Raw genomic sequence first — 230,686 nt, 5'->3', positions numbered from 1 at the left:
ACATCGCGTGCGCCATCATCAGGCGTCGTTCGTCATTGCCAAGCTGAAGACCGAGAACGCCATCAAAACTGCCACGAATGGCTAATCTCAATGTCATCGCCATGCAGGACATAGCGGCCACGAACCACAAGATCAGACCCGCCAGGCCAAGACCTGAATGATTTGGATCGGCGCTTATCAGCAGGGAAAACGTCACGCCCATGATCAACGCTTTGATGAGATAGGCTGGCAGGACCGGCATCCACGACGCAGCAGCAAATCGCCAGCTATATTGAGCAGCCTGCAGGATTGGCAGTTTCGCGCCGTTCGACATATTCCAAAACCCTTTCGTTAGACTACGCGTCTAGGACGATTTCGCGGAAATTCCAAGAAATTGAATGGATCCTGAAAGCTCCAAATCAACCTCATTCTGTGAAAATCGCGCGCAAGGAGAGGTGGCCATGCTCAAAGCCATATTCGCGTTTTCACTTATGTCCGTTTTCATACCGTTTTTCCTGAGTCTGGCGCTGTCGGTTTGGAAGAAGGGCATGGCGGCATTTCACTGGACGCCGGGCATGATGAAAAGCGGTGCTTCGAATATTGCGCTGGGCTTTCTGAATGTCCTGGTCGCGCCCTCTGTGTATCTCCTCAACGATCTGGTGCGTGATGGCTATGAAGCCCTTTCCATCCCGCATATTCCGGTCTCTTTCTGGAGCTCATATCCTTTCTGGCTGATCCTGCTTATCAGCCTGATCGGCAAGGATTTTGCCGATTACTGGAACCACCGACTTTTGCACAAACCGGGTTTCTGGATCATTCATGCCGTGCATCATTCCGATCCGGACATGAATCACACAACCTCACTGCGCGTCCATATTCTGGAGTCTGTCGTGATGGTTGGCTCCTATACAGTGATCCTGAGCTGGATGGGATTGCCGCCAGCCGCTGCTGCGGGTCTGGAAATTGCGCGCTCACTCTATAATCGCTTCGTTCATGTTGATGTCGACATTCATCTTGGACCGTTGTCGAAGGTGATCGCCACGCCGCGATTTCATCAATGGCACCATGCCGACAAGCCTGTGGCATACGGCAAAAACCTCGCCAACATCTTTAGCTTCTGGGACGTGCTGTTTGGCACCTACTATGTTCCAGGGCCGTGCAAGGAGCCGCTGGGCTTCGAGGGATCGCCAAATCACAATCTGCCGAAACTCTTTTTCTGGCCGCTGATTGAAACGGTTCGATTTGGCAAATCGATCTTCGTGCGACCCGAGACACGTGCAGCGGACATCTGACCGCTTGACGCTTGCGCAAGTTTACCCAATTTAGCGCAATGAGTATCGAACCTATCCATATTGTCGGCGGCGGCATGGCCGGATCTGAAGCAGCCTGGCAGGCTGCCAATCTCGGCGTACCCGTCATTCTTCACGAAATGCGCGGCGTCAAAGGCACCCATGCGCATAAAACCGATCATCTCGCAGAGCTTGTCTGCTCCAACTCCTTCCGGTCTGACGATCATGAAGGGAATGCTGTTGGCGTGCTTCATGAAGAAATGCGTCGCCTGAATGGTCTGATCATCACGACGGCTGCCGATCACCAGGTGCCGGCCGGATCTGCGCTGGCCGTTGACCGCGATGGATTTTCCGCTGCCATCACGAAGAAACTGGAATCGCACCCGAACATTACGATTGTCCGGGAAGAGGTAGAGACCATTCCGCCGGAAGACTGGTCATCGGTCATTATTGCGACGGGCCCCCTCACCTCTGAGGCGCTTGCCCATGCGATTGGCGAGCTGACCGGCGAAGAGGATCTGGCCTTTTTTGACGCCATTGCCCCGATCGTGCAGCTCGACAGCGTCGACATGACGAAAGCGTGGCGCCAGTCCCGCTATGACAAGCCGGGACCTCATGGCGACACAGCGGCCTATATCAACTGCCCCATGGATGAAGACCAGTATAATGCCTTCATCGATGCCCTGCTCGCTGGTGACAAAACCGAATTCAAGGATTGGGAAAAAGACACGCCGTATTTCGAAGGCTGTCTTCCGATTGAGGTCATGGCCGAACGTGGCCGCGAGACGCTGCGCTATGGCCCGATGAAACCCATCGGCCTGACGAATGCGCACCAGCCGGACGTTAAAGCCCATGCGGTTGTGCAACTTCGTCAGGATAACGCGCTCGGTACGCTGTGGAATATGGTCGGTTTTCAGACCAAGCTGAAATACGGCGCCCAGACGGAAATCTTCCGAATGATTCCCGGCCTTGAGAACGCGGTCTTCTCACGCCTTGGCGGCATTCACCGGAACACCTTCATCAACTCGCCGAAACTGATCGACAATCAGTTGCGCCTGAAAAAGATGCCGCGCCTGCGCTTTGCTGGTCAGGTCACCGGTGTCGAAGGATATGTTGAGAGCGCCTCCATGGGCTTGCTGGCGGGACGCTTTGCTGCGGCTGAGCGTCTTGGCAAGGACCTCACGCCGCCTCCGCCCACGACGGCGCTTGGGGCTCTGCTCACGCATATTACCGGCGGACACCTGGAAGCCGGCGGCACCTTCCAGCCGATGAACGTCAATTTCGGGCTGTTCCCGCCTGCGGAAAACGTGCCGAACAAGGACGAGAACGGAAAGCGCATTCGCGGCAAAGAAAAAGGGCGCGCCCGCAAGCGTGTCATGGCGCAACGCGCACTTGCCGATATTAAGGCGTGGAAAGCGGCGACCGAAGCCGAAACCGTCTAAGCCCAGCGCCTCAGGCGGGATTGCAAGCGCTTCTCGCCACCCAGAAAAGATCGCCAGATGCGCCAGCGTTTGGCGATCGGGGCCGGGTTTTTCTTCTCCAGCCAGAATGGCAGCAGATCAAAGAGACTGACCCAGGCCCATTCTTCGTCCTCCAGCGACGACGTTCGATCCGCCAGCTCATTTACGGCATCGGTGAGCGGTTCACCGGAGACCTTCTGATTGGCCAGCTGAAAGACGCGGCCGCAAACCGTGCTGACGGACGAAGATGCACCGCCCCGAGGTCTGTCATCCATAAGCGCGCCAAACAGGTTTTCCGCGTAACGTGTTTCCTGTTTGCCAAGATGATCGTCATAGGCATCCAGCAAGCGCAGAACATGCGCCGCGTCGTCTGCGTTTTCCTTGAGCAGATATCCAAGCGCCTCACCGGCCATGGACTTTTGCGGCGCTTCGCCAGCTTTCAATCGCTCGATTTCATCTCGCCACCACTGAAGCCTGATCTGGCCGATCATCTCTTCATTCACACTGGTGACAATTCGATAAAACTCACCATCCAGACAAAGAATGCATAAGGCTCGCCGTCTGCGCGCAACTGGCAGGAACCTCGTCCCCAGCCAAAGCGTTTCGTGGTTACGTTTCACAAAAGTCTCTAATCTTTTGAAGAAATCTGGACTTTCATGCTTGGTCTCGGGCATGACGATCACAATATCCTGTTTGCGTCCCGGTGACGTGACTGCCGGTTTTTATAAGGAGGACCTATTCCATGGCTTTTGATCTTCCAAGCCTTCCATATGAGCGCAACGCGCTTGCCCCACATATTTCAGAGGAAACACTGAATTTCCACTATGGCAAACACCATCAGGCGTATGTCACCAATCTGAACAAGCTTATTGAAGGGTCTGACCTTGAGGGTAAATCCCTTGAAGAGATCATTTCAATCGCTGCAGCTGATTCGTCCAAAGCTGGCGTTTTCAACAACGCCGCTCAGGTCTGGAACCACACATTCTATTGGCATTCCATGAAGGCTGATGGCGGCGGTGCGCCAACGGGCAAAGTTGCCGAAATGATCGACCGTGACTTCGGTTCTTACGACAAGTTCAAAGAAGCTTTCTCAACAGCTGGCGCGACACAGTTCGGTTCTGGCTGGGCCTGGCTCGTCCTGAACGGCGGCAAACTGGAAGTTCGCAAAACGCCGAACGCTGAGACACCCCTCACGGAAGATGGTGTGATACCGCTTCTGACAATGGACGTCTGGGAACACGCTTACTATCTGGATTATCAGAATGCGCGTCCAAAATACATCGAGACATTCCTCGACGAGCTGGTGAACTGGGACTTTGCGAACCAGAACCTTGCTGACGCATAAAATCAAAATCTGATTTCAAGCATAGAAAAACCCGGGCACTGCCCGGGTTTTTTGTGTCCATCAATCTGGTTTAGCTGAACGACTTCTCGGCGTCCTGCTGATCTGCCTTCCGGTCCCGTTTGAGACCGGTGTGAAGCAGAAGCGCGGACGCGACGAAGATCGACGAATACGTACCAACGATAATGCCCCAGATGAGAGCGAAGGAGAAACCACGCAGAACTTCGCCGCCAAGCGTATAGATCGAGATCAAAGCCAGAAGCGTCGTGCCTGACGTCAGAACCGTACGCGACAACGTCCGGTTCAGAGACATGTTGATCAGGTCCTTCAGAGGCATCTTCTTGTATTTGCGAAGTTCCTCACGCACGCGGTCATACACAACAACCGTGTCGTTCATCGAATAACCGATAATCGTCAGAAGCGCCGCAATCGTCGTCAGATTGAAGTCGATCTGCAACAGCGAGAACACGCCAATGGTCAGGATAATATCGTGAACCAGCGCAAGGACCGCGCCGATCGAGAACTGAAGTTCGAACCGGAACCAGATATAAACGAGCATGAATGCCAGAGCGACGATGAGCGCCGTCAAACCGGCACGCAAGAGCTCGTGAGAAACCTTCGGTCCGACGTTCTCCTTGCGCAGAACTTCCCAGGCCGGATTCTCAAGATCGTCCTGCGGAAAGACTTCCTGCAGTGTGGCGACCACGAGGTCGGCTTCGCTTGAGACAACTGGCGCCTCACCTTCCTCGGACGTGCTGGCACTCACGCCATCATCACTCGTCGCGGCGCGGATGACAAAGATTTCCTGCGCGTTGGCGCCTGTGCCGGTCGCCGAGGTGACCTGCAAATCCTTAAGGTTCAGATCTGTCAGAGATGACCGGATATCTTCGGTTTCCACACCTTCCGGCGCAGAAATCTCAACAAGCGTACCGCCCGCAAAGTCGATACCGAAATTGAGGCCCCGCATCGGAATCAATGCGAGTGACAGGATGATCGCCAGACCGGAAATCGCAAACGCGATCATCCGGACCGACATGAAATCGATATTGGTCTCGATCGGAAGACGTTTCATCAACATGTGTGCGACCTCCTAAATCGGCAGCTTTTTCGGGCGTGTGCCACGAAGCCAGAGAACAGTGAACCAACGGGTCACAACGAATGCGGTGAACACGGATGTGAAAATACCAATCGCGAGCGTCACAGCGAAGCCTTTCACAGGCCCCGAACCGAGCGTATAGAGAACGGCTGCGGCCAGAAGTGTCGTGATGTTCGCATCCAGAATGGTCGACAGAGCCTGTTGATAGCCAATGTCGACGGCACTCATCGGTGATCGCCCGTTTCGCGCTTCCTCACGGATCCGTTCAAACACGAGCACGTTCGCATCGACCGCCATACCAATGGTCAGAATGATGCCTGCGATACCTGGAAGTGTGAGCGTCGCCCCGAGCCCTGACAGAGCCCCGAGAATGAGAATGATATTGACCACGAGCGAACCGACGGCAAAGCCGCCAAACGAGCCGTAAGCAATGATCATGAAGATTGCGACCAGGGCCAGACCGATAATAGAAGCAAGCGCACCTGCTTCAATCGAATCCTGACCAAGGGACGGACCGACCTGACGCTCTTCAACGACAACAATATCTGCCGGGAGAGCACCGGCCTGAACGATCGTTGCCAGATCACGGGCCTCTTCCATGCTGAACTGGCCGGTGATGCGCGCAGTACCACCTGGGATCGGCTCCTGAATACGCGGCGCCGACCGCGAGACACCATCGAGAATAATGGCAAAGCGGCGTCCGACATTCTCACCCGTAGCGCGGAAGAACTGCGTTGCGCCACGCACATTCAGGCTGAAGCTGACGGCGGGGTTGTTGCTCTCATCAAAGATCTGAGATGCGCTTTTGACCTGATCACCTTCGATAATCGGATCAGCAACGATCAGAAGCGTTTCGCCATCCGTGGATGAGACAAGTTCGTATCCGTCCTGCGTCCGACCGGTTTCCATGGCAGCCCGGAGCCGCGATGGGTTTTCATCAACGAGGTTCAGGGTCAGAACGCCCGGCTGCTGGATCAGAGCCTTCAGGCGTGACGGATCTTTCTCGCCTGGCGCTTCAACGATGATCCGGCTCTCGCCCTGCGGCTGAACCGAAATTTCGCCAAGGCCGTCCGGGTCGAGACGCGGACCAAGCTTTGCGACAGTCTGCTGAACAGCGTCGCGTTTGATTTCGTCGCTTTTCTGATCCGTGAAGGAGACTTCGATCTCACCGGTGTTCAATACCCGTGTGTTGAGGCCAGAGGCACCAATCTGACCGCCCATGGACGCCCGATTGAGCTCGCGCATGATGTTCAGCGCGGCATCTGTCTTTGACGAGTCACGCGGACGGAAGCGCAGAGCCGGCTTGCTGATCTCAATATTGGAGACCGCCACACCATTGCTGGAAAGACGCTGGCGGACACGTGTCTCCAGCGATTCAAGCTCTGTTGTGAAGGAGCGTGTCGGGTCCGACTGAATGGCTGACAACATATTGTCTGTCAGCGTCACTTCAATCGCCTGTCCGGCGCGGCGTGCGACGCGAATGCCGTCAACAACAACCGAAGTGTCATCCACGAGTGGCTGAAGCGCCGCAATCGCTTGCTGGACGGCTTCATCACTGCCGAGATCCACATGGACCGCTGCCGGGTGAACGCGAAGATCACTATAGGTGATGCGGTCAGCACCGCGCGTCGCGTTCAACTGTTTCTGGGCTTCGCGTTCGATATCGCTCAGCTGCTTCAGAACCGATCTCTGGTGGTCGACGTCGAGAAGCAGATAGACACCACCCCTCAGGTCCAGACCCAGATTGACTTGCGAACTCGGCAGGAAACCCGGAATGGCTTCCCGTTGTCTTTCATTGAGCGCATTCGGCAAGGCCAGTAACGCGCCGATCAGGGTGACGCCAAGAATGAGCGCCACCTTCCAGGTCGGAAACTGAAGCATAGGTTAGCTTAACCTTTTTTGTCGTTGGTGTTCGCTGGTGTGGTGTCCTTGTTGAAAAGGTCCACGACCATTGAGCGAACGATGCGAACTTCGGTGTCACCGAGGTTGATGCGCATTTCTTTTTCGTCGACTTTGACGACTTTACCAATCAGGCCGCCCGACGTGATGATCATGTCGTTCTTCTTGATGTTGGCAATCATTTCCTGATGCTTTTTGCGCTGCTGCTGCTGCGGACGGATCAGGAGAAAATACATGATCAGCGCCATCGCGCCGAAAGGCAGAATAATGCCGGTGAGAAGGTTAGAACCGCCCGCCGCTGCGGTCAGTGTCGGTATAGAATCAAGCATATGTTCCGTCCGTTGGGAAATGTGATTTCAGATCGCGGAGCTATACTTGGGCGCGCACCAATTTGCAAACAACCCTCACACTTTAGTTTCAGAGTTGTTTTGCAACGCCCGCAATCAAATGAAGGAAGTTTGATGGCATGAGTGTCTCAGATGCCATACTCCCGCTGGGTGTTTTCGTGAACCGCAACACGCGCTGATCTTCATTCGTACCGATTGGCACCAGAATGATGCCCCCGGGCTTGACCTGTTCGGACCATGCTTCCGGCAAATCCTCAAGCGCACAGGTCGAGATAATGCGATCAAATGGCGCAGCCTGCGGCCAGCCATCAAAGCCGTCCGAGCAGTGAGATGTGATGTTGGCAAGGCCCAGATCATCAAACCGTTTCTGCGCCTGTGTGCTCAGTGTTCGAAAGCGATCGAGCGTGTTCACGCGGCGAGACAGACGCGATAGTAACGCTGTCATGTAACCACTGCCCGTGCCGATCTCCAGAACATTCATGGTGCGTGATGTTCCAAGCTTCAACGCGTCGATCATCGCAACGGCGAGCGGCGGTGGGGACGCAATCTGACCACAGGGAATCGGAAGCGCCACATCCTCATAGGCAAACTCAGCGAGGTCGGGTGCCAGAAACGGCTCGCGCGGGAGAGCTTCAACAGCGTTGAGCAGCGCAGGTTCCGTTACGCCCCATTGGCGCAGCGCCAGGATCAGCTTAGCGACCCGGTATGGATCCTTCTCATACGAACCGCTCGCCAATCACCTACTCCCAAACCCCGGATAATGCGCCTCTCATCGACTCTAATGTGCGATCATGGGTCAGGTCTACATGCAATGGGCTGATCGACACCTTCCCGTCATAGATCGCCTTCAAATCGGTCCCCTCTGCAGGCTGAGAGAGTTTTCCGCGATAGCCGATCCAGAAATAGGTATCGCCGCGCAGATCTATCCGGCGCTCTGCCCGAATGATGTTTTCATCGCGAAAACCCTGGCGCGTGATCTCGACACCTTTGACCGCTTCAGGTGCGCGGTCCGGGAAGTTCACATTGATCACGACATCATCTGGCCATTCGGTTTCAAGCAAGGGCTTGAGCACCTTTGGTCCCCACTGGCGTGCGGTTTCCCATGGCAGCGACCCATCATGCTGAAAGTTTCGCGACTGGCTGAGCGCAACGGAGCGCACGCCATGCTGCATGCCACACATCGCGCCGGCAATGGTGCCGGAATAGGTCGTGTCTTCAGCGATATTCTGACCGCGATTCACCCCTGAGAGGACGAGATCTGGTTTCTTGCCTTCAACGAGCTCAAGCAGGCCTATCAGCACGCAGTCTGTCGGTGTGCCCTGAACGGCGAACTTCTGAGGCTCGACCTGACGAACACGAACCGGGTCCGTCAGCGTGACGGCGCGGGACTTGCCCGATTGTTCGACTTCAGGCGCGACAATCCAGACATCATCAGAAAGCTCACGCGCGATCTCCTCGAGCACGCGCAGGCCTTCTGCATGGATGCCGTCATCATTGGTGAGCAGGATACGCATCAGTTCGCTGATTCGATCTTCGTCACGCCGCCCATATATGGCACCAGCACGTCAGGCACGGTGATGCTGCCGTCTTCGTTCTGATAGTTCTCGACAACGGCGACGAGCGTGCGGCCAACAGCGAGACCAGAGCCGTTCAGCGTGTGAACGAATTCCGGCTTCTTCTCTCCGGCACGGCGGAAACGGGCATTCATGCGACGCGCCTGGAAGTCTCCGCAGGTCGAGCAGGAAGAAATCTCACGATAGGTGTTCTGGCTCGGCAGCCAGACCTCGATGTCGTAAGTGCGACGCGCGCCAAAGCCCATATCGCCGGTGCAGAGTTTCACGACGCGGTAAGCAAGCCCGAGTTTCTGCAACACGCCCTCAGCGCAGCCCGTCATACGCTCGAGCTCTGCATCGGACTCTTCCGGCTTGGTGATGGAAACCATCTCAACCTTGTTGAACTGGTGAAGCCGGATCATGCCCTTGGTGTCGCGCCCTGCACTGCCGGCTTCGGAACGGAAGCAAGGCGTGTGAGCCGTGAAACGGAGCGGCAAAGCTTCGTCAGCCACAATCTGCTCGCGGACCAGATTGGTGACGGACACCTCAGCCGTCGGGATGAGATAATGGCCAGACGTCGTCTTGAAGAGATCTTCTTCAAACTTCGGAAGCTGGCCTGTTCCTTCGAGCGCCTTGTCCTGAACCAGCAAAGGCGGGCTCACTTCCAGATACCCGTTCTCAAGGGTTTGCGTATCCAGCATGAAGGCAGACAATGCGCGTTCGAGACGTGCCATTTGCCCCTTGAGCGCGACAAAGCGCGAACCCGACATAGAAACCGCGGCTTCAAAGTCCATTTGCGGTCCGGCATCACCAGCGCTGAGCGCCTCGCCGACAGCATCGTGAGATTTTGGCTCAAAGGTGAAGCTCGGCGCCTCGCCCCACTGACGCACCTCGACATTGTCGTCTTCGCTCTCGCCGAGCGGAACATCCTCATATGGAAGGTTCGGAAGCGACAGGAGGATGTCATCGCGGCGTTTTTGCGCGTTGGCTTCTTCATCTCCAACCGTTTCGATGACCTTTTTGGCATCAGCCACGGCCTTCATCAGACGCTCAGCTTCGGCTTCGTCACCGCTCGCCTTCGCCTTGCCGATCAGCTTGGAAGACTGATTGCGCGTTGTTTCCGCATCCTGCTTTTTCGCGACGGCTGCACGCACATCCGCGTCATAAGACAGAATGACGTCCGACCAGGATCCACCAGACTCCGGCAGTGGATAAGAGCGTCGCTTGAGCGCCTCATCGAAAGCTTTCGGGTTCTCACGAATGAATCGGATGTCATGCATAACTTAGCACCTGAACTGTTGGTCAGCTGCTGCTTAACGATATGCGGCGTTGACGTCTACTCTTCGCCTTCGCGTTCCGCGTCTTCACGTTCGCGAGCACGTTCAATCATGACAACGCACCAGATCGAAATTTCGTAGAGGATCATCACCGGAACGGCCAGCATGACCTGCGAGATGATGTCTGGCGGCGTGAAGAAGGCAGCAAACGCAAGGATGGCGACGGCCGCATATTTGCGACCTGTACGAAGCGTTCCGGCAGAGACCAGCCCTGCCTTGCCCAGCAAGCTCACAACGACAGGAAGCTGGAAGGAAAGCCCGAAGGCCAGCATGAGTGCCATCACGAGCGACAGATATTCTGACACGCGGATCTGCGATTCAATCGCCGCGACACCGTCTCTTGCTTCCTGCTCGAAGCTCAAAGCGAATTGAGAAATCAGCGGCAGCATCACGATATAGACGAAGACCGCACCGGTCACGAAAAGCGCTGGCGCTGAAATCAGAAACGGAAGAAACGCCCGGCGTTCATTCTTGTAGAGCCCTGGGGCAACGAAGGAATACACCTGCCAGGCGATCGCAGGAAAGGCGACGAAAATGCCCGCAAAAAGCGCGAGCTTTAACTGCGCGAAAAAGACCTCGAGCGGGCCGGTATAGATAAGGCGGAAGGTTGCATCGCCGCGTTCAATCTCAGCGACCCGAACGAGCGGTGTCAGAAGGAGATTGTAGAGTGGCTCTGCAAACACGAAGCAAAGGATCGTACCGCCAGCCAATGCCAGCAGCGACCAGATCAGACGGCTTCGGAGTTCATACAAATGCTGAAGCAGCGGCGCGGTTGAGTTCTCAACCTCCTGCTCATCATCAGCTTCGATTTTACGTGTCACCTTTGGTCTCACTCATCACCGAAGCATTGATGTCTTTCTCGGCGTCTTTCAGATCCGACATCGCCTTGTCCAGCTGATTGTCTTTTTTCAGGGACTCGATTTCAGACCGCAATTCATCCAATTCGGCCTGCCGGGCGATGTCATCAAAAGCGCCGCGGAATTCATTTGCCATTTTCTTGGCCTGACCAACCCATTGGCCAAGTTTGCGCATCATCATTGGCAGGTCTTTCGGACCAACAACAATGAGTGCAGCAATCCCCAGCAAGAGGAGCTCAGATAATCCAAACTGTGGCAGCATCTAACTAACGAATGCTCAGCTTGCTTTGTCTTTTTCAGGAGTCACGTCGATTGGCTCGGGCTTTTTCTTCTGATCCTCGTCGTCATCCTTGAGACCTGTGCGGAAGCTCTTAATGCCTTTCGCCATGTCACCCATGATCGAGGAAATCTTGCCGCGACCGCCAAACAGCAAAAGCGCGATGAGCGCGACAAGCGCTAATTGCATCCAACCTGGGGCCATTACTCAAATCTCCTAGTCGATACTCTTACAATAGGCCCGATACCCTATCGACTCAATGCGGGCTAGTCGTCTGATCGATTATCTTCTGCAAGAAAATCTGTATGGAAGGATGCATTTTCATCAGTTTCATCACCAACGAACGGTTCTTCATCATCTGCATCTGAATCAGACGGTTTCGGCATTTCGAAATTCGCAGGCAAAGCACTATCGAGCAGACCCGCCGCCATGAACTCTGATTTGCCTGGCAGAACATCCAGACTTTCGAGGCCAAAATGCTCAAGAAATTCGGACGTCGTGCCGTAGGTCACGGGACGACCAGGCGTTTTGCGACGCCCCCGATGTCTGACCCATCCACATTCCAGAAGAATGTCCAGCGTGCCTTTCGACACCGCAACGCCGCGAACGTCTTCGATCTCTGCCCGGGTGACGGGCTGACAATAGGCAATGATCGCCATGGTTTCGAGCGCGGCTGGTGACAGTTTGCGGTCTTCTTCGCGGTATTCCGTAAAAAGGTGTCGCAGGTCCGGTGCCGTCTGGAAGCGCCACCGCCCGCCCACCTCAACGAGATTCACACCGCGGCGATTATACGCCTCTTTCAGTGTCATCAGGATGATTGATGCGTCGATGCCATCCGGCAGAACACGCGACACTTCTTCAGCAGAAACCGGTTCGCCAGCTGCAAAGAGCACCGCCTCCGCACGTCGCAATGCATCGGCTTCGACTTCCAGCTGTATGGGCGCCCTCGCCTGCTGTGGCTCATCAATCTCGGCAACATCGTTATCGGATTTAGAAGGCGTCTTTTTTTCATTCGCCTTATAGGCAAAGCTCATCTGCTTCACAGCAGAACGGATCGCCTCGAGGCGTTCTTCTTCGGATTTAGACGACATGGCTTTCTTCTGTGACTTCGTCCATCCGTCTCACCATGACTGGCGCGCCATAACTGTCCTGCCGCAAGTCGATACGATGCGCTTTCGTCATATCAAGAGATGCTGCGAAGAGACTGGCAAGACGAGACTTTCTGGGAGCAACCTTATCATCCTCGGCGCTTCTTTTTGTGTCACTGATATCGTTCAGTGAGCGCCAGTCATCGAGCTCGGGGAGCGCTTTTTCAATCACTTCACGCGCACTTTCGAGCGGCAACACATATTGTTTGACGACTTCGTGTGGTTTTTCGCGCTTGTTGCGGTCCTGAATTTTCGCAAACGCAGCCATGAGATCAATCATGCGCGTGTTGTATTGAGCACGTTTGATGACAACCGGTCGTTCTGGCAGGCCGCGTTCGAAAACATCACGTCCCAGAACATCGCTTTCCATGAGGTCCGCCGCGGCCTGACGCATGGCCTCCAGCCTTTGCAGACGAAATGCCAGACGCGCCGCGAGATCGTCCGCCGATTCTTCGTCGTCGCTTTCCGCCTTCTCTGGCTTCGGCAAAAGGAGACGCGACTTCAGATAGGCCAGCCAGGCCGCCATCAATAGATAGTCAGCTGCCAGGTCGATACGCTTCTTACGCGCATCCTGAATAAATCCGAGATATTGTTCAGCGAGTTCAAGAACTGAAATACGGCGCAAATCGACTTTCTGGCGCCGCGCGAGCGCCAGCAGTAGATGTAGCGGCCCTTCGAAACCATCCAGATCTACGAGAAACGCATCTTTCTGATCGATATCGAAGTTGGCCCCTAACGAATCTGGTGAATTCACCAAACCGTCAGCCATACACGTCCGTCCTTGCTAGACGTATCAACGCATCATAGTTGCGACGCGCATCCACATCGTCCAGTTCAATCGCTTGCTGAGCCGAAGCTTCCGCCTGTACAGCTCTTTCAAGCGCCACACCCTCGAGAGGAAAAGCTGCGGTCGCAACTTCTGTCATCTCGCTGAGGATTTCCTTCGGGTCTGTCAGAAAGCCGGAACAGTGTAAGGCCACGTCGCAGCCTGCTTCCAGAGCACGCTCTGTTCGGCTCGCCAGCGAGCCCCCGAGCGCTTTCATGCCGAGATCATCACTCATTAACAAACCATCAAAGCCGATTCGCGCACGAATGACATCGTCAATCACGATATTCGACGTTGTGGCTGGCTCCAGCCGGTCGATTTCTGGGTATAAGATATGCGCCGTCATCGCCATCGGCGCGCTTCGGACAAAATGAAAAGCCGAAAAGTCCGCTTCCAGCTCTTCACGATCACTCTCGACGATTGGCAGCGCCTCGTGACTATCGACCTTCGCACGTCCATGACCTGGAATATGCTTGATGACACCGGCAACGCCTGCATCGCTCAAGCCTTTCAAAGCCTGCTCTGCAAACATTCCGACGATTTCCGGACTGCCGGAAAATGCCCGATCACCGATGATATCGTGCGCGCCCGGTATGGTGAGATCGACCACCGGAGAACAGTCCGCGTGAATGCCGAGTGTGGAAAGCTCCCGCCCCATCAGAAAGTGGCCGAGATAGCATGCCTGAAGAGCCTCAGCCGGGTGTTTCTCGTGAAGACGCCCATAGAGCGCAACCGGTGGAAAAACTGGCCACTCCGGCGCTTTCAGGCGCGCGACGCGGCCGCCTTCCTGATCGATAAAGATCAGACACGGGCGTTCAAGCGTTTTCCATATCTGATCGACGAGCTTGCGAATCTGCGTCTTTGAAACACAGCTCCGCCCCATCAAAATGACCGCCCAGGGGTGCTGATCGCGAAAAAGGCCTGCCTCTTCCGGGCTGAGTTCGGGACCAGCAACGCTGAGAATACAGGCCTTCATCTTGTTACCTTGTGGCTACGATACAGCTTTGACCGCGCGATTTGAGCGCGTTGCAAAAGGTTTCAGCATCCGCCCGCGTCGCAAAGGCAGCAGCGCGCAGTCGATAGAAAATGCCCTTCGCGCCCAAATCTGCTCGCTGAATATCCATGACCGCGCCTCCGAAAAGATCAGAATGCGCTTCAACGAGCTGTGACCAGGCTTTTTCAGCGGTCGGCATATCCCGAAGTGCCATGATCTGGACGAGATACTGACCGGACTGATCGAACGCACCATTATTGCTCTGATCGGGGATCAGCGTCGGTTCAACCGGTTGGCGTACCGCTTCCGGCGTTGGCTCTGGCGTCGGCGTATAGACGGGCGCCGGAGCTGGAGCGGGTGTCGGCGTCGCTGTTGGCGTCGGTGTCGGATATGGCGTTGGAGTGGTCACCGGTGTTGGTGTCGCGTTCGGTGTTGCACCGCCGCCACCTGGACGAATGTCGCGCGGGCCATCGCCAATCACCTGTTCGGACTCCGTGCGCGTCGACGCCAGCATTTCCTGAGGCTCACGCTCGCGATTATCGACCGAGTCGAACAACCGCTTTTCCTTGTTCGGGGTTTCAACGCCGCCGCTCTCGTCAGGCTTGCGTTTGTAAGGTTCAGCGTCGGCGCGAATGATCGGCGTGTCGCTTGCGTCTTTCTTCACGCCGGACTGATAGGCATTCCAGACGACCGTACCGAAAACGAGCACAACACCGACCGCCAGACCGACAACGAGCAATCCACGACCGCTGCTCTCATCATCCCTGGCGTCAAATCCACGATACTCATCACCGAACGCGGAATAAGTTGACCGCTCGCGTGGTGCATCATCTCGTGAAAACTCATCAGACATAGTGCGAATCCTTTCGTTCGCATTAACGCTATCATAACAAGAATTAACGACGCGCTAACACTTCATCACATCATGGCATCCAGATTGAAGAGGCGGCGATGTTCCTCGATCGCGAAATTGTCGGTCATGCCGGCAACGTAATCGCAGACCACACGCGCCCTTTCATCCCGGGTCACCTGCATTGCCTTACCGTTCCAAGGTGGCGGCAAAGTGTCAGGCTCGTCCAAAAAGAGATGAAAAAGGTCTTTCAGGATACGCTTGGCCTGACTGCGTTTGCGATTAACCTTATAATGGCGATACATGCGCTCCATAAGGAAAATTCGCAGCTCTTTCTGCTCTTTTTCCAGTGCGTCGGAAAACGCTACGAGCGGTAATTTCAGGTCACGCACCTCTTCAACCGAGCGCGGACGGAGATCTTTAGCACGCTTGCTTGTCTCTTTGGTCAGATCCTCAATCCAGATACCGATGAGACGACGAATGGCTTCTGCGATGACGCGGTCTTCATCCAGCAGCGGATAATCTTTCTGGACCTGACGGAATACGCGCCCGACCATCGGCACATCACAGATCTCATCAATCGTGAACAGCCGCGCAGAGAGCCCATCATCAATGTCGTGATTGTTATAGGCGATGTCATCTGCGAGCGCTGCGACCTGTGCTTCAGGTCCTGCAAATTTATCGAGCTGGAGCTCCTGCAGATACGGGAAATCGCGAAATCCCGGCGCGAGGTCTTCATAGGTCTTGCCGTTCTTCAGAAGCGGCCCATTGTGCTTGACCAGACCTTCCAGCGTTTCGAAACACAGGTTCAGACCATCGAATGTCGGGTAACGCTGTTCCAGCATGGTGACCACACGCAACGTCTGCGCATTGTGATCAAAGCCTTCGAAATCCTGCATGCATTCATCAAGTTCGTCTTCGCCTGCATGCCCGAATGGCGGATGGCCCAGATCATGCGCAAGCGCCAGAGCCTCTGACAAATCTTCATCCAGCCCGAGCGTGCGGGCGACGGAACGCGCAATCTGAGCGACTTCGAGCGAGTGGGTCAGACGTGTTCGGAAGTGATCGCCCTCATGCGCCACGAAAACCTGCGTCTTCATCTTCAGACGTCGAAACGCGCTCGCATGAATGATCCGGTCCCTGTCCCTTTGAAAGGCCGTCCGGGTCTTGGATGGCGGTTCTGTAAAGAAACGCCCCTTGCTTCTTGATGGTTCGCTCGCATATTCGACGCGAGAAGGTATCAGTTCCTGCATTAAGCTGGTCTCTTTTCGAAACGGCGTTTGGCACCTATCTAGGAGATGAACGCCAAGAAGGACGAAATTATGGAAACGCCAGTCACAATGTCCGCGAGTGCTGCACGACGCATTAATGCGATTCTTGCCGATCAAAATGGCGCTGATTTTCTGCGCGTATCGGTCGAAGGCGGCGGCTGCTCCGGATTTTCCTACAAGTTCGACTTTGGAAAATCCGTTGATGAGGATGATCTGCTCGTCGAACGGGATGGAGCCAAGGTTGCAATCGATGCCATGAGTTTGCCATTTCTCGAAGGTTCGGAGATCGACTTCGTAGATGAACTCATTGGTGCTGCCTTTAAAATTCACAATCCGAACGCGACAGCCTCATGTGGATGCGGGACCAGCTTCTCCGTCTGATACGCTCTTGCTCCGCCTCCCATATCTGCCTAACAACAGAGGAAAATGGGAGGCACGTCTATGAACGTAACGGAAGCAGTCAATCAACGCATGTCGACAAGAGCTTATCTGGACAAAGCCGTCCCGAAAGCGCTTTTGGAAGAGCTTCTGACTACGGCGCAGCGTTCGCCTTCCGGCGGGAACGTTCAGCCCTGGCGCACAATTGTTCTGACTGGCGATGCGCTTCAGAACATGATCGACACGGCGCAAGGCGTTCTCGCCAAAAACCCGGCCGGTGAACCAACAGACCGCCCCATCTATCCTGACAATCTTTGGGAACCCTATCGCTCACGGCGGTTTGGCGTTGGCGAGGCGATGTATAAAGCGCTCGAAATTCCTCGCGAAGACAAGATGGCGCGCCTGAACTGGTTCTCGAATAATTTTCGGTTCTTCGGAGCGCCAGTCGCTCTGATGTTTGTGATTGATGAGCGCATGGGCCACGGCCAGTGGGCGCATACCGGCATGTATATGCAGACGGTGGCTCTGCTTGCCGAAGAAGCTGGCCTGGGCAGTTGCTTCCAGGAATGCTGGGGCATTCTCCGGACCACGCTCAAAGCGCACCTCGGACTGGGCGAAACGGAAATGCTTTATTGCGGAATGGCTCTTGGCTATCCGGACAAATCACACCCAGTTAACTCCATGCGCGCGGACCGCGCACCTCTTTCTGAAGTCGTTGAATTCCGGGATTAGATCATGAAAATCGCAAGTTGGAACGTGAACTCCATCAAGGCACGGCTTGAAACCGTCATGGAGGTTCTGAAATCCATCGATTGCGATGTGATCTGTCTTCAGGAAATCAAATGCGAGACAGACGGATTTCCCTATCTCGAGATTGAAGATCTCGGATATTCCGTCGAAGCGCTTGGCCAGAAGTCTTACAATGGCGTGGCAATTCTGTCCCGGCTTCCCATCGAGGATGTTCAGCGCGGATTGCCTGGCAATGAAGACGATGAGCAGGCTCGCTATATCGAGGCAACAATTGGCGGCGACACGCCCTTTCGGGTCGCCTCAATTTACCTGCCGAATGGCAATCCATTTCCAGGCGAAAAGTTTGAATACAAGCTCAATTGGATGACGCATTTGCGGGCACGCGCAAAGGAGCTTCTGGCCTGGGAAATGCCTGTGGTTCTGGCCGGCGACTACAATGTCATTCCAACCGATGACGATTGCTGGGACCCGGCTGTCTGGGCCGATGATGCGCTTGCCCAGCCAGAAAGTCGTGCAGCGCTACGCGCCATTCAGAACCTCGGCTACACAGAGGCCTATGACTGCCTTGATGGCCGCAGCCATCAGTATACGTTCTGGGATTATCAGAAAGGTGCCTGGCAGAAGGACCATGGCATCCGGATTGACCATTTGCTCCTGAGCCCGGAAACGGCCGATCTTGCCAGCTCGGTCGAGATCTACAAATCAGCACGCGGCCTGACCAAACCATCAGACCACGTGCCCATCATTGGTACATTCGAAGAAGGTTGAGGCTTAGCGTTTCATGTAGGCCGAACAGGCGCTGTTAAACGCGCGCTGGGCCTTATTGAATGCGTCTGAACGTTGCATCAGGTCATCATTTTTCTTCGCCACGCGCGCCTTCAGTGTCTGAAATTCCTCACCGAGCGCTGATGCACGCGCTGCGGTTTCAGCATCACCCAGGCCCGATTCTTCCTTAGCGGCCGCATAGTCGTCACCAACATGTTCGGCCTGCTCTGCGAGCTTCTGAAGCGCTACGTAGTCTTTCTGAAGCGCTTGTCCCTCTTTGTTCAGATCACGTTGACGTTCAACGCATTCTGAGGCCGTCGCAGCCGAAGCTGCAGCGGGAAGCACAGAACCACCAATCGCGACGCCAGCAATGACAAGAAAAAGGGACTTACGCATAGAGAACTTCCTTTCGTTGGCGATCTTTATGCCAGTCTGTCCATGACCCCAGTATGAATGAAATATGCCGATTTGGGGATCTTTGCCCCATTTTCGAGTTGCGCTTATTTGCCGAGCTCATCGATGAGATGGAAGACACGGGCAAAATCCTCGAGCAACTCCCCTACTCTGTTCGGGTCATCAAGAGATTTCATCATGCTGCCTGGTTCGAACAGATCGCCGCCTTCAGCCGCGACGTAAATCCGGTCTTCATGGAACGCACAACGAAGTTTCTGGCTCTTGAATGCGGCCTCAAGTTCGACAAGCGCCTGCATGACGTCAGGGGTCAGCAGATAGCGGGATTCCACCTGATCTGTCGTGTAGACTTCCCACACTTTCTCGAACACCGGATCTTCCAGTTTTGCGCGGGACCATTTTGAGCCCATAGCGCCAAGGGCATTGAAAAGACCAGAATCGCGCGAGACTTTCGTTGTTCCGTGAAATGTCTTCGGCGAATTGATGATCCAGCACTGACCGTGGAACACCGTCACCCACTTGGTCTGAGTATTGCCTCGACTGTCCCGCGTCGTTCGTCTCTGCTCAAGATGAGCTTCGAAAAACTCAAAGCCATTTCCGTTGCGCTCGCCAATGATCTCATCTTCCAGATGCTTTCGATCCCATCTCGGAACGAGATCAAGACCTCGCGCAGCATCGAGATGTGTGCTGGCTGCGGGCGATGCCAGCTCATTATAGGTCAGCCCAAACCGCTGAGCGATGGGCTGGACCATAATCTGCTTGGCTTGCCGACCTATCGCCCGGACACCGGAATACCCCCAGTTCCCTAAGCCGAACCCCGCCATTGCCCCGATTGCGATCGGAAAGATACTCCGGAAAAAGTAGAATCCACCCAGCGCGATCAACCCGCCAATGATGAGACCGGCAGCAATAATCATGCGCGCCTTTCGCCAGGCGGCCTGGCGGTCCGCTTCCTTTTCCTTCAGCGCGGGTTCGATGTCTGTCTGGTAGATGTGCGAAAAGTCGGAAAACTCATCCGGTAGTTTCGCCAACCGGTCATATAGTCCGGCCAGTTTGTCTGTCTGTTCAGATGTCAATTTTGTCCCCAATCAACTCCATTGCCTGCGACCCAGTTCGCAAGCAGGTGCGCTCCTTCCCCCACAGAAGAAGCGCCATTCTACGATCGATCAGCAGGCATACGAAAACATGCAGAAGCAGGCCTGATCGGCAAACCTAGTCTGTCATTTGCTCGAAGCTTTGCAGCGCGTTGGCAAACTTCGTTCTCTTTTCCTGATACTCTGCCAGTCGGCTACGCTGCTCGACCACAACATCTTCCGGCGCTTTCGCGATGAAGTTCTGGTTCGACAGCTTTTTCTCGATGATCGAGATTTCCTTGTCGATTTTCCCGATCTCCTTGGCCAGACGAGACTTTTCCGATTCGATATCAAGCGCGTCGCTCACCACCAGCGCGGCTCGTGTGTCACGGTGTACCATCTGAACAGCGCCCTGAGGGACGGCTGCTTCGAAAGCGATCGTTTCAAGACGGGCGAGACGTTCAATCAAAGGCGCATAACGTTGCGTGCGCTGGATGATTTCGGCATCTGCTTCCACGAGGGCGAGACGGAGTTTAGCGCCTGCCGGCACATTCAGATCGCCGCGGAGGCCCCTGATTTCCGTGATGAATTCAATAACCCAGTCGACTTCTTCACGCGCGCTTTCATTGATCAGTCCGGCGCTGAACACAGGCCAGTTCGCAAGCATCAGAAAGTCTTCGCGTCCCGGACCGAATTCTGCGAGTTGATCCCAGAGCTCTTCGGTGATGAACGGCATGAACGGATGCAGGACCTTCAGCGTTTCATCCAGCACCCAGGCAGCTGTCTGACGGGTTTCAGATTTCGCAGCTTCATCATCGCCGTTCAGTAGCGGTTTGATCAGCTCGACATACCAGTCACAGAAAGTGTTCCAGATAAATCTGTAACAGGACATGGACGCATCGTTGAAACGATAGCCTTCCAAACCTTCCGTCACTTTGGCTGTCATCTCAGCGAGTTCGCCAACGATCCACTGATTGATTGGTTGCTTGAGCTGCGCAGGGTCGAATTTTTCCGGTTCCCACAGCGTGCACTCATTCATTTGACAGAAACGCGCCGCATTCCAGAGCTTGGTGCCGAAATTGCGGTAACCAACGATGCGGTCAATGGACAAACGAATATCGCGTCCCTGTGCCGCTTGTGAGGCCAGCGTAAACCTCAAGGCATCCGCACCGCAGGCCGGAATGCCCTCAGGAAACTGGTTTTTCGTCTTCTGCTCAATTTGCTTGAGCTTGTTCTTGTCGGTCGTTCGCGTGTCGCGAAGTCGCTTGTCGATCAGTGTCTGAAGTTCACATCCGTCAATGATGTCGAGCGGGTCGAGCACATTGCCCTCGGACTTTGACATTTTCTTCCCGTTCTCATCAAGGACGAGTGCGTGGATGTAGATGTCGTGAAACGGGATTTCCTTCATGAAGTGAAGCCCGAACATCATCATGCGGGCGACCCAGAAGAAAATGATATCAAACGCAGTGATCAGGACGGCGCCTGGATAGAACAGGCTGACCTCTTTTGTGCCTTCCGGCCAGCCAAGCGTCGAGAATGGCCAGAGCGCAGAGGAAAACCATGTATCGAGAACATCCTCGTCCTGCGTCAGCTCGACTTTCTTGCCATACTTTTTGAAAGCCTGCTTCTGAGCCGCTTCTTCGTTCTCAGCGACGAAGATCTCGCCGTCTTTCGTGTACCAGGCAGGAATGCGGTGTCCCCACCAAAGCTGGCGCGAAATACACCATGGCTCGATGTTATCCAGCCACTGGAAATAGGTCTTCGACCAGTTTTCCGGAACGAATGACGTATCGCCTTTGCGAACCGCTTCGATGGCGGGTTGAGCAAGCGTCTTCGCGTCCACATACCATTGGTCCGTCAGCATCGGTTCGATCACGACGCCAGACCGGTCGCCAAAGGGCTGCATGATCTTCTTGTTCTCGACGAAGGGAACCGAGTTGCCCTCCTTATCGGTCGTCATGACCGCGAGACCTTCCGCCGTGATGGCTTCAACGATCTTCTTGCGGCATTCATAACGATCAAGACCGCGATACTCATCGGGAACCAAGTTCACATGCGAGACATCAGCAGCACTGCCGGCTGGCGAATCGAAGCGGCTCTCACCCGCTGTCTCATGGAACATCTGAATCCAGAGGTCAGCGCGTTCCTGCGCTTCTTTTGCTGATTCTGCGTAGGATGCCCCATCCGTTCGCATATGGGCCGTCTCGTCGAGCAGCGCATATAGCGGGATGCTGTTACGTTTGGCGACGCCATAGTCATTGAAGTCATGCGCGCCCGTGATTTTGACCGCACCGGACCCGAAATCCTTATCCGGATATTCGTCCGTAATGATCGGAATCAGACGGCGTGTTTCTTTTGGTCCGACGGGAATTTCACAGAGCTTTCCAACGATCGGCGCATAGCGTTCGTCCGTCGGGTGAACCGCAACCGCGCCATCGCCCAGCATCGTCTCAGGCCGGGTCGTCGCGATCGAGATGTAGTCGCGCTCTTCCTCGAAGATGACATTGCCGTCTTCATCCTTCTCGACATAGGTGTAGGTTTCCCCACCCGCGAGCGGATATTTGAAGTGCCACATATGGCCGTCGACTTCCTTGTTCTCGACTTCGAGATCGGAAATCGCTGTCTGGAAATGCGGATCCCAGTTCACAAGCCGTTTGTCGCGGTAGATCAGGTCTTCGTTGAACAGCTCGATAAAGGTTTTCAGGACAGCCTTGGAAAGCCCCTCATCCATAGTGAAGCGTTCGCGTGACCAGTCACAGGAGGACCCAAGGCGCTTGTCCTGTTCCAGAATCTTGCCACCGGATTCCGCTTTCCACTCCCAGACTTTATCGACGAAGGCTTCACGCCCCATGGAGCGTCGATCCTGATTGCCTTCCGCAGCCAGCTTTCGTTCAACGACCATTTGCGTGGCGATACCGGCATGGTCGGTTCCAGGCTGCCAAAGCACCTTTTTCCCGCGCATGCGCTCAAAGCGGATCAGAACATCCTGAAGCGTGTGATTCAGTGCGTGCCCCATATGCAGCACACCCGTCACGTTAGGCGGCGGGATCACGATGCAATACGGATCGCCATCGCTTTCCATGTCTGGCTTGAAAGCGCCCGCTGCCTCCCATTTTTTATAAATGCGTTCTTCGGCTTCGGTCGGATTGAAATGTTGTTCGATCATGGGGTCCACATAAAAGAAAAGCGCGCCAGTCCTAGCGCGCTCATTCCGATAAATCGAGTGTCTGAGAGAAGATTAGCGTGCCATTCGGCTGATACGTTTCACTTCTTCTTCCACTTTGGCTTCAACGATGCCTGGCAGGTTCTCGTTCAGCCACTCTTTCAGCATCGGGCGCAGCATCTCGCGAACGAGATCTTCGAGACTGTTATTGCTGCCCATGGACATGGTGCCCATCAGGCGGCCAAGCGCACCAGCAGCTGAGCCAACCACTTCATCTTCAAGAAGTTTGTCATCGTCTGCTTCGACCGGCTTTTTCGGCTTCGGAGGCTCGGGCGCCTCAAAAATCGGTTCTGGTTCCGGTTCTGGCTCTGGTTCCGGCTCGGGTTCAGGTTCGAATGCGACGACATCATCGCCTTCAAAGTCGTCATTCGTGTCGACTTCGTCGAAGCTGATTTCTTCTTCCATAGGTTCCAGCTCAAGAACATCATCATCATCGATGTCCTCAACAGCCGGCTCCGCAGCTGCGCTCTCGTTTGCAGGCTCGTCGTCTTCGGAAATGATTTTTCGAATCGACGCCAGAATTTCTTCCATTGTCGGTTCTTGCTGAGCTTCGTCGGCTGCCATTTATCCAATGCCCCAATTCTGAGAGTGCGTTCCAGATGAAAATCCGAATCGCAAAACGGATTCGAGAATATAATTACATCATTTTCTGCTTTGGATAATCAAAGGTTAATCGGAAGTTTCCGAAGCGCCCAATTCACCAAGAAAAGCAAGAATTTGACTTCGGGCCATGTAAACATTTTTCCGCGCTTCTATCAAACGCAGTTCAGCATCAAGCAAGTCCTGCTCCTGATCGAGAAAATCAAGAACGGTGCGTAAGCCCACACCGACTTCAATCTCTGCGCCCTCTAAAGCCGTTCTGGCGGCTTCCACCTCTTTCTCGGCCGCCGCTACGGCGCGATTTGCGGCAATCTCCTGCGCCCAGACAGATGAAAGCTGAGCAATGAGCGCATTTTCTGCCGCGCGCGTCCGCATGCGCGCCTTTTGCAACTCCAGGCCCGCCTGACGTTCATCAGATAGCAAACGACCGTTTGAATAGAGCGAGCGACTGACGCGAAGTCCTATGGTCGCTCCTGTGTCACGAAAATCATTGTCCCAACGCCCATCCTGAACCGTCGCCGTGCCGAAAGCTTCAAGCTTTGTCTGCCTCTGACTTCTGGCTGCGCGTTTTGCCTGCTCCTGAACCCGCTCCAGACTTCTCAGCTGGCGCAGGCCTGGATTTTTCAGCCTCAGAAGCGCGAAAGCCTGATCAAGGGATGCCGGAATTTCCAGACTCTCTGTTGGCGTGACCGGTAGCTGTACTTCCATACCGGTCAATTCTGCATACCGACTTTGAGCCGCATCATATTCTGCCTGAGCTAGCGCGAGCCCTGCAATCGCAGCCTGATAGCGCGCCTGAGACAGAGCGACATCGGTTCTGGTCAGCACGCCGACCTCGAAACGTTCCTCGCTCGCCGCATACTGTTGCGACAAGCGTTCTGTATTGCGTTCGCGGATACGAACCTGTTGCGATGCGCGCGAAAGCTCCAAATGCGCTTCGATCGCGTTCGCGAGCACTTCCTGCTTTTTCGATTCGAAAGCCGCTTTCGCTGCCTCCAGATAGAATTCGGCCTGTGCCTGAGATGCTGGAATTTCACCCGATGTATAAAGTGGGTAGGTCGCATCCAACTGCGCCTGGGACACCAGAGTTTCGCCGAGATCGAAACTAAACGCCCTGTTCGAGTCCTGCGATTGTGCGAACACAGCGCCGCCCAGAGACACCGACAATCCCTTCAGCGCTTGCGCTGACAGGTTCTGCTCTTCCGCCAAGGCAATCTCAAGCCGGGCCTCTTCGAGTTCCGGATGATAGGAGATGGCTGATGATATTGTATCATCGAGTGTCTGAGCAAAACTGGAAACCGCGAAACAGCTCGTCGCGAAAAGGCAAATCAGAGACACCACACGCATGCTATCATCCTCCTGATGAGGATGATTTTGCACACATCGATCACAAAGTGAACAGCGTTCACTCCGATTGCGATAAAATTCGTTTTAGAAAACGAAATCGCGCTCGCGCTTTATTTCCGGAAGGGCTGGCGGCACGCATTCAAATGCGTTGCGGAATGAAACCGCCTGCTCGGTCGCCGTGTAGATCCGCGCATGCGCTGCGTCAGGTGTCCCGACGACCACGCCCAGACGTCCACCCGGTTTCAATTGCTTGAGCCAGGCATCCGGAACATACTCCACCAGACCGTTTACCAGAATGGCATCATATGGACCTTCGGCAGCGTAACCATCTTCCAGCTTACCGGAGACGAACGCAACGCGGTCATACCCGAGACTGGAAAGCAACTCGCCCGACGCTTCGCTAACGTCTTCATCCACTTCCAGCGCGATGACCGTATCGACCAGCGCATTCATCAGCGCCGCCGTGTACCCCTCACCTGCACCAATCACCAACGCCAGGTCACTGGATTTCAGAGCCATCGCCTGAAGCAGTTTCGAAAGATCGCGAGACAACCAGAAAGCCCGGCCTTCAACGGTCGGCAACTCAAGCTCTGAATAAGCAACCGATTGCTTGGCCTTTGGCACAAACGCTTCTCTGGGAATTGTCGCGAACGCGTCAATAACAGCTTTGTCAGTCACATCGTTCGGGCGGATCTGACAGTCCACCATCTTCTTTCGCGCTATTTCAAAATCCACGGGATCAGACTCACTCATTGTTGGCGTGTGCGCCTATTAGCATAGTGACCGTCTCGAGCAATATCATTGCTAAAAAGTCGGAATGGCTTCTTCTAACATGAGAATTCCAATTATCGGTCAATCAATTGCAAAAATTCATTGACCTGAGCCCGTTTCTTGATCAGAAAGCGCCTCTCTGGAAAGGCCCTGTGGCGGAGTGGTGACGCAGCGGATTGCAAATCCGTGTACCCCGGTTCGATTCCGGGCGGGGCCTCCAACCTTCCCAATCGCAATTCAACGAATTCCGCTAAGAATTGGGTTACCTTTGTTTACACCTCATTAACGGAATCGTGTGATTCATAATCGGGTCTTCTCCTTAGAAGACACCCCACCATCACCCAACGCCTCGGCGGGAGTTCGCTCCCGCCATTTTTTTTGGAAAAATTGCATTTTCCCATTTGACGACAAGAATGCGGCTCGCTATACCGCCGCTTCCAAGTGATCCGCGATAGCTCAGTTGGTAGAGCAGGCGACTGTTAATCGCCCGGTCGTAGGTTCGAGTCCTACTCGCGGAGCCACCATCCCCACCCGATTTCCACCGAAATGATGTACCGATGTTTTGCACCAGCGAGCAAAACTTGTTCGGTTCAATTTTCTCAAGGCACTTGTAAGCAAATTACCGCGAAAGGCAGCTTGCTTCCCGCCCCATGTTTGCTACGACCCTCTGATGAGTATTGTGCAATTTAGGGGGCATGAGTGAAACATCTAACGCACTTGGACCGGCTTGAAGCCGAAAGCATGCATATCATGAGGGAGGTGGTCGCCGACGCAGAGCGACCTGTCATGCTGTATTCTGTGGGGAAAGACAGCGCGGTTATGCTCCATCTTGCGATGAAGGCGTTTTATCCGAGCAAGCCTCCATTCCCCCTTCTGCATGTCGATACGACATGGAAGTTTCGCGAAATGATCGAGTTCCGTGATCGGCGTGCGTCCGAAACGGGCCTTGATCTGCTGGTTCATGTCAATCCGGAAGGTGTCGAGCAAAACGTTGGTCCGTTTTCTCATGGTTCGGCTGTTCACACCGACATCATGAAAACACAAGCGCTGAAACAGGCGCTGGAAAAGTACAAATTCGACGTGGCATTTGGTGGGGCCCGCCGCGACGAAGAAAAGTCCCGTGCGAAAGAACGTATCTGCTCTTTCCGTACGGCTCAGCACCGCTGGGATCCGAAGAACCAACGTCCGGAACTCTGGAATCTCTACAACACGCGTATCTCAAAAGGTGAGAGCATTCGTGTGTTTCCACTCTCGAACTGGACCGAGCTGGATATCTGGCAGTACATCCGTCGCGAGAGCATTGAAATCGTTCCGCTCTATTATTCCGCCAAGCGCCCCGTCGTTGAATGGGAAGGCGCTCAGATCATGGTCGATGACGACCGGATGCCGGAAGAACTTCGCAAGACCGCTGTCGAAAAATCCGTTCGCTTCCGTACGCTCGGTTGCTACCCGCTGACCGGCGCAGTCGAAAGTGAAGCCACCAGCTTGGAAGACATTATCCAGGAAATGCTTCTGACCAAATCGTCAGAGCGTCAGGGCCGCGTCATTGACCGCGATCAGGCCGCCTCGATGGAAAAGAAAAAAGAAGAAGGATACTTCTAAGATGTCCCACCAATCTGATCTCATCGAAAGCGACATCACGGCATATCTTGAAGCACACGAGAACAAGTCTCTGCTTCGATTCATCACATGTGGCTCAGTCGACGACGGAAAATCCACCCTGATTGGCCGGATGCTGTACGACTCGAAAATGATTTTCGAAGACCAGCTGGATGCGCTTGAAGCCGATTCGAAACGCGTTGGTACGCAGGGTGAAAACATCGATTTCGCGCTTCTGGTCGATGGTCTGGCTGCGGAACGTGAACAAGGCATCACGATCGACGTTGCCTACCGCTTCTTCTCAACGGATAAGCGGAAATTCATCGTTGCAGACACGCCAGGTCACGTTCAATACACGCGAAATATGGCAACTGGCGCCTCGACCGCGGACCTTGCCATCCTTCTGATCGATGCGCGTCGCGGCGTTCTGGAACAGACACGACGTCACGCCTTCATTGCTTCATCTCTCGGCATCAAGAAGCTTGTTCTTGCCATCAACAAGATGGATCTCAAGGATTACGACCAAGGTGTCTTTGAGGATATCGAAGCTGAGTTTATCGACTTCGCTGAGGAACTTGCGAACGGCATTGAAATTCAGGCCATTCCGATGTCGGCGCTTGAGGGCACCAACATTACGACCAAGTCTGACAAGACGCCATGGTATACCGGCCCATCTCTCATGGAATACCTGGAAACGGTTCCAGTTGATGATCAGCGCCTGAACTCGCCCTTCAGACTTCCGGTTCAATACGTCAATCGACCGAATCTCGACTTCCGCGGCTTCTCTGGTCAGATCCCTTCCGGTGTTGTTCGCGTTGGAGATCGTATCAAGACGCTCCCAAGCGCCAAGGAAACGACCGTTACGCGCATCCTGTCAGGCGACAAGGATGTCGACGAAGCCGTTGCCGGTGAGTCGGTTACGATCTGTTTTGCTGACGAGGTCGACACCTCTCGCGGCGACCTCATCTGCACGGCTGACAGCCCTGCAGAAGTCGCAGACCAGTTCCAGGCTCGTATCTTCTGGATGTCAGAAGAGAAGCTGCTACCGGGACGTCGCTACCTGATGAAAATCGGGTCAAAAATGGTAACGGCGCAGATCAATGAGGCGAAATACAAGATCGACATGAGCGATCTGGACGACCGCCCAGCCAAAGATCTGTCCCTGAACGAAGTTGGCGTCTGCACGCTAAGCCTCGACCAGGCTGTTCCATTCGATCCTTATGCAGAGATCCGCGAAACGGGTGGCTTCATCCTCATCGACCGACTGACGAATAACACCGTCGGCATGGGCCTGATTGACTTCGCTCTGCGACGCGCAGGCAACATTCACTGGCAGTCCATTGATGTAAACAAAGCGGCTCACGCCTCTCAGAAAGGTCAAAAGCCGGCCGTTCTGTGGTTTACCGGGCTTTCTGGTTCAGGAAAGTCGACCATTGCGAATGCGCTCCAGAAGCGTCTCTTCTCGATTGATCGTCACACCTATCTTCTCGATGGTGACAATGTCCGTCATGGCCTGAACAGAGACCTTGGCTTCACTGACGCTGACCGTGTGGAAAATATCCGCCGTGTCGCAGAAGTATCCCGCCTGATGGTCGATGCTGGCCTCATCACGCTCGTTTCATTCATCTCGCCGTTCAAGTCAGAACGCCGGATGGCTCGAAACATGCTTGAAGAGAACGAGTTCGTTGAGATTTACGTAAACACGCCACTCGATGTCGCTGAAAAACGCGACGTTAAAGGTCTGTACAAGAAGGCCCGCGCCGGAGAGATCAAGAACTTCACTGGGATCGACAGCCCTTATGAAGCGCCGGATCAGCCGGAAATCTCGATTGATACAACCTCCCTCACCGCCGATGAAGCTGCCGAGCAGATTCTCGATTGGCTGAAGGAAAAAGGCTATCTCGACGTCTAAGCGTCGAGTTCACCTGAAAAGAAAAAGCCGCAAACAGATGTTTGCGGCTTTTTTGTTAGCGTGAAAACGAACCTGTGAACGTCTTTAAGCAGGCTGAGAAAATCGTTCGCGTAACTCTGCTTTCAGTATTTTGCCATTCGCGTTTCGAGGCAGAGGCTCCGACTGAAATTCCACACGAACCGGAATTTTAAACCCTGCCAGATGCTCCTTCAGAAACGCCTGAAGCGGCTCAAGTGTAAGTGTTGAGCCATCCTTCACCTGAACGACTGCGCCGACTTCCTCGCCGAGGACTTTGTGCGGAATACCGACAACAGCCGCATCCGTAATGTCCGGATGGTCGTAAAGTGCGGACTCGACTTCAATGCAGTAAATGTTCTCACCGCCGCGGATGAGCATGTCCTTCGCGCGGTCAACAAGATACAGGAATCCATCTTCGTCGATTCGAGCCAGGTCGCCCGTTACAACCCAACCATCCTTGAACGTTTCAGCGGTCGATTCCGGCCGATTCCAGTAACATTTCGCGTTGGAAGGGCTCTTGCACCACAGTTCGCCAATCTCGTTCGGTGGTAGCGTCTTGCCGTCCGTATCGACAACTTTCAGCTCAACCGCAGGCGCTGGCGCACCCGCGCTATCTGGACGGTTTACGTAGTCTTCAGCCAAGTTCAGCGTTGCCGTAGCGCATGTCTCTGTCATGCCCCAGCCATTGCCTGCCACTGCATCCTTGAAGCGACGCTTGATCGTTGCGACCAGCTCTGGCGCAGATGGCGCGCCGCCATAGGAAACAGCCTCAATAGATGAGAGATCGTATTTGTCCCGATCCGGGTGTTCGAGCACCTGCCAGGCGATCGCGGGAACACCGCCAAATGCGGTGATTTTCTCGCGCTCGATAATCCCCAGCGCTTCCGTGGCATCCCATTTATACATGGTGACGATCTTGTTGCCTGTAATGAAGCACGGCGACAGGATCGCGAATGACCCCGTCGCATGAAAGAGCGGAATAGACACCAAAGTCGCTTTTTGGGGATCTTCCGGATTTGGCTCCGGCGGTGTTTCACCACGACGCAATAGCGCACGCACCTGATTGGCCATGCTGTTGAACATATTCGCAATAATCGCGCGATGTGTCGCCAGGATCCCTTTTGGTTTCCCCGTCGTTCCCGACGAGTACATGATCGTCGCCTCATCCTCTGGCTTCAGATCAATCTCTGGAGCATCGACCAGTTCGAGACTTTCCCACTGGGGTGCTGCCCCAATGAACTGCTCCATCGAATGAACGCGATCGTCTGCGTAGTTCCCCTCGCCTCTTGCGACGATCACCTGCTCCAGATTCGGCAGGTTCTGCCAATGCGGCGCTATGCGCGAGAAAATTTCGTCGTCGACGATTGCGACTTTCGCGCCGGAATCGCTCAAACCATATTCAAGCTCTTCACCCGTCCACCAGGAGTTCAGCGGCGTCGCGATGTATCCGCTGATCAGGCACGCCCAGAATCCAACGGACCATTGCGGATAATTCCGCATGGAAATTGCGACACGGTCACCCTGGCGCAAACCGAACTGTGTTTTCAGAACTTCAGCCAGCTTCCGTACGGCTTTCCGATGCGCCGCGAAAGACACACGTTCATCCTGAAAAACCATCAGGGTCTTGTCTGCAAAGCCAGTAGACCCTGCTTCAAAGAGGTCACGCAGACTTGCCGGGGCGTTTTTGTAAACGTTCACCGGACTGCCGTGTATGGAGAGCTCTTCCATTTCGAAGACAGCGCCGGGAGCTGTGAGCAGCGCATTCGCTTGCTCAATACTCATGACCGGCCAGTTATCAGGCAAGCTTGAAACAGGTTCCGTTCGCAATTCTTCCTCCCAGATATTTCTTTAAGTTATATCTAGGAGTTGCCTTGCTGAGGCCGAGAAATCAAGCCTAAAGATAGTTACCTATACTAACCGGCCACCGCCGGAAGTTCCTTTACGTCACCTCTACCCAAAGCTGCAATGGCGGTCGCAGCGATCTGTTTCGCATTCAGACCCGCCGTATCGTACATCAGCTGCGGTTTGTCATGATCCTGGAAGGTGTCCGGAAGCGTCATGGTTCTGACTTTCAGACCGTTATCCAGCAAGCCATGTTGGGCCATGTGCTGAAGCGTGAATCCACCAAAGCCGCCAACAGCGCCTTCTTCGATGGTCACCAGCACTTCATGCTCTTTCGACAAGTGCTTGATGAGGTCATGATCGAGCGGTTTGGCGAAACGGGCATCCGCAACGGTTGTCGAGAGGCCCTGCGCCTGAAGCATTTCAGCGGCTTTGAGAACCTCCTGCAGTCTGGTGCCATACGACAACAAAGCAATCGATGTACCCTGTTGAATGACGCGGCCACGACCGATTTCCAATGGCTGGAGCACGTCCGGCATTTCGACGCCCACGCCCTCGCCTCTCGGATACCGGAAAGCAGATGGCCGATCATCAATCTCGAGTGAGGTGAGCACCATACGGGCAAGTTCCGCCTCATCGCTTGCAGCCATGCAAACCATATCAGGCAGATTGCCCATAAATGCGATGTCAAAGCTGCCTGCGTGCGTGGCACCATCGGCGCCAACAAGACCCGCGCGGTCAATCGCAAAACGTACGGGTAGCTTCTGAATAGCGACGTCATGAACGACCTGATCATAGGCGCGCTGCAGGAAGGTCGAATATATCGCTGTGAAAGGCTTGAAGCCATCCGCTGCCATACCTGCTGCGAATGTCACAGCATGCTGTTCGGCAATGCCGACATCGAAAGACCGCTCCGGGAACCGTTCAGCAAAGGTCGAAACGCCTGTACCTGATGGCATCGCAGCGGTGATGGCGACGATCTTTTCGTCCTTCTCCCCCAATTCCGTCAGGGTCTTACCAAAGACACTGGTATAGCTCGGAGCGTTGGCTTTCGCTTTCTTTTGCTCACCGGTTACGACGTTGAAATTCGAAACGCCATGATACTTGTCTGACGCATTCTCGGCCGGCGCATAGCCTTTGCCCTTCTGCGTCACCGCATGGATGAGAACCGGGCCGTCCATCGTGTCGCGAACATTCTCAAGGATCGAAACGAGCGACTTCACATCATGCCCGTCAATTGGGCCGACATAGTAAAATCCCAGTTCCTCGAACATGGTGCCGCCCATGGCAAAGCCACGCGCATATTCCTCGGCTTTGCGAACCGGCTTTTCCAGCCCCATCGGTTTGACGACATTTTTCGCAAGCTTACGCAGAGAGCGATATGGCTTTCCTGACACCAGCTTCGACAGATAGTTGCTCATGGCACCGACAGGGGGCGCAATGGACATGTCATTGTCGTTCAGGATCACGATGAGGCGTTTGTTCAGAGCGCCCGCATTGTTCATGGCTTCATACGCCATGCCAGCGGACATGGCCCCATCGCCAATCACGCAGATCACATTGTCTTTTCGACCATCAAGGTCAGCAGCGACGGCAAAGCCAAGCCCAGCAGAAATCGATGTCGAAGCATGCGCCGCACCAAACGGATCATACTCACTTTCGGATCGCTTCGTGAAACCCGAGAGACCTCCCCCCTGGCGCAGCGTACGAATACGGTCTCGTCGCCCCGTCAGAATTTTATGAGGATAGCATTGGTGACCGACATCGAAGATGAGCTTGTCTTGCGGCGTATCAAACACGCTGTGAATCGCGACTGTGAGTTCGACGACCCCCAGTCCTGCACCTAAGTGCCCACCCGTTTGAGAGACAGCGTCGATCGTTTCTGTTCGCAGTTCGCTACAAATTGCGATCAGTTCTTCGGGCGTCTTGTTTTTCAGGTCTGCAGGTGAATGCACCTGATCCAAAAGAGGCGTTTTAGGCATAACAGGTCCAGAATATTCGTGTCTGTTTTGTGTCAGTGACGGCGCTGTAGCACAAAATCAACGGATTGCAGCAAGAGATGGGCACGATTGCGGAAAATTGCGAGATGTTCTTTCGCTTGCTCTGCGAGCATTTCCACACGTTGCCGCGCGCCATCCTTTCCAAGAAGTGTGACGAAGTTTGCTTTGCCGGCATCAGCGTCCTTGCCGACACCCTTTCCGAGTTCCGCCTCATTGCCTTCAACATCCAGAAGGTCATCAGCAATCTGATAGGCCAGCCCAAGGTCATGCGTGAAACCTGTGACAGCACTTCGCTGCTGATCACTCGCACCGCCCAGAATACATGCGGCCTCGCCCGCATACGCAATGAGCGCACCCGTTTTCAGACGCTGCATGCGCGTGATCGAATTGAGATCCTGGCGCACATCTCCCGCAAGCATGTCGATCATCTGACCGCCGACCATGCCCTGAGCGCCAGACGCCCTGGATAGTTTCTCGATCAGTTTGCAGCGTACTGAGCCATCCTGATGGGTATCCGGATGAGACAAAATCTCGAACGCAAGCGTCAGCAGTGCATCACCGGCAAGAACAGCCGTCGCCTCATCAAATCGCTTGTGAACCGTCGGCTGACCGCGCCTCAGATCGTCGTCATCCATACACGGCAGATCATCGTGAATCAGCGAGTATGTGTGAATGCACTCCAGCGCCGCTGCCGTTCGAAGCAGAGATTTCTCCGGCGCACCGAACAATTCGCCAAATGCGATCACAAAGAAGGGCCTCAGGCGCTTTCCAGTGGCAAGCGAGGCATAACGCATGGCACGCATCAGCTGCGCTTCCGGCCCCTCCGCAGGGGGTATCAACCGGTCGAGTGCGACGGTTACCCGGTCTGCGACCTCATTTAAATAGGTCGGAAAGTCAGCAGCGTTCTGATCGTTCATGCCTCGACATCAGCCGCTGTGGTTTCAACATCACCATTCTGCTTCAGTACGATCTGTTCGATCTTGAGTTTCGCATTCTGAAGCTTGTTCTGACAATGGAGTTTCAGCGCCGCGCCGCGCTCATAAATCTTGATGGATTCCTCGAGCGCGACATCGCCGCGTTCCAATTGTTCCACAATGCCTTCAAGCTCTTTCAGAGCGTCTTCAAAGCTGAGTGGAGAAACGTCAGTTTCGCTGGCCATGCATGTCTCCTTCACATCGACCATAGGGGTGGTTCGTCATGAACTCAATGCGAGGATTCGAAACGTTTGACGTTATTTCACACGTTCATAAACGCGGTAAGACCAATAGCTGTCACCGCCATCAATCCGGCATCGCCAGCCACGTGCGCGCAGGCGTGGGCGAAGCATGCGATTGAACCATCCATGCGCTGCCAGATAGACTTTGCCTTCTTCGGCGCGCTTGATCAGATAATCAGCGGCCGCATCAGCACGAGCCTCTGCGTCACGAATGCCTTCACCATCCAGCTTGTGTCCGCGTAACCAAGCGGCACGCGCCAGAATGTTCCATGTTTTGGGCAGGAACTTCACACCATCCCAGCGCGGTGGCGGCAAATTGGCTTCATAGAACATTTCTGACTGTTCGATGGTCGCCCATGGCGCCGCCAGTGTTGCCGTTTCAAACGCCCGGGGACGCGAAGACGACAGAACCACGTCGCTGTCTTTGACGATTTCCTTCAACGCTTCAGGCGCGGCTTGTCCCTCGGCAAGGCTGCCGATTTCATATCGCGCCCACCAGTCTTTATAGGCACGCCAGTCAAGACGCGGCCCCGCATTGCGGTCCAGTGCAGGTTTGCCATGACGGGAAACAATGATCGGGCCAGGACGCTCGCCATCTTTTTCCGAGATTTGCAAAACTTCCTGCAAGTGATCTGAATCCGTCTGACCGGACTTTGAATCGGTCACACGCCCCTCCCGAAAAAACGATACAAGACATCCCTGTTAACGGTGGCGCGCTGGCCCCGCAAGAGTTTGCCAGAGTGATATTACTAATCAGAAGCAGTTGTCGTGGAATTCGTCTCGCTGACTGCTGGGCTTCGGAGCTGTTTCGCTGCGCCAAACATTCCTGACATTCGTCCTGAAAACGATGTCTCGACCGTTCGAATCATTGCGTAGCGCCGGCGCACTTTCCCTGCGAGGTGTGAAACTTTCGGGACATGCGCATCTTCAAGCCAACGCCAAGCATCTTCTCCGATCTTCGAAATCGATAGACCTGACGTCGTATCGCGAAGCACACCTCGCACGACCTGCATCTGATAGCTTGAATAGTATTTTTTGTAGTGACCGGCAGAAACACCGAGATCCAGTTCCTGATACCCACGGTGAGCGGCCGCCCGAATGATCTCATCCAGAATGAGATAACCGGGAGCATAAGCTTTGAACTCGTCATCATAGACCGGGATCCAGCCGTGAAGCACGTGATCGCTGGCAAGGTTGAACTCGCCTGCAACCAAACGTCCATTGAAGACCAGCGTGTGCAACACGCCATGACACTCGGGAATCCCGTCGCGCCAAAGCGTTTTCATCATATTCTGAACCCAGTCCGGTGCCAGAACATCGTGACGACCGGTCTCCTGATACTGTTGGCGTTTCCAAGAGATCACGGACTGCCAATGTTCCTCTGACCTATCGTCAAACTGGAACTCGGTCTGACCGACTTCGCGTTCAAACTTTCGAACAAGCCGGCGCATTTTCTTCGCATGCTTGGGATAGAGCGCAGCCTGCTCATCAAAGAACGCATCAGCACCTTTGCTAAGATCGCAGATATACGCGCCGTCACGTTCGATCTCTGTGTCAAAGAAGCGCCGTTTCGGGTCATATAGGGTCGTGAAACGAACCGAGCTTAGTCCAACCGCAGCGAGGACCGATTCAAGATCGCCCGCCCAGTCCGGACTTAAAATCGGACCATGATAATCTGAAAAAGGCGCCCCGACAGGATCTGCGCTATGCCCCGTTTTCTGGAGCGGCCAGATAAACTCTAGTTGTTCGCCGCGCCCGTGAAGCAGAACCCATATGTCGTTCCGCACGGTTGAAACGGTCTGTGTAAAAAATGGATGGAAAAACGGGCTCTCATATCCCGGCTGAGCCGAAATCAGAGACTTCCAGACCGATAAGTCTGACGTCGTCAGTTCCTGAAACCGAACTAGCTTGCAGAACATGTGTCCCTCCTTCACCGGAGGGACCATGTCAGAAACCTTCAAATTGAAGCTTAATTCAGACTACAAACTTTTCCAGACCCGGCCCTTTGGGCAGCCTGTTTCGTAGCGCCCACAGAAATTCAGCGTGAACAGGACGATCTCAGCGCGGCCGATCAGGTTCTCATACGGCACGTATCCAATCGTCGGTTCTTCATACGCAGAACGCGGCGGACAGCCAGCCTGGTCAATCACACCCTGGCTGTTTTCCAGACAGTGTCCGATCAACTCCCGGGAATCGGCTGAATTATCGCGGTTGTCACCCATGAAGAAATAGTGACCTTCCGGGACTTCAAAGACCGGCGTGCTGCGATTTGGCCGGCTCAGAATATCATGCACAAGATAGGACTTGCCGTTCGGCATGGTTTCGACCAGCTCGTCTGATTGCGTACGAATATTCTGGCGCGCTTCTGCATAGACCACGCGCCGCATGGGTTCCTGAGGCAAAACCTCACCGTTCAGGAAGATACGGTTGTCGCGCACCTCAATTCGGTCGCCTGGCAGGCCGATGAGGCGCTTGATCATGACGCGATCCAGATGAGGGTGTTTGAAGACGATCACATCACCACGCTCTGGCTGGCTGCCGAAAACGCGCCCATCGCCGAGCGGCAGATATTTGCCGAGGCCCAGCGGCACCGAGTGCTTGGAGTACCCATAAGCGAATTTGGAAACCGCCACGCGATCGCCGACCTGAAGCGTCGGCACCATGCTCTCACTAGGAATCGAGCGAAGTTCGAATGCGACGAAATATACAACGAACCAAATCGGCAAAAAAATCGCGATCGTGACCAGCAATTCCTTCACTTCATGGAGCAGTTTATCTGCACCAGATTTGTGTTCGGACTCAGATTTACTCATTTCAATTTTACCGCAGTACCATAAACAAGAATTTCGGATGTTCCTTGGAGGATCATCGCCGTCGAAAAACGGACATTGACCACTGCGTCGGCACCGAGGCTTTTGGCATGGTCGAGCATTCGGTCCTGAGCCTGCTCTCGCGACTCTGCCATCAGCTTGGTATATTCAGACACCTCACCACCTACGATGGCCCGTAAACCGGCAATCAGGTCACGGCCGACAAATCGCGCGCGCACGACGTTTCCCCGAGCGATTCCGAGTATCTCGGATATTTCACGGCCCGGTATGGTTTCAGTGGTCGATGTGATCAAAATTCAGCGCTCCACATTCTTGGAGTAATAATCGTCTTCCTCGTTACTTAGACGATCAATAATCACTTTGGCGAGCAGAATTCCCATTCCGATAAACGCAAAGACGGGAATCAGAATCAAAGCCGCAAAGAAGACACCCCGGAGCGACATTCCGAGATTAAACAACATGAGAAGTCCGACGAGACTGCAAAAGGCGACACCAAAGATCGCAACGCCCCGAAAGGCGAAGCCGATCTTCTCGAGAATTGAGAGGTCCTGCATAAATTCGGAATCACTTCTCTGCTTCAGGCATTCACAGCCTCATACATCACATAACCATCTTCTGTGACGATTCGCTTAGCCTCTCCCCGCTCAATCAGGCAGTTGAGATGCGCAATGCTCTCTCCCGTCGCAAGTGAGTAGCTTTCGCGCTCAATTTTTCGTCCGAATATCGTCGGGAAAAGATCGATCACGCGATGTGGATTTCGAATTTTTTGCTTCAGACGCTTCAGCACGACCTCGTGACCACGCACGAGATGATCGAGACGCTTGTGAGCGCCTTTGAAAGGCAGATTGTGGGCTGGAAGAACCAGCACGTCTTCAGGCAACTCGGCCTTCAGCTTCAGACAGGAGTTGATCCAATCACTGAGCGGATCAGCTTCCGGCTCTGTCGGGAAGACGGACACATTCGATGAAATCCGCGGCAAAAGCTGATCACCTGAAATGAAGAGGTTTTGCTCAGCATTGAAAAGACAGACATGCTCCGGGCAATGCCCCTCACCTGTGAGCACCCGCCAGGATGAGCCGCCAATATCGATCTCATCACCATCACGCAGTCGGATATAGGCATCCGGCAAACGAGACGTCGCCCGACCAAAGCCACCGAAACGCTTCTTGTAGGTTTCAATGGCCTCATTGTCCCAACCAGCATCCTCATAAAACTTGATGCCAGCCTGCGGCGCTTCGCGACCTGTGTCAGCGACCAGCATTCGACAGCTCGTATATTCCAGACGCGACATATAAAGCGGACAGTCAAATTTCCGCGTGATCCAACCTGCCAGACCAACATGGTCCGGATGCATGTGCGTGACGATCACCCGTTTTACGGGCAAACCGTCGAGACATTCTTCAAAGATCTTTCGCCAGTGATTGCGCGCATCCTCTGTCGCCATGCCCGTATCGACAATGGTCCAGCCATCGCCATCGCGAAGCAGCCAGAGATTGATCCACTCCAGTGAAATCGGCAGCGGCATCCGCACCCAGAAAACGCCGTCCACGATCTTCTTGACCGTTCCCGGCGTCGGCGCTTCTGATTCGTCAAATGGATAATCTAAATTTGGTCGTCGCGGTTTGGTAATCTGGCCATCATTGGTCAGTTCAGTCACGTTTGTCATTGTTTTCCAGACTTAACTTGCCTCAAACAGAGCCAGCACCTCCTCAGCTGTAAAATCGACCTCCCCGATCAGAGCTGCTGACTTCCCTCTGGCCAAGGGTAGAACATTTTCAGCATAAAAGCCCAGTACCGGCGTAAGTTTCTTTCCGTGAGCCCCTTTTCGCCCCCGCTTCAATTCCGCTGAAAGCAGGTAGTGCCCACCAAGCACGTCTCCGAACAGCGCAAGGTAAGGTGTCGCTGCAGACAAGGCTTCTGACTTATTCGTTTTCAGCTTCTCCATCATCCACTCGGTAGCGGCCTCAAGCGCTTCTGTTGCATCTCGCAAACGGTCTGCAGCCTTGACCACGACCGGTTGATTGCTCTGGCGTCCGTCTTCGACACTGCTGTGAATTTCATCGAGAAGTTCCCGGATACCTGCGCCGTTTGCGAGCGAGAGCTTGCGTCCAACCAGATCTGCAGCCTGAATGCCGTTCGTCCCTTCATAGATCGGCGTAATCCGAACGTCCTTGAACAGCTGTGCGCCGAGCGTTTCACTCATAAAGCCCATACCGCCATGTATCTGGACACCGACAGATGTTGCTTCGACGGCAGCGTCCGTTGACCAGGCTTTTGCGATTGGCGTTAGTATATCCTCGCGCAGCTTGTAGGCCGCTTTCTTTTCGGGATCTGTTTCAGACACGCTCAGATCGCCAGCCATCGCGCACGCGTAACAGATATGGCGCGAGGCCATTGCTTTTGCTTTGATCTCGAGCAGGTTGCGGCGCACATCTGCATGATAGAGGATCGGCGCGGCGCCTTCCCCTTTCCAATCTGCAGAAGCGCCCTGCTTGCGCTCTTTGGCGTAGGATAGCGCGGCCTGATAAGCTGCCTCACTCGCGCCGACACCCTGAAGGCCAACATTCAATCTCGCCGCGTTCATCATGGTGAACATACAAGCCAGGCCCCGGTTTTCTTCGCCAACGAGCCATCCGGTCGCATTCTGATATTCCATGACGCAGGTTGGAGAGGCGTGAATGCCAATTTTCTTTTCCAGACCTATGCATTTCACGCCATTTCGATCACCGGGATTACCCTCTGCGTCCGGCAGGAATTTTGGCACCACGAAGAGCGAAATACCTTTCGATCCCTTTGGCGCACCTTCCAGGCGCGCAAGCACGAGATGCACGATATTTTCAGCGCAGTCATGCTCACCCCAGGTGATGTAAATTTTCTGTCCCGAAATCGCGTAAGTGCCATCCTCATTCGGCACGGCTTTCGTGGTGAGCGCACCGACGTCAGAACCCGCCTGAGGCTCTGTCAGGTTCATTGTTCCGGTCCACTGCCCCGAAATCAGCTTTTCAAGATAAGTCTGCTTGAGATCTTCGCTGCCATGCGCGAGCAAGGCTTCGATGGCGCCCTGGGAGAGTATCGGACAAAGCCCGAAACTCAGATTTGCAGAATGCACCATTTCCGTGACCGCCAGCGCAAGTGTGCGCGGCATGGACTGACCGCCCCAGCTTTCCGGAAAGCTTAGCCCGATCCAGCCACCGTCACGATACGTTTCGAAAGCAGATGCAAAGGAATCGGGCAACACAACCCGGTTCCCCTTGAGCACCGCACCGACCTGATCGCCGAGGCTATTAATCGGCGCGAGCACTTCAGACGCCAGTTTCCCGGCTTCCTCAAGAACCGGTTTCAGAAGCTCGTCATCGTAGTTTTCGAAGCCAGCACGACCCGCAAGCGATCCAATATCAACACCATTCTCAAGACAGTCGAGAATTTCCTCAATCGGAGCCTGATAAGTCATGCGGTACGTCCTTCACTTCAACTACTGATCGGCCTGCTGAACCAGTTGTGACTGGAGCTTTTCTTATTTCCCGGTAAATCCGTTCAAGGGCCAAGCGGTCTAACAAACTTGCATCGTGATTTACTACATGTCTGTCTATTTTCCAGTCGACGCGACAAGTGTTCGCGTAACGATCACAGGCATGAAGCGTAACCGATGCAAGGCCGTACCTTCACGCTCTAACTGACAAAGGAATACACCATGATGAAAGTCGCGATCCTATCAAGTCTGACCGCCAGTCTGGCACTGATGGTGCCCTCTGTTGTGAGCGCCTCAGCACAGGAAGCCCCGGCTACAGAGACCGGCCCGTTCGGCGCCGCGCCTTCAGGCACTTATACGCTCGATCCAACACATGCTTTTCTGACATTCAAAGTCGGACATAGCGCAGGGCTGTCACGCTATATGGGGGTTTTCACCGAATATGACGCGACGATCGAGCTCGATGCGAATGAACCGGAAGCCTCTACCGTCGAGGTGACGATCCGGCCCGAGAGCCTCTTTGTAAATTATCCAAAGGATTACAAAGCATCGCATCCGGATACCGGTTTTGAAACCTGGACCGAAGACCTCACCATGAGTGACTTGTGGCTGAACGCAGACGAATTTCCAACGATCAGCTTCGTGTCGACATCCATAGACGTACTGGATGACGCGACCGGCAAAATCACTGGCGATCTGACATTCCTTGGTGTCACCAAACCCATAACCCTGGACGTGACATTCCGCGGCGCTCAGGAATCCCGCTATACGGATGGTTACAATATTGGTTTCGACGCGAAGACGACTATCAAGCGTTCGGATTTTGGAAATGACAGCTACATTCCGATCATCGGTGACGAAGTCAAAATCGAGTTTAGTGGCGAATTCGGCCCGGCTGAATAGTCAGCCGCGTTTTTCCGGTTGCAATTGGGTTTGGCTGATGTCTAGCAGATCATCACTATGACGATGTCAGCCAATCTTTCATCGGCGCTTTCAGCGCTCCGCGCCGGCAAACTGGTCGGTATGCCAACCGAAACCGTTTACGGACTGGCGGGTGATGCGACCAACCCCAAAGCGGTTGCTGCGATTTACGCCCTCAAACAGCGCCCAAGCTTCAATCCCTTGATCGCCCATATCGCGTCGATCGAGATGGCGCAGGATCAGGCGCGTTTTTCACCGACTGCATTAAAACTTTCCCGCGCTTTCTGGCCGGGCCCCATGACACTCGTGCTCCCCGTTTCTGATACAAATACCGTTTGTGACCTCGCACGGGCCGGACTGGAGACTCAGGCTCTGCGCTGGCCGCGACATGAGCTCGCTCAGCAGCTGATTTCCGACTTCGGCAAACCCATTGTGGCGCCATCTGCCAACAAATCCGGCAAGGTTAGCCCAACGCAGCCAGAACATGTCAGAGAAGAATTTGGCGATGAGCTCCCGATCATTCTGGACGGTGGTCCATCCGTATTGGGATTGGAATCCACCGTCCTTTTTGTCGAGGATGACAAGGTCACACTGTTGCGTCCCGGTTCGCTCGCGCGTCGTGACATAGAAGCGCTTGTCGGTCCAATCCAGTCAGCGCTCCATGATGATACCGCGCCTAAGTCTCCGGGTATGTTGTCGCGCCACTACGCCCCCAAGGCTAAACTCAGGCTCAACGCTGCAAGCCCGGAAGCAGACGAAACCTATCTCGGTTTTGGCCGTTCCTTTGACCATGGACCTCATTCACTTTCCAGAAGCGGCGATCTTCAGGAAGCCGCATCAAACCTATATGCAATGCTCCGCGATCTCGACGAAATCAGTGACAAGATTGCCATTGCACCCATCCCCGATGAAGGCCTCGGCGAGGCCATAAACGATCGGCTGAAACGCGCCAGCCTCTGACACACAAGACCAGCGAGTTCCTTATGGACGACATGCCCTCTCAATCCTCACCCCTCAATCAGGACCTGATCCAATCACTGAAAGACCTGCTGGGTGAAAAAGGGTGGACGGATGATCAGGAGATCATCTCGCCGCACACCTCCGATTGGCGAGGCAATTTCGTGGGCCATTCGGATTTCATGGTCAGTCCATCGACGACGGAAGAAGTCTCCGAAGTCATGAAGCTCTGCCATCGCTATGGTCAGCCTGTGTGCCCGCAAGGCGGCAATACCGGACTGGTCAATGGCGGGATCGCATATGGTGAGATCGTTCTCTCAATGGCTCGGATGAACAATGTCCGATCCATCGATACGTTCAACAACTCACTGGTTGCCGAGGCAGGATGTATTCTCGCAAACGTCCACACGGCAGCCGATGAGCAGGATCGGTATTTTCCACTTTCCCTCGGAAGTCAGGGAAGCTGCACCATTGGCGGCCTTATCTCGACGAATGCCGGCGGCGTTGCAGTCCTTCGATACGGCATGATGCGGGACCTGCTGCTGGGCATGGAAGTTGTCACGGCGAATGGTGAGATCTGGTCTGCGCTCAGAGGTCTGCGCAAGGACAATACAGGTTATGACCTCAAACACCTGTTCTGCGGCGCAGAAGGTACGCTGGGGATTGTGACCGCTGCAACGCTGAAGCTGTTCCCAAAGCCGAAGACCGCAACGGCCTGGCTGACGCTCGAGACACCGCAAAAAGCGGTCGAACTTCTGTCACTCGTGCGCAAGCATGCAGGGGACAGCGTCACAGGCTTCGAAATACTGCCGAAGGTCGGCGTTGAACTCGCAGCCCGAGAAATCGATGCCGTTCGTGATCCGCTTCCGAATGAAGCGCCATGGCGCATCCTGCTGGAGGTTTCTCTCGCTTCAGAGGACCATGCGCAGGACGTTCTGCAAACCGTGCTGGAAAAAGCGCTGGAGGACAGCCTTATTACAGATGGTGTTGTGGCGGCTTCCCTCTCTCAGGCGGAGATGTTCTGGCATGTTCGGGAGAGTTTGCCCCTTGTGAAGCGCGGCTTTCTGACGTCGGTCAATCACGACATCTCTGTCCCGGTCTCAAAGGTCCCGCAATTCCTCGAAACAACCGAAGCGGCCATGAAAGAGATGGTCCCAGACGTCGAGATTTTTGCCTTCGGACACCTTGGGGATGGAAACATTCACTATGGCGTTGCAGAACGCACTGACGCAGAGAATCCGACCGTCAAGGCAAAGAGCCTCGACATCACGTTTAAGGTCCATCAGATCGTGACGGATCTTGGCGGTTCAATTTCGGCTGAACACGGCGTCGGCCTTCTGAAGCGTGATGAGCTTCCGGATCATAAATCAGAGACTGAACTGAATATGATGCGTTCGATCAAGAAAGCACTCGATCCGGAAAACCTCATGAATCCGGGCCGCGTTATTTCTGTTCGATAGGACATACAGGTTTCCATACGAATCGCGCCAGACATCCAGTTCGGATCTCAAGGCGTACATATCTGCGCCAGCCAAAAAGTCAGAACAGGTCAGACCGTTGCTTATCCTGCTATCGCCCGCGAAGAATCTTGATTTCGAACCAGCCCCACAGAATTTGTCGAAAACGTCACCTCGCCTATCGGGTGAGACAGAGCTGCTTCTGAAGCGGACGAAGTCGCTCTCCCGCAGTGACCTGCGTTCTTTGATGAAGCTTTCCGAAAACCTTGCCGACCTGAACTATGAGCGGTTTCAGGCCCTGTCTGACGGCCTTCCGGACAGCGAAGCCAAGCAAGCCATTCTTGCATTTAACGGTGACGTCTACCGAGGTCTCGATGCAGGAACGCTTCAGGACAACGACCTGAACTGGGCTCAAACACATCTGCGCCTTCTGTCAGGACTATACGGCGTCCTCCGCCCAATGGACTCTATTCATCCTTATCGGCTTGAAATGGGAACACGCCTCGATACGGATCGCGGCGCCACACTCTATGATTTCTGGGGCGACCGGATTTCAAAACAGCTCAACGAAGATATGACGGAAGCTGAAGGACCGATCCTGAACCTTGCGTCGAAAGAGTATTTTGGTGCCGTGAACAAGAAAGCTCTGAAATCGAGCGTGATCGATGTCGACTTCAGAGAAGTCACCGACAAGGGCTCCAAGATCATCAGTTTTTACGCGAAATATGCACGTGGCCTGATGGCGCGCTGGGTGATCGAAAACCGCATCACGGATGCTTCCGACCTTAAGACGTTCGACATCGACGGCTATGGCTATCAGGCGGATCAGAGCTCCGCCGGCAAGCTTGTATTTTCTCGCCCGAAACCAGAACCGAAGTCATAATTCGCTCAGACCTGTTGTGCATTGCAGCAATCGGCGTAAACGTGTCGCCTTTGAAACGTAACATCGATTTGGGTCTTTATGAGTTTAAAGCCGATCAGTCTCGCGCTTCAGGGCGGCGGCGCACATGGCGCATTCACCTGGGGTGTTCTGGATTACCTCCTCGAACACAGCGATCTTGATATCAAAGCGATCACAGCGACGTCCGCTGGCGCCATGAACGCTGTCGCGCTTGTTTCCGGATATCTGAATGGTGGACGTGATGGTGCCAGAGCACTTCTTGAAGCATTCTGGCGAGATATGTCTGATCGCAGCGCGCCGCTCTCTGCCGCCTCTGCCGTTGCACCGGCTTTTGGTCCTTTCACGCCCTTCGCAATGTTCCAGGCGCTGACCAACATTGCCAGCCCGTATGATCTCAATCCGTTTGACTATAATCCGCTGCAACAATCGCTGCGAAAGCTGATCGATTTCGATCAGCTGCGCGCAGAAACAGAGATTGATCTGTTCATTGCGTCCACCAATGTCGAAACGGGCAAGGCACGTATTTTCAAAACTCATGAGATCGACGAGAAAGCCATCCTGTCTTCCGCCTGCCTGCCGCAGGTGTTCAAGGCCGTCGAAGTGGATGGCACGCCGCTATGGGATGGCGGCTACGTGGGAAACCCGGCCCTTTTCCCGTTGTTCTACGCTGACGTCCCGCGCGACATGCTGATTGTGCATATCAATCCGCTGGTTCGCAAAGGCACGCCGAAAACGGCCAGCGCCATCCTTGATCGCCTGAACGAAATCACCTTCAACGCCTCGCTGATCTCTGAATTGCGGTCCATCGCCTTCGTCCAGAAGCTGTTGGATGAGAACTGGCTGGCCGATCGTATCCAGTCAAAATACCGCAAGCTGTTCATCCATGCGATCCGCGCAGACATAGAACTCTGCGAGCTCTCCATCGAAACGAAGTATGATACCAGCTGGCGCTTCCTGAAGGATTTGCGAGATCGTGGCCGCCAGGCCGCAGAGGTCTGGAACGATCATCATATCGGAAAAGTCGGACGCGAGTCGTCCGTGGATATCCGCAAGGAATTTCTGGAAGACGATTAGTCTTCAACCGCGGAGGCGTCGACCGTTCCGTGTTTGAAGATCGAGACCCGCGTCTCCCCATAGGTACGCATGTCCAGAAGCGTCCAGTTTTCAGGCTCCGGTGTTTCGTCCAGCGCCGTCTCGATCACCGCGACAGCATTCTCTGTCAGCCATCCGCCACGCTCAAGCTGGTTCAGGGCTGGCTGAACTAACTCCTGACCATAGGGCGGATCCAGAAAAACCAGACTGAAGGGTTCGCCCACGCCCGTTGGTTTCGGCCCAAGATCGGTTGCTGAGCGTCGATGAATTCGCGTGATTCCGAACAGCTGCAGCGTTTCGATATTGCTGCGGATGATACCGCGCGCGCCAGCAGCGATCTCAACAAAGAGGCAAAAGCTTGCGCCGCGCGAAATTGCTTCCAGACCGAGTGCGCCTGATCCTGCGAACAGGTCAATGACGCGGGCACCTTCAATGTCCGGCAGATCCGCATTGTGCGCGAGCAGATTGAACAAGGCTTCGCGAACACGGTCCGTCGTTGGCCGCGTGTTGCGCCCTTCCGGCGCTTCAATCTGGCGCCCCTTAAACCGACCTGCAACAATTCTCACGAAACGCTCTCCTCAGAAGTCTTTATGACCGTTGTCCTGCGATGATCCGGACAGAATAGCAATTCTCCATTTTACCTTCGTGCCGCTCAAGACTATCAGAACTGAATGGATATGCCTGACCGACATTTTCTGGAACGTGCGCTGGAACTCGCACGGCGCGGCGCTGAAGCTGGTGAAGTACCCGTTGGCGCTGTGATTGTATCACCGGAAACTGGTGAAGTTATTGCAGAAGCGCATAACGCACCGATATCAGGCCATGACCCAACCGCTCACGCAGAGATCCTCGCGCTACGCAAGGCGGCAGAGAAACTGAACAATTACAGGCTTTTTGGCCTGGATCTATATGTGACACTCGAACCATGCGCCATGTGTGCAGGCGCCATCGCAAACGCTCGCATCCGACGAGTGATCTTCTGTGCGGAGGATGAGAAAGGCGGTGCGGTCATCAATGGCGTCAAATTCTTTGATCAGCCAACCTGCCATTGGCACCCGGAAATCACCCGAGGTGAGCTGGCGGATGAAAGCGCTGAACTCCTTCGGGATTTCTTTCGCGCCAGGCGAAAAAAGAAGTCTGACGAATCAGATGAGCAGCTCAGCTAGCCAATCCTTGTAACCTTCGGCACGTGCGCGAAAACGCTCCCTCGCCTCTTCCGGTGTTCGACAAATGAACTTCACTTTGGCGCCGGGTCTCAGCTGCCCCAGTTGAAAACGATCGGATCGAATAACCTGCAACACATGAGGATACCCGCCTGTTGCCTGTGAGTCCGCAAGCAGGACAAAGGGCTGACCATCCGGCGGTAACTGGACGGTGCCAGGGAATACAGCTGCACTCTGAAGTCGCTCGGCGTTAGAGAGTTCAAGCACTCCATCTTCCAATTGGACGCCCATACGGCTCGAGCGCTGCCCGACCGTGAATTCCTGTTGGAAGATGTCCTGACCGGGACCGAGCATGTCAAAATCGGGGCCCGGACATACCTGAAGCAGAAACAGATCGTTGAAAAGCGGTCGAAGCGCCTGCGGTGTTTCCACTTCATCCGGCAAACGATGATGTCTGATCTGGATTTCATCCCCATCCTGCAACGCCCGACCATCAAGACCGCCAAACTTTGCCGGCAAATAGGTCGACTTTGAGCCGAGAAATTCGTTAGCGACGACGTCTCCAGCCAAGGCCAGATAGGTGCGGCATCCATTCAGCGCAGGCCCGATATCCAGAATATCCCCGGCTTCCGCCAGATAGGTTTCATGCATGTGCACAGGCACATTGTTGAGGCGTGCCTTTACGTCTGCACCAGTGAGCGCAAATCCGATATCCTCCGAGAAGACAAGCTTTCCGCCGGTCAGCGTAAACTCCAAAGCCACAGCGCTCTCCGGGTTTCCAACCAGTCGATTGGCGAGCGACATGGAAAGCCGATCTGCAGGCCCGGCCGCTGGTACGCCGAAATGGCGGTTTCCGCGGCGCTCTCCCGCCTGCAGGGTCGTCTGCATTCCCGCTTTCAGAAACTTGAGGCTCATGACTGTGCCACCGCTTTCAGTTTCACCCGGCTACCCGGTTTCAACGCGAACGGCGTTTCCCATGAGGTATCAAAAAGCGGCGTCTGGATTTTGCCTATGATCGGCCAGCCTCCAGGTCCTGCCAAGGCATAGGTTCCGCACATTCCGGCTGCGAGGCCCAAAGATCCTGCTTTCACCGATTGCCTTGGCGTATCCAGCCTCGGAACATGCAAATGTTCCGGCACGCCGCTCATATACGCAAAACCCGGTGTAAATCCCAGCATCTCGACGCGCAGCTCAGCAGCGCACAAATCCTCTATGATCTTGTCTTTGGACAGGTCCAGCGTGTTCGCGACAAGATCAAGGTCGGGCGCGACGTCTCCACTGAACACCGCTTCAAGCTCTATGATCTCGGCAGATGCTTCTTCATGATCGGATGCGCTTTGAGTTGCCTGTCCAATCAGAGCCTGCACATCGGCAAGACTTAACTGCAACGGGTCAAACTGAAGCGTGATCGTGTCCATACCATCGACCACCTCCTCAAACTGATCAGTCGAACGAAGCGCTCGTCCAACGGCCCGCATCGTTGCGCGATCAGCACCAGAAAGTCTGATCAGATCATCGGCCATTTCGAAAAATTGAAGCTCGGGGTCCAACACGTCAGGCATATGCTTTTACCTCTATTCCCTGATCGATCAGATGCGCCTTCACTGTACGGGCGATTTCAGCCGCGCCGCTTGTGTCCCCATGCAGGCAAAGCGTTTGCACGGGGAGTGAAATTCGCTTCCCGGCGAGCGTATTGACCTCGCCGCTCCTGGCGAGTGCCATCGCCTGGTCCGTCATCAGCGAGACGTCTTTGTGAACAGCGCCCGGCAAGGACCGCGACACGAGAGAGCCATCCGCTTCATAGGCCCTGTCGACGAAGCCTTCCGCCAGAAAACGAAGACCATGTTTTTCAGCTTCTGTTTCCAGTTTCGAATTCGGCGGTCCGAACAGGACAGAAATTCCGGTTTCAGTCAGCACATCACAGATGCATTCTGAGAGCGGCTGAGATTTCGCCGCTTCATTATAAAGCGCGCCATGCGGCTTCATGTGCCGCACGGAAACCCCCTCAGCGGCCGCCAGTGTTTGAAGTGCCCTGACCTGATCTGTTAGACTTTGCTTCAGCTCGCTGAGTGGCATCTCCATCGCTCGCCGCCCAAAACCTTCTTTGTCCGGATAGGATGGGTGCGCACCGACCAGAATACCGCCGTCTCTGGCGAGGCGCAGGGTGGCAGCCATCGATACGTCGTCGCCTGCATGCCCGCCGCAGGCAATATTGCAGGACGTGACCGTTTTCAGTATTTCGGCGTCTAGCGCTCGCCCCGCATCACCTTCCAATTCGCCTATGTCTGAATTCAGATCGATCTGAGGCATTATGGCCAAACTCCAATCGCGCGCAAAATCAGCCTTACACCAAGAAACAAGGTCACCAGAACCACCAACGTTCCAAAGATATTGGAGAGACGCCCGTTTACATGCGCTCCAAGCAGGTCTTTGCGGTTCATCGCGTACAAGAGTGCGCAGGCGATAATCGGTAACAGAATGCCGTTCGCAATCTGAGCAATCAAAATCACATTGACGGGCTTTTGATTGCTGAAGACAGCAACGCCGGTTCCAATCAGCAAGATCACTAGGGCCGTCGTTCGATAGATGAGATCATGCGCGCGCCCCTCATGCCGATTGAGGATTTCGGTCAGCGCATATCCCGTTGCCATGGGAGCTGTAATGGACGAGGTCAGTCCGGCGGCGAATAATCCGATACCCACCAGATACTTCGCGAACTCGCCATAAGTCGGCTCGATCGCTGCCGCCATGTCCGTCGCGCTGGATATCTCCGCCGATTGACCAAACAGGCTGGCTGCTGCCGTGGACAAAACGAGAATCGAGATCAGACCGCCCAGGCCGATTGAGAGCCCGGTATCTGCCACAGCAGTGGCAACGGTCTCTTCGTCTGATTCCTTCCAGCGCTTGCGAGCCGCTGCCGCATGCAGAAACAGATTATAGGGCACAATGGTCGTTCCGATCAGTGCAATCGCCGTCAGAAGCCCGCCTTCCGGAACACTCGGAATTAGGCTTGACAGCATGGACCCGATATCCGGTCGCACAAGGATCGCGCTAACGGTAAAGGACAGCGCCATGATCATAACGAGCCCTATCAGGAGCTTTTCGACGATCTTGTATCCGCCCAGAAGCAGCACAGCAGCGGCCAGCAAAGACAGGACAAGAACGATATTCTTGGTCTGTGAGGGGCCGTTATCGCCGATGATGGCATCAATGCCGAGTGCGCCTCCGGTGAGGTTTCCGGCCTCATATGCGGCGTTCCCCAAGCCCAGAGCAGCAAGAATCAGAACGGCCAGAACACCTTTCAAAACCGGATTACCTGCTGTGCGCATCAATGCTTCGCCGAGGCCCAGTCGCGCACCGACGCCCAGTCTTGCAGCCATACTTTGCAGTATGATCGTCGCGAATGTGGCGAACACCAGCGTCCAGATCAGGGCAAAACCGAAACTGGCGCCCGCAACCGTGCATGCCGTAACCGTGCCGGGACCGATAAAAGCAGCAGCGACAAGCGCGCCGGGGCCAATGGAAAGCTTCATTGTCGTCCTCATGATGAACTTCGGAGCAACCCTATGACCGGCCACCCATTCGGACAACCGAAAGCATCCGCTTTCCACCCGACGCCAATGCTCCAGAACGAAAAAAGGGCGACGCGGATTGGCGTCGCCCTTCGTAATGTTTCTATCATATCACCTACTCTGCGGGGACCACGGCACTCTTTGAATGATCGCCCTTTTCCAGGTGAAACGTTTCCCGCTTTGTCCCTGTCACGAGATATAGAACGAACCGTTTCACATCTGCACCGATGCCATAGAGCGACGGCACCAGGAACAAGGTGACGAAAAGCGCAAACAGCACACCGAAAGACAGGCCGATACCGATCGGCACGAGCCATTGTGCCTGAATGGATGTTTCCGTCATGAGTGGCAACAAGCCTACAAAGGTCGTCAGAGACGTCAGCAGAATTGGACGGAACCGACGCGTGCCAGCCTCCACCATGGCTTCCATACCGGAATAGCCTTTCTCCCGCAGTTTATGGACATAGTCGATCAGGACAAGGTTATCGTTCACGGCGACGCCTGCAGCCGCAACGATCCCAAGGAATGAGAACAAGCCAAGTGATTGTCCCATCGCGAAGTGACCGAATATGCCGCCCGTTATACAGAACGGAATTGCAGCCAGCAGGATCAGGAACGGCTCTGAGTAGCGTCGGAAAGCAACCGCCACGAGGAAGTAGGCAACGCCGATCGCGATCATCAGCAACATCATGATCTCGCTGACGAGTTGTGCTTCGCCTTCGGCGCGACCAATACTGCCACGCGTGATGTTCGGGTGTGCTTTATCAAACTCCTCGAAATAGCCGTCATTGAGCGCGCTGCGGATTTCACCAATGCGGTCCGTTGCGACTTCTGCGCTGATGACAATTGCGCGTTGACGCTCGCGGCGACGGATCTGCGAAATACCCTTTCCGAAACTCAGGTCAGCAACAGCTGAGAGCGGCACTTCACGACCGTCCGCAGTCTTGATCCGGATCGTGTTGAGGAAGTCGATGCTCTGACGTTCTTCAAGTGGATAGCGAACAAACACCCGCACATCCTCTCCGTCGCGCGGCAAACGCTGCACTTCTTCACCGAAGAAGCCCTGACGCACCTGACGGTTCACTTCCGCTTTCGTAATACCCAGCGCTTCGGCGCCCGGTTTGAGTTCGAACTGGATCTCGTCAGCCGCGCTCTGGCTATCGTTCACCACGTTGTAGACGCCCTCAAAGCTACGAAGCTTGCTCATCAGATCGTTTGCAGCAAGGTTCAGATCCTCAAGGCTCTGTGAGTTCAGAACATACTCAAGTGGTGGGCCGTTGCCGCCGCCCTGATAAGACACTTCAATCGCCTCTGCATCCGGAACGTCACCAATGAGTTCACGCAGACGGTCAGCGGTTTCAGCAGCCGTCAGCGTCCGATCTTCCGGCTGTACCAGCTTCACGAGTGCAAGTACCTGACTGTCGCGAGACCGAGTGTACCAGTTCTCGATCAGCTTGCCTTCGCCGTTTGTGCTGTCATTGATCTCTGCTTCGAGTGTCTTTTCAGCAATCTGAATCTGCTCGAGCACTTCAAGCGTTCGCGCATATGGCGTGCCTTCCGGCAAATCGACCGTAATCGCAATCTGATCGGACTCGCCCTCAGGGAAGAACTCCGTACGCACCAGATTGTTCGTGACCAGACCAAAGCTCAGGATCATCATGCAGACAAAGCCGAGCGCCGTCAGATACCGGTGACGCAGAACGAATTCCAGCGTCGGTCGGTACAGGTTACGTGCAAACCAGACGATGCTGTTCGCCAGCGAAGACTGGAATTTGGTAATCGGATTCGTCGGATTCACCGGTTTCAGGTGCGCCAGGTGCGCTGGCAGGATGAGAAGCGATTCCACAAGAGAGAAAACCAGCGCCAGGATCACCACGAGTGAAATGGAGCGTGTGAACTCGCTTGTCGGCCCGGACAGGAACATCCATGGCGCGAAGAAGATCATGGTCGTCAGAACCGCAAAGATGACCGGCTTGATGACTGAAATCGTGCCATTGATGGAAGCTTCCAGCCCCTGCTCACCTTCTTCCGTTCGCGCGTGTATCGCTTCGCCGACGATAATGGCGTCGTCTACAATGACGCCGATGACCAGCAGGAATGCGAAGGTGGAGATCATGTTGAACGACACATCGTTCATCGGCAGAAGCGCCAGGCCACCCGCAAAGGCAATTGCGATACCACCACACACCCAAAGCGCGATCGTCGGACGCAGGAACAGCAGAAGCGTGATCATGACGAGCACGAGACCCGTAATGAAGTTCTCACCAATCGTCTGCATACGGCCCGTATAGTCCTCGGCCATATCGTTCCAAAGTGTCAGAGACATGCCTTCCGGCACATCCGCTGCAATGCGGTCGAGATAGCCACGGACATTTTCGGACATCTTCACAACATCCATATCCGGACCACTCATGATCTGCACGAGGATCGCGCGCTGACCATTCACCGTCGCCATCAGATCGACCTGCTCAAAGCCGTCTATCACGTCAGCAATGTCGCCGACGCGAATAACCGCGCCGTTTGGCATTTGCTTGACGATGATATTTTCAAACTCTTCGCGGGTATCAGCCTGAGCACGTGTACCGAGCTGAACTGCCCCGCCATCGGATTTCACCGTACCGGCCGATGAGTTGATAGACGTCGCGCGCACAGCCGTTGCGACTTCAGAGAGTGTCATGCCGTAGCGACGCAGTGTTTCTTCCGAAACCTCAATAGAGATTTCCTCGCCACGAACACCGAAAAGTTCTGCAGACGGTACATAGCCGAGCTGCGACACATCACGGCGTATCTTTTCAGAATAGCGCTTCAGTTCCTTTTCGGTGACCGTTTCATCGCCCATGACAGCGATCCGGATCATTTCATTCTGGCTGCTCCAGAGACGGATCTGTGGCGGCTCCGCAGCTGCCGGAAATGTACTGATGGAGTCGATTTCGCGCTTAATGTCCTGGAGAAAGTCATTCTTGTCGCGATCAAGGTCGCCACGGACAGAAATGATACCGACACTTTCCTGCGAAACAGACCAAAGTTCATCAATGCCTTCAATGCGACTGACGGCTTCTTCCATGCGCACCACAAGCTGTTCCTCGACATCCTGCGGCGAAGCACCAAGCCATGTAATGGAGACCTGCGCACCCGGGATTTCGACATAAGGTTCGATTTCCCGCTCCATGCTGAAATAGGCCACCAGACCACCGATGAGGATGGCAACCATGAGCAGATTGGCTGCAACTGCGTTGCTCGCCCACCATTTGATGAAACCCTTCATGGCCTACTCCTGCAGCTGCGTGTTGGCGGCGGATGCAACAACGGCGCCCTGTCCGCGACGCGCGTCGGCCTCATCGACGGGCTGAACTTTCATCCCTGTCGCCGGACTTTTCACCGGTGAGGTCACAACCGTTTCGCCAGCTTGCAGACCTTCCGTAATGACCGCTTCTGTCCGATCAGATGAGGCAACGCCGACCTGACGGATTTCAAGCGTATCGACATCAGAAACGACATAGACCTTGTCTTTGCCACGCAACGCTGTTCGGGGGATGGTGACCGCATTCTCGATAGGTCGACCATCAATCTCGGCTGAGACGTAAAGACCGTTAGCAAGCGGTGTCCCGTCCGATGCGCCCGCTCCGTATGGGTCTTTGACCTCTGCATAGGCGAAAAGCACGCGGGTATCCGGATCGAAGCGAGAGTCGGTTCTGGTGATACGCCCCTTCCAGTCATAAGAACGGCCAGCGACAACTGCAGACAGAACAACCTCCGGGCCAGGTTTCGATGCATTGGCCTCAAAGCCAATACCAAGATCCAACGCAGCGAGGTCGGCGTCTGTCAGTGCGAGCGGCACTTCAACGACGTCGCTGGAGTAAATCGAGCCGAGCATACCGCCGGGCGTGATATAGGCACCAACATCCACAGATTTTGCCTTTACCCGACCGGTGAAAGGCGCGCGGATTTTGGTGCGCTCCAGCGCGAGTTCCGCTTCGGAGAGCGCGGCAATCGTCGAAGCAAGTCTCGCTTCTGCTTCTGCGACCTGTGGCTCACGCAATGCAAGGTCGGACACCTGATCAATACCAAGTTCCTGCGCGTTCAGTTTCGCAATGTCGGCCTCAGACTGTTCGCGCTTCAGAGTGGTGCGCGCCTGAGCGACATTCGCGCGGGCCTGAACCACACGGAGTTCATATTCTTTCGGATCAATCCGGACCAGAACGTCGCCTCTGGAGAACGACCCTCCGGTCAGGAAGGCAGGCGAAACGTAAGAGATCCGACCACTGACTTCTGAAGCCAGATTGACTTCCGATCTCGCCATAACCTCGCCCTGGGAGCGAACCTTCAGTTTGACCTCTTCCGCTTTGGCGGTGGTGGTCAGAACCGGTAACGCTTCAACCACGTCTTCTTTTTCTTCCGGACGAGGCGCTGCGGCGTTCATGCCGACAAGACCTGCGCCGGTTACACCAATGATCGCCACTCCGACGCTGAGCACCAGAAAACGTTTCAGCCATAATCCTTTTTTCGAACCATTCTCTGGCGCCAGTCTGACGTCCGACATCTTTCTTTCCCTCTGTCTTGTGCGAAGGCACAGCCATTTTGAGGGTATCCCTAACTCAGAACTTATTGTTTTTCAATAATGCTTTCTCGTTTTTCATTATTTTTTGATTGTTTTTCAGTGTTTCCTCGTCGTTCTGCGATATATGCGAAACTCCTAAATAGCCCCACCACTACAGGTTATTTCCTTGCAAAAGCGCCCCCGAAGCCCACGTTTGATGTTCAAGTTCAAAAAGCGTGTCAGTCCCGTTTTCCGGGCCTCACACCTGTCACTCCGTTTTCTGAAAGTTCTGAATATGCGTCTGCATCTCTCCACATGGCCCGATATCGAAGCGTACTTGCAGAAGAGCAAAACCATTGTGATTCCCATCGGGTCTACGGAACAACACGGACCAAATGGGCTGGTTGGGACCGATGCCCTTTGTCCGGAGATCATCGCCGAAGCAGCTGCCAAGCAACGAACGTTTCTGATCGGACCGACGTTTTCCGTTGGTGTCGCTCAGCACCATCTGGGCTTTCCCGGCAGCATGACGCTTCGACCGACCACAGTCATCGCAACCATGAAGGATTGGACGGATTCCCTGACCCGGCATGGCTTTGAGCGGATTTTCTGGCTCAATGGTCACGGCGGCAACACCGCGACCATCCAGGCGGCGTTTGCAGAGATTTATGCTGAACGCAGCCTGCGTCAGGCTGGCCATAATGAGAATATGGACCTCAGGCTAAAAGCCGTGAACTGGTGGGAGCTACCCGGTGTGATGAGTGTTTGCACCCAACAATTTCCGTCCGGCGACGGCATGCATGCAACAGCATCCGAAGTCGCCGTGACCTATGCCGCCTATCCCGATCAGGTTCGTAACGTAGAGATGTCGCCCCGGATTGCTCCAGTCGGTCGGTTCCGGGATGCAGACCATTATCGCAAAACGTTCCCGGATGGCCGCATCGGGTCTGATCCTTCACAGGCAACGCCTGAGAAAGGCCAGATCATTATTGATGCTGCGGCGAAGTCGCTTTGCCATCAACTTGATCTCTTTGAGGGCGAAACGGAGTAAACTCAGCTATAATGCATGAGGATATCATCGATGGCGCGTTCCAGATCTTTCAGACTGGTCATATGCGTCATCGTCGTACAGTGGGGCTGATAGCGGAGCATTTCGCTATCACCGGTCCCCCAAAGCGCCTTGCCTTCGGGTGACAGCCAGACGAGACGTTTCGCGCGCGATGTCGCTTCTTCAAACAGGTCCAGCCTCGGATCACCATAGTTGGACCGTCCATCGCCCAGAACAATGATTGTACTCCGGCGGTCGATCAGGGACCAGTGATTGACCTTCATATCGGACAAAGCCTGACCGTAATCGGTCGATCCCCAGCCTGCTTCCGTCATGATCCGTTGCATGGCGTTCTCAAAGCCCGCCAGATCCGTATCGAGGTATGAACCGACATCCTTTAGCCGCGCCGAAAATGCGAAGGTGTAAATGTCTGGCACCACATCTTTCAGGCAATAGAGGAACAGCAGAAGAAAGCGCACATGTCTGGCCACAGAGCCGGACACATCGCAGATCAGGATCAGCTTAGGTCGATCTTTTTTGGTCTCACGCCAGGCAATATCGAATGGCACACCGTCGCGTCCGGCATTGCGCCGCAATGTCTTACGAATATCGAGTTGGCCGCGATTCTTTTTCTTTCTCCGCCGCGAATGCTTGGTCGCAAGGCGCTTGGCGAGCTTTTGCACCAACGGCTTCATGCGTTCGATATCGGAGCGATCCATATCGTTGATACGTTTTTCGGAGAGGTATTCCTCGCGAAACCGCTGGGTCTCACTGGCACCGAAAATATCGAATTGCTGCTGCACATAGGCTTGCGCTCTCCGCGTCATATCGCGGCGCGCGTCAATCATCTGCTGTGCCTCACCCTCTCGTTCGCCCGAAGTATCTTTCAAGGCATCGAGGAGCTGTTTCTCCATTCGCTCAACACCCATCTCCTTGAGCATTTTCTGCGCGTAGAAAGACACCTGTGTGGAAAAACGAATATCCTGAACGCTGGCCGCGTCTGCGGCACGCTCCATGGCGACAGCGATCTCGGATTCGTCTCCGGACTGGGCGAGATCCAGGAGATCTTTTGGACCGGCATCCTCGCTGGCGTCTGAATTCGCCTCACCGTCGTCGGACTGTTCATCCTCGCTCGTCGTTTCAGGCGTGTTCGACTTTCTCGAAAAAAACAGGTCGAACAGGCGATCATAAGTGCCCTTTTCGCCTTCCGATTTTGCCAGCACATGACGCAATGACGTCTTCAGCATTGAGCGGTCATTGTAACCGACCAGTTTCAGTGTCTGAACAGCATCGAGTGTTTCCGCCGTCGAGACATTCACGTCAGCGGAGCGAAGCGCGCGAACAAAGTCTGTGACCGTTCGCTCTACGCTCATGTGAAACTCGGATATCCGGACGGCAGACGCGACTCATCCGTGCTACTCGCAGCTTTTCGCGCCATGGAGCCAATGCTGTTCGCCGTCGCATCGATATCGCTCTCATATTTGAGGAGCACATTCAGCGTGCGACGAACCAGCTTTTCATCAAGACTATCGGCATGCAGAAGGAGAAGCGTACGCGCCCAGTCCACCGTTTCCGAAATGGACGGACGTTTGCGCAAATCCATCTCACGCAATTCGTGGACAAAGGTCACGAGCTGTTTCAGCAGATCATCGGAAATGTCTGGCACACGCGCTTTGACGATTTCACGCTCGCGGTTCACATCCGGAAAGCCGATGAAGAGGTGAAGACAACGTCTCTTGAGCGCGTCACCAAGGTCACGCACATTGTTTGACGTGAGAATGACGATCGGCGGCACATCCGCACGGATGGTGCCAAGTTCCGGGACCGTCACCTGATAGTCAGACAGAACCTCAAGCAAAAATGCCTCAAATTCCTCGTCCGACTTGTCGATCTCGTCGATCAGCAGGATGGAACCGGCCTTTTGTTCCATCGCGCGCAATAGCGGGCGCGGTTCCAGAAAGTCATGCGAGAAGAAGAGGTCTTCGAAGGTCGCAAGCTTGCCTGTCAGCTGCGCGATTGTGCCAGCCTCCCCGACGACTTCGTTGAGCCTGTCCTTGAGTATCTGTGTGTAAAGGAGCTGCTTGCCGTATTTCCACTCATAGAGAGACTTGCTCTCATCGAGCCCCTCATAACATTGCAGGCGTTCCAGCGGCACATCCAGCATGCGGGCGAGCGATTGCGCCAGTTCGGTCTTGCCGACACCAGCAGGCCCTTCGATGAGGACGGGTTTGCGGAGATGTACAGCGAGATAAATGGCCGTCGAAATATCTTCAGATGAGATATAACCGACAGATTCCAGACCGGTCGACACCGCTTCTACAGAAGCAAGCGAACCATAGTGCTCGGCAATGCGATCAGGCGTTTGAGTCATGCTCTAAGGGGTAAGCGGTCTGCGAGCATGCGGCAAGCGATGCCGTAGCGAGAGCTGACTATATTTTCCGCTCTCGCTACACTGAGCCCTTACTGATGCTTGCTGAGTTCGGCCTTTTTCAGCTTCTTCGCCAGCGACCATTTGTGGACCTCGGTCGGGCCATCATAGATGCGGAAAGCGCGCACCTCACGGAACAGCTGTTCCACAATCGTGTCACGAGACACACCCATGCCGCCCATCGCCTGAACGCAGCGGTCAGCCACCCGGAACAGGGCCTCAGACACGGCAACCTTGGTCATGGAGCTTTCGACATTTCCGTTCTCGCCGCGATCGAGCGCTTCGGCGCACCAGTCGATCATCAGCTCTGATTGTTTCAGATCGATCTGGTTTTCCGCCAGCATGAAGCCAACACCCTCATGGTCGATCAGCAGCTTGCCGAACGCCTGGCGCTTGCACGCATATTCTGTCGCGATTTCATGAGCGCGGGTCGCAACGCCGTGCCAGCGCATGCAGTGTGACAGCCGCGCCGGCGCCAGACGAATTTGCGCATAACGAAAGCCCTCGCCCGGATTTCCAAGCATCTGAGATGCTGGCACGCGCAGATTGTCGATCGTCACTTCGGCGTGGCCACCCGGCATGGAGCTGTCGATGGTATCGAGCAGGCGGTCAATCTTGATGGCCGGATCCGGCAGATCGACCAGGAACATGGTCGCGCCTTCTTCAGATTTGGCCATGATGATACCGACCTTCGCACCATCTGCGCCTGTGATGAAGGTCTTCTTGCCGTTGATGATCCAGTGATTGCCATCCTGAACGCAGGTTGTCTGCATCATGCCAGGGTCTGATCCGGCACCGCCATCCATGGCTGGCTCCGTCATGAAGAAGGCAGAACGCGCTTCTCCTGAAACCAGCGGATCAAGGAACTGAACGCGCTGCTCGTCATTTGCGACCTTACCGATCAGGAACATATTGCCTTCATCAGGGGCCGCTGTGTTGCAGGCAACAGGCCCCAGAGGTGAAAGGCCGGTCTTTTTCAGAACGTAAGCGGTTTCCAACTGGGTCAGATGGTCATGACCGTTTGGGATATGAGGTGTCATCACACCCGCTTCCCGAGCCTTCGCACGCAGCTCACGCACGAGATCATCGGATGGTCCGTGATCTTCAAGACGCGGGTCTTTCTCGTAAGGCGCAACAATGTCGCGGACAAAACGTTCGACTCGCTCGCCAATCTCTCTGGCGCGTTCTGAAATCTCAGCCATGGACCACCCTTCCTGTTTTTCTCATCCTGCAATGAAAACTCCGGGGAGGAATAGCAAGCCATATCGTTGCGTCACCCTGTCAGGAAAAACAGGCACCGGGCTGGGCTTTCAACCGCAGAAAATGATTCCAGTTTTAGACAATCAAATGGAAAGCTGTCGCGATTTACGGCCTCAAACATTCGAAAAGTGAAATTTTTGTCTGTTTCTTGGTTGGCTATCCTAACGTTACCGGTTGATCGTTTTGTACTTCTGTCGAACAAGTCTTCGTCATAGAACACAATGTTCGTAAGCCATGTCTTGGGAGAGTTAGTATGCCAGAAGCTTATATTATTGATGCGTGCCGCACACCACGTGGCATTGGTAAGGTCGGAAAAGGGTCTCTTGCCCACCTCCACCCGCAGCATCTTGGCGCCACAGTTCTGAAAGCGCTGAAAGAGCGCAACAACATCAACACGGCTGAAGTCGACGACATCATCTGGGGCACGTCGAGCCAGCGCGGCAAGCAAGGCGGCGACCTCGGACGCATGTCTGCGCTTCTGGCAGGATACGACCTCAAGGCTTCCGGTATCACGGTCGACCGCTTCTGCGGCTCCGGCATCTCGGTTGTGAACATGGCTGCTGCGTCAATCATGTCTGGCATGGAAGACATGGTCATTGCAGGCGGCTGCGAGATGATGTCCTACACATCTTCCAGCGCTGACCCGAACAAGCTGCCTCTTATGGATGCGGACAACCCGGCTCTGCGTGAACTGCACCCGCAGTCCAACCAGGGCGTTTGCGCCGATGCAATCGCAACGATCGAAGGCATCAGCCGCGAAGCAACAGAAGAGCTCGCACTCGAAAGCCAGAAGCGTGCAGCGCGCGCCATCGAGGAAGGTCGTTTCGACAAGTCACTCGTGCCGGTCTACAACGAAGACGGTTCTGTTGCGCTCGACAAGGAAGAGTTCCCACGTCCGCAAACAACCAAGGAAGGCCTTGCTGGCCTCAAAGCAGCCTTCACCATGCTGGCTGACATTCCTGTAGACGATCAGGGCAACACCTATCGCAAGCTGATCAACAAGAAGTATCCTGACGTGGAAATCGAGCACATCCACCACGCTGGTAACTCTTCTGGCGTTGTCGACGGTTCCGGCGCTGTTCTTCTGGCGTCTCCTGAGTACGCGGAAAAGCAAGGCTGGAAGCCACGTGCGAAAATCGTCGCAATGGCTAACATGGGCGACTGCCCGACACTGATGCTCAACGCACCCGTTCCTGCTGCGAAGAAAGTGCTCGAGAAAGCAGGCCTGAAAAAAGAAGACATCGACGTCTGGGAAATCAACGAAGCGTTTGCTGTCGTTGCTGAGAAATTCATCCGTGACCTCGATCTTCCACGCGAGAAGGTCAACATCAATGGCGGCGCTATGGCACTCGGTCACCCAATCGGTGCGACCGGCTCCATGCTCATCGGTACCGTTCTTGACGAACTGGAGCGCAGCGGCGGCAAATACGGTCTCGTGACCATGTGTGCTGCTGGCGGCATGGCTCCTGCGATCATCATCGAACGCATGTAATCCATTCGACGACGGTTCGATCGGAAAGAAAAAGCCGCGCTCTCTGGCGCGGCTTTTTTTGTATCAACCCATCAGAGCGGCGATCAGCTTTGGCCCCTTTGTGTTCATGGCCCGCTCAAAGGCCTCATCAAAAGCTTCGGCCGTCGACACCGCCTCGGCATGAACGCCCTGCGCAGACGCAATCGCGACCCAATCGATTTCAGGCGTCCCGAGATTCAGCATGCTTTGTGCAGCTGGTCCCGGATTACCCGCCCCGGTTCTCTGAAGCTCGATATTCAGAATGCGATAGGAATGGTTCACGAACACGATGGTTGTGACATCGAGGTTTTCCCGCGCCATCGTCCACAGCGACTGGACCGTGTACATGCCTGCACCATCACCTGTCAGACAGATCGTCTTCGCATCAGGTTTTGCTACGGATGCGCCAATCGCCAGCGGCATGCCCTGACCAATTGCACCACCGGTCAGCATCATCAGCTCATGAGGCTCCGCTCCCATCGTGGCAAGGAACACCGGAAGACTTGCTGTCACGCCATCATCCGAGATCAAGCCGCCTGACGGCATGTGGCGATTGATTGACTGACCAACAGTCTTTGGCGTCACAGGTCCATCAGGACAATCCGGCGCCTTGCGTTCCATCACCGGCGCAGATCCTTTGGCTCCCAGTTTGTCCGCCAGCAATCTTAGCGTTTCGGCGCTGTCGCTTTCCGGACCGCCCATCAGGAACAACTCACACCCCTCAGGCACAAGAACACTCGGCTTGTCCGGATAGGCAAAAAACGCCACCGGCATCTGCGTGCCTGCGACGAGCATCAGATCCGCACCGTCCAGATCGGCCATGGCGCCTTCTGCAAAATACTGCATTCGGGCGGGTGCAAACCGTCCCGCTCCGCGCGCTTGCTTCCAGATGAAGGTGTCGGTCATGACGCGAACGCCTGCCGCTTCGAGACGTGCTGCCTGCGATAGTCCCGCCTCTGACAATGCCGTCCCACTGATCAGAATCATCGGCTTTTCTGCCGACGTCACTTTCTGAGCCGCTTCTGCAACGATATCTTCGCTCGCAGGCTGTTTCGTGGGCAAGGGTCGCTGGTCACCTTTCTGAGCGCCCTCATTCCAGGCGCTGTCTGCTGGCAGGATCAGGCTGATGGGGCCGCCCTTTCCGGACTGACTTGCCCGAAAGGCTTCTTCCGCGAGCGTGCCTGCCTTCGACACATCATCGACAGACTTCACCCAGATTGAGTTCGGACCGACGAGGCCAAGGATGTTGGACGTGAGAGGCGCGTCGTAACGAACGTGATAGGTCGCATGATCACCGATCACATTGATCATCGGCGTGTGTGCACGCTTGGCGTTATGGATGTTGGCGCCGCCATTCATATAGCCCGCCCCAAGGTGCAAAAGCGTCATGGCCGGAACTCCCGACACACGAGCGTAACCATCCGCCGCACCGGTCGCGACGCCTTCGAACAGACAAAGCACAGAGCGGACGCGCGGCTCATTATCAAGCGCTGTCACGAGATGCATTTCGGAGGTGCCCGGATTGGCAAAACAGGCTTTTACGCCGCAATCGGCGAGTGTTTGAACAAGCGCATCTGCGCCAGTCATGACGGTTTCAGACATTGACCGCAGTCTCCTTCAGTCCTGCTTCGTGTTTAAATTTCGATGATGGCCGCATCAGGGGTGTCGGCATAAAGACGTGACACATCCCTGGCACGTAAATCGCGAGCCCTGGCCTGATTGATATACCCCTTTTCCGTGATCTCTCCGGCCTCTGGATCCGGCTGATCGAGCTGGATGAGGCAACGGCGGATTCGAGACGCTGGATTGGCGTGCTTCTCATTATAGCTCGCGAGACCCGTGCGGATCGCATCTCGCACACGCTCATCCTGCACCAGACCTTCCAATGGCAGATTTGAATTGATCAGACGCTGGCAGAACTTTTCGTTCAGAAAGGCGAGGATTCCGACATAATTTTCGTTCAAGCCACAGATGACCGCATCCGACATCGCGCCGTTCACCGCAGAGACCGCTGCAACCCGGACCGCGCCAGCCGAAACCCAGCTTCCATTTGCGAGTTTGAATTCTTCCGCGATACGCCCATCAAAAGCCAGACCGGATGCCGGTGATCCCGGCTCGACCATTCGAACCGCATCACCCAGTTTGTAAAAGCCTTCTTCATCGAAGGCTTCTTGCGTCTTTTCAGGATTGCGAAAGTAGCCGGGCGTGATGTTCGGGCCTTTGACACGGCACTCATATTTCTGCCCAACGGGCGCGAGTTTCATGGTGCACCCCGGCAGTGGCAGGCCGATCAATCCCATGACGGAGTTTGGCCAATGCACATTCGCCGTTGTTGGCGCAGTCTCCGTCGAACCATAACCCGCAGACAGGGAAATCCGTTCACCTGTCGTCGCGATGGCGACTTTCTGGATCCGCTCATACAGGTCCTGCCCCATGGCGGCGCCGCCATACGCCATCACGAACAGACGCTGAAAGAAGGTCTTCGCGAGATCTGGGTCATTTTCGATCTCAGTCGCAATGGCAGCCCAGGCCGCTGGAACGGTTGTGTGCTGCGTTGGTGAAATCTCTTTCAGATTCCTGATCATTTCCGGCAATCGGGCCGGTGTCGGAGCGCCCCAATCGATGTAGAGCGTACCGCCCCAATCGGTCATTGAGTGCAAGATGGAATTTGCGCCATAGGTGTGGCTCCAGGGCAGGAAATTGACCATCACCTGCGGGCCTTGCGACAGTTCTTCAAGCCTGTCGACGTCCCAGATCGAGCGGATCATTTTCACCATGGATGATATCATGCCATGCGTGTTGATCACCGCCTTTGGCTCTCCGGTCGAACCTGACGTCAGCATGAATTTCGCAATGGTTTCCGGCCCCAGACGATCATAGGCAAGGTCGACGCGGTAGTCAGGATCCTGTTCCAATGCCCCAAGCGATACACTCGACGAAACGTCTGGCTTGTTCCGATTGAAAATGACGGTCCGGCCGCCAATCTTCATGCCGTCCAGTCCGCGCTGGTACTCCTGCCCATCGTCCACATAGACAAGCTTTGGCTGGATCAACGCATCAATATAGTTCAGCCGCTGAAAATCCTCGCTCAGCAAAGCATAAGCAGGCGTGACCGGCACGACCGGACTACCAGCCCACATGGCGGCGTATTTGACCAAAGCGTGTTCGATGGAATTGCGAGACAGAATCATCAGCGGCGCATCAGGACCGGCCCCGAGCCCCAACAATCCCTGGGCTAGTCGCCTGATACGCTTCAACGCTTCGCCGTATGTGAGTTCCTGCCAGCCATCCGCATTCTCACGGCGCTGGGCCAGCCAAATTCTGTCAGGCGCGGTTCCAGCCCAGTAAACGATAGGCGCCAGCATATGCGGCGCGGCAGGACGCAAAGGCTGGCCATTCTGCAGAATGATTGCCCCATCATCGCGCTCTTCCACTTTCAGCATTTGGCGCAGGTACGGGACCTCACGAAACGGGATTTCTTCGCCAGTTTGCTGTTCAATCGAGCCGGTTACCATGTTCACTCCCCGACGCCTGTCTTGCAGACGTTCATTATTTTGGTTCTGTATAGGGTGAGCATAGGGGGTTGAGGGAATTGGTACAATCGAAACGGATCAGCTTGATTGCGATTCTTGCCCTTGCGTCAGCTTGCTCTGCTGGTGCACCGGAAAACCTCTGCGAAGGAAATGACCGCTGCCTGACGGGATCGCCGAGAGTGGTGAGACCAGTCGATGGCGATACGTTTGAAGTTGATCGCTATCGTGTGCGACTGATCGGCTGGGATAGCCCTGAAACCGATCCGCATGCCGGCTGTCAGGCGGAACATGATCTCGGCGTGCGGGTTGTCGATGAAGTCCGCAATCTGTTTCAGCAAGCCGACCAGGTTCAGGTGCTTATCAGAGGCCGGGACCAATATGGTCGCGCGCGCGCTCACATATATCTTGACGGAGAGCATGTGGGCTATTTGCTGTCACGCAAAGGCCTCGCCAAAGCCTGGAATGAAGATCGCGGTGATGCCCAACCCAACTGGTGCAATTAGCCGCCCTAACCGTGCGGCGCCCCATCATGCGGCAGTTTCACGATCTCTCCGCAGTGTTTGCAGTGAACAGCGTCTGGCTCATGTCGCATCAGACCGCAACGTTCACATTCAGCTTTCACTTTGGATGGCCGGACGAGCGCCTGAACGAGGCGCAGAAACAGCGATATTCCAAGCACCATGATGAACATGGAGAGAATCTTGCCGAAGGCGCCCTCGAGCACGAGATCCCCATAGCCTGTGGTCGTCAGGCTCGCGATCGTGAAATACATGGCATCCAGATAGGTATCGATGCCGTTGTCCTTGGTGACTTGCGATGAATAGACCAGCGCGGTCATGATCAGAATGAACACGGCGAGATTGACCACACGGTCGATCACCTCTGCATTCTGACGCAGATAGGACGAAATATTCTTCATGCGCCGCAGGAAGGTGAAAGCTCTCACCAGTCGGATCGCGCGCAAGATCCGCAAGAATGCCAGATTGTTGAAGAACATTGGCAGGATGAGAGACACCAGCACGACAATGTCAGCCAAGTTCAGCGGGTTCAGCAGGAACCGGTATCGCGGCCGCGCAATCCAAAGACGCGCGATAAAATCCAACGCGATGAAGAGCGCGATCGACAAGTCCAGAATGTAGTAAGACTGACTATGTTCCTGGAACGGAGCCCACAGGAAAAAGGCGACCGATGCGGCATCGAGTGCAAGCAAGGCCCACCTGAAAAGATATGGCCCCGTACCAAACCCCTCATAGAGCCAGAAAAGATAACGCTCTACCCCCTTGCGCTGCGCCATGCTCAGGCTGCTTCTGGCTGCAGGGTCTCAAGGAAACGAACCGGCTTGCCACCGCCCTTCTGAACAATCTCACCGTCGCGCATGACAAAGTTACCGCGGACAATCGTGCCAACCGGCCAACCGGTTGCCTGCATGTCGTGGAACGGCGTCCAGCCAGATTTGGTGGCAGACCAGTCATCAGTGATGGTTTCGGTGCGGTGCAGATCAACGATCGTGAAGTCGGCGTCATAGCCTTCCGCGATACGGCCTTTGCCGGAAATGCCGAAAATGCGTTGCGGACCTGCACTCGTCAGCTCGACAAAGCGTTGCAGAGAGAGATGTCCATTGTTCACATGGGTGAGCATGACCGGGACCAGCGTCTGAACGCCTGGCATGCCCGACGGACTGGCCGGGTAAGGACGAGCTTTCTCTTCAAGAGTGTGCGGCGCGTGGTCTGAACCGAGCACATCGACAATACCGGCGTTGAGGGCACGCCAGAGCGCATCCACATGGTCCTGTTCGCGGATGGGCGGGTTCATCTGAGCGCGGCCCTTGAGAATTTCATAGGCGAATGGCGCGATCAGGGTCAGGTGCTGAGGTGTTACTTCGACACTGGCGACATCCTTTGCTTTCGCAAGGATTTCCATTTCCTGTTCGGTTGTAATGTGAAGCACATGGATGCGCTTACCTGTTTTGCGCGCCAGACGGATCAGACGCTCCGTCGATTGGATAGCGGCCTGCGGGTCACGCACGACCGGGTGGCTTGTCCAGTCACCTTCCACCGCGAGATGGCGCCGGTCAGCGAGGCGATACTCGTCTTCAGAGTGAAACGCCGCGCGACGCTTGATGGATTTCAGAACCGCTTCGACGCCTTCATCATCCTGCACCAGCAGATCACCCGTCGAAGCTCCCATGAAGACCTTGATGCCGCAACACCCCGGCATAGACTCCATCTCTGCCAGAAGGTGTGTGTTGTCATGTGTGGCGCCCGCGTAGAAAGCGTGATCGACATCCATACGGCCTGCGGCGCGGTTTAGCTTGTCCTGCAGCATTTCCGGCGTGATCGTCGAAGGATTGGTGTTCGGCATTTCGAACACGCATGTCACACCGCCAAGAGCAGCAGACCGTGCACCCGTTTCAAGGTCTTCCTTGTACTCCAGACCCGGCTCTCGAAAGTGCACCTGGCTGTCGATGACGCCAGGCAGAATATGCAGCCCCTTTGCATTGTAGGATTCGCCGATCTGATCGTGCGTGATCGAACCGATATGTACGATCTTACCGTCCTTCACCCCGATATCCGTTTGGGTCGTTCCGCCGGGTGTGACGACAAAACCATTCTTGAGGACGAGGTCATACATTTCGCAGTCTCCGAATCTTCTGCAAAGCGGGTAAATGAGACAGATTGAGACTTGCCCTGAACGCGTGACAGGATCAATCCCCCCGGCTGGAACGATCTGCCATATGAATTTGCAGAATCGCACCTATCTTGGAGCCATGATGACAGAAACACTTCCGCTCTCTCACCGCTCCGTTGCACGTATCACTGGCTCTGAAACCATCAGCTTTCTGAACCGGATTGTCACTTGTCGACTGGATGATCTGGCCGTTGGAGAGGCACGTTTCGGCGCTCTACTGACGCCGCAGGGGAAAATCCTCTCTGACCTGTATTTCTTGCGCACAGAAGACGCGCTTTGGATGGATGCGCCGGAAAGCGTGGCAGCAGACACCTTCAAGCGATTGACCATGCTGAAGCTGCGCGCCGATGTGCAGATCGAGGCCATGACGGATCTTGGCGTCTTTCTCGTGCCGAAGAGCGCTGGTCCCGAAAGCCTGAATGCGCCGCAAGCAAGTTCGCCCGACCCAAGGCTGGGGGCTGAATTCCTGAGGGTGATCGCTGAACGCTCAGACGCAGCCGCACCAACGCAGGAAGCAGCCTATGCTGAACTGCGTATCGAACGCGTCCTGCCGGAATGTGGTCTGGACTATGGTCCAAGCGACGTCTTCCCAAGCGATGTAAATCTCGATGTCACGCATGGTGTCGATTTCAAGAAGGGCTGCTTCATCGGCCAGGAAGTTGCCAGCCGCATGAAGCGAAAAACCGAAGTTCGCAAACGCACCTGCAAGATCGCCTCGGATCATCCGTTCTCGACCGACCTCACAGAGATCAAGGCAGGCGAATCCACCGTCGGCTCCATCCTCACATGGAACGGGCAACATGGACTGGCGCTGGTGCGAATGGATCGGCTTGCCACGGCTGCAGAACGGGGTGATGATCCAACTCTGGATGGTATGCAGATTTCCTGCACCCTTCCCGACTACGTTCCCAATTGAATCAAAAGGCCTGAAAAATGTCAGCGGTTTCCGTTCTCCCCTGCGCCTGGGCGCCCGCTGACGATGCGGTTTATCGAGCCTATCATGACGAGGAATGGGGCGTTCCGGAGTATGATTCCCGCGCGCTCTGGGAGAAGCTACAGCTGGACGGGTTTCAGGCGGGTTTGTCGTGGCGGACAATCCTCTACAAGCGTGACAATTTTCGCGAAGAGTTCGAAAACTTTCAGCCCGAAAAGATTGCCCTCTGGACGGAAGATCGCATTGAGAAAGCGCTTCAGAACCCCGGAATCATTCGATCGAGATCAAAGATCAATGCGCTCGTCGGAAATGCCAAGGCCTATCTGGCTTTCGAGCAATCCGGTGAAAATTTTTCTGACTGGCTCTGGGCTTATGTGAATGGCAATCCCATCATCGGAAATCACGCCGTTTTTCAGGATGCACCAACCAAGACAGAAATCTCCGACCGCCTTTCGAAAGACCTGAAAAAGCGCGGCTTTAAATTCTGCGGCCCGACCATTGTCTACGCCTTCATGCAGGCCGTCGGTATGGTAAACGATCACGAACTGTCCTGCCCGCGCTTTCTGGAAGTCCAGCATCACACCAGATAGTTGAGTTTTTCATTCTGGCTCGACGAGGCTGGAAACTACCCCTAACTTGCAGAATCAAAGATATATGCACACAGGGATCGTAGTCGTGCCAACGCCAGTTATTTCCGCAACCGGATTGTGGACCCCTCCGAACAGCATCTCCAATGAAGAACTCGTCGAGAGCTTCAATGCGTGGTCGGACAAATGGAATTCTGAACATGCTGCCGAAATTGAATCTGGCAGTGTCGAACCGAAGCCGAAGTCATCTGTCGAATTCATCGAAAAAGCATCCGGCATCAAATCCCGCTATGTGATCGACAAGGAAGGCGTTCTGGACCCGGACATTATGTGCCCGCGTATTCCGGAACGGCCAAATGAGGAAATTTCGGTTCTCGCAGAAATGGCCGTGAAGGCTGCTAAACAAGCGCTCGAAACGGCTGGCCGTGACCCTTCCGAGGTTGGCGCCGTGCTTTGTGCGGCTTCGAACATGCAACGCGCATATCCGGCAATGGCTGTTGAGATTCAACAGGCGCTTGGCATTCCCGGCTTCGCCTTCGACATGAACGTCGCCTGCTCATCAGCGACATTTGGTATTCAGACGGCTGCAGATTTCGTTCGATCCGGTAGCGTCAAATCCGTCCTGATGGTGAACCCGGAAATCTGTTCCGGTCACCTCAACTTCCGTGATCGCGACAGTCACTTCATCTTCGGTGATGTGGCAACTGCAGTTCTGGTCGAAGATGTTGATATCGCGCCGGCTGACCACTGGAAAATCCTTGGAACGAGCCTGAAAACTCAGTTCTCCAACAATATCCGTAACAATTTTGGTTTTCTGAATCGTGCAGCTCCGGAAGGGATCGGCGCCGAAGACAAACTCTTTGTTCAGGAAGGCCGCAAAGTCTTCAAGGAAGTCGTTCCTATGGTCGCCACGATGATCCAGAGCGAGATGGACCGCCTCAACCTGGTGTCCGAAGACCTCAAGCGCCTCTGGCTTCATCAGGCCAATGCCAACATGAACCGTCTGATTGCCGCCAAAGTACTCGGCCACGAAGCAACACCGGAAGAGAGCCCAACCGTACTGGACACATATGCAAACACGTCCTCGGCGGGTTCAATCATCGCGTTCCACAAGAACAAGGATGACTTCACCGCCGGAGACAAAGGCCTGATCTGTTCGTTCGGGGCGGGCTATTCAGCCGGCACAGTATTCGTCGAACGCGTGGCAGCCTGATCGATCTCGATCAGATCGGATTGGTGGCGTTTCCTAAAGGTCAGAACGCCATCATCCAGCTTTCCGAAGCGCAGCGCGAACAAGTCCTTCGCGTAGTCCTGGTTCAGCTTCCACGGTTTGTCGCTCGCCTGCCGCGGAAATTTATCAATCGAGCGCTGCACATAACCTGACGAAAAATCGAGCCAGGGCTCCAGTTCAAGATCATCGCGCGACTGTTTCGGAACTGCAAAATCGGTTCCCGTGCGATCCATGTGTTTGAGTATGCGGCACATATACTCGCTGGAAAGATCTGCCTTCAGCGTCCAGCTGGCGTTTGTATAACCAAAGACTGCGGCAAGGTTCGGCACGTCCGAGTACATGATGCCCTTATAGTTCAACAGCGTATTCGGCTGGACCTGCTTTCCATCGACCTCGAGCGCAATCTTTCCCAGAAACACGAGATCAAGCCCGGTGGCAGTAACGATGATATCTGCATCCAGATGTTCACCTGATTTCAGTTGAATACCGCTTTCGTCAAAACGCTCAATCTGGTCCGTCACCACGCTGGATTTGCCTGATTTGATCGACTCGAACAGATCGGCATCCGGAACGAGGCAAACACGCTGATCCCAGGGATTGTAGGTCGGTGTAAAATGCTTTTCCACGTCATAGTCCGGCCCAAGATGCTCACGCACCATACCAACCATGCGTTCCTTCACTTTTTCCGGCCGCGACCGGGCAAGTTTGTAGAAGAAGCGTTGTACCAGCACATTCTTCCAGCGCGTGAGTGTATAAGCGAGCTTTGACGGGAGAAATTTGCGCAGATTGTTTGCGACGGTATCTGTCGCCGGTCGTGAAACGACATAGGTTGGCGAACGCTGCAACATGGTCACATGGCCCGCCTGTTTCGCCATTTCCGGCACGAGCGTTACAGCGGTTGCGCCGGACCCGATGATGACGACCTTCTTGCCTGAATATTCCAGGTTTTCCGGCCAGGCCTGCGGATGAATGACCTCGCCCTTGAAAGAAGCCTCCCCTTCAAAGTCCGGTTTATAGCCACCTTCATAATTATAATAGCCGGAGCACATCATCAGAAACTGGCAGGACTGCTCAACCAACTCGCCAGTTTGGGTGTTTCTGGCTGTCACATTCCATCGCGCGTCATCACTGCTCCACGATGCATTTATGACCTGATGATCATAGCGGATGTTTTGGCTGATTCCGTTCTCGTCTGCCGTTTCCTCGATATAGGCCCGTATGGATGGACCATCAGCAATTGCCTTTGCTGCCTCCCAGGGTTTGAAGGCATATCCAAGCGTATGCATGTCGGAATCAGACCGGATGCCGGGATAGCGAAACAAATCCCAGGTACCGCCCATTGCAGAGCGCCCTTCAAAAATACGATATGATTTTGACGGGCATTTCTGCTGCAGATGATAAGCTGCGCCAATGCCAGATAGCCCAGCTCCAACAATCAGAACATCAACATGTTCTGTCTCAATCGCTCTTTCCATGAAGAGCACCTCCCGCACGTGTATCGTTGTTATTTGCCGTAGCGTAACATCGATACACGCTTCGCGCTAGGAAGCTATCACCATATGATTGGAGAGGCTTAGATCAGGCCCGCCAGTGGAGAGCTCGGGTCAGCATACCGCTTTTTCGGCATCCGACCGGCCAGATAGGATTGACGTCCTGCGATCACCGCATGCTTCATCGCACTGGCCATAAGGACAGGGTCTTTTGCTTCAGCGATTGCTGTGTTCATCAGGACACCGTCACAGCCGAGCTCCATAGCGACTGCGGCATCCGATGCCGTGCCCACGCCCGCATCCACAATGACCGGCACACGCGTCTGCTCAACAATCAATCGGATGTTCACAGGGTTCATAATGCCCAGCCCCGACCCGATGAGCGAACCAAGCGGCATGATCGCACAGCAGCCCGCATCTTCGAGCTTTTTGGCGTAAACCGGATCATCCGAACAATACACCATGACCTGAAACCCCTCTTTGATGAGGAGTTCGGCGGCTCGAAGCGTTTCCGGCATATTTGGATAGAGCGTCTTCTGATCTGAAAGCACTTCGAGCTTTACCAGATCCCAGCCACCTGCCTCTCGCGCCAGACGCAAGGTGCGGATCGCATCTTCTGCTGTGAAGCAGCCCGCTGTGTTTGGGAGAAAGGTATAGTCCTTAGGCGACACATGGTCTGTCAGCCGAGGTTGAGACGCATCGGTCAGGTTCACTCGGCGAATTGCCACCGTGACCATGTCAACGCCCGCAGCAACGGCCGCTTCGGCGTTCTGCTCGTATGTTTTATACTTACCCGTGCCAATAATGAGGCGCGAATTGAAGGTGCGCCCTGCAATAACAAGCTGATCGGAATTTTGGACTGTGTCGAGGGCCATTAACCGCCTCCTACGAATTCGACGATCTCCAGGGAATCACCTTCCTGCAGAAGGGTGTCGCCATGGAGTGATTTTGGCACAATTTCCAGATTGCGCTCGACTGCAACCCCTTTTGGGTTGAGTTCAAGCTCAGTTACCAGTTGGAGAACACTCATTCCCGGCTTGACCTCGCGCGCTTCGCCGTTCAGCCTAATTTTCACGTGTACCCGCCTTTCGAAACCTGTCATTCGTCTGGGCTTAAGAGATAAGTTTGTGATCGGACAAGACCAAAATGACCAGACGTGTTTTCTGCATAAATGGCCCCAATCTCAATCTGCTCGGCCAGCGCGAGCCCGAGATTTACGGACATCAGACGCTCGACGATATCGGAGCCCTGCTTCTTAAGGAAGCTCAGGTATTCGATATTGGTGTTGAAATGCTGCAATCCAACCATGAGGGCCAAATTGTTGACTGGCTTCAACAGGCGCGTACTGAAGCATCCGGCGTCATTCTGAATGCAGCCGCCTACACACACACCTCTGTCGCCATTCATGATGCGCTAAAGGCGCTCGACATCCCGGTGATTGAAGTGCATTTGTCCAACCCGGCAGCGCGTGATGCGTTCAGATCAGTGAATTATATCAGCCCCGTTGTGAAGGGCTCGATTGCAGGACTGGGATCGGTTGGGTATGTGCTTGCGCTGAAAGCCTTGGCGCAACTGATTCCTTCGACTTGAAAGGCAAATAACAATGGCAAAAGAAAATCAGGCTGTTGATCCAGGTCTCGTACGTGAGCTTGCAGCCATTCTCAGGGAGGCTGATCTCGGCGAAATCGAGGTCGAACACGGCGAACTGAAAATCCGCGTCAGCAAACCTGTCGCGCCTGTTCACGCTGCGCCTGCTCCGGTTGCTTACGCACCACCGCCTGCCGCGCCTGCGGCTCCGGCACCAAGCGCTCCAGCTGCTGCGGCTCCGGCATCTGACTCGGCGGTTTCTGCTGCGGCTGATGAATCCATCATCACCTCGCCAATGGTCGGCACCTTCTACCGTTCGCCATCACCAGACGCTTCACCGTTCATCGACAAAGGCTCGTCGGTCTCTGACGCATCCGTCGTCTGCATCATCGAAGCGATGAAAGTGATGAACGAAATCAAGGCTGAAGTCTCCGGCACAATTACCGAAATTCTGGTTCAGGACGCTGAAGCCGTTGAGTTCGGCCAGCCATTGTTCAAAGTGAAACGCGGATAAGGCAGGCCACTCATGTTCGACAAGGTTCTTATCGCCAATCGCGGCGAGATCGCGCTCCGTATTCACCGCGCCTGCAAGGAAATGGGCCTTTCGACCGTCGCTATTCACTCGACAGCCGACACAGATGCCATGCATGTGCGTCTGGCTGACGAAAGCGTCTGCATCGGCCCGCCATCAGCATCGGAAAGCTATCTGAAGTCTGCAGCCATCATGGCAGCGGCCGAAGTCACAGGCGCTGGCGCCATCCACCCTGGTTACGGCTTTCTGTCCGAGAATGCGCGCTTTGCGGAAATGGTGGCAGCACATGGACTGACCTTTATCGGTCCAAATGCAGACCATATTCGCCTCATGGGCGACAAGATCGCGGCGAAAGCGGCTATGATCGACGTTGGTGTGCCCGTGGTTCCCGGGTCGGATGGCGGCGTTGCAACAGCAGATGAAGCCCTCAAGATTGCTGGCGAAATGGGCTACCCCGTGCTCGTCAAAGCCGCATCCGGTGGCGGTGGCCGCGGCATGAAAGTCGCCCGCAATGCGGATGAAATGGCCAAAGCCTTCAACACCGCACGCACGGAAGCGAAAGCGGCGTTCGGCGATGATGCCGTCTACATTGAGAAATATCTCGAAAAGCCACGCCACATCGAAATCCAGGTCATTGCGGACAGTCATGGCAATGTTGTCCACCTTGGCGAGCGCGATTGCTCTTTGCAGCGTCGTCACCAGAAGGTCTTCGAAGAAGCGCCATCACCGACCATTACGCCTGCGCAGCGCGCTGAAATCGGTGACACGGTGGTCAAGGCAATCAAGAAGCTTGGCTATCTTGGTGTGGGTACAATCGAATTCCTGTACGAAAACGGCGAGTTCTACTTCATCGAAATGAACACCCGTCTGCAGGTCGAACACCCAGTCACGGAAATGATCACGCGGATCGACCTGGTGAAAGAGCAGATCCGCATCGCGCAGGGTTACGAGCTGTCTTTCAAACAGGAAGATGTGCCCTTCATTGGCCACGCGATTGAATGCCGCATCAATGCCGAGCACCCGGAAACCTTCATGCCGTCTCCCGGCCTGATACAGGAGTTTCATGCACCGGGCGGTCTGGGCGTGCGCCTCGATTCCGCAGCCTATGCCGGCTACAAGATCCCGCCGAACTATGACAGCCTCATCGGCAAGCTCATCGTACATGGCGTGGACCGTGAAGAATGTCTGTTGCGCCTGAAACGCGCCCTCGGTGAAATGGTGGTGTCTGGCATCGAAACCACACTTCCTTTGCATCAGCGACTGGTTGACGCCGAAGGTGTCAAATCTGGTGAATATGACATTCACTGGCTCGAACGCTTCCTTGCCAATTCGGAGTCATGAGGCCGGAGTTCGACGCTGAAGATCTGTTGAACTGCTACCGTCAGGGTATTTTTCCCATGGCGGAAGACAAAGACGATCCGGATCTGTTTCTGGTGGACCCCGAAATTCGCGGGGTCCTGCCACTGGAAGGATTTCACATTCCCCGGAAACTTCGGAAGGTGATCCGGTCCGAGCCGTTCGAGATTCGAACGGACACCGCATTCTCCCGCGTGATGGAGGCTTGCGCCGCATCCACAAAGGACCGGCCTTCAACCTGGATCAACTCCACCATTCTGAACCTCTACAGCGATTTGTATCGTCTGGGCTACGCACACTCCGTGGAATGCTGGCAGGAGAATAAACTGGTCGGTGGGCTTTACGGCGTAGCGGTCAATGGCGCCTTCTTTGGCGAAAGCATGTTCTCACGCGTGACGAACGCCTCGAAGGTCGCGCTTGTGTATCTGGTTGATCGATTGATTTACGGCGGATATCGCCTGCTGGACGCGCAATTCTACAATCCGCATCTGGAACAGTTCGGCATCATCGAAATGCCAAGACGTGACTTCCACCACCTGCTCTATCAGGCCCTCAGACGTCACGCCTCATTCGGCGCCTACGACTCGCTGTCCTCAGAGGAAAGATCCGGCGCTTCCGTTGTGCAGCGGATCACCCAGACGTCATAGATCGGATGCTCCAGAGCATGGATGCCCGGCGATGACGCGAACATCCATCCATGAAAGACCCGCTTGTCCTTGTCGATATCTTCGGAAAGTTCGCTCGGGTCTGCAATCGAGAAGCCATAGTCCTCGATTTCCAGATACGCGACGGATTCAGGCGCTTCTGTTGGCGGCGACTGGTGACAGGCTCGAACAGTGACCCGAAGCCCGCCAAACAAGGCAGACGCGCCAGATGAAACCGTAAAGTCTGTTGAACGCCCGGTTATCTTGTCGAGACCTCGCAGAACAACAGCAGGCTGCTGTTCATAGTCGAATGCCGCGTCGTCTTCATCTTCATCGTCGGGTTCAGCTTCACGCTCAGGCGCGCCTTCTCCGGTGTAGTTTGGCGCGAAGAGCGGTCGAAGCCGGCTGTTGGCGCTGTTCTCTTCCTCGTCTTCCAGCATAGGCTGGCCATCCAGCTCGGGAGGCGCCTCTTCCGTCGGGACTTCCTGAGGAATCGGCTCTTCATATTGAGCCAGGGCCGGCAGACCAAACGCGCCGGCCAAGCCTGACACGACTGCAAAAACGCTTACACGAAGAGAACGACGCACAGATTTACTCACTCGAATCAGAACCGCTTCCCTGCCCGCCTGCAAAGCTTGCAAACAGTGTCAGAATATCGACGCTACCGCGGGTGTAGATAATCTCGCCGGAACCGTCCTGAGGAATCGTCTCAAAACCGCCGCCTGGTTCGATTGAAATAAACGCACCGCCAAGCAAGCCATCAGAGGTCACCTTGGCATCGGCATCGTCACGCAGTTCGACATCATCGCGGACAGACAGCGTCAGCACAGCTTCGGCGCGCTCAGGATCGATGCTGACATTCGTCACGCGACCCACTTTAACGCCGGCCATGCGAACGTCCGTGCCGCTATCCACGCCAACAACAGAATTGAAGCGGGCCGTAACACTGTAAGTCCCGGACTGACCACTTGATTCGGTCGTGCTCATCGCGAAAGCAAGGAATGCGCCTGCTGCGACGATCACAACAAGGCCAAGAATGGTTTCAAATACTGAGTTACGCATCCGGTGACCAGGCCTCATAGTCGCTGTCCGCTTCGCGGCGCTGCCCACCATTCACCAGACTGCCCTTCGGACGATACGCATAAATCGTACCTGTCAGGTTTGGCGTATGGTCTGTTTCAAAGGATTTTCGGGCCAGAGGCGCTTTGGTCGGCGGCTCATCATAAGTGTAGTGCAGCCAGCCATGCCAGTCCGCTGGCACCTTGGAAGGTTCCGCGAGCCCTTTATACAGGACATAGCGGCGATGACGGCCTTCATAACTCGGTTTTCTGTCTTCGAAATAACGATTGCCGTAATCGTCTTCGCCGATGAAATCTGAACGGCGCTTGACGTCAAACAGTGTGTTCACGGTCCAGCCGCTCCACCAGGTGAAAATCTTGTCCAACACGCGAGTCTGTATCCCTTTGCAATGTGGCGCGAATATGATCGGAACTAGGCTTAAGGTCTAGACTCTCTTTTGTCACGTTGTCGGTGATCTACTGTGATAATTTCGCATTTTTCTTGGATCTTTGAGCGGTTTGCTATTGGCATTTCAAACCGACCTCTGCTATCGACGCTCTTTCCGGAGAGGTGGCCGAGTGGCTGAAGGCGCTCCCCTGCTAAGGGAGTATACGTTAACGCGTATCGAGGGTTCGAATCCCTTCCTCTCCGCCAGAATTCTTCAGCAACGCATTGTTATATATAATGATTATGCGTTGCCGACAGGTCGCATCCCACATTTCATCCCACAATAGGAACACATTAGTCGGTGGATATAGCTGCCAACCAAGGCAACGCGACTTGAGAAACAACGAAGGTATCGCCGTTGTTTTCTTGCTTCCAGACCACTGCGAGGACGGTTTCGCATTCCCCCGGCATTACGATGATTCGCGGTTCTTCACGGAAATCGCCCTCCCACACCGTTTTCTCTGATGCAAAGTCCAGGGATCGTTGGAGAAATTCATTGAACGCCCGAACACTTTCGGCACCCTGAGTTACAGAGTCCGCATCCTTCATCAGCAAGCCACGATACTCTTCAGCAGTCGGCATCGTCTGCCATCCGAAATCTAGTGGCACTATTGAGTAGGCGTAGAGCGGTTTCGTGGCTGTCATTTCCATTCCCATATATTTGACAGAGGGACCCAAAGCCCCCCCTAGCGTTCGAAAAGAAGGCCCTGCACCTGGTGTGAGATATACAGGACCGATTTTTTGAGGACCTATGCCTCGTTCTTCTGAAGCTCTTCGTAGAGGTTACCGGGTCCGAGGAGAATTTCCTTCAGTTCGTCTTGAATGCGCTGTGACGACAGAGCTTGACTACTCATAGTCTGGTGTGCGTCCAGCGCCTCTATGATTGCATCCATCAGGGCTCGGTTCAGAGTGGGCGATGAGGCAAACTGTGTCTTGGAATTGTTGCGAGCCTGCGTCCGCAGTTCTTCTGACTCAAGCAGTTTCCCCTTGATCACGTCATTCACGTAAACGAGCTGGTCGCCTTCTGTGAGGTCGCCTTCGAACAGGTCGTTCACCCGATTCAGGATTTCGCTCAGCAGCGCCTTCTGCTTGTCCTGTACGGCACCGCTGCCTGTCTCGCCGAGTGGCTTCAGACCGCCTGCTTCGCCATCACCTAGAGGCAGTGCGCCTTCACCGAGATTGCGAAGCCGGTGGTGTGTCAGCTTCAGCTGTGACGTGTCCAGTTTCTCGCGTTCCCGTCCGAACTCCAGAAGCCTGACTAGGCACTTGTAGAAGAGGAAGCGTTTCTCGATCTCGGTGCTGCCGTAGTCAAAAATCTGAGACAGAAACGTGTAGGCGCGAATGAAGGCCTGCACGTCTGACTTGAACAGCCATAGAGCGTCCATCTCGTCCTTGGCTGCCGTGTCTTCTTCATTGCGCTCTAAGGCGCTCGCGCGGCGCTTCTTCGCGTCATTGAACTTACGGACCAGTCGGTCAGCCACCGGGAAGATGGCGGCTGTTAGCTCGCCCTGTGTCGAACGAGGGTTGGTCAGGACCTTCACCACCCGATCCACTTCGAACGTGTCATAGTAGCCTTGCCCGTCCAGCTTGGCGCGCAGATCGAAAATGATGTTGGGGTCGCTGGTCGCTTCCAATGATGCCGTTTCATAATAGGTCTGGAACGCCTCCAGAACCGCGTCAGAGCTGTTCACGAAATCGAGGACATAGGTGGTGTCCTTTTTGATCCCGTCCTTCTCATAGGCCCTGTTGAGGCGTGAGAGCGTCTGCACAGCCTGAATGCCTGCAAGGCGGCGGTCGACATACATGGCGCACAGAAGCGGCTGGTCGAAGCCTGTCTGGTATTTGTTTGCGACAAGCAGGATATGGAACTCGTCAGTGCCAAAGGCTTCGGCAAGGTTCCGCCCGCGAAGGTTAGGGTTCATCAGGTCGCTTGGCTCTGTAAACGGTTCAGGCCCGCTCTCAGGGTCTTTCACTTCACCGGAGAAGGCAACGAGCGTACCGAGCCCATAACCCTTTTCGGCGATGTACTTGTCGATGGCGAGCTTCCAGCGAACGACTTCCTTACGGCTTGCCGTCACAACCATAGCCTTGGCGCGTCCTCCAAGCAGATGTTCGACGTTCTCACGGAAGTGTTCGACGACGATCTTCACCTTCTGAGAGATGTTGTAAGGGTGCAGGCGTATCCAGCCCATAATTCCCTTCATGGCCTCGTCGCGGTCAACTTCCTTCTCGTCATACTCCTTGCCGTCATGAGCAAGCTTAAAGGCGAGCTTGTAAGGCGTGTAATTCTTCAGAACGTCGAGGATGAAACCTTCTTCAATCGCCTGCCGCATGGAATAGACGTGGAAGGCTTCAGGGAGGTTGTCCGGGCCCGCTGGTCGGCTCGGGTCCGGCAAGCGTCCGAACAGCTCCATTGTCTTCGCCTTGGGCGTAGCGGTGAAGGCGATATAGGTGATGCCGGTGTCGTCGGCCCGTGCTGCCATCTGCGCGGCGAGCAGCGTTTCACTATCGATCTCTCCACCGTCTGACAGGGCTTCAATCTCGTCGGCGGACAACAGCTCCTTCAGCTTGCCTGCGGCTTCGCCAGTCTGCGAGCTGTGCGCCTCATCCGCGATCACGGCAAAGGACTTGCCCTGCGTCGCGGCGAGTTCCCGTACCTGCTGCATGGCGAAGGGGAAGGTCTGAATGGTGCAGACAATGATCTTCTTGTCCGCCGCCAGCGCATCAGCCAATTGCCCGCTCTTGGAGCCCCGCTCATGCGAAATCGTCTCCACAACGCCCTTGGTGCGCTGAAACTGGAAAATCGCGTCCTGCAGCTGACCGTCGATCACACGGCGGTCTGAAACGACGATGACGGCGGAGAAGAGTTTGTTGTCGTTCGCGTCGTGCAGCTCAGAGAGGAAATGCGCGGACCAGGCAATCGAGTTCGTCTTGCCGGAGCCTGCTGAGTGCTGGATCAGGTATTTGCCGCCAACACCTTCTTCAACAATGGCTGACTGCAGTTTCCTAGTGACATCAAGCTGGTGAAAGCGCGGGAAGAAATTGGCAGTGATCCGCCCTTTTTCATCCTTCTTGCTGACCATGTACCGCCCGAGAATATCAAGCCAGCTATCACGCTGCAGCACCTCTTCCCAGAAATAGCTGGTGGGGTAGCCCATTGGCGGAATGGCGTTTCCTGCGCCGCCCTCACTGCCCTGATTGAAGGGCAGGAAGCGTGTGTCAGGCCCGGCAAGCTTGGTCGTCATTCGCACTTCACTATTGCTGACGGCAAAGTGGACGAGCGCGCCCGATGGGAATGACAAGAGCGGCTCCAGCCGTCCGCCCTTTACCCGTGGCAAACGGTCAAACCGGTATTGATCGACCGCATCTTCAATGGATTGGGTGAAGTCGGTCTTCAGCTCCAGCGTTGCCACGGGCACGCCGTTCAGGAAGAGGCCGAGATCAATGCAGAGTTCACTGTCCAGCGCATAGCGCAGCTGTCTGAGCACTCTTAGGCGGTTCGCGCCATACTTTGCCATCAGGTCAGGGTTCAGCCCCGATGTTGGCTTGAACTGAGCAAGCCGGATTTTGCCGCGTACGCCCAGCAGCTCGATGCCGTCCCGGATGACCTCCAGCGTGCCGCGCTCGTCGAGCGACTTGCGCAGCCGGTCGAGCAGCTGATTTTCTGCCGCCGCGCCATGTGTCTCGGTCAGCTGTTCCCATGCGGTGGGCTGGCTGTCCTTTACCCACTGGACGAGGTCAGGCGCGTAAAGCGCGCGTTCCCGGTCATAATCCTTGCTGGCCTGCGGTGTCGGGTCATACAGCCAGCCATGTGCCGCCAGATGCGCGCAAATCTCATCTTCGAGATTGTATTCCTCGTGAAGCCCGCGTGCTCTCATGCCGGTATCGCCTCGTCTTCTGGAAGTTCGACCTCGCTGCGCACATCAATCTTGCCGGTAACGGCTGCGGAGATCAGCGCAGCTCGGCGTTCTTTGAGTAGTGAGATTGACCAAGTACTCTCGTTCTCAAGTGCATCAAACTGGATTAGTTTGGCGTCTACGTCGCGAGCAATGGCAATTTGTTCGGTCTCAGGTGGAACCGCAATCGTGAAGGCTTTAAACTCGTCCTGAGACAGGTTTTGCATACTTGAACTTGTGCCCGCACAGGCTAACCGCACTTCAGTCCGATATGAAGCTGAGCGCGTCCATAAGTGAGCGAATTCAGGAACCAATCCATGAAATTCGACCTTCCATAGGCGGTCAGGCAAAAATACATTGTCGACTGTCAAGGTGGCTAAACCAGCCGCCCCGACAAGGTCTGGGGTGTTCATACGGCTTACGATCAAAGCGCCTGCCGTAACCGGGCAAGAAACGCGCTCATATTCTTCGGGTACGACCTTCTTGTTCTGAGTTACATCGAATGTTCCGGAATACACGCAGCTCGTCTTTAGCACTGCAATCTCGTCATTCGAAGCAGGTTCATCGGAGGAGTTAACGCTCGTTCCTGAACTGATAGACTGCACCCGGCGTCCGAGCCTCTGTACTTCCCAATGCGCGGGAATGTCGCCAAGCCATTCAATGCCTGAGGGTTTCATGGGCGCGTTCGAGTCTAGCCCTTTGGTGACGGCGTGAGAAATGACGGCCTGCCGTTTTTCGTTGAGCAGCCGGATAAGGTCTTCCTGCGACGCAATCAGCTCATCAATGTTCGCCGTCTCACGATCCAGAAAGCGGGCAATGGCTTTTTGTTCGCTCTGAGGAGGTAAAGGCAGATCAACTTGCACAAAATTGGAATACCGGAGCGCTTGTCCATCACGAACCAAGTTGGACGTGGATTGAAGCGCCTGAATGTAAGTTTTGCTCTTGAACAGGTATTTGTAGAAGCTCGGAAATGCCATTTCTGTGGGCTTAATGGCAACGTACGCCGAGCTGACGGAGCCGGTATTATCCGAATACTCAAGTCCGCCTTGGAAGCTGCGCATACTGATCACGAAGTCGCCCGCTTCCACGTGCTTCAGGATTTCGTGGTTGTTCACCACTTGCATGACCTTCATGCCTTCCAGCGCTTCATAATCTACCTGATAGATGACACCATACTTCTGAGAAGCGGTCATTTGCCGGTCGTCTGGACGAGCGCGCTCGTTTCGATGATCGAACAGGCGTTTGCTTCGCCATACTGACCAAGTGTGCGGTATATCGCCAAGCCAGTTCACCCCGGAAGGCTGCATCGTGGGATACGAGCGAAAACTCACGATCCCGCTCCTTCGCCTGCAACAGATCGGATCACGCGAGCGGCTGACCAAAGGTCAGTGATGAAAAAGCTGATCAGGTCCATATCCAGCTTGAATGAGCACGGGCCGAACAGGTCATGATTGGGCTTTGAGGTCGCGTAATTGGCAGCGAAATATTCCTTGTGCGGGATATCTGAGAGGTCGCGAAGTGGCACGCTCCGACGCTCGACGAACAAATTCACCTTGGACTTCAGATCAGGCTCCAGACCTAACAACGTGCCGTTGGCGGTGATGTAGCGCTCCATGTGCTTATTGTGGCCGTCTGCTGAAGGCTCCAGATTAGGGTGTGCGGCAATCATCGCCCTGATGGCTGCTTTAAGCTCGTCATTCGTCATGCGCTCAGCTCCTTCAACATGTTCTGAATGCGCGCGGTGACGGCGGAGAGGTCGCTGTCGATTTCCTCCAGCGGGCGCGGAGGCTCAAACACATAGAAATGCCGGTTGAACGGGATTTCATAACCGGTCTTTGTCTTGCTATCGTCGATCCAGGCATCCGGCACATGAGGCAGAACCTCACGCTTGAAATAGGTGTCAATGTCGTCAGTCAGCGGGACATTTTCAGTGTCGCGAAGGCTCGGGTCTGGCTTGGGCTTGCCTTTATCCTTGCCGCGTTCATTGCGCTCAATATTGCCGTGCTCGTCGGTAAGTGGGCGCTCTACCGTGATGGTCTGATAGCCAAAGGACTCGTTCGTGAAGATGCGTGAGAGCGGCGCAAGTTTGAGCTTGCCGCCCACTGGTGGCTCAGGCGCTTTCTCGGTGGCCGTTACAACATGGCGCGAGACTTCCTTGCCGTCTGCATCCAGAATAGTAGCAAGCTCAGCTTCATCGAAGCCACCGAACAGGCGTGTCAGGTCTTCGATGTGGGTCTCGTTCAGCTCTTTCCGTTTTGCGCCGAGTGACTTCACCGGCTTCTGCCAGAAGGACGAACCATCAATCAGTTGCACCTTGCCTTTGCGGTGGGCGGGCTTCCGGTTGGTCAGTACCCAGATATAGGTCGAAATGCCGGTGTTGAAGAACATGTCTGTCGGCAGCGCGATGATGGCTTCGACGAGGTCATTTTCCAGAAGGTGACGGCGGATTTCACTCTCTCCGCTGCCTGCCGCCCCTGTGAACATGGGGGAGCCATTAAGAACAATGCCAAAGCGGCAGCCGCCTTCTGTCTCGTGCCGCATTTTTGACAGCATATGCATGAGGAAGAGCAGCGAGCCATCCGACACACGCGGCAGGCCCGGACCAAAGCGACCATTGAAGCCTTTTTCCTTGTGCTCTTTCTGGACTTCCTTCTGCACCTTCTTCCAGTCAACGCCGAAAGGTGGGTTTGCCAGCATGTAGTCAAACGTCTTGCTCGGGTGGCCGTCATTGGACAGTGTGTTGCCGAAGGCGATGTTCGTGACGTCCTGCCCCTTGATCAGCATGTCTGCCTTACAGATGGCGTAGGATTCAGGGTTCAGTTCCTGCCCGCTCATGACCAGCTGAGCGGCCTTGTTGTGTTCGGCTAGGTATTCATCGGCGGTGGACAGCATGCCGCCCGTGCCCGCTGTTGGGTCATATATGGTGCGGATCACGCCGTCCTTGCTGAGCACGTCTTCATCCTCAACGAAGATCAGATTGACCATAAGGCGGATGACTTCGCGCGGCGTGAAGTGGTCGCCTGCGGTTTCGTTAGAGGCTTCGGCGAACTTCCGGATCAGTTCTTCGAAGATGTAGCCCATCTGCTGATTGGTGACGCTGGACGGGTGAAGGTTCACCTTGGCGAACTTCTCGGTGACGAGGAACAGAAGCTCTGACCGTTGCAGGCGATCTATCTGGTTCTCGAAGTCGAACTTCTCGAAGATGTCTGCGACTTCCGGCGAGAAGGCTTCGATATAGGCTGACAGGTTCGTGGCGAGGTTGCCGGGATCGTCCGTCAGCTTCTGCATGTCCATGATGGACTTGTTGTAGAAAGACTGCCGGGAGGCGCGTTTCAGGAAGGGTTCCGGGTTCAGGCCTGCTGCGGTGCGGGCTTCAAGTTCCTTGAGGATCGCGTCCTTCGTCGGTGCCAGAACGCAGTCAAGGCGGCGTAGAACGGTGAACGGCAGAATGACCTTGCCATAGTCTGCGGGTTTATAGTCCCCGCGCAGAAGTTCTGCCACAGACCAGATAAGCGCCGAAAGCGATTGTTGATTCACCCGTTTTCCCCGAACAGTTGCCCAATTGTGAAGCTATATCGATTAGGGAGATACGGTAAACCGGCTGTTAAGAATTCGAACAGGGAGGGGGCAAAAGGAGCCTGAGCTGTTGATCTGTATTGTCTTCATTGGATTCCTAAATCTTGAAAAAATAGATAACAACCGGGGCACCATCCCCTCAATCGAAAGGATGGAAGAAATGAAGCCAATGCAGAAAGGGCGGCATGTCTGTCGCCCCCTCTCTTTGTCACTGGTGATAGTTACTGAAGGTCATAACCGAATTCAGTCTTAAGTACCGTTCTCAGCTGGCTGAGCGGAGGAATGACGCACCGCGTTGTTTTCATTTCGTCGTCAGGCTCGTCCTCTTCGTCAACCAGTGATGCCGAGTGGAAGCGAATGATCGAAGAACTTGCGAGACAGTCTTCGCCAAGGATCATCTTCATCCCGTCCCAGAAGTCGCGCCCCTTCCCTCCACGCAAATCCTGATTGCGCTGAAAAGCTGCAGCCATGTGCGAACGGGCGACGGTCGTTTCTTCATTCTCGGACAGATGGTAGAGGAAATAGTTCATGTCGCTATCCCGTCCTTCAATCCGCCCAAGCTCCAAGGCATTGATGAGCGCGTTCTGTGCCGGTGTCAGAGTTTCAAGGCGCTGCTGAGCCAGGGCATGAGTTTTCGGAGGCAATCGCAGATTGGACCACCTCGGAGAAGATGGTGCGCGGTTTGCAAGCTCAAACATCATGGCCTCCAGCCCGCCGCGTTCCATCTGCTCATCGATAGCAGCGAAATAACTGGCGTCGTTCTTCCGATGTTCCGCCACCTTCAGGATGAAATAGCGGCGACTGTCTCCATCGGAATCCACCGGTGCCACCCACTTTTCGTTCGAGGTGAAGATGAGCCGTGTGTAGTTGCTCATCTCTACAGCATCCTTACCCTTCTGCTCGATCATCTGGGTATCGGACGTGATCAGATGCTTAAGCGCGCTCGCAGCCTGCTTGTCGCCAGCCCAGAAACCTTCCTCGACAGCCATCAGCAGCTTGCCACTCATGTGGTGATTGAAACTGCCAACAAGGTGCTTCGTCTGGTTGATGGTGACGGAGTATGGGTCAACCAGGCGGGTGAGCCAATCGACGAACTTGGACTTACCAGTCCCCTTTCCGCCAATCAGTGCAACTGCTGAACCGGACTTGCGCCCAGGCTCCTGAACAAGCTGAGCCATCCAATCCATAAGCCAGGCAAAGTGCTCGTCGTTCCCGCTGCAGATGTTATCCAGAATGTGCGACTTGAACAGCCCCCATTCTCCTTCTACGGACTCTACGGAATATCCGGTCCATTCATTCAGCATATTGGAGTTGGCCTTGGACTCATCGGGCTCAAACTCGATACCGTCATAGCGTTCGCAATGCCGGGAATTCACGAAATACTTCGAAATGAAATTCGTCTTCCGGGTCCCGTCTTTCTCATACTCATAAGAGAACTGAGAGAGGTAATCGTGAAAGGCGGAGAGTGTCATGATCTCCATGTCTATTTTCCTCCGGCGGGCTTTTTCGCCATCACCATGTGCTTGCCAATTTTTACCATGCAGAAATGCTCTCCGAGCAATGCTGCCATTTCCTCGGGCTCCTCTTTCAGGCGCAGCTCTGCCATCAGGGGAAGAGCCCGCTTCGGAACATAAGCGTGGCGGGAACGAACAAAGGCTCTCGCTTTTTCGAGCTGCTCGGAGAGATAGCCATCAGTGGCATATCTCGTCTTGTTGCGCTCATTCTCGCAATCAGCATCGAGGATCAAAGGCATCGCAGTGTTAACGAACGTATCCGCCTCCGCGTTTGCGCCGAATTTCGTGAAGTAACGGCACATCGCAGTGTAAATGACGTTGTCAAACCCGCAGCCGTCGGGACCATCTCCCAGCTGGCTTTCCAACAAACTGGACCAGCTACCAGCAGCAAGCTGTCCCGCAGGTTTCCGCTGAACCTTATCGGCAGAACAGGTTGCCGAACTCGGGTCTGAGGACGGCTCACCCTCAGCGATCAGCTCCAAAAGCCAATCAGGAGCCTCTGCAATACCAACTTCTCCCGGACCACGCCCATGCTTAAATACATAGTAATTTCCACGAGGATGAAGGCTGCCCGCAGTAACAGCCAGCCCACCCTCACCACGAATATCGATCTTGGGTGCGATTTTGGAAGCGCTGTTCGGGACCTTCACGCCTTTGGGAGCACGCAAAATGATGTGCGAGCCACCCGATCCGGTTTCGATCTCGAGAGTTTCAGGCATATCTCCATGCTCGTGCAGCAGCTTTTCATAGGAATCAGCACCCTCAACTCCATCCAGATCAACGATGATAATGTTCGCCTGCCCGCCTGTTGCGATGGCAATGTTCTGACGCCCCTTGTGATTGAGAAACCACTTTCGTATTTCGATCTGATCGGTGGATGTATACTGCTGCCAACCACCCCGCTTGGGATGCTTGCCAGGAGAGGCACACGGCTCAAAAGGCGTACCTAACGCTTTGCTCTCTTTGAGTTCGCGATACTTGCAGCTACATCCGGCTTTCGTATCAACTCCCCATACAGGAAGGACCGGCACCTCCAGATCGGCAAGCCAGGCAGCATATCCGAGCGCTACTTCATTATGAGCTTTGATTGATGATGACGCACCGTCTGCCCCATTTCTGGCGACACTCTGAAAGCTGATGGGCAAATCTTCAAACAGTGCTAACTGCTGCATCTCAATTGCCTTATTCTCGTAGTTTACCCCACTACGAAGGGGGTTGGTTTTTTTAGACATGCCTTTCTGCGGCTACGCCGCTGCTGATTGTTGATGAAAAAACGTCAGCTACCCCTACGCGGCTACGCTCGAACCATGCGAGCAGGTCAGCAAAGGGATAGCGAACGGCACGACCGAACTTCATATAGCTCGGACCGCTGCCATCGTATCTCATTTTTTCGAGGAACTGCGTCGAGACATTCGTTATCTCGGCGGCTTCGCGAGTTGTGAGCATCTTGGGAATCGCGTGCTCAGCGCGGACATTCAACGGCATTAACGGATAACCTCCTTTCTAGCCGTTTCGAGGTCGATCACCATTGATCGACAGCCATATAATCCTACAATCTCTTACGCTTGTCCAATTTCAGCGCAAAGTTGGCAGGTTTTTCCATATCTGTCTGTTTCTTATACTGTTTTTGAAGTGACGAAGCTGCTCCAGCTGCACATCATTTCCATTCTTCGGTCAAAAAGATCGGACCGGGCGTAAGCTTTGATCACTGCATTTCCTTTTGAATGCGCTAAACAAGCTTCTGCAATATCTCCATTGCCCTGCAGGTACTCATCCACCCAATCACGAAATGACGATCTGAAACCGTGCACAGTCATTGTGGGGGTGGTTTTCGACTGCAGGTACTTGCACATAGTGGCGTCCGACATTGGCCTACCTCGCCTCATTCCCGGAAACACCAAGTTTTCATCCAACCCACGCTGCAAATCCAAGATGCGCCCCATCTCGGCAGTAATCGGAACTCTGTGCTCCTTACGCATTTTTGTGCGCTCAGCAGGTATCGTCCAAACATTGTCATTTATTTCTGACCAAAGCGCATGGCGCACTTCCCCAGATCGAGCCGCACTAAGAATTACGAACCTCAGCGCTGAAGCAGAAAACGCATCACTGTTCGTTAGCTGTTTATAAAATTCAGGAACGTCGCTCCATGGCATGGCATCAAAGTGCTTCCGCTGACTTCGAAGCCGTGGCAGCGTTTCTTTCAGCCCTAAGCAAGGATTGGCTTTCTCCCTATAACCTTTCGCGACAGCCCAATTAAAAATTTTGGAGCATCTTTGAAGCGTGCGATTGGCAGTTTCGTGCTTAGTTGACCAGATAGGTTCAATACATTTGCGCACAGCCGCAGAGTCGATCTCATCCAAGGGCTCACTACCAATAACCGGAAAACAGTAGGTCTTAAGAGTATTTCGCCACTGTTGCCTGTGCTTAGGATTGTCCCAAGAAGACTCTTGCTCTTCGATAAACTCCAACGCGCCCTGTTCAAAAGTAGGAATTCCTTTCGATTTCCGTCTTTCAGCAATGGGATCACCGCCGTTGCGTGCGATCTCAATTATTTCATCCCGCTTTTTTCGAGCTTCCGCTAGCGTAACGTATTTCAGACTTCCTATTCCGATGTCCCGACGAGCACGTCTGACGGTAGTTCTTACAACCCAATTTTTGGTGTTGGTTTCATGCACCACAAGCGTCAATCCACCGCCGTCATAGTATTTTCCCGGCGCGAGGTCTGATTTAACGAACTTTACATTCAGCTTATTGATTTGGCGCGCCATAATATCCCACATTTTTACCCACAATAGGTGGGATAAGATCATGGTATCGTATATAGCTCAGTGGGAGATGCGCGTCTATTGTCTCTGTTTTTATTACATAATATGAGACATCATACGACATCATAGGCCTGTCTTCTACGGACTTCCTCTCCGCCACCGCACATTGCCCAGTTATCATGAGCCACTGACTGCACGACTGATGGCCCGACCCAGAACGCGCGGGCTGACCGGCTTTGTGAGAAAGTAATTTGCCCCTTCCATCGTCATCTGCATGCGACTGCGTCGGTCACGTTTGTGAGAAAAGAAAATTACGGGCGTATTCCGGTCGATACCACAAGAGCCGTTGCGGATCGCATTCAGGAGATCTGGGCCCGAAATGGCGCCCATGTGCCAATCGGTGATCAACAGATCCGGCTGCACCTCTGACAACCGATTGAGTGCCTCCAATCCAGAATTCGCGACCTCCACGTCTTCTGCACCAATGGCGAGCAAGGTTTCCCGCTCGACCCCCAGAACGTGTGCGTCATCATCAATCAGCAAAATTCTGAGATGCGCGAGACCTGCCTGATCCTCAGGAATTTCTTCGGCGGGTAACGACAAGCTTTCATCGAGCAGGTTTGAGTCGATCAAACGCGAATCCTGAGGGCTCGGGCGCGGGACCTCTGCCACAAATTCCACGATGCTCTCAATGACGTCAGATATTGCGCCAATACTCTCCCGGCCCTTCCGCAACAGAGCTCTGGCAAGACGCTCCTCCAGGCGTGTCAGTCGTTGAGCAATTACGCGAAACCCCAGACAATGGGCAGACCCCGCCATGCGGTGCAGCTCTGACTGCAGTTCCCTGGCAAATTTTCGCGTATTGTCAGGACTGATTTGCGCGCAGCGAACCATTTGCATGATATTCTGCGTCTGATTTGGAAAGTCGTCGCAATAAGATGAGATGATCCGGACCACACCCTGAGTGTGTTGAGTACTCATTTCGAAACTCCAGGATTCTGGCTATCAGTGTTTTGATCAGGAAAGCGCACCAAGTCGCTTGTTGATCTGATATTTTTTCTCCAGGATGCCGAGCAGCACTCCAATGATCGCATCCGGCAGGACCGGCTTGCGTATCAGCTTGTTCACCCCGAAACGGTTGGCCTCCATCATATCCTGTCGGCTCCGCATGGACGTAAAGAACACAATCGGCGTGTCAGGATCGAGCTCTGTTTTACCGCGCCGGATTTGCTTTAGCAGGGACAATCCACTTACCGGCTGCATCATCCAGTCTGTGATAATGAAAGTCGGCTTGAAGGTTTCAATCGCCTCCAGGACTTCACTGCCCGATTCAGCCAGCAACAGATCCTCAACACCCATCTCACTGAGACTGCTCCCAATCAATTCTCGAAGATGAGGGTCATCATCTGCAAACAGGAACCGTTCGCGAGCAAGCATGCGGCTCTGTGCATTCTTTTGATCCGTATAGGCTTCAAGGTGCGTTTCCGCTTCCACCAATTCATCGAGCGCGCGCGAGCGCTGAAGCAATTTCGAGTTACGTGGACGTACATCGTTTCCGCTCAATGCGATCGTTGAGAGTTTTGGCAGCGCTCCCTTCAGATATGCACCGACATCACCATCGGGGTCATTCAGGCCACAGAGCACTTCAGCATCGAGCGCCTCAAACTCTCTCCCCAGAGCTCTGAATCCCATGCAGTACGCCGTACCGGACATCCGGTGCAGCTCATTGTGAAGCCGCTCCAGAGTGCCAAAGGAGGACGCATCACCCGCCGACAACCCTGCATTGATTTCTGAAATCAGATCGGAAATCTGAACTGAAATATCATCGCAATACCGGGACACAACGTCCAACATAGCGGCATTTTCGTTCATCATTTTTGCTATCCCCATCAGTTGATGACCAGCGACAATAACGATATCAAGTTAATTAACGAAAAAGGTAAAATCTAAAATGAATAAACACAAGCAATAACCCCTAAACTACTTTCTCGTTAAATTTACCTCCCTTTTCCATAATTTATGGCTGTCGAACATTCATTTATCACACCTTTATGTTCATTTTCCGGAAAGGTTTTAAAATTTGCGATTAACAAATCTGTATTACACGTCACAATGGTTAATCCATGAATGTGGAGATCGGTGTACGAATGGAGAAAAGCTTCAGCCAGTCCCTAAGGGGTAAAATTATTGCGCTATCTCTCGTTGTTGCACTGATCGCATCAGGCGCAATCTTCATCGCTTTTGACAGCAGCACGAAAGCAGAAAGACTGGCAAATGAGCGAAGACAGGACGCCCTCTCTGCAGAGTCTGACATCATTGCCATTCGGCTCCGGGAAGCTTTCGCCGGCATGTCCAATGACCTTGAGATACTGGCAACGGCAGCCAGGCTGGAATTCAACAACCAGTCTTCGGGAAATGAACACGAAGACCACTCGCACACAAAACTACAAGAGCTGTTCGCCACGCTTCTACAAACTCGGCCGAAATACACTCAGATCCGCCTGATTGAGTTGGATGAGACAGGTAAGGAGCTTGTTCGGGTCAACCGGACTGCAAATGGAACAGAAACGGTTCCCAGAGCGGAGCTTCAGGAGAAGGGGAATGAACCCTATATGTCTCTCGCGAGACGCCTGCCCGCTGAAAGCTCAGCCCTTTCGCGCGTCACGCTGAATAGAGAACATGGTGAAGTTGACGCCAAGGAGACCCCGACCGTCCGCGCGCTTTTTCGCCTGAGCGTACCTGATGACACAGTCATTGTGATCAATGCGGACTATCGCGCGATTCTTCGTTCTTCTTTCGAAGACCACCCTCCTAAGTTTGACACTTTTATCGTCAATAGCGCCGGTGATACCGCGATATTCTGGTCGAAGACGAAAACCTTCAGCTTCACCTTCGCCGAAGATACCGATCCTGAAGTGGCAAACTTTCTGGTCGCCGCGCAGCAAAGCGATGACGATTTCGAAATACTTCGACAAGATGTTCTGAACAATCTCGATGTGCCGGAGTTTGCGACCGCAAACGACTTCACACTCGATATGTTTATGCGTTCACGCGCCGGAGATCAGACCCACGGAATTTTGCAAACCGAACTAAGCAACGCCGTACTGGCGCTTCTGATTATAACGGTATGTTTTGCGCTGGCCTGCCTGTTCGCAATCCGCCTGACGGCTCCTCTTCGACGCATGAAAAAGTCTCTTCAGCAACTCTCTCCCGAGGAATGGAGTTCAGGGGACACCATCCTTCAGCACGATCGCAATGACGAACTCGGCGAACTTGCCCAAACTTTCAACGCGCTGCTTTTCAAGCTGAGAAGCGACCAGGCTCGACTGCGCAATATTATCGATAACACAGTGGATGGCCTCATCGTCATCAATAGCCGCGGCATAATCGAGACCTTTAATCCCGCCTGTGAGGAGATTTTTGGTTATAAGGCCGAGGAGGTTCTTGGCCGCAACGTTGCCATTCTGATGCCAGACGGTGACCGACAGAGGCACCAGCAATACCTTCGCGACTATCAGGAAACCGGCAACGCCAAGATAATCGGAATCGGGCGAGAAGTCCGCGCCCTTACGAAATCCGGAGAAGAAATTACCATTGATTTGTCGCTGAGCGAAATCACGCAACAGAAAGAGCGCTCCTATTGCGGCATCATTCGTGACCTCACAGAGACCATCAAAACGCGAGAAGAATTGCGCCACCAGAAGCAGACACTCGAGTTCGCGCTCGAAAGTGGTGACTTAGGGCTATGGGACTGGAACGTCCTGGAGGGCCGGGTCGACTATTCTGAACAATCCGCCCGCATGATCGGCCTCAAACGGTCCGACCTTAAAAAGGATTTCTCGACCTGGGAAACCTATACGCATCCCAAGGATCTGATGCGCTCCAGCGTTCACATGAACCAGTTCACGGCCGGATTGACTGATAAATACAAGATGGAAGTTCGCATGCGCCACAAATCCGGAAAATGGATCTGGGTTCAGGCGAAGGGAAAAATATTTGAGCGAGACTCCAAAGGCATTCCCACCCGGATCGTCGGCGTGCACCAGGACATTACCGAACGAAAACGCTCGGAAATGGAAATCCTGGAACAAAACAGGCAGCTTGCGCTGGCTGAAAACGTCGCGAAGATGGGGCATTGGACACTGCGACTGAGTACGGGAGAAGTCGAGTGGTCCGACGGCATTTATGACATGCATGGATTACCGGAACTCGAATATCGCCCCAAGGACGGCACGATCACCGAATTCTGCTTCCCCGATGACTGCGAATACGTGGAACGCCAGACGAAAATTGCGATCGAGTCTGAAGAACCATTTGAATTTGAATTTCGGATTCAGACAAGAGATCAAGCCATTCGATATGTCCGGGCGAAAGGAGACTTTTTCAGGAATGAAAACGGCTCTAACCGAACAATGGCTTTTGGCATTCTTCAGGACATCACGGATGCCAAGATTGTCGCCCAGATGAAAAGTGAGTTCGTCTCAACGGTGAATCATGAAATTCGCACACCGCTCACTTCTATCTTCGGATCTCTGGATCTCCTGAAAAATCTGAGCTCAGGACAACTCGACGACAGATGCGAACGACTTATCACGCTCGCCTATGACGGTTGCGGACGTTTGAACAATCTCGTCGATGACATTCTTGATCTCGAGAAAATTGAGTCTGGCAAGATTGAATACCTTTATGAAATCGTAGACTTTGATGGCCTGGTCGAACACGTCGTCCAGCGACATGAAGCCCTTTCGGTGCGCTATGATGTAGATTTCAAACTCCAGACATTCACAGACAATGTGGCGGTAAATGTTGATCAGAACCGGTTCGCCCAGGCGCTCGCGAACCTGATGTCGAATGCTGCCAAATTCTCCCCCACGGGCGGACAGGTCGCCATTCGTACCGACCTGATCTCCGAGGCTTTTGTCCGCGTTTCCGTGATGGATAACGGCCCGGGAATTCCAGACAGTTTCCGGCATCGCATTTTCGAGAAATTCGCTCAGGCAGACGGCTCCAGCAAACGGACAGCGTCTGGTACCGGCCTCGGTCTCAGCATCACAAAATCCATCATTGAAGCGTTTGGCGGCCAGGTGAGCTTCGAAACAAGCGCCAAGACCGGAACAACATTCCATTTGGATATTCCTGTCGCCGAACGCGCAAGAAAAGCCGGGTAACCGCAAAGCAGAATAGCCACAGGGAATGGGCACATAAGGAGGAACCAGAATGGCGAAACAACTGAAACGGATCCTGTATCTCGAAGACGACGAACATATTTCGGAAATCGCGCAGCTTTCGCTTGGTCTTAATCCGGAGCTGGAGGTACGACACTGCGAACGTGGTGCAGATGCCATCGCGAAGTTTTCCGACTTTCGGCCAGACCTTCTGCTCTTCGATGTCATGCTTCCCGACATGGATGGCGTTGAGACCCTGGCAGAAATCCGCAAACTTCCTGGCGGTGAAGATACCCCTGTTATTTTCATGACCGCAAAAGCACAGACGCATGAACAATCCCAGTACCTCGGCAATGGCGCGCTCTCTGTGATCGTAAAACCTTTCGACGCATTCAACCTTCCCAATCAACTCAACGATATCTGGGAAAAGAATGATGCGCCGGCCCATCAGAACTGAGTGCTCCAATGGATATGCGTGTCATGATGAAGGCGGTCGACCCACAGGAAATAGTCTACCGATACTGGGATAATCTGCCTGCCGAAATGCGGAAGATCGCAGAACTACTGGACCATGCTATTTCGGCAAATAGTCAGTCCGAACGCTCCCTTTCCGAACTACATGCAGAAATCCACCGTATGAGCGGCGCGGCGTTATGCATGGGGTATCAGCATATCGGTCGTAAGCTGGGAAAAATGGAGACGATGCTGGATGACTTACGGTCATCAGAGCAGAACAACGCCAGCAGAAAACTGAAATCCATCACCGAGCTGTTTGCGTCCGTTGCACGCATCCGTCAGCAAACATCGCCGCTCAACTCATCTCTCTTGTCTGCAAACCCGGCCAAGCCAGCGGTCGACTCCCTGCTTCAGAAGCTTTCCTCGACAGCCAAGGACAGACAAGAGACCCTTGCCGATCAACGCATTCTGTTTGCGGATGATGACCTGTCTACGCGTATGCTGATGCGAGAAATTCTGGTTTCACTGGGAATCCCGAACGTTGCCACCGTTGCCAGCGGCACTGAGTTGCTGGACCTTTCTCGTCAGTTCCAACCGAGCATCATCATATCAGACTGGTATATGGAGCCATTAAACGGACTTGAGCTTCTCAAGATCATCCGAAATGGTGAAACCCGCATTCCGAGTGATATCCGTATTGTGTTCCTGACCTCAAAGAATACGCTTGGCCATCTTCAGGAAGCCGCTGATGCCGGAGTCAGTCACTTCCTCGTCAAACCCTTCTCCACACGTCAGGTTCAAGTCGCGCTCACAACTGTTCTGACCCAGCAGCGCTCTGATGAGTTGCCCGATATACTCGATTGATCACGGCAATTTCAAAGTTTAACTGCCCACCTGAGCAAAAAGACGTCACACCGCGATGCAGCGCAACGTTCGGCACATCAGCTTAAGGATCAGATTTTTGCAAACCTGCTCCAGAATTTCGGCTGCCTGAGCCGTTCTAATTTAAATGGACCGCGGGAGGGGCATGTCTGAGGATGTTGACACAGAAGTTCGACAAGGAACGCGCAATGTTCTCAAGCTCAACAAGCTCCATAGGCTTCTGGATATACCCATTTGCGTGATTCTCATAACAGATCTGGATGTCGCCATCATTGTCTGAACTTGAGAACATGAAGACCGGAATGGCTTTCAGCCGCCAGTCCGCTTTCATCGCAATCAGAACGTCAAAACCGTTCATTCCGGGCATATTGATGTCGAGTAAACACACCTGAGGGCGTGGCGCATCCGCGTGCTCGCCCTGCCTCAAAAGGAAGTCTAGCGCCTGCTTTCCACCGGAACACGCATGAATGGTCAACTCGTCAGACACGTTTTTAAAAACCATTTTCAGCAAACGGCGATCGGCAGGGTTATCGTCGACAATCAAAACATCCATCACTTTTCTCCCTATGCGGCTTCAGCTAGTGGACTTTCAAAAAATCAGTTTCCTCGATTGGTCACAGCTCTTTGTCCGACGGCTCGTCAATCGGCCTATGTCAGCCGTACGGGCTTTTAAGTGGATGAAGCGTCGCCATTACACGGACCGGCTTCGGCTAAATATCCTCACGCTCTTTTTTGTCGCTCTCCAACATGTTCGCTTTCGGCTGAAGTATCATCGTGCGCTGTATCCACCTTCCATCATACCCCTCAGCCCGATTTCCTATTCAAACATGCAGGCATTCCGAGTTCAGTGTATTCTGATGTTATTTCTAAATGTGTTCAACCCTTGCTTTTATTTATTTTTTCCGAGCCGTAAATTAATTCGTTTTGTTTCTAATTTTATGTCTGTGTTTGATCAGCAGCCAGACGCGTCATTCATGCGCAGAACTCATAAGTGACTTCACTTCTGCATCAATTGTTTCTGGCGCCTCAAGGGTCACATCCGAAGAGAAGGACCGGATGCTCGCTCGATCAATATCGCCAAGCCTCCTCCCCCACCCCGGCGATGAAGCTGAACAGTCCGGTCCTCACCCAACAGCCGGCGTAGCGACGCCGAAAAGAAAGGATGAACCGCATGTTACTCGAAGAGACCTATACACTTTCCAATGACGTCAAAATTCCGAAGATCGCTCTTGGCACCTGGATGATTGACGATGACAAAGTCGCAAATGCCGTGATTGAGGCCGTCAAACTGGGCTATCGTCACATTGATACTGCGCAGGCTTATGGCAATGAGCGCGGCGTAGGCGACGGCATTCGCAATTGCGGCCGGGCGCGGGAAGACATCTTCCTGACGACCAAGCTCGAAGCAGACATCAAGAACTACGATGACGCCAAAGCTGCCATTCAAGGATCTCTCGATAAACTCGCACTCGACTATATCGACCTGATGATCATCCACAGCCCTCAGCCATGGGCGCAATTCAACACCGACGATCGCTTCTTCGAAGGCAACCTGGAAGCTTGGAAAGCGCTGGAAGAATACTATGACGCCGGAAAAATCCGCGCCATCGGCGTTTCAAACTTCCAGAAGGAAGACCTGGACAACCTGCTCGACAACGCAGCGACAAAACCAATGGTCAATCAGATCCTTGCGCATGTCAGTAACACGCCATTTGATCTGATCGACTATGCTCAGGACAAAGGCCTTGTCGTGGAAGCCTATTCCCCGATCGGTCACGGCAAAATTCTCGACAATCCGCAGATCAAGGCGATCGCAGAGAAATACGGTGTCAGCGTCCCTCAACTCTGCATCCGATACACGCTGCAACTCGGCTTGCTGCCGCTTCCGAAAACAGCAAATCCGGATCACATGAAAAGCAATGCTGATGTCGATTTCGAAATCTCCGAAGCTGACATGGATACGCTGAAAAATATCGATCCGATCGAGGATTATGGCGATGCGAGCGCCTTCCCGGTATTCGCAAAATAAGACAGTTTTCGGGAGTGCACTCCGTTCCATTCCGAAATCAAAAAAAGCCCGCAGTTTCGACTGCGGGCTTTCTTTGTTCTGGAAACAGCGTGATTAGAGGAACTGTCCATTATCGACCTGGATGACCTGGCCGGTCACGGCACGCCCCATTTCTGATGCGAGATAAAGCGCAGCATATGCCTGATCAATCGGCTGTGTCGAAGGCACGGAGGTGTTTGTATACTTGTCGGAAAACTCCAACATCTCACCACCACCTTCCTGTTCACCCGCAGCCCATGCACGAGCAGCGTCGGTATCGGTTACGCCAGGTGCAATCGCATTGCACCGAATATTGGTGCCCGAAAGCCGCATAGCGATGTTCAGGGTCATGGTGTTGATACCGCCCTTGGTGGATGTGTAGGCGACGCCGCAAATCGGTGTCGTGCCATTCACGGACGACACGTTGATAATCCGACCCTCATTACGAGGCATCATGTGCTTCACGGCTTCACGGCAAAAGCGGAATGGACCAGCCAGATTGATCTGCAAGATCTCGTTGAAATGTTCTGTCGATGTTTTTTCGATGGCGTACATTTCGCCGACACCAGCATTGTTGACCATGATATCCACCTGACCGAAGGTTTCTATCGCTTTCTCAAACACACGCTCGGGCGCATCCGGGTCAGCATTGTCGCCGACAATGCCAATAACGCGCTGACCGTCTTTCGACATCTCCGCCACGGCCTGATCAATTTCTTCCTGATCGCGCGCCGTGATCACGACGTTCGCGCCTTCCTGAAGATAGAGCTCTGCGATGGCGCGTCCGATACCCTTGGTGGCGCCCGTAACAATGGCCGTCTGGCCTTCAAGCATTTTCGCTTTCATTTCTGATCCTCTTTCAAAATTAGATACAGCTGTCTCGTCATGCGCAGAGCGCATGCCGAACGACTGGTTGGTGGTGAAAACTCGGAGCGATGCTCCGTCTTATGCTAGCGAGGTTTTACCTGCACGGTGGCGCCTCTCGCTCGATCTGAAATCATGGGAGTCAGATAGCTGCTGTCCGCATATTTGCTCTTGTAGACCTCATCGATCCTATCGTTCAGAGCGTCACTCACCATGGGCTCGAAGGTGACATCAAACGTTTCGCCGGTAAGCTCAATCTGCCCTTCTTTCTGTGAAACGGCAGCCTGATACCAACTGGATCCCTGACCACTAAACGCACGGATGAACAGCCCACCGTCTGTGACCACTGACCAGATATAAGTCGGTGTGCCAGGCGTTTTGCCATCCGCCCGGTATGGGGCGACGTGAAAGTCATTTGCCTCCGCAAATGCGGTGAGTTGTTCGTCTGACCAAGTCAATGTGAACCTCCCAAATCCAGATATCCATCTTCCGAGGCACGGATCGCCACGGAACTCTGCAGGAGATATGGGACGGACTGCTGTCAGAGATTAGCGGCTATGAAAGCATCGTTAGCATGAACGAAATTCATCAATCTGGACGGAACCTAAACGATCATCGCGTTATTACAGCAGAGCTGAATTTCAGAGCCGATCTCAATCGGCAATTCTGATCCTGCACATGCCGGCACCGCAATGGAGAAAGTCTGATCACCAATGGTTAGGTTCAGTCCTACGCCAGCCGTCCCTGACATCACATCGGCACCTTGGACGAGCGCACGCACATTAACACCCCAGCCAAACACTTTGGCATCGGGGCAAACCAGCATTATCTCAGCGCGCGGAAGCATGAGACGTACGTCAGATCCCTGCGGCGCAATGCTGCTTGCTACATCAAGGTACTGGCCATTTATGAGAAGCCTGCTGCTGCCAGCCTGCATATCATGATGGATCAACTCCGCATCCAACACGATATATCCAGAGGGTTCATGTCCGTCCCCCGACTGAGTGAGAACCTCACCGGTGTCGCCGGAGACAACAGAACCATTCTCCTTGAAAACGACCGTCTCTTCACACAGCGCGACAAGATCGCGAACATCATGCGAAACAAGAATGAAGCGTTGCGCGCGCGAACGCGTCAGTTTTCGCACCAGCTCAATAGCGCGCACACGATTGACCGCATCCATTCCCACAAAGGGCTCGTCCAGCAAGATGAGACGACTTTCTGATATCAAGGCACAGGCGAGCGCCACACGCTGCTTCTCACCACCCGACAATTGGCCCGGTCGTTGATCAAAGAGATGCTCGAGTTTCAGCTCCTCTTCAATGAGCGCCCGGTCGGTAGAAAAGACGGAGGACCGTCCCGCGCCGCGCGCTGCAAAATTGAGGTTCTGCTCGACCGTCAGATGCGGCATGAGACGCCCATCCTGAAACACTCTGGCGACACGCCTCTTATGCTGAGCCAGATTGCAGTTTTGATCTGAATCGAACCAGATCGCCTGTCCGGATTTGATCTGCCCCCGCTCCGGGTGTTTTACACCTGATATGAAGTCAAGCAGGGTTGTTTTGCCGACACCGTTCGCACCGAACAGGCCGGTGCCTCGCGCAGCGAATGCCAGGTCGAAATCAAATTGGCTCTGCGGAAGCCTGTGGGAGACCTCAACACGCAATATCGCTTCACGCCCCGACATATTGCCCCCTCCGCCGGTTCAGAAGAAACACCAGAAACAGGATCGTGAAAGATAGTCCCAACAGAATGAGCGACAGCATATTTGCCTGTCCGTAGGATGTCGCTTCGACATGCTCATAGATGGCTATGGACACAACCCGGGTTTCCCCCGGAATGTTTCCACCGACCATGAGGACCACACCAAACTCACCAATCGTGTGCGCAAACGTCAGCACACAGGCCGTCAGGACGCTGCGCCACGCGACCGGAATGGCGACGGTGAAAAATGCCTTCAACGGCCGCACACCATAGCTATACGCAAGCTGCATCGGCTTTCTGGCATCACGTTCAAAACCCGTCTGAAGCGGCTGGATCATGAAAGGCAAGGAATAGAAAAAGGACGCGATTACCAGCCCCCAGAATGAGAAGCTCAGGCTCTCCCCTGTGACGGTGACCCAGATCCTTCCAACTGGAGACTCAGGGTTCAGCAGGATCAGAATGTAGAACCCTATGACGGTCGGCGGCAGCACCAATGGCAGAGCCACCACCGCTTCAATGACAGGCTTGATCGGGGTCTGCGTCCGGGCGAGCCACCACGCGAGTGGGAACCCAGCAGCCAGCAACATGAGCGTCGTCGCGAATGCGAGTTGGAGTGTCAGCAGAAGCGCGAAGACGTCGTCACTTGCCACGAGGCTTGTATCCAAAGCTTTCAATGGTTGCCTGCGCCCGGTCCGAAGCCAGGAACGACATGAAGGCTTCTGCTGCAGCGTTGCCCTCACCTCTTTTCAAAAGAACCGCGTCCTGGAGGATAGGCGCATAGAGTTCAGCAGGGACAGTCCAATAATGTCCTCGTGCCGGCGCGTCGGCAGAAATGATTTGGGACAAGGCGACAAACCCAATGTCGGCATTCTTCGTATCGACGAGGATAAATGCCTGAGCGACGTTTTCACCGGTTACGATCTTTGAACGCAGCGCGTCGTCCAGATTTGCTGCTTTCAGGGTTTCCATCGCAGCGCGCCCATATGGTGCAAGCCTTGAGTTCGCCAGCGCAATGTGGTGGACGTCGTCGCTCAGAAGCCGGTCGATATCGAAGCTATCAGCGGCACTCGATTCCCATAGCGCGAGTATCCCTGTCGCATACGTAAAGGCAGCATTTCCCGATGCGTATCCTGCCTCAACGAGCTTTTGCGGCCTTTCCTGATCGGCTGCCAGAAACGCGTCAAACGGTGCGCCATGCGTGATCTGCGCATAGAGTTTCCCAGTTGAGCCGATGACAATGCGTACCGTATGTCCGCTCTCTTCCTCAAAGGTCTCAGCGAGCGCCTCAACTGGTGCTTTGAAGTTTGCGGCGACAGCTATCGTCGCGGTTTCCGCGCCTGCAGATATCCCCAAAAGCCCCAATAGAGCGGAAGCAATGGCGTAAACACTCAAAACAGTTCCCCCGTCAGAAGAACGGATACCTGATCGCCCGACGAAACAGCAGTTGCTTCAACCGGGCGGCGGATCAGGGCATTTGATTTTGCCAAAACGCTGATGTTTCCACTGTCTTGAGAAGCGAAAGGCTCGACGACCAGAGTGCCATGATCGTCAATCCACGCCAAAGCTCGCATCAGATGTTCGCGGCGCCCGTTTGCTTTCAGGTCGACACGGCACAAAGCATTGCGTTCCTGCAGTGGTTTTGTCCCCGACAGGAATGGCAGAAACAACTGTGCGCAGACGAAAGATGAGGCAGGGTTTCCGGGCAATCCAAGTACAACCTGCGTACCTCTCTTAGCCAACCAGGTTGGCTTCCCCGGACGCACAGCCACACCAGAGAACTGGATACCGAAACCAGCATCCGTAAAGCATGGCCGCATCAGATCATGATCTCCGACGGATGCACCACCTACAGTCAGGATGAGGTCGGCACTGTCGGAAAGCTCTTCAATCGCCCTGGAAATGTCCGTTCTGGAATCGCTGACAAACCTTGTCGCCACGACGTCACAACCATGCGAGCGAAGCAGCCCGCTCAAGCCATATGAATTCGACTCGGGGATAGCGCCCGGTGTCAGATCCTGCCCCGGTGACTGGAGTTCGTTGCCATTCATCAGAATAGCTGCGCGCAAAGGCGCATAAACCTCAAGGTTTCCAACATTGGCTGCCGCAATCAGAGACAACGCTGCCGGGGTCAACAAAGCACCCTCACCTATCAGCTCATCATTCCGAGCAAAGTCACTGCCCTTGCGCCGCACAAATTCTGCGTCCGCATACCCGAGCTCGGTGATGATCTGATCGCCTGATCGTGTGACATCTTCCTGAATGACAATATGATCGCTCCCTTCAGGAAGCGGCGCGCCGGTAAAAATCCGCATACACTCGCCAGCAGAAATCGCTTTGTCCGGCATTTGTCCGGCGGCAACTTCGCCAATCACCTTTAGCTTTGCATTCGCATCAACAACGTCCGCCAGTCTGACGGCATACCCATCCATTGCTGACAGATTTGAAAAAGGTCGATCCACGTCCGCAAATACGGGTTTGGCCAGGATGCGCCCTGCCGCATCTTCCAGCGCAATCTCGACAGCGGTTTTGAGCAGTTCGTGTTCGGCGGCAATTTTCTGCGCTTCTTCGAGTGAAATCAGCGTCATGTTCGATCCTGACGCTTATAGTCACCGGACTTACCACCGGTTTTCTCATCGAGCTGTATGGCCGTGATCACCATAGACTTATCGACCGCTTTCAACATGTCGTACAATGTCAGACAAGCAACACTAACAGCCGTCAGTGCCTCCATCTCCACGCCGGTTTTGCCCTGCGTTTTCACAAGAGCCTCAACCTTGTAGCCTGACCTGTCAGCCATTGGCTGAATATCCATTTCACATCCGTTGATTGGCAAAGGATGGCACAGCGGAATAAGGTCCGAGGTGCGTTTGGTGCCCATGATGCCGGCAAGTCGCGCGACCATCAGTGCATTGCCTTTTTTATTGTTTGGGTCCTGAGCCAGATCAAACGCGTCCGCAGACATCAGGACGGCACCTGACGCAACCGCAATGCGTTGCGTTTCGGACTTCCCGGACACATCCACCATATGCGGATGCCCGTCCTCGTCGAAATGGGTCAATTTCGACATGACTATTTCTCCCCAAGTCGAGGCATGATCTCAACAAAGTTGCAGGGTTTGTGCCGGCTATCCAGCTGAGATGAAATGACCTTATCCCAGCCATCTTTGACCGCGCCATTCGATCCCGGGAGACAGAAGACAAACGTTTCTTTTGCCAGCCCAGCCAGAGCGCGCGACTGCAATGTCGACAGGCCGACGCTTTCAAAGCTCACCATGTGGAAGATGACTGAAAAACCATCAATCACCTTGGTAAGGAGTGGACGAACCGCTTCCGGCGTTACATCTCGTCCCGTCAGCCCTGTTCCGCCTGTCGTAATGATGACGTCGATTTCGGGTGTATCGATCCAGGCCTGTACGCGCGCGCGTACTGCGCTGATATCATCTTTGACGATGGCACGATCAGCCAGCTTATGTCCCGCTGCTTCAATACGCTCTGCAAGCAACTGGCCAGAGGTATCGGTCTCCAGAGTACGCGTATCGCTGACCGTCATCACCGCGATGCGAACGGGTTGGAAAGTCAGATTTTCATTTATGCCGGCCATACGCGCCCCCTCATCCCGTCAGGTCCACCGTTTTTGATCTTCATAGTCTTCCCGTCTGGGTTCGATCCAGTTCGCGCCATCAGACGTGATTTCCTTTTTCCAGAACACAGCCTCAGTCTTGAGATAGTCCATGACAAAGTCAGCCGCCTCAAACGCAGCGCGCCGGCGCTTTGACGCCGCCGCTACGAAGACAATCGCTTCGCCCGACAGAATGCGTCCAATGCGATGACGAACCCGCAGACCTGTGAGCGGCCAACGTTTCATAGCCCGATCAAGTGCCGCCTGAATTCCGTTCTCCGTAAGGGGCGAATATGCCTGAAGCTCCAATGCTATCACATTGGATTCCTTCGTATTTGGCCGAACATATCCTGAAAACGACACCACACCACCTGCGCCATCCATGTCGGCCTCGAAAGCCGATAGCTCATCCCCTGGATGGAACAATTCAGACGATATCCGTATCATCAACCGCCACCGACTGGCGGCAGAAAAGCAACTTCATCTGCATTCGACAAATCAGCATTTTCCTGAGTGATCTGCGCATTTATCGCAATCCGGTTTATCGACAGCAAAAGCTCGCCATCGGTCTGAAACTCGCTGTCGAGCCATTCGCGTAAGCTTTGGGTATCTCTAACATGATGAGGAAGATCCAACTCTCGTTCATCAAACCCAATGAGTTCGCTCAAACGTCCAAAGAACAGAATTCTCGCCATACCTACCCCCCGGTCACCGACATATGACGCGCAACGGCTTCCTCTCGCTGGCCTCTGCCGATCTCAAAATCATGACCTTCGGGTTTGCGAAGCATTGCTTTATCCAAAGCCAGATTGAGCGCTTCGAACGGATCGTCTGAACTGCGAAGCGCAGCGCGCAGGTCGACATGATCTTCCTGCCCAAGGCACATATAGATGCGTCCAGTACAGGTCACACGCACACGATTGCATCCTGCGCAAAAGTTATTCGTCAAAGGTGTGATGAAGCCGAGACGACCTCCAGTTTCACGAATTCGGACATAACGCGCCGGCCCGCCAAGCGCATCGCGCGGTATCTCATCTTCCAGCGTCCAGATCTCTTCAAGGCGGTCACGTATGTCGGTCAGAGGCACATACTGATCAAAACGGCTTTCTCCGGTTTCACCCATCGGCATCACTTCGATCAGCGTAACCTCGATACCGCGCGAATGCGCCCATTGCACAAGCTCCGGGACCTCAAGATCATTACGTCCCTTCATCACCACCATATTCAGCTTCACGGATAAACCTGCTTGCTGAGCCGCAAGAATGCCCTTCATCACCGTGCCAAGCTGGTCGCGACGCGAAATGGTTCGAAACGTCTGCGGATTGATTGAATCCAATGAGATATTCACCCGGCGCACACCGCAATCATACAGTTGGCTTGCATACCGATCGAGCAGTGTTGCATTGGTCGTCAATGTCAGCTCATCCAGTCCCATTGCGCGCAATGTCGACAGTCGCTCGAACAGGGACATGATATCTTTGCGCACCAAAGGCTCACCGCCGGTGATCCGGATTTTATGAACGCCGCGCGCAACGAAGGCACGCGCGACCGTAAAGAGTTCTGTTTCCGACAACACCTCGGATTTCGGCAGAAAGCTCATCTTCTCGGACATGCAGTAAGTGCACCGCAAGTCACAGCGGTCCGTCACCGAAAGTCTAAGATATGAGATCCGTCGGCCAAACTGGTCCGTCAATCCGGAAAAATTCGCGTGAGAACCATCAGCCAATGAGATTTGCCTCCATGTCTTTCAGGTCGTCTCTGGTATCGATATCAGCCAATTCAGAGCCTGTTGCCTCAACCAGAACCCGGCTCGCAAACGCATTGATGACCTGCTTGGCGCCCTGGTCTCCCGATAGCGTCTGTAATGCCCCGAAACATGCTTCAGAAAACAATGCTGGAGGGCTGCTAACGCCCCGACAAACGGAGATGGCGACATCAGCCCCTGCATCAAAAGCGGCTTTGAGTTTATATATATGCTCAGTCGTTACAAACGGCATGTCTGCAAGAAGAACCAGAACACTGGTCACGCCCTTGGCGTTAACAGCCGCAGTGCCGCCCCTCGCCAGAGCATAGCCCTGACCTCGATCGGGCGCATCATTCGAAACAGTTTCGAAGCCCAGTCGAGCAGCTGCCTCACGACGCCATGATTGATCCTCGCCAATGACGGTGAGTTTTTTAGCAAACGTCATGTCGGAAACACATTCAGCTGCGCGTTCCAACACAGGTTTGCCCTGGATGTCAGCCTGCAGCTTGTCACCGCCTTCAAATCGTGTGCTGAGGCCGCTTGCGAGCAGAATACATGCAGTGGTCTCAAACATGGCGCACCAATCCGGCATATTCGGATATGATTTCAGACAGCGCTGATATGGCAAGCATAGACGCATCACGCATGGACGGCACAAGACCTATGGGCCCCTTCAATCGCTCTAAGTCCTCTGCGCTGACGCCAGCCTCCCGAAGCCGCTCTTTGCGCGCTGCTTGCGTTCTGCGACTTCCAACGGCACCAACGAAGAAACAAGGTCCTGACAGAGCATGGATCAGGAGATGATCCTCCCAATCAGGACCATGAAACATCAAAACGAAAGCCGTATAGCAGTCATCCTGCCAGGATGGCACATGGCCAGAAGACGCCAGCTTGTAAGTCGCAATATCAGCAAGACTACCAGCAACCTCAATATCTGCCTCATCAACCAGATGCAGGGACACCCCGACACCACTTGCTTGCGCGAGCCTTGCGAGAGCAAGTGCATCTGCGCCGCGTCCCGCTATCCGGAGTCTCAGTTTCGGATGGTACTGGAAGACATGACAAATATCGTCTTGATCCGAGGGCTCCAGCACGAGCCCACCCGTGTCGGAAATGCCAAGATGGCAGCTCTCACGCGCATTATCCAAGCGAGCGACAACTTGTTCCAGAACCTGCCGATCTACATCCGGCAAAATGGTCAATTCGATTGCGCCGCCGCATGGCAATGGCAGATCAATAAAAGGAGATCCCTTCCCGTAACGCACTGTCTTGGGCTGATTGGACTTGAGCGCCGATTGCGCCTGCAGCCTGACATCCGCATCAATACAGCCGCCGGAGACGTATCCATAACTCTCGCCGGTGTCCGTAATCGCCATTGCCGCTCCCACCGCGCGTACCGCTCCACCTTCAGTTTCTGTGACGAAAGCGAGCGCCACCCGCTGCCCCTTCTTGCGCAAGGACAGCACATCCCGGAAAATATCCGAAATGTGCTCATGGTAGCTATCTGATGATGCAAGCGTGCGGGTGTCGAATGACATCAAATCTGCGGAAGCTCCGCGAGATATTTGTCGAGCGTGATCGGATAGTCGCGAATGCGAACACCAGTTGCGTTGTAAACTGCATTCGCAACGGCCGCACTGACACCGCACAAACCAAGTTCGCCGACGCCTTTCGCTTGAAGAGGTCCGGAAATCGGGTCCTTGCCTTCGATGAAAATGACGTCCTGTTCCGGGATATCCATGTGAACCGGAACCTCATATCCAGCCAGATCGTGATTGGCAAAGAAGCCGAAGCGCGTATCCGGGATGAGGTCTTCCATGATCGCGGCACCAACGCCCATGGTCATGCCACCAATCACCTGACTGCGTGCTGAAAGGGGATTGAGAATGCGTCCTGCATCACAGGCCGCCAGCATACGTCGAACACGGATTTCACCGGTCGCGACATGAACAGCGGCTTCGACAAAGTGCCCCGCGAAGGTGGACACAATGTAGTTCTGGCGGAATTCACCGACTTCCATTTTGTCTTCGACCACCAGCTCAGAGCCAGCTGCCAGACGTCCAAGCGGCATGTGCGTATTCGCAAAGAACACTTTGCCATCTTCAAAGCGAACGTCCTCGACTTTCTCATCAAGCCGTTCAGCGATTGTTTTCTGAAGCTTCAGACAGGCGGCGTAGACGCCAGCCGTAGAGCTTGCTGCGCCCCACTGACCGCCCGACCCGGCTGACACAGGATGGTTGGAATCGCCAAGATCAACATCGACCATATCAAGCGGAAGCCCCATGACCTCTGCCGCAGTCTGAGCGATGATAGTATAAGACCCCGTCCCGATATCCGTCATATCGGTTTCAACGACTAAGCGGCCATTGCTTTGAAGACGAATGCGCGCCCCTGAATCCATGATTGGCGCACCACGGTAGCCGCCTGCCATGCCGTGACCGATCAGCCATTGGCCGTCTCGCAGGCTGCCTGGCGTCTTGTTGCGGTCAGCCCAGCCAAAGCGATCTGCACCCGTCCGAAGACACTCGACAAAGTTTCGCTGAGAAAATTTCTTCGACGGTTCAGCAGGATCGACCTGAATGTCGTTCTTGATACGAAACTCAACGGGGTCCATCCCCAGCTTTTCCGCCATCTCATCCATGGCGATCTCAAGCGCCATCAGACCGGATGTTTCTCCGGGCGCGCGCATGGCGTTACCTTCGGGAAGGAACACTTCTGCCAGGTCGTGCAACACAAGACGGTTCTCGCCTGCATAGAACTTTTCCGTTTGCGCCGTGCACCCTTCAGGGCTGCCACCCGGCAAATTGCCGGATTTACCCTTGTGATAAATGGCTGTGATCGTGCCATCACGACGCGCACCGATCTTGATATCCTGGATCGTTGCAGGACGGTGCGTGGTGTTGTTCGCCACATAAGGCCTCGGCAACATGATTTTGACGGGTTTTCCGACCTTTTTTGCGGCCAGCGCAGCAAGCACACCATCAGCGCGCAAGAACAATTTCGCGCCAAAGCCGCCGCCCAGAAACGGGGAATCGACCCGAATATTTTCCACGGGCATGTCGAGGGTCGTCGCCAGAGCAACGACATTCCACTGGATCATCTGGTTTGACGTCCAGAGCGTCAGCTTCTCGCCATCCCATTTAGCAATGCTCGCATGAGCTTCCATCATGGCATGGCTGTGCGCCGGCGTGGAATATGTCTCGTCCAGCTTAACCTCAGCTTCGGCGAAGGCCGAATCGAAGTCACCTACACGCTGCTTTTCACTTGTCGCATCTGCTGGCAGATTCTTCAGAGCCTCTGACAAATCGTAGACGACGTTTTCCGGGCTATAGTTCACCTTCACAAGGTGCGCTGCAGCCCGCGCTTGCTCGAAGGTCTTCGCGACCACGATCGCGATGGCCTGGTGGTAATGGGTGACCTTGGCACCACCAAACAGTGGAGCCGTGTTCCAGTTTGATGTCGGGAGCTGATCCATGTCGAGGGTCGAAACATGCCCGACATAGCCCGGCGCTTTTTTAGCCTCCGAAAAATCCATGCCCGTGATCGTCCCACGCGCGACACCTGAAAAGACGGGGTAGCCAACCAGTTGGCCGGAAGCCACTTCGTGGCGCTCATATGCGTAAGGAGCATACCCTGTGGTCTTCAGCGGACCATCAATGCGCGGCGTAGATTTCCCGATCAGATCGACATCTTTGACGAAGTCGCCTTCTACAGCTTGATCAAATTTCATGGGGATTACTCCTTCGCCTGACTGAGGAGACCGGCCAGCGTTCGTTCCGCCAGCATGACCTTAAATTCGTTTTCTTCTGTCGGCTTTGCGCTTTTCAGCAATTCACCCATGACCGCAGCAGCGCCTTGCGGCAGTAGCGCGTCGGCAGCGCTCGAACGCCATGGCTTAGGTGCAACCCCGCCAAGCGCGACACGTCCCGTGCCATCAGGCTGCAGAACGAGGGCAACAGACACCAATGCAAACGCATAAGATGCCCGGTCGCGGACCTTATGGTAGAAATGCATGCCCCCAGGGGGCGGCGGCAGAGCCACACCGGTGATCAATTCGCCCGGCTTCAGCACGGTCTCAATATGCGGTGTGTCACCCGGAAGCTTGTGAAACTCTTCCAGTGGGATCTGGCGAACGTCACCTTCTGTATCAATTGTTTCCACAAACGCATCCAGCGCACGCAAACCGACCGCCATATCGCTTGGGTGTGTTGCAATGCAGTTTTCGCTACCACCAATGACAGCGAGCGACCGGGTAAAGCCGCCAATCGCCGAACAGCCGCTGCCTGGGGCACGTTTGTTACACGCCATATTCGTGTCGTAGAAATACGGGCAGCGGGTACGTTGCAGCAGATTGCCCGCCGTCGTCGCCTTATTGCGCAACTGGCCAGACGCCCCAGCCAGCAACGCTCTCGACAAAACGCCGTAATCCTTGCGAATGCGGGGATGTGCCGCGAGATCCGTGTTGGAAACAAGAGCGCCAATGCGCACGCCACCATTCTCCAGATCGGTGACTTTGTGCAGATCGAGGTCATTCACATCAATCAGGTGTGCTGGCGTCTCGATCTCATTCTTCATCAGGTCGAGTAGATTCGTACCGCCTGCGATGAATTTTGCGTTCTCTACGGATGCGGCGACCTTTGCCGCTTCTTCAGGAGATTTGGCTTTTGAGTACTGAAAGGCCTTCATGCTGAACGCTCCGAAACTTCTTGAATGGCAGACAGAATGTTGGAGTAAGCGCCACATCGACAGATATTGCCGCTCATACGCTCCTTGATCTCATCCGCTGTTGCCTCAATCCTGCCGTTCAGGTCGTCTGTGACATGGCTTGGAATGCCCGCCTTGATCTCTTCAAGGACTGCCTTTGCCGAACAGATTTGTCCGGGCGTGCAATAGCCACACTGATAGCCATCATACTTGATGAAGGCTTCCTGCATCGGGTCCAGCTTGTCCGGCGTACCAATCCCTTCAATTGTCTGAATTTCGTCGCCGTCATGCATCACAGCGAGAGACAGGCAGGAGTTGATCCGTTTGCCATTTACGAGCGCCGTACAGGCACCGCACTGACCATGGTCACATCCCTTCTTCGTACCGGTAAACTTCAGACCTTCACGAAGCGCATCAAGAAGTGTGACGCGGTTATCAACCACCATTTCCAGTTTGCGCCCGTTCACGGTCATTGACACCGCAGAGCTGGTTTCGAGATCCATCTGGTCTTTCAGTTCCTCAACGATTTCCTCAGAAGACGCTGTCGAGTTCAGGCCCAGTGCGACGGCCGTCGATGCGCCAACGACTATGACGTTTCGCCTGGAGAGGGGTAAGAGTTCTTCTGGCTTCATCGTCATGTCCTCCGTTCGGGTGCTTGAAATCGATACGCTCATTCCGGCGCTGCATTAACAATAGTGCGAAAGCGTACGCGCATCATGGGGTGTAGGCGGGATGAACTTATGCCTCCTACTCATAAGTTCATCTTTGCCTGAAGGTTCCATCATTTCGGAAATAATTTCGTCCACGCCGAAAGAGCGTTGCGGGAGATCTTTTTTCTCAACAATTACAGATAATTGCTCGAAAGCGTCATAAGCCGGGATATCGGCGTAAAGGCCACTATGCGACAGCGCATTTCACACCAAAACGGGACCGAAAACTTCCGTTCAAAAACTTGTGAACGCCTTCACTCTCGACTCTCCGGTCGGATCCGCATGCGCCTCAACCATAAGCTCTTCGTCGTCCGCCTCCGGATTGAAGATGGATCGACGCGGCAGCGAATCGCGCCTCGAAACAGGCAGGAAAGTGTCCTCACAAACTTTTTCAAAATCAGCTGATTTCTTCATTGACGCATTTTTGCGAGATCGCTATACACCGCGCTCCAATCCAGCGTGCTCAAGTGGCGGAATTGGTAGACGCGCACGGTTCAGGTCCGTGTGGGGCAACCCGTGGAGGTTCGAGTCCTCTCTTGAGCACCAATCCTCCCCGCACTTTCACGCAATGATACACTGACGAGCGAAGCCGCTTGGCGCGAACGACGCTCACCTCTCTGGCGTGTTTGGCCACTGCAGTTGCCTGACAGTTTCCCGTCAACTGATGCGTGATCAGCGAAAAACTGCCGTGCCAGCCCTTACCTTCCCTAATGGCACGGATTGACGACACCCGCCCCCGACCGATTAAGTCAGGTAAATTACCGATAGTCCGGATCAACCGGGCAAACAGGTTTGACGGGAGGCAAACATGAATCTGGATTTCTCAGATGATCAGAAACAATTGCAGGAACAGGTCAGGCGATACCTGACCGAAAAATGCCCAACTTCAAAGGTTCGCGAGGTCCTTGAATCTGACACAACCTATGCGGCGGACGTCTATAAAGGGCTGGCTGAACTGGGCGCGCTGAGCGTCGCCATTCCGGAAGAGTATGGCGGGGTTGGACTGAGCCATCTTGAGCTCTGCCTGGTCGCAGAAGAGATCGGCCGCGCCATGGCGCCGGTTCCCGCCGCCTCTTCCATATACCTTGCTGCAGAATTCCTGCTGGAAGCCGGAAGTGAAGCACAAAAGTCCAAATGGCTTCCAGCTCTGGCCTCCGGCGAAAGCGTTGGCTGTTTTGCCTATGCCGAAGGCCTGGGTGAGATGTCTGATGACAAGATCTCTGCCACCGTTTCAGACGGTAAGCTCAGCGGCACGAAACTACCTGTCGCAGATGGAAGCATTGCGGACTTCGCCGTTGTTGCAGCAAAATCCAACGGTAAAACGTCACTCTTCCTGGTCGACCTGTCGGCGGATGGGGTATCGCGGACGGTCGTTGAAACCGTCGATCCGACCAAGAACTATGCCGAGCTGAGTTTTCAGAACGCGCCTGCCGAAGCGCTCGTTGCGGAAGGCGATGGCTGGCACATCCTGACGACTGTCATGGACCGCGCGGCGGTGCTTCTGGCATTCGAGCAACTTGGCGGGGCCGATCGGGCCCTGGAGATGGGACGCGACTACGCGCTTGAACGCATGGCGTTTGGCCGTCCCATCGGTTCGTTCCAGGCTATCAAGCACATGCTGGCCGATATGTACGTTTCGGCGACGCTTGCACGGTCAAACTGCTATTATGCGGCATGGGCGCTTTCGACCCGTTCAGAAGAACTTCCCGTGGCCGCAGCAACAGCGCGCGTTTCAGCGACAAATGCGTTTCAACACTGCGCAAAAAACAACATTCAGGTTCATGGCGGCATGGGCTTCACCTGGGAATTCGACTGCCATCTCTATTATCGGCGCTCGAATGCTCTCGCCCTTGTGCTTGGTTCGCTTTCCAGCTGGGAACGTGAACTCATCGTCCGCATGAGCGAGCAAGATCTCACAGACGCAGCCTGAAGAAAGGACCGAAATCATGGATTTCAACGATTCCCCACAAGAGGCCGCGTTTCGCAAAGAAGTGCGCGCCTGGATTGACGCCAATGCGCCAAAACATCTCGAACCGGAACTGAAGCGGGCAAGCTTTGGCTCATCCGGACTGACAAGCGAAGACCCGATCAAAGCCGCGAAAGCTTGGCAAAAGAAGAAAGCCGATGCCGGCTGGGCCTGCCTTCACTGGCCTAAAGAGTATGGCGGCGGCGCACGGACGCCGATGGAACGCGTCATCTGGAACCAGGAAGAAGGCGTCTATTCGACCCTTTCTGGCCCATTCACCATTGGCCATGGCATGTGTGGTCCGACCGTTATGGCCTGGGCAAGCGAAGAGCAGAAGCGCGAACTCCTGCCGCCGCTTGCAAATGGCGAGGAAATCTGGTGCCAGCTCTTCTCGGAACCGGCCAGCGGCTCAGACCTTGCCGGGCTACGCACGCGTGCCGTTCCGGCCGAAGATGGCTCAGGTGACTGGATCATCAATGGACAAAAGATCTGGACGAGCGGCGCGCACAATTCCGATTGGGGCCTGCTGATCGCCCGGACGGACCCGAACGTGCCAAAGCACAAGGGTCTGACCATGTTCTTCCTCTCGATGAAGTCACCTGGGGTGGAAGTTCGTCCGATCAAACAAGCCAATGGCGCATCTGAATTCAACGAGGTCTATTTCACCGACGTTCGCATTCCTGCCGCCCAGCGGCTCGGCGATGTTGGACAGGGTTGGGCCGTCTCCCTGACAACCCTGATGAATGAACGCCTGTCCATTGGCTCAGGCATGTCGACTGGCTTCCCGGAACTGTTCGACTATTGCGCCAAAGTCGAAGTCGATGGCAAACCAGCGATCAGGGATCGTGGTGTCCAATCCCGGCTGGCGCAGTATGCGGTACGCCAGTCCGGCCTCAAATATACCGCGATGCGGTCCCTGACGGCCTTGTCGAAAGGCGAAATGCCGGGCCCTGAGAATTCCATAGGAAAACTTGTTGCCGGCGCGACCATGCAGGACATCGCCATGTATGCACTTGATCTGCAGGGTCAGGCAGGTGTGCTCCGAAAGGGTGAGAATTCGGAGAATGGTCGCTTCCAGTCGATTTTGCTGCGCTCACCCGCGACACGAATCGAAGGCGGCTCAGACGAAATCCTGCGCAATATTATCGGTGAGCGCGTGCTGGGACTTCCGGGTGATATCCGGGTTGATAAGGACGTTGCTTTCAAGGACATCCCGACCAGTGGGCGTTCTAAATCGTGATTTTTTTCCTGAGGCGGCCGATAGTCGGCCGTCTCACGCGTTTGCGTCAGGTTGCGGATTTGGTTTACCAGCCAGTTCAAAGCGCAGCTTGAGATAAGCGCGAGCCTTTTCCCAGTCCCGACGCACCGTGCGCGATGTCACGCCCAGGAGATCAGCTGTCTCTTCTTCCGTGTATCCTGCGAAAAACCGGCAATCGATAACTTTGACAAGTCTCGGGGATTCGACTGCCAGATCTTCCAGACTGGCATTTACATCCAACATGCGGTCGAGTTGTGCTGAGGTGTGATCGTCAGCTGGATCAACATCATCCAGCGACTCCGGCTTCACGCCGCCGCCACGCTTCGCGGCGAGCCGAGTGCGCGCGTGGCTGACCAGCGTGTGACGCAATGCGAGCGCGATCGATGCCAGAAAATGATCTTTCTCACGCCATTCATGATCCTGTTTCAGTTTCATATACGCATCGTGAAGCAGATCGCCGGTCAGATAGGTGTCATGCGTCATCCGACGGCGCCGAATTTGCCGCGCCAGTCGCAGAAGTTCATCATAGTGCTTCTCAAACAGAAAACTGGCGGAAAGACAGTCCTCTTCTTCCCAAATCGCTCTGTCTGACAGAAATGAACCATCCATGATCGCCCAACACCCTCCTCACACGCTCAGCTAGCGCGAATTAGCCCCGGAAAACAATGTTGTTGTGCAGACTAATACATGAACATGCGATGACTAGCCGCAAATGCAGGCTCAATTAGCGTGTCATGTTTTAGGCTTGTGTCGCGTGGACTCCATAACGAACCGACTTCGACGACCAAACGTTTCAAGCAGGAGACCCGCCATGAAGACTCAAAAAATGATTTGCCTGTCTGCCTTTGCCCTCATGACCGCTGCATGTGGAGAAAACCAGACTTCAAATCAAAGCACAGCGACGGAATCAGATGCGCCAGCATCACAAGCCGCCACATCGACAGAAACGCGGAATTTTCAGGATCTCACAAGCATAAAAGCCACGATGTGGGGTAGCTGCTACATGTCTACAGCCGATCGAAGCGTCTGGTATGTCCAGAAGGCGGAACCCCTGGAGGTGTCGATCGATTTCAGTGATCTCAAGACCGACATGACCACCGACTTTGCCGACAAAGTTCAGAAAAACTTCGGCGATGAAGTCGGTGATACAGGAACGCTTCCTAGCTGCTTTCTGGATAGCACCAAGCAAGCCGTTGAAGCGAAAGTCTCTCGCTATGTGGAAATGGCTCGCCAGCCTGGCCAGCCAATTCGCACAATAGACTAGCCCAACCTAGAAGCGTTTGGTTGCACTAATGGCGATCAGGTCGGCTTCGCCCGTATAGTCGCCATAGACACGATCATTGAAGCGACCGGTGGCATCAAAGGTCGTTTCACCGATTTCGATGCGGTTGTACGCCAGATCGAACGTCCAGTTTTCGACGGGTGTCCAGCTCGTGCCAACTGCGTAAATCTGACGATCATGATCGGGGATACGTGCAGAGCGGTGGTCCGGTTGAACCGGCGTTTCGTCATAAGCAAAGCCTGCACGGATGGTCCAGGAATCAGTCAGATCATAATCTGCGCCGATGCTGTAGCGACCTGCATCTTCGTAACGAAGCGGCTCAACGGAATCGGGCTGTGCATTATTCGTGAATTGAACGCGCAGCTCTTCCAGCGAAGACCATTCCATCCAGATTGCATCTGCATAAATTGTCGCTTTTGGCGTCACTTTCCAGCTGGCACCGATTTCCCACGCGGCTGGTAGATCGAGATATGCTTTTGCTGGCGTATCCATGAATGCGCCAGTGGCTGTCAGGAATTGCGCCTGAGCGGGAACCTCGAAATCTGCATCGCCTGTGAGTTTGTGATCGACACCTGAACGGTAGTGGAAACCGAACTTCCACGCATTGTTTGGCGTGTAAGTCATGCCGAGGTTCCACCCGATCGACCAATCTTCGCCTTCAATTGTTGATCGCCCATCAGCCGTCTGAGGCAGCACGCCAAGCGCAGAACACTGAGCCGGTCCGACCTGGCTGAAGCAAACTGTGCCGAAATCAATCCCACTCGACAGCTCAGCTTCAACATACTGAATGCTGACACCGCCACCGAACGAGAATTGATCGTTCAGTTTGTATGCGAGACTTGGGTTGATATTGATGGTTTTCAGATCGGAATCGATAGCCTGATAGCGCCCGGACCAGTCGTCTTCATAAGCTGTTGCCAGACCGAAAGGTGCTGTCACCGAAATGCCGAGCCACCACTTTTCAGCAATCGGGAAAACACCATGAGCATACGGCACATATGCGTCTTCGATGATGCCACTTGTATCTCCGCCCAGCGGCTGCCCAATGGCGTCAGTAGATCCAAGGTCTGTGTAGGTCGCGTCACCCAGAATCGCGCTGACGCCGACCGAAACAGCCTTGCCATCGAAATCCGTCATAAGCGCCGGATTACCGAAAGCCGCCGCCGGGTCTTCTGTCTGAACAACGCGTCCTGAGTTCGCGCGCCCCAGATCCGAGCTCGTGTATTCGTTGATTGCAAAGCTATCTGCCGAAGCAACACCGGCGCCCAATACTACGGAAATCAGCGCGGTGGAGGTCAAAAGTCTTATCATAAATTCCTCGCCTTAAAATATGACTTGGGTGATCAAACGTGATTGTCTGAAAACAGTTCCAATAAGAAAGTCTTCTTTCTGGAACTGCGGGCGCCTCCCATGCGTTAATTTGATAAAGACTGCAAGAAGCGATTTTTTATGAGCAATCCACTTAAAACCTTCCGTAGTTCCGTTCTCACAAAACCTTTGATGAACTGGTATAAGGGCGTTTTACCGCCGCTATCCGATACCGAGGCTCAGGCGCTAGAGGCTGGTGACGTCTGGTGGGAAGCCGAACTTATGAGCGGCAAACCTGACTGGTCAAAGTTCAGTGACTTTCAGCAGCAACCGTTCTCACAGGCGGAACAATCTTTCATAAAAGGGCCCGTCGCTGAATTCTGCAGCATGCTCGATAACTTCGAAATCGAACACGAAAAACTGGATCTCCCCGAAGAGGCATGGGCCTTTCTGAAGGCCAACAAATTCTTCGGGATGATTATTCCCGAAGACTATGAGGGTCTCGGTTTCTCAGCTTCCGCACACTCGGAAGTCGTTAAGCGCATTGCGACCTGTAACGTCTCAGCGGCCGTGACCGTCATGGTGCCAAACTCTCTCGGACCGGGCGAGCTGCTCATGTTGTACGGAACGAGTGAACAAAAATCCCATTACTTGCCACGCCTTGCCCGCGGTGAAGAGATTCCGTGCTTTGCGCTCACAGGCGTTGAAGCCGGCTCGGATGCCTCGGCAATGACAGCTACCGGCATTGTCTCTGAAGGTGAGTGGAACGGCGAGAAGACGCTCGGCATCCGTCTCAATTGGGAGAAGCGCTACACCACGCTCGGACCAGTCGCAACGCTGATCGGCCTGGCATTCAAACTTCATGATCCCGATCATTTGCTTGGTGATGAAGACGATCTCGGTATCACCGTCGGACTGGTGCCAACCGACCTTCCAGGCGTGAAAATCGGTGATCGTCACTTACCGACGGGTCTTGCTTTCCAGAATGGGCCGAGCTGGGGCGAGGATGTATTCATCCCGATGGATCAGATTCTAGGCGGTAAGGAGCAGATTGGCCAGGGCTGGAAAATGCTGATGGGCGCCCTCGCCGCTGGCCGAGGGATATCTCTGCCTTCTCTCTCGACGGCGGCGGCTCAGGTGTCTGCGAAGACAACAGGCGCCTATGCGCGTGTCCGCGAGCAATTCGGAATACCGATCGGCAAATTTGAGGGTGTGCAGGAAAAACTCGCGCCAATCGCTGCAAATGCTTACCAGCTGGAAGCGGCGCGTCGTTTCATGACGATGGGGCTGGACCTTGGTCACCACCCGGGTGTGGCCTCTGCGATCATGAAATATCACGCGACGGAACGCATGCGTGAAACCATCAACGACGCCATGGATATCCATGGAGGCAAAGGTATTTGTGTCGGTCCGGACAACTATCTCGAAGCCCCCTACAGAGCGATCCCAATCGGCATCACCGTCGAAGGTGCAAATATTCTGACACGTAGCCTGATCATTTTCGGTCAGGGTGCTATCCGCTGTCACCCCTACATCCTCGAAGAAATGAAAGCTGTTTCGCTCGACGATGAAGACGAAGCTCTGAAGACGTTCGATGATCTGCTCTGGAAGCATGTGGGTCACGACGTCGCAAACGCATTTCGTAGTTGGTGGCACGGGCTAACACGCGGCCGCTTTGCGCATGCCCCTGATGACAAGCCGCTCGAAGAGCACTATTACCGTGAATTGTCGCAATTCAGCGCACATCTTGCGATCGCTTCGGAAATTTCTCTTGGCATTCTCGGCGGCGCCCTGAAATTCAAGGAAAGCATTTCCGCTCGCCTCGGCGATGTGCTGGCTGAACTGTTCCTGCTGAGCGCCGCTCTGAAACGGTTTGAAGAGGACGGCACACCGGAAGAAGACCGCCCTTATCTGGACTATCTTTTTGCTGAAGGGACCGCGCGGATGCAGCGAGACCTTGCTGCTGTCGCAGACAATTTCCCGAACAGCTTCTTTGGCTGGCTGATCAAGACACTCACGCAGACAGGTGGCTCACCACGCAAGGGAGCCTCAGACCGACTGATGGCCAAGGTTGCCAAACTCGCTCAGACGCCTGGCGCAAGCCGAAGCCGTCTTGCAACAGGCGTTTTTGAAGGTGATCCGAATGGTCCTATCTGTGCACTCGAAAAAGCGCTCAAGCTTTCCGTCGCGATCCAGCCCCTTCGCGACCGGCTCAAAGAATCACAGACGACGGACACGAAATCTGCACTCGAACAGGAGCTGATTTCGCTCGAGGAGTATGATCGATTGACCGATTGGCAGGCAGCCGTACGGCGCGTCATCGAAGTAAACTCGTTTGATCCCGATCTTTTACGCGGAGACGTCGAAGCTGAGACAAGTTCGATCAAGGAAGGCGTGGCGTCCGCTTGAATTAGCATATATGTGAACAATCACCCCTCCGTGTTGTCGAAGACGTGCTGAGCGACCATCGTTACGGGTCACACGCTCGCTCTGGCGCTCACGTGGGTCTATTTGAGCACTGTGTTTTAGAGGATTACCTGCGTTTCCATGTCAGATTCAGAGACCATATTTCCAAATCTTGAGTCACGTTACGCATCCGCGCGGAGCTGCGCCAAAGCCATTGTCCACGCCGTCGGCAAGGATATCCGCCTCGCCCTGCCCCTCGGTATCGGCAAGGCGAATCTTCTGACCAATGCGCTCTATGATATGGCGAAAGAAGATCCTTCGATCTCGCTGAAAATCTACACCGCGCTGTCCATTGTGCGCCCCACTCCATCGGCAGGCCTGGAGCGCGATTTTGGTGGACCACTGATCGACAAGCTCTTCGGTGACTATCCGGGCCTCACCTACGCTATTGATCGTGGCAAAGGCCAGTTGCCGCCAAATGTCGAAGTCGAAGAGTTCTTCCTTGCGACCGGCACGCTTTTGTCCAACGAGTATGCGCAGCGCCATTACAACAGCGTGAACTACACTCACGCCATGCGCCGAATTATCTCCTGCAATGTGAACGTGCTTGGCCAGATGATTGCCGAGCGTGATGGGCGCTACAGCCTGTCCTGCAACTCTGACCTGACCCTCGACATGATCCCCTATATGCGCCAGCACGTGCCGCGAGATCAGTTCATCGTCGTCGGCGAAGTGAACCCAAACCTCCCTTTCATGCCAAATGATGCAGAGGTCCCTGCTGAAACATTCGACGTATTCCTCGATTGCGACGGCTATGACCTACCCGGCCCACCAGCTTCCCGCGTCGATACCACCAGCTATGCCATCGGCCTGCGCGCTGCGACCCTGGTGAAGGACGCCGGCACGCTACAGATCGGAATTGGTTCACTCGGTGATGGCGCCGCAGAAGCCATCCGGCTTCGTCATCAGAACACCGAAGAATTCCGCAAAGCCATCACCGCTTTGCCCGGCGAAAAGGGGCCTGTCGAGATTGGCGGCACAGACAAGTTTGAAACCGGGCTTTACGGCTGCACTGAAATGTTCACTCAGGGTATGTTTGAGCTTCTGCTCTCCGGTCTCTTCACTCGAGAGGTTTATCCAGATCGCCCTGTCACGCTGGATGGCGGCTTCTTCCTCGGCCCACAGAACTTCTACAAAAAACTGCATGCCTCATCTAATGACATCCTTTCCCGCATCAACATGACGAGCGTTGGAGACATCAACGCGCTCTATGGCCGCGAGGACGAAAAACGCGCGCAAAGGCAGCATGCACGCTTTATCAACATTGCGATGAAAGTGACGGTTCTCGGCGCTGTGATTTCTGACGCGCTGGAAGACGAACGCGTGGTCAGCGGAGTTGGCGGCCAGTATAATTTCGTCTCCCAGGCGCATGAGCTCGACGGTGGCCGATCCGTCATCTTGCTCAAATCGACCCGTGAGAGCGGTGGTAAAGTCGAATCCAACATTGTCTGGAACTATGGCCACACGACCGTCCCACGCCATTTGCGCGATATCGTCATCACAGAATATGGCATCGCTGACCTGCGTGGCCAGACCGATGAGGAATGCGTCAAACGCATGCTGGCGATCTCTGACAGCAGGTTTCTTGATCAGCTGGCTGAAGACGCCAAGGCTTCAAAGAAACTCCGCAAGGATTTCCAGATTCCAGACGACTGGCGCCACAACACACCCGAGATGATCGAGACATCACTGGCACCTTTCCAGAACGTGCTACCCGCCTTTCCGTTCGGAACAGAGATGGACGTCCTGGAACAAAATCTCGCTCTGGCTTTGCCGCATCTGAAGGAGAAAATGGCTTCAGGTGAACGCTTCGGTTTCGCCCTCAAGGCGATCTTCGGCGCCAATCCGGATCGGTATCAGGACCATATGGAGCGGATCAAACTCGACAAACCGAACGGCCTGAAAGACAAGATCATGGCAAAGCTTGTCGCTCAGGCGCTCGACGATGTTCTTTAAGCGGCATACGCCGCTTTCAGGGCTTTCTTGTCCGGCTTTCCCACAGCCGTCTGTGGAATGGCATCAATGAAGACAATGTTTTTCGGTGCCTGAACAGGACCTTTGTGTTCCCGCACGAGTGCGATCAGCTCAGAAGCCTCCACACGCGCTCCCGGACGCAGAACAACAGCTGCCTGAACAGCTTCGCCCCATTTTTCATCCGGCACACCGAAGACAGACACCTGCGCCACGGATGGATGTTGAGCGATGACATTTTCGACTTCAGACGGGAACACATTGAAACCACCGGTGACAATCATATCCTTTTTGCGATCAACGATCCGATAGAAACCATCCGGGTCTTTCAGCGCAACGTCACCTGTATGCAGCCAGCCTCCTGAAAACGTCTGCTTGTTCAGCTCATCACGGTTCAGATACCCATCCATAACCAGTGGCCCGCGAACACAGATTTCCCCTGGCTCACCATCCGGCACGGGTTGATCGTCATCATCCAGCAGTGCCACATTCAACCATGGCGTCGGACGACCGCATGACGCCAGCCTCTCCAAATTATTCGGATCGTGCTCAGACCGGCGAAGTGTCATCACGGTCATGGGTGCTTCGGCCTGACCATAAAACTGGAAGAACACCGGACCGATCCGCTCAATCCCTTCTTTCAAGCGCACAGGCGACATGAGCGAGGCACCGTAGAAGATCGTTTCCAGACTCGAGAGATCGTATTTGTCGAAATCCGGATGATCGAGAATGGCGTAGATCATGGTTGGCACGAGCATGGTGCAGGTGATCTTGTGTTCCTGAATAACGCGCATCACCTCGGCCGGATCAAAGCTCGTCATAACAACCATGGTGCCGCTTTTCAGAACGGTCGGACCAAACAGACTACCGCCCGCATGGCTGAGAGGAACCACAGCCAGCATGCGCGGCTCAGTCGGCCACTCCCAGTCCGTCATCATGATTTGCGACGCCATCGCGCCCACTCGCGGTGAGCCGGGTATCGCCTTAGGCGTTCCCGTGGTGCCACCGGAGTAAGAAAGCCGCGTAATCGCGTTATCCGGCAGCTCTGGAGCCGTCAGAGGCCCAGGTGTTTTGGCCTCAGCCTGCTTCAGGAGATCCTCACCGAGTTTGCCATCACCAAGCGACAGGATCGACTTCAAACGGTTCGTTCGCTGCTGGAGTTCTTCAACGCGCTTGGCGAACTTGGATGGGTCATAGATCAGAAAATCGACCTCACCGTCTTCAATCGCAAACAAATGGTCATCCGCTGACCCCATAGGATGCATCGCGACCAGGCAGCCGCCTGCAAAACCAAGCGCATTGTGCAGGAGAAGCACTTCGATCGAATTGCCCGCCAGCAAGGCAACACGCGCACCACCTTTGACGCCAGCTTCCTGAAGCGCCTGCGTCAACTGGCTGATCTTCATAATGATATCACCGCCCGTCCAGCTGCGGCCACCAACCAGCTCAACAATCGGCTTGTTCCAGTCTCTCACCAAAGCGTTCATGACCGGCGAGACGGGATATTCGGACGGATGAAGAAAGGTTTCTGCGTTGCTCATCACAAGGGTCCTGTTCTCAAATCTGGAAAATCAAAGGCGTGCGCCGGGGGCGAATGGGCCACCCAGATCCAGCGCGGTTGCAATAATTGAGTGATGCATTTCAGTCGTCGCTTCGGCGACCATCTTGGCGCGAGCATCCCGCATGTATCGGTTCACACCTGTCGAGTTCATAATGCCACTGCCACCCCACATCTGCAGCAGCTGGCTCGTACACTCGAAGGCCGTATCGCAGATATACGCCTTACAGGCGCTGCCCATCGGAAGCGTCATCGTACCCGCCTCATGCTGGGCTGTGGAGCTGTAGAGCAATGCCCGGCAGGCTTCGATTTTGGTAAAAATCTGCGCCATACGGTCTGTGATCGGAGACAAACGAAGCATGGACTCGCCATAGAGTTCACGCTGTTTGATATACTCCATCGTCAGATCGAACAGGCCTTCCATACAGCCGAGTGATGTCGCTGCGTGGCCCATAAAGCTCACTTGATTTGCTGGGCCGTGATCCGGACCTCCGGACAGAATATTCCCAAGAATATCATCTGCCGAAATCGACACATTATTGAAGGCGATCGGTCCGGTATTCGTGCCGCGCCAGCCCAGCTTGTCTTCATATTTCTGAATGTCGAAACCTTCGTCTTCTGCTTCAACGATGACGCAGCCATATCCCTGCTGACCGTCTTTTTCGGTCCGGCACATCACCAGATAGGTTTTCGCGTGCCCCTGCGTGCAGAACAGTTTATGACCGTTTAGCCGATACCCGTTTCCGTCTTCGGTCAAACGCGTCTGGTGAAAGCCAATATTTGCTGCTCCGGAAGGTTCCGTCTGCGAATAAGCCATAACCCGTTCACCACTGGCAGACGCAGGAAGCAGTCGCTTCTTCTGTTCTTCATTGCCCAATAAGCGAACCGTTTCCGGGCAGAGGATCATCTCGACCGACAGCACACCGGCGAAGGCGGGACTGGCTTTTGCAATTTCCTCCAGGATCAGGCACGCCGTCGTCAGCCCTGCATCTATCCCGCCATATTCCTCAGGAATAAAGACGCCAAGAAAACCAAGCTCTCCACAACGTTTGATGACCCATTCCGGTGTTTCTTCTGTCAGATCGATGTCATTGGCGATGGGCATGAGTTCGTTCTTCGCGAACTTCGCGGCCACATCACGCATCATCATCTGGTCTTCGTTCAGACCATGCATGCGTTTTCCTCCCGATATATCCGGCGGCGCTCTTCTGGCGCCTTATCCGGCTTGTTCGATTTCCTTTAATGTCTGCAAAAAGGCTTCTGTGAAAGGTGGATAGTTATTCTGCCCCGTTGCACGTCCCATCGCCACGGCCGCAGCGAAAGCCTGATTGCCTTCATCCATAAAGGCCGGCAGCACATAAAGATCGTCTCGTTCGATCGCCTGAAAAACAATTTCAGCGAGCTCGTCGGCAGGAAGCCCTGCGTCGACACCGGCCTGCATAACGGTTTCCAGTGCCTTCAGGATGTTATTCGATTTGCGATTCCCGACTTCCTTCTGAAGGGCATTCGGTGTGGTCTTCTCAGGAGACATGATCCCTGACTGAGACATTCCTGGCATGACAATGGTCACACCGATATTCTCGGCGCCCTGCGCCTGGAGATCCAGGTAAAGCGCCTCGGTTAGACCGACCACGGCGTGCTTCGTCATTGAGTAGGTACAGAAGCCCGGATTTACGGTTATACCGGCGCCGGAAGATACCGTAATCACATGGCACGGATCGTTCTGCTTCAGCATGAGTGGCACGAACGATCTGATACCATTGAAGACGGACCTCTGGTTCACACCGATCACCCAGTCATATTCCTCCTCGGAGGTCTCCCAGGTCAGGCCAGAGGCAAAGATCCCGGCGTTATTGAACAGCATATTGACCTTGCCGAAGTGCTCAATCGTGGCGTCCGCCAGCGCCTGCAGCTCCTCACCTTTCGACACATCAACGCGAAAGGTCATGACATCACCACCGCCGGAAAGTTCCGCTTCTGCTGCCTCCAATGCGTCTTCGCGGATGTCGGCAATCACCAGCTTGGCGCCTCGCGCCTGCGCAGCTTTCGCAAGGGCAAACCCAAGACCACTTGCACCGCCCGTAACAACGGCGACGCTGTCTTTGAAATCCTTCATGGGCCTACACCTTTTCCAGAATGTGGATCGCGCAGGCTGTTCCCATTCCCGGGCCGCCGCCGACAACATGCGTCAGCCCCATGCGCGCACCTTCGACCTGACGGTCACCGGCACGGCCACGCAAATGTGTCGAAATCTCATAGATGTTCGCAATCCCAGTCGCACCGAGCGGATGCCCCTTTGAAAGCAAACCACCGGACACATTCACAGGAATACGTCCGCCAAGCTGGGTTTCACCATCATTGATCAGACGCCCGGCTTCGCCATCCTTGCAGATGCCGAGATTTTCATAGTGCACGATCTCAGCCGTTGCGAAGCAGTCATGCAGCTCAATCAGATTGATATCGTCTGGCCCCACACCGGCCCGCTCATAGGCGGATGCTGCCGCAACGCGCGTCGCAGCACTGAAATCCGGCATCGCCATCTGACGTTCCTGAAACGGGTTTGAGCTCATTTCAGACGCGCGGACACGAACGGCACGATCGGTAAGACCGAGCTCTTTCATTTTCTTTTCGGAAATCAGAACAGCGGCCGCAGACCCGTCGACATTGACAGAACACATCAGTTTGGTGTTCGGCCAGGCGATCATTTCTGCAGACATGACTTCCTGCAGCGGTGTCTCCTTCCGGTACATCGACTTCTCATTCATCGTCGAATGCCAGTGGTTCTTCACGGAAACCCGCGCAAACTGATCAAAGGTCGTGCCGTATTTGCGAGCGTGCTCCATCCCGACGTGGCTAAACATGGCTGGCATGGTGCCCGAGCCGATCAGACCTTCGGGTGACGGTCCTCCTGCGCCTCCGCCGAGCAGGCCTTTACCCATCTGCTCAACACCGACAGCAAGTACGATGTCATAGACACCGGCTTTTACGGCCATCCAGGCATCGCGAAACGCCGTCGCGCCGGTTGCGCAGGCATTTGCAACATTGGTCACGGGGATGCCGGTCTGGCCAATTTCAGCAAGCATTCGCTGACCAACCATCCCGTTTGCCTGGCCAAGGTTTCCGCAATACAGAGCTTGCATGTCCTTAATGCTCAGGCCCGCATCGTCGAGCGCCATGAGCGCGGCTTCAGCGGCAAGCCCCGGCACAGTTCGGTCCGGATATCGACCGAACCGGATCATATCAATTCCTGCAATATAGACGTCTGACATGTCGGGTCTCCTTACGCGTTGAGCGGCGCAAACGCGTAGGTGAGATACGCGGTATCGGGCTTGTTGATGGGGGTCTCTTCCCGGAAGACGAGCTTCACCGGCAGATCAAATGGAATTTTGGCCTCGTCAGGCTCAACGCCGTGCAACGTTCCTTTCAGGTGTGAGCCGTCATCCATATCGACGATGACGTCGACAAAGGGTGTTTTTACGCCTGGAAAAGACCGATGGACGATGGTGTAAACATACAGCTTGCCGGTCTCAGCGACGTGAACAGGCTCCATCTGGTCGCGTGCCGTGCAGTTCGCACATACGCTTCTTTCGCCGATATAGACATGGCCACAGGATGTACATTTCGAGCCCACGATGAAAGGCGTTCCGCTGTCATCTCTTTGGACAAACGGCGCAATTGGCGGTGCGAGTTCTGCTGTTGTCATGCTGAGTGTCCTTATTCTGCAGCGTCAGGCATTGCGGCGATCATCGCCTCATGAAGCGGCAGTATGGCCGTCTCATCCCAGGAAATGCGCTGACCAACGGTAATACCGCCATCTACGACCTGGTGTGTTCCCGTCACGAACTTGGAGTCGTCGCTTGCGAAATAGAGCGCGGCCGATGCAATGTCTTCCGGCTGACCGGCCATACGCATGGGCTGCATCTTGCCGGCTGCTTCGGTCAGTCGGCCTGTCATCTGGTCTGCGACCGGACGCGACAGACCTGCCGTCACGCCAAAAATCGGCGTGACGATCACACCGGGACAGATCGCATTGACGCGGATATTGTGCCTTGCGAGATCTGCAGCACCGAGCTTGCTCAGATGGATCACACCGGCCTTGGCCACGCCATAAGCGAGCCCCCACCCAGCCTCGAGACCTGCAATCGATGCCGTATTGATGATCGAGCCACCACCGCGCTCTGCCATCAGCGGCGCGGCATGCTTCATCCCCAGCATAGGTGCGCGGAGCAACAGGTTCATGGCGAAGTCCCAATCATCTTCGGGCATATCCATCACGCCTGCAGGCGTTCCGCCCGCGCCAGCATTGTTGAACAGGATATCCAGTCCGCCAAATTCTGACTTGGCCGCGGACACAGCTGCTGCAATCGCATCCTCGTGCGTTACATCGCAATTGCGATAGATTGCCTTGTTTGCAAAACGCTTTTCGAGGCTCTGACCTTTCTCATCCTGCACATCTGCGATGACGACCTGCGCGCCTTCTGCGATGAAGCGCTCGACGGTCGCCAGGCCGATCCCGGAACACCCTCCGGTGATGAGTGCGACCTTGTTCTCCAGTCTTCCCGACATGTTTTCCTCCCATCGGAGGGCCGGTTCTATGCCAGCCTCTCCGCAAGTCTTCTCAACTTCGCTCTAGAGCTGGCGGACCAGATAAGCTGCCTCATGGATCGCGTTGCCGTAGGAACGCGGCATGCGTGCATCACCGATCACCTGAACCGGCACCTTCTTACCACGCAGCGCGTCAGCAAGATCATTGTTCGGTGCACGTCCCGGACAGATGACGATATTGTCCGCTTCGATGGTCTCTTCGCCGCCATCACTGTCCTGGAAGGTCGCCTTGCCATCTTTCAGAGAGGTCAGCAGCCGGTTACCTTCAAAGGTCACACCATAGATCGGCATCAATGCCATGATAGCCCATACCCGCGAGCCAATATAATTGGCCGGCACATATTGTGGCAGGACATCGAGAAGGCGTACCTCCTTGCCGCCGATCTTCAGATCGACGGCAAGTTCGGCTCCCTCTCCTGCTCCCCACACGAGAACTTTTTGACCGAGTTCCGGCGCATTTTTACGGGCCATGGCCTCATCAATCGTACAGGCAAAGCTGGACGCAAGCGCATCTTCAAGACCCTCAATCTGCGGCATGGCAGGCTTTCCGCCCGTTGCCAGCACCACCACATCAGGCTTTTCTGCGAGAATTGTGTCGACATCCGCCTCGACGCCCAGCTTCGCTTCAACACCCCATTTCTCCATCATCTTGCGATGATAGTTCGGCTGGTTGCGTAGCATTTCCATATTCGGCAGGTTCTTATAATTACCTGCCCAGTCCATGGCGCCGCCCAGCGAGTCAGACTTCTCCAGCACGACAACGTCATGCCCGATCTCCTTGGCGGTGATGGCATACTCCATGCCGCCTGAGCCGCCGCCGACAACGACCACCTTTTTCGGACGGTTCGTCGGGATAATCCGATACTCATCATCGCGGCCAAACACTGGGTTCTGCGCAGAGCCTGCCCAGCCTTTACCAAAGATATTGCCCTGAAGCAGCGAAGCCCCGGTATGCGTCGACAAGCGAATCTCGTCTTCGCGCCCTTCCATCATCTTGTTCGGGAAGTCGGGATCATCCAGCGACAGACGACACACGCCAGCAAAGTCCGCACCGGCCTCGTCCACCATTGTGCGCAGATGGTCCGGAGTGATGAGATTGGCAGACCCGATCAGTGGCATATCAATGCCCTTCTCGACCAACAGTTTGCGCAATGTCTGAATGTTGTCCTTGTTCACCACTTTCGGCGTGTAGAAACTCGGACCGATGAACTCATTCGAAGAGATATCCTGACGACGGCTTTCCGCCATCAGCATGGAGCCGAAGGTGCAATCGAGCACCGAAATGCCCAGCGCATGCAGACGCGGCGCATAATGCTCGGCGAAATACTCAATATCGAACCCGCCCTTTAGGTTCTCATCCACACACAGACGCGGAATGATCGGATAGTCCTTGCCACAAAGCTCTTGCGTGCGCTGGATGATCTCCTCGATCATCAGGAACCGGTCCGCATATTTATCTGTCCGCCCCTGATTGGACAGCAAAGACAGGTTCGCATGCGGCAGAGAGCCATGACAGAAGTGGAAAGAGAGGAAGTCGAAACCTGCCTCTTTCGACCGACGCGCAGCCTGGGCATAGGCTTCGACAATGTTCTCATACTCTTCGGTCGGAATGACCCCGGGCTTCGGGTTGCCAATAATGTATTTGTCGCTCGGCCCCCAGGAAACGGTATCGGGAATCCATCCCTTCCCGTCCTTCAGTGGCACTGTCGTGCCGAGGCCGGGGATCAGACCGCCATAGAAAAGCTGAATACCCGCGAGCGAGTCATTGTTCTTGATCTCTGAAACCGTGTCACGAAACTCAATGACATAATCTTCGTCATACAGCCCAAGCATGCGTTCGTTGATCAGGCCGTCGCGGCGCACGCAGGTCGCACCGACAATCGTGGCTGCATATCCCCCACGCGCAATCGCGCCATAAGCAGCCGCCAGACGGCGAGTCGCATACCCTTGCGGATCTGACATGTTCAGAGTCGTTGGAACGTGAATGATGCGATTCTTGAATCGCAAACCTTTCGCCTCGAAAGGTTCGAACAGCTGGCTCAAATTTTCCTCCCTCGCGCACTTTTTTTACGATCTTTGTCGCAATTTTTGCATTTTGTGCGTGTTAAGTCGTCTGACTTAGGTGTATCTGCTTTCAAATGAAAGTCAATCAGCTCCATTCGCTTCCAGAAGAAGAAGCTGGCCCACGCTTGCAACTTAAGCGGGTCGCACGAAAACTCATTGCAGAACGCGGCGTTCATGATGTCAGCGTACGTGAAATTGCGCTCGCGGCAGACCAGCGTAACCTTGGCGTTGTAGCATATTATTTCGGGACTAAGGACAAGCTCGTTGCTGACATCCTGATTGATGGCGCAGCCCGGATCGAAGCGCGTCGCCAGGTTTATCTTGATGCGATGGAAGCGGAAGGTGGCCCGAAAACGCTGACGGATGCAGTGAAAGCGATCGTTTTGCCAAGTGCGAGCTTTGCTGACGATGATGAAATTTACGGTAACTATTTCAACCGCTTCATCCTACAAGTCTCATATTACAAGAGCGGCTTCATTGATGAAACACTCGATGGTCGCTGGAACACCGGCTATCAGCGTTGTCTCACGCACTTCAGGCGTCTCATGCCGCATCTGACCCAGGCGGAACAAAGCCGACGGTATGTTTTCTTCGCATCCTATATCGGCCTGTTGCTCGCACAACGCGAATCGATGCGCGCCGATGACACCAAGTCTCACCCGACCTGGACCTCCAACGAAACACTGCTCGATATCGTGCAGACCGCTACGGCTCTGCTTGATGCGCCAATCCTAAAAGACGATCAAGCCTGACGCTTCAGCTCACACCTGAAAAGCGCACATCGAGCCCATTCACTTCGGCGCGAATCCCATAAATCTCTTCGAGACGCTGTTCTGTCAGCGTCTCTTGCGGCGTTCCATCTGCAACGATCTCACCGCTCTGCATCCAGATCATACGATCAGCATAACGCGCAGCCAGTGCGATGTCGTGCAGAACCACCAAAACGCCTCCTCCACGACGCACATAGTCCTTGAACAGATCCATCACACGGAACTGATGACGCGGATCGAGACCAGCAACCGGTTCATCTGCGATCAGAAGCGGCGTTTCAGCAGCAAAAGCCCGAGCGAGGTGGACACGCGCCAGTTCTCCGCCGGACAGCGTATTTGTCTGCCTGTCCGCCAGATGCTGAATGTCGCACGCTTCCATGGCTTGCATAACCGCCTGCTCTTCGCGTTCAGAGAGGCGACCAAGTGCCGTGCCAAAAGCAAAACGTCCAAGGGTCACAACATCGCGTACGCGGTTCGGCCAGGCCAATGGCCGCGTCTGGGGCAGATAGGAAACCCGCTTTGCACGCTGAAGAGATGAGAGTTTTCGGCTCTGCTGATCGCCGAGCTCAGCTGTCCCACCATCCGTCCGAATAAGGCCGAGGCTCGCCCGCAAAAGACTCGTCTTACCCGCTCCATTTGGTCCGAGCAGGACGATTAGTTCACCAGGACGCAGGGTATAACTCGCACCTTTGACAAGATGGCAGCCCTCGACCGGAACAGACAAATTGTTCACACGCAAATCAGTCACGGGAACCTCGTCTCTGAACAGCAATCCATACAAAGGCTGGCGCACCAATCAGTGCAGCAACCACGCCCAGTTTCAGTTCATTATTGGTCGGCAGCAAGCGAACGCCTATGTCTGCAACGACCAGGATAAAACCCGCCAACAGCGCAGATGGAATCAGCGAACGCGCCGGATCATGGTGCACGAACGGCCGTATAAAGTGGGGTGCTACAATACCGACAAACCCAATCGCACCTGCTAGCGCTACCGATCCTCCAGTCGCCAGTCCTGCGCCAATCACAACGAAAATTCTCTGCTGCGTCAGATTCAGCCCGATGCCGCTTGCAGCCTCTTCGCCAAGCGTCAACGCCGAAAGCCCACGCCGGCTGAAGAACAGAATGCCCATACCCGCTGCTATAAACGGCACGGAAAATCCGATTTCACGAAAACTCCGGTTCGCGACAGATCCCATCATCCAATTGATCATATCGGATAATGTGAAAGGGTTCGGAGCCAGATTCATGATGAGGCTCATTGCGGCGCCAGCGAAACTGGAAATACCAACCCCCACCAAAATCAGCGTCACAACGGACTGGGTTCGAACTGCAGCAATGGCGAGAACAGCTGTGGCGATCAAGGCCCCCAGAATCGCCGATACAGGAAGCATCCATGCGCTGATCCCGACAAGGCCGTAATAGATAACAAAGGTCGCGCCAAAGGTCGCACTCGCTGACACACCCAGCACGCCCGGTTCAGCAAGAGGGTTGCGCAAAAGCCCCTGAAGCGCGGCGCCCGATATGCCGAGCGCGGCGCCAACCAGGAATGCGGACAAAGCCCGCGGCAGGCGAATTTGCCAGATTACGATTTGATCACCATTGGCCCCCACGCCTAACAGCGCAGGCAGTACGCGATCGACAGGCATGGATGTCGAACCAAGTAAGCACGCAAGGAAAATCGCAATCAGACTGGCGAAAACAAGAACCGGAACAAGCAGATAGTCAGTTTTCATGGCTCTGCGCCCTCAGCCAACGCTTCAATCGCATCCAACAGGAACCAGCCCCCGCAGACTGTCCACTCACCACGAAGCGAAATGATATTCGAGTGCTCCAATTGATCGCGGGCGACCGGATGGAACGTCGCGCTCCACGAGTTCATGTGCGATCGTTTTTCATTAAAGAAGGCAGCGGCCACAACATCTGGCCGCTCGAATGCGAGTTTCTCAAGCGGAATGGCATGCCAGCCCGAGGTCTCTTCAAAATTGGAATAGCCCGCTGACGTCATCAATTCGCTTACAAGAGATCCAGGCCCGGTCGTGACACCCGCAGGCGTCATATACATAGCGGTTTGCCCCGCCCCGGAGGCCTTCAACGCATTCAGCCGTGAACGCATATCGGCCGTTACCTCGCGTCCTTTTTCGGCGGCGCCGAGTTCACCGGCAACGCGCTCGATATTGTCCATTACGCTCTCCAGAGTCGGTGTCCAACCCAACTCGACGACCGGAATACCGGCACGTTCGAAAAAGGTGCTGGCATTGGGGCCACCGCCATACGAGCGCACGATGAGATCGGGCTTCAAAATGAGCACATCCTCAGCAAGCGGGCGAACACTTGGCAGCCCCTCGGCAGAGTCCCGCATATAGGAGAACGTTGATTCCGCATCCGGCGACACAGCGAGAATACGGGACCGGTCAACGAATTTCAGAACATATTGGTCAGCGCAGTAATCCAGACTGACGACCCGCATGGGTTCGACCGGCTCACTGACATTAACTTCAGTAGCAGGACTGCAGCACGCTGCTGCTAAACCCAGAAAAAGGATCGCCAGTCTCATAATATGCAGCTCTAGTAACGCAGTCTCACGCCAACCGAGCCAGAAATGCCCGGCGTGCCATAACCGAGAATTTGCTGATATTCTTCATCGGTCAGGTTCTCGATCCGGCCATACAGCTCAATACTATCATTCACCGCGTAACGGCCCGTGACATCGAGGCGCGTCCAGCTATCAAGCGTCGTGCCATTGGTATTGGCTTCCTCGCCGTTATAGCGAACGTGAAGAGCACCGGACCAAGGACCTTCAGGATCGAATGCAGCGGTCAGATTTGCCGTCGACTCTGGCAAACGTGTCAGCTCATTGCCATCACCATCCTCTGCATCGATATAGGCATAGTTCGCTGTGAGATTCAGCCAGTCTGTGGCCTGAAACGCACCTGTAATCTCAACGCCCTGCGACTCGACATACGCAATGTTCGCGTAACCCGCCGAATAATCGAAATCGATCTGGTTTTCGGTTTCCTGATCAAAATACGTCACGCCGATTTGTGCGCGGCCATCATTCGAACGCCACTCCACGCCGACATCAAATGCTTCAGACGTCTCCGGCTGCAAATCCGCATTAGGTTCAGTCAGGCCACAGAAGGTGCAAATATATGTCAGCTGGTAAATGGTTGGCGCCTTGAAGCCCTGCCCCCAGCTTGCGCGTAGCAGTACATTATCCGTTGCCCGCCAGGCGGCTGCGACGCGGCCGGTCGTCTCCGAACCGAAATCATCGTCATCATCCATACGAAGTCCGCCGGTCAGCGTAAGCGACTCAACCGGCTTGAACTCGTAGAGTGCAAACAAGCTGTCGAGCGCACGATCATCACCGTTTGCGCTCGTCTCTTCCCGCTCAGCACCAAAGGCCAGCGTGTTCATCTCATTGATGTTCAGCGTGCCCTGATAACGATAGAGCTGGCGGTCACCTTCTGCGAGATAGCTGGAAACGCCATCAGTGAAATTCTCACGTTCCAGATCGGAATAACCGAACAGGAAGCGGTTCTCCAGACGCCCATCGAAAGCCGTCAGGTCGAGCGCGATATTGGCTGCAAGCGACTCGTTTTCGGTACGCTCATCACCATCAGAAACGCTACCCTGTGCGCCGCCATCATAGCTGTCATATTCTGACTCGGCATTGGTCCACAGAATGCTTGTTGAGAGACGTGCATTTTCTCCAAGATTCAGACCACCTTTGCCGGAGATCGTCAGATTGTCATAGCCGTCCTGCTCGTCATTGCCATTGGCTTCATCAGCCTTCGAAATGCCGTTGCTTGTTGTCCCGGTCACTGCGAGGCGGAAGTCACCTAAATCATTCGCATTGCCGACAGAACCACCTGCGCGCACGGTATTGAAAGAGCCGACCTCTGCGAAAGCCGATCCACCCAGGTCCTGCTCCGGCTTCTTGGTTGTGATCGACACGACGCCACCAATGGCATCTGTGCCCCACAGTGTAGACTGAGGGCCTTTGAGCACTTCAATGCGCTCAATATTTTCCGGGTCGAGATAAGCGAATTCATAACCACCGGATGCCTGGGACGGATCATTGACCGGCACGCCATCTATCAGGACCAGCGTCTGACCGCTCGCATTACCGCGAATGCGGACGCTAGCGGTTCCGCCCATGCTGCCATTCTGGTTGACAGTGACACCTGGCGCGAGCGCAAGAGCATCGATCGCAAAATCAAATCCCAGAAGCTCAAGATCATCTGCAGTGATGATGGAGACGCTGGAACCGATTTCGGTCTCGGTCTGATTCAGGCGTGAACCTTCGACATTGACCGTATCGAGACGGGTTTCGCTGAGATCTGCTGGCGCAGCATTTGCGACCTGTCCAAGCGCAAGCGCGGCAACGCCGCAAAGCAGTACATTTGTACGCATACAAGTTTTCCTAATGCACCACCGCCCGTGAAGAGTGCATCTCATAACGACATATCTGACCTCACCCCGAAAACGGGGTGCGGGCGGCCAGGCCTTGCTGGATTGTCGCTACAGAGGAAAGGCGCGGACCCGCGCTGCTTCTTTCCCGCCCGCTGAGACTTTCCCGGTCTCCGGACGAACGACGCGATGGCAGGTCTCCTGACTTGCTGATCAGCGCTTGCGAGCCGCCTTCCCGGAAACGTTTTCCAGTGGCTATGTGGCCGCAAGCTCCCAGCTTACAGTTGCGGGAACAGTGCCGGATTCACACCGGCTTCCCTCTTAGCCTCCCAAAAGAGAGGCACCATCTGCGGCGGGTTTTGTTTTAAGTTGGAAGTGAAGTCAACTGCGCAGTATTCGGATCAAGTCCGATGGCGCGTCTGCGTCAGGACCCGAAATACCGTCCAGGGCGATGATTGATGGCAATGATCAGATTGAGAACGATCGCACCCAGAACCGAATAAAAAAGGTTTTCCAGCGGCACCACAAACGCGCCAGCCAACAGGATGAACAAATCGGTGACCAGCTGAAAAATCCCTGCATTCATGATCTTCTTGTCCTGCAGGAACTGAGAAAGAATGCTGACACCACCAATCCCGGCACGGTGTCGAAACAGAGCAATCATTCCCATGCCGAGAAGCGCACCGCCAAAAATGGCCGAGAATGCAGGATGGACAAATTCCAGGGAGATCCAGTCTTTCGCAAAAGTTGGAAAGATGGAGACGAGAGTTACCGCAACCACCGTCTTCAGCGTGAACTGCCAGCCCATCCGCATCACAGCGAGAATGTAAAATGGCGCATTCAGTACAAAGAAGTACTGGCCGAAGGTGAAAGGCGTTGCATAGGACAAAACGAGAGAGGCACCCGATACGCCGCCCGTCAGAACTTTTGCCTCAGAAAAAACGATGACGCCCATCCCAATCAGCAGCGCACCGACCAGCAGCGCGACGACATCTTCATACCATTTATGTTTGACGGATTGGGACATGACAGCTCTCCTCGAGAGCCGCACACCTATGCCCTAAAGTCGCAAATCAAAAGACCTGACTTGCGACTTTCTGAGTTTACGTAGCGAAAGATATCAGAATAGTCACTTTGCGAGCACATATTTACCCACAAGCGACCTGTGATCACGTTTAGCTTTCTGTCATTTCGTCTGCAGCAGATGTTAGACTGTGTGACAGAGACGCTGCAAGAAACTGGTCGAGATCACCGTCCAGCACGCCTTGCGTATCGGATGTTTCAACATTCGTTCGAAGGTCTTTCACCATCTGATATGGCTGCAGAACATACGAGCGGATCTGATGCCCCCAGCCGATCTCCGACTTGGTGCTCTCCAAAGCATCTGCAGCTTCGCGTTTCTTCTGAAGCTCCATTTCATAAATCCGCGCGCGCAGCATTTCCCAGGCTGTCGCACGGTTCTGGTGCTGGGAGCGACCATTCTGACATGCCACAACGATCCCGGTTGGTTCGTGCGTCAGTCGAACAGCAGAGTCCGTTTTGTTGACGTGCTGACCACCCGCCCCGCTTGAACGGTACGTGTCAGTACGAACGTCCTTCTCCTCGATCTCCACCTCAATGGACTCATCAATCACAGGATAGACCCACACACTGGCAAAGCTGGTATGGCGGCGAGCATTTGAGTCAAACGGTGAAATCCGGACGAGCCGGTGAACGCCAGATTCGCTTTTCAGCCAGCCATATGCGTTTTCACCCTTAATCTGTAAGGTCGCCGATTTGATACCAGCCTCATCCCCAGCATGCTCTTCGACTTCGTCGACTTTCATCCCATGGGCATTGGCGTATCGGACGTACATGCGTCGCAGCATGCCAGCCCAGTCCTGGCTCTCGGTACCGCCCGCGCCTGCGTGAATTTCAATATAGCAGTCATTGGAGTCAGCTTCGCCTGAAAGAAGTGCTTCGAGTTCAGCCCGATCAGCACGTTCTGCAGCGTCCTTCAGAAGATCGAGAACTTCACTCGCGACGCTTTCATCGCCTTCTTCCTGCCCGAGCTCATAAAGCTCTTCAGCATCAGCGACATCGCTTTCAAGGCTTGTAATCGCTTCAATCTGATCATTGAGCTTCTGACGCTCGCGCATCAGCTTTTGTGCCTCCTGAGCGTCATCCCAGAAATCGGGGCGCTCAGACATCGCTGTCAGCTCATCGAATCTTTTTTGTGCACGATCCCAGTCAAAGACGCCTCCTCAGCAGTTCCACAGACTGCTTGATGCGTGCTGACAAGTCATCCATTTCAGGCGTCATGCCTGTCCTCCAATATGAGTATCTGGTGAGCCGGACTGTCTAAGAAGTTTTGAGGGCCTAGTAAACGCCGTCTTCGAAATCGTTGCCAGCATTCGGAGGCGTATACGGCTGCTGTTGCTCATTGCCGCTATCACCATATCCCTGAACCGGTCCGAAGTTGTCGAGATCGAGATCAGATGCCCCATCATCATTGCCCGAGCTTACACCGCCGCCATAAAGATCGAATCCACCTTCATAGAAGGCATCGGAATAACCTGGCTCCGACCCTTTCCGGAATGCTTCCCGGATAACGCTTGAGGTTCCAGCGCCTGGCAGTTCCCCGGTTCTGGCGTCGATATTGACAAAACGAACGCCACTCGGAGCCCGCAGTGGGACGAGTTCACGTCCTTTGAGTGCATCTTCCATAAAGTCCGCGAAGATGGGCGCAGCAACGCGACCGCCCGACTCCCCGCCACCAAGCGTTTTCGGCTCGTCAAAGCCTACATAAATGCCGACAACAAGGTCAGGCGAGAACCCCATGAACCAAGCATCATTATAATCATTGGTTGTACCGGTTTTTCCGCCGAGCGTGTGCTTACAGATTTCCGGAACACCTTCGACGTCACCGGCCTGTGGTCCGCCAGGCGGACAGTCACGACGAATGCCGGCAGCTGTGCCGCGCTCCACAACACCCTGAAGAATGTAGGCAATCTGAAACGCAACGATCGGATCAATGACCTGTTCGCGATTATCTGCGAGCACAGGAGGTGCCTGACCTTCATATTCCGCTTCACAGGCTTCGCACTCGCGGCTGTCCGATTTGAAAATCGTGTCGCCATTGCGATCTTGCACACGGTCAAACAGGGTCGGAGTTACCTTCTTTCCGCCATTGACCAGCAAGGCGTAAGATTTGGCCATGTCGAAAACGGTGACCTCGCCTGCTCCCAAAGACATGGAGAGATACGGATCAAGGTGATCGTAAAGGCCGATACGCTCTGAGAACTCAGCGACGTGTTCCATACCGATGTCATTGGCGAGACGTACGGTCATAGCGTTTCTGGATTTCTCCAGACCCAGCCGCATCGTACTCATGCCGTAGAAACGACCGCTCGTGTAGTTGGTCGGCGCATAACACTGATCACTGACACGAGAATAATCGCACTGAATGAACGGCGCATCGAGAATTTTGCTTGCAGGCGTGTAGGCTGGTTGTCCCGAACGCGGATACCCGAGCTCAAGTGCTGAGGCATAGACAAGCGGCTTAAAGGACGATCCCGGCTGGCGTTTCGCCTGCGTGGTTCGGTTAAACTGACTTTTCCAGAAAGAATACCCTCCAGCCATGGCAAGGATCCGACCCGTATGCGGGTCAAGCGCAAGCAACGCGCCCTCGACCAATGGAATTTGTCCCAGACGGGCCTCGCCGACAGGTCGGTTCTCAAGCGCAGCTTCTTCCTCGGAAATCATCTCCGGGTCAGCTGCTTCACCTCCTTCGCCCTGAAGGCCCGTCACCGTCTCCTGCGATTCGACCGGGTCGCCTGCCGGGTTGGTTTCTTCGGAGCCTTCGGGAGAAACAATTTCCCGCTCCACGCCAACCATCACGACATCACCGCGAGACAACCCGCGTGAACCATTAGACGTACGATATGTGCGCGACCACGTGACATCATCTGAGGCGAGATCGATCTCGTAGCCATCCGTCAGCAACAAGCGCACGGCAGAATCGGATGCCGAAAGCACCAGTGCGGCTTCACGCGTGCCATAGCCACCCGGAAGTTCAACCGCATTCAGTTTTTCAAGTTGCTCGTCACCCGGTTCGATCTGGGTCAGTGGACCACGAAAACCTTTGCGACGATCATACGTTTCAAGCCCAGCGCGCAAGGCATCCTGCGCGGCAATCTGCAGACGGGTGTCGAGTGTGGAGCGAATGGAAAGACCGTCTTCTTTAAGCTCGTCTTCCCCGACAAGTTCAATCAGGTCCCGGCGCAGCTCTTCGACAAAATACGTTGCGGCCGCATACTCAGCCCCCTTCAGACGCGAGCGGGTTTCAAGTGGAGCTTCCTGAGCTTCGCGCGCTTCAGCATTTGTAATGAAGCCATTCTTGGCCATACGCCCAAGAACCCAGTTACGACGAATGCGTGAACGTTCAGCTTTCCGGAACGGATTCACATCACCCGGACGCTGAGCCATCGCAGCCAGCACAGCAGCTTCCTCAAGAGAGAGATCCGGGAGAGACTTGTTGAAATAGTTCAGGGCTGCCGAAGCGACCCCATAAGAGCTCCCGCCGAGATAAATTTCGTTGAGATACAGCTCAGCAATTTCCGCTTTGGTGAAAGCTTTTTCCATACGCTTGGCGAGAATTGCCTCTCTTACCTTGCGTTCCAGCTTTTGGGAGGAGTCCGCCAGCAACATGTTCTTTGCGACCTGCTGCGTAATGGTCGAACCACCTTGCAAATTGCCATCCACGCCGCGCAAAATGTCTCGCACATTGCGAATGCCCGCACGCATCATACCGAAATAGTCGAGCCCACTATGGCTGAAGAAGTTCTTGTCTTCAGCTGAGACAAACGCCTGAATCACATGTTCCGGAATACCATCATACGGAATGTAAACGCGGTGCTCACTCGCGAACTCTGCAATCAGCCGTCCATCACCTGCGTGAACGCGCGATGTTACTTCCGGTTTGTATTCCGCGAGCGTATCGACCGACGGCAAATTCCGGGACTGCGACTGAACATAGCCCATCACAACAAATGTTGCGGCCATGCCCAGAACGCCTATAGCTACGAGCAGCCATCGAAAAATCGAGCCTGTAAAAAAGCCGGAGAGTGCGCTCCCTGTCTTTGCAAGCGCAGAAGAATTGTTCGAAGGCGTATTTGTCATCTGGTCTCACACTGTTGCCGTAGGCATTTCATCGCGAATTCGCTTCGAAGTACGACGATTCTAAGGCCGAGTTGGTTCCATTCGCAGAAAAGCCATACTTAACGCTATCTGTCCATGAACCAGATGCAAATGACATTCGGTCCATGAAACGCGGACAAAAAACAGTGAATCCAACGCGCCACCAAGACCTTCTGAATTAGTTAACTGAAGCAACACGCAAATTTCGCTCACCCCGATAGCGTTCTCTGAAAAATCATCCTAATGAGCCTTCTTCAGTTGACGCACCCGTTCAAGGTGTTCCATTCAGCGAACAAACTTCGGGAATCTTTGATCTGCTTCCTAATCGCCTAACGACGTAATTTGTTCAGAGGTCGTGAATCAAAAATGCAATCAGCTTTTAAAGATCTCTGGCTTGGCCTTACTCGATGGCGGCTTTGGACTCTACTGGCATTTGAGAACTTGAAGGCAAACTACCATCGGACTTACCTCGGGCCGGTTTGGGTTGTCGTTGGCTTCATGGCGTTTGTCGGCGTAAAGCTTTTTATTTTTTCAAGACTTAGTCCAGCCGATGGAAATTACTTCGCAGCCCACCTCTTACTTGGTTTCGGAATTTGGACCCTTATTGCCGGGTGTATCAGCAGCGGCGCAGCAACACTCATAAATGCAAAAGGTTGGATAATGGGCATTAAATCCCCATATAGCCTTTTCGTCTTACAGGCGATTTTTGGTCAGATGCTGAACTTCGTCATTCTTTTGATCGTTATTTTTCCGGTCGCGTACTATCTGCGTCCATACTCGGTGGCAGACGCCCTTTGGGCTTTCGGCGGAATTTTCGTGAACTTTTTCTCCCTTTTCTGGGTCATGCTCTTTTTAGCAATCGTATGCGTATTTGCCCGGGATCTGGTTCAAGTTGTGTCGACAATTATGCGTATCTCTTTTTTTATCACACCAATCGTGTGGATACCCTCCGACCTTGGTAGTCGTTCATTCATAGCCAACTGGGTACCATTCACCCATTATATCGCGATATTCCGGGCTCCTCTAATGGGAGAAAGAGCATCCCTCCTTAATTGGAGTATCGTCGGAGGGATTACCCTCAGCTTCTTGATCTTGTCGATCGTCGCATTCACCATCTTCCGTAAACGTATACCGGCTCACCTGTAGGCTTTATCAGTATGCCAAAAATTCTAGCTAAAGATATGTGCGTGAAACTTTCCGGAAGACGCATTTTTGGATCCGAAACGATCCTATCGAACGTAAATTTCGAGATAAAAGATGGTGACCGACTAGCTCTGATAGGACCGAACGGTGCTGGTAAGTCGACCTTGATGCAGACACTTGCGGGTATTCTTGAGCCATCATCAGGTATGCTTGAGATCGAAGGCGAGATAAACGCTCTATTCAATGTAGGTCTGGGCACTCGCAAGGAAAGTACTGGCCGCCGCAACATGCTTCTTCGCAACATGGTACAAGGGCGTTCCTACAAAGAAGTCAAAGACAAATTGCCCGAAATGATCGATTTCGCTGACATTGGTGAGTATATTGATCGACCAATGGAAATTTATTCACAAGGCATGGCAATGCGTTGTGTGTTTGCTGCCGCGACCGCATTTGATCCCGACATATTGCTCATGGATGAATGGCTAGGAGCGGGAGATGCTGGCTTCCGGGAAAAGAGTGCCAAACGCATGGAAGAATTGGTTGAGAAATCCGGAATGCTAGTACTCGCAACACACCACCAAAGGCTATCCAGGGATATGTGCAATCTTGGCCTATACTTGAAAAAAGGCAACGTTGCATTTTTTGGCGACGTTGGCGAAGCTTGGGATCGATACATAGAAGAAGGCCTTCGTAAAGAAGACTGACCGCAATGCGATCGACATCGATATATGACATCTAGAAGACTGGCTAGTATCGCGCGCCGAGCCTGCGTTGCTCTTCGAAATAGATATCAATTGCGGATTTAACCGCGCCCATGGATTTCTCAATGCCATCGCCAGATGTCAGTCGGGTTTCATCTTTGGAATTGGTCAGAAAGCCAAGCTCAAGCAGAACTGCCGGAACGTTCGGAGACAAAAGAACGTAGAAGTTCGCACGACGGTGCGTGTTTCGAACGACAGGGCCTGCTTTTGCCATTTGAGGAATCAGGACTTCTGCGAACTCTGCCGAATAGTTCTGCGTTTCGCGCGTCATCAGATCGACAAGGATGTCCTCAACATCTTTCTCAGACAGATCAACCTCAAGCGGTACGTTCCATTCCTCGCGCTCACGCATGTTGCGCAAGCGTTCATCAGCTGACGGCGCCAGCGTATAAACGGAAGCCCCCGTGACAGAATGATTGCCAGCAGAGTCCGCATGCAAAGAGATAAAGAGATCGGCATCCGCTTCGCGTGCAATCGCGATACGATCAGCGTGATCAACATATTCATCGCCCTCACGCGTCAGAATGACGACATACTGTCCTGAATCGACCAGAGCATCTCTAAGAGACAATGCAGCCTTGAGCACAACATCTTTCTCGAACGTGCCCTTTGAACCGATCGCTCCCGGGTCTTTGCCTCCATGTCCGGCATCAATCACGACAACTGGTAGATTTGCTCGAAGCACCGGATCTGAAAGCGCCGGCACAGGCTTCGAAGGTGCAACAGGCGTGAAATCAGCCTTTTCGATGACCTCCCCGACCGTTTCGACAGACCGCATCGTCGCAGGCTGTTCCACTGATGCACTAACGCCGATCGGAGCAGGACGCAGTCGGCTGAACGTCTCCAGGTCGGTTTTTCGAAAATCGAGTACAAGTTTGTACGGTTCAGACGCCGCTTTAGGCGACATCGTAAAAGCACTCTCAAGCAGAAGCGGCTCATCAAGATCGAGCACAAGTCGAGACTTTGTTTTCGAATTCTGCGCATAGCGATAGCGTTGAATACCGCCCACACCCTGCCCCTCGCCCGACGAATCAGTTGCGCTTGGCAGGTCCCAGGACAGGTGTTCAAAGTCGATCACATAACGCAATCCGCCATTCACGAGCGCAAACTGGGAGTAATCGAGGTCTTTGCTGGCATCGATGACCAGACGCGTCGTTTGTGCGCCATCATAGCCAATCTGAATATTCGTAATCGCTGCGCCTGACGCGGCACGTGCTTGAACCGGCGCCAATACACCGATCAATGCGACCAAAAACGCAGACAGAAACGAGAATTTCGCCAGTTTCATTGTGCTCATCACCTCAACTCAACGAATCACAATTAGGCAGATCAGGGTTAACATGGCATTTACGTGTATTAACACTGAGCAAAAATTGTTGCCCTATTCTTTTCTCTTTATTTTTCGACGAATATTAGGCAGTGTAGAGACATTGTGGCCCACCGTGCCACACATGAATACGAATTCAACCGGGGCGGACAGGTATAAACAGTACGCTGCCGCTGCTTCGAAAGACGAGTTTGGGACGTTTATTCTGATGGCTTCGCAATCCATACATACATGGACACCGCCTCAGTCCGTTCTCCAAACCACTCCACACAACAATTATCACCACCTGGCTGACCGCGGGCAATCGAGGATGATTGCGCGGAAAAACAGCCGGTGCATCAGGAATAGCTTGAATGACAAAAATGATGTTGATCGACGCGGTTCACCCGGAGGAAGTCCGGGTTGCCGTGGTCAACAAGGGGCAAGTCGAAGACTTTGATTTCGAAAGCGCCAAAAAGAAACAACTCAGAGGAAATATATATCTCGCCAAAATCACTCGCGTAGAGCCATCTTTGCAGGCCGCCTTCGTAGATTTTGGTGGCAACCGACATGGCTTCCTCGCCTTCAGCGAGATTCACCCGGATTATTACCAGCTTCCTCAGGCTGATCGCGAAGCTCTGCTGGCGGAACAAAGTTCGTCTTCAGACGACGATTTTGCAGATGATATTGATGAGGACGACGAAGACGGCCGTCCCGCGCCAAAGTCATCCCAGCAGAAGCGTTACAAGATCCAGGAAGTCATCCGCCGTCGCCAGATCATGCTGGTACAGGTGGTAAAAGAAGAGCGCGGCAATAAAGGCGCAGCTCTGACAACCTATCTCTCACTGGCAGGCCGCTATTGTGTCCTGATGCCAAACACACCTCGTGGCGGCGGCATCTCGCGCAAAATCACAAATGCTGCGGACCGCAAGCGATTGAAGACAATCGTTAGCGAACTCAATGTTCCGGAAGGCATGGGACTGATCGTTCGCACGGCTGGCGCGAAACGTACCAAAACAGAGATCAAGCGAGATTTTGAGTATCTGATCCGCCTCTGGAGCAAGATCAGAGAGCTCACGCTATCATCCGTCGCACCTTGCATGATCAACGAAGAAGCAGGACTCGTTCATCGAGCACTGCGGGATCTTTATGACAAGGACATCGACCAGGTTCTGGTCGATGGTGAGCCAGCCTATCGCGAGGCCAAGGACCTGGCAAAAATGCTGATGCCAAGCCACTCAAAGAGGGTCCAGCAACATAAAACCGGCGCGCCACTCTTCGCAGATTATCGCGTTGAACCACAACTTGATACGATCTTCAGTCCTGTCGTGAACCTGAAGTCAGGTGGTTATATCGTCATTCACCAGACCGAAGCACTCGTCGCAATCGACGTAAACTCCGGTAAAGCGACACGCGAACGCAATATTGAGCAGACCGCCCTTCGCACCAATCTCGAAGCTGCTGAAGAAGCATGCCGTCAGATGCGTTTGCGCGATCTCGCCGGCCTGATTGTTATCGACTTCATCGATATGGAGGAGAACAAGAACAATCGCGCCATCGAACGCAAAATGAAGGACTGCCTCAAGTTCGACCGAGCACGCGTTCAGAACAGCAAGATCAGCATGTTTGGTCTGATGGAAATATCTCGTCAGCGCCGACGCGCAGGCGTGCTCGATTCCAGCTCAGACCCGTGTGATCATTGCAATGGTACAGGCCATATCCGCTCGATTGAGTCATCGGCACTGCAATTGCTGCGCGCGCTGGAAAACCGTTGTGCTGGTCTTACCAGCGGCTCTGTCGAGGCGCAGGCACCGACGGATGTCGTACTCTTCCTTCTGAACGAGAAGCGGCAGGCTATCGCAGATCTTGAAAATCGCACGTCGATGCTGGTTCAGATCTCTGCGCGCAATGACCTTCGCAATGGCGAATTCGAAATTCGCGTAGAGGATGAAACCGGCAAGGTTCTTGATCCGCCGAAGCCGAAGCCGATTCCACAATTGCCTGTCATTGAAATTGACGAGCCTGAGGAAGATGAAGAAATCGAAGCGATCGAGGACGAGGAAGAACCCGTCAAAGAACGACGCTCTTCAGGTCGCCGACGCCGCTCATCACGCAAGGACAAGAAATCCGACAATCTGAAAGTCCTTGAAGATCCGACACAGGATTCGGATGACAGTGACAACGATAATGACGGACCAATGTCTTTCGAGACGTCTGAAAATTCGGATGACGAGGAAGAAGGCTCCAACCGCAAGCGCCGCCGTCGCGGACGTCGTGGCGGCCGACGCAGACGTCGCGATAACAATGAGCCAAACATCATCGAACTCGTTGATGACCAAAAAACCGAGGATGGAAGCGCGTTCATGGACGGCGCGGCCTCCAACGTGATCGAACTCGTCGACGGTATAACGATTGAGGCCACGGCGATCGTTGTTGAAGCCTCGGAAGAAAAAGAAGCGGTCGCTGAAAGCAACACGGATGACAGTGAAAACACTGCCCCAGAGACCGTCAGCGAACCGGAAACAGTCGCCACTGAAGTCGAAAGTACAGTAGCGGTTGAAGCCGAGTCTCAATCTTCCGAGTTGCCACCTGAAACAGAAGCGGCCGGCGCATCTGAAGTACCAGATGCTGTTTCAACAGAGCCAACTCAGGAAGTGACAGGCCCTGACGCTGTTTCCACAGATACAGAAGATGTGGCAGCAGCTACCGATACAGCAGAAACCAATGCTACCGAAGAAGAGGTCATTGAACTTCCGGAGACGGAGAAGCCAAAAACCATCCGACGCGGCTGGTGGCAGAAGAAAAGCGCCGGCTAATCTCTCCAAGATTTAACGTCGATGTGTTCGGGGCGATGCAGTGGATGTCTCGCCCCGAATTTGATTTTGTGGTTAGGTGACGCCGGGCGGTCGTATTGGAGTCGTTTGTGGTGCTGAACCCTTTAACTCGCATATTTTCATTACTGACTTTGGGCATTCTGAGCTTGGCTACGCCAGCGTTTTCTCAGGGCCTGATCCGCGATGCCGAAATCGAAGGTATTTTGCGCGACTTCACCTACCCAATTCTGGAATCCGCAAACCTGCGCCCCGAAGACGTCGGCATTTACATCGTCAATGATGACTCTCTGAACGCCTTTGTCGCAAACGGGCAGCGTATCCACCTTCACACCGGCCTGATCATGGCTGCGGAAACGCCAGGTCAGCTGATTGGCGTCATTGCCCACGAAACGGGTCATATTGAAGGCGGGCACGGCGTGCGACGGATCGAAGACATCAAGAATGCCTCACGTCCTGCATTCCTGTCGATCGGCCTGGGCATTCTGGCCATTGCCGCTGGCGCGGGAGATGCTGGCGCAGCGCTAATCGCAAGCTCCTCGCAATTCGCCTATCTGAACTTTGCAACACACACACGTGTGCAGGAAGCGTCGGCTGATCAGGCTGCCCTTCGTTACATGGCCGCCACAGGGCGCTCCCCTGCCGGATTGCTAGAGTTTTTTGAAAACTTTCGAGAAGAGCAACTCTACAGCAATGCGGAGCGCTATCGTTACTTCCAGACGCACCCTTTGGCGTCGGACCGCATCGAAGCTCTACGCCGGGGCGCCGAGCGTACTGGCCTGATGGACAAGCCGGATTCTGAGGAAGAAATCTACAAGCTGCAGATCATGAAGGCCAAGCTGATTGGTTTTCTGTCTTATCCTCAGCAAGTCGCCGCGCGATATCCGGAAAGTGATACCTCTGTCCCTGCCCGCTACGCACGTGCCATCTCCGCCTTTCGCAACAGCTTTACATCCACCGCGCTGGAGCAAACCGAAAGCCTTATCGCCGATGAGCCGGAGAACCCGTTTTTCCATGAGCTGCTGGGACAGATATACTATGAAAGCGGCGATATTGCAGCGTCGATCGAACCGAACCGTAAGGCGTTGGAACTTGCTCCGAAAGAGCCGCTCCTGATGATCAATCTCGCCATCTCGCTAACCGCGGAAGGTGGAGAAGAAAACTGGAAGGAAGCGGCGGACCTCCTGACGGTTGCAACGTCCAGAGAGCCTGAAAACGCGTTTGCCTGGTATGAGCTATCGATTGTGCGCGAAAAACAGGGACGGCGCGCCGAAGCTCAGCTTGCGACGGCAGAACAGGCTTTCCATTATGGCGACTGCCGCCGAGCCATGAATTTCTCGGTGCGTGCAGAACGTGAGCTTGATCCGTCAAGCCTGGCGCACCGCCGGGCGTCTGATATATCCAAAATCTGCGCTGCCAATATTGAAGGCGAGCGGCGCTAATCGAACATCACCTCGAAATACAGGATGGGGAATACGTGAAGATGCAGTCTAAGTACGGCGCAATTGCTGGCATTTGCCTTGGTATGATGAGCCTGACGGCATGTGGGGAGAGCACGAGCACACCTGCAGACAACGTGCCTGAGACAGCGCAATCTCGCGAAGACATTGAGAAGATTGTCCGTGCGTACATCCTTGAAAATCCTGAGATCATCATGGAAGCAATGGATGTGCTTGCAGAACGCCGTACGCTTGACATCGCTGCCGATCTGGCAGCCGATGAGCGCGCATTCTCCTATGGCCCGGAAGACGCTGCCGTTACCATCATTGAATACTTCGATTATCGCTGCACATATTGCAAACGTTCGCTAGACTGGGTGATGGAGCAAGCTGAACCAGACAGCGGCGATGTACGCATCATCTTCAAGGAATTCCCAATTCTATCTGAACAATCCCGACGTGCAGCGCTTGCAGCGGTCGCGGCAGCCGAACAGGGAAAGTATATGGAATTGCATCAGGCGCTGATGCGTTCGCCAGAAGCGCTGACGGATGAAAAGATTGATGAGATCGCTGAAGGCGTGGGCCTGAACCTGACCAAACTTCACAAGGTCATGGAAGACCCGAAAACCATGGAGTATTTGCAGACCGTTCGGGAAGAAGCCATTCAATACGGCGCTGAGGCCACCCCTTCTTTCTTCATCAATGGTGAGCTGATTCAAGGCTACGACCGAGCAAAGCTCGAAGAACGCATGGACGCGCTTTTGAACTGACGTTTACCGTAAGAATGAAAAACTCTCTTCTCAACGGCCCGATACACTATGAAATTTCGTAGTTTTTTGGTCGATTGGCTTAAATGTTTTTCAGCCATAATGTGTGACCAACTAACGAAGTTATCGCGCTTACAATTTTCAGTTTTTAATTGTAAGACCGACTAATTTTTCGGGACAGGTGTGGGATGGGAACTAAAATTCTTCCAATCATTTTGTGTGGCGGATCGGGGACACGTTTGTGGCCACTATCGCGAACATATGCTCCCAAACAACTGCAGTCGCTGACTAATGAAAAGTCGCTACTTGCAAACACGGTCCTTCGCCTGCAATCCGGCCCTGACTGTCTTGCTCCTGTTTTGATTTGTGGTCGAAGTTATGTAGATGAAATCGAAAACCAGCTGGAGCACGAAGGTGCCGTTGTTTCCACGCTGATCACTGAACCTAAAGGTCGGGATACAGCTGCGGCAGCAGCTATTGCTGCGCATTGGGGAGCCAAGTTTCAAGCAACTCACCCTACTGACGACGTTATCCTGCTATTATTGCCCTCCGACCATCACATATCAAATATCGCTGCATTTCATGCCGCAATCGGAGACGCCGCTAAGGCAGCGATGTGTGGATATATTTCCACAATTGGAATAACACCTCACGCGCCCGAAACAGGTTTCGGATATATAAATCGTGCAGCTGAACCAATAGCGGGGCTCGCAAGCTATCCGGTAATTCAATTTGTAGAAAAACCAGACAAAGTCTCTGCACATGGGTATCTTCGAAGTGGGGACTATCTATGGAACGCAGGCATGTTCGCTTTTCGTCCAAATGTGTTTCTGGACGAGCTCCTAAATCAATCGCCAGAGATTGCCAGACGTGCAGAAAGCGCGTTCCGTGATGCGGATTTGAGTGAGCGTCCTGGACGCTGCAGCCGCCTCAATCTCAAATCGACAAGTTTTCTGAAGATTCCATCTCTGTCCGTTGATTACGCGGTCATGGAGAAAACGAAAAAAGCGTGTGTTTTACCTGCCGAATTTGGCTGGAACGATGTTGGCAGCTGGGCCGCTGCTCATGAAATTGCCGAAACTGATGAAAAAGGAAACGCACTTGTTGGCGACGTAATCGCGATGGATAGTCGAAACTCTTTCATCAAATCACACAACAAACTGATTGCGGCAGTAGATGTCGACGATCTCATCGTTGTAGACACTCAAAATGCCATTCTTGTTTGCCCGAAAACAAGCTCTCAGAAAGTTAAGAACCTGCATGCGCAACTAAGTGCGATGAACCATCCATCAGCTTACCATTCCGGAGTTGGCACACGCGCACACCGTAAAGTGGTAGAAGAAAAAGTCAGAAGCTGGTTATTCGACACAGCTCTTCCTTTCTGGGGCGAAACTGGCATTGATCGAATAAATGGCGGCTCATATGAAGCGGTAGATTTTTTCGGAAAACCGTTGGAAGATCTCAACAAGAGAACTCTGGTTCAAGCGCGTCAAACTTATGTATTTGCTCACAGCTTTGTGCTAGGTCACCGCCAATCTAAAGAATCGATGGCGGAACCATTGGAGTTTCTGATACGATACGGCCAACAGTCACCCGGTCGTTTCGCTCACAAATTGACACCTGAAGGCCAAGTTTTCGATTCGAAGTTTGATACTTATGATCATGCATTTATTTTGTTCGCATTGGCTTGGGCATACCAAGTTACCGGCGAGCCATCGCTTCTAAAAACAGCAGAAGATACTATGGAGTTCATCCTAACCGACCTGCGCCACCCGCACGGAGGTTTTCGTGAAGATTTATCGTCAACGAACGGGCTTCGCCGCGCAAACCCTCATATGCATTTGTTCGAAGCTGCGCTTGCCTGGATGGAACTGCACGAGCACGAGCGCATGTCCGAACTGGCCAAAGAACTCTATGACCTGTTCCATACGAAGTTCTGGAAATCCGGGTTGTTACGAGAGTTTTTCCTTGATGACCTCTCGCTCCCAACACAAACAGATGACCCTGTTAGACTTGCTATCGAACCAGGCCATTTTTACGAGTGGGCTTACCTCTTGAACGAGTACGAAAAGCTTACAGGCCGGACGAGCCTCGCTCCCGCAGTTCTCGAGGCATTTGCTGATCGTTACGGCCACGATAGAACTAATGGCCTTGTTGTCGATCACACTAAGATCAACGGTGAACATTTCACCCCCACATCAAGTCGACTATGGCCCCAAACAGAATTTGTTCGGCTGAAAATATCTCACAATGATCCTCGCGAGGAAGCTGAAGCTCTTTCTGCTATCGAAACCTTTATGAGCAAGTTCTTTACGTTCAATGGAAGCATGCCGGGCTATTGGCGCGACAAAGTCTCATCGAACGGCGTTAACCTTGTTGATCGGTCACCAGCAAGCAGTTTTTATCATATATTGGGTTGTTTCGAACCGATTCTGAAATAAGAAGGACATCCATTGTCCGTTCGAGTAGATCAATGCAAACTGCCCTTAAGCGTCTGAAAGCTGCTGCAGACCTATCCCCAGAGTTGATCAAACTGGAAGAAGACCAGCAGTCAAAAGACCTCTGGGTGATATTTTCTCATGTCGATGTTCCTGTTGGAAAATTTGCTCAGACCCGCGTATTTGAAAGATTGGACGGAAATAAACTTTTCCTGAACTGCCGCCACAACGCTTGGTACACAAACGGTATAGATGGTTTTTCGAGCGACATCGGAGACACAATCTATCGCTTGAAAGAGCTCGTTCAGCCATACAATACATGCTTTGTTGGCCACTCGATGGGTGCTTACTTGTCGCTACTTTGCGGAAACATCATCCCTAACACGCGTTTTATCGCCACAAGTCCAGAACTCCACCTGCACCTCCCAGGTTCCCGAGCTGATCGAAATGGAGTCAACATCGATAGCAAATGGGCTAGCGTCGCCACCCTTTCTGAAGAATTCCACAACCACCCTAACGGTCAGATCTATATGGGAACGTATGATCCCATCGACGCATACTTCACGTCACGTAAGGAAATGATATCAAACATGGGAGACGTTTACGAAGTCCCCCACCATCACGGGGTAACGGAATATTTTACGTCCGCCGGAATTTATCTCGACATTCTGATTGGCAAAAAGGAAGTGCTGAATTCCCTTCTAGCTCGACGGTTTCTACTCCCCCCAAACGCGCTCGGCCCGATTGACGCCTACGAACATTTTTATAAAACCTTTTTGCTACTTTCCGAAGATATCTCTAGGGAAGACGTTCTGAATTCGATCTCAAGCTTCGAAGATTGGCTGCATCCAGGCTGGCAAGAGGTCCGGGCAAAGCTTTATCGTAAGATTAGTGATCGACTTTCAAGCTTGAAGTCGGCTGAAACGGCCTACTTTCAGCAACCAAATCTTGAGCAATTTATTGGAACTTATGCTACATCTTGCGCTGACAATCGCGATTATCTGCGGTTCAAAAGGTTACAGCACAGTATCCCTCCAAACCTCCAACGTCATCGAATTGTCGATCGCTTAGCGGAAATCGAAACCAAATTTCCCAACAAGCAAGAAATTATAAATAGTTTTCCACTCCAAAATTTTCCAAATACAGCGGATGTTCTAAATAATTTGGAACCGCCTCGAAAACCGTTAAATATAGATGCCATTTTGGAAGCAAAACGACACATGGAATGGCAAACGATATTAGAGTTGGTTCCGACTAACTATGAGTTCAGGCGCTCAAACTCAGACCACAATGTTGCTGTTGCGCTATTGCGAGCTCTATTGGCGGTTGGGGAAACAGGTGCCATTTTCCGTCACAGCGTAAACTTTTTTTTCCTCTTTCCGAATTCAGAGAGAATCGCGGCCAACGTGTTAACCGCTGCTATCCAGTTAAATTCGAACATATTGATTTCAGTGTTTCTGAATTTTCGCTTTCCTCACAAAACAATGAACAAGTTATGCGGCCGGCTACTCAAACAACTTCCGAACGTCTCTGACCATCTTCTCGCTGCAGATTGCACCCTTTTCTTTTTGACCAATGCAGAGCCCGCAAATAAGCAGCGTGTATTTCTTCATCAGACTTTGCTAAAAAAAGGTATGATGCGGAGCGTTTGCCAAGTCATAATTGAGAAACGACTCACCCGCTCTATCCCAAACAAAAACGTTCTAGCATTCGTCAGGCTATTTCTCGCGAGCGGATACCGAAATTCTGCGATCAGCTGGTTGCACAATAATGCTGAGTATTTCGATCACTCTGCGAAGTCTCAAGCTATGGCGATCATTTCACGCGGAATGCTAAAAAGCTCTTCCACTTCCCCTCCTCTCGCGCTTGATAGCTGACTGATGGCAACATATTTGAACAAAGACCTATGCTTTGGCCTCATAGACGTGCCATTTTCCGGTGCCTCGCAGGCCCTGAATTCAATGTATTCGGTTTTCCCGGACTTTAAACAACGGCGGAACGATGCCGCTTCCCTCCCAATACCCGTACACGCGAGCATTACAGATCTACATCGTGTGATAGGAAGCGCAATTTTTGATTATTTTTTGGTCGCTTTTGTCCGCAATACCTTCGAACTTCTATTAGTTCGGTATAATTTCGTAAAATCCAATCCTCGGCACCCTGATCACGAGCGATGTCTTCTTTACACTTTTGAAGACTACGTTTTTGCAGAAGGCCAAACAGTACGGATACGAGAACAGCATCCGATGGTTTTATCTGAAACAAGCGGGGTTACTTTAATCGCCAATTCCCGTTGTTTTTCGAATGTCTTAAGGGAAATTTTAACTGAATTAGGGGCACCTCCGGAAATTTTCATACCTCGCCCCCCTGAACTCTGCATCAGTTATCGTGAATATTATTCCGAAACAATGCGTGAACATGTCAGCAAGGTGTATGCTGAAGACATTAAAAAATTCGGCTTCGAATTCGACTAAGACGGGCTGACTGACCTCTGTCACTTCCGCCAGTATTTTGATAGCACTCATCAGTGGAGAATTTGCAAGGGAGCAGAGAGTCGTGAGTATCGAGCAAAGAAGCTACCTGTTTGCCAGTGTTGATGCCCCTCCAAGGGTTGGAGGCGTGGCAAATCTCGCTACCAATATCGCCAATACATTTACAGACGCGTATGCTTCTAAAGCTGTATTTGTCGGACCGTCAGGAACTTATTTCAACCAACAGATCTACTTCGACCTAATAGAAGACTTCAACTCAGATATACGATTGCGCGACGGCACCCGCAGCGCCGCTGAGGAAGCTAGAATTGAGGATTTCTTTTCTCGAATCATAGACGGTTATACTGTCAACGAGGTCATGCTGTTCCACCCCTTTTACTATGCGATTGGCGCTATTCGCGCAGCACGAAAGCGCAATATTCGATCCAGCCTATATCTGCACGGCACCGAAGTGACGAGTCAGGTGCCGGCCGTATTCACAAAAAAGGAACTGGATTCTTCCGACACAGATTTCGCCCCCAACTCGTTAGCCTCGAAACTCCTTTCTGCGACGCGTTCTGCAGATATCTTGTTCACCAACAGTCATTTTTCTAAGTCTCTCGTCAATCGACTAGCCCCAAGTAAGCCAATTTACGTATCCGGTTGCGGCATTGAAGAAACTGTCCTCAAAAAAGAGACCGAACAAAATCCCAATTATGCCCCCATCAGGAAAACTTTTTTTCGAGAACGCACCGGCCTTGCTGAACGCTTGACGTTTGTCAGCGTCGGACGCCATGTCCCACACAAACGAACCGAAGCTGGAATTCACTTGATGAGCGAAATTCCAGATGCTCAGTTAGTTGTGATTGGGGATGGACCCAAAACGAATGAGCTGAAACAGCTTGCGGCTGAGCTAGCTGTAGCTGATCGGATAATTTTTGTTGGCGCTATCAGTGAAGAAGAAAAATGGAATTATTTGCGAGCTGCAGATGTTGGCATCCTGTCATCAACCTTCGATCAAACCACAGGCGGCTATGAGGGATTTGGAATCGTCATGCTGGAATATGCTGCTGCCGGATGTGTCGTTTTAACGCCCGGAACTGAGGGCATGCATGATTTCGCCATTCGATATAAAGGAGCGCTCATCGGCCTTTCATCACTTGAAAATGATGCTCTGAAGCAGGATGCATCCATGCTTTCAGATTTCTTTTCAGACCTAGATCGCGTGAATTACCAAGTGAATCATGCCCGAGAAGTGATTGCCCAAAGGTATACTTGGAAGAAAGTCACTGAAGTCATGCACGAAATAATGACAACAAAATGATGGCTGAATTGATAGAAATTTCTGAAGATATCGCGGCTAAAATTAAAGACCGTAGTATCCTGGTGCTTTCAGACGCTTATCCACCTTACAACACCGGTGGCGCTGAAGTGAGCCTTCACGCCGTTCTGGCGAAATTTCCAGCCAGTATACGAAGAAAGATTCTGGTCTGCACATTCGCTGGACAGGTCGGAGAGCCATTAATCACCGACATTCTGGGTATCAACGTCGTTCACTTACCTGAACCTGCGCCTTGGCCCTACCTTACTGTCACCCGCTCCAAGTCAGATTTTCAACAAAAACGAAGCAGCTTTCTTTTAGGTGCAAACTGGTACGAACGCCTGATCCGAAAGAAAGAAGCATTCACTGCGCCAAATTCCGCGCGAATCAAAGCTGTTCTAAATCATACCCTCGACAATCCTTCAGGTGGCATCATTACAGACGAATTCATCGACTTTAGAGATTCAAGGGTACGCACGATTCGCTCCCTCGCTTCTCATATGAAAGCCCATGATTTGTTATTCGCAGACAATACCCGGTCTATTTTGCTCGGCGCTGTTTTGCAGAGTGAGTTTTCGTTTCGTGATTCTGTCGCCGTTGTACGAGATAACCGCTTCCATTGTGAGCGCCCGACTCAAAGTCGAATTGTGGCTGGCAAGATCTGTACGACATGCGATTTTCAATGCGCACGCGAAGACGCACCTAACGCTATTAACGCTCGAAAAGCAAATCTCCAATATACACGCAACAAACGTCGAGCAAGCTTAAAGAGCTACAACAAGGTAGTTGTGACAAGCTTCGAGCTAGAGCGACACATCTCTCCACTACTTGGAACAAATCAGCAATTAGAGCGAATACCGAACACATACGGCGATGCTCTTCAGATTGATAACTTAATAGAATGCACGGGGCAGAAGCCGACAAAGAACTTGATTATAATCGGAATGCTAAACGAGAACAAAGGTCAGCTCGCTTTCATAAAGGCTGCTAAGACTTGGCTAAAACAACGCCCGGACGTTCGCCTTATCCTCTGCGGTAAAGGGGATCGCATTGAGAGACAAATTCGTAAGTTCGCTGACGAACACGGACTCTCTAGACAGATAAAACCGATTGGTTTCCGGTCTCGTGAATCTATTTTTGAAGAGATAAGGCGTGCCACACTCGTTCTAGCACCGACTGTATGGCCTGAACCATTTGGTCGAGTGCCCCTCGAAGCTGGCCTTGCTCGCCGTGCGATCGTTGCCTTCGGCGTTGGCGGCCTAAACGAGAGTATTACGCACGGTATTACAGGCTACCTCGCACCTCCAGGTGACTATACTGCGTTTCTGGATTATGCGGATGAACTTCTAAAAGACGGCTGCAAACGCCTCAAGATGGAAAAACGGGCACACAGTTTTGTTTCCGCGCGATACAACGCAGAAGAGATTACTGAGCGTTACTTCAAACTTGCATTTGATCATCTGATAAACGACAACGAGCAGTCATCATAGAGCCTGCAAGAGCGCTTTTTTACTCTTTCTTACACCATTCAAGTAACTTCCTTGGAAACGATGATTTAGGAATGTTTGTTCAACTAAATCTCGATTCATCCGTTGCAAAATATGGCACCGTATTTTACGAAAAGATGCGTATGAATACCGGTGGGGGTGGTAAAAATGACAACAGAACAATTGCTTCAAACTGATCGAAGCTCACCAGAATCCAAAACATCTCGAGACTTCATTCGTGACGTCTTCGCACTGCTTCTCGGACGTATCCCACCTGAAAATATCATCGAAGAGCGGCTGTCTCAGTCAAATTTCGAGGTCGCGAAGCGTTGCATTACAGCGCCAGAGTTTTCAGAGAAAGCGCTCGCTCGGTATCTGACACGAGAGTTCGAAAAGAAGCAGGCTTCTTCAATCACTTTTGAAGCATCGTTTATCAATCTTGCAGTGCAAACTTTACTTCAGCAAGAGTATATAAAAAGCGTACCGTCAAATCACGACGAGACATTAAGCTGGCTCGATGCATTCGAGTTATTTCTCTATACGCTTCACATTAATTCCCCGACATTCTTAGCGGAAGAAACTCCAGATCATGAGAATATACGACTGTATTTTCAGTCATTGGATATTCGAGAAAAAGTCGATCGTTACGTTGCCTCAGGTGATTTCGTCCGGGCATATTTAGCAAGCAGCCGAGCTGTCAAAGCAGGGCTTCGCTCTCTTCTAGAACGTCAGTTTTTATCCGCAATTCTGCTGGGCGTGAATTTTCATACATTGTACAAATTACGCGATCCAGCTCATACTGCTATAGGCAAACACCTAGAATACTTGTTCAGTGAACAATTTTCCGAGAAAGACTACGGCTCTGAACCTGCCATAACAGCACTTTCTAGCGAAATCGTTTCTTTCTTTCTTCTTCCAGATACATTTAAGAACGCGTTGCTTTCAGTACGCTCATCATCTGATTTTCCAATTACTACGGCAGTGACATCGTTAATTGAGGAAACAAATGAGAATATTCAAAAACCTATCACGCTAATTGATCAGTCGGAAAAGGGGCGACTATGCATTCTTAGTCGAAATAAGGAAAAATCGATTGATCAGTCCCTTATTTCGTTAGATCGAGAAGTAATACATCATCGTTACGATACCCCTGAAGAGCTTGAGCAACTTCCCGAAGAACCGGGGGAATTGAAAATTTTATTGAATGAAGTCCAGGGCGATGAGTTACAATTTTCGCCTCTCGAGCTCGATATTGTAGATGTTCTTTGTGACTGGAATCCGGCCGTTCAATTTAGAGCGGAGAATGAAATTTATGAAATCCGTGGGTTTGATTTTGAAACTATTGAAATCTCCGGGCCAGCAACAGACCCTATCGCCGTCGCAACTAAAAAGTCCAAAGATGATTTTGAATATATTCACTTACGTGATTCACTTACATCTACACAAAACGATTATCTTAATGAATTAGACTCCACTACTTTGCTTGTTCGCACTCAATCGAGAGAGCAGAAGTACCAAGAGCAAGAAGCACCACAAGAAGCACCACAAGAAGCACTAGGGGCAATAACTGTTCTGAATATCGACCTCCGAACCAACAAGGAAACGGACCATCCGCAAGTAAGGTCAACTCATTACTGCACTCTGGGGACATTGCCTGTTCTTAATTTTGTCTATTTAGATATAGAGAATGGGAACTCGTGCGAAGATGTATTGAAAATGATCAACAGGCATCAACTCGATGCCGGTACTCCCGTCCTACTTTTAACGGATGATTTCCAATACGCTCCCGACTACGCTGAGGCACTTACACTCCAGTTCCTACGATTTGGCGGCATGCAGCCCCTTTCACTTAGGCGGTTGGAATTTAACACTGATGCTAAACTAGAGCTTCGCTCATCTACTTCTATTAGAGATAGCTTTGCTAGCCCTTTGAGTTGCTCGATAGCTCCGTTGCATATAGTGTTAGAAGCGCTTCAAGCGCAGAGCGAGATTCCGGTTTCAGATACATTACTCATTTCGAAGAATGGCCAGATCACATGGAGCAACCCTGCTGACATTCTCATTGGAGACGGGTTGCCTTTAATTGATCGAATAATCGTTGAGCCATACTCACTCCAGAGAATTCACTCCGCACGCAACAACTCTATCCGTGAACTACGAAACAGCGATCGGGTAGCAGGCTTACTTGCTACTTCGCTTGCTCACCGATCTGCCGACAAAGCACGTTTGGTGCTATTGAACCAATTGGTAGATGCCACTTCGGCAGACGGTAACGACTTAAAAGAGAAAATCGAAGCTGTTCTTAAGGACGAGCAGATTGATAAATTTAGCGAACTCATGAATTACGGACACGGTGAACAAGTTTGCGAGTTTGTGGTTTCTTGTTTCAGAAGCCCCGAAGTATTGACCGTATTGTCCCTCACTGCCTTCTCTAATTTGATCAACTTAGTTCAAGCCGCCGCTCTTCAGCAAGTCATTAGTAATATAGCGAAAGTTCATGCTTGGCAGATTGTCAGCAAAGAACCGAGAAAGATCACATCACTTTATACGCTTTTTGCCTCGGGACTTACGCAGGAGGATTTTTATTCAGTCTGTTCGGCGTCGATTGTTAGAGCATTCGAAGGTCGCTTAAATACAAGGCGTTGTATCCGTCTTTTGGACGTCTTTACGCGTTTTGCGTCTCCAGAAGTAGTAAAACTAACAGCACTGCTTATAGATGAAATGGCGCCGGATTTTTTGAAGAAGAATGAGAATACTCATATGCTCCTTGGCCGCGCACTGTTGGGAAATTATACAGAACTCGTCTTTCCGAACAGTGGCGTTGACTTGGAAGCTCTAGCTAAAGCGGTTTCACCGAAATCCAAAGTTATTGAAGCTGTAGCCTGCGGTGACCGAGAGCAATTACTACGACTACTTAGGGGCTACTCAGAAAGCGGAACACCCCTTAGAGATCTGATTGAATGGTTACGTCCATATACATTTGAAGTATCTCAGCTTAATATCACAGCTGTTGATTGGCGGTACAATATCTATTCATCGGCTCCGAACGTCATGAGAATGGCCTGCATCCTTCGTGACAAAAACGTTATAACGTATCTGCTGCCGGAGATTGACGATCCCGAACTTCAGGTCATTGCAAATGCAGCAATAGGAAACCTGGATGAGCTCAATTCTTATTATGCTAAGAATGCCAAAAATCTTGGATTATCGTCGTTATCTTTCAAAGGAGAGAACAATGTTGAGTTGTTTCGACATTTTTCATCACAGGCAACAGGTACCCGCCTAGACACCCCGTCTGGATCCCCACTTGTATCAGTAGTGATGACCGTCTTTGATCCTGATTTAGACTTACTAGATTTGGCTATCCAGTCCGTTCTGAATCAGACAGTCGAAGATATAGAATTATTTTTAATTGACGATTTGTCCGAACCTGGAATTGGGTCGAAAATTGCAGATTTAGCAAGTATCGACGCCAGAATCAGATATTTCGCATTTCCATCCAACTGTGGACCCTATGTAGGTCGAAACTTTGCGATTGATCGAGCGAAAGGCAAGTTTATAGCAATTCAAGATGGTGACGATTATTCACATCCTCAGCGGCTCGAAAAACAGTTAAGCTTGTTCGATCAGTATAAATTCCTTCAGGGCTGTGCAAGCAATCATATTCGGTTTGATGCCAATGCTTTGCCGCAAATGGAACATGGGTTTTCATTGCTTGGCGATGGCACGATGTCTTCAGTCTTTCGCAGGACAGTTTTTGACGAGATTGGTGGCTTTATCCCGTCCCGCTCTCGAGGAGATGTAGAGTTTCGTGAACGCTTAAAGGGGGTCTACGGACCCGCAGCTTTTTATCAAATCTCCGAGCCACTAATCTTTTGCAATTCAACACCCTCAACGTTATCTCACACTATCAACCGCCAAAAGCGTGAGCATTTACAAGAGCTTCGTGTAAATCTAAGTCGGCGCTCTTGGGATTATACTCAAGATATACCGACACCGCTCCACGATCTTGCAATACCTTTCGGATTGCGTGCTAAAACAAACTAATCTGACTGAAAAGCGATAACGACAGATGGACCATTCACTTCACGTTGACGTTTGCCTTACATCAATTTCCTCACGGATTGCGGAAGTTCACAAAACAATTTCAACAATTTTGTCGCAAGACTATCCAAGCTTCAACGTTTATCTATATCTTTCCGACGAGCCGTTCTTGCTTGATAAAGGTGTCTCGAAGTCGCTACCCGAAAGCCTTCAAAGGCTCATTCGTGCCGATAAAAGATTTCAGGTTAGATTTGTGCCGAATTGGGGGCCATACCGAAAGGCTATACCCTATCTGATGGAACATCAGCAGCAACACAGAGTTTTCGTGACAGCTGATGATGATACTATTTATCCATCCCATTGGCTTTCCGGATTAGTCGAGCAATATAAAATTCATCGGTGCATCATCTGCTATCGCGGACACGCCATTCAAACTAGCGGTAAATCGTTCATGCCATACCGGCGATGGATGACAAGCGGTATCCGTCAGAATCCGGATATCTATATTGTTCCGACTGGAAAAGATGGAGTTCTATACGATACGACCCTCCTCCATCCTCGGATTATAGACGTGAATACGGCTCTAAAGGTAGCACCAACGGCTGATGATTTGTGGTTCAAATGGCATTCTGCGGCTGTTGGCACGTCAACCTTTATCATCAATTCGGATTATTCGACAGGTACTTTTGACGGCACCGACTTTGAAGAGAGTTTGTATCAACGTTTCAACAAAGGAGGAAAAAACGATGATACACTTGTAAGTTTATCTAAATATAGCCGGGATAGTTTAAAGTTCGACATGCTTACACTTAGTTCTGTTTAGTTAGCGGACTCGCAGGTTTTCTAAGCTCCACCGCTTCAGCAACCGCCTTGAAATGATTTGCCAATTGAACCGTTCGTGCAGCGTTTGTTGTGCGTGTTTAACCTGCTTTTTGATCTGATCATCCCCGCGTTCCACTGATTTCAATGCATCTAAAAGTTCAGTCTTGTTGATTGGATCAATCAATTGTCCGGATTCTCCGTATTGGAGAGCGAATGGTAGCCCCCCCGTTTGAGCCGCAATGACGGGAATATTACATGCCATCGCTTCCAAAGCCGCAATGCCGAACCCCTCTACATCACCATTTTTCATTGGCAATGATAACAAACAGAACACGTCTAGAGCATTCAAAAGTTCCCTTTTTTTGCTTTCGCTCGCTTGTCCTACAAATCGCACGCGCTTTATTACGCCGTGCGACTCTGCAAGCGACTTTAAGTTTTTTCGTTCGGGGCCGTCGCCAATTAAGAGCAAAAAGCCGTTCGGAACTTCTTCTAAGATCTCGACAAGAGAACGGAAGTTTTTCGAAAGCACTAGTCGACCTACCGAGCCGATCAGTAGCGCTTCCGTAGGAATGCCCAGCTCAAATCGTATTGATTCAGCTGAGTTTTTACGAGGCACAGAAATCTCATTCTCCGGCAAACCGCAGCCGATCACATGAATACTCTCACCCGAACGCCCGGTCTTATGCACGAGACTTTTGGTAAACGGTGAATTCACCAGAACTTCGTCAGCCCTGTGCAGTGTTCTCATCGTTTCCCATTCAATCGACGGCAACTCACGGGATACTTGCTTTTGTAAAAAGCTCCATAGCGCCCGGCAGGTTAGGTGATGTTTAAGTTCAGACCCGTGAATCACCAGAGAAAGCGGTGTCTTTGTTTCCAGTGATAAATGTGACAAAACCTGTCCGTAGCCATGGATATGAAATGCCAAAAAGCGATCATAATTGGTCTCATCACCCAAGGTTTGAAACATGCTGGATATCCGAGGGGCCTCACGCTCCCTGAACTCCCGCCCCTCAAATATACCCCCCTGAAAACCGACATCCGAAATGAGCTGGTAGTGGCGAGGCCACTTTTCCAAGTCGTCGCCTGCGCATGGCGCGACTAATGTCACTTCAGCGCCAGCACATTGTAATGCGTTACAAAGATGATGTGTCATCAGAGACACGCCCCCAAGATGAGGCAGGTAATCCACTGATGCCGCAAGAATGCGAATTGCTCCATCTCCCGCTGACGTTTACCGCTTCCGGACTCGAGCAAACTTATATTCTGTAATTACCGCGAAATATACTTCCAGGCTGCATATGTTCGTCCCAAGCTGTTTCCAGTTGACTGAGCCTCTGACGAATAGCTTCAGGTTGCCCACCATAGCCATTATCAGCCACATTCATCATTGCTGAAACCACATCCTCCACCTCCACGTCAGCCCACTCCGCTCCAGAGCTCGCGTATTTCCCGTATACATCGTCTGTTGATTTCACGGGTATCAATTTGTGAGGCAGGCTTCCTTGTCCGGCGTCGCACATATAGTCCATGTTTCCAGACCAACCAGTTCCAATAATCGGTCGATTTAGCCAGGCAGATTCAGCCAGCCCCAGTCCGAACCCTTCGGATCTGTGTGTGGACACGACGCAGTCGACCTTATTCCAAAGTTCCTGATAGTTAGATTCGCCAAGCGTCCAATTTAGCCATCGAACGTTACTCATTCCAGCCAACTGCTCTCGAATTTTCACTTCATGGCATTCTTTCAGGTTTCTGGTTTTAAGAATCAATTCGAATTCACTGCTATCCCTAAAAGCAATCCGAAACGCCTCCAGTGCTGTAAGAATGTTTTTACGAGAAAAACTCGAGTTTCCATCCATCTGAATAAAAAATGTTCTTGCCTTTTTTACATCGCGCTCATCCACTCTTCTAACGGTACGACCGAGCGAAACAGGATGCGTTAGTAAGCTTGTCTGCACACCTTTTGTTGCAAGAGAGTCCTGCACGAACTTACTTGGCACGAGCACATCATCAAACATATCAGACATTGAGCTCCAGCCCTTCGGAAAAACGTCCAGCTCCCAAGCCCAGTAGCTTAACCACATTCCGCGTGGCGTTTTTCTCGGATCAACAGAGAGCAGAAATGCCAACACTTCCGGCGGGTTCGCATGAATAATCCATCCATAATCCTCAGGCGCGTCTATAGATTTTGCAAAATAGGGACGCGTATTCATCACGTTCCGAATATTGTGCCGAATAACTTTGAAGCCTAGCATTTCGAGTTTCGTGGCGGTTAGTTCAGCTGACCGTGCCAAACCGAATTCATCTCGAAAAAAGCCGGAAACAACAAATCCTTCAGGCCAATACTTTTTTTCTCGTCCCCGGCTCAAAGACTGGTGACGCCAGCGTGCTAGAGTAAGCAACGCCTCATACACAGCGCGTTTAATCAAGATCAAATGACTCTACTCAACTCAAAATAATAGTTTTGCCGTGCAGGAGTACACGGTTAATGTAAAGTGAAATAATGACATTCGCTGTGATCCCCCTTCTCATCCCAGCTAATGAGACCGAAATCCGACTTCGATTACAAACGTTTTTTTGAATTTAGGCCGTTAAAGCAGAGACGCCCACATTCATGGTTCTCTCGCATCCAAGATATGCTTAGCCGCAAATCGTGTACGCAAATCTCGCACCACTCTATCCATTTCACAGAGAGGCACGATACGAAAACATAAAAACTCATTAGTTTCGCCAGAAATAGAAGTTGCGAATGTTCAGTTGCGAGTAGGCTTAGAACCTCTTACTCAATGAAAGCGTCGTGCCTGATGGGATGAAAGGTTGGACACATCTGATGTCTTTAAACCTCGTTGCATCGTACAGCGTAATAAACCGGGCGGGAGTGATTAAATGACCGAACTTGAAATCAACGCTCAGGCCAAGCGCCTGAACGCATCTTCACTGAAAGCTCTTGCAGAACAGAGAAGTGACTCAATCTACAGCGCAGGCCCGTGGACATTGAATGCGTCGCGTCAATTTCTCGATTCTGAAGCAGAACAGGCACTTCTGAGTTTCGCGAAAAGCCAGAACATCGAAGGCGCGATTTCCGCGCTTTTTGCTGGTGAGCACGTAAATGCGTCCGAAGATCGGCCCGCCACGCACTGGGCTCTACGCGCAAACCCGTCAGACAATCCCGATGTCGAAGCGCTTCGTGTCACGCTGGACCCGGCACTTGAATATGCCGAAAAAGTGCGTTCGGACGGTAAGTTCAAAACCGTCCTACACCTTGGCATTGGTGGATCGGACTTTGGGCCGCGCCTGTTGCACGATGCCTGCAAGGACGATTACCCAAATGAGATTGATGTAAGGTTCGCGGCCAATGTCGATCCTCTCGACCTTGATCGTGCGCTTAGTGGGTTAGATCCTCACACCACGCTGGTTGTGGGCGTTTCAAAATCCTTCTCATCAGAAGAGACCATCTACAATCTGGAACGCGTTCGTGACTGGATGAGTGAGCATGTCGGACGTGAATGGCCCGAACATTTTGCTCTTGTGACGGCTTCTCCAGATAAGGCAAAAGCCTGGCTGGGGCGCGACAGCGACCGCCTGTTCGATATGCCGATCAGTGTCGGAGGGCGTTTTTCGCTTTGGTCAAACGGTAGCCTCGCCTGCATGATTGCCTTCGGGAAAAGCTGGTTTGAAGAATTTCTGGCGGGTGCGCGAGAAATGGATGAGCACGTCCAAACCGCTGCCCTGACAGACAATCTCGCACTGAAACTCGCCCTGATCGATTATTGGAATATGACCATTCGAAACGTCGAATCCGGCATTGTTCTGGCTTATTCGAACGCCTTACGCATGCTGCCGACATATCTGCAGCAATTGGAACTGGAATCGAATGGGAAGAGCGTTCAACCCGATGGCTCGTCCATCCCCGCAAAATCCATCTCAGGCCTGTGGGGCGGCGAAGGCACGATCGGGCAGCACTCCTACCACCAATGGCTGCACCAAGGGACATGCAATGTTGCGGTGGAATTCATCGTTGCACTAAATCCGGACCGGGAACCCAATGGAACCCGCGCGCTCATCGCTCACGCACTTGCTCAGGCCGAAGTGCTTGCGAATGGTCGAAGCGAAGAGGAAATTGCCGCGGAAGAGCCAGACCTCGATCCGATCATCCGAAAGCAGAAGGTCATGCCAGGTGGCAAGCCATCATTGATCCTGGCATGTAAGGCGTTCAATGCGCATGCGCTTGGCGCTCTGATCGCACTCTACGAGCACCGCACATTTCTGGCTGGCCGCCTCTGGGGGGTAAACAGTTTTGACCAGTGGGGCGTCGAACGCGGCAAGGTTCAGGCAGCCAAAATCAAGAAAGCGCTCGCTGGTGAATCCGAAACTGATGACCCGATTACCGCTCAGCTTGTGGACTTTTTCCGCAAATGACGTAGAGCGGACCCGAGAACACATTCAACTTCAATAGCGGGTAACATCATGCAGTTTTTTGTCGACACCGCCGATGTCGCGGCCATTCGCGAACTCGACGAACTGGGTCTTCTTGACGGGGTTACAACAAACCCTTCGCTTATCGCCAAATCCGGCCGAAAGAATGAAAACGTTATCGAAGAGATTTGCTCTTTCGTAACGGGCCCGGTTTCTGCAGAAGTTCTGGCAACCGATTTCAAAGGCATGCTGAGCGAAGGCAAGGAACTTGCAAAGATTGCGCCGAACGTTGCCGTCAAAGTACCGCTCACCTGGGACGGCCTGCGCGCCTGTAAAGTCCTGTCGTCCGAAGGCACGATGGTCAATGTCACACTTTGCTTTAGTGCCAATCAGGCCCTGCTCGCAGCGAAGGCTGGCGCAACGTTCATCTCTCCCTTCATCGGACGACTGGATGACCTCGCGCTCGACGGGATGGAACTGATCCGCGACATTCGTCTGATCTACGACAACTATGACGACCTCAACACGCAAATTCTGGCGGCATCAATTCGCGGCCCGAACCACGTGAAGGATTCAGCCCTGGCAGGCGCTGATGTTGCAACCGTGCCGCCAAACGTCCTGAAGGCGCTGGTCAATCACCCACTTACGGATAAAGGGCTCGAAGCCTTTCTCGCCGACGCTGCGAAAGCCAAAGGCTGATCGCTCGTTCAATGAGACAACGATCAAAGGCGCTGCCCCGGTCAGCGCCTTTTTTGTACCGCCGAGCCATGTGCAGACACCTTGAAGATGTTCCAGGTCAGAGCGCGGCAAAGTGTGGCGATACTGATTTTACGATTCTTACGCAGAGCTTTTCGCTCGCGTCGAAATGACAAAGCGTCTGCCCAGCCCGCCTTGGTACCTCTCCAGACGTATCGACTATACGGTTTGCCAAAATGTTTTAGGATCAGAAAGGCTGTCAGACCAAGATGTGCCGGTAAGGTCAGCGCCAAGAGCGCAGCCGGCATGTTTCCGACATATGTCCAGACCCGGTTTCGTGACCCGTGAAAAACGGAAAACTCGCTCTCTTCTCCAGCCAGTCCGCCGCCTTTGTGATGTATGATCGCATCTGGAAGGAACAGACAGTGCTCTCCATCCAAACGCAGTCGGAAAGAAAGATCGACATCTTCGACATAACAAAAATAGCGCTCATCAAAGCCATCATGCTTCAGGAAGACATCCTTGCGGTAGATGGCGCCAGCACCGCAGGGGCCAAAACACTCGCCGACAAAGTCCGGCTTGCTTGAAACCGGCTTAAGATAGCCGCCACGCCACGGAAATCCATAAGCCGAATACCCGTCGCCAACACCATCAAGCAGCCCTTTCTCTTCCATACGCAGCTGCGTTGAAGCGAACATCGCTGTCTCCGGATATTTCGCAATGGCATCGTGGAGCACCTGAAGCCAGTCTGGCTCTGCCACGGCATCTGCATTCAAGAGCACAATCCATTTGCCGTTCGCGCGTCGCGCAGCAACATTGTTGCCTTCTGCAAATCCGGAATTGCGCCTCATCATGATAACCTGAGATGAAATCAGTTCTGACAGATCGAGTGTTTCCATCGATCCATCATGAGAATCATTATCCACGATCCAGGTTTCAAAGCGCGTGAAGGTCTGCCCGACAAGCGAGTTTACGCACTGCTGCAAATACGCGCCGGCATTGTAATTGACGATGATGACGGAAAAAAACGGTTCTTCCAGCAAGATACTCCCCTCTTCCCCTGCCCTCTACGCGATGCTTCTACGACCGGTCCAGCTACGGTCTTACATATTCCATCGGCTTGCTTAGGCCGATCTTAGCTGAATCATGTTTAACAGCGATAAAGACTCACCTTCAGGTTAAGGCACCATGACATATCTGGAAGCATTGCACGCCGCCGTAATTGCCAGCATTCGGGAAAATGGCCCCATGCTGGGTAAAGAACTCGTCGAGCATCATCCGGACAAGAATTATCTGCAGCTCTGGCAAGCCTGCTTCACCTGTGACGAGATCATGATCTCGCACTTTTCACGCTACTATCTTCGCTACGATATCACGCGGGAAGATTCGATCCGGCTGAGCCCGTCAATCCTGCGCGACTTCCTGTCCTTCACACTGTTCTCCCTGCCAGGGCAACGCGAGCAAGTCATCGATCGACAGGTTCTGTTGTCCAATCACCACCGCGTGGTCAGCATGGAGAAAACTCAGATTGCGCGAAACATTCTGCGTCAGATCATGCGCAAGATTCCCCGCGAGGAACATCACCTGCTCTGCGCTTTTCTGGCCGGTGACATTGCCTATTTCCTTGCCCACCGCGAACCACGCGAGGTCGCTGCAATCGGGGAAATGGTGAACGGATCCGACATCGACATCATCATTGTCGAAGACGGTCTCAGCGAAGAATCCATCCAGCTGATCGATCAGGAGATGATGTCCTTCAAGAACTATTATCTCCGCCATCCGGACTATCGTGAAGAGGTCGACTATATCTGCAAGAGCAAAGAGACGATGTTCGACCAGCTCGCTTATCAGAATATTGATCAGAAGATTGCCAGCAAGATTGCCTATGAAGCGATTTCGCTCGCGGGCTCCGTCGAAATTTTCTCGCAGATCAAGAACCAGGTCGACGCGGCCGGCACGAAGGATCTTATTGAGCGTGACTTTCTATACGGCCTCGATAACCGCAAGAAAGCCATGCGAACGCTTCTTTCAACGGATGCACAATCGATTGATGCCGACACCGAGTCTTTGTTCTTCTTCTCGCAGGAGCGCGTGGAATTCAAATAGGCGGCCCAGCGCCTAGGAGACACCAATCTTCAACAAGTCGTGCATGTGAATGAAGCCAACGGGTTTGTTGTCCGCATCAGTGACGAAGATCTGTGTCAGCTTTTTCGACCCGCTTGTCATTTGGCGCAGAACATCTGCTGCCAACACATCGGCAGCAATGGTCACCGGGCTTTTCGTCATGATCTCATCAACAGATTTGCTCGGCAAATCGGCTGAAAGATGACGACGTAGATCACCATCCGTGATGATACCAATCAGCGCACCCTGAGACGACACAATGCCCATACAACCGAACCCCTTGCGGCTTAACTCCGCGACAGCATCGGGAACGCTGGTGCCCGTCTCAACCAGCGGCATCTCATCACCTGAATGCATGAGCTCCTTCGCGCTTGTCAGCGCAGCGCCCAGTGATCCACCCGGATGATAGCGCTTGAAGTCTTCTGCCGTGAAACCACGTTTTTCGATCAGTGCAACCGCGAGCGCGTCACCAAGCGCCATCATCAGGGTTGTGGACGTTGTGGGTGCTCGTGTTTCACCACAGGCTTCAGCAGCATTCGGAACCAGCAAGAGATAGTCTGACGCACGACCGAGGGCACTATCAGCCTCCATCGTCATGCCAATCAAGGGCACAGAAAAACGGCGACAATAGGCAATCAGGTCTGACAATTCCTTTGTCTCACCTGATTTCGATAGTGCCAGCACGGCATCATCTGTCGAGATCATGCCGAGATCGCCATGACTGGCTTCTGCCGGGTGAACAAAATAAGCCTGCGTACCGGTCGACGCCAGCGTTGCAGCAATCTTGCGGGCGACGTGCCCCGATTTGCCGACACCCGCACATGCCAGGCGCCCCTTCGTCCTGGAGAGACATTCGACAACCCGGATCGCCTCATCGCCCAGCGACTCTTCCAGAGCCGTCATACCGTCTATCTCAACAGCGATGGTACGTTTGAGTGCGGAAAGAATGCGGTCTGCTGCTTCGCTCATGGCTTAATCCTTGATCACTCCCGGAAATACCAAAGCAGCACTCCGACAGATCAGATATCGTTTGGCGCGACGTTCCAGAGTCGCGGATGAATTACGCCATCATCAACATCAGCCAAGCAAAAATGCCCTGTTTTGACCTTAGGTGACGGCGCAGTTTGATCGCCGTCATATAGTGCGGTGTGGAAGAAACGCAAATTGCCATTCGACGTAATGAGCAGAACACAGGACGCACTCTGGTATTCAGACAAAACATCGCTCAGAACACCCTCAGCGTTTGCTCTGAGAGTCTGCTCGTCCGGAGCCCAGTCCGCGCCGGCCGGACGAATGGTTCGCTCTCTCCAGTCGTCAATCACCTCAGCGCCGAAGAGCGCTTCAACTTCATCGTCTGACTTGCCGCCCCAGCTGCCATAGTCAATTTCCTTGAGGCGCTCATCAATCCGGATTCCTCCCTCGAAACCGAGGTCCTGAGAGATAATCTCTGCACCAACTTTGGTTCTGAGAAGCGGACCGGCTATGATTGCGTCCGGCTTCAGTTTCATACGCTTGATGGCCGCCGCCATGTCGTGCGCCTGCTGCAGGCCTTTCTCGACGAGCGGGTAGTCTTCCTTCGCACCGACCCAGACCGGCGTATCACCGGGGCCGAAAGTATTGCCATGCCTTGCAAGTATCAGTTTCATGTTTCCCCCTCACCGGATTTGTCATCCAGATAATCGAGAAGTCTCTGATAGGTCTCGCGCCGCCCGACATCCACCCAGCGATCCGAAATCGGCAGTGCCGCAATATGCGCCCCCTGACCGATCAGCCTTTGAATAAAGTCCGGCATGTCGATGACTTCAGCATGTGCCATCGCGTTCAGCACTTGCGGAGACAACACATACATGCCCGCACTGATCGTAACAGATTGCGTCGGCTTTTCCTCAACCCGGCTAACCCGCTGAGTATCACTATAAACAACCCCATACGGAACCTGGAAAGCAGCTTCTCGCGTGCACATGGTCAAGGCCGCGCTCGATGCCTTATGCGCATCAATGACTTTTCGATAATCCAGATCGGTAATGAGATCTGCGTTTGCAACAATGATCGGCTCTTCCGGGACAGGATCGAGCAATGATAGCCCGCCAGCAGTGCCCAGCGCTTCAGGCTCATCAATGTAACCTATCTCGACGCCCCATTTGGAACCATCGCCAAAATGGGCCTTCAGCTGATCGGCCATATGACGCACAGATAGTTTGAAGCGTGCAAACCCCTGCTGGATCATCTGGCACATGATGTGCTCCAGCATTGGGTGATCTGCGATTGGCAAAAGCGGTTTGGGTACATCCTTCGTCAACGGCATCATGCGCCGTCCAAAACCGCCAGCCATCAGAACCACGAGCTCACTGCGCGCAGGCCCCGTCAGTCTTGTGGATGCCGTTTTGGAAAGAATGTCTTCAATGTCCAGTTGCTCTCCCTGAATCCGATAGGACATGGCTGGAGACTGACTCAGCATGGACGAAACCTTCCGGGAAACCATTTGCATTCAACGTCGTTCTGAAGCGGTGCGCAGAACTTCGCAAGAGGCGTGCGCAGGAAAAGCGTCGCAGTGTCCAATCCTGACTTTCTGTGCCAAGAAGATCAGCAGTTCGACGACAGGATGTAAGAGCCGATGATTGTTTGCCCGGATCAAATTGCCACCGATCGCGACATTTCCCTTTTTGCAGATGACATGCGTCGGCACGAAAAAGAACTACAGCAGGCACTTCATAAAGCGCGCGTATGCGTGATTGGTGGTGCTGGCTCAATCGGATCGGCGACCGTCAATGAACTTGCCAGATACCCGTTGGACGAACTCGTTATCATTGACCAGAATGAAAACGCGCTGGCGAATTTGACGCGCACATTCCGGTCTGCGCCGGAACCGCCTATACCACGGGCCCTGACAACCCTGCCTTTCGACTATGCGTCGGAACTCGGACGACTGTATTTTCAGGACCATCCACCGTTTGACTTCATTCTGAACTTCGCCGCCCTGAAGCATGTAAGAACGGAAAAAGATGCAATTTCAGCGCTCGCCCTGATTGATGCCAACGTGCTCAAGCAAGCGCGATTTTTATCATGGATCGCAGATATCAGTCCCACGGCTGACTATTTCACCGTATCGACAGATAAAGCAGCCAATCCTGTTTCCTTCATGGGAGCCACAAAGCGGCTAATGGAACACGTGGTGTTCAATTCCAAAGCGTCCGAAAAACTGACGGGCCGCAAAGTGTCTGCACGTTTTGCCAATGTGGCTTACTCAAATGGCTCGCTGCTTGAAAGTTTCGCTGATCGAATGCGTCAGCGAGTTCCACTGGCCGCCCCCATCGGGATCAGCCGCTACTTCATCAGTATGCAGGAAGCTGGCGAACTCTGCCTGCTTGCCGCCATTCTGGGAGAATCAGAGCGCATATTGATTCCTCGGCTCGCGCCCGAGGAACACCTCATTCCAGTCGAAGAAATTGCCAGACGCTTTCTCTCGGCAAATGGGTATGATGCCGACGTTTTCACGCTAGAAGAAGAAAATGATGCAAAAGCGAGTGTGAATGCGCTCGCCGAACAAGGCAAATGGCCGCTAATTCTCACGCCCGCTGATACCGCGGGTGAAAAGCCATATGAGGAATTTGCAGGCGACGGAGAAACTCCGGAGCTCAGCAAGTTTCACGCCTTGCTGCGCATTCCCTATCAATCCGGTTTGACCGCATCGGAGGTCGAGGCGAGTCTCGAGCACTTCACCGACTGGATGGCGGGGCGCTCTGCGGATCAGCTGTCACTCGATGCTCTGAAGCAACAAATCGCAGACCTGGAGCCACGCTTTGCCGACGCGCATATTTCATCGGCAAAGCGTTTGGACGATCGAATCTAGCCGTTAAAGCTACGGATCGCTTCGATAACCCTATCCTGATCTGCTTCGGAAAGATAAGGATGCATTGGCAGCGCCAGGACCGTCGCCGCCTTTGCCTCTGTCACGGGCAATCCGCCAGGTCCCTGTCCGAAGTCTGCATAGGCTCCATTCACATGCATAGGGACAGGATAATACACAGCGGTCGGGACATCCTGTCCTCGCAGATGCGCCTGCAAACCGTCGCGGTTCTCGTGTTCGATCACATATTGCGCCCAGGTCGAAATCACGCCTCCCATGACCTGCGGAACGGCTTTCACAACACCGCTCAGGCCTTCCGCGTAGCGGTCAGCAACCTTGTTGCGCAGCTCAATCTCTTCAGCAAAAATATTGAGCTTCTCAATCAGAATTGCCGCCTGGATCGTGTCGAGACGTGAGTTCAGACCGATGCGCATATTGAAATATTTCGGGTCGTGCTCAAAGCTTACCCCCTTCAGATCCGAAGGGGTCACCTTGCCGTGCACACGCACGCTATCGATGAGCTCAGCCTGCTGATCATCATTTGTCAGAACCGCGCCGCCATCGCCATAACAGCCAAGAGGTTTGGCAGGGAAAAAGCTCGTCGTCGCAACATCTGCAAAGTCTGACGGGTGTTTACCGTTCAGGGTCGTACCGAACCCTTGCGCACTATCGGCAATGAGCTTCAGACCATACCTGTCCGCGATTTCGCGAATTTTCGGGTAATCTGCACTCTGTCCGAACAAGTCGACAGCGATGATCACTTTTGGCGTCAGACGACCTTCTGCCTGAACGGCCTGAATTGCTTTCTCGAGATGATCCGGATCCATATTGAACGTGTCCGGCAGGATATCGACGAAGACAGGTTCCGCGCCAACCCACGGCACAACTTCAGCTGTCGCGCAAAATGTGAAGCTCGGACAGAAAACGGCATCACCTGCACCAACACCCCAGGCCATGAGAGGCAGGGCCAGAGCGTCCGTTCCGTTCCCGCACCCAAGCGCATGCTTTGCATTTGAAAATTCTGCAAGACTTGCTTCAAAGCTGCGGACTTCCGGTCCCATCACATACATGCCGTGCGTGAGCACGTTGGAAATCGCCTCGTTTACCTGAGTTTCGATCCGCTTACGCTGAGCTTGAAGGTCAATGAACTGCATCAAACAGGCTCCTTGATTGATTTGTGCGTGCTCTATCGCGTTCGAACGCCCTGCGCCACGCACAAAGCATTCCGAAACATTTCAAACAAAGCGCACTGGGATACCTAACCGTTCCGATAGTCGCGGAACCATTCAACAAACTTCGGCAGCCCCACTTCCAGAGGCGTGGATGCCTGAAAGCCGAAATCGTTCTGAATCGCGGAAATGTCAGCGCAGGTGTCCTTCACGTCGCCAGCCTGCATCGGAAGGAAGTCTTTCTGGGCCTCGATGCCAAGCGCATCTTCAATCGTCTCAATCATCTTCATGAGCTGGATCGGACGGTTGTTGCCAATGTTATAGAGCTTGTGCGGCGGTTGCCCGGGCGTGAAATCCACCTGCTGGGTGATGGTTGCCATCAGGCCTGCAATGATATCGTCAATATAGGTAAAGTCCCGGCGCATTTTGCCATGGTTGAACACCTGGATCGGCTCGCCCTTGAGGATTTTATCTGCAAAAATCCAATAGGCCATGTCCGGGCGTCCCCACGCGCCATAAACGGTGAAGAATCGCAGACCGATCTGCGGAATATCGAACAGGGACGAATAGCTCGCGCTCAGAAGCTCATCAGCGGCTTTCGTGGCTGCATACAGCGATTTGGGCTGACTGATGCGAACATCTTCATGGAATGGCGGGTTGTGCTCATCACCATAGACCGAGCTGGATGACGCATAGACGATCCGCTGCAGCTTCGGGGCATGCCGGCAGAATTCCAGCATAGACACCTGCCCCACGAGGTTTGACTGCACATAATCGAATGGATTCACAAGCGAATTACGCACACCGGCCTGAGCAGCAAGATGAACGAACACATCAACGTCTTTGCGATCTGGCAGCGCCGCGAGCGCGCCATATTCAGCGATATCCACCAGATAGAAACGGAAATTCTTGTGAGCCTCGAGCCGGTCGAGCCGCGCCTGCTTCAACGACGTCGCATAATATGTGTTCAGATTGTCGATGCCGACAACTTCATACCCTTCAGAGAGCAGTTTTTCACACAGGTGGTAACCGATGAAACCTGCCGCTCCGGTAACGATACACTTCATGCTGTCAGCTAACTCCGAACCTTCGTTCAAATATAAAGCGCTTTCCCTAACCAATCGATAGCCGGGCTCAAAGCGTCTTTGCTAATATGCTCAAAAGCATAGTCGCAGTCATAACAGACAACAAAAAAGCTGACTATTTTGAGCGAATAAAAATCAGGAAGAAAGCAGTTCGCCAAGCAGGTCAATATGATGGCTAAGGCCTGGCAGGGGCAGAGAGACTCGAACTCCCGACCCTCGGTTTTGGAGACCGATGCTCTACCAACTGAGCTATACCCCTAAGGCCAGAAGGGAGCTGTTAGTCTGAAATGATCGACGGTGCAAGACTCTAAGGTCAGGAATTATACTTTTTACCCGATCACACTGAAGCCCCCGCGATGAAATCATGAATGCAAGCGCCTTGCCGCATTCAGCGCTCACTCAAGAGAAAGCTGCCAGGCTCATTTCATGATGAAGCATATCATAAAGACCGGAGCGGTTTCTGCAGCGTTGGCTGCAGCCACTCTCCTCACCCCAACAGCGCTTGCAGACACGAGCCTGAAGGAAACGTTGGTATCGCCGAACCGCACACCTGCTTCGGTCACCTTTGCGCACAAATCCGACAAGCCCCACTATGGTCAGACGTCCGGATACAAAAACAATAGGAACTGGAAAACACGTGAAGCCATCGCATTATGCGAGCGCGCCATCTCGCGCCAGACTGACTTTGCGTTCAGAGCACCACATGTCCACGCCGACTATGGACGCCGCATGAGCATTGACCGCGTCCGAAGAGGTGGCATCCGCATTGAGGCGCCAGTGCAGGTCTCACACCGCGGACAAATGGTTCGCATCGCTTCAAGCTGCACCGTTCAGCGCGGTCGGGTTACAGATTTGGATTTCAACGTGCAGCAAGCAAAACGAAAGCTTCGCGCAAGCAACCCATATATCAATCCAAATAAGCGTTATGCGTATTGGCGTTAAACTCCGGCTGATGGAGTAGAAAGCAGACTGCCCGGAGAAAACCTCCGGGTGATTGACGCTACGCGAGGACTGAAAATTGCCATAACTGCCCAGCGAATGGACGTTTTCACAAAAGTATCAGTTTTTTACTTCCCACCTTGCCATTCCCTGCCGTCCCTATATCAGTGTCCAAAAAGAAGGAAATGCCAGGGGCTAGCCATGAAAGACATTCTCGAAGCGTTGGAAGCCAAGCGCGAGCAGGCACGCATTGGTGGTGGTCAGAAACGGATCGACCGCCAACACGAAAAAGGAAAGCTCACAGCGCGTGAGCGCATCGAGCTGCTGCTCGACGAAGGCTCTTTCGAAGAATGGGATATGTTCGTCGAACATACCTGCAATGACTTCGGTATGTCGGAACAGAAAACTCCAGGCGACGGCGTTGTCACCGGCTGGGGTACTGTGAACGGTCGCCTCGTGTATGTCTTCTCTAAAGACTTCACCGTGTTCGGTGGTTCGCTTTCGAAGGCGCACGCTGCGAAGATCGTGAAAGTTCAGAAGGCTGCCGCCAAGAACGGCGCGCCAGTTATCGGCCTGTTTGATGCTGGTGGCGCCCGCATCCAGGAAGGCGTCGACAGCCTTGCAGGCTATGCCGACATCTTCATGGAGAATGTGCTCTCTTCGGGCGTGATCCCACAGATCTCGGTCATTATGGGGCCATGCGCAGGTGGCGACGTCTATTCACCAGCCATGACCGACTTCATCTTCATGGTGAAAGATACATCCTACATGTATGTCACCGGGCCTGACGTCGTGAAAACGGTTACAAACGAGACCGTCAGCCACGAAGACCTCGGTGGCGCGCGCGTGCACTCCTCGAAATCCGGCGTTGTCGATGGCGCTTTCGACAACGATATCGAAGCGCTCACACAGATCCGCCGCCTCGTCGACTTTCTGCCCTTGTCGAACCGCGAAAGTGCTCCGACTCGTCCGAGCTTCGACAATCCAGAGCGCATTGACGAATCGCTTGATACGCTGGTTCCGGACAACCCGAACAAGCCGTATGACATGCGCGAGCTGATCGAGAAGGTCGCAGACGAAGGTGACTTCTTCGAGATCGGCAAAGACTTCGGCATGAACATCCTGACCGGCTTTGGCCGAATGGAAGGTCAGACGGTCGGCTTCGTTGCCAACCAGCCAATGAGCCTTGCCGGCGTTCTCGACATCGATGCCTCACGTAAAGCGGCTCGTTTCGTTCGCTTCTGCGACTGCTTCAATATTCCGATTGTGACCTTCGTCGACGTTCCAGGCTTCATGCCGGGCACGAAGCAGGAATATGGCGGCCTCATCAAACACGGCGCCAAGCTTCTGTTTGCTTACGCTGAAGCAACTGTCCCGAAAGTAACTATCATCACGCGCAAAGCTTATGGTGGCGCTTACGACGTGATGAGCTCCAAACACCTTCGCGGCGACGTCAACTATGCGTGGCCGAAAGCGGAAATCGCCGTTATGGGTGCCAAGGGCGCAGTTGAGATCATCTTCCGTTCCGATCTCGGCAATGAAGAGAAAATTGCCGAGAAAACGAAAGAGTACGAAGACAACTTCGCCAACCCGTTCGTTGCGGCTCGCAAAGGCTATATTGACGACATCATCATGCCGCACTCCACGCGTAAGCGTGTTGCGCGCGCCCTTCGTCAATTGAAAACGAAGAACGTGACCAACCCTGCGAAAAAGCACGACAACATTCCGCTTTAAAAGCGGTCAGGCTGGCCGCTTCATGCAAGTGGCCAGCTTTTATTTTACGACTATTCGGCGCCATAGTGCGTCCTGCCCGAATTTGAGGAACTGGATATGCGTAACCTTTTGATGACGTCTGTGTTCGCTTTGACCCTCGCCGCCTGCGGTGGATCGGACAACACGCCATCGTCTCAGCCGACAACCAGCACCCCTGCACCAGCTGAAACCAGCACGCCAGAGGTTACGCCCACGCCGGAAACTCAGGCCGAAGCGCCAACAGAAACACCGGATACGGCCGACGCTGCGGTTGAGACCGCTGAAATCGATCCACGACTGGCATCCCTGCCTGCTCCGTATAACGAAGCAGATCTGACGACAGGCGCTCGCATTTACCGCCAATGCTCAACCTGCCACCTTCTCGAGAAGGATGCGGGCAATCGCGTTGGTCCGAATCTGCATGATATTCTCGATCGTCCTGCTGGCGCTGTAGACAGCTTCAACTACTCCAAAGCCATGCAGGAATCCGGCATGACATGGACGCTGGAGCATCTGGACAAGTATCTGGAAAATCCGCGCGCCTATATCCCAGGCAATCGAATGAGCTTTGCAGGTCTGCGCCGACCAAATGACCGCAGAGATGTGATTGCCTATCTTCTGCTGGAAAGCGGAAGCCTCGACGAAGCCGAATAGGCAAATCTGATTTTCATGAAAAAAGCCTGGCTCGATATCGAGCCAGGCTTTTTTGTTTGTCCCCGTATATTCGCGCTCAGGCAACTCGGCGTGCCCGCCGCCAGAAATAGAGAAACTCGTCTGCTGATTTCTGGTCCTGAAAGATCACTGACTTGCAAACCACTTCACCGTCAGGGATCGTTTTGATCATAATATCCGGTGCATCATCTTGTTGCCCCGGGAACGCACTGGAACACCGGCTCAACGTAAATTGATCTACTGCTTCAATGAGTTTTGTTTCCGCTGCGCTATCATCCAAATCGATTCGAACAACGACGTCTGTCATATCCTCACACCCATTCCCACCTAACTTTTGCCACATTGAGCTCAACACGTTCGATTGGCAATGGTTCCAACTGTAAAACAGTTTGACTGTGGAAAAAATATTGCTTGAGTTTTTCCACAGCGCGCATTTACGCCCAAAATCCGATCAACAAGCCGCAAATTTGATTAAATATTCCAGCAAGTCACTTGTTTTGGTCGGCAAAGCGCACGTCTGACAGCTGGAAATTGAACATGCCGGACCGCAGACATTAACCCTCTTCAGCATGATGAACGATGTGGTCGGCAAAAAAGCTTATCAAAAAAGCCTCCGGATACGGACATCCGGAGGCTTTTTTGATATCTGGTTTCCAGTGGGTCAGCCGCGTGAAAGATACTTCCATCCCGCTGACGCAAGAAGCCCCACAAACCCGGCTGCGGCCACATAGCACCCTGCGCAATGCACAAGCCCCGACTGACCGCTTTCGAGCATCATTGTCTGTCCGGAACACAGCGGAATCATGAGCGCCTCAGATGCCGGGTGACAAGACCGAACAGCCAGTCCACCCAGAGCGAGGACCGATGATAATGAGAACAGCCCAACCGGCTGCCGTAAAAGGTAAGTTGCTCGAATCATAACAGTCTCTCTTAAAGCCAATGCGGGTTGTCTAGCATAATTCCCGCACATTGTGTGGGGCCAAATAGTCGCATTTCAAATGTGGCCAAAGCGTGTGATTGGCTGTTTCATACTCGAGTATAACTCAGAGGGGCATTATGGCAAACGCAACACTAAAGACATCGCGTGTCGATTTCAGTGTGCTGAGTGTCGGAATTGTCGTGGGTGTTTTCACCCTTCTGGCAGTCCTGATGACAGCATGGACTTCTGACCGCAATATGGAACTTCACGGCTCTGTCGGCATCCTGGCCGGCATGGTCGCAATCGCCGCTCTCTGCCTTTGGGTAGCGGGCATCAAACGTCCCATCCTGTTCGATCCGAGAGAATATGACGACACGATTATCAAATTCGGTGTCGGCGTTTCCATGTTCTGGGGGGTAGTTGGTATTCTGGTTGGTGTGGTCATCGCCGCACAGCTGACATTTCCAAACATTCTGTACTTCCCGGATTTCGGATTTTTGAACTTCGGACGCCTTCGTCCACTCCACACATCAGCGGTTATCTTCGCATTTGGTGGTAACGTTCTGATCGCAACGTCTTTCCACGTTGTTCAGCGCACCTGCCGGACGCGTCTGGCTGGCGGCATGTGGCCCTGGTTTGTATTCTGGGGATACCAGGCCTTCATCGTGCTCGCGGCAACCGGCTATGTAATGGGTGTTTCCCAATCGAAAGAGTACGCGGAACCTGAATGGTATGTAGACCTCTGGCTGACAGTCGTCTGGGTCGCCTATCTACTGGTCTTCCTCGGCACGATCTGGAAGCGTAAGGAACAGCACATCTATGTCGCAAACTGGTTTTATCTGGCGTTCATCGTCACGATTGCCATGCTGCACATCGTCAACAACCTCGCCTTGCCTGTGAGCTTTGTTGGTACGAAGAGCTATTCTGCGTTCTCAGGTGTTCAGGATGCGCTGACACAATGGTGGTACGGCCACAACGCTGTGGGCTTCTTCCTCACGGCCGGCTTCCTCGCCATCATGTACTACTACATCCCGAAACGCGCAGAACGTCCGGTTTATTCATACCGGCTGTCCATCGTGCACTTCTGGGCGCTGATCTTCATCTATATCTGGGCTGGTCCTCACCACCTGCACTACACTGCACTTCCGCAATGGGCTCAAACCCTCGGCATGACCTTCTCGATCATGCTCTGGATGCCAAGCTGGGGCGGTATGATCAACGGTCTGATGACACTGGCAGGCGCCTGGGACAAACTCCGGACAGACCCTGTCATTCGTATGATGGTCGTTTCTCTGGCGTTCTATGGCATGTCGACCTTTGAAGGTCCGCTCATGTCTGTCCGTGCTGTGAACTCACTGTCTCACTACACAGACTGGACGATCGGTCACGTGCACTCTGGCGCACTCGGCTGGGTTGGCTTCATTTCATTCGGCGCGCTGTACTGTCTGGCACAATGGATGTGGAAGCGCGATCGCCTCTACTCCAACACGCTGGTTGAATGGCACTTCTGGACCGCCACCATTGGTATCCTGCTCTACATCACATCCATGTGGGTATCTGGTATCATGGAAGGTCTGATGTGGCGTGCCTACAACGAATTCGGCTTCCTCGAATACACATTCGTTGAGACCGTAGAAGCTAAGCACATCTCGTACATCATTCGCGCACTCGGCGGCGTTCTCTATCTCGTCGGCGCACTGATCATGTCTTTCAACGTCTTCATGACGGCCAAAGGCAAAACGAGAAAAGGTGAGGAAGACCACGCGCACGCTCCAATGAATGAGAGCAAACCGTACTTCCCTACTCAAACCGCACCTGCCGAATAGGAGACCCTATAATGGCCTTGTTCGATAAACATAAATTCCTGGAGAAGCACTCGCTGATCCTTACGGTGGGTATTCTCGTCGTCGTCGCTATCGGCGGGATCGTGGAAATTGCACCGCTCTTCTACCTCAAGAACACCATTGAGAAGGTAGATGGCATGCGTCCTTACACGCCGCTCGAACTTGCGGGACGTAACATCTACATCCGTGAGGGCTGCTATGTCTGTCACTCACAGATGGTGCGTCCTCTGCGAGATGAGGTGGAGCGCTATGGTCACTATTCTCTCGCTGCAGAGAGCATGTATGACCACCCGTTCCAGTGGGGCTCCAAACGGACCGGCCCAGACCTTGCCCGCGTTGGCGGCAAGTACTCTGACAGCTGGCACGTTGACCACCTGAAAGACCCACGTTCTGTGGTACCTGAATCCATCATGCCGCCTTACGCATTCATGGAAGGCCGCCCTCTGAACTTCGATTCAATTGAAGGCGACCTGAAAGCTCTGCGTACACTTGGCGTGCCTTACACCGACGAAATGATCGAGAATGCAAAGCTCGACCTCGTCGCTCAGGCAAATCCTGAAGAGGATTATGATGGTCTGGTGGAACGCTACACGGCTGCATCTGGTCGTGAAGGTACGGTCAATGTCCGTGTCTTCGATGGTGACCCATCCAAAGTCACTGAACTCGATGCACTCATCGCCTACATGCAAATGCTCGGTACTCTGGTCGACTTCTCGACCTATGAAGCCGACGATCTGCAAAACCGGAGGTAACAGGGCATGAATTACGAAACCCTCTCCAGCTTCGCACAGACATGGGGCCTCATGTACTTCGTGGTGATCTTCCTCGCTGCGTGTGCATACGCCCTGTGGCCTTCCAACGGCGCGAAATTCAAACAAGCCGCCGAACTTCCACTGATTGATGAGGAGCCTATCAATGAGTGACCATGAAAAAGACATTGATTCCGCTACCGGCGTCGAAACGACGGGTCACGAATGGGACGGCATCAAGGAGTTGAACAATCCACTTCCACGCTGGTGGCTGTACATTTTCTATGCATCCATCATCTGGGCCGTCATCTACTGGATCTTCATGCCGGCATGGCCTGCCTTGCCAGGTATGGGAACCAACACACCGGGCATCCGCAACCATTCTGACCGCGCGCTTGTGGCAGAAGACATGGCGGAACTGCACGCAGCCCGTGACGAACAGGGCGAAGCTCTGGTCTCTGCATCTCTTGATGACATCATCAATGATCAGAACCTGCTTCAGTTCGCCATGGCGAGCGGCGAGTCCATCTTCGGTGACCGTTGCGCAACCTGCCACGGTTCTGGCGGACAAGGCGCACCTGGCTACCCGACCCTCGTCGATGACGTGTGGCTCTGGGGCGGCACGATTGATGAAATCGAACACACAATCGAGTTCGGTATTCGTCAGGAAAACGCCGAGTCCCGCTTCTCCATGATGCCGGCTTTTGGTCGCGACCAATTGCTGTCACCTGAAGAAGTTCGCAACGCCGCTCACTATGTGCGCACGCTGTCTGGGCTCGAAGAGACGTCAGAAGAGTCCGAAATGGGCAAGGAAGTCTTCGAGATGCAGTGCGTTGCCTGCCACATGGAAGACGGTACGGGCGACCAGTTCCAGGGTGCTCCGAATCTGACAGACGCTGAATGGCTGTATGGCAGCGAGTTTGAAACGGTCTACAACACCATTTTCAACGCGCGTAACAGCGCCATGCCTGCCTGGGGCGAAGTCTATAACGACGCTCAGATCAAGGCACTGGCCGTCTATGTTCACTCTCTGGGCGGCGGCGAGCCTTCCTGATCTGAACAAACTGTTTTAACGTGGAAGGCCCGGCAAATGCCGGGCCTTCGACATTTGGTCGCATGTGACAACACACCATCAAGACGCCATCGAACCATTGTTTTAGAGACTTCTAAAATATTACTGCTGAAAGCGATTGCGGAATGACTAAGCATAAACCAATCCCACCTGCTGACGCTCAGCCGCTTTATAAAAAGCGCGAGCCCGTCTATCCAAAGCTCGTCCATGGCAAGTTTCGTTCTGCCAAATGGATCTTCATGTTTGTGGCTCTGGCCGTGTATTACGGCCTGCCATGGCTGCGCTGGAACCGTGGTCCGAACGCGCCTGACCAGGCGGTACTGTTCGATTTTGCCGGCGGTCGGTTCTATTTCGGTCCGATCGAAATCTGGCCACAGGAAGTCTATTACATCACCGGCATTCTGGTGCTTTCAGCGCTGGGCCTGTTCCTGGTCACCTCCCTGTTCGGACGTGTCTGGTGTGGATATGCCTGCCCGCAAACCGTATGGACCGACCTCTATATTGCCGTCGAACGCCTGTTTGAAGGTGACCGCAACAAGCGCATCAAACTCGACCGCGCGCCTTGGACCTTTAACAAGATCTGGCGCAAGGCTGGCAAACACTTTGTCTGGCTTATCATTGCAGCAGCAACCGGTGGCGCGCTGGTATTCTATTTCCACGATGCGCCGGATCTCATGCGGAACTTCTTCACCGGTACCGCAGATGCCACAGCCTATTTCTTCGTCGCGATCCTGACCTTCACCACCTATTCCCTGGCGGGTACGATGCGCGAGCAGGTCTGCACCTATCTATGCCCATGGCCACGCATCCAGGCCGCGATGACAGATGAGAACGCTCTCAACGTCACCTACCGCTATGACCGCGGCGAGCCACGTGGTGCCCACAAGAAAAACGAGACCTGGGAAGGCCGCGGCGACTGTATTGACTGTAATGCCTGCGTTACGGCCTGCCCTATGGGGATTGATATCCGTAACGGCGCTCAGCTTGAGTGTATTCACTGCGCGCTGTGTATCGATGCCTGCGACGACATCATGAAGAAGATTGATCGCCCGACCGGCCTGATTGCCTATGACACGGACTTCAATGTCGAAGCTCGTGCCGCCGGTCGCCCTGAGCACTTCACCTTCCTGCGTCCGCGCGTGATTATCTATTCTGTTCTCATTCTCGGGGTTGCTGCGCTTATGCTGTTCGGCCTGATGACACGCTCAACCTTCGAAATGAACGTTCTGAAAGACCGTGCCCCATCCTTCGTCCAACTCTCTGACGGCCGGGTACAGAACAATTACACGCTCAAGCTCGTGAACAAACGTGCAGGCGACAAGGAAATCGAAATCAGCATTTCTGGTATTGAAGGTATCGAATATGATATCGTCGGACAGGACCCAGGCGAGATGGCTGTGACCGTTCCGAGTGAACATGTCGATCGCTTCCGGCTGCACATCAAGGCGCCTCGCGAGGGCTTGAGAGGCAATGAAAAGCTGAGAATCGCTGCTACTGATATGGAAACCGGCGAAGCTGATGTGAACCTGGTGCCCTTCTCTAGTCCCGGAAAGAAATAGTCATGACAAAAACTGGCAAGTTGAACGGATGGCACGTCCTCATCATTCTGGGTGTGTTCTTCGGCATCATGATTGCCGTCAACGTGGTCTTCACTGTGTTCGCAGTGAAGACCTTTCCCGGCGAGCAGGTTCCGAAATCCTATGTTCAGGGCCTCCACTATAACGATGCCCTGCAGGACAAGGCGCGTCAGGCTGCACTTGGCTGGTCCACAGAGGTTGGCCTGGTTGCACAATCAGCTGATACGCCCCGTCTTTTGACGAACTGGTATGACGCCGACGGCACACCCATCGTGAATCTGGACGTTAGCGCCATGATCACACGCCCTGCCAGCGAAGACGGCCAACGCCAGATTGACCTCATTCCGGATGTCCCGGGCCATTACCGCGTCGACCTACCACAGCTGGACGCGGGCATTTGGCGCATTGAAGTGACCGCCGTTTCGCCCGAAGGTGAAACCGCAACAGCTCACAAGACACTGACATGGACACCCTGACAGCAAACGCTTTCGACGCCGAACCATCTCATCACCAGAATGCGACAAAACCCTACGTGAAAACAAAGGGTAATCGCCGGGAGCTTATGCTCGCCGTTTCCGGTGCAAAATGCGGTGGTTGCCTGGCCAAAATCGAGAAAAACCTTCGTGAACTCGAAGGCATTGATACGGTCCGTATGAACCTGACGACGGGACGACTTGTCGTCGACTGGACTGATCCGCAGTTCGATTCTGATCGTGTTGTGACGACACTTGATGGCCTCGGCTATCCGGCAAAACCATTCGATCCAGACCAGATTGATTCATCGCGTGCCAAGCGTGAGCGCAGCCTGCTAGCTGCGATGGCTGTCGCTGGCTTTGCGGCAGCAAACATCATGCTGCTGTCCGTATCGGTCTGGGCCGGCGCTGGAGAAATGTCCGATGAAACCCGTACGCTGATGCACTGGGTTTCCGGCGCAATCGCGCTTCCGGTCATCGCCTTTTCCGGACGGCCATTTTTCACGTCAGCCTGGTCGGCGCTACGCACCGGCAACGTCAATATGGACGTTCCGATCTCGCTCGCCGTGCTACTCTCAGCCGGATTCAGCGTTTTCGAGACCATCAATCACGGCGAGCACTCATACTTTGATGCAGCCGTCATGCTGCTGTTCTTTCTGTTGATTGGTCGCTTTCTGGAAGCAAGACTGCAACGTCAGGCACATAAGGCAGCCGACGACCTTGCCGCGCTTCAGGCTGTGACCGTTTCTCGTCGAAACAGTGATGGCACGCTGGAAACCGTCGCGTCGCGAGACCTTTCTCTCGGTGATACCCTTATTATTGCGAAGGGCGAGCGCCTGCCTGTCGATGTCACTCTCGTAAGTGAATCGGCCGACATTAATACAAGCCTCGTAACCGGAGAGAGCCTGCCGATTGCCGCCCACGCTGGTGAAAGACTTTATGCTGGTACCGTCAATCTGGCTCGCCCGATTGAAGTCAGCGTTGCTGCAACAAGTGACGACTCTCTGATCGGTGAAATCAGCAAGCTTCTCGATGTTGGCGAACAGAAGCGATCGAAATATCGCCAGATCGCGGACAAAGCCGCCGAGCTTTACGTTCCCGTTGTTCACACGCTGGCAGCGCTCGCCTTCATCGGTTGGTTTATCGGAACCGGTGAATTGCGTCCGGCGATCTTCACAGCGATTTCCGTCCTGGTGATTACCTGCCCATGCGCGCTCGCGCTGGCGGCGCCGGTCGTGCAGATTGTTGCGGCTGGCCGTCTCTATCAGAACAATGCCTTCCTGAAATCAGGTGACGCGCTGGAGCGGATCGCTGCCTGTGATCACATTATCTTCGACAAAACAGGTACTCTGACCGAGCTCACGCCGGTGGTCGAAACCACTGACGAAAGCCGCGATACACTCAATCTTGCGGCACAGCTTGCGCGCGGTAGTCGCCACCCTGTTTCCCGCGCCCTCGTACAGGCCGCCTGCCCTGGCCCGATGGCGGACCAAATCGAAGAACACAAGGGGCTTGGCCTGTCTGGTGAAATTGAGGGGCGCGCTGCGCGCCTCGGCAACTGGGAGTGGGTCAGCCACAGCGAGCAGGATCCTCCGGAAAACGCCCATCTCTGGTTCTGGATTGATGGGGAGCCCCCTGCACCGCTCCGCCTGTCAGAAGCGCTGAAGCCTGGCGGTCATGCACTGATGGACTTCCTGAACGCCAATAACATCTCGGCCGAGATTTGCTCCGGTGACCACCCCGACCGGGTGAAGAAAATCGCAGATCAGCTTGGTATGGAAAACTGGTCAGGCGGCGTAACCCCTATCGACAAAGCGCAGCGCGTCGAAGAGCTCGCAGCCCAAGGCAAACGTGTTCTGATGATCGGTGATGGATTGAACGATGCTGGCGCTCTGGCCTCAGCGCACGCTGCACTCGCTCCCGGCGGCGCCCTCGACGCTGCCCGCACAGCAAGTGACTGCGTCTATTCGAGCCCGGATCTCAGCGCCATTGGCAAAGTCCTGAAAATTGCCAAGTCGGCGCAGGGCCGCATCAAGGAGAATTTCGGACTGGCTGTGATCTATAACATGATCGCGGTACCAATTGCGCTTGCCGGTCTTGTGACACCGCTCATCGCCGCAATTGCCATGTCCGGTTCTTCGATTGTGGTGACGGTAAATGCGCTGCGAGTGAACAAGGGGAAACTGTCATGACAGCACTTTTGTTTCTGATTCCCGTTGCTCTTGGCATGGGCCTGCTCGGTCTTGGTACCTTTTTGTGGGCCCTGCGCACGGGTCAGTTCGATGACCCGAGCGGCGCTGCCGAACGTATTCTTCATGACGAAGATCGCCCTCTTTAAGGGCCTATCTCACGGCAATTCCTGAAGAAAATCATGCGCACCCGACAAAAGTCGGGTGCAACTTTTTTGTCACGCCTTGATCGCTATTCGACCAAAGCCCCCTCTCTTCATCAACTGTTGAGATTGACACCTCGCGTTACGAAAGGCATGTCTTCAACATCTGTTGAAAAAGCGATCATCATAAGATCGCGTAACTACTAGGGGGAAAGATGTCTAAACTCGCATCCCGTTTCGCATTACTCGCACTTGCCTCTACGGCAATCTCTCCAATTCCAGCTGCTTTTGCTCAAGAAGCAACAGAAGCGCCAGTCGCTGAAGAAGCTGACCGCCGCTTTGGTGTGGTCCAGGTAACCGCACAGCGCCGCGAACAAAGCCAGCTCGACGTGCCGCTTTCCGTATCTGCATTCGACGGTGAGCTTCTGGCTGAGCTTGGCGTTGCCGATCTGACGGAAGTCGCCAAGGTCTCTCCAAACGTTACGCTGGAAGTCTCGCGCGGCACGAACACGACACTTTCTGCTTTCATCCGTGGCGTCGGTCAGCAAGACCCGGTCGCTGGTTTTGAAGCAGGTGTCGGTATTTATCTCGATGACGTCTATCTGAACCGTCCACAAGGCGCAGTTTTGGATGTTTTTGACGTTGAGCGCATTGAGGTTCTTCGCGGACCACAAGGTACGCTTTACGGCCGGAACACCATTGGCGGCGCGGTGAAATACGTCACGCGCGGCCTCGACACAGAGCCAATGTTCAAAGGCCGTGTCGCGCTCGGTTCTTATAATCAGAAAGACATGGTCCTGACCGGAAGCCTGCCACTCGCAGACACGTTCCGCGTTGGCGGCTCGCTCGCGATTCTTTCTCGCGACGGCTTTGGTGAGAACCTCGTCACAGGCGATGACAACTACAACAAGCAGGTCACGTCTGGCCGCATCTCTGCAGAATGGGATGTAACACCTGACTTCGATCTGCGCTTCGCGGCAGATGCAACGAAAGACACGTCAAACGCTCGTCAGGGACACCGCTTTATTCCGGGCCAGATCTCTGGTGCGCCGGTCTTGGATGATGTCTACGACACACGTGCCGGTCTGAACGTTATCGAACAGGATGCGGAAGGCTATGGCATGTCGCTCGTTGGCGAATACCGCCTGAACGACCGTTTCACGCTGAAAAACATCATCGCGTATCGCGAAGATGAGAGCACATCGCCAATCGACTTCGACAGCCTTCAGTCTGCCGACATTGACGTACCTGCCATCTATGAAAACGACCAGTTCTCCGAAGAATTCCAGGTTCAATACTCTGGTGACCGTCTGAACGGTCTGGTTGGCTTCTATTATCTGGATGCGAATTCTTCGACAGTGTTCGACGTTCTGATCGATACGACAGGTCAGCTTCTTGGCCTTCCAGGCCTCAACGCTCAGACCTTCGGTGACGTGAACACCGAAACCTGGTCTCTGTTCGGTGACTTCACCTACGACGTCACGGACCGTCTGCACCTGACACTGGGCGCGCGTTACACCGAAGACACCCGTACATCGGTTGTGAAACGTCGTCAGTACATTGGTGGCTTCTCTGAGTTCTTTGGTGGCAACCCGATCCTCATCGCGACCACATCTGATTTCGAAGGCTCTGCAGACTTTGATGACTTCAGCCCTCGCGTATCTGTCGCTTACGACCTGACGGACGAAAGCAATGTCTATGCGACTTATGCTCAAGGCTTCAAAGGCGGCGGTTTCGACCCACGTGGTCAGACCACAGCAGCGCCGGACTTCAACCAGGATGGCACGGTCTCTGAAGACGAAGTCTTCAACTTCATGCAGTTCGATCCGGAAGAAGTGAACAGCTATGAAGTGGGTTACAAGGCGAGCCAATTTGGCGGCAAGCTGAACTACTCGATTGCCGGCTTCTACTCTGACTACAAAGACGTCCAGGTCCCTGGCTCTGTTGGTCTGGACACAGATGGCGACGGCATCAGCGACACGTTCAGCGGCGTGACAACAAATGCCGGTGCAGCAACGATCTGGGGTGTTGAGTTTGAAGGCTCTGCGACGTTTGCCGAAGCGGTCTTCAATGATCAGGACCTCTTCAATGCAAGCTGGTCGATCGGTTACCTCGATGCTCAATATGACGAGTACATCGATGCGACGGGTCAGGACGTTTCCGACGAGCGTGTGATCCAGAACACGCCGGATTGGACAGCCAGCCTGCGCCTCGCCTACGACACACCGTTCACGATTGCCAACAATGACGGCAATCTGCTGATGAACACGCTTATCTCATACCGTGGCGACTCAAGCCAGTTCGAGGCACCAAACCCATTCCTCGACCAGGAAGCGTTTGCGCTCTGGGATGCGTCCATCCGCTGGGAAGCTGAAAGCGGCAAATGGGGTGTCAGCCTGACAGGTAAGAACCTCACGGATGAGCGCTATGTCGTTGCTGGCTACAACTTCGTGAACATCAACAACAATGGCACCTACACCCCAACTCTGGGGCTGGAAGGTACGCTGACCGGCTTCTATGGCGATCCGCGCACCGTCACTCTGGGTGTCGACTTCGAATTCTAGTCGTTTCTCCAAATCACGACTTATTCTGCGGCGGCGCTGGACAGCGTCGCCGTTTTTTTATCGTCGTTATTACGGCTGTTATCATCGAACTGTTCGAAGCCCGCCGTAACGAAGTCGACGATATAGCCGCAGGCATCAGGAAGATTGTCAGACTGACAGAGCCCTTTTGACAGATGATCAATTCGCCCGGTCTGGGCGAAAGCGAGCGTCAGCGCACCAGACAGGCAGTGATAGCCCCAATAGAGGCTCTTATCGGGCACATCCGGAAGCGCCATTTTCAGCGCCTCGATAAAGCGTTCAATCAGTGGATCGAAGAATTGGGTCATGAGCTTCCCGCCCCATTCCGGCGAGTTGTTCACATAGGCAATCAGCGCATAATAATTCTTCCAGCCAGGCTGTTCGACATGAGGCCGGGTCAGGATCGGTTCAAAATATGCGCGGATGATATCACGAACGGTCGGCGCATCCGGGGCAGCATCGGAAATCACACTTTCCAGAGCATCGAGTCGCCAGGAGTTCAGAATCTTCGCACGGCGCATCAGGACGGCATCAAACAGATCCCGCTTCGGTCCGAAATGATAGTTGGCGAGCGCCACATCCACGCCGGCCTGTTTGGCAATTGCCCGCAAAGTCACCCCGTCATAGCCATGCTTTGAGAAGAGCGCCTCGGCCGCATCAAGAATCAATTCGCGCTTGTCGGTTTTCTGAGTTTCGCCTGTCATGTCGTCTAACTTCTTTTTTCCACCCCATGTTTCAAGTTGAATTCACCTGAAACCGTTCAATTTGCAAACGCACGCTTAAATTCCTTGCGTCGTGCGTCTCATCCCCTACAATTTCAACAATTGTTGAATGCAAAGGCAAAGGGTTTTTGAAAATTCTGCCTGGGGAGGAAAACCATGGATATCAGATACCGTTCCAAGGACGGTCTTGAGCTCTATGCGAAAAGCTATGGCGCAGAGAATGCGCCGCTGACGGCGCTGTGCATGCACGGGCTGACGCGCAACCATAAAGACTTCGAACCCATGATCGACGCCTTGCTGGCGGAGGGATTGAATGTTCGTTTCATCGCCGTCGATGTACGCGGTCGCTGCAATTCCGAAAGCGATCAGAACGTCGAGAATTATACGCCTGCCGTCTATGCCGACGATATGTTCACGCTACTCGATCATCTGGGCGTTGAGAAAGCCGCGCTCATCGGCACGAGCATGGGCGGAATCATGTCCATGTTCATGATGAGCATGGCGCCGCAACGTATTCTGGGCGTTGTCCTCAACGACATTGGCCCGGAACTGGAACAGGCAGGCCTGGACCGGATTTCAGGCTATGTCGGTGGCAATGAGCCAAAAGAAAATTACGAAGCCGCCGCCAGGGCGGTTGCGGACGTCCAGAAGGCCGCTTTCCCCAACTACACGTTTGACGACTGGCTGGCATTTGCCAAACGCACCTATCGCGAGCGCCCTGACGGCAAGGTCGAGCTTGACTATGATCCCGCCATTGCCCGCACGATTGGTGAAGTAAAACCGACCCCGGAAATCAAACAGGCAATGTGGGCGCTTTATGCGCAGCTTTCTGCGGTACCTCTGTTGCTTGTTCGCGGTGATATCTCAGACCTCCTGTCCGCTGAAAATGCAGAACGCATGATTACTGAACACGGGAATGGCGAACTCGTCACCGTTTCTCAAATTGGCCATACCCCGCTTCTGAATGAACCAGATGTGGTGACGGCCCTGACCAAACATCTCAAATCGCTGGAGCCGAACGTATGAGTGTCGCTGATACTGGGGCGAGCCCGACCATCAAGAAAGTTCCAGGCCGCGCGTGGGTGCTCGCAGTGCTCACCATGGTCTATACCTTCAACCATCTGGACCGTCAGGTCTTCATCACCGTTCTCGAGCCGATCAAGGCTGAGATGCACCTGTCAGACTTCGTCCTCGGACTTCTGACCGGTGTTGGCTTTGCCGCTGTTTATGCGACGCTTGGCATTCCGATTGCCTATCTCGCAGACCGGTCCAACCGTCGGAACATCATTGCTGGTGCGCTTCTGATCTGGTCGGCGGCAACGGCTGCCTGCGGCCTTGCTGGCAATGTGATGCATCTCTTCCTGGCCCGCATGGGCGTTGGCGTGGGTGAAGCCGGCGGAACACCTCCCGCCACCAGCATGATTGCAGACCTTTATGGCCCGAAAGAGCGCGCCATGGCGCTCGGCATATACACCACCGGCATCGGTTTCGGCATCATGCTTGGCTATATCATTGGTGCGTATGTCTATGCTGCCTATGGCTGGCGTGCTGCCTTCTTCGCCGCGGGTGTCCCGGGGATCGTTCTGGCGATCATACTCCGCTTCACCGTCAAGGAACCCCTGCGCGGCGCCTCCGAAGCGCGACAAGCGGTCGACAGTGAAGAAGCCCCAAGCCTGATCGAAACGCTGCGCTTCATGTTCGGCCAGTCATCCTATCTCTTCCTGCTACTTGGTTGCCTGTCCATCTGTGTCTCAGCAAACGCCTATGTTGCGTTCACGGCCAGTCACCTGATTCGCATGTATGAGCTCGCGCCGACCGATGTTGCCGTTCCGCTTGGGCTATTGATTGGCGGCGTCGGCTCCCTCGGTGCCGTACTGATCGGCTATCTGTGTGACAAGCTTTCAGCAAAGGATCTTCGCTGGCGTCCATGGATCATTGCGGTCACGACAGCCATTGCGCTACCGTTTGCCTTCATGTTCCTGCAAGCCGCCACACCGATGGAAGCCTATATGTGGAATATTGTGCCGAACTTCGTTGGTCTGATCTACGCCAGCATCGCCTACACAGCCTCTCAGGAGCTTGTGAAGCTGCGCATGCGCGCATTCTCTTCGGCGTTCACGCTGTTCTGCCTGACGCTGATCGGCATTAGCGGCGGCCCGGCCATCACCGGCGCGCTCAGCGATATGTTCACCGCTCAGGGTGCGGAGACACCGCTGAAGACCGCCCTGGAACTGATCCTGATCTTCAATGCCGCCAGCATTCTCTTCCTTGGCCTGGCTGGCATCAACTATCGCAAGGATGTGGCCCGCGCCGAAGCCGCGAGCTGATCGCACATCACGTTCTAACGAAGCAAAGCCTCTGTCATTCGGCAGAGGCTTCTTCATTTGCACGGCCCTGATCTGCCAGAACACCGCCCGTTTGGCGGTTCCAGAGATCTGCATAGATGCCACCGCGCGCCAGCAATTCATCATGCGTGCCTTGTTCGACAATCTTCCCCTGATCAATGATGACCAGACGGTCCATCGCAGCGATGGTCGAGAGGCGGTGCGCAATCGCGATCACGGTCTTGCCTTCCATCAGTGAGAACAAATGCTCCTGAATGGCCGCTTCCACTTCGGAGTCGAGCGCTGATGTGGCTTCATCCAGCAACAGGATCGGCGCATCCTTCAGGAAGACACGTGCGATAGCGATACGCTGGCGCTGGCCGCCAGACAGTTTCACACCGCGTTCACCAACATGCGCGTTCAGGCCGGTGCGTCCCTGCTGGTCTTCCATACGCTCCAGAAACTCAAGCGCATCTGCGCGTCGCGCTGCCTGACGAATGTCATCATCGCTTGCATCGGGCTTGCCATAGGCAATGTTGTCGCGAAGTGAGCGGTGAAGAAGGGAAGTATCCTGGCTGACCATCGCAATGTGCTGGCGTAGGGAATCCTGCGTGACATCAGCAATGTTCTGGCCATCAATGCGGATCTGGCCACCTTCAACATCGTAGAAACGCAGAAGAAGGTTTGCGAGCGTCGACTTTCCGGCACCGGACCGCCCGACCAGACCAACGCGCTCGCCGGGTTTGATGTCGAGCTCCAGCCCCTCAATGACACCGCTGCCTTTGCCATAGTGGAAGGCGACATTGTCAAATTCGATGTGACCGGCCGTCAGCTCCAGAGGAACTGCATTTGCCTTGTCTTCCACGCCCACCGGAACTTTCATGAGATTGATGCCGTCATAAACGACACCGATATTCTCAAACAGCTGCGAGACCTCCCACATGATCCATTGCGACATGTTGTGAATGCGCAGTGCCAAGCCAACCGCCACAGCAATCGCCCCGACCGTGATAAACGCGTTGGACCAGAGCAGAATGCCAAGCCCCGCAGTTGCGACGATGAGGGCCGTATTCAGGAAGAAAATCGAGCTTTCCAGAACGGTAACGACACGCATCATCGGATAGACGGTGTGAATGAAGTCATTCATCCCGGAACGGGCATAGCGTTCTTCCCGGCCCGCATGAGAAAAGAGTTTCACCGTACCGATGTTGGAATAGCTGTCGACGATACGTCCCGTCATCACGGAGCGTGCGTCAGCCTGTGTCTGGGAGATCTTTGTCAGTTTCGGCAAGAAATGGCGGACAATCGCCACATAGCAGACCAGCCAGACAATCAACGGGATCATCATACGCCAGTCGCTGCTGCCCACAATGATCATGGTGGAGGTAAAATAGACCACCACATAAACAATCACATCGACAAGCGTGTTCACGACCTGACGGACAGCCAGAGCCGTCTGCATGACCTTGGTCGCGATCCGCCCTGCAAATTCATTGGCATAAAACCCCATGGACTGACGAAGCAGATGCATGTGCATCCGCCAGCGTATCGACATGGGCAGGTTTGCCATGGTGACCTGATGCTGGATCATGCTTTTCAGGAAAATACTGATGGGCAGCACAAGGCCGGCAAACACCGCCATGATCAGCAAGGCTGACCCGCGCTCTTCCCAGATGGCACTACGATCGGCGGCCCCCAACCAGTCCACAATCAGCCCGACAAAAGCGAACAGCGCCACCTGACCAATCGAGGCCAGCATGGTGAGAAAGCTCGTCACTGCGATCCACGGCGCCGCTTCCTTACAGAAGTACCAGCAAAAGCCGAAGAGGCTTGTTGGCGGCGTACCATCCTGGATCTCCGGAAACGGGTTCAGTCTCGATTCGAAAAACTTGAACATGATGGCAGCCCTCTCCCGCTTTCTGCTTGCTTCTATTGATCGAAAGCAGCGGGGGAAAGATCACCCCAAACACTTTGTCTTGATCAGCCGTCCGATGCACGTAGGAAGCGCAGGCGGCAACTTCCATTCAGCAAAACTTCAAGGAGCGGGCAGATTTGCTGGCGTTTGACGCAAGCATAAAAAATGAGGCACCCGAAGGTGCCCCAGTTCAATCGGATATCATCCTTGATTACGCAGTTCGGGATGATGTCACGGGAGGTTGTCTGTCGTCACCGATTCTGACGGTTCTCAATGAGTTCATCGACGACTTCGGGCTCTGCCAGGGTCGATGTGTCACCCAGTGAGCCATAATCATTCTCGGCAATCTTGCGCAGGATACGGCGCATGATTTTACCAGAGCGCGTTTTCGGAAGTCCCGGCGCAAACTGGAGCAGATCCGGGGATGCGATTGGACCGATCTCGCTGCGAACCCAGTTGATGAGCTCCTTCTTGATCTCATCAGATGGCTCAACGCCTGAAATCAGCGTGACATAGGCGTAGATGCCCTGCCCTTTGATATCGTGCGGATAGCCTACCACGGCTGCCTCAGAAACGCTGTCATGTGCCACGAGTGCGCTTTCGACCTCAGCGGTGCCCATACGGTGTCCGGAAACGTTGATCACGTCATCGACACGGCCGGTAATCCAGAAATAGCCATCCTCGTCACGGCGCGCGCCGTCACCGGTGAAATATCGGCCGGGATAAGTAGAGAAATATGTCTGGAAGAAGCGCTCATGGTCTCCAAAGACCGTACGCATCTGACCTGGCCAGGAATCGGTGATGCAGAGATTGCCGTCCACCGCGCCTTCAAGTTCCTTGCCGTCAGCGTCAACAAGGATTGGATTGATGCCAAAGAACGGCTTGGAAGCAGAGCCAGGCTTCAGGTCTGTTGCGCCCGGTAGAGGCGTGATCATAATGCCGCCGGTTTCTGTCTGCCACCATGTATCGACGATTGGACAGCGCCCCTCGCCAACAACATTGTAATACCAGAGCCAGGCTTCCGGGTTGATCGGCTCGCCCACCGAGCCGAGCACGCGCAGGGATTTGCGGCTGGTCTTTTTGACCGGCGCTTCACCTTCGCGCATCAGCGCGCGGATCGCAGTCGGCGCGGTGTAGAAGATGTTCACATTGTGCTTGTCGACGACCTGCCAGAAGCGTGACGCGTCCGGATAGCTTGGAACCCCTTCAAACATGAGGGTCGTCGCACCGTTCGCCAGCGGCCCGTAGACGATATAGCTATGCCCGGTGACCCAGCCGACATCCGCCGTACACCAGTAAACTTCGCCGTCTTTATAATCGAACACATACTCATGCGTCATGCTCGCCCAGACGAGATAACCGCCAGAGGTGTGAAGCACACCTTTCGGTTTGCCGGTCGACCCGGATGTGTAGAGGATGAAAAGCGGGTCTTCGGCATTCATGGGTTCCGGGTCGCAGAACTCATCAACGCCTGCCGCAGCTTCGTGCCACCAGACATCGCGTCCGCCCTTCATGGCGACCTGCGTGCCCGTGTTTTCGACGACGAGCACTTTCTTGACGCCGAAGGCGTGTTTCAGCGCTTCATCGACATTCTTTTTCAGCGGCACATTCTTGCCACCGCGCACGCCTTCATCTGCTGTGATGATGTATTCGGAATCACAGTCATTGACGCGGCCAGCCAGCGCTTCCGGAGAGAATCCACCAAAGACGATGGAGTGGACCGCACCGATGCGTGCGCACGCCAGCATGGCGTAGGACGCTTCGATGATCATCGGCATATAAATGGTGACGCGGTCACCCTTCTTCACACCGAGCTTTTTCAGCACATTGGCAAACCGGCAGACATGCTCGTGAAGCTGGTGATAGGTCACTGTCTTGGACTGGTTCGGGTCATCGCCCTCCCAGATGATGGCGGCCTGCTCACCACGTGTCTCCAGATGGCGATCAATACAGTTATAGCTGACATTGAGCTCGCCATCTTCATACCAGCGGATATGCAGATCGGACTGGTCGAAAGAGACGTCTTTCACCTTGGTGTAGGGTTTTGACCAGTCGAGGCGCTTGCCTGCCTCACCCCAAAACGCTTCCGGGTCAGCGATCGACGCCTTATACATTTCGAGATAACGCTCATTGTCGACATGCGCGTGCTCAGCAATGCTGGACGGAACAGGGAATACTGCCTGTTCATTCTGCGTACCGGATCCGTCTGCCATATTCCTCTCCCAATTTTATTCCGTGCTAGAATGCGTATTTAGTCGAGAAAGTGAAGCGCGTTATATTTCCGTCGTCTCCACCTTTCGTCTCACGTTGCCCGAACATCAGCTCCGTTCCAACGGTTACCTTTGGGGCAAGGTCCCACAAAAGTGCGCCAAACACCGACTGGGTCGACTCGGTCATGCTTGCGACAGCGAAATCCGGATTGTCGATGAACAGTCCGGAGTATCCGATGTTGAGACGCGCGGTCTCAGCAAACGGATGACGCCAAGCGATCAGTCCACCAACGGATGGGATCGCTTCAAGTTCACCGGTTACCGGATCAATCGCGGCGCCATTGGCGGCGTTGAGGCCGATATAGCGGCCAATGCCCTCTCCGGCTGTCAGCGCAAAGCGGATATCATCGCGCGCGCCAGCATTGAGCTTACCCGACACGCTGAGGCCATAACCAAAGGTCTCTTCGTCGATTGCGCCCGATTCCAGGCGAAGCTGACGGGCAATCGCTGCAACTGAGACATTACCATAATCACCACTGAAATTGTAGCGGCCGATCACGTCCGGGATAAGGTTGCCGTCGGCTTCAATGCGCCCGCCACCAACAGGCGTGATGGTGGCATTGCCGTTCTCAAGCGCGAACTGCCAATTTCCCGCCGTATAGCGGATCATCGCCTGACGCTCGAAGATCATGCCATCTGAAAGCACAAGGAAACTCGCACTTTCCGGGATCGCAGAGGTGTTCTGGAAGGTCGACCATTCCTGACCAATGCGCCAGTTGTTGAAGTCTAGAAACGCCCGGCGCAGGCGGGGAGAATAGGAGTTCGATACCCGCTGATCACCTTGCATGGAGCCAAGGAAATCCATCTCGATATGCGCGGCAACCTTGTTCTCACCAATGTCGCGATTGGCACTGATGAAGAAGCGGGTCGCCTGTGCGGTGAAGTCTGTGGCGGTCGTTTCCTCACCCCCGATTGGCGTGGCACCGGGAATATAGAAGTCGCGCGCAATCGAGCTCGCGCCGAAGCTGCCGTCGGAAAGGTTTGTCACATGAGCGTCGAGGTCAACAAAGCCGCCAACCTTCACAATCGTGTCGCCGATTCGCATACCATCCACCGGATTAGCGGATTCGGGCGTCGTAACCGATTGCGATGACGTTTCCAGCCGGACAATGTCGGCGTCCCGCTTGGCTTTTTCTTCTGCAAGCTCAGACTTCAGATCGGAAACCAACGCCTCAAGAGCGGCAAGTCTCGCTTCAAGTTCACTTGTATCAGTTGCACTTGCTGCTTGGACTGTTGCCAATGCAATGCCGGAAAGAAGGACACTCTTCAGTACAGATTTCATGTTATTAGCCTCCCCAGAGGGTTTCTCATTTTTTTGAGGGGAGTATTCCTTCGGTTCCTCTAGGGCACTATTAGCAATTGGTGCTAAGACGAAAGTCGACAGCGTCTCGACATTTCGCTTGGTCTGGCGCTAAACGGGCTTAAAATCAAAGCTGAAGACTCAGCTTATATGTCTGGAGGATACCTTGGCCGAAACAAAGAACGTGCTGATCATCGAAGATCATCCACTGTTCCGCGAGGCGCTTGTCACAGCACTTGGACGAGCATTCCCTTCAGAAGCCACAGCTTTGGAAGCTGATAGTATTTCATCCGGTCTCGACACGCTTCAGAACAACAAAGTTGATCTGGTTCTTCTCGACCTCAACCTGACAGATTCCAGCAATTTCGATGGTCTGACCCGGATCAATGCGGCCAGGCCCAATTGCCCGATCTATGTGGTTTCAGCGACAGAAGGCGCTGAAGCGTTCAACCGCGCCAAAGCGCTGGGTGCGACTGGTTATTTGCCGAAAAGTCTCTCACTCGACGAACTCGCAGCGGCTCTGGCCACGGCGCTCGATGGCGGAAGCTGGTTTCCGGAGGTCGAAAGCGGCCTGAGCGAAGCTGATGATGAAGTCGCAGCACGTATCGCATCCCTCACCCCGGCTCAGCGACGTGTACTTTCCGGCCTGTCTGATGGCTTGCTGAACAAGCAAATCGCCTTCGACATGGGAATCTCAGAAGCGACCGTGAAAGCGCATATGACCGCGATTTTCCGCAAGCTCGGCGCAAACAACCGGACACAGGCACTTCTGGTCTATAAGCAAGCCGTGTCCATTAGCGGCGATGATCACTCTGCAGCCTGAGGCCTTAGTCTCTGACCACACCGCTGCAAAAAGCGTCTGAGCAACACCGAGTCGACCGGCTTTCTGATCAGTTCAATCGACATGGCATTTGTTTTCTGTTCGATCTCAGGCTGGGATTTGGCTGTTAAAAGCGCAACATTTTCAGGCGCGGGAAGCCGTGAGCGAAGCATGGCAATCACATCGAAACCGGTCTGACCATCGGTTAGCTCAAGATCCGCGAGCAAGACATCGACTTCCAGACCCTCATCGATCAGACGGCGTGCATCTGCGAGACTTTGAACCGTGTTCACTCCACATCCCCATTTTTCCAGCAGAGCCGACATGGCGTCCAGGATGGTTCTCTCATCATCCACACAGAGCACCTGCATGGGCGGGAGGTCACCGGAAGACGGCACCGGCTGAGCCTGAACACGTCGTTTTGGCTGGCTTTCCTTTGCGATGGGAACCGTCACTGAGAAGACAGATCCTTTTCCAACACGTGATTTCAGATCCAGACTCGCGCCCATGAAACCGGCGAGCCTTTGGGCCACGGAAAGTCCCAGTCCAGCCCCCCGAACGCCGCTATTGTCGACATCCTGCAAACGCTGAAATTCCTCAAACAACAAATCCTGCTTTTCAGCAGGAATACCCGGCCCCGTGTCCCAGACTTCAATGCGCGCAAAATCGCCGCGTCGACGCGCGCCAATCAAGACCCCGCCGGTTCGGGTATAGCGGCGCGCATTCGACAGGAAATTTCGCAGAATGCTCTGCAGGAAGTCCGGGTCCGCACGAACGCTCAACGCCGTCGGCGCCACGCGCAAATCGAGACCCGCCTGTTCAGCCATTGGCGTTGCCTCATCCACCAGATCTTCCAGCAACGGGCCAAGCATCAGTGTTTCCGGCTTCGCTTTCACGCTGCCATGATCGAGGCGTGAAATGTCGAGAAGTCCTTTCAACAATCCATCCGCAGATTGAATGGAGCGGTCAGCACGCTCAACAAGCTGATGGGCAACCGCGTTATCGTCGGTATCAATGGATGCAAGAAACAAACGTGCGGCATTCAAAGGCTGGAGCAAGTCATGGCTCGCCGCGGCAAGGAAACGCGTCTTCGAAGCGTTTGCGCCTTCGGCGTCCATGCGGGCCTGATCAAGATCATGCGCCATGGCTTCGAGTTCAGCTGTACGCTCCTTGACCCGCGCTTCCAGGTTTTCATTCGCCTCGACAAGCGCTTTTTCACGGGCCTTGTCCTCAGTGATGTCGTGGAAAATCGAGACATACCCGCCCCCCGGCATAGGATTGCCGGTGATGCGCAGCCAGCGGCCATCATGGCTCTGGCGTTCATATCGGTGCGGAGAGCCAGCACGCATGTATTCCACACGGCGACGCGCCTGTTCGACGGGATCACCTTCCAGCCAGCCGGATTCGATATTGTGCTCGATCATCACAGATATGGGCTGGCCAACCTGAACGAGATCGGGCGGATACTGGAAAAGCTCGACATAGACCGAGTTCCAGGCAACGAGCTTCTGTTCATTGTCGACGACGCTGATACCGGACGGCATGTTTTCCAGCATGGCCTGTAGCATGTGGCGGTCGAACCGTTCTGCCTGTGTGCGCTGATCCAGAATGGAGAGAAGATCACTCAGTGCGACGTCTGCACCTGCCAGAGCAGAGGTCAGAACCACACGCGCAGAGGCAGACCCGAGCGCACTGGCGAGGAGCTTCTCCGTCCGCTGGACCAGTCGCCAGTCAGCCGGCACATCACCGCTGACTGCGATGCCTGTATCCTCATGAATTTTCTGGAAAGCGAGATCAACCGCACCCGAATTCAGAAAGCGGGATGCCAGAGCCTTTAATCCATCCGGCGTCACACCAGTCGTCATCGACGTCTGATGGTGACTTTCCGGCAAACTGGCGTCACGGCCAAAATCAACAAAAGCTGCAGCCTGTATTCGGTCTCTCAGCCTCTCCTTGGCCTGTAATGAGCCCACGATGTAGAAGAAAACGTTGGCGCCGAGGCTCCACACAACACCATGCGTTATGTTGTTGCCCATATCGATCCCAAAGAAAGCCTGAGGGTGGAACACGTCCGGCACCACGCTGAGCAAACGCTCAACACCGATGAACTCTGGCAGAAACAGAGTGTAGAGCCACAGGGCAACGCCGACCAGAAGGCCCGAAATCGCCCCTTGCGTTCGCCCGCCTCTCCAGTACAGCGCACCGATCAGAGCTGGAACGAACTGGATCGCCGCCGCAAAAGACAACAGGCCGATCTGAGCAAGCGCATTACTGCTACCTGCAAAGCGGTAATAGCCATAAGCCAGCGCCAGAATGCCGAACATGACGAGACGACGTGTCGTCAGCAGCTGTGAACCCGCACGCAGGTGTGTCGCGTCAAAACGACCCGTGCGCATCATGAGCGGCACCAGCAGGTCGTTCGTGACCATGGTCGACAAGGCGACGGTCGAGACGACCACCATGCCGGCCGCAGCAGAAAAGCCCCCAAGGAAGACAAACAGTGCCAGCAGCCCGTCGCCATGCTGAAGTGGAAGCGCAAGCACATACAAGTCAGCAGGCACATCTGCGGGAACAAACTGCAAGCCCGCCAGGGTGATCGGAATGATCACCAGACTGGTGAGGACCAGATAGACCGGAAACAACCAGCGCGCCCGTTTGAGCTCTTCAGGTCTGCGCCGCTCAATAAAGGTGACGTGAAACTGACGCGGCAAACAGACGATCACGCCCATAGCGACAATCACAACCGTCACAAAGCTTGGAATGCTGACATCTGATTTGAAGGGATTGGACGCCATCTCAGTCAGCGGCTCACCATCACCAACCAGCAGGAACACAGACAGGACGCAAACAGCGACCAGTGCCAATAATTTTACGATCGCTTCGAAAGCCAGCACACGCATCAGGCCTGCATTTGTCCGCGTCGTATCCACCGTTCTTGCGCCGAACAGGATCGCGAATATGGCCAGCACAACAGAGGTGATCAGTACGGTTTCATTCGGCGGAATTCGCCCCCCACTCCCGGCGTCAAAGACCAGTGCCTGAAAGCTCCATCCGACCGATTTAAGCTGAAGTGAAATATAGGGAAGACTGGCCGTCACAGCCGCGAGCGTTGCGAGTGCAGCAAGTGTCCGGCTCTTGCCGTATCGCGCGGCCAGAAAGTCAGAAAGCGATGTGATGCTTTCGCGTTGTACCAGATCGCCAATGCGAGCGAGCATGTTGGGCAGAAACAGAAACACGATGATCGGGCCAACATAAATCGGCAGGTATTCCCAGCCCGAAGAGGCTGCCGTGCCGACGGCGCCGAAATACGTCCACGATGTACAATAGACCGCCAGAGCCAGCGCATAACGCGTCGGATTATCATGAAAGCGCGACGCGGATTCGTCACCCTTATCACCCTGCCAGGCGATAAAGAACAGACCGCCCATATACAGTGCGCTGACAATCAGAACGATCCAGACTGGCATGTCTCAAATTCTCCTGGCGCACATGATGAAGAGACTTCCCTTGCCTGACAAGCACGCCAGAAGTCGAACGCAAAAACGGGCGACCATAAAGGTCGCCCGTTTCAGGATGGGTTTCAGATGAGGTCTTTCCTACTCAGCTGCCATCGGCGCCATGTCGACGTCTCCGGCGCCATGCGGGCTGCGTGTGCCCGGCACCCGAATGTCCTCCACAAGATCCTGAACGTCCTGTGGCGGTGGAGCCGTCACAAGAGACACAACGATACCGAGGATCGCAGACAGGAACATGAAGATGAAACCGATGCCCTCTGGCGAAACACCAAGGAAATACTGATCCGGCGTACCACCACCGAACTTGAAGTAGTAGATATAGGCAAAGGTCGCGATCAGGCCGAACAGCATGCTAGCAATCGCCCCTTCCTTGTTCATCCGCTTCCAGAAGATGCCGAGGAAGATAATCGGGAAGAGCGACGCCGCAGCCAGGCCGAAGGCAAAGGCAACCACCTGAGCCACAAAGCCAAGCTGAGCGGTGTTCATCCCCATCCAGCCGGCAAGCACGACAGCCGATGCAGAGGCAATCCGCGCGGTCATCAATTCCTGCTTATCCGTCATGTTTTTGAAGAAGGTCCGGCGGCAAAGGTCGTGACTGACGGCTGATGAGATCACCATCAGAAGGCCGGCGGCCGTTGAGAGCGCTGCTGCCAGCCCCCCGGCGACGACCAGCCCAATCACCCAGCCTGGCAGGTTCGCAATGCTTGGGTTTGCCATAACGAAGATATCACGGTCGAGCGTTGTGACTTCGTTGGTTTCGCCCGCACTGTATTGAACGACCCCATCGCCATTCATATCCGTGACACCAAGAAGCCCGGTTTTCTCCCAATCCTTGAACCAGCGTGGAATTGGCTTTCCACCTTCTTCTGTGATGGCCGAAGCTTCGGCATCATAGTCGATCTCGTCGATATCGCCCGCGATGTAAGTCGCTTCATTGACGGTATCGATGAAGTTCAGGCGCGCGAATGCCGAGACAGCTGGCGCGGTTGTGTAGAGAATCGCGATGAAGACCAGCGCCCAGCCCGCAGAGATACGCGCGGCGCGCGCACTGCTGACCGTGAAGAACCGGACGATGACGTGCGGCAGGCCGGCCGTGCCAAACATCAGCGCGCCAGTGATCGCAAAAACATCCATCATCGATTTATTCGTCTGGGTGTATTCCAGAAAGCCGAGGTCCCGGACCACCGTGTTGAGCTTGTCCAGCATGGCAACGTCTTCACCCTTCACATTGGAAATGAAGCCGAGCTGTGGAATCGGATTGCCGGTGATGATCAGCGAGATGAAGATCGCAGGTACAGTGTAGGCGAAAATCATGACGCAGTATTGCGCGACCTGCGTATAGGTGACGCCCTTCATACCGCCCCAGACAGCGTAGACGAAGACGATACACATGCCGATCAGGATGCCCGTGTTGAATTCAACACCGAGGAAGCCTGAAAATGCGACGCCGACGCCTTTCATCTGCCCCGCAATATAGGTGAAGGACACAAATAGCGCGCACAGAACCGCGATCAGACGGGCTGCTGTGGAGTAATACCGGTCGCCGACAAAATCCGGGACTGTGAATTTGCCGAACTCTCTCAGGAAAGGTGCGAGCAGAAGTGCCAGAAGCACGAAGCCGCCGGTCCAGCCCATCAGATAGACCGAGCCACCATATCCCAGAAAGGCAATAAGACCTGCCATGGACAGGAAGCTTGCCGCAGACATCCAGTCTGCCGCTGTGGCCATGCCGTTCAGGGTTGGATGCACATCATGCCCGGCAACGTAGAAGTCGTCGGTTGATCCGGCACGCGCCCAGATGGCGATGCCGATATACATGCCGAATGTCAGAACGACGAAGAAATAGGTCCAGAATTGCTGATCCATCGCCCTACCCCTTCACGTTATATTTCTTTTCGATCCGGTTCATCGCGATGCAGTAATAAAAAATCAGCACCATGAAGACGTAGATCGCGCCTTGTTGGGAAAACCAGAATCCGAGCGGTGCGCCGCCTATTCTGAAGTTATCAAGTGCATCGCGGAACAGGATGCCTGCTCCGAATGATACAGCAAACCAGATGACAAGCAGTGTAATGATCAGGCTGACAGTTGCCTTCCAATACCCTTTGCCATCAATTTCTTTTATGTCCTGCGTCAAGGTAATCCTCCCCTGGACTTATATTGGAACGGACTTTTCCGCCCTTATAGGCTCCATGTATTTTATTTAATTTTGTAGGTGGACTTTGGTCGAAGCATTAACACAATAATACGGCTCTCTCACCAAAGCCCGATCGCTCTCTATTCAGCAGAATGAGAGACTATATTTCGCTGATGCAAAATATACTGAATTTTGAATTGGATAAGCGAGCTTACCGGCTCGCGCGCCGACGTTCCAGCAGCTCTCTTGAGCCGGAAAACATCATCCAGCCCGCCAGGATCAGACCGCCGAGCACATAAGCTTCGAGCAGACCTATTCCAGGCTCGAGAAATGCGTTTGCTGCGCGATAAGCGAAGATCGCGGCCATCAGAATACCGATCGCCAGAGTGAGATGAGCTTTCATCCATATTCCTCCCAAGCTTGTCTTTTTCGACAAGCATGACGCAAAATCCCGACTTCCCGAATGGGACATTGGTCGAAGTTGAATTTTGGGAGAAATGGTACCGCCTCCCCGGTTCGAACGGGGGACCTCTAGATCCACAATCTAGCGCTCTAACCGACTGAGCTAAGGCGGCACGTTGAGAACGCGTCTTCTAATCGGAGCCGACGCTGAACGCAAGAGAAACTTGCGACAGAATTCAGCCTTTTCCGGACTTGTTTGCGTATGGGTTCTTACCCTGCCGGACAAACAGCCGGATTGGCACGCCAGGCAGGTCAAATGCCTCACGCAAACCATTGATCAGGTAACGCTTATAGCTTTCAGGCATATGCTCACCGCGATTGGCCATAAGCACAAAGGTCGGCGGACGCGTCTTGATCTGGCTCATATATTTCGGCTTGATCGGCTTACCGTGTACCGATGGCGGTGGGTGACGTTCCACCACATGCTTGAGCCACGCGTTCAGGTCATTCGTTTTGACCCGCGCATTCCAGTCATCAAACATCGACAGGACCGCTGGCATCAACCGGTCAATACGCTTGCCGGTCAGACCAGACAGAAAGACAATCGGTGCGCCCTTGGCGTTTGGCAGCAGACGTCCTGCTTTTTCACGCAGCTCTTTGGCGCGGGCGTCATGATCTTCGATCAGATCCCATTTCGAGAGTACGAACACGAGACCGCGCCCTTCACGTAGAACCAGATCGGCGATCTGAAGGTCCTGCTTCTCAAAGGCATCGCGTGCATCCATGACGAGTGCGACCACATCCGCAAACCGGATCGAACGGATCGTATCCGATGTGGACATACGCTCGATCTGCTCGTGGACTTTCGCCTTTTTACGCAAACCAGCCGTGTCGACCAGCTTGATCGTCCGGTCCTCATAGGACCATTCGATCTCGATTGAGTCGCGCGTAATGCCCGCTTCCGGCCCCGTCAGAAGACGGTCAGACTGGAGCAAAGTATTGATAAGGGTCGACTTGCCTGCATTCGGACGGCCAACCACGATCAGGCGCGCTGTGCGAGGTGGTGGGGGCAGTTCTTCAGCGTCCGGATCGAAGGCTTCGTGCACTTCCTCAACAGCGTCATCCTCGTCCAGTACCTCAGGTACGACGCGAACGATGCCGGAAAAGAGGTCTGCCATGCCCTCACCATGTTCAGCAGACAAACCAACAGGCTCACCGAACCCCAGAGAATAAGCTTCCATCAAGCCGTCTTCACCGGCCTTGCCTTCACACTTATTGCCTGCGACGACGACAGGCTTGTTCACCTTGCGCAAAAGCTCGGCAAAACGCTCATCCAGAGGCGTTACACCCGCGCGCGCATCGATGATGAAAAGCGAAACATCGGCGTCCCGTATGGCCTGCTCGGTCTGTTCACGCATACGCGATTCCAAAGAAGCATCGCGAACATCCTCGAATCCGGGTGTGTCAATCAGCGTGAATTTCAGGCCCGCAAGTTCTGCAGACGCCTCGCGCCGGTCACGTGTTACGCCGGGCTGGTCGTCTACAATAGCAAGACGCTGTCCCACCAGACGGTTGAACAGCGTAGACTTGCCAACATTTGGGCGGCCAACAATGGCCACTTTCAGGGTCATTCAGGTTTACCTTATCGAGAACAGGGTTCCATTGTCCGCGAGCAGGATCAGACGGCCATCATAGGCGATCGGCTCGAGGAAAAACCCAGCATCTGCACCAAAACGACCGATGCGCACAAGCTGTTTTTCTTCCAGCACCTCACCCGTCTGCGGAGAGAAGGAGATAAGGCGCCCGTCTGAGGATACAACCACCAGCTTGCCAGAGGCCAGGATTGGACCGGAATAGCTGATCCGGCCTTTGTTTTTCTCGGGCTTGCGGAACATTTCCAGCTGCTGCACCCAGACCACGCGGCCAGAGGCGGCTTCAACGCAAATCAGTTGCGCATCCACACCCACAGCAAACAGGTAATCACCGACCACGTTCGGTGCCTGTGTGGATCCGAATGGCAGCGACCAGATGCGAGAGCCGGAGCGCCCGTCAATGGCTGCAAGAACACCAGACTGGCTCGTTGCGAAAACAAGACCGCTTCGCAGAACCGGACGTGAGGCAATGTCGTTGATCGCGGAAATCGGCGTAAACCGGCCTGCGCGTGTCAGCGAGTCTGACCACAGTCGACGTCCGTTAGACGGAAGATACGCAATCACCTCGCCGGAGGAGTAAGGCGCGACGATAAAATCATCAATGCCTGCAGGGCTTGGTGACGACAGTACGCGCGCAGACTCGGCAATTGCCTGGTCAGTCCATTCGACAGACCCATCGTCGAGCATCATCGCGTAAAATTCGTTATTGTTGGAGGCGATGAAAATGCGGTTGTCTACGATGGTCGGTGAACCCGTCATCGGCGCCTGCATTTCTTCTTTCCAGATCTCGGCGCCTGTATTTGCATCAACGAGGGACACAAAACCAAAACCAGATGCGATGACCAGCTTGTCACCCTTCAGAGCGAGACCACCACCAAACGCTCGCTTGTCGCGTTTGCTGCCAGAGCTGAGCTCCTTTTTCCAGACCGTCTTGCCGGTCTGTGCATCAATCGCGAAGACAACCTGCTTGGCATCGATGAGATAGATTTTACCGTTTCCGGCGACTGGCGCTGCCGAAAGCGCGCGATTGGTATCTGAACCGGAACCCTGGCTCCATGTCCACGCGACATCAAACGCTTCGCCCGCGCGCACATGGCCCGGCACTTTCGCAGATCCACGTCCCGCCTGCTCCCAGGCATTTACCGGCTCCATATCGGGCAGAATAACCGCAGAGCTGACAAGCTCCGGATCTGCCTGAAGAACCGACTCGGCAGACACCATGGCGATACGGCCTGCTTTTTCGGCCGCCTCAGCTTCGTCTTTCCCATCACCCTTGAATGGGTTCATGTTGCTGATCGTCGAACACGAAGTCAGCAGGACTGCGGAAAGGGCCAGAACCCCCAGTTTATGAGTGGTCATCATGAGGCATTTCCATTTTTCGCGATTAGAGCATCAAGCGCGCCAACGGCCCGCTCGGCGCGCATCTGTACGCCCTGAGGCACATCCAAACCGAGAGAGATGCGGTTATAGCGGCTGCGCGCTTCTTCATAATTCCCAAGGGCGTAAGCACGGGCGGCAATCGTTTCTTCTGCAAGATACGCGTAAGGAGAATCCGCATCCGAAGCCAATGGCTCAAGCCAGACCTGCAGCTCAGAGAGCTCCGCCGACGATGACATCAGATAGGCAGCCTTCAGACGCGCAATATCCGCAAACGCCCCCTCGCCTTCTGCTGCGGCTTTGAGGCTTTCAATTGCGGCTGCGCGATCGCCCTTCGCCGTCATCTGAATACGAGCAAGGTATTGCGACGCCAGAGCGCCGTAAGCATTTTCCTTTTCAGCGACATCGGCAAATAGCGCTTCAGCCAGAGCATAGTCATTCTGCTCCAGCGCCTGCTGGGCTGAAAAGAACGTGTCCGCCGTTTGAGCGTCGCTCTTTCCCTTCTGCCATTTGTAGACTTCATAGCCTGCAACGCCCAGAATCAGCGTGGCAACCAGAACATAGATGATCGGCCCAAGCCATTTCCACACTCTGGCGGCATTGTCGTGAAGCACCGCCTCATCGACTTCTTCAAAAATATCACTCACTCGTGCACCCTGTGAATTCTGTTCGACCGGACATTAGCCGCTGAATGCGCATCCAGCAACGCGTGGAATCTTTACGAATTTCTCAGATTCGCTTTGATTTGGTAGGTTTCCGCCTCTCCGGGGAAGGTTCGGGCCTTCACATCGGATGCATACGCCTCAACGGAGCGGACAATTTCGCCTTTCACATCGCCATAACGACGAACGAATTTCGGCGTCCAGTCGAAAATACCCAGCATGTCATCAATGACCAGAATCTGACCGTCGCAAGCTGCGCTCGCGCCAATGCCGACCGTCGGAATCGAAAGCTGTTCGGTAATTTCGCGCGCGAGGTCTTCTGCGACCCCCTCAATCACAACGGCAAAAGCACCGCCAGCTTCGGCCGCTTTGGCTTCGTCGATCACCCGCTGACGCTCATCGCCTGAACGCCCCTTGGCCTTGAACCCGCCATCGACATGAATTGCCTGCGGACGCAGACCGACATGTCCCATGACCGGAATACCGCGTTCCACGAGGAAGGAGACGATTTCACCAGCATAGGTGCCGCTCTCAATCTTGACCGCCTGGCACCCTGTTTCCTGCATGATGCGCGAAGCGTTTTCAAACGCCTGTACAGGGCCCGCCTCATAGCTGCCGAACGGCATATCCACGACAACAAAGGCCTCTTCAGAGCCTCTCATCACCGCTTTGCCGTGCAGGATCATCATCTCCATGGTCACGCCAACCGTCGAATCGAGTCCGTGGACGACCATGCCGACGCTGTCACCCACCAGAATGAGATCGCAATACGGGTCGATCAATGCCGCACGCGGCGCATCATAAGCCGTCAGGCAAACAAGAGGATCGCCCTTCTTGGCCTTGGCAATATCTTTAACCGTTTTGCGGCGGACTTGCTTTTGAGATGACACAGCGGACTCCTACTATGACTAGGATTGCGTGATTAAAGCGGATTGCGCATTCTGAAAACCACAAAGCCGGAAACTTCTGCAGAAGTGATCTGGATCAATGGGCCGCATGTCGGGATTTCACACGAGGCAGTAGATTGGTCGCATGAGTCAGATGACGGTCTTCTATGATGGTGCCTGCCCGCTTTGCACACGCGAAATCGGACTATTGCGCCGTCTGGAAACGCGAGACCGCCTGCAGTTTCTAGATATTTCACCGCCGGGCGCAGACGCGTTCTGCCCGATCCCGCAAAAGCAGCTCATGGCACGTTTTCATGTCCAGCTTGCAAATGGCGAAATCGTCGATGGCGCACAGGCCTTCACGGAGGCCTGGTCGCAGATTCCATATCTTGTCTGGTTGCGCCCGCTGGGTCGCTGGGCGCCGACCCGGTGGCTTTTGAACCGGGTCTATGGCGCGTTCCTGACGATCCGACCATCCTTACAAAAGCTGATCGGACGCCTGGTCTCTTAATAGCTCTTCGGAAGCTCCAGAACGCGCTCTGAGATATAGTTCAGAATCATCTCGCGGCTGACAGGTGCGATGCGTGCCAGCATGGCTTCACGCATATAACGCTCGACATGATATTCTTTGGCATAGCCCATACCACCATGCGCCAGAACGGCCGCCTCACAGGCGTTGAAACCAGCTTCTGCGCCGAGATATTTCGCAGCATTCGCTTCTGCGCCGCAATCCTCGCCAGCATCATAGAGCGCCGCGCCCTTGAAGCCGAGCAAATTGGCGGCCTCAAGTTCGGCCCATGCTTTTGCGAGCGGATGTGCAACGCCCTGATTCTGGCCAATCGGCCGGCCAAACACGACGCGCTCTTTCGCGTATTGAGCTGCCTTTTCAAGCGCTGCCTGACCCAGGCCAACAGCCTCCGCACAGAAGAGAATCCGTTCCGGGTTCAGCCCCTGGAGCAGGTATTTGAAGCCTGCCCCCTCTTCACCGATCAAATCCTCTTTCGGAACTTCCAGACCATCAAAGAAGAGCATGTTACATTCGACCGCCTTGCGCCCCATTTTCGGGATCGGCTTGGCTTCGATCTTTGCGCGATTGAAGTCGGTGTAGAACAGCGACAGGCCGAGATATGGCTTGGCGCACTGATCTTTCGGCGTGGTGCGCGCAATGATCAGGATCTTGTCGGCGCGCTGCGCGCCGGTCGTCCAGATCTTGCGGCCTGAAATCGTGTAACCGGAATTGGTCTTCTCAGCGCGCGTTTCCAGAGAAGACGTATCCAGACCGGAATTTGGCTCGGTCACAGCGAAGCACATTTTCTGCTCGCCGGAGATGATCTTCGGCAGGTGCTCGGTGCGCTGCTCCGGTGTGCCGAATTTCTCCAGCGGCTTTGGTCCAAAGATATTCAGGTGGATTGCCGACGCGCCGGAAAAGCCTGCGCCGGAACGGGTGACCGCCTGCATGACGATAGCCGCCTCGGTCAGGCCCAGGCCTGCACCGCCAACATCTTCCGGCATGGCGATGCCGAGCCAGCCGCCATCGGCCATGGCTTTGGTGAACTTTTCCGGCCATTCGCCGGTCTCGTCTGTTTTCAGCCAGTATTCGTCATCAAACTGCGCACAGGTTTTGGCGACTGCCTCACGGATGGCAATCTGGTCCTCGGATGGCGCTAAAATCTGATACATGAACGTCTCTCCCGCTTATTTTTCTCCTGCCTTACATGGTTCCTTGGCAGAGGAAAAGCGAGCGATCCTAAAGAGAAACCTGATCAGGCCGCAAATCCGCCAGAACGCTTTCATTTTCATCGACCTCGCCCAGAAGGTCACGAATGACGAGGTCCGCTGTGGCAGGTGCCAGAAGGATGCCGTTTCGATAATGCCCGGTCGCAACATAATTGTTCGCGCTGACCCAGCCAATCATCGGTCGCTGACGACGTGCCATCGGGCGAAGGCCGGCCCATTCCTCAATCCGCTCAACATCGTGACCAAGCGTCGGGCAAAACGCGATTGCGTCCGCAAACATGGCATCCAGGCGTTCTGACTGGGTTGTCAGATCGGTTTCGTCCGGTTCCACCGTCGCGCCGATGATCACGCGGTCGGGCTTCGGTACGATATAGGCAGCGCCCCAGCGAACGGGAATTTTCGGATGGTCGGCGCGTGGTTTGATCGACAGCATCTGACCTTTGACGGGGCGCACATCATGACTTTGCCAGCCGCGGCAGGACACCAGAATATCAGCTTCGGTCAGGGCTTTGCGTTCGCGCGCAAAGAATGGCTGGCAGACCGTTTTCAGCGCCTTGAGAACAGCGCGATTGTCGACCTGAGCATCATCCTCAAACAGCACCATTTCCTTGCCGCGTGCATTCAGCTCGGGAACATAGCTCAGCGCCATGGCCGGATCGGACAGACGGATCGCACCCGGTACGCGTTCATCCTTCTGCAGGAGCGACAAGCTCTCCTGAGGCAGCAACCCAAGCGTGGGGCCATGCTGAAAGAAGATATGCTGGCCGGAATCGCTTTCCAAAGTCGCGGAGAATTCGGGCCAGAGCCTCAGACTATGCGCTGCGAGATGATGCAGATCTTTGGAGAAGTCGGGCTCAATGAGCGCTTCAAATCCTGCAGAGAGCATGCCGGCTGCTGCCCAGCTTGCTTTGCCCTGATCCACGCCGGGGTCATAGATAATAGGCCGAAACCCACGCCGTATCAGCCCCCAGGCGATCGACAGGCCAATAATGCCCGCGCCCTCAATTGCGATGGTTGTGTCCGGACTGATGGCAGGAGAACTCGACATAGGCCCGACTTAGACCAGTCTTCAGCGCAGGGCGATAGGCGATTTCGAAAACCTGCCGCCCTCACAGGCATATCAGAGCGGTCCGCCTACGGGCGACGCGACTGACCACGCCAGATCAACAGGAACTGGCTAGCCGCTTCACGGTCCGCAAACGACACGGCTTTTCGATGAGACTGGCCGCTCATCACATCCTTGATGGTGATTTCCTGCACACCTGCACCGGAAGTCTGCGTTCGTGTGAACGTTTCCATCGCATCGGCAAATCTTGTTTCCGCCTGCTGATCGCCCACCGCGACATGCACAACGACATTCGACATCTTCATCCCCCAGATCTTACGTCTGGTCCCTAACATTCTCAGATCGCGGTTTTATGACGAACCGCGATCCCTGATGAGGAAAAGCATTTAAGAGGCACTTTTCCGCCAACACACACAATCCTTACAAAACAAGAGGTTACCCTCTATTCCTCAGGCTTACCTTCCAATGCGTTGACGCGCGATGGCATCGGCTACGCGATTGGTTGCCTGATTGCTTTGCAGCGATTCGTTGAAAACTTCGTCCAGTGTCTGCATCAGACGCGAGAGTTTGCCCTCAACCCAATCAGCACTGTACTTACCAGAGATCTCGGCGGCGACGTTGATGATACCACCACCATTGATCACATAGTCCGGCGCATAGAGAATGCCGCGCTCTTTCACGGCATCACCCATTTCCGGCGTACTCAGCTGATTGTTCGCACCGCCTGCAATAACCTTGCAGGTGAGTCGCGGTAGGGTTTCCTCATTAATGATCGCACCGAGAGCATTCGGCGAAACCACATCCACATCCTGAAACAGAATATCTGCCACATCGACAGCTGTTGCGCCCGTCTCAGCGGCAAGGTCGGCAACGCGGTCAGCCGCCACATCCGCGATCATGACCTCAGCGCCAGCCTTTGTGAGTTTGCGAACGACATCGGCGCCGACATGGCCGATGCCTTGAACCGCAATTCGGCGTCCCTTTGGATCATCATTTCCGAAAGCGTGCGCCATGGCGACCTTGATACCTCGGAAGACCCCTTCAGCCGTGACAGGTGATGGGTCACCGCTGGCTGCTTCGCCGTCATCCAGACCTGCAACATAACGCGTGTGTTCGCTGGCATAGGCGAGATCCTGCGGCGTGATGCCGACATCCTCAGCCGTCCAGTAGGTTCCGTTGAGCGAGTCGACAGCGCGGCCAAATGCGCGGAACAGGTCCGGCGTCTTGTCTTCGCGCGCATTGCCCCAGATCACGGCCTTGCCGCCTCCAAGCGGCAGCCCCGCCATAGCGTTCTTGTAAGACATGCCCTGAGAGAGACGCAGCACATCACGATACATGTCGATGCCGGTCTCATAATTCCACATACGACAGCCGCCCGCAGCCGGCCCGAGATGAGTGGAGTGAATTGCGATCATGCCACGTAGCCCGGTTTCAGCGTCATGAAACATGTGAACGCTTTCGTGAGCATCATAGGCTGGATGATCGAACATAGCCGTATTCCTCAGGATGTTATTTCGATAGATGGGGCGCTTTTGCAGCAATCTTGCCCCAAGGCAAGGCTGAGGCGTGTGTTTTGACCTTAATTATTCTGCAGGTTTGCGGAACTTCCACATTTTGGAATGGATCAATTCACCGGCGAGTGCGCGCTCTCGCCATTTCCAGGATTCAGCTTCCCATGCGAGCTCGCGCATGAAAACCGCCTTGTTGACCTGATGGATACGTTCACCCAGCTTGTCTTCCAGGTTTTGACCAAACCGTTCGAACGCGGTTCGGCTGGCCTGGATGACGTCGCCGGACAGATCGTCTTCATCACCAGACTGGTCAAAGCCTGCGGACTCGCAAACTTCGATGATTTCATGGTCATCACAGATCTGAGGCTCAGCCCAGGCCGACGCAAAGGCTGGCGACAGGCTTCCCTTCGCTTTTCCGCGCACCGTATCGAGCACAATCCACTGTCCACCCGGCGCGAGTGAACGCAGCGCGCGCACGGCGAGACCAGACTTGTGATCGGAAAACGCGAACGCATCGGTACTGACCAGAAGATCAAGCGATCCAGGTTCAAATGAAGGTCGATCCAGATCACCGAACAGAATGTCAAAATCGGCAAACTGAAGCTTGAACCGATCCGCACATGGGCGACGCCATTCCGCAATGACAGGACAAGATCCGCTTGTTCCCATCAGATGCGACACGAGGGCCGGATCACCGTTCACGACACCAAAGCGGCTATCCATGCCGGCTTCGGCCGGTTTCATACCATCGGTCAGACGTGAAAGGATTTCAGCGCTGCCTGGCGCGAAACGGCCTTCACCCCACAGGACCTCAAGCGCTGCGATGCGCGATTCTGTTGGTGAAAGCACACCGCCCTGCGTGTCTGCAGGCGCTGGTTTCGCTTTCGGTTTATCAGGAGATTTCCTGGCTGGCTTTTCTGCCTCTTCAGAAACAAGCTCATCAGGAACGGGATCGTTATCTGCAACAGGCTCGCTGGCCTCTTCGTCCCCTGACGGCACATACTCACGACCATTCCACCACGCGCCAAAGCGCCCGGCAAAATCATCGGGTACAAATTTTTTCAGGGCCGCGACCATGGATACTCAGGCTCGTCCAATCTCTGTTTGAGACACTTATGGGACGGAAAGATTAAAATTGACCTTCTGTTTACTCAGTTATTTTTCCGCCATGGCAGTTCTGGCGCAGCCGATGGCAGCGGCGCGTCGGGGTCCTTCATGAAGGAGAGCTGATCGCGCCAGACGGTTTCTGCCTGCAGGTCGCGCATCAGCATATGATACCCATTGGCATAGTAAGCTGTGGTCACGTGAGCTGGCAGCCGGGGCGCGGTGCGGCGAAGCCCTTTCTCCGGAATGACGATATCCTTGGCACCATATAGCAGCAGCGTATTTTCCGGCAGATTTGGCGCTCGCTGATGGGCGCGCTCCATCAAACTCACAACGCCATAGACCTGATCGATCCGATTGTCGCGCAGCATCAGCGGGTCTTCCCATGTCCGGCGCAGCATTTCGATATTGTCGGTTGGTTCGATTTTCACGAGCCCACGCGGCGGCACGACCACCCAGCCCGGCCGGACACGTGTAGAGACTTCAAGGGCCGCGCGCTGATACATGGGTATCGCGCCCCAGCCTCTGAGCCCCGGCCCTGACAGAATCAGGCGATCTGCCTGTGGTGGATGTTCGCCGCCGAATGCCGTCATGGCGACGGCCCCGCCCATGGAAATGCCAACAACGGTGAGCGTTGCATCCGGATGCTCGGCGCGCACGAGCTCAATCACTGTCCTGAGGTCTTCGCGCATCGCGTCTTCATTCTGCCAACTTCCTCGACCAAAGGAGCGCCCAAAGCCGCGTTGATCATAGGCATAGGTGCGCACGCCGCGCTCCGCCCACCAGGGCGCCGCCATGTGAAATGCATTGGCATAATCATTCATGCCGTGGACACCCACGACGACATAGTCCGGATCTTCAATCTCCTGACCCCAGATCGTCAGGCCAAGTTCCTCGCCGTCAAAGGTTACGAGACGATTGTTCTGCGGTTCCAGTTTCGGCATAACCATGGTCTCCACCGGGTAGTCAGGAAAACGCGGCGTGGCACACGCGCCAAGCAGGATCAGGATTCCGCAGCAGAGGACGACAAGGCCCGCCCAATGGCGGCGCGAAGTTCCGGCAGCAAATCGGTCTCGAACCAGGGATGCTTCTTCAGCCATGCATTATTTCGCCAGCTTGGATGGGGAACGGGAAAAACACTCGGTGCATAATCTTGCCAATGCTCAACAGTCCTCGTGACGCTGCCTTGATATCGGTCCTTCAGATGCCAGGCTTGCGCATAGCCGCCAATCAGCAAGGTCACCTCAATATTGGGAAGATAGTCCAGCGCTTTTTGGCGCCAATGAGGCGCGCATTCTTTTCTGGGCGGAAGATCCCCGCCTGAGGGCGCATACCCGGGGAAACAGAAGCCCATGGGCAGTACAGCGACCTTACGCGCGTCATAGAAAATATCGTCATCAATCCCCATCCAGTCTCGCAGGCGCACACCGGATGGATCGTTAAAGGTCTTGGTGGTCTGATTGGCGAGATTACCGGGCGCCTGTCCTGCAACCAGAATCCGCGCTGTGGGCGCCATCTGAAACACCGGGTTCGGTGCATGCGGCAGTGGCTTTTCTGCCTGACGGCAGAGCTCACATGCCCGCATACGCGCAAGGAAAGATTGAATTTCCGACTTCGACATAGTTCCCGCCATCACACTGTCATAGCTTGTATGCAGAATGCAGAGCGCAAGAGGCGGACTGCAAATGGACCTTGGGAGGACCACTCATGTCATCAAACGTCAAACTGCTGCTGGAATCAAAACAGCGGAGCCTCGGTGCCTTTTCAGTTCGTCGCGTGCTGCCAAGCCATAAGCAGCGCATGGTTGGTCCGTTCATTTTCTTTGATCATATGGGCCCGGCCGATTTCGCCCCGGGAACATCGGTGGATGTACGTCCGCACCCGCATGTCTGTCTGGCAACGATCACCTATCTGTTTGAAGGCGGCCTGCTTCACCGCGATACCGTTGGCACCGAAATCGAGATACGCCCTGGTGCAGCAAACTGGATGACGGCCGGCAAAGGCATTTCCCATTCCGAGCGCTCTCCTGACGACCTCATCAAGTCCGGACAGACGCTGCACGGCATACAGACCTGGGTCGCCCTGCCAAAATCTCATGAAGAGGTCGATCCGCGCTTCGATCATCACCCGGCCGACACCCTGCCGGAAAAACTGATCAATGGCATCAACACGCGCGTCATTGCAGGCAGCGCCTATGACATGACATCCCCGGTCGATTACCCGCACCCGATTATCTACGTCGCATATGACGCCATCTCAGAAGGCCGCGTCGACCTGCCAGACTTCGAAGAACGCTGCCTTTATGTGGTGACTGGTGAAATGACATTCGACGGTCAGATCTACACAGAAGGTCAGATGATCATTCTGGAAGCTGGCCCCATGCCCGCCATCTCCCTCACCGCAGACACGAAGGTCATGCTGGCAGGCGGCGCCCCGATGGATGGTCCGCGGTATATCGAATGGAACTTTGTTGCCTCAGACAAAGACCGCATTGAGCAGGCAAAAGCGGACTGGCGCGCATCTATCGCAGGTGGTTGGGTCGATACACCCTTTACAATGCCGCCGAATGAGCACGAATACATCCCGCTTCCCGGTGATCCGGAAGCTGAGCCCCAACCTGGCAGCTAAACTTGCCGCGCATCTGTCTTGGACTTAAGAATTTCCCATGACCAAACAAAGATTCGACGACCAGCACACCGCATCCTACGGCTCCTTTGTCGAGGGTGAACTTGTCGCTCATGAAGCCACAGAGTGGCAGGACATCAAGATCGTGAAGACCGAAACGCATGGCAATGTCATGCTAATCGATGATGTTCTCATGCTCTCGGAAGACACACACTTTGTCTATCACGAGCACATGGTGCACATCCCCCTCGCCTGCATCGAGAACCCGAAATCGGTTCTCGTCATTGGCGGCGGCGACGGTGGCACGGTCACGGAACTGGCAAAGTATGACGGCCTGAAACGCATCGTTCTGGCTGAACTTGATGAAGCTGTCGTGCGCATGTCGAAAGAGCATTTGCCCGAGCTGACAGCTGGTCTGGATGATCCACGCGTTGAAATCGAAATCGGTGACGGCGCAGCCTATCTCGCTGCGCAGGATGGTGTGTTTGACGCGATCATCATCGACTCCACCGATGTGTGCGAAGAGGCCCATGCTGGCGCACAGACCGCAAACCCACTCGTCACGGATGAGTTCTATGCAAACATCAAAAAAGCTCTGAAGCCTGGCGGTGTGACCTGCCAGATGCTTGGCAGCCCGACCTTCTATTCCAATGGCATGGAGCTGATGTACCACCGGCTCGCAGACCTGTTCACACACTTCAAACCATTCCTGATGCCGACACCTTTCTACATTTCCGGTGACTGGTGCGGCGGCATTTTCAGCGACGACAATGATCTGACACCGAAATATCAGCACGTGCCAGAAGACCGCCTTGTCTATTTCAACATGGACATTGCCTCGGGCGCGCTTGCGCTGCCGAACAATGTGAAAGCGATGCTCAAGAAGTGATGAGCACCGGGCTCGCCTTGCCGATCCCGGCAGGGCGTGCCACACATTTGCCCATTCAAGCAAAGGGGCCACCTTGATGAAACGAATTCTCGCAACATCCTGCCTCGCGCTCATGCTCGCAGCCTGTGATTCAGGTTCTGAAGCACCTGCGCCAGAAGCAGACACGTCGACGCCAGACGCTGCCGAAACGACGACACCTGAAGCCAGCACGGAAGCCGCTTATGGCGAGCTCCTTCTGCCGCTTCCTGAAGATACCACCACTGAGATTACAGCCGCTGATCTGGGCACACGCATCTCCATTCTTGCCGATGACACCTATGAAGGTCGCGGGCCAGGCCAGGAAAACGGCGAAAAGGCTGCTGACTGGGTTGCCGCTGAAATGGAACGTGTCGGTCTGAAGCCTGCGGTTGATGGCAGCTGGTTCCAGACTGTCGAAATGGTCAACCAGACCGTCGATGCCGACCAGTCCTATCTCACAATCTCTTCGGCTGAAGATGCAGCGCCATTCGTCAATGGCGAAGAAACCGTCATCTGGACGAAGCGCCAGGAAGAGATGGAACTCGATTTCTCAGACTCTGACGTGGTGTTCGTCGGCTATGGCGCCGTCGCGCCAGAGTATGACTGGAACGATTATGAAGGCCTCGACACAGATGGCAAAACCGTTGTCATTCTCGTCAATGATCCGGGCTTTGCGACCCAGGACCCGGAGCTCTTCAACGGCAATGCCATGACCTATTACGGTCGCTGGACATACAAGTATGAAGAAGCGGCGCGTCAGGGCGTGACGGCTGCGATCGTTGTCCACGAGACAGCGCCAGCTGCCTATGGCTGGGATGTGGTCCGTAATTCATGGACCGGCGCTCAGGCAGACCTCGTCCGCTCCAATGGCGGCGAAGATCGTGCCATGATGGAAGGCTGGGTCACATCGGATGTCGCCCGCAAACTGTTCGAAGAGGCCGGTCTCGACTTTGACGAGATGAAAGAAGCCGCCACCAAGCCTGGCTTCAAGCCGGTCGACATGGGCGAGCTGAAAGCGTCTGGCAAGATCGTCCAGACGGTCGATAAAGCAACGTCCCGTAACGTTGTGGGCATGATCGAAGGCAGCGAAGCGCCGGACGAGTATGTGCTGTACACGGCGCACTGGGACCACCTTGGCAAAGCTGAAACGCCGGCAAATTCCAAGACCTTCACCTTCCAGGATGACAAGATCTATAACGGTGCGGTGGATAACGCGACCGGTGTCTCTGGTCTTCTGGATATCGCGGAAAAAATGGCCGCTGAAGGCACGAAACGCTCTGTGCTGTTTGCATCCGTGACGCTTGAAGAGTCCGGCCTGCTCGGATCGGCCTACATGGCGGAAAACCCGATCGTGCCGAGCCACGAAATCGTCGCCGGCATCAACATGGATGGCATGCTCCCAATGGGACCGTCGAAAAACATGGTTGTTGTGGGGTATGGCGCATCTGAACTCGAAGACATTCTGACAGGTGTGCTGGAAGGCCAGGACCGCGTGGTGACACCAGACCCACTGCCGCAGAACGGCTATTTCTACCGCTCAGACCATATCAGCTACGCCAAGAAAGGCATTCCGATGCTGTATGCGGACGGCGGCGACGATCTGCGTGAAGGCGGCAAGGAAGCTGGCGCTCAGCTGGGTTCTGAATACACCAATCTGCGCTATCACAAGCCACAGGATGAGTATTCCGAGAACTGGGTCCTCACCGGCATGGAAGAAGACATTCAGGCGCTCTACGAAGTTGGCGACATCATCGCAAACTCCGAGGAATGGCCAACCTGGTATGAAGGCAATGAGTTTGAAGCCATTCGCAAGGCTGATCTCGAAGCCGCTGGCGAATAAGGCTTTCGCCCGATAAGATATGATTTCGAGAGGCCCGCCTGTTGCGGGCCTCTTCTTGTTCTGAGACCCTGATTATTATGCTGAGCTATCAACACGTCTATCACGCAGGCAATCGCGCCGACCTTCTCAAGCACGCCGTGCTTTGCAATGTGCTGAACACACTGGTGAAGGATAAGCAGCCCATTTTCTATGTGGAGACGCATGCCGCTCGCGGCCTTTACGATCTGTCCTCCAAAGAGGCTCAGAAAGGCGCAGAATACCCGGAAGGGATCGGCCAGCTCTGGAACCTGAAGCGCACGCCGCCTCTCCTCGCCCCTCATCTGGACGAAGTGAAAAAGGTGAACCCTGGCGATAAGCTACAGTTCTATCCAGGGTCTCCAAAGATTGCCGGCTCGATCCTGCGAAAGACAGACCGCATGGCGTTCTTCGAACTGCATCCGCAGGAGATCGCGCATCTGGAGACAAATTTCAAAGATGATGACCGCGTCCAGATCCGTAAAGCGGATGGGTATCGCGGCGCGCTCTCTCTGGCACCGCGCGGCAAGGAGCAGATGGTTGTTCTGATCGACCCGAGCTATGAAACCATGGATGATCTGGAAGCACTGGTCGACTGGGTGCCGCGGGCACTTCGTCGCTGGCCAAATGCCATCATCATGATCTGGCTGCCATTGTTCAAGGACAATCGCGAGGACGAATTCGGTGCCTATCTCGCTGATCTCGCACCGGGCGGTATTTCGGGCGCACGCTGGCCGGATGATCCTGATTCCCGTTCCGCGCTCGCGGGCACGGCCATGATCAGCTATCGCATCCCGCAAAAGGCCGTTGAGGACTCTGCCAAGATTGCCGATATCTGCGAAACCCTCTGGGCACAGCAAGGCTGAAACGCTCCGAACCCGCGCAAATACGGCGCCTCGGAAAGGGAATGAAAAAAAGTCGAAAAACCATCGAGAAGGTGATGGACAGCGCGCCTTCTCCCAACTATACAGCCCTCTCGCTTGCAAAAGCGTACCCCAAATTGCCCGGGTAGCTCAGGGGTAGAGCAGCGGATTGAAAATCCGCGTGTCGGTGGTTCAAATCCGCCCCCGGGCACCATTATTTTTCCATATAAAACAAGATGTTACACGGTGTTCTTCTGGTGCTGTTTTGGGCTTTGCGCTTTTTCCAGAGTTACGCCGAGTTACGTTGAATTTACTGAGGTTTTTCACCGTCTCGGCAAATCATAGCACCCCAATCGCACCCAAGGTCGGGAAATTTGTTCTGGTTTTGTGTCGGTCGCGACGACTTAGCTATTCGGATCCACGAGACGCCAGCTGGCGCTTTTGCGATTCCCTGACCATCCGCACGACAATGTCTGAAACCCATTCAGACATCGCTCGTGTCGATGATTTCGAAATCATGCGTCAGCTCGGCCGACTTCTGCATCATTGCAGACGCTGAGCAGTATTTCTCAATCGACAACTCAATGGCACGCGCTACGCGTTTCTCATCGAGCTTTCGTCCCTTCACAATGAAATGCATGTGAATGCGGGTAAAAATCTTCGGGTCCGTTTCCGCCCGGTCTGCATGAAGTTCGACCTCGACATTCTCCACGGCCTGCCGCCCCTTTTCCAGAATGGCGACGACATCATATACAGAGCAACCACCGGTCCCCATCAGGATCAGTTCCATTGGGCTCGGGCCAGGCTTGGTCCCATCAGATCCAACCGCACCGAACGCAATCTTGTGTCCGCTCTCGCAAGCTCCGACGAAGCTGCGCTCTTCGATCCATTTTACGCGAACATCCATAGTCTTTCTCCAGCATCTGAAGCGCTCTGGATAAGCAAAGCTGTTCATCCTTGCAATCGGGCTGATGGACAGTTGCCCACAGTATCGCTCGACATCGGACCTGAGCAATGATCTCTTTTTCACTTGTGTCCGGGCACGCGCTGACTTTCTCTCTGAAAGCAAACGCGTAAGGAACCGCGCTACTAAGCGTGCGTTCTAATTATATGCCAGATATGAAGGATGTGCACGACTTGAGCTCTGAACCTGAAACGAAGTCGGAGCCCTCTCCGAGCGAAAAACGTCCAACCAAAGGACGCGCCATTGTAACGTATGGCCGGAGCCTGATTTCGCTTGTGATTGCCCGGTCTCTGCATGAACAGGGCATTGAAGTGATTGGCTGCGACGACGTCGGAATGACCGTGCTGTCCTTCTCGCGACATGTGAGCCATAACTTCGTTCATCCCTCCCTGGAAAAAGACCGGGAAGAGGCGCTTGAGGCTCTGGAAGAAGCCGTCCGAAAATACGCGCCGGAAGACGAGGATACGCCTTATGTCCTCATCCCTGCCTTCAAGGATGCCCGCATTTTCGCAGAAGAGCGTGACCGCTTTGAACCACTGATCAAAATCGCCGCGCCTGATCTGTCCTCCATGGATTTCATCGATCCCAAGGATCAGTTCGCGAAGTTTGTGGAAGACCATGATCTCAGCGCCCCGAAATGTCAGATCATTCGCCCCGACGCGCGCAGCGACTTTACGGAAAGCGAGATTGATTTCCCGCTCATCGCCAAACCATCTGATGGCGTAGGCGGACGCGGCGTCGAGAAGCTGGATTCAGCCGAGGAGCTGAAAACCTATCTCGATCACGCGCCAAAGAAAGATACGATCATTCTGCAGGATCTCGTCGATGGCCGTGACTATTGCGTCTCGGTCATTGCAGATCATGGCGAGCTGGCAGGTATTGTCGCCTATGTGAATGAGCGGCAGTTTCCAATCAAATCCGGTGCGGGCGCGGTACGAAAAACCGTCGACCCGGAGCCTTTTCTGGAAACTACGCGCGATCTCCTGCGCGAAACGCGCTGGAACGGTGTCTGCGAGATCGACTATCGCTGGGATGAAAACGGCGATTTTAAGCCAAAGCTGATTGAAGTGAATGCGCGCTATTGGGCGGGCCTGTTTCACTCCACGGCATCAGGCGTCGACTTCCCATGGCTGCACTATCGCCTTGCCACCGGTGAGACCCTGCCACCAGCAGACCTTTCCGTTGTGGACACCGAGTTTCGCTCGCGCACGCCTGCCGCTTGGATCCTCTCCATTGTCGAGGATATCGCCTCATCCGACGAGCATCTGAAGAAATCGAGCTCCGCCTGGAAAGAAATGAAGGACCGCGCGTCCAAAGGTGATCTGCTGCGCGCGGCAAATCAGCTCCTGAAAAGCGCTGGTCACGGTATGGCGTCGCCAAAAATGCTCACCCGCCTTCAGGAAGAACTGAAAGAGCATGATGACCTCCCCTCTGAGTTCACCGCTGATAAAGACCCGGCCGTCGGGCTCGGCATCCTCTTTGCCATCAGCTCACTTCAGAGGCATGGCGAGCTGCCGCCAGAGCTGAAATTCGACCCCAAGGAAGACGAGGACGAAGACGAAGCGCCGGTTCAGAAGCACCGAAAACCCGGACGCCCCGTCATCGGGATTACCAAACCGGACAATGGTGACTGGCTTGCCTATCAGGCAATGAAATTTGCTGTGTGGCTGGCTGGCGGCGATCCTGTAAAAATCACATCGAAAGCCCCGCGCGATCCGAAATCGATCGATGGCTTGCTGTTTGGCGGCGGTTCCGATGTCTATCCAGAGCGTTATCAGGGCGCGGTGAAGGAAGGCCACCGATACAATCTTGCACGAGACGAGATGGAGGCAAGCTGGGCGGAAGTGGCGCTCAATCAGGATATTCCCGTGCTCGGGATCTGCCGCGGCATGCAAATGCTGAACGTCCTTCAGGGCGGCACGCTTTATCCCGATCTCTCGGACTTTGAGGACTCCGACTACCCAACGAGCTTCCTGCACAGAATGTTCTATCGAAAACCGATCCATATCGAGCCTGACAGCTGGCTGGCAGAAACGGTCGGTACAGACGAATTGTGCGTCAATTCAATCCACACTCAGGCGGTCAAAGACCTCGGCGACAGTTTTGATGTCGCGGCCAGAGAACCGAATGGAATCATTCAGTCCATCGAGCACCGGACAGCGCGCTTCATGGTCGGCATTCAGTTTCACCCGGAATTTCTGGTCTACCGGAAAGAGGCGCGTCGTATCTTCGAGCGGTTCATTTCCTGCGCACGCGAAGTCGCGCAGGAACATGAAAACGGCTAGCTGGCCGCCTGGCGGATCAGATAGATCAGCGTCCAGATAACGGTGAAGTAGAGAGAAAACAGGATCGCCATACGCAGCACGAAACTGCGTATCATCGGTTTGATGTCATCCCAGCTGGTGGTCGAGGCAATTGCCGCGACGGCGCGGGCGACCTTCTCGACAATCTCGTCACGCTTGCGCCCAGCCAGCAGCATCAGCACGCTTTCCGTGCGATCGACCGGCTCCCCGCTCGCACGCTCCAGCACGCGTTCAAACACCTGCGCTGAAATGGTTTCCGTCAGAATATGTTTCGGACGCCAGCCATATCGCTTCAGCTCTCGCCGAAGGAATTTCAGCGTGGGGATGGCCCGGATAAAGTCGAAAGTGGTGAAGCCTAGAAACAAAAGACCCAGAACGAGGGCCAGCCAGTGCGCCGCGACGATCCCGCTGATAAACAACAGCGCAACAGCCAGAAACAAGGCGGCTTTGCCCAATGTGATCCAGACAAAGCCCATAAAGCCTTTTGCGAGAAAATGCTTCGCCTCTTCACGGATTTCAGCGCGTGCTTCCTCGACCGCTTTGGCAATAGCCCGATCCGCGCGCTTATCGACTTCCTTGCCAAGCGCTTTGCGGACTGCAACTGCGGACGCGGATAACCCCGCCGCAATGGTCATTATGCCTCGTACGCTCCAGAGTGCCATACTTAGAGATGTCGTTTAGCTTGGTCGAAAAAACAAGTCATATTGATCGCTGCCCTTTAAACCATCCCACAAAAAGAAACCCGCAGCCTTGGCTACGGGTTCCGGATCTCGTCAATGCGATGATCGCTTAGCCAGCGATGTCAGCCTCAGAGAAGAACTGAGCGATTTCGATCGCAGCGTTTTCCTGGCTGTCAGAACCGTGGACAGAGTTCTCGCCGATAGACTTGGCTACTTCCTTGCGGATCGTGCCGTCAGCAGCGTCAGCTGGGTTCGTTGCACCCATGACATCACGGTATTTCGCGACAGCGTTCTCGCCTTCGAGCACCTGAACGACAACCGGGCCAGACGTCATGAATTCCACGAGCTCGCCATAGAATGGGCGCTCAGCGTGAACGGCATAGAAGCGTTTCGCCTGCTCTTCGGTCATTTGGATGCGGCGCTGGCCAATGATGCGCAGACCAGCTGCTTCAATCATTGCGTTGACCTTACCTGTCAGATTGCGTTCGGTCGCATCAGGTTTGATGATCGAAAAAGTACGTTCGAGAGCCATGAAAGTTTTCCTTTGAATGCCTTATTCACAAGGCAAATATGTCTGGGCGCCGCTATACCCGTGGGAAATCGCTCTGCCAACAGCTCAAATGTGGATTTTCAGGCCTCAGGCCTTGTTTTCTTTCCAGCCGCCCTGCCCGGTCTGCTGAAAATAGCGCACGCTCAGGCCGGCTTTGCGCGCGGCTGCGTACTGACGCCGTGCTTCACCGCGTGCATGTGTGTCACCGTCCTCAAAGACAACCATCACACGTTCGAAGTCTGCTTTGGGGTCGTGTCCCTCACCATTCAGCAGCACGAGCACCTTGGCACCGTTTTGATTTTGCGCGCCGGACGACAGAAGGACAGGCTGAAGTTCAGCCTGCCCGATGTCCCGCCCATGCGGCAGGAAACTGTCATCTCTGAAGGTCCAGAGATCCTTGTCGATCTCGTCCAGAACCTCCTGGCTCGGCGAGACCACAAGGACCCGCCAGTCCCGTTCAAGACATTTCTCAAAAAGAGGCGCGAGCGCCGCTGCCAACGGAGGCCGGTCCAGATGATAGAACCACCATTCGCTCGCCATAACGTCCTCTAGGCTTCGAAATTGTCTTTGACGAGACGATCAAGCAGGCGCGGGCCGAAGCCACTTGCCCAGCTTGGATCGGTCGCGTCTTTGTCACCCGATTTCCAGGCGACACCTGCAATATCGATATGCGCCCAAGGTGTACCTTCCTTGATGAAACGCTTCAGGAATTGCGCAGCCGTGATCGACCCTGCTGCCGGTCCGCCGATATTCTTCATATCCGCAAACTGAGACTTCAGCAGATTGTCGTATTTCTGGCTCATTGGCAGACGCCACACGGTTTCACCTTCGCTGACGCCTGCGGCCGTCAGTTGTTCGGAAAGCGTGTCATCATTCGAGAACAGGCCAGCATTCTCATGGCCGAGTGACACGATGATCGCACCTGTCAGTGTCGCAAGGTCTACAATTGCCTTCGGCTTGTAGGTTTCCTGCGCGTACCAGAGAACGTCGCACAGAACCAGGCGGCCTTCTGCGTCGGTGTTCTGGTTTTCAACCGTCTGACCAGACATGGTGGTGACAATGTCACCCGGACGGCTTGCATTGCCGTCAGGCATGTTCTCGACCAGACCAACCAGACCAACGACATTGGCCTTCGCCTTGCGAAGCGCCAGCGCCTTCATCGCGCCGACAACGGCTGCAGAACCGCCCATATCGCCCTTCATGTCCTGCATGTTCGGGCCAGGCTTCAGCGAGATACCGCCAGAGTCAAAGCAAACGCCTTTGCCAACGAATGCGAGTGGCGCTTCATCGCCGCCCCCATTCCATTCAATGCAGACAACCTGCGATTCCTTGACCGAGCCCTGCCCAACACCCAGCAGGGAGAGCATGCCGAGCTTTGTCAGCTCTTCCTCGCCGAGAATGGTGACCTTCAGGCCAATGCTTTCCATCTCTTTGATGCGCGCTGCATAGCTTGCCGGATAAAGAACATTTGGCGGCTCGTTCATCAGGTCGCGCGCCATATAGGTACCTTCAGAGGCCGCCTCGAGCGGCATCCAGGCTGTCGATACTGCGTCGACGTCTGGCGTAACCAGCACGACGGTTTCGAGAGATGGCTTCTGCTCGTCTTTCAGCTTCGTCATGTATTTGTCGAAGCGATAAGCCGCCAGACGTGCACCCAGCAGGATGCGCGCAGCATCCTTACCAGCTGCCTGGATCGATACCTTCTTCGCACCCGAGGTGAGAAGCGATTTCACAACACCCGCGCCATAGAGTTCCAGGCTGCGGTCATCGACTTTGTCAGCCTCACCAAGACCAGCCAGAATGATCTTCTGAACACCATCCAGATCAACAGGCGTGAATTCGAAGGTCTGTCCGGACTTTCCGCGAAAACGGCTCGCCTCAACCAGAGGCTTTACCTTGGCAGAAAGACCCGACTGAATCTCATCGAGTGCACTTGGCACATATTGCTCCGGATCTGCGCACAGGACGTAAACATCGCCGGAATAAGCGGTTTCAATTTCAAACTTCATACTTTTGCTCCAATTGAATCCGAAGTAAGGGCTCGTGTCGAAGACGGCAACCGGTTACCGTCCGGATCGAGTCGCGTGCAATTGTATTAACCAGAAGCAGGATCATGAATCGAATCCAGCGTTATCTTTTCTCCAGCGTGTTACAAGCCGTTTTGACAATCGTTGGAGGATTGTCTCTGCTCGCGCTTCTCGCTCAGGGCCTTTCTCAGACAGACCTGATTGTCGACAATCACCAGTCGGCGCTCACCTATCTGAAAGTGGTCGCGCTTGGCTCGCCGCAGATTATTGCCATTCTGGGTCCGCTCGCCCTGTTCGTTGGCACGCTGAACGCCCTCAATCGCATTCACCGTGACAGCGAAATCATTGTTGCCCATTCCGCTGGTATGACGCGCTGGCAAATCGTTTCGCCGCTTCTGCGCCTTGCTGTTCTGGTTGCTGTGGCGCACCTCTGCGTGAACCTGTTCGTGCAGCCTGCCGCCCAGCGTGAACTGCGTGAGACGCTATCCGAAGCCCGCTCCGATCTTGCGACCGCGCTCATCCGCCCTGGTGCCTTCACTTATCCGTCTGAAGGCCTCACCATCTATGCGCGTGAAAATGCAGGCGGCGTGATGCGCGGCATGCTGATTTCAGACACCCGCGTACCAGGACAGACCGTCGACTATATCGCTCAGACAGGCCTCATCGTGTCCGTGGCTGATCAACCCGCCATCCGCATGATCAATGGCCAGATCCAGCAGCTTGATGCCAATGGCCAGCTCTCGGTTCTCGATTTTGACGACTATGTCTTCGAGCTGACAGACTTTCTCAGCGAGGATTCAGACCTCGTTCTGAAAGCCTCTGACCGCTATCTCTACGAGCTGCTCTATCCGGACCTTGGAGATTTCTATCAGAACCGGGACAAGGAAAAATATCTCGCAGAAGCGCATAGCCGCTTGTCCACACCGCTGATGAATCTCGCAATGGTGATGATTGCAGTGCTTGCGGTCATTGGCGGCGACGTCAATCGGCGAGGCTATACACGCCGCATCACCGTGGCTGTGGTTGGGGCGCTGGTATTGATCGTTCTGACACTGACCATCCAGCCTGCCGCCGGTGATGATCCGTCCCTGAACATTGTGCAGTATATTCTGCCGCTTGGAGCCTTGTTCATCACCGCCTGGATCTTCCTCAATGGAGGGCGCCTCATGCCCCGCAGACAGCCGCGTCAGCTCGGACCGGCAAGGAGCGCGTAATGGGTCTCGGACAACGCCTTCAACGTTATGTGTTTCGCGCATGCCTTTCCTCGCTCGGCATTACCTTTGCCGTGATCTTTGCGGCCATTCTGCTCGTGGATATTGTCGAGCAACTGCGAACGGTCGGTGACACGGTCGACATTTCCTTCGTGACGGCCGGGCAGCTGACGCTGATGAAAATGCCGATGCTGATCGAGCAGACCATGCCGTTTCTGATTCTCAGTGCTGCGATCCTCGCTTTCTCGCGCCTGTCGCGCCTGTCAGAGCTTCCCGCCATGCGCGCCGCAGGCCTGTCTGCCTGGCGCTTCCTGGCACCGCTGGCGCTGCTGGCCGTGATCCTAGGCCTGTTCTCCATGTTCGTGCTCAATCCGCTCGGCGCGAAGCTGAATGCGCAGTTTGAGCAGACACGCGCCCGCCTTGTGGGCGGCACAGCGGACGGCATCGCGCCATCCAAGAATGGCATCTGGCTGCGTCAGGGCAGCGACACCAATCAGTTCGTGATCCATGCGACCTCGACCGCGCAAAGCGGGATCGTGCTTCAGGATGTCAAAATCTTTGAATACGACCGCGTCTATGCGCGCGGCGAAGGCACCGATGAATTTGCATTCCGCCGCCGGATCGAAGCGGACACGGCGACGCTGAAGAATGGGTTCTGGGAACTGCGCAATGTGGTCGAGAACACACCTGGCGAGGAAACCTCCCGTCAGGACGCGCTGTCGATCCCAACCGATCTTGACCCGGCCAAGCTTCTCGACCGGTTTGCGTCCATCAACACGATCGGGTTCTGGGAGCTGCCGACCTTTATCCGTGATACGCGACGGGCCGGTCTTGATGCCCTGCGCTACGAGATGCATTTTCACTCGCTGCTCTCGACGCCGATCCTTTATCTGGCCATGGCGTTGATCGGGGCTTTGGTCTGCCTGCGTCTTGCAAGACTGGGCGGCACAACACAATTGATTGCCTGGGGCGCGCTCTCTGCGGTCCTTCTGTATTTTGTCACGGAGCTATCGCACAGCCTCGGGGCGGCCGGCGCCGCACCAACTTTGGTCGCAGCTTTTGCTCCTCCTGTATTTGCACTCTTTGCGGCGCTCACAACCATCGCCTATCAAGAGGATGGCTGATGAGTCGTGTTGACAGTTCGATGCGCGCCTCGCAGGTAATGCAATGAGGGTAGCTGGAAAGTATTCATGAAAGTCGTTGTCGTCGAATCGCCTGCCAAGGCAAAAACCATCAACAAATACCTCGGTAAGGACTATAAGGTTCTGGCGAGCTACGGCCACATCCGGGACCTGCCGTCCAAGGATGGCTCCGTAAAACCGGACGAAGACTTCTCCATGATCTGGGAAGCGGATGCGAAATCGACCAAGCGCATTCGCGAAATCGCAGACGCCGTCAAAGGCTCTGATTCTCTCATTCTCGCGACCGACCCTGATCGTGAGGGAGAAGCGATTTCATGGCACCTGCTTGAAGCCCTGCGCAATCGGCGCGTCCTCAAGGACGTCGACATTCAGCGTGTTGTCTTCAACGCCATCACCAAATCAGCCGTTACCGAAGCGATGGCCAACCCGCGTCAGATCGACCAGGAGCTGGTGGACGCTTACCTTGCCCGTCGTGCGCTGGACTATCTCGTCGGCTTTTCACTGTCGCCCGTCCTCTGGCGCAAGCTTCCAGGCTCCCGCTCTGCTGGCCGCGTGCAATCTGTTGCGTTGCGCCTGATCTGCGACCGGGAACTGGAAATCGAAACCTTCAAGCCGGAAGAATACTGGCAGGTCATGGCAGACCTGAAGGCCAGTGATGGCTCAACCTTCGAAGCCCGTCTCGTCGAACTGAACGGCAAGAAGCTTCAGAAATTCTCGCTCGCGAACAAGGCAGATGCCGATGCCGCTCTGGAAGCGGTTCGCCGCAATGGCTTCACCGTCGATGCGGTCGAGGCAAAGCCGGTGCGTCGCAACCCGCCGCCGCCTTTCATCACGTCGACGCTGCAACAGGACGCCTCACGCCGCCTCGGTTTCTCTGCCAAACGTACCATGCAGGCGGCACAGAAACTCTATGAAGACGGCAAGATCACCTACAT

At 54.1% G+C, this 230,686-nt stretch carries 206 protein-coding genes, 7 tRNA genes and 1 riboswitch (2 of these 214 only partly in view); of the genes, 79 read left to right on the top strand and 134 right to left on the bottom strand.

What is annotated here, in order from left to right:
- Positions 1 to 313, bottom strand: the 5' end (the start) of a protein-coding gene (locus ACFQDM_RS17330; protein WP_377381375.1) for a hypothetical protein. 563 nt of this gene lie to the left of the window's left edge; only the first 313 of its 876 coding nucleotides appear in the window; it begins with the start codon at positions 311 to 313; the stop codon falls past the left edge of the window.
- Positions 314 to 440: 127 nt separating this feature from the next.
- Here ACFQDM_RS17330 and ACFQDM_RS17325 point away from each other — a divergent pair, with 127 nt between their 5' ends.
- Together ACFQDM_RS17325 and trmFO are read left to right on the top strand one after the other, a co-directional pair.
- Positions 441 to 1,271 carry a sterol desaturase family protein gene (locus ACFQDM_RS17325; protein ID WP_377381373.1) on the top strand — a complete coding sequence of 277 codons (831 nt, stop codon included), beginning with the start codon at positions 441 to 443 and terminating at the stop codon, positions 1,269 to 1,271.
- A gap of 38 nt (positions 1,272 to 1,309) precedes the next feature.
- Entirely contained in the window at positions 1,310 to 2,710 is a 1,401-nt protein-coding gene (gene trmFO / locus ACFQDM_RS17320; protein ID WP_377381370.1) for a methylenetetrahydrofolate--tRNA-(uracil(54)-C(5))-methyltransferase (FADH(2)-oxidizing) TrmFO, read from the top strand.
- On the opposite strand, the gene ACFQDM_RS17315 is transcribed toward trmFO, so the two are convergent.
- On the bottom strand, positions 2,707 to 3,402 hold the full coding sequence (locus ACFQDM_RS17315; protein WP_377381368.1) for a squalene/phytoene synthase family protein: 696 nt from the start codon (positions 3,400 to 3,402) through the stop codon (positions 2,707 to 2,709). The two genes, trmFO and ACFQDM_RS17315, sit on opposite strands and share 4 nt — an antisense overlap.
- A 68-nt stretch (positions 3,403 to 3,470) precedes the next feature.
- Between ACFQDM_RS17315 and ACFQDM_RS17310 the strand changes: the two genes are divergently transcribed.
- Positions 3,471 to 4,073, top strand: coding sequence for a superoxide dismutase (locus ACFQDM_RS17310; protein WP_377381366.1), 603 nt, complete (start codon positions 3,471 to 3,473; stop codon positions 4,071 to 4,073).
- A gap of 70 nt (positions 4,074 to 4,143) precedes the next feature.
- On the opposite strand, the gene secF is transcribed toward ACFQDM_RS17310, so the two are convergent.
- The 14 genes from secF to ACFQDM_RS17240 all read right to left on the bottom strand — a co-directional run bounded on the left by secF (position 4,144) and on the right by ACFQDM_RS17240 (position 16,507).
- Entirely contained in the window at positions 4,144 to 5,148 is a 1,005-nt protein-coding gene (secF, locus tag ACFQDM_RS17305) for a protein translocase subunit SecF (RefSeq protein WP_377381363.1), read from the bottom strand.
- A gap of 12 nt (positions 5,149 to 5,160) precedes the next feature.
- Positions 5,161 to 7,047 (bottom strand): protein translocase subunit SecD, encoded by a 1,887-nt coding sequence (gene secD / locus ACFQDM_RS17300; RefSeq protein ID WP_377381361.1) that lies wholly within the window; start codon positions 7,045 to 7,047, stop codon positions 5,161 to 5,163.
- A gap of 8 nt (positions 7,048 to 7,055) precedes the next feature.
- Complete coding sequence (gene yajC, locus ACFQDM_RS17295) at positions 7,056 to 7,394, bottom strand: preprotein translocase subunit YajC (RefSeq protein WP_377381358.1); 339 nt, start codon at positions 7,392 to 7,394, stop codon at positions 7,056 to 7,058.
- Positions 7,395 to 7,482: 88 nt separating this feature from the next.
- Entirely contained in the window at positions 7,483 to 8,148 is a 666-nt protein-coding gene (locus tag ACFQDM_RS17290) for a protein-L-isoaspartate(D-aspartate) O-methyltransferase (RefSeq protein WP_377381355.1), read from the bottom strand.
- Positions 8,149 to 8,152: 4 nt separating this feature from the next.
- A complete protein-coding gene (gene surE, locus ACFQDM_RS17285; RefSeq protein WP_377381353.1) occupies positions 8,153 to 8,926 on the bottom strand; it encodes a 5'/3'-nucleotidase SurE in 774 nt (257 codons plus the stop codon).
- A complete protein-coding gene (gene serS / locus ACFQDM_RS17280; RefSeq protein WP_377381351.1) occupies positions 8,926 to 10,245 on the bottom strand; it encodes a serine--tRNA ligase in 1,320 nt (439 codons plus the stop codon). Before serS ends, surE begins: the two co-directional genes overlap by 1 nt.
- Positions 10,246 to 10,301: 56 nt before the next feature.
- Positions 10,302 to 11,123 carry a twin-arginine translocase subunit TatC gene (gene tatC, locus ACFQDM_RS17275; protein ID WP_377381348.1) on the bottom strand — a complete coding sequence of 274 codons (822 nt, stop codon included), beginning with the start codon at positions 11,121 to 11,123 and terminating at the stop codon, positions 10,302 to 10,304.
- Entirely contained in the window at positions 11,113 to 11,421 is a 309-nt protein-coding gene (gene tatB / locus ACFQDM_RS17270) for a Sec-independent protein translocase protein TatB (RefSeq protein ID WP_377381346.1), read from the bottom strand. The genes tatC and tatB overlap by 11 nt, the downstream gene beginning before the upstream one ends.
- Positions 11,422 to 11,436: 15 nt before the next feature.
- Complete coding sequence (locus ACFQDM_RS17265; RefSeq protein WP_377381343.1) at positions 11,437 to 11,640, bottom strand: twin-arginine translocase TatA/TatE family subunit; 204 nt, start codon at positions 11,638 to 11,640, stop codon at positions 11,437 to 11,439.
- Between the two features lie 62 nt (positions 11,641 to 11,702).
- The gene (scpB, locus tag ACFQDM_RS17260) at positions 11,703 to 12,527 is read right to left on the bottom strand and encodes an SMC-Scp complex subunit ScpB (RefSeq protein WP_377381341.1); all 825 of its coding nucleotides are present in this window, start codon (positions 12,525 to 12,527) and stop codon (positions 11,703 to 11,705) included.
- Positions 12,517 to 13,353, bottom strand: a complete 837-nt coding sequence (locus ACFQDM_RS17255; RefSeq protein ID WP_377381339.1) for a segregation and condensation protein A — start codon at positions 13,351 to 13,353, stop codon at positions 12,517 to 12,519. The genes scpB and ACFQDM_RS17255 overlap by 11 nt, the downstream gene beginning before the upstream one ends.
- Positions 13,346 to 14,386 (bottom strand): beta-N-acetylhexosaminidase, encoded by a 1,041-nt coding sequence (gene nagZ / locus ACFQDM_RS17250; RefSeq protein WP_377381336.1) that lies wholly within the window; start codon positions 14,384 to 14,386, stop codon positions 13,346 to 13,348. Before nagZ ends, ACFQDM_RS17255 begins: the two co-directional genes overlap by 8 nt.
- A gap of 4 nt (positions 14,387 to 14,390) precedes the next feature.
- A complete protein-coding gene (locus ACFQDM_RS17245; RefSeq protein ID WP_377381334.1) occupies positions 14,391 to 15,257 on the bottom strand; it encodes an SPOR domain-containing protein in 867 nt (288 codons plus the stop codon).
- A 65-nt stretch (positions 15,258 to 15,322) separates the two neighbouring features.
- A complete protein-coding gene (locus tag ACFQDM_RS17240; RefSeq protein WP_377381331.1) occupies positions 15,323 to 16,507 on the bottom strand; it encodes a deoxyguanosinetriphosphate triphosphohydrolase in 1,185 nt (394 codons plus the stop codon).
- A gap of 66 nt (positions 16,508 to 16,573) precedes the next feature.
- Here ACFQDM_RS17240 and erpA point away from each other — a divergent pair, with 66 nt between their 5' ends.
- Genes erpA through ACFQDM_RS17225 form a run of 3 tightly spaced genes read left to right on the top strand, consistent with a single transcriptional unit; the run spans position 16,574 to position 18,421 of the window.
- The gene (gene erpA, locus ACFQDM_RS17235; RefSeq protein ID WP_377382491.1) at positions 16,574 to 16,906 is read left to right on the top strand and encodes an iron-sulfur cluster insertion protein ErpA; all 333 of its coding nucleotides are present in this window, start codon (positions 16,574 to 16,576) and stop codon (positions 16,904 to 16,906) included.
- 60 nt (positions 16,907 to 16,966) lie between these two features.
- A complete protein-coding gene (locus tag ACFQDM_RS17230; RefSeq protein ID WP_377381329.1) occupies positions 16,967 to 17,635 on the top strand; it encodes a nitroreductase in 669 nt (222 codons plus the stop codon).
- Between the two features lie 3 nt (positions 17,636 to 17,638).
- Positions 17,639 to 18,421 carry an exodeoxyribonuclease III gene (locus ACFQDM_RS17225; RefSeq protein WP_377381326.1) on the top strand — a complete coding sequence of 261 codons (783 nt, stop codon included), beginning with the start codon at positions 17,639 to 17,641 and terminating at the stop codon, positions 18,419 to 18,421.
- A gap of 3 nt (positions 18,422 to 18,424) precedes the next feature.
- On the opposite strand, the gene ACFQDM_RS17220 is transcribed toward ACFQDM_RS17225, so the two are convergent.
- The 6 genes from ACFQDM_RS17220 to ACFQDM_RS17195 all read right to left on the bottom strand — a co-directional run bounded on the left by ACFQDM_RS17220 (position 18,425) and on the right by ACFQDM_RS17195 (position 25,825).
- Positions 18,425 to 18,814: a hypothetical protein gene (locus ACFQDM_RS17220; protein WP_377381324.1), complete on the bottom strand. Its 390-nt coding sequence runs from the start codon at positions 18,812 to 18,814 to the stop codon at positions 18,425 to 18,427.
- 104 nt (positions 18,815 to 18,918) lie between these two features.
- Positions 18,919 to 19,905: a DUF3137 domain-containing protein gene (locus tag ACFQDM_RS17215; RefSeq protein WP_377381321.1), complete on the bottom strand. Its 987-nt coding sequence runs from the start codon at positions 19,903 to 19,905 to the stop codon at positions 18,919 to 18,921.
- Positions 19,906 to 20,041: 136 nt separating this feature from the next.
- The gene (locus ACFQDM_RS17210) at positions 20,042 to 23,068 is read right to left on the bottom strand and encodes a valine--tRNA ligase (RefSeq protein ID WP_377381318.1); all 3,027 of its coding nucleotides are present in this window, start codon (positions 23,066 to 23,068) and stop codon (positions 20,042 to 20,044) included.
- Between the two features lie 72 nt (positions 23,069 to 23,140).
- Complete coding sequence (locus ACFQDM_RS17205; protein ID WP_377381315.1) at positions 23,141 to 23,689, bottom strand: PopZ family protein; 549 nt, start codon at positions 23,687 to 23,689, stop codon at positions 23,141 to 23,143.
- 105 nt (positions 23,690 to 23,794) lie between these two features.
- Entirely contained in the window at positions 23,795 to 25,072 is a 1,278-nt protein-coding gene (locus ACFQDM_RS17200) for a TolC family protein (RefSeq protein WP_377381312.1), read from the bottom strand.
- Positions 25,073 to 25,156: 84 nt separating this feature from the next.
- Complete coding sequence (locus ACFQDM_RS17195) at positions 25,157 to 25,825, bottom strand: protein-L-isoaspartate O-methyltransferase family protein (RefSeq protein WP_377381310.1); 669 nt, start codon at positions 25,823 to 25,825, stop codon at positions 25,157 to 25,159.
- A 164-nt stretch (positions 25,826 to 25,989) separates the two neighbouring features.
- Between ACFQDM_RS17195 and ACFQDM_RS17190 the strand changes: the two genes are divergently transcribed.
- The 4 genes from ACFQDM_RS17190 (at position 25,990) to cysN (ending at position 29,354) form a co-directional block, all read left to right on the top strand.
- Positions 25,990 to 26,063, top strand: a tRNA-Cys gene (locus tag ACFQDM_RS17190).
- Positions 26,064 to 26,288: 225 nt separating this feature from the next.
- Positions 26,289 to 26,364, top strand: a tRNA-Asn gene (locus tag ACFQDM_RS17185).
- Positions 26,365 to 26,542: 178 nt separating this feature from the next.
- Positions 26,543 to 27,445: a sulfate adenylyltransferase subunit CysD gene (gene cysD / locus ACFQDM_RS17180; RefSeq protein ID WP_377381307.1), complete on the top strand. Its 903-nt coding sequence runs from the start codon at positions 26,543 to 26,545 to the stop codon at positions 27,443 to 27,445.
- A gap of 1 nt (position 27,446) precedes the next feature.
- A complete protein-coding gene (gene cysN, locus ACFQDM_RS17175) occupies positions 27,447 to 29,354 on the top strand; it encodes a sulfate adenylyltransferase subunit CysN (protein ID WP_377381305.1) in 1,908 nt (635 codons plus the stop codon).
- A gap of 84 nt (positions 29,355 to 29,438) precedes the next feature.
- On the opposite strand, the gene ACFQDM_RS17170 is transcribed toward cysN, so the two are convergent.
- From ACFQDM_RS17170 to ACFQDM_RS17120, 11 genes are all read right to left on the bottom strand, one after another.
- The gene (locus ACFQDM_RS17170) at positions 29,439 to 31,154 is read right to left on the bottom strand and encodes a class I adenylate-forming enzyme family protein (RefSeq protein WP_377381303.1); all 1,716 of its coding nucleotides are present in this window, start codon (positions 31,152 to 31,154) and stop codon (positions 29,439 to 29,441) included.
- Positions 31,155 to 31,285: 131 nt separating this feature from the next.
- Positions 31,286 to 33,196 carry a 1-deoxy-D-xylulose-5-phosphate synthase gene (gene dxs, locus ACFQDM_RS17165; RefSeq protein ID WP_377381301.1) on the bottom strand — a complete coding sequence of 637 codons (1,911 nt, stop codon included), beginning with the start codon at positions 33,194 to 33,196 and terminating at the stop codon, positions 31,286 to 31,288.
- A 32-nt stretch (positions 33,197 to 33,228) separates the two neighbouring features.
- Entirely contained in the window at positions 33,229 to 34,131 is a 903-nt protein-coding gene (locus ACFQDM_RS17160; RefSeq protein ID WP_377381298.1) for a polyprenyl synthetase family protein, read from the bottom strand.
- Positions 34,128 to 34,373, bottom strand: coding sequence for an exodeoxyribonuclease VII small subunit (locus tag ACFQDM_RS17155; RefSeq protein ID WP_377381296.1), 246 nt, complete (start codon positions 34,371 to 34,373; stop codon positions 34,128 to 34,130). Before ACFQDM_RS17155 ends, ACFQDM_RS17160 begins: the two co-directional genes overlap by 4 nt.
- 72 nt (positions 34,374 to 34,445) lie before the next feature.
- Positions 34,446 to 35,096, bottom strand: a complete 651-nt coding sequence (locus tag ACFQDM_RS17150; protein WP_377381294.1) for a histidine phosphatase family protein — start codon at positions 35,094 to 35,096, stop codon at positions 34,446 to 34,448.
- An 83-nt stretch (positions 35,097 to 35,179) separates the two neighbouring features.
- Entirely contained in the window at positions 35,180 to 36,349 is a 1,170-nt protein-coding gene (locus ACFQDM_RS17145) for a GNAT family N-acetyltransferase (RefSeq protein ID WP_377381290.1), read from the bottom strand.
- Between the two features lie 60 nt (positions 36,350 to 36,409).
- The gene (lepB, locus tag ACFQDM_RS17140; protein WP_377381288.1) at positions 36,410 to 37,243 is read right to left on the bottom strand and encodes a signal peptidase I; all 834 of its coding nucleotides are present in this window, start codon (positions 37,241 to 37,243) and stop codon (positions 36,410 to 36,412) included.
- Complete coding sequence (locus tag ACFQDM_RS17135; protein ID WP_377381285.1) at positions 37,240 to 37,554, bottom strand: YbjQ family protein; 315 nt, start codon at positions 37,552 to 37,554, stop codon at positions 37,240 to 37,242. The genes lepB and ACFQDM_RS17135 overlap by 4 nt, the downstream gene beginning before the upstream one ends.
- Positions 37,555 to 37,557: 3 nt before the next feature.
- Positions 37,558 to 37,815 (bottom strand): hypothetical protein, encoded by a 258-nt coding sequence (locus ACFQDM_RS17130; RefSeq protein WP_377381283.1) that lies wholly within the window; start codon positions 37,813 to 37,815, stop codon positions 37,558 to 37,560.
- A 23-nt stretch (positions 37,816 to 37,838) separates the two neighbouring features.
- On the bottom strand, positions 37,839 to 38,927 hold the full coding sequence (locus tag ACFQDM_RS17125) for an MBL fold metallo-hydrolase (protein ID WP_377381280.1): 1,089 nt from the start codon (positions 38,925 to 38,927) through the stop codon (positions 37,839 to 37,841).
- A 12-nt stretch (positions 38,928 to 38,939) separates the two neighbouring features.
- Positions 38,940 to 40,712 (bottom strand): acyl-CoA dehydrogenase, encoded by a 1,773-nt coding sequence (locus tag ACFQDM_RS17120; RefSeq protein ID WP_377381277.1) that lies wholly within the window; start codon positions 40,710 to 40,712, stop codon positions 38,940 to 38,942.
- Between the two features lie 240 nt (positions 40,713 to 40,952).
- On the opposite strand from ACFQDM_RS17120, the gene ACFQDM_RS17115 reads away from it, so the two are divergent.
- The 5 genes from ACFQDM_RS17115 to ACFQDM_RS17095 all read left to right on the top strand — a co-directional run bounded on the left by ACFQDM_RS17115 (position 40,953) and on the right by ACFQDM_RS17095 (position 46,040).
- A complete protein-coding gene (locus ACFQDM_RS17115) occupies positions 40,953 to 41,633 on the top strand; it encodes a YceI family protein (protein ID WP_377381275.1) in 681 nt (226 codons plus the stop codon).
- 63 nt (positions 41,634 to 41,696) lie between these two features.
- Positions 41,697 to 42,611, top strand: a complete 915-nt coding sequence (locus ACFQDM_RS17110; RefSeq protein ID WP_377381272.1) for an L-threonylcarbamoyladenylate synthase — start codon at positions 41,697 to 41,699, stop codon at positions 42,609 to 42,611.
- A gap of 32 nt (positions 42,612 to 42,643) precedes the next feature.
- Entirely contained in the window at positions 42,644 to 44,068 is a 1,425-nt protein-coding gene (locus ACFQDM_RS17105) for an FAD-binding oxidoreductase (RefSeq protein WP_377381270.1), read from the top strand.
- Between the two features lie 97 nt (positions 44,069 to 44,165).
- The gene (gene yaaA, locus ACFQDM_RS17100) at positions 44,166 to 44,948 is read left to right on the top strand and encodes a peroxide stress protein YaaA (protein WP_377381266.1); all 783 of its coding nucleotides are present in this window, start codon (positions 44,166 to 44,168) and stop codon (positions 44,946 to 44,948) included.
- 78 nt (positions 44,949 to 45,026) lie between these two features.
- Positions 45,027 to 46,040: a patatin-like phospholipase family protein gene (locus ACFQDM_RS17095; protein ID WP_377381263.1), complete on the top strand. Its 1,014-nt coding sequence runs from the start codon at positions 45,027 to 45,029 to the stop codon at positions 46,038 to 46,040.
- Here ACFQDM_RS17095 and rsmD read toward each other — a convergent pair.
- Complete coding sequence (gene rsmD, locus ACFQDM_RS17090; protein ID WP_377381261.1) at positions 46,037 to 46,624, bottom strand: 16S rRNA (guanine(966)-N(2))-methyltransferase RsmD; 588 nt, start codon at positions 46,622 to 46,624, stop codon at positions 46,037 to 46,039. The two genes, ACFQDM_RS17095 and rsmD, sit on opposite strands and share 4 nt — an antisense overlap.
- Positions 46,625 to 46,729: 105 nt before the next feature.
- Between rsmD and tadA the strand changes: the two genes are divergently transcribed.
- Positions 46,730 to 47,224: a tRNA adenosine(34) deaminase TadA gene (gene tadA / locus ACFQDM_RS17085; RefSeq protein ID WP_377381258.1), complete on the top strand. Its 495-nt coding sequence runs from the start codon at positions 46,730 to 46,732 to the stop codon at positions 47,222 to 47,224.
- Here the strand turns inward: tadA and ACFQDM_RS17080 are convergent.
- From ACFQDM_RS17080 to ACFQDM_RS17055, 6 genes are all read right to left on the bottom strand, one after another.
- Positions 47,204 to 48,136, bottom strand: a complete 933-nt coding sequence (locus ACFQDM_RS17080) for a 5-oxoprolinase subunit C family protein (protein WP_377381256.1) — start codon at positions 48,134 to 48,136, stop codon at positions 47,204 to 47,206. The genes tadA and ACFQDM_RS17080 overlap by 21 nt on opposite strands.
- A complete protein-coding gene (locus ACFQDM_RS17075; RefSeq protein ID WP_377381253.1) occupies positions 48,133 to 48,783 on the bottom strand; it encodes a 5-oxoprolinase subunit B family protein in 651 nt (216 codons plus the stop codon). The genes ACFQDM_RS17080 and ACFQDM_RS17075 overlap by 4 nt, the downstream gene beginning before the upstream one ends.
- Positions 48,776 to 49,531 carry a 5-oxoprolinase subunit PxpA gene (gene pxpA / locus ACFQDM_RS17070; RefSeq protein WP_377381250.1) on the bottom strand — a complete coding sequence of 252 codons (756 nt, stop codon included), beginning with the start codon at positions 49,529 to 49,531 and terminating at the stop codon, positions 48,776 to 48,778. The genes ACFQDM_RS17075 and pxpA overlap by 8 nt, the downstream gene beginning before the upstream one ends.
- Positions 49,531 to 50,754, bottom strand: a complete 1,224-nt coding sequence (locus ACFQDM_RS17065; RefSeq protein WP_377381248.1) for an Nramp family divalent metal transporter — start codon at positions 50,752 to 50,754, stop codon at positions 49,531 to 49,533. Before ACFQDM_RS17065 ends, pxpA begins: the two co-directional genes overlap by 1 nt.
- A 154-nt stretch (positions 50,755 to 50,908) precedes the next feature.
- Positions 50,909 to 54,058: an efflux RND transporter permease subunit gene (locus tag ACFQDM_RS17060; protein ID WP_377381246.1), complete on the bottom strand. Its 3,150-nt coding sequence runs from the start codon at positions 54,056 to 54,058 to the stop codon at positions 50,909 to 50,911.
- A gap of 3 nt (positions 54,059 to 54,061) precedes the next feature.
- The gene (locus tag ACFQDM_RS17055; RefSeq protein WP_377381244.1) at positions 54,062 to 55,333 is read right to left on the bottom strand and encodes an efflux RND transporter periplasmic adaptor subunit; all 1,272 of its coding nucleotides are present in this window, start codon (positions 55,331 to 55,333) and stop codon (positions 54,062 to 54,064) included.
- Positions 55,334 to 55,625: 292 nt separating this feature from the next.
- On the opposite strand from ACFQDM_RS17055, the gene ACFQDM_RS17050 reads away from it, so the two are divergent.
- Complete coding sequence (locus ACFQDM_RS17050; protein ID WP_377382489.1) at positions 55,626 to 56,381, top strand: creatininase family protein; 756 nt, start codon at positions 55,626 to 55,628, stop codon at positions 56,379 to 56,381.
- Positions 56,382 to 56,383: 2 nt separating this feature from the next.
- On the opposite strand, the gene ACFQDM_RS17045 is transcribed toward ACFQDM_RS17050, so the two are convergent.
- From ACFQDM_RS17045 to ACFQDM_RS17035, 3 genes are all read right to left on the bottom strand, one after another.
- Positions 56,384 to 57,751 (bottom strand): vWA domain-containing protein, encoded by a 1,368-nt coding sequence (locus ACFQDM_RS17045; protein WP_377381241.1) that lies wholly within the window; start codon positions 57,749 to 57,751, stop codon positions 56,384 to 56,386.
- The gene (locus ACFQDM_RS17040) at positions 57,748 to 58,749 is read right to left on the bottom strand and encodes an AAA family ATPase (protein ID WP_377381239.1); all 1,002 of its coding nucleotides are present in this window, start codon (positions 58,747 to 58,749) and stop codon (positions 57,748 to 57,750) included. The genes ACFQDM_RS17045 and ACFQDM_RS17040 overlap by 4 nt, the downstream gene beginning before the upstream one ends.
- Before the next feature lie 89 nt (positions 58,750 to 58,838).
- Entirely contained in the window at positions 58,839 to 60,008 is a 1,170-nt protein-coding gene (locus ACFQDM_RS17035) for an acyl-CoA dehydrogenase family protein (protein WP_377381236.1), read from the bottom strand.
- Positions 60,009 to 60,319: 311 nt separating this feature from the next.
- On the opposite strand from ACFQDM_RS17035, the gene ACFQDM_RS17030 reads away from it, so the two are divergent.
- Positions 60,320 to 61,558: an acetyl-CoA C-acetyltransferase gene (locus ACFQDM_RS17030; protein WP_377381233.1), complete on the top strand. Its 1,239-nt coding sequence runs from the start codon at positions 60,320 to 60,322 to the stop codon at positions 61,556 to 61,558.
- Between the two features lie 63 nt (positions 61,559 to 61,621).
- Here ACFQDM_RS17030 and ACFQDM_RS17025 read toward each other — a convergent pair whose 3' ends face one another.
- Positions 61,622 to 63,163, bottom strand: coding sequence for an acetolactate synthase large subunit (locus tag ACFQDM_RS17025; protein WP_377382486.1), 1,542 nt, complete (start codon positions 63,161 to 63,163; stop codon positions 61,622 to 61,624).
- 47 nt (positions 63,164 to 63,210) lie between these two features.
- A complete protein-coding gene (locus ACFQDM_RS17020) occupies positions 63,211 to 65,091 on the bottom strand; it encodes a feruloyl-CoA synthase (protein ID WP_377381231.1) in 1,881 nt (626 codons plus the stop codon).
- Positions 65,092 to 65,288: 197 nt separating this feature from the next.
- Between ACFQDM_RS17020 and ACFQDM_RS17015 the strand changes: the two genes are divergently transcribed.
- Positions 65,289 to 65,612: a thermonuclease family protein gene (locus tag ACFQDM_RS17015; protein WP_377381228.1), complete on the top strand. Its 324-nt coding sequence runs from the start codon at positions 65,289 to 65,291 to the stop codon at positions 65,610 to 65,612.
- Between the two features lie 5 nt (positions 65,613 to 65,617).
- On the opposite strand, the gene ACFQDM_RS17010 is transcribed toward ACFQDM_RS17015, so the two are convergent.
- Positions 65,618 to 66,403, bottom strand: coding sequence for a potassium channel family protein (locus ACFQDM_RS17010; protein ID WP_377381226.1), 786 nt, complete (start codon positions 66,401 to 66,403; stop codon positions 65,618 to 65,620).
- A gap of 2 nt (positions 66,404 to 66,405) precedes the next feature.
- A complete protein-coding gene (locus tag ACFQDM_RS17005; protein ID WP_377381224.1) occupies positions 66,406 to 67,740 on the bottom strand; it encodes a dihydroorotase in 1,335 nt (444 codons plus the stop codon).
- 139 nt (positions 67,741 to 67,879) lie between these two features.
- On the opposite strand from ACFQDM_RS17005, the gene ygfZ reads away from it, so the two are divergent.
- The 3 genes from ygfZ to ACFQDM_RS16990 all read left to right on the top strand — a co-directional run bounded on the left by ygfZ (position 67,880) and on the right by ACFQDM_RS16990 (position 70,531).
- Positions 67,880 to 68,713: a CAF17-like 4Fe-4S cluster assembly/insertion protein YgfZ gene (gene ygfZ, locus ACFQDM_RS17000; protein ID WP_377381221.1), complete on the top strand. Its 834-nt coding sequence runs from the start codon at positions 67,880 to 67,882 to the stop codon at positions 68,711 to 68,713.
- 17 nt (positions 68,714 to 68,730) lie between these two features.
- Entirely contained in the window at positions 68,731 to 69,321 is a 591-nt protein-coding gene (locus ACFQDM_RS16995; RefSeq protein ID WP_377381219.1) for a DNA-3-methyladenine glycosylase I, read from the top strand.
- 64 nt (positions 69,322 to 69,385) lie between these two features.
- The gene (locus tag ACFQDM_RS16990; protein WP_377381217.1) at positions 69,386 to 70,531 is read left to right on the top strand and encodes a beta-ketoacyl-ACP synthase III; all 1,146 of its coding nucleotides are present in this window, start codon (positions 69,386 to 69,388) and stop codon (positions 70,529 to 70,531) included.
- On the opposite strand, the gene ACFQDM_RS16985 is transcribed toward ACFQDM_RS16990, so the two are convergent.
- From ACFQDM_RS16985 to thiS, 3 genes are all read right to left on the bottom strand, one after another.
- Positions 70,489 to 72,024: a flavin-containing monooxygenase gene (locus ACFQDM_RS16985; RefSeq protein ID WP_377381215.1), complete on the bottom strand. Its 1,536-nt coding sequence runs from the start codon at positions 72,022 to 72,024 to the stop codon at positions 70,489 to 70,491. The genes ACFQDM_RS16990 and ACFQDM_RS16985 overlap by 43 nt on opposite strands.
- Positions 72,025 to 72,122: 98 nt before the next feature.
- Positions 72,123 to 72,914 carry a thiazole synthase gene (locus ACFQDM_RS16980; RefSeq protein WP_377381212.1) on the bottom strand — a complete coding sequence of 264 codons (792 nt, stop codon included), beginning with the start codon at positions 72,912 to 72,914 and terminating at the stop codon, positions 72,123 to 72,125.
- A complete protein-coding gene (gene thiS, locus ACFQDM_RS16975; protein ID WP_377381210.1) occupies positions 72,914 to 73,069 on the bottom strand; it encodes a sulfur carrier protein ThiS in 156 nt (51 codons plus the stop codon). The genes ACFQDM_RS16980 and thiS overlap by 1 nt, the downstream gene beginning before the upstream one ends.
- Before the next feature lie 116 nt (positions 73,070 to 73,185).
- Between thiS and aroQ the strand changes: the two genes are divergently transcribed.
- The 4 genes from aroQ to aat are packed head-to-tail and all read left to right on the top strand — an operon-like array spanning position 73,186 to position 76,161.
- The gene (aroQ, locus tag ACFQDM_RS16970) at positions 73,186 to 73,629 is read left to right on the top strand and encodes a type II 3-dehydroquinate dehydratase (RefSeq protein WP_377381208.1); all 444 of its coding nucleotides are present in this window, start codon (positions 73,186 to 73,188) and stop codon (positions 73,627 to 73,629) included.
- Between the two features lie 13 nt (positions 73,630 to 73,642).
- Positions 73,643 to 74,140 carry an acetyl-CoA carboxylase biotin carboxyl carrier protein gene (accB, locus tag ACFQDM_RS16965; protein ID WP_377381206.1) on the top strand — a complete coding sequence of 166 codons (498 nt, stop codon included), beginning with the start codon at positions 73,643 to 73,645 and terminating at the stop codon, positions 74,138 to 74,140.
- A 12-nt stretch (positions 74,141 to 74,152) separates the two neighbouring features.
- Positions 74,153 to 75,499, top strand: a complete 1,347-nt coding sequence (accC, locus tag ACFQDM_RS16960) for an acetyl-CoA carboxylase biotin carboxylase subunit (RefSeq protein ID WP_377381204.1) — start codon at positions 74,153 to 74,155, stop codon at positions 75,497 to 75,499.
- Positions 75,496 to 76,161, top strand: a complete 666-nt coding sequence (gene aat, locus ACFQDM_RS16955; protein WP_377381202.1) for a leucyl/phenylalanyl-tRNA--protein transferase — start codon at positions 75,496 to 75,498, stop codon at positions 76,159 to 76,161. Before accC ends, aat begins: the two co-directional genes overlap by 4 nt.
- On the opposite strand, the gene ACFQDM_RS16950 is transcribed toward aat, so the two are convergent.
- Genes ACFQDM_RS16950 through ACFQDM_RS16940 form a run of 3 tightly spaced genes read right to left on the bottom strand, consistent with a single transcriptional unit; the run spans position 76,092 to position 77,605 of the window.
- Positions 76,092 to 76,745, bottom strand: coding sequence for a DUF2155 domain-containing protein (locus tag ACFQDM_RS16950; protein ID WP_377381201.1), 654 nt, complete (start codon positions 76,743 to 76,745; stop codon positions 76,092 to 76,094). The two genes, aat and ACFQDM_RS16950, sit on opposite strands and share 70 nt — an antisense overlap.
- Before the next feature lie 4 nt (positions 76,746 to 76,749).
- On the bottom strand, positions 76,750 to 77,220 hold the full coding sequence (locus ACFQDM_RS16945) for an MlaD family protein (protein ID WP_377381199.1): 471 nt from the start codon (positions 77,218 to 77,220) through the stop codon (positions 76,750 to 76,752).
- Positions 77,213 to 77,605 (bottom strand): NADH:ubiquinone oxidoreductase subunit NDUFA12, encoded by a 393-nt coding sequence (locus ACFQDM_RS16940; protein WP_377381197.1) that lies wholly within the window; start codon positions 77,603 to 77,605, stop codon positions 77,213 to 77,215. The genes ACFQDM_RS16945 and ACFQDM_RS16940 overlap by 8 nt, the downstream gene beginning before the upstream one ends.
- 176 nt (positions 77,606 to 77,781) lie before the next feature.
- On the opposite strand from ACFQDM_RS16940, the gene ACFQDM_RS16935 reads away from it, so the two are divergent.
- Positions 77,782 to 77,871, top strand: a tRNA-Ser gene (locus tag ACFQDM_RS16935).
- Positions 77,872 to 77,958: 87 nt separating this feature from the next.
- Here the strand turns inward: ACFQDM_RS16935 and ACFQDM_RS16930 are convergent.
- The 11 genes from ACFQDM_RS16930 to ACFQDM_RS16880 all read right to left on the bottom strand — a co-directional run bounded on the left by ACFQDM_RS16930 (position 77,959) and on the right by ACFQDM_RS16880 (position 91,290).
- Positions 77,959 to 78,309 (bottom strand): hypothetical protein, encoded by a 351-nt coding sequence (locus tag ACFQDM_RS16930; protein ID WP_377381194.1) that lies wholly within the window; start codon positions 78,307 to 78,309, stop codon positions 77,959 to 77,961.
- A gap of 104 nt (positions 78,310 to 78,413) precedes the next feature.
- Positions 78,414 to 81,542: a type I restriction endonuclease subunit R gene (locus tag ACFQDM_RS16925; protein ID WP_377381191.1), complete on the bottom strand. Its 3,129-nt coding sequence runs from the start codon at positions 81,540 to 81,542 to the stop codon at positions 78,414 to 78,416.
- Positions 81,539 to 82,753 carry a restriction endonuclease subunit S gene (locus ACFQDM_RS16920; RefSeq protein ID WP_377381189.1) on the bottom strand — a complete coding sequence of 405 codons (1,215 nt, stop codon included), beginning with the start codon at positions 82,751 to 82,753 and terminating at the stop codon, positions 81,539 to 81,541. The genes ACFQDM_RS16925 and ACFQDM_RS16920 overlap by 4 nt, the downstream gene beginning before the upstream one ends.
- A gap of 134 nt (positions 82,754 to 82,887) precedes the next feature.
- A complete protein-coding gene (locus ACFQDM_RS16915; protein WP_377381187.1) occupies positions 82,888 to 83,265 on the bottom strand; it encodes a hypothetical protein in 378 nt (125 codons plus the stop codon).
- Positions 83,262 to 85,097: a type I restriction-modification system subunit M gene (locus ACFQDM_RS16910; protein ID WP_377381184.1), complete on the bottom strand. Its 1,836-nt coding sequence runs from the start codon at positions 85,095 to 85,097 to the stop codon at positions 83,262 to 83,264. The genes ACFQDM_RS16915 and ACFQDM_RS16910 overlap by 4 nt, the downstream gene beginning before the upstream one ends.
- Positions 85,098 to 85,357: 260 nt before the next feature.
- Positions 85,358 to 86,617 (bottom strand): primase-helicase family protein, encoded by a 1,260-nt coding sequence (locus tag ACFQDM_RS16905; RefSeq protein WP_377381181.1) that lies wholly within the window; start codon positions 86,615 to 86,617, stop codon positions 85,358 to 85,360.
- A gap of 2 nt (positions 86,618 to 86,619) precedes the next feature.
- Positions 86,620 to 87,882 (bottom strand): bifunctional DNA primase/polymerase, encoded by a 1,263-nt coding sequence (locus tag ACFQDM_RS16900; protein ID WP_377381178.1) that lies wholly within the window; start codon positions 87,880 to 87,882, stop codon positions 86,620 to 86,622.
- A complete protein-coding gene (locus tag ACFQDM_RS16895; protein ID WP_377381176.1) occupies positions 87,875 to 88,135 on the bottom strand; it encodes a helix-turn-helix domain-containing protein in 261 nt (86 codons plus the stop codon). The genes ACFQDM_RS16900 and ACFQDM_RS16895 overlap by 8 nt, the downstream gene beginning before the upstream one ends.
- Positions 88,136 to 88,266: 131 nt before the next feature.
- Positions 88,267 to 89,418 carry a tyrosine-type recombinase/integrase gene (locus ACFQDM_RS16890; RefSeq protein WP_377381175.1) on the bottom strand — a complete coding sequence of 384 codons (1,152 nt, stop codon included), beginning with the start codon at positions 89,416 to 89,418 and terminating at the stop codon, positions 88,267 to 88,269.
- Positions 89,419 to 89,592: 174 nt separating this feature from the next.
- Entirely contained in the window at positions 89,593 to 90,396 is an 804-nt protein-coding gene (locus ACFQDM_RS16885; RefSeq protein ID WP_377381173.1) for a response regulator, read from the bottom strand.
- Positions 90,397 to 90,432: 36 nt separating this feature from the next.
- Entirely contained in the window at positions 90,433 to 91,290 is an 858-nt protein-coding gene (locus ACFQDM_RS16880) for a response regulator (protein WP_377381171.1), read from the bottom strand.
- Positions 91,291 to 91,538: 248 nt separating this feature from the next.
- On the opposite strand from ACFQDM_RS16880, the gene ACFQDM_RS16875 reads away from it, so the two are divergent.
- Genes ACFQDM_RS16875 through ACFQDM_RS16865 form a run of 3 tightly spaced genes read left to right on the top strand, consistent with a single transcriptional unit; the run spans position 91,539 to position 95,900 of the window.
- Entirely contained in the window at positions 91,539 to 94,583 is a 3,045-nt protein-coding gene (locus ACFQDM_RS16875) for a PAS domain S-box protein (RefSeq protein WP_377381168.1), read from the top strand.
- 49 nt (positions 94,584 to 94,632) lie between these two features.
- The gene (locus ACFQDM_RS16870; RefSeq protein ID WP_377381165.1) at positions 94,633 to 95,037 is read left to right on the top strand and encodes a response regulator; all 405 of its coding nucleotides are present in this window, start codon (positions 94,633 to 94,635) and stop codon (positions 95,035 to 95,037) included.
- An 8-nt stretch (positions 95,038 to 95,045) separates the two neighbouring features.
- Positions 95,046 to 95,900, top strand: coding sequence for an ATP-binding response regulator (locus ACFQDM_RS16865; RefSeq protein ID WP_377381163.1), 855 nt, complete (start codon positions 95,046 to 95,048; stop codon positions 95,898 to 95,900).
- Between the two features lie 136 nt (positions 95,901 to 96,036).
- Here ACFQDM_RS16865 and ACFQDM_RS16860 read toward each other — a convergent pair whose 3' ends face one another.
- Entirely contained in the window at positions 96,037 to 96,471 is a 435-nt protein-coding gene (locus tag ACFQDM_RS16860; RefSeq protein ID WP_377381160.1) for a response regulator, read from the bottom strand.
- Between the two features lie 618 nt (positions 96,472 to 97,089).
- Here ACFQDM_RS16860 and ACFQDM_RS16855 point away from each other — a divergent pair.
- Complete coding sequence (locus tag ACFQDM_RS16855; RefSeq protein ID WP_377381157.1) at positions 97,090 to 97,947, top strand: aldo/keto reductase; 858 nt, start codon at positions 97,090 to 97,092, stop codon at positions 97,945 to 97,947.
- A 93-nt stretch (positions 97,948 to 98,040) separates the two neighbouring features.
- Here the strand turns inward: ACFQDM_RS16855 and ACFQDM_RS16850 are convergent, their stop codons facing one another.
- From ACFQDM_RS16850 to ACFQDM_RS16770, 17 genes are all read right to left on the bottom strand, one after another.
- Positions 98,041 to 98,811: an SDR family NAD(P)-dependent oxidoreductase gene (locus ACFQDM_RS16850; RefSeq protein ID WP_377381154.1), complete on the bottom strand. Its 771-nt coding sequence runs from the start codon at positions 98,809 to 98,811 to the stop codon at positions 98,041 to 98,043.
- 104 nt (positions 98,812 to 98,915) lie between these two features.
- The gene (locus tag ACFQDM_RS16845) at positions 98,916 to 99,287 is read right to left on the bottom strand and encodes a DUF2255 family protein (RefSeq protein WP_377381151.1); all 372 of its coding nucleotides are present in this window, start codon (positions 99,285 to 99,287) and stop codon (positions 98,916 to 98,918) included.
- 146 nt (positions 99,288 to 99,433) lie between these two features.
- Positions 99,434 to 100,516: an ATP-binding cassette domain-containing protein gene (locus ACFQDM_RS16840; protein ID WP_377381147.1), complete on the bottom strand. Its 1,083-nt coding sequence runs from the start codon at positions 100,514 to 100,516 to the stop codon at positions 99,434 to 99,436.
- A complete protein-coding gene (gene modB, locus ACFQDM_RS16835; protein ID WP_377381144.1) occupies positions 100,503 to 101,183 on the bottom strand; it encodes a molybdate ABC transporter permease subunit in 681 nt (226 codons plus the stop codon). The genes ACFQDM_RS16840 and modB overlap by 14 nt, the downstream gene beginning before the upstream one ends.
- Positions 101,173 to 101,925, bottom strand: a complete 753-nt coding sequence (modA, locus tag ACFQDM_RS16830) for a molybdate ABC transporter substrate-binding protein (RefSeq protein WP_377381143.1) — start codon at positions 101,923 to 101,925, stop codon at positions 101,173 to 101,175. Before modA ends, modB begins: the two co-directional genes overlap by 11 nt.
- Complete coding sequence (locus ACFQDM_RS16825; RefSeq protein WP_377381141.1) at positions 101,922 to 103,118, bottom strand: molybdopterin molybdotransferase MoeA; 1,197 nt, start codon at positions 103,116 to 103,118, stop codon at positions 101,922 to 101,924. Before ACFQDM_RS16825 ends, modA begins: the two co-directional genes overlap by 4 nt.
- Positions 103,115 to 103,600, bottom strand: coding sequence for a cyclic pyranopterin monophosphate synthase MoaC (moaC, locus tag ACFQDM_RS16820; RefSeq protein WP_377381138.1), 486 nt, complete (start codon positions 103,598 to 103,600; stop codon positions 103,115 to 103,117). The genes ACFQDM_RS16825 and moaC overlap by 4 nt, the downstream gene beginning before the upstream one ends.
- A gap of 2 nt (positions 103,601 to 103,602) precedes the next feature.
- Entirely contained in the window at positions 103,603 to 104,133 is a 531-nt protein-coding gene (moaB, locus tag ACFQDM_RS16815; protein ID WP_377381133.1) for a molybdenum cofactor biosynthesis protein B, read from the bottom strand.
- A gap of 18 nt (positions 104,134 to 104,151) precedes the next feature.
- Positions 104,152 to 104,598 (bottom strand): molybdenum cofactor biosynthesis protein MoaE, encoded by a 447-nt coding sequence (locus tag ACFQDM_RS16810; RefSeq protein WP_377381130.1) that lies wholly within the window; start codon positions 104,596 to 104,598, stop codon positions 104,152 to 104,154.
- On the bottom strand, positions 104,598 to 104,846 hold the full coding sequence (moaD, locus tag ACFQDM_RS16805; protein WP_377381127.1) for a molybdopterin converting factor subunit 1: 249 nt from the start codon (positions 104,844 to 104,846) through the stop codon (positions 104,598 to 104,600). The genes ACFQDM_RS16810 and moaD overlap by 1 nt, the downstream gene beginning before the upstream one ends.
- 2 nt (positions 104,847 to 104,848) lie before the next feature.
- Positions 104,849 to 105,877 (bottom strand): GTP 3',8-cyclase MoaA, encoded by a 1,029-nt coding sequence (moaA, locus tag ACFQDM_RS16800; RefSeq protein ID WP_377381124.1) that lies wholly within the window; start codon positions 105,875 to 105,877, stop codon positions 104,849 to 104,851.
- Positions 105,870 to 106,469 carry a nucleotidyltransferase family protein gene (locus ACFQDM_RS16795; protein WP_377381122.1) on the bottom strand — a complete coding sequence of 200 codons (600 nt, stop codon included), beginning with the start codon at positions 106,467 to 106,469 and terminating at the stop codon, positions 105,870 to 105,872. Before ACFQDM_RS16795 ends, moaA begins: the two co-directional genes overlap by 8 nt.
- The gene (locus tag ACFQDM_RS16790) at positions 106,462 to 107,433 is read right to left on the bottom strand and encodes an XdhC family protein (protein ID WP_377381120.1); all 972 of its coding nucleotides are present in this window, start codon (positions 107,431 to 107,433) and stop codon (positions 106,462 to 106,464) included. Before ACFQDM_RS16790 ends, ACFQDM_RS16795 begins: the two co-directional genes overlap by 8 nt.
- Positions 107,433 to 109,625 (bottom strand): aldehyde oxidoreductase molybdenum-binding subunit PaoC, encoded by a 2,193-nt coding sequence (gene paoC, locus ACFQDM_RS16785; protein WP_377381118.1) that lies wholly within the window; start codon positions 109,623 to 109,625, stop codon positions 107,433 to 107,435. Before paoC ends, ACFQDM_RS16790 begins: the two co-directional genes overlap by 1 nt.
- Before the next feature lie 5 nt (positions 109,626 to 109,630).
- Complete coding sequence (locus ACFQDM_RS16780) at positions 109,631 to 110,581, bottom strand: FAD binding domain-containing protein (RefSeq protein WP_377381116.1); 951 nt, start codon at positions 110,579 to 110,581, stop codon at positions 109,631 to 109,633.
- Positions 110,578 to 111,231, bottom strand: a complete 654-nt coding sequence (gene paoA / locus ACFQDM_RS16775; protein WP_377382483.1) for an aldehyde dehydrogenase iron-sulfur subunit PaoA — start codon at positions 111,229 to 111,231, stop codon at positions 110,578 to 110,580. Before paoA ends, ACFQDM_RS16780 begins: the two co-directional genes overlap by 4 nt.
- A gap of 312 nt (positions 111,232 to 111,543) precedes the next feature.
- A complete protein-coding gene (locus ACFQDM_RS16770; RefSeq protein WP_377381114.1) occupies positions 111,544 to 111,723 on the bottom strand; it encodes a hypothetical protein in 180 nt (59 codons plus the stop codon).
- A gap of 47 nt (positions 111,724 to 111,770) precedes the next feature.
- Between ACFQDM_RS16770 and ACFQDM_RS16765 the strand changes: the two genes are divergently transcribed.
- The 3 genes from ACFQDM_RS16765 to ACFQDM_RS16755 all read left to right on the top strand — a co-directional run bounded on the left by ACFQDM_RS16765 (position 111,771) and on the right by ACFQDM_RS16755 (position 114,515).
- Positions 111,771 to 111,855, top strand: a tRNA-Leu gene (locus ACFQDM_RS16765).
- Between the two features lie 262 nt (positions 111,856 to 112,117).
- Positions 112,118 to 113,239, top strand: a complete 1,122-nt coding sequence (locus ACFQDM_RS16760) for an acyl-CoA dehydrogenase family protein (RefSeq protein WP_377381111.1) — start codon at positions 112,118 to 112,120, stop codon at positions 113,237 to 113,239.
- A 16-nt stretch (positions 113,240 to 113,255) separates the two neighbouring features.
- Positions 113,256 to 114,515, top strand: a complete 1,260-nt coding sequence (locus ACFQDM_RS16755) for an acyl-CoA dehydrogenase family protein (protein ID WP_377381108.1) — start codon at positions 113,256 to 113,258, stop codon at positions 114,513 to 114,515.
- A gap of 33 nt (positions 114,516 to 114,548) precedes the next feature.
- Here the strand turns inward: ACFQDM_RS16755 and ACFQDM_RS16750 are convergent, their stop codons facing one another.
- Positions 114,549 to 115,142, bottom strand: coding sequence for an ECF-type sigma factor (locus ACFQDM_RS16750; protein WP_377381105.1), 594 nt, complete (start codon positions 115,140 to 115,142; stop codon positions 114,549 to 114,551).
- Between the two features lie 202 nt (positions 115,143 to 115,344).
- Here ACFQDM_RS16750 and ACFQDM_RS16745 point away from each other — a divergent pair, with 202 nt between their 5' ends.
- The gene (locus tag ACFQDM_RS16745) at positions 115,345 to 115,797 is read left to right on the top strand and encodes a hypothetical protein (RefSeq protein WP_377381102.1); all 453 of its coding nucleotides are present in this window, start codon (positions 115,345 to 115,347) and stop codon (positions 115,795 to 115,797) included.
- A gap of 6 nt (positions 115,798 to 115,803) precedes the next feature.
- Here ACFQDM_RS16745 and ACFQDM_RS16740 read toward each other — a convergent pair whose 3' ends face one another.
- A complete protein-coding gene (locus ACFQDM_RS16740) occupies positions 115,804 to 117,126 on the bottom strand; it encodes an OmpP1/FadL family transporter (protein WP_377381100.1) in 1,323 nt (440 codons plus the stop codon).
- Between the two features lie 138 nt (positions 117,127 to 117,264).
- Between ACFQDM_RS16740 and ACFQDM_RS16735 the strand changes: the two genes are divergently transcribed.
- Positions 117,265 to 119,532 carry an acyl-CoA dehydrogenase gene (locus ACFQDM_RS16735; protein ID WP_377381097.1) on the top strand — a complete coding sequence of 756 codons (2,268 nt, stop codon included), beginning with the start codon at positions 117,265 to 117,267 and terminating at the stop codon, positions 119,530 to 119,532.
- A 138-nt stretch (positions 119,533 to 119,670) separates the two neighbouring features.
- On the top strand, positions 119,671 to 121,545 hold the full coding sequence (locus ACFQDM_RS16730) for an acetyl-CoA hydrolase/transferase C-terminal domain-containing protein (RefSeq protein ID WP_377381095.1): 1,875 nt from the start codon (positions 119,671 to 119,673) through the stop codon (positions 121,543 to 121,545).
- Here the strand turns inward: ACFQDM_RS16730 and ACFQDM_RS16725 are convergent.
- From ACFQDM_RS16725 to ACFQDM_RS16695, 7 genes are all read right to left on the bottom strand, one after another.
- The gene (locus ACFQDM_RS16725; protein WP_377381092.1) at positions 121,542 to 123,101 is read right to left on the bottom strand and encodes an AMP-binding protein; all 1,560 of its coding nucleotides are present in this window, start codon (positions 123,099 to 123,101) and stop codon (positions 121,542 to 121,544) included. The two genes, ACFQDM_RS16730 and ACFQDM_RS16725, sit on opposite strands and share 4 nt — an antisense overlap.
- Before the next feature lie 30 nt (positions 123,102 to 123,131).
- Positions 123,132 to 124,292 (bottom strand): acyl-CoA dehydrogenase family protein, encoded by a 1,161-nt coding sequence (locus ACFQDM_RS16720; protein ID WP_377381089.1) that lies wholly within the window; start codon positions 124,290 to 124,292, stop codon positions 123,132 to 123,134.
- A 42-nt stretch (positions 124,293 to 124,334) separates the two neighbouring features.
- Complete coding sequence (locus ACFQDM_RS16715; protein ID WP_377381086.1) at positions 124,335 to 125,234, bottom strand: SDR family NAD(P)-dependent oxidoreductase; 900 nt, start codon at positions 125,232 to 125,234, stop codon at positions 124,335 to 124,337.
- A gap of 4 nt (positions 125,235 to 125,238) precedes the next feature.
- On the bottom strand, positions 125,239 to 126,387 hold the full coding sequence (locus ACFQDM_RS16710; RefSeq protein WP_377381084.1) for a thiolase family protein: 1,149 nt from the start codon (positions 126,385 to 126,387) through the stop codon (positions 125,239 to 125,241).
- Positions 126,388 to 126,398: 11 nt separating this feature from the next.
- Positions 126,399 to 126,821: a Zn-ribbon domain-containing OB-fold protein gene (locus ACFQDM_RS16705; protein WP_377381083.1), complete on the bottom strand. Its 423-nt coding sequence runs from the start codon at positions 126,819 to 126,821 to the stop codon at positions 126,399 to 126,401.
- 11 nt (positions 126,822 to 126,832) lie between these two features.
- Positions 126,833 to 127,684 (bottom strand): SDR family NAD(P)-dependent oxidoreductase, encoded by an 852-nt coding sequence (locus ACFQDM_RS16700; RefSeq protein WP_377381081.1) that lies wholly within the window; start codon positions 127,682 to 127,684, stop codon positions 126,833 to 126,835.
- Positions 127,685 to 127,747: 63 nt separating this feature from the next.
- Entirely contained in the window at positions 127,748 to 129,766 is a 2,019-nt protein-coding gene (locus tag ACFQDM_RS16695; protein ID WP_377381079.1) for an oxidoreductase, read from the bottom strand.
- 95 nt (positions 129,767 to 129,861) lie between these two features.
- Here ACFQDM_RS16695 and ACFQDM_RS16690 point away from each other — a divergent pair, with 95 nt between their 5' ends.
- On the top strand, positions 129,862 to 130,539 hold the full coding sequence (locus tag ACFQDM_RS16690; RefSeq protein ID WP_377381077.1) for a TetR/AcrR family transcriptional regulator: 678 nt from the start codon (positions 129,862 to 129,864) through the stop codon (positions 130,537 to 130,539).
- Positions 130,540 to 130,543: 4 nt separating this feature from the next.
- Here ACFQDM_RS16690 and ACFQDM_RS16685 read toward each other — a convergent pair whose 3' ends face one another.
- The 7 genes from ACFQDM_RS16685 to ACFQDM_RS16655 all read right to left on the bottom strand — a co-directional run bounded on the left by ACFQDM_RS16685 (position 130,544) and on the right by ACFQDM_RS16655 (position 140,127).
- Positions 130,544 to 131,305, bottom strand: a complete 762-nt coding sequence (locus tag ACFQDM_RS16685; protein WP_377381075.1) for an ABC transporter ATP-binding protein — start codon at positions 131,303 to 131,305, stop codon at positions 130,544 to 130,546.
- A complete protein-coding gene (locus ACFQDM_RS16680; protein ID WP_377381072.1) occupies positions 131,298 to 132,290 on the bottom strand; it encodes a FecCD family ABC transporter permease in 993 nt (330 codons plus the stop codon). The genes ACFQDM_RS16685 and ACFQDM_RS16680 overlap by 8 nt, the downstream gene beginning before the upstream one ends.
- Positions 132,287 to 133,024 carry an ABC transporter substrate-binding protein gene (locus ACFQDM_RS16675; RefSeq protein WP_377381070.1) on the bottom strand — a complete coding sequence of 246 codons (738 nt, stop codon included), beginning with the start codon at positions 133,022 to 133,024 and terminating at the stop codon, positions 132,287 to 132,289. Before ACFQDM_RS16675 ends, ACFQDM_RS16680 begins: the two co-directional genes overlap by 4 nt.
- Before the next feature lie 98 nt (positions 133,025 to 133,122).
- On the bottom strand, positions 133,123 to 134,970 hold the full coding sequence (locus ACFQDM_RS16670; RefSeq protein ID WP_377381068.1) for a TonB-dependent receptor plug domain-containing protein: 1,848 nt from the start codon (positions 134,968 to 134,970) through the stop codon (positions 133,123 to 133,125).
- 172 nt (positions 134,971 to 135,142) lie between these two features.
- A riboswitch (cobalamin riboswitch) is annotated at positions 135,143 to 135,330 on the bottom strand.
- Positions 135,331 to 135,391: 61 nt separating this feature from the next.
- Positions 135,392 to 135,994 (bottom strand): YitT family protein, encoded by a 603-nt coding sequence (locus ACFQDM_RS16665; RefSeq protein ID WP_377381065.1) that lies wholly within the window; start codon positions 135,992 to 135,994, stop codon positions 135,392 to 135,394.
- A gap of 148 nt (positions 135,995 to 136,142) precedes the next feature.
- Positions 136,143 to 137,268, bottom strand: a protein-coding gene (gene prfB, locus ACFQDM_RS16660; protein ID WP_377381063.1) for a peptide chain release factor 2 whose coding sequence is annotated in 2 segments (ribosomal slippage) — positions 136,143 to 137,198 and positions 137,200 to 137,268 — 1,125 coding nt in all. Because the reading frame shifts where the segments join, the coding sequence is not laid out codon by codon here.
- 57 nt (positions 137,269 to 137,325) lie between these two features.
- Positions 137,326 to 140,127, bottom strand: coding sequence for a penicillin-binding protein 1A (locus ACFQDM_RS16655; RefSeq protein ID WP_377381061.1), 2,802 nt, complete (start codon positions 140,125 to 140,127; stop codon positions 137,326 to 137,328).
- 384 nt (positions 140,128 to 140,511) lie between these two features.
- Between ACFQDM_RS16655 and ACFQDM_RS16650 the strand changes: the two genes are divergently transcribed.
- The gene (locus tag ACFQDM_RS16650) at positions 140,512 to 141,291 is read left to right on the top strand and encodes an ABC transporter permease (RefSeq protein ID WP_377381058.1); all 780 of its coding nucleotides are present in this window, start codon (positions 140,512 to 140,514) and stop codon (positions 141,289 to 141,291) included.
- An 11-nt stretch (positions 141,292 to 141,302) separates the two neighbouring features.
- On the top strand, positions 141,303 to 141,992 hold the full coding sequence (locus ACFQDM_RS16645; protein WP_377381056.1) for an ABC transporter ATP-binding protein: 690 nt from the start codon (positions 141,303 to 141,305) through the stop codon (positions 141,990 to 141,992).
- Between the two features lie 43 nt (positions 141,993 to 142,035).
- Here ACFQDM_RS16645 and ACFQDM_RS16640 read toward each other — a convergent pair whose 3' ends face one another.
- Positions 142,036 to 143,337, bottom strand: coding sequence for an N-acetylmuramoyl-L-alanine amidase (locus ACFQDM_RS16640; RefSeq protein ID WP_377381053.1), 1,302 nt, complete (start codon positions 143,335 to 143,337; stop codon positions 142,036 to 142,038).
- 392 nt (positions 143,338 to 143,729) lie between these two features.
- On the opposite strand from ACFQDM_RS16640, the gene ACFQDM_RS16635 reads away from it, so the two are divergent.
- The 10 genes from ACFQDM_RS16635 (at position 143,730) to ACFQDM_RS16590 (ending at position 160,976) form a co-directional block, all read left to right on the top strand.
- Positions 143,730 to 146,171, top strand: coding sequence for an Rne/Rng family ribonuclease (locus ACFQDM_RS16635; RefSeq protein WP_377381050.1), 2,442 nt, complete (start codon positions 143,730 to 143,732; stop codon positions 146,169 to 146,171).
- A gap of 164 nt (positions 146,172 to 146,335) precedes the next feature.
- A complete protein-coding gene (locus ACFQDM_RS16630; protein WP_377381047.1) occupies positions 146,336 to 147,628 on the top strand; it encodes a M48 family metalloprotease in 1,293 nt (430 codons plus the stop codon).
- Positions 147,629 to 147,669: 41 nt separating this feature from the next.
- Positions 147,670 to 148,395, top strand: a complete 726-nt coding sequence (locus ACFQDM_RS16625) for a thioredoxin domain-containing protein (RefSeq protein ID WP_377381045.1) — start codon at positions 147,670 to 147,672, stop codon at positions 148,393 to 148,395.
- A 185-nt stretch (positions 148,396 to 148,580) separates the two neighbouring features.
- Positions 148,581 to 150,833 carry an AGE family epimerase/isomerase gene (locus ACFQDM_RS16620; protein WP_377381043.1) on the top strand — a complete coding sequence of 751 codons (2,253 nt, stop codon included), beginning with the start codon at positions 148,581 to 148,583 and terminating at the stop codon, positions 150,831 to 150,833.
- A gap of 32 nt (positions 150,834 to 150,865) precedes the next feature.
- On the top strand, positions 150,866 to 152,707 hold the full coding sequence (locus ACFQDM_RS16615; RefSeq protein WP_377381041.1) for a hypothetical protein: 1,842 nt from the start codon (positions 150,866 to 150,868) through the stop codon (positions 152,705 to 152,707).
- Positions 152,708 to 152,710: 3 nt separating this feature from the next.
- Positions 152,711 to 153,304 (top strand): hypothetical protein, encoded by a 594-nt coding sequence (locus tag ACFQDM_RS16610; RefSeq protein ID WP_377381038.1) that lies wholly within the window; start codon positions 152,711 to 152,713, stop codon positions 153,302 to 153,304.
- Positions 153,305 to 153,386: 82 nt separating this feature from the next.
- Positions 153,387 to 154,625 (top strand): glycosyltransferase family 4 protein, encoded by a 1,239-nt coding sequence (locus ACFQDM_RS16605; RefSeq protein ID WP_377381035.1) that lies wholly within the window; start codon positions 153,387 to 153,389, stop codon positions 154,623 to 154,625.
- Complete coding sequence (locus tag ACFQDM_RS16600; protein ID WP_377381032.1) at positions 154,622 to 156,112, top strand: glycosyltransferase family 4 protein; 1,491 nt, start codon at positions 154,622 to 154,624, stop codon at positions 156,110 to 156,112. Before ACFQDM_RS16605 ends, ACFQDM_RS16600 begins: the two co-directional genes overlap by 4 nt.
- A gap of 165 nt (positions 156,113 to 156,277) precedes the next feature.
- Positions 156,278 to 160,156 carry a glycosyltransferase family 2 protein gene (locus ACFQDM_RS16595; RefSeq protein WP_377381030.1) on the top strand — a complete coding sequence of 1,293 codons (3,879 nt, stop codon included), beginning with the start codon at positions 156,278 to 156,280 and terminating at the stop codon, positions 160,154 to 160,156.
- Between the two features lie 25 nt (positions 160,157 to 160,181).
- Positions 160,182 to 160,976, top strand: a complete 795-nt coding sequence (locus ACFQDM_RS16590) for a hypothetical protein (protein ID WP_377381027.1) — start codon at positions 160,182 to 160,184, stop codon at positions 160,974 to 160,976.
- Here ACFQDM_RS16590 and ACFQDM_RS16585 read toward each other — a convergent pair whose 3' ends face one another.
- Both ACFQDM_RS16585 and ACFQDM_RS16580 read right to left on the bottom strand, forming a co-directional pair.
- Entirely contained in the window at positions 160,977 to 162,140 is a 1,164-nt protein-coding gene (locus tag ACFQDM_RS16585) for a glycosyltransferase family 4 protein (protein WP_377382480.1), read from the bottom strand.
- 94 nt (positions 162,141 to 162,234) lie between these two features.
- Positions 162,235 to 163,410 (bottom strand): glycosyltransferase, encoded by a 1,176-nt coding sequence (locus ACFQDM_RS16580; protein WP_377381024.1) that lies wholly within the window; start codon positions 163,408 to 163,410, stop codon positions 162,235 to 162,237.
- Between the two features lie 451 nt (positions 163,411 to 163,861).
- Here ACFQDM_RS16580 and ACFQDM_RS16575 point away from each other — a divergent pair, with 451 nt between their 5' ends.
- Complete coding sequence (locus tag ACFQDM_RS16575; RefSeq protein ID WP_377381022.1) at positions 163,862 to 165,394, top strand: glucose-6-phosphate isomerase; 1,533 nt, start codon at positions 163,862 to 163,864, stop codon at positions 165,392 to 165,394.
- 48 nt (positions 165,395 to 165,442) lie between these two features.
- Positions 165,443 to 166,090, top strand: a complete 648-nt coding sequence (fsa, locus tag ACFQDM_RS16570; protein ID WP_377381019.1) for a fructose-6-phosphate aldolase — start codon at positions 165,443 to 165,445, stop codon at positions 166,088 to 166,090.
- Positions 166,091 to 166,131: 41 nt separating this feature from the next.
- Here fsa and ACFQDM_RS16565 read toward each other — a convergent pair whose 3' ends face one another.
- The gene (locus tag ACFQDM_RS16565; RefSeq protein ID WP_377381016.1) at positions 166,132 to 167,130 is read right to left on the bottom strand and encodes a glycosyltransferase family 2 protein; all 999 of its coding nucleotides are present in this window, start codon (positions 167,128 to 167,130) and stop codon (positions 166,132 to 166,134) included.
- Between the two features lie 145 nt (positions 167,131 to 167,275).
- On the opposite strand from ACFQDM_RS16565, the gene ACFQDM_RS16560 reads away from it, so the two are divergent.
- Positions 167,276 to 168,193 carry a hypothetical protein gene (locus ACFQDM_RS16560; RefSeq protein WP_377381014.1) on the top strand — a complete coding sequence of 306 codons (918 nt, stop codon included), beginning with the start codon at positions 167,276 to 167,278 and terminating at the stop codon, positions 168,191 to 168,193.
- Between the two features lie 12 nt (positions 168,194 to 168,205).
- Here the strand turns inward: ACFQDM_RS16560 and ACFQDM_RS16555 are convergent, their stop codons facing one another.
- The 3 genes from ACFQDM_RS16555 to ACFQDM_RS16545 are packed head-to-tail and all read right to left on the bottom strand — an operon-like array spanning position 168,206 to position 170,669.
- Positions 168,206 to 169,180, bottom strand: a complete 975-nt coding sequence (locus ACFQDM_RS16555) for a KpsF/GutQ family sugar-phosphate isomerase (RefSeq protein WP_377381012.1) — start codon at positions 169,178 to 169,180, stop codon at positions 168,206 to 168,208.
- A gap of 50 nt (positions 169,181 to 169,230) precedes the next feature.
- Positions 169,231 to 169,857, bottom strand: a complete 627-nt coding sequence (locus ACFQDM_RS16550; RefSeq protein WP_377381009.1) for a histidine phosphatase family protein — start codon at positions 169,855 to 169,857, stop codon at positions 169,231 to 169,233.
- Positions 169,854 to 170,669 carry a nucleotidyltransferase family protein gene (locus ACFQDM_RS16545; RefSeq protein WP_377381006.1) on the bottom strand — a complete coding sequence of 272 codons (816 nt, stop codon included), beginning with the start codon at positions 170,667 to 170,669 and terminating at the stop codon, positions 169,854 to 169,856. Before ACFQDM_RS16545 ends, ACFQDM_RS16550 begins: the two co-directional genes overlap by 4 nt.
- A gap of 216 nt (positions 170,670 to 170,885) precedes the next feature.
- Here ACFQDM_RS16545 and ACFQDM_RS16540 point away from each other — a divergent pair, with 216 nt between their 5' ends.
- Positions 170,886 to 172,061: a polysaccharide biosynthesis protein gene (locus ACFQDM_RS16540; protein ID WP_377381005.1), complete on the top strand. Its 1,176-nt coding sequence runs from the start codon at positions 170,886 to 170,888 to the stop codon at positions 172,059 to 172,061.
- Here ACFQDM_RS16540 and ACFQDM_RS16535 read toward each other — a convergent pair.
- The 3 genes from ACFQDM_RS16535 to ACFQDM_RS16525 form a co-directional block, all read right to left on the bottom strand.
- Positions 172,058 to 173,212 (bottom strand): DegT/DnrJ/EryC1/StrS family aminotransferase, encoded by a 1,155-nt coding sequence (locus ACFQDM_RS16535; protein WP_377381002.1) that lies wholly within the window; start codon positions 173,210 to 173,212, stop codon positions 172,058 to 172,060. The genes ACFQDM_RS16540 and ACFQDM_RS16535 overlap by 4 nt on opposite strands.
- A 104-nt stretch (positions 173,213 to 173,316) precedes the next feature.
- Complete coding sequence (locus tag ACFQDM_RS16530) at positions 173,317 to 174,294, bottom strand: NAD-dependent epimerase/dehydratase family protein (protein WP_377381000.1); 978 nt, start codon at positions 174,292 to 174,294, stop codon at positions 173,317 to 173,319.
- Between the two features lie 201 nt (positions 174,295 to 174,495).
- A tRNA-Trp gene (locus tag ACFQDM_RS16525) sits at positions 174,496 to 174,571 on the bottom strand.
- Between the two features lie 170 nt (positions 174,572 to 174,741).
- Here ACFQDM_RS16525 and ACFQDM_RS16520 point away from each other — a divergent pair.
- The 3 genes from ACFQDM_RS16520 (at position 174,742) to ACFQDM_RS16510 (ending at position 177,657) form a co-directional block, all read left to right on the top strand.
- Positions 174,742 to 175,254: a hypothetical protein gene (locus tag ACFQDM_RS16520; RefSeq protein WP_377380998.1), complete on the top strand. Its 513-nt coding sequence runs from the start codon at positions 174,742 to 174,744 to the stop codon at positions 175,252 to 175,254.
- Positions 175,255 to 175,452: 198 nt separating this feature from the next.
- On the top strand, positions 175,453 to 176,985 hold the full coding sequence (locus ACFQDM_RS16515) for an acyl-CoA carboxylase subunit beta (RefSeq protein ID WP_377380995.1): 1,533 nt from the start codon (positions 175,453 to 175,455) through the stop codon (positions 176,983 to 176,985).
- Between the two features lie 96 nt (positions 176,986 to 177,081).
- The gene (locus ACFQDM_RS16510; RefSeq protein ID WP_377380992.1) at positions 177,082 to 177,657 is read left to right on the top strand and encodes a c-type cytochrome; all 576 of its coding nucleotides are present in this window, start codon (positions 177,082 to 177,084) and stop codon (positions 177,655 to 177,657) included.
- 76 nt (positions 177,658 to 177,733) lie between these two features.
- On the opposite strand, the gene ACFQDM_RS16505 is transcribed toward ACFQDM_RS16510, so the two are convergent.
- Positions 177,734 to 177,982 (bottom strand): hypothetical protein, encoded by a 249-nt coding sequence (locus tag ACFQDM_RS16505; RefSeq protein ID WP_377380989.1) that lies wholly within the window; start codon positions 177,980 to 177,982, stop codon positions 177,734 to 177,736.
- A 749-nt stretch (positions 177,983 to 178,731) separates the two neighbouring features.
- Here ACFQDM_RS16505 and ccoN point away from each other — a divergent pair.
- From ccoN to ACFQDM_RS16460, 9 genes are all read left to right on the top strand, one after another.
- Positions 178,732 to 180,420 carry a cytochrome-c oxidase, cbb3-type subunit I gene (gene ccoN / locus ACFQDM_RS16500; protein ID WP_377380987.1) on the top strand — a complete coding sequence of 563 codons (1,689 nt, stop codon included), beginning with the start codon at positions 178,732 to 178,734 and terminating at the stop codon, positions 180,418 to 180,420.
- 11 nt (positions 180,421 to 180,431) lie between these two features.
- Positions 180,432 to 181,190: a cytochrome-c oxidase, cbb3-type subunit II gene (ccoO, locus tag ACFQDM_RS16495; RefSeq protein ID WP_377380985.1), complete on the top strand. Its 759-nt coding sequence runs from the start codon at positions 180,432 to 180,434 to the stop codon at positions 181,188 to 181,190.
- A gap of 6 nt (positions 181,191 to 181,196) precedes the next feature.
- On the top strand, positions 181,197 to 181,361 hold the full coding sequence (locus ACFQDM_RS16490; RefSeq protein WP_377380982.1) for a cbb3-type cytochrome c oxidase subunit 3: 165 nt from the start codon (positions 181,197 to 181,199) through the stop codon (positions 181,359 to 181,361).
- A complete protein-coding gene (gene ccoP, locus ACFQDM_RS16485) occupies positions 181,354 to 182,241 on the top strand; it encodes a cytochrome-c oxidase, cbb3-type subunit III (RefSeq protein ID WP_377380979.1) in 888 nt (295 codons plus the stop codon). Before ACFQDM_RS16490 ends, ccoP begins: the two co-directional genes overlap by 8 nt.
- A gap of 143 nt (positions 182,242 to 182,384) precedes the next feature.
- Positions 182,385 to 183,818: a cytochrome c oxidase accessory protein CcoG gene (gene ccoG / locus ACFQDM_RS16480; protein ID WP_377380976.1), complete on the top strand. Its 1,434-nt coding sequence runs from the start codon at positions 182,385 to 182,387 to the stop codon at positions 183,816 to 183,818.
- A gap of 2 nt (positions 183,819 to 183,820) precedes the next feature.
- A complete protein-coding gene (locus tag ACFQDM_RS16475) occupies positions 183,821 to 184,312 on the top strand; it encodes a FixH family protein (RefSeq protein ID WP_377380974.1) in 492 nt (163 codons plus the stop codon).
- Positions 184,300 to 186,501 carry a heavy metal translocating P-type ATPase gene (locus tag ACFQDM_RS16470; protein ID WP_377380971.1) on the top strand — a complete coding sequence of 734 codons (2,202 nt, stop codon included), beginning with the start codon at positions 184,300 to 184,302 and terminating at the stop codon, positions 186,499 to 186,501. The genes ACFQDM_RS16475 and ACFQDM_RS16470 overlap by 13 nt, the downstream gene beginning before the upstream one ends.
- Positions 186,498 to 186,647 carry a cbb3-type cytochrome oxidase assembly protein CcoS gene (gene ccoS / locus ACFQDM_RS16465; RefSeq protein WP_377380968.1) on the top strand — a complete coding sequence of 50 codons (150 nt, stop codon included), beginning with the start codon at positions 186,498 to 186,500 and terminating at the stop codon, positions 186,645 to 186,647. Before ACFQDM_RS16470 ends, ccoS begins: the two co-directional genes overlap by 4 nt.
- A gap of 209 nt (positions 186,648 to 186,856) precedes the next feature.
- The gene (locus tag ACFQDM_RS16460) at positions 186,857 to 189,205 is read left to right on the top strand and encodes a TonB-dependent receptor (RefSeq protein ID WP_377380965.1); all 2,349 of its coding nucleotides are present in this window, start codon (positions 186,857 to 186,859) and stop codon (positions 189,203 to 189,205) included.
- 20 nt (positions 189,206 to 189,225) lie between these two features.
- Here the strand turns inward: ACFQDM_RS16460 and ACFQDM_RS16455 are convergent, their stop codons facing one another.
- The gene (locus tag ACFQDM_RS16455) at positions 189,226 to 189,927 is read right to left on the bottom strand and encodes a TetR/AcrR family transcriptional regulator (protein WP_377380963.1); all 702 of its coding nucleotides are present in this window, start codon (positions 189,925 to 189,927) and stop codon (positions 189,226 to 189,228) included.
- 174 nt (positions 189,928 to 190,101) lie between these two features.
- On the opposite strand from ACFQDM_RS16455, the gene ACFQDM_RS16450 reads away from it, so the two are divergent.
- Positions 190,102 to 190,971: an alpha/beta fold hydrolase gene (locus ACFQDM_RS16450; protein WP_377380961.1), complete on the top strand. Its 870-nt coding sequence runs from the start codon at positions 190,102 to 190,104 to the stop codon at positions 190,969 to 190,971.
- A complete protein-coding gene (locus ACFQDM_RS16445; RefSeq protein WP_377380958.1) occupies positions 190,968 to 192,272 on the top strand; it encodes a spinster family MFS transporter in 1,305 nt (434 codons plus the stop codon). The genes ACFQDM_RS16450 and ACFQDM_RS16445 overlap by 4 nt, the downstream gene beginning before the upstream one ends.
- Positions 192,273 to 192,306: 34 nt before the next feature.
- Here ACFQDM_RS16445 and ACFQDM_RS16440 read toward each other — a convergent pair whose 3' ends face one another.
- The 3 genes from ACFQDM_RS16440 to ACFQDM_RS16430 all read right to left on the bottom strand — a co-directional run bounded on the left by ACFQDM_RS16440 (position 192,307) and on the right by ACFQDM_RS16430 (position 197,736).
- Positions 192,307 to 194,166, bottom strand: coding sequence for an ABC transporter ATP-binding protein (locus ACFQDM_RS16440; protein ID WP_377380956.1), 1,860 nt, complete (start codon positions 194,164 to 194,166; stop codon positions 192,307 to 192,309).
- A 269-nt stretch (positions 194,167 to 194,435) separates the two neighbouring features.
- Entirely contained in the window at positions 194,436 to 196,397 is a 1,962-nt protein-coding gene (acs, locus tag ACFQDM_RS16435) for an acetate--CoA ligase (RefSeq protein ID WP_377380953.1), read from the bottom strand.
- A 25-nt stretch (positions 196,398 to 196,422) separates the two neighbouring features.
- Positions 196,423 to 197,736: a DcaP family trimeric outer membrane transporter gene (locus ACFQDM_RS16430; protein ID WP_377380950.1), complete on the bottom strand. Its 1,314-nt coding sequence runs from the start codon at positions 197,734 to 197,736 to the stop codon at positions 196,423 to 196,425.
- Between the two features lie 184 nt (positions 197,737 to 197,920).
- Between ACFQDM_RS16430 and ACFQDM_RS16425 the strand changes: the two genes are divergently transcribed.
- Positions 197,921 to 198,577: a response regulator transcription factor gene (locus ACFQDM_RS16425; RefSeq protein ID WP_377380947.1), complete on the top strand. Its 657-nt coding sequence runs from the start codon at positions 197,921 to 197,923 to the stop codon at positions 198,575 to 198,577.
- Here ACFQDM_RS16425 and ACFQDM_RS16420 read toward each other — a convergent pair.
- From ACFQDM_RS16420 to panB, 9 genes are all read right to left on the bottom strand, one after another.
- Positions 198,562 to 202,041, bottom strand: coding sequence for a hybrid sensor histidine kinase/response regulator (locus tag ACFQDM_RS16420; RefSeq protein ID WP_377380944.1), 3,480 nt, complete (start codon positions 202,039 to 202,041; stop codon positions 198,562 to 198,564). The two genes, ACFQDM_RS16425 and ACFQDM_RS16420, sit on opposite strands and share 16 nt — an antisense overlap.
- A 129-nt stretch (positions 202,042 to 202,170) precedes the next feature.
- A complete protein-coding gene (locus ACFQDM_RS16415) occupies positions 202,171 to 203,955 on the bottom strand; it encodes a sodium:solute symporter family protein (protein WP_377380942.1) in 1,785 nt (594 codons plus the stop codon).
- 4 nt (positions 203,956 to 203,959) lie between these two features.
- Entirely contained in the window at positions 203,960 to 204,226 is a 267-nt protein-coding gene (locus ACFQDM_RS16410) for a DUF4212 domain-containing protein (RefSeq protein WP_377380939.1), read from the bottom strand.
- Positions 204,227 to 204,437: 211 nt separating this feature from the next.
- Positions 204,438 to 204,629 (bottom strand): hypothetical protein, encoded by a 192-nt coding sequence (locus ACFQDM_RS16405; protein WP_377380936.1) that lies wholly within the window; start codon positions 204,627 to 204,629, stop codon positions 204,438 to 204,440.
- A 95-nt stretch (positions 204,630 to 204,724) separates the two neighbouring features.
- Positions 204,725 to 204,801: transfer RNA gene (locus tag ACFQDM_RS16400), tRNA-His, on the bottom strand.
- A gap of 63 nt (positions 204,802 to 204,864) precedes the next feature.
- Positions 204,865 to 206,259: a ribosome biogenesis GTPase Der gene (der, locus tag ACFQDM_RS16395; protein ID WP_377380933.1), complete on the bottom strand. Its 1,395-nt coding sequence runs from the start codon at positions 206,257 to 206,259 to the stop codon at positions 204,865 to 204,867.
- Positions 206,260 to 206,265: 6 nt separating this feature from the next.
- Complete coding sequence (locus tag ACFQDM_RS16390) at positions 206,266 to 207,642, bottom strand: PQQ-binding-like beta-propeller repeat protein (protein WP_377380930.1); 1,377 nt, start codon at positions 207,640 to 207,642, stop codon at positions 206,266 to 206,268.
- A complete protein-coding gene (locus ACFQDM_RS16385) occupies positions 207,639 to 208,304 on the bottom strand; it encodes a tetratricopeptide repeat protein (protein ID WP_377380928.1) in 666 nt (221 codons plus the stop codon). Before ACFQDM_RS16385 ends, ACFQDM_RS16390 begins: the two co-directional genes overlap by 4 nt.
- A 71-nt stretch (positions 208,305 to 208,375) precedes the next feature.
- Positions 208,376 to 209,209: a 3-methyl-2-oxobutanoate hydroxymethyltransferase gene (panB, locus tag ACFQDM_RS16380; protein WP_377380925.1), complete on the bottom strand. Its 834-nt coding sequence runs from the start codon at positions 209,207 to 209,209 to the stop codon at positions 208,376 to 208,378.
- A gap of 142 nt (positions 209,210 to 209,351) precedes the next feature.
- Here panB and ACFQDM_RS16375 point away from each other — a divergent pair, with 142 nt between their 5' ends.
- Positions 209,352 to 209,717 (top strand): thiol-disulfide oxidoreductase DCC family protein, encoded by a 366-nt coding sequence (locus tag ACFQDM_RS16375; protein ID WP_377380923.1) that lies wholly within the window; start codon positions 209,352 to 209,354, stop codon positions 209,715 to 209,717.
- Here the strand turns inward: ACFQDM_RS16375 and ACFQDM_RS16370 are convergent.
- The 7 genes from ACFQDM_RS16370 to ACFQDM_RS16340 form a co-directional block, all read right to left on the bottom strand.
- On the bottom strand, positions 209,714 to 210,886 hold the full coding sequence (locus ACFQDM_RS16370) for an acyl-CoA dehydrogenase family protein (RefSeq protein ID WP_377380920.1): 1,173 nt from the start codon (positions 210,884 to 210,886) through the stop codon (positions 209,714 to 209,716). The genes ACFQDM_RS16375 and ACFQDM_RS16370 overlap by 4 nt on opposite strands.
- A 67-nt stretch (positions 210,887 to 210,953) precedes the next feature.
- Positions 210,954 to 211,991, bottom strand: coding sequence for an FAD-dependent oxidoreductase (locus ACFQDM_RS16365; protein WP_377380917.1), 1,038 nt, complete (start codon positions 211,989 to 211,991; stop codon positions 210,954 to 210,956).
- An 86-nt stretch (positions 211,992 to 212,077) separates the two neighbouring features.
- Positions 212,078 to 212,308 (bottom strand): hypothetical protein, encoded by a 231-nt coding sequence (locus ACFQDM_RS16360; protein ID WP_377380915.1) that lies wholly within the window; start codon positions 212,306 to 212,308, stop codon positions 212,078 to 212,080.
- Positions 212,309 to 212,464: 156 nt separating this feature from the next.
- Positions 212,465 to 213,499 (bottom strand): Glu/Leu/Phe/Val family dehydrogenase, encoded by a 1,035-nt coding sequence (locus ACFQDM_RS16355; RefSeq protein ID WP_377380912.1) that lies wholly within the window; start codon positions 213,497 to 213,499, stop codon positions 212,465 to 212,467.
- Positions 213,500 to 213,592: 93 nt separating this feature from the next.
- Positions 213,593 to 214,597 carry a hypothetical protein gene (locus ACFQDM_RS16350; RefSeq protein WP_377380909.1) on the bottom strand — a complete coding sequence of 335 codons (1,005 nt, stop codon included), beginning with the start codon at positions 214,595 to 214,597 and terminating at the stop codon, positions 213,593 to 213,595.
- A gap of 74 nt (positions 214,598 to 214,671) precedes the next feature.
- On the bottom strand, positions 214,672 to 215,724 hold the full coding sequence (locus tag ACFQDM_RS16345) for an alpha/beta hydrolase (RefSeq protein ID WP_377380906.1): 1,053 nt from the start codon (positions 215,722 to 215,724) through the stop codon (positions 214,672 to 214,674).
- Positions 215,628 to 216,245, bottom strand: coding sequence for a uracil-DNA glycosylase family protein (locus ACFQDM_RS16340; RefSeq protein ID WP_377380905.1), 618 nt, complete (start codon positions 216,243 to 216,245; stop codon positions 215,628 to 215,630). The genes ACFQDM_RS16345 and ACFQDM_RS16340 overlap by 97 nt, the downstream gene beginning before the upstream one ends.
- 86 nt (positions 216,246 to 216,331) lie before the next feature.
- Between ACFQDM_RS16340 and ACFQDM_RS16335 the strand changes: the two genes are divergently transcribed.
- The 5 genes from ACFQDM_RS16335 to ACFQDM_RS16315 all read left to right on the top strand — a co-directional run bounded on the left by ACFQDM_RS16335 (position 216,332) and on the right by ACFQDM_RS16315 (position 221,088).
- Complete coding sequence (locus ACFQDM_RS16335; RefSeq protein WP_377380902.1) at positions 216,332 to 217,252, top strand: pirin family protein; 921 nt, start codon at positions 216,332 to 216,334, stop codon at positions 217,250 to 217,252.
- 37 nt (positions 217,253 to 217,289) lie between these two features.
- Positions 217,290 to 218,138 (top strand): spermine/spermidine synthase domain-containing protein, encoded by an 849-nt coding sequence (locus tag ACFQDM_RS16330; RefSeq protein WP_377380900.1) that lies wholly within the window; start codon positions 217,290 to 217,292, stop codon positions 218,136 to 218,138.
- Between the two features lie 76 nt (positions 218,139 to 218,214).
- Entirely contained in the window at positions 218,215 to 219,996 is a 1,782-nt protein-coding gene (locus tag ACFQDM_RS16325) for a M28 family metallopeptidase (RefSeq protein WP_377380897.1), read from the top strand.
- Between the two features lie 77 nt (positions 219,997 to 220,073).
- Positions 220,074 to 220,877, top strand: coding sequence for a 23S rRNA (adenine(2030)-N(6))-methyltransferase RlmJ (rlmJ, locus tag ACFQDM_RS16320; protein ID WP_377380894.1), 804 nt, complete (start codon positions 220,074 to 220,076; stop codon positions 220,875 to 220,877).
- A gap of 136 nt (positions 220,878 to 221,013) precedes the next feature.
- Positions 221,014 to 221,088: transfer RNA gene (locus ACFQDM_RS16315), tRNA-Phe, on the top strand.
- A gap of 270 nt (positions 221,089 to 221,358) precedes the next feature.
- On the opposite strand, the gene ACFQDM_RS16310 is transcribed toward ACFQDM_RS16315, so the two are convergent.
- Entirely contained in the window at positions 221,359 to 221,781 is a 423-nt protein-coding gene (locus ACFQDM_RS16310; RefSeq protein WP_377380891.1) for an OsmC family protein, read from the bottom strand.
- 230 nt (positions 221,782 to 222,011) lie between these two features.
- Between ACFQDM_RS16310 and ACFQDM_RS16305 the strand changes: the two genes are divergently transcribed.
- A complete protein-coding gene (locus ACFQDM_RS16305; protein ID WP_377380890.1) occupies positions 222,012 to 224,123 on the top strand; it encodes a gamma-glutamyl-gamma-aminobutyrate hydrolase family protein in 2,112 nt (703 codons plus the stop codon).
- On the opposite strand, the gene ACFQDM_RS16300 is transcribed toward ACFQDM_RS16305, so the two are convergent.
- The 4 genes from ACFQDM_RS16300 to ACFQDM_RS16285 all read right to left on the bottom strand — a co-directional run bounded on the left by ACFQDM_RS16300 (position 224,120) and on the right by ACFQDM_RS16285 (position 227,380).
- Positions 224,120 to 224,776, bottom strand: coding sequence for a hypothetical protein (locus ACFQDM_RS16300; RefSeq protein ID WP_377380887.1), 657 nt, complete (start codon positions 224,774 to 224,776; stop codon positions 224,120 to 224,122). The two genes, ACFQDM_RS16305 and ACFQDM_RS16300, sit on opposite strands and share 4 nt — an antisense overlap.
- A 154-nt stretch (positions 224,777 to 224,930) precedes the next feature.
- Positions 224,931 to 225,353: a nucleoside-diphosphate kinase gene (ndk, locus tag ACFQDM_RS16295; protein WP_377380884.1), complete on the bottom strand. Its 423-nt coding sequence runs from the start codon at positions 225,351 to 225,353 to the stop codon at positions 224,931 to 224,933.
- Positions 225,354 to 225,458: 105 nt separating this feature from the next.
- Complete coding sequence (locus ACFQDM_RS16290; protein ID WP_377380882.1) at positions 225,459 to 225,911, bottom strand: DNA polymerase III subunit chi; 453 nt, start codon at positions 225,909 to 225,911, stop codon at positions 225,459 to 225,461.
- 8 nt (positions 225,912 to 225,919) lie between these two features.
- Positions 225,920 to 227,380, bottom strand: a complete 1,461-nt coding sequence (locus ACFQDM_RS16285; RefSeq protein WP_377380879.1) for a leucyl aminopeptidase — start codon at positions 227,378 to 227,380, stop codon at positions 225,920 to 225,922.
- Positions 227,381 to 227,484: 104 nt separating this feature from the next.
- Between ACFQDM_RS16285 and ACFQDM_RS16280 the strand changes: the two genes are divergently transcribed.
- From ACFQDM_RS16280 to topA, 3 genes are all read left to right on the top strand, one after another.
- Positions 227,485 to 228,612, top strand: a complete 1,128-nt coding sequence (locus ACFQDM_RS16280) for an LptF/LptG family permease (protein ID WP_377380876.1) — start codon at positions 227,485 to 227,487, stop codon at positions 228,610 to 228,612.
- Positions 228,612 to 229,733, top strand: coding sequence for an LPS export ABC transporter permease LptG (lptG, locus tag ACFQDM_RS16275; RefSeq protein ID WP_377380874.1), 1,122 nt, complete (start codon positions 228,612 to 228,614; stop codon positions 229,731 to 229,733). Before ACFQDM_RS16280 ends, lptG begins: the two co-directional genes overlap by 1 nt.
- Before the next feature lie 66 nt (positions 229,734 to 229,799).
- Positions 229,800 to 230,686: the 5' portion of a type I DNA topoisomerase gene (gene topA, locus ACFQDM_RS16270; RefSeq protein WP_377380872.1), read on the top strand. 1,693 nt of this gene lie beyond the right edge of the window; 887 of the gene's 2,580 nt are visible here — the first part of the coding sequence; it begins with the start codon at positions 229,800 to 229,802; its stop codon lies beyond the right edge, outside the window.

It is taken from the genome of Ponticaulis profundi (assembly GCF_042659465.1).
In the GTDB taxonomy this organism is placed as follows: Bacteria; Pseudomonadota; Alphaproteobacteria; order Caulobacterales; family Hyphomonadaceae; genus Ponticaulis; species Ponticaulis profundi.
The sequence above is the reverse complement of the archived record's forward strand: the minus strand, read 5'-3'. Positions and strand labels throughout refer to the sequence as shown.

Excerpts from the sequence above, each read along its gene's own strand:
- ACFQDM_RS17325 (WP_377381373.1), top strand. The coding sequence starts at position 441 with ATGCTCAAAGCCATATTCGCGTTTTCACTTATGTCCGTTTTCATACCG.
- trmFO (WP_377381370.1), top strand. The coding sequence starts at position 1,310 with ATGAGTATCGAACCTATCCATATTGTCGGCGGCGGCATGGCCGGATCT.
- ACFQDM_RS17315 (WP_377381368.1), bottom strand. The coding sequence starts at position 3,402 with ATGCCCGAGACCAAGCATGAAAGTCCAGATTTCTTCAAAAGATTAGAG.
- ACFQDM_RS17310 (WP_377381366.1), top strand. The coding sequence starts at position 3,471 with ATGGCTTTTGATCTTCCAAGCCTTCCATATGAGCGCAACGCGCTTGCC.
- secF (WP_377381363.1), bottom strand. The coding sequence starts at position 5,148 with ATGTTGATGAAACGTCTTCCGATCGAGACCAATATCGATTTCATGTCG.
- secD (WP_377381361.1), bottom strand. The coding sequence starts at position 7,047 with ATGCTTCAGTTTCCGACCTGGAAGGTGGCGCTCATTCTTGGCGTCACC.
- yajC (WP_377381358.1), bottom strand. The coding sequence starts at position 7,394 with ATGCTTGATTCTATACCGACACTGACCGCAGCGGCGGGCGGTTCTAAC.
- surE (WP_377381353.1), bottom strand. The coding sequence starts at position 8,926 with ATGCGTATCCTGCTCACCAATGATGACGGCATCCATGCAGAAGGCCTG.
- serS (WP_377381351.1), bottom strand. The coding sequence starts at position 10,245 with ATGCATGACATCCGATTCATTCGTGAGAACCCGAAAGCTTTCGATGAG.
- tatB (WP_377381346.1), bottom strand. The coding sequence starts at position 11,421 with ATGCTGCCACAGTTTGGATTATCTGAGCTCCTCTTGCTGGGGATTGCT.
- ACFQDM_RS17265 (WP_377381343.1), bottom strand. The coding sequence starts at position 11,640 with ATGGCCCCAGGTTGGATGCAATTAGCGCTTGTCGCGCTCATCGCGCTT.
- scpB (WP_377381341.1), bottom strand. The coding sequence starts at position 12,527 with ATGTCGTCTAAATCCGAAGAAGAACGCCTCGAGGCGATCCGTTCTGCT.
- ACFQDM_RS17255 (WP_377381339.1), bottom strand. The coding sequence starts at position 13,353 with ATGGCTGACGGTTTGGTGAATTCACCAGATTCGTTAGGGGCCAACTTC.
- nagZ (WP_377381336.1), bottom strand. The coding sequence starts at position 14,386 with ATGAAGGCCTGTATTCTCAGCGTTGCTGGTCCCGAACTCAGCCCGGAA.
- ACFQDM_RS17245 (WP_377381334.1), bottom strand. The coding sequence starts at position 15,257 with ATGTCTGATGAGTTTTCACGAGATGATGCACCACGCGAGCGGTCAACT.
- ACFQDM_RS17240 (WP_377381331.1), bottom strand. The coding sequence starts at position 16,507 with ATGCAGGAACTGATACCTTCTCGCGTCGAATATGCGAGCGAACCATCA.
- ACFQDM_RS17230 (WP_377381329.1), top strand. The coding sequence starts at position 16,967 with ATGAACGTAACGGAAGCAGTCAATCAACGCATGTCGACAAGAGCTTAT.
- ACFQDM_RS17225 (WP_377381326.1), top strand. The coding sequence starts at position 17,639 with ATGAAAATCGCAAGTTGGAACGTGAACTCCATCAAGGCACGGCTTGAA.
- ACFQDM_RS17220 (WP_377381324.1), bottom strand. The coding sequence starts at position 18,814 with ATGCGTAAGTCCCTTTTTCTTGTCATTGCTGGCGTCGCGATTGGTGGT.
- ACFQDM_RS17210 (WP_377381318.1), bottom strand. The coding sequence starts at position 23,068 with ATGATCGAACAACATTTCAATCCGACCGAAGCCGAAGAACGCATTTAT.
- ACFQDM_RS17205 (WP_377381315.1), bottom strand. The coding sequence starts at position 23,689 with ATGGCAGCCGACGAAGCTCAGCAAGAACCGACAATGGAAGAAATTCTG.
- ACFQDM_RS17200 (WP_377381312.1), bottom strand. The coding sequence starts at position 25,072 with ATGCGTGTGGTGTCTCTGATTTGCCTTTTCGCGACGAGCTGTTTCGCG.
- ACFQDM_RS17195 (WP_377381310.1), bottom strand. The coding sequence starts at position 25,825 with ATGAGTGAGTCTGATCCCGTGGATTTTGAAATAGCGCGAAAGAAGATG.
- cysN (WP_377381305.1), top strand. The coding sequence starts at position 27,447 with ATGTCCCACCAATCTGATCTCATCGAAAGCGACATCACGGCATATCTT.
- ACFQDM_RS17170 (WP_377381303.1), bottom strand. The coding sequence starts at position 31,154 with ATGAGTATTGAGCAAGCGAATGCGCTGCTCACAGCTCCCGGCGCTGTC.
- dxs (WP_377381301.1), bottom strand. The coding sequence starts at position 33,196 with ATGCCTAAAACGCCTCTTTTGGATCAGGTGCATTCACCTGCAGACCTG.
- ACFQDM_RS17160 (WP_377381298.1), bottom strand. The coding sequence starts at position 34,131 with ATGAACGATCAGAACGCTGCTGACTTTCCGACCTATTTAAATGAGGTC.
- ACFQDM_RS17155 (WP_377381296.1), bottom strand. The coding sequence starts at position 34,373 with ATGGCCAGCGAAACTGACGTTTCTCCACTCAGCTTTGAAGACGCTCTG.
- ACFQDM_RS17145 (WP_377381290.1), bottom strand. The coding sequence starts at position 36,349 with ATGTTCTGCAAGCTAGTTCGGTTTCAGGAACTGACGACGTCAGACTTA.
- lepB (WP_377381288.1), bottom strand. The coding sequence starts at position 37,243 with ATGAGTAAATCTGAGTCCGAACACAAATCTGGTGCAGATAAACTGCTC.
- ACFQDM_RS17130 (WP_377381283.1), bottom strand. The coding sequence starts at position 37,815 with ATGCAGGACCTCTCAATTCTCGAGAAGATCGGCTTCGCCTTTCGGGGC.
- ACFQDM_RS17125 (WP_377381280.1), bottom strand. The coding sequence starts at position 38,927 with ATGACAAACGTGACTGAACTGACCAATGATGGCCAGATTACCAAACCG.
- ACFQDM_RS17120 (WP_377381277.1), bottom strand. The coding sequence starts at position 40,712 with ATGACTTATCAGGCTCCGATTGAGGAAATTCTCGACTGTCTTGAGAAT.
- ACFQDM_RS17115 (WP_377381275.1), top strand. The coding sequence starts at position 40,953 with ATGATGAAAGTCGCGATCCTATCAAGTCTGACCGCCAGTCTGGCACTG.
- ACFQDM_RS17110 (WP_377381272.1), top strand. The coding sequence starts at position 41,697 with ATGTCAGCCAATCTTTCATCGGCGCTTTCAGCGCTCCGCGCCGGCAAA.
- ACFQDM_RS17105 (WP_377381270.1), top strand. The coding sequence starts at position 42,644 with ATGCCCTCTCAATCCTCACCCCTCAATCAGGACCTGATCCAATCACTG.
- ACFQDM_RS17095 (WP_377381263.1), top strand. The coding sequence starts at position 45,027 with ATGAGTTTAAAGCCGATCAGTCTCGCGCTTCAGGGCGGCGGCGCACAT.
- tadA (WP_377381258.1), top strand. The coding sequence starts at position 46,730 with ATGGATATGCCTGACCGACATTTTCTGGAACGTGCGCTGGAACTCGCA.
- ACFQDM_RS17080 (WP_377381256.1), bottom strand. The coding sequence starts at position 48,136 with ATGAGCCTCAAGTTTCTGAAAGCGGGAATGCAGACGACCCTGCAGGCG.
- ACFQDM_RS17075 (WP_377381253.1), bottom strand. The coding sequence starts at position 48,783 with ATGCCTGACGTGTTGGACCCCGAGCTTCAATTTTTCGAAATGGCCGAT.
- pxpA (WP_377381250.1), bottom strand. The coding sequence starts at position 49,531 with ATGCCTCAGATCGATCTGAATTCAGACATAGGCGAATTGGAAGGTGAT.
- ACFQDM_RS17065 (WP_377381248.1), bottom strand. The coding sequence starts at position 50,754 with ATGAAGCTTTCCATTGGCCCCGGCGCGCTTGTCGCTGCTGCTTTTATC.
- ACFQDM_RS17060 (WP_377381246.1), bottom strand. The coding sequence starts at position 54,058 with ATGAAGGGTTTCATCAAATGGTGGGCGAGCAACGCAGTTGCAGCCAAT.
- ACFQDM_RS17055 (WP_377381244.1), bottom strand. The coding sequence starts at position 55,333 with ATGTCGGACGTCAGACTGGCGCCAGAGAATGGTTCGAAAAAAGGATTA.
- ACFQDM_RS17050 (WP_377382489.1), top strand. The coding sequence starts at position 55,626 with ATGCGTCTGCATCTCTCCACATGGCCCGATATCGAAGCGTACTTGCAG.
- ACFQDM_RS17045 (WP_377381241.1), bottom strand. The coding sequence starts at position 57,751 with ATGAGCGTAGAGCGAACGGTCACAGACTTTGTTCGCGCGCTTCGCTCC.
- ACFQDM_RS17040 (WP_377381239.1), bottom strand. The coding sequence starts at position 58,749 with ATGACTCAAACGCCTGATCGCATTGCCGAGCACTATGGTTCGCTTGCT.
- ACFQDM_RS17035 (WP_377381236.1), bottom strand. The coding sequence starts at position 60,008 with ATGGCTGAGATTTCAGAACGCGCCAGAGAGATTGGCGAGCGAGTCGAA.
- ACFQDM_RS17030 (WP_377381233.1), top strand. The coding sequence starts at position 60,320 with ATGCCAGAAGCTTATATTATTGATGCGTGCCGCACACCACGTGGCATT.
- ACFQDM_RS17025 (WP_377382486.1), bottom strand. The coding sequence starts at position 63,163 with ATGACTGGCGCAGATGCGCTTGTTCAAACACTCGCCGATTGCGGCGTA.
- ACFQDM_RS17020 (WP_377381231.1), bottom strand. The coding sequence starts at position 65,091 with ATGGTAACCGGCTCGATTGAACAGCAAACTGGCGAAGAAATCCCGTTT.
- ACFQDM_RS17010 (WP_377381226.1), bottom strand. The coding sequence starts at position 66,403 with ATGGCGCAGCGCAAGGGGGTAGAGCGTTATCTTTTCTGGCTCTATGAG.
- ACFQDM_RS17005 (WP_377381224.1), bottom strand. The coding sequence starts at position 67,740 with ATGTATGACCTCGTCCTCAAGAATGGTTTTGTCGTCACACCCGGCGGA.
- ygfZ (WP_377381221.1), top strand. The coding sequence starts at position 67,880 with ATGACAGAAACACTTCCGCTCTCTCACCGCTCCGTTGCACGTATCACT.
- ACFQDM_RS16995 (WP_377381219.1), top strand. The coding sequence starts at position 68,731 with ATGTCAGCGGTTTCCGTTCTCCCCTGCGCCTGGGCGCCCGCTGACGAT.
- ACFQDM_RS16990 (WP_377381217.1), top strand. The coding sequence starts at position 69,386 with ATGCACACAGGGATCGTAGTCGTGCCAACGCCAGTTATTTCCGCAACC.
- ACFQDM_RS16985 (WP_377381215.1), bottom strand. The coding sequence starts at position 72,024 with ATGGAAAGAGCGATTGAGACAGAACATGTTGATGTTCTGATTGTTGGA.
- ACFQDM_RS16980 (WP_377381212.1), bottom strand. The coding sequence starts at position 72,914 with ATGGCCCTCGACACAGTCCAAAATTCCGATCAGCTTGTTATTGCAGGG.
- thiS (WP_377381210.1), bottom strand. The coding sequence starts at position 73,069 with ATGAGTGTTCTCCAACTGGTAACTGAGCTTGAACTCAACCCAAAAGGG.
- aroQ (WP_377381208.1), top strand. The coding sequence starts at position 73,186 with ATGACCAGACGTGTTTTCTGCATAAATGGCCCCAATCTCAATCTGCTC.
- accB (WP_377381206.1), top strand. The coding sequence starts at position 73,643 with ATGGCAAAAGAAAATCAGGCTGTTGATCCAGGTCTCGTACGTGAGCTT.
- accC (WP_377381204.1), top strand. The coding sequence starts at position 74,153 with ATGTTCGACAAGGTTCTTATCGCCAATCGCGGCGAGATCGCGCTCCGT.
- aat (WP_377381202.1), top strand. The coding sequence starts at position 75,496 with ATGAGGCCGGAGTTCGACGCTGAAGATCTGTTGAACTGCTACCGTCAG.
- ACFQDM_RS16945 (WP_377381199.1), bottom strand. The coding sequence starts at position 77,220 with ATGCGTAACTCAGTATTTGAAACCATTCTTGGCCTTGTTGTGATCGTC.
- ACFQDM_RS16930 (WP_377381194.1), bottom strand. The coding sequence starts at position 78,309 with ATGACAGCCACGAAACCGCTCTACGCCTACTCAATAGTGCCACTAGAT.
- ACFQDM_RS16925 (WP_377381191.1), bottom strand. The coding sequence starts at position 81,542 with ATGAGAGCACGCGGGCTTCACGAGGAATACAATCTCGAAGATGAGATT.
- ACFQDM_RS16920 (WP_377381189.1), bottom strand. The coding sequence starts at position 82,753 with ATGACCGCTTCTCAGAAGTATGGTGTCATCTATCAGGTAGATTATGAA.
- ACFQDM_RS16915 (WP_377381187.1), bottom strand. The coding sequence starts at position 83,265 with ATGACGAATGACGAGCTTAAAGCAGCCATCAGGGCGATGATTGCCGCA.
- ACFQDM_RS16905 (WP_377381181.1), bottom strand. The coding sequence starts at position 86,617 with ATGGAGATCATGACACTCTCCGCCTTTCACGATTACCTCTCTCAGTTC.
- ACFQDM_RS16900 (WP_377381178.1), bottom strand. The coding sequence starts at position 87,882 with ATGTCTAAAAAAACCAACCCCCTTCGTAGTGGGGTAAACTACGAGAAT.
- ACFQDM_RS16895 (WP_377381176.1), bottom strand. The coding sequence starts at position 88,135 with ATGCCGTTGAATGTCCGCGCTGAGCACGCGATTCCCAAGATGCTCACA.
- ACFQDM_RS16890 (WP_377381175.1), bottom strand. The coding sequence starts at position 89,418 with ATGGCGCGCCAAATCAATAAGCTGAATGTAAAGTTCGTTAAATCAGAC.
- ACFQDM_RS16885 (WP_377381173.1), bottom strand. The coding sequence starts at position 90,396 with ATGAGTACTCAACACACTCAGGGTGTGGTCCGGATCATCTCATCTTAT.
- ACFQDM_RS16880 (WP_377381171.1), bottom strand. The coding sequence starts at position 91,290 with ATGATGAACGAAAATGCCGCTATGTTGGACGTTGTGTCCCGGTATTGC.
- ACFQDM_RS16875 (WP_377381168.1), top strand. The coding sequence starts at position 91,539 with ATGAATGTGGAGATCGGTGTACGAATGGAGAAAAGCTTCAGCCAGTCC.
- ACFQDM_RS16870 (WP_377381165.1), top strand. The coding sequence starts at position 94,633 with ATGGCGAAACAACTGAAACGGATCCTGTATCTCGAAGACGACGAACAT.
- ACFQDM_RS16865 (WP_377381163.1), top strand. The coding sequence starts at position 95,046 with ATGGATATGCGTGTCATGATGAAGGCGGTCGACCCACAGGAAATAGTC.
- ACFQDM_RS16860 (WP_377381160.1), bottom strand. The coding sequence starts at position 96,471 with ATGGATGTTTTGATTGTCGACGATAACCCTGCCGATCGCCGTTTGCTG.
- ACFQDM_RS16855 (WP_377381157.1), top strand. The coding sequence starts at position 97,090 with ATGTTACTCGAAGAGACCTATACACTTTCCAATGACGTCAAAATTCCG.
- ACFQDM_RS16850 (WP_377381154.1), bottom strand. The coding sequence starts at position 98,811 with ATGAAAGCGAAAATGCTTGAAGGCCAGACGGCCATTGTTACGGGCGCC.
- ACFQDM_RS16840 (WP_377381147.1), bottom strand. The coding sequence starts at position 100,516 with ATGTCGGGGCGTGAAGCGATATTGCGTGTTGAGGTCTCCCACAGGCTT.
- ACFQDM_RS16825 (WP_377381141.1), bottom strand. The coding sequence starts at position 103,118 with ATGACGCTGATTTCACTCGAAGAAGCGCAGAAAATTGCCGCCGAACAC.
- moaC (WP_377381138.1), bottom strand. The coding sequence starts at position 103,600 with ATGTCGAAATTGACCCATTTCGACGAGGACGGGCATCCGCATATGGTG.
- moaB (WP_377381133.1), bottom strand. The coding sequence starts at position 104,133 with ATGGCCGGCATAAATGAAAATCTGACTTTCCAACCCGTTCGCATCGCG.
- ACFQDM_RS16810 (WP_377381130.1), bottom strand. The coding sequence starts at position 104,598 with ATGATACGGATATCGTCTGAATTGTTCCATCCAGGGGATGAGCTATCG.
- moaD (WP_377381127.1), bottom strand. The coding sequence starts at position 104,846 with ATGGCGAGAATTCTGTTCTTTGGACGTTTGAGCGAACTCATTGGGTTT.
- ACFQDM_RS16795 (WP_377381122.1), bottom strand. The coding sequence starts at position 106,469 with ATGTTTGAGACCACTGCATGTATTCTGCTCGCAAGCGGCCTCAGCACA.
- ACFQDM_RS16790 (WP_377381120.1), bottom strand. The coding sequence starts at position 107,433 with ATGTCATTCGACACCCGCACGCTTGCATCATCAGATAGCTACCATGAG.
- paoC (WP_377381118.1), bottom strand. The coding sequence starts at position 109,625 with ATGAAATTTGATCAAGCTGTAGAAGGCGACTTCGTCAAAGATGTCGAT.
- ACFQDM_RS16780 (WP_377381116.1), bottom strand. The coding sequence starts at position 110,581 with ATGAAGGCCTTTCAGTACTCAAAAGCCAAATCTCCTGAAGAAGCGGCA.
- paoA (WP_377382483.1), bottom strand. The coding sequence starts at position 111,231 with ATGAAGCCAGAAGAACTCTTACCCCTCTCCAGGCGAAACGTCATAGTC.
- ACFQDM_RS16770 (WP_377381114.1), bottom strand. The coding sequence starts at position 111,723 with ATGAAGAAATCAGCTGATTTTGAAAAAGTTTGTGAGGACACTTTCCTG.
- ACFQDM_RS16760 (WP_377381111.1), top strand. The coding sequence starts at position 112,118 with ATGAATCTGGATTTCTCAGATGATCAGAAACAATTGCAGGAACAGGTC.
- ACFQDM_RS16755 (WP_377381108.1), top strand. The coding sequence starts at position 113,256 with ATGGATTTCAACGATTCCCCACAAGAGGCCGCGTTTCGCAAAGAAGTG.
- ACFQDM_RS16750 (WP_377381105.1), bottom strand. The coding sequence starts at position 115,142 with ATGGATGGTTCATTTCTGTCAGACAGAGCGATTTGGGAAGAAGAGGAC.
- ACFQDM_RS16745 (WP_377381102.1), top strand. The coding sequence starts at position 115,345 with ATGAAGACTCAAAAAATGATTTGCCTGTCTGCCTTTGCCCTCATGACC.
- ACFQDM_RS16740 (WP_377381100.1), bottom strand. The coding sequence starts at position 117,126 with ATGATAAGACTTTTGACCTCCACCGCGCTGATTTCCGTAGTATTGGGC.
- ACFQDM_RS16735 (WP_377381097.1), top strand. The coding sequence starts at position 117,265 with ATGAGCAATCCACTTAAAACCTTCCGTAGTTCCGTTCTCACAAAACCT.
- ACFQDM_RS16730 (WP_377381095.1), top strand. The coding sequence starts at position 119,671 with ATGTCAGATTCAGAGACCATATTTCCAAATCTTGAGTCACGTTACGCA.
- ACFQDM_RS16725 (WP_377381092.1), bottom strand. The coding sequence starts at position 123,101 with ATGAGCAACGCAGAAACCTTTCTTCATCCGTCCGAATATCCCGTCTCG.
- ACFQDM_RS16720 (WP_377381089.1), bottom strand. The coding sequence starts at position 124,292 with ATGCATGGTCTGAACGAAGACCAGATGATGATGCGTGATGTGGCCGCG.
- ACFQDM_RS16715 (WP_377381086.1), bottom strand. The coding sequence starts at position 125,234 with ATGAAGGATTTCAAAGACAGCGTCGCCGTTGTTACGGGCGGTGCAAGT.
- ACFQDM_RS16710 (WP_377381084.1), bottom strand. The coding sequence starts at position 126,387 with ATGTCAGACGTCTATATTGCAGGAATTGATATGATCCGGTTCGGTCGA.
- ACFQDM_RS16705 (WP_377381083.1), bottom strand. The coding sequence starts at position 126,821 with ATGACAACAGCAGAACTCGCACCGCCAATTGCGCCGTTTGTCCAAAGA.
- ACFQDM_RS16700 (WP_377381081.1), bottom strand. The coding sequence starts at position 127,684 with ATGTCGGGAAGACTGGAGAACAAGGTCGCACTCATCACCGGAGGGTGT.
- ACFQDM_RS16690 (WP_377381077.1), top strand. The coding sequence starts at position 129,862 with ATGAAAGTCAATCAGCTCCATTCGCTTCCAGAAGAAGAAGCTGGCCCA.
- ACFQDM_RS16680 (WP_377381072.1), bottom strand. The coding sequence starts at position 132,290 with ATGAAAACTGACTATCTGCTTGTTCCGGTTCTTGTTTTCGCCAGTCTG.
- ACFQDM_RS16675 (WP_377381070.1), bottom strand. The coding sequence starts at position 133,024 with ATGCGGGTCGTCAGTCTGGATTACTGCGCTGACCAATATGTTCTGAAA.
- ACFQDM_RS16670 (WP_377381068.1), bottom strand. The coding sequence starts at position 134,970 with ATGCGTACAAATGTACTGCTTTGCGGCGTTGCCGCGCTTGCGCTTGGA.
- ACFQDM_RS16665 (WP_377381065.1), bottom strand. The coding sequence starts at position 135,994 with ATGTCCCAATCCGTCAAACATAAATGGTATGAAGATGTCGTCGCGCTG.
- ACFQDM_RS16655 (WP_377381061.1), bottom strand. The coding sequence starts at position 140,127 with ATGACAAATACGCCTTCGAACAATTCTTCTGCGCTTGCAAAGACAGGG.
- ACFQDM_RS16650 (WP_377381058.1), top strand. The coding sequence starts at position 140,512 with ATGCAATCAGCTTTTAAAGATCTCTGGCTTGGCCTTACTCGATGGCGG.
- ACFQDM_RS16645 (WP_377381056.1), top strand. The coding sequence starts at position 141,303 with ATGCCAAAAATTCTAGCTAAAGATATGTGCGTGAAACTTTCCGGAAGA.
- ACFQDM_RS16640 (WP_377381053.1), bottom strand. The coding sequence starts at position 143,337 with ATGAAACTGGCGAAATTCTCGTTTCTGTCTGCGTTTTTGGTCGCATTG.
- ACFQDM_RS16635 (WP_377381050.1), top strand. The coding sequence starts at position 143,730 with ATGACAAAAATGATGTTGATCGACGCGGTTCACCCGGAGGAAGTCCGG.
- ACFQDM_RS16625 (WP_377381045.1), top strand. The coding sequence starts at position 147,670 with ATGCAGTCTAAGTACGGCGCAATTGCTGGCATTTGCCTTGGTATGATG.
- ACFQDM_RS16620 (WP_377381043.1), top strand. The coding sequence starts at position 148,581 with ATGGGAACTAAAATTCTTCCAATCATTTTGTGTGGCGGATCGGGGACA.
- ACFQDM_RS16615 (WP_377381041.1), top strand. The coding sequence starts at position 150,866 with ATGCAAACTGCCCTTAAGCGTCTGAAAGCTGCTGCAGACCTATCCCCA.
- ACFQDM_RS16610 (WP_377381038.1), top strand. The coding sequence starts at position 152,711 with ATGGCAACATATTTGAACAAAGACCTATGCTTTGGCCTCATAGACGTG.
- ACFQDM_RS16600 (WP_377381032.1), top strand. The coding sequence starts at position 154,622 with ATGATGGCTGAATTGATAGAAATTTCTGAAGATATCGCGGCTAAAATT.
- ACFQDM_RS16595 (WP_377381030.1), top strand. The coding sequence starts at position 156,278 with ATGACAACAGAACAATTGCTTCAAACTGATCGAAGCTCACCAGAATCC.
- ACFQDM_RS16590 (WP_377381027.1), top strand. The coding sequence starts at position 160,182 with ATGGACCATTCACTTCACGTTGACGTTTGCCTTACATCAATTTCCTCA.
- ACFQDM_RS16575 (WP_377381022.1), top strand. The coding sequence starts at position 163,862 with ATGACCGAACTTGAAATCAACGCTCAGGCCAAGCGCCTGAACGCATCT.
- fsa (WP_377381019.1), top strand. The coding sequence starts at position 165,443 with ATGCAGTTTTTTGTCGACACCGCCGATGTCGCGGCCATTCGCGAACTC.
- ACFQDM_RS16560 (WP_377381014.1), top strand. The coding sequence starts at position 167,276 with ATGACATATCTGGAAGCATTGCACGCCGCCGTAATTGCCAGCATTCGG.
- ACFQDM_RS16555 (WP_377381012.1), bottom strand. The coding sequence starts at position 169,180 with ATGAGCGAAGCAGCAGACCGCATTCTTTCCGCACTCAAACGTACCATC.
- ACFQDM_RS16550 (WP_377381009.1), bottom strand. The coding sequence starts at position 169,857 with ATGAAACTGATACTTGCAAGGCATGGCAATACTTTCGGCCCCGGTGAT.
- ACFQDM_RS16545 (WP_377381006.1), bottom strand. The coding sequence starts at position 170,669 with ATGCTGAGTCAGTCTCCAGCCATGTCCTATCGGATTCAGGGAGAGCAA.
- ACFQDM_RS16540 (WP_377381005.1), top strand. The coding sequence starts at position 170,886 with ATGCGTCGGCACGAAAAAGAACTACAGCAGGCACTTCATAAAGCGCGC.
- ACFQDM_RS16535 (WP_377381002.1), bottom strand. The coding sequence starts at position 173,212 with ATGCAGTTCATTGACCTTCAAGCTCAGCGTAAGCGGATCGAAACTCAG.
- ACFQDM_RS16530 (WP_377381000.1), bottom strand. The coding sequence starts at position 174,294 with ATGAAGTGTATCGTTACCGGAGCGGCAGGTTTCATCGGTTACCACCTG.
- ACFQDM_RS16520 (WP_377380998.1), top strand. The coding sequence starts at position 174,742 with ATGAAGCATATCATAAAGACCGGAGCGGTTTCTGCAGCGTTGGCTGCA.
- ACFQDM_RS16515 (WP_377380995.1), top strand. The coding sequence starts at position 175,453 with ATGAAAGACATTCTCGAAGCGTTGGAAGCCAAGCGCGAGCAGGCACGC.
- ACFQDM_RS16510 (WP_377380992.1), top strand. The coding sequence starts at position 177,082 with ATGCGTAACCTTTTGATGACGTCTGTGTTCGCTTTGACCCTCGCCGCC.
- ACFQDM_RS16505 (WP_377380989.1), bottom strand. The coding sequence starts at position 177,982 with ATGACAGACGTCGTTGTTCGAATCGATTTGGATGATAGCGCAGCGGAA.
- ccoN (WP_377380987.1), top strand. The coding sequence starts at position 178,732 with ATGGCAAACGCAACACTAAAGACATCGCGTGTCGATTTCAGTGTGCTG.
- ccoO (WP_377380985.1), top strand. The coding sequence starts at position 180,432 with ATGGCCTTGTTCGATAAACATAAATTCCTGGAGAAGCACTCGCTGATC.
- ACFQDM_RS16490 (WP_377380982.1), top strand. The coding sequence starts at position 181,197 with ATGAATTACGAAACCCTCTCCAGCTTCGCACAGACATGGGGCCTCATG.
- ccoP (WP_377380979.1), top strand. The coding sequence starts at position 181,354 with ATGAGTGACCATGAAAAAGACATTGATTCCGCTACCGGCGTCGAAACG.
- ccoG (WP_377380976.1), top strand. The coding sequence starts at position 182,385 with ATGACTAAGCATAAACCAATCCCACCTGCTGACGCTCAGCCGCTTTAT.
- ACFQDM_RS16475 (WP_377380974.1), top strand. The coding sequence starts at position 183,821 with ATGACAAAAACTGGCAAGTTGAACGGATGGCACGTCCTCATCATTCTG.
- ACFQDM_RS16470 (WP_377380971.1), top strand. The coding sequence starts at position 184,300 with ATGGACACCCTGACAGCAAACGCTTTCGACGCCGAACCATCTCATCAC.
- ccoS (WP_377380968.1), top strand. The coding sequence starts at position 186,498 with ATGACAGCACTTTTGTTTCTGATTCCCGTTGCTCTTGGCATGGGCCTG.
- ACFQDM_RS16460 (WP_377380965.1), top strand. The coding sequence starts at position 186,857 with ATGTCTAAACTCGCATCCCGTTTCGCATTACTCGCACTTGCCTCTACG.
- ACFQDM_RS16455 (WP_377380963.1), bottom strand. The coding sequence starts at position 189,927 with ATGACAGGCGAAACTCAGAAAACCGACAAGCGCGAATTGATTCTTGAT.
- ACFQDM_RS16450 (WP_377380961.1), top strand. The coding sequence starts at position 190,102 with ATGGATATCAGATACCGTTCCAAGGACGGTCTTGAGCTCTATGCGAAA.
- ACFQDM_RS16445 (WP_377380958.1), top strand. The coding sequence starts at position 190,968 with ATGAGTGTCGCTGATACTGGGGCGAGCCCGACCATCAAGAAAGTTCCA.
- ACFQDM_RS16440 (WP_377380956.1), bottom strand. The coding sequence starts at position 194,166 with ATGTTCAAGTTTTTCGAATCGAGACTGAACCCGTTTCCGGAGATCCAG.
- acs (WP_377380953.1), bottom strand. The coding sequence starts at position 196,397 with ATGGCAGACGGATCCGGTACGCAGAATGAACAGGCAGTATTCCCTGTT.
- ACFQDM_RS16430 (WP_377380950.1), bottom strand. The coding sequence starts at position 197,736 with ATGAAATCTGTACTGAAGAGTGTCCTTCTTTCCGGCATTGCATTGGCA.
- ACFQDM_RS16420 (WP_377380944.1), bottom strand. The coding sequence starts at position 202,041 with ATGCCAGTCTGGATCGTTCTGATTGTCAGCGCACTGTATATGGGCGGT.
- ACFQDM_RS16415 (WP_377380942.1), bottom strand. The coding sequence starts at position 203,955 with ATGGATCAGCAATTCTGGACCTATTTCTTCGTCGTTCTGACATTCGGC.
- ACFQDM_RS16405 (WP_377380936.1), bottom strand. The coding sequence starts at position 204,629 with ATGAAAGCTCATCTCACTCTGGCGATCGGTATTCTGATGGCCGCGATC.
- der (WP_377380933.1), bottom strand. The coding sequence starts at position 206,259 with ATGACCCTGAAAGTGGCCATTGTTGGCCGCCCAAATGTTGGCAAGTCT.
- ACFQDM_RS16390 (WP_377380930.1), bottom strand. The coding sequence starts at position 207,642 with ATGATGACCACTCATAAACTGGGGGTTCTGGCCCTTTCCGCAGTCCTG.
- ACFQDM_RS16375 (WP_377380923.1), top strand. The coding sequence starts at position 209,352 with ATGAGTCAGATGACGGTCTTCTATGATGGTGCCTGCCCGCTTTGCACA.
- ACFQDM_RS16370 (WP_377380920.1), bottom strand. The coding sequence starts at position 210,886 with ATGTATCAGATTTTAGCGCCATCCGAGGACCAGATTGCCATCCGTGAG.
- ACFQDM_RS16365 (WP_377380917.1), bottom strand. The coding sequence starts at position 211,991 with ATGTCGAGTTCTCCTGCCATCAGTCCGGACACAACCATCGCAATTGAG.
- ACFQDM_RS16360 (WP_377380915.1), bottom strand. The coding sequence starts at position 212,308 with ATGTCGAATGTCGTTGTGCATGTCGCGGTGGGCGATCAGCAGGCGGAA.
- ACFQDM_RS16355 (WP_377380912.1), bottom strand. The coding sequence starts at position 213,499 with ATGTTCGATCATCCAGCCTATGATGCTCACGAAAGCGTTCACATGTTT.
- ACFQDM_RS16350 (WP_377380909.1), bottom strand. The coding sequence starts at position 214,597 with ATGGTCGCGGCCCTGAAAAAATTTGTACCCGATGATTTTGCCGGGCGC.
- ACFQDM_RS16345 (WP_377380906.1), bottom strand. The coding sequence starts at position 215,724 with ATGGCTGAAGAAGCATCCCTGGTTCGAGACCGATTTGCTGCCGGAACT.
- ACFQDM_RS16340 (WP_377380905.1), bottom strand. The coding sequence starts at position 216,245 with ATGTCGAAGTCGGAAATTCAATCTTTCCTTGCGCGTATGCGGGCATGT.
- ACFQDM_RS16335 (WP_377380902.1), top strand. The coding sequence starts at position 216,332 with ATGTCATCAAACGTCAAACTGCTGCTGGAATCAAAACAGCGGAGCCTC.
- ACFQDM_RS16330 (WP_377380900.1), top strand. The coding sequence starts at position 217,290 with ATGACCAAACAAAGATTCGACGACCAGCACACCGCATCCTACGGCTCC.
- ACFQDM_RS16325 (WP_377380897.1), top strand. The coding sequence starts at position 218,215 with ATGAAACGAATTCTCGCAACATCCTGCCTCGCGCTCATGCTCGCAGCC.
- rlmJ (WP_377380894.1), top strand. The coding sequence starts at position 220,074 with ATGCTGAGCTATCAACACGTCTATCACGCAGGCAATCGCGCCGACCTT.
- ACFQDM_RS16310 (WP_377380891.1), bottom strand. The coding sequence starts at position 221,781 with ATGGATGTTCGCGTAAAATGGATCGAAGAGCGCAGCTTCGTCGGAGCT.
- ACFQDM_RS16300 (WP_377380887.1), bottom strand. The coding sequence starts at position 224,776 with ATGACCATTGCGGCGGGGTTATCCGCGTCCGCAGTTGCAGTCCGCAAA.
- ndk (WP_377380884.1), bottom strand. The coding sequence starts at position 225,353 with ATGGCTCTCGAACGTACTTTTTCGATCATCAAACCTGATGCGACCGAA.
- ACFQDM_RS16290 (WP_377380882.1), bottom strand. The coding sequence starts at position 225,911 with ATGGCGAGCGAATGGTGGTTCTATCATCTGGACCGGCCTCCGTTGGCA.
- ACFQDM_RS16285 (WP_377380879.1), bottom strand. The coding sequence starts at position 227,380 with ATGAAGTTTGAAATTGAAACCGCTTATTCCGGCGATGTTTACGTCCTG.
- ACFQDM_RS16280 (WP_377380876.1), top strand. The coding sequence starts at position 227,485 with ATGAATCGAATCCAGCGTTATCTTTTCTCCAGCGTGTTACAAGCCGTT.
- lptG (WP_377380874.1), top strand. The coding sequence starts at position 228,612 with ATGGGTCTCGGACAACGCCTTCAACGTTATGTGTTTCGCGCATGCCTT.